General features: G+C 72.2%; 181 protein-coding genes and 2 pseudogenes (1 of these 183 cut by a window edge). 81 read left to right on the plus strand and 102 right to left on the minus strand.

Annotated elements, in window-relative coordinates; all coding sequences use genetic code 11:
- Nucleotides 1–808, minus strand: an 808-nt coding sequence (locus AC07FT_RS21385; RefSeq protein WP_479177621.1) for an MFS transporter, incomplete at its 3' end; no start/stop codon positions are given.
- A 251-nt stretch (nt 809–1,059) separates the two neighbouring features.
- Entirely contained in the window at nt 1,060–1,566 is a 507-nt protein-coding gene (locus tag AC07FT_RS21390) for a metallophosphoesterase family protein (RefSeq protein WP_479177622.1), read from the minus strand.
- Between the two features lie 114 nt (nt 1,567–1,680).
- Between AC07FT_RS21390 and AC07FT_RS21395 the strand changes: the two genes are divergently transcribed.
- Entirely contained in the window at nt 1,681–2,220 is a 540-nt protein-coding gene (locus AC07FT_RS21395) for a tyrosine-type recombinase/integrase (protein ID WP_471199684.1), read from the plus strand.
- A gap of 54 nt (nt 2,221–2,274) precedes the next feature.
- Here AC07FT_RS21395 and AC07FT_RS21400 read toward each other — a convergent pair whose 3' ends face one another.
- From AC07FT_RS21400 to AC07FT_RS21410, 3 genes are all read right to left on the minus strand, one after another.
- Nucleotides 2,275–5,805, minus strand: a complete 3,531-nt coding sequence (locus AC07FT_RS21400; protein WP_479177623.1) for a phosphodiester glycosidase family protein — start codon at nt 5,803–5,805, stop codon at nt 2,275–2,277.
- 148 nt (nt 5,806–5,953) lie between these two features.
- A complete protein-coding gene (locus tag AC07FT_RS21405; RefSeq protein WP_479177624.1) occupies nt 5,954–6,379 on the minus strand; it encodes a YchJ family protein in 426 nt (141 codons plus the stop codon).
- Between the two features lie 73 nt (nt 6,380–6,452).
- On the minus strand, nt 6,453–7,712 hold the full coding sequence (locus AC07FT_RS21410; protein ID WP_479177625.1) for an alpha/beta hydrolase family protein: 1,260 nt from the start codon (nt 7,710–7,712) through the stop codon (nt 6,453–6,455).
- Between the two features lie 213 nt (nt 7,713–7,925).
- Here AC07FT_RS21410 and AC07FT_RS21415 point away from each other — a divergent pair, with 213 nt between their 5' ends.
- Entirely contained in the window at nt 7,926–8,900 is a 975-nt protein-coding gene (locus AC07FT_RS21415; RefSeq protein WP_479177626.1) for an ArsR/SmtB family transcription factor, read from the plus strand.
- A 36-nt stretch (nt 8,901–8,936) separates the two neighbouring features.
- Here the strand turns inward: AC07FT_RS21415 and AC07FT_RS21420 are convergent, their stop codons facing one another.
- Nucleotides 8,937–9,563: a DUF4291 domain-containing protein gene (locus tag AC07FT_RS21420; RefSeq protein WP_479177627.1), complete on the minus strand. Its 627-nt coding sequence runs from the start codon at nt 9,561–9,563 to the stop codon at nt 8,937–8,939.
- 115 nt (nt 9,564–9,678) lie between these two features.
- Between AC07FT_RS21420 and AC07FT_RS21425 the strand changes: the two genes are divergently transcribed.
- A complete protein-coding gene (locus tag AC07FT_RS21425; protein WP_479177628.1) occupies nt 9,679–10,407 on the plus strand; it encodes a DUF429 domain-containing protein in 729 nt (242 codons plus the stop codon).
- Nucleotides 10,408–10,547: 140 nt separating this feature from the next.
- On the opposite strand, the gene AC07FT_RS21430 is transcribed toward AC07FT_RS21425, so the two are convergent.
- Entirely contained in the window at nt 10,548–11,780 is a 1,233-nt protein-coding gene (locus AC07FT_RS21430; protein ID WP_479177629.1) for a transglycosylase family protein, read from the minus strand.
- A 1,743-nt stretch (nt 11,781–13,523) separates the two neighbouring features.
- On the opposite strand from AC07FT_RS21430, the gene AC07FT_RS21435 reads away from it, so the two are divergent.
- Together AC07FT_RS21435 and AC07FT_RS21440 are read left to right on the plus strand one after the other, a co-directional pair.
- Nucleotides 13,524–14,360, plus strand: coding sequence for an MOSC domain-containing protein (locus AC07FT_RS21435; protein ID WP_479177630.1), 837 nt, complete (start codon nt 13,524–13,526; stop codon nt 14,358–14,360).
- A gap of 169 nt (nt 14,361–14,529) precedes the next feature.
- Entirely contained in the window at nt 14,530–15,690 is a 1,161-nt protein-coding gene (locus AC07FT_RS21440; RefSeq protein WP_479177631.1) for a M20 family metallopeptidase, read from the plus strand.
- Nucleotides 15,691–15,747: 57 nt separating this feature from the next.
- Here the strand turns inward: AC07FT_RS21440 and AC07FT_RS21445 are convergent, their stop codons facing one another.
- The 3 genes from AC07FT_RS21445 to AC07FT_RS21455 are packed head-to-tail and all read right to left on the minus strand — an operon-like array spanning nt 15,748 to nt 17,720.
- Nucleotides 15,748–16,557 (minus strand): SAM-dependent methyltransferase, encoded by an 810-nt coding sequence (locus tag AC07FT_RS21445; protein WP_479177632.1) that lies wholly within the window; start codon nt 16,555–16,557, stop codon nt 15,748–15,750.
- A gap of 60 nt (nt 16,558–16,617) precedes the next feature.
- Nucleotides 16,618–16,854, minus strand: a complete 237-nt coding sequence (locus tag AC07FT_RS21450) for a DUF397 domain-containing protein (RefSeq protein ID WP_254748536.1) — start codon at nt 16,852–16,854, stop codon at nt 16,618–16,620.
- 5 nt (nt 16,855–16,859) lie between these two features.
- Nucleotides 16,860–17,720: a helix-turn-helix domain-containing protein gene (locus AC07FT_RS21455; RefSeq protein ID WP_479177633.1), complete on the minus strand. Its 861-nt coding sequence runs from the start codon at nt 17,718–17,720 to the stop codon at nt 16,860–16,862.
- 248 nt (nt 17,721–17,968) lie between these two features.
- Here AC07FT_RS21455 and AC07FT_RS21460 point away from each other — a divergent pair, with 248 nt between their 5' ends.
- Nucleotides 17,969–18,433 (plus strand): hypothetical protein, encoded by a 465-nt coding sequence (locus AC07FT_RS21460; protein WP_471199718.1) that lies wholly within the window; start codon nt 17,969–17,971, stop codon nt 18,431–18,433.
- A 166-nt stretch (nt 18,434–18,599) separates the two neighbouring features.
- On the opposite strand, the gene AC07FT_RS21465 is transcribed toward AC07FT_RS21460, so the two are convergent.
- On the minus strand, nt 18,600–20,501 hold the full coding sequence (locus AC07FT_RS21465) for a pyridoxal phosphate-dependent aminotransferase (protein ID WP_479177634.1): 1,902 nt from the start codon (nt 20,499–20,501) through the stop codon (nt 18,600–18,602).
- 162 nt (nt 20,502–20,663) lie between these two features.
- Complete coding sequence (locus AC07FT_RS21470) at nt 20,664–23,045, minus strand: ATP-binding protein (RefSeq protein ID WP_479177635.1); 2,382 nt, start codon at nt 23,043–23,045, stop codon at nt 20,664–20,666.
- 323 nt (nt 23,046–23,368) lie between these two features.
- Here AC07FT_RS21470 and AC07FT_RS21475 point away from each other — a divergent pair, with 323 nt between their 5' ends.
- The 8 genes from AC07FT_RS21475 (at nt 23,369) to AC07FT_RS21510 (ending at nt 35,851) form a co-directional block, all read left to right on the plus strand.
- Entirely contained in the window at nt 23,369–23,560 is a 192-nt protein-coding gene (locus tag AC07FT_RS21475; protein WP_471199727.1) for a DUF5999 family protein, read from the plus strand.
- Complete coding sequence (locus AC07FT_RS21480; protein ID WP_479177636.1) at nt 23,560–24,111, plus strand: ATP-binding protein; 552 nt, start codon at nt 23,560–23,562, stop codon at nt 24,109–24,111. The genes AC07FT_RS21475 and AC07FT_RS21480 overlap by 1 nt, the downstream gene beginning before the upstream one ends.
- 270 nt (nt 24,112–24,381) lie before the next feature.
- Entirely contained in the window at nt 24,382–27,282 is a 2,901-nt protein-coding gene (locus AC07FT_RS21485; protein WP_479177637.1) for a helix-turn-helix transcriptional regulator, read from the plus strand.
- A 60-nt stretch (nt 27,283–27,342) separates the two neighbouring features.
- Entirely contained in the window at nt 27,343–30,099 is a 2,757-nt protein-coding gene (locus AC07FT_RS21490; RefSeq protein ID WP_479177638.1) for an AAA family ATPase, read from the plus strand.
- Nucleotides 30,089–32,908, plus strand: coding sequence for an ATP-binding protein (locus tag AC07FT_RS21495; RefSeq protein ID WP_479177639.1), 2,820 nt, complete (start codon nt 30,089–30,091; stop codon nt 32,906–32,908). Before AC07FT_RS21490 ends, AC07FT_RS21495 begins: the two co-directional genes overlap by 11 nt.
- Before the next feature lie 245 nt (nt 32,909–33,153).
- Complete coding sequence (locus tag AC07FT_RS21500) at nt 33,154–33,834, plus strand: helix-turn-helix transcriptional regulator (RefSeq protein WP_374215360.1); 681 nt, start codon at nt 33,154–33,156, stop codon at nt 33,832–33,834.
- Nucleotides 33,831–34,616, plus strand: a complete 786-nt coding sequence (locus AC07FT_RS21505; protein ID WP_471199741.1) for a hypothetical protein — start codon at nt 33,831–33,833, stop codon at nt 34,614–34,616. The genes AC07FT_RS21500 and AC07FT_RS21505 overlap by 4 nt, the downstream gene beginning before the upstream one ends.
- A complete protein-coding gene (locus AC07FT_RS21510; RefSeq protein ID WP_479177640.1) occupies nt 34,613–35,851 on the plus strand; it encodes a cytochrome P450 in 1,239 nt (412 codons plus the stop codon). Before AC07FT_RS21505 ends, AC07FT_RS21510 begins: the two co-directional genes overlap by 4 nt.
- Here the strand turns inward: AC07FT_RS21510 and AC07FT_RS21515 are convergent.
- Complete coding sequence (locus AC07FT_RS21515; protein WP_479177641.1) at nt 35,825–37,474, minus strand: PucR family transcriptional regulator; 1,650 nt, start codon at nt 37,472–37,474, stop codon at nt 35,825–35,827. The genes AC07FT_RS21510 and AC07FT_RS21515 overlap by 27 nt on opposite strands.
- 191 nt (nt 37,475–37,665) lie before the next feature.
- Here AC07FT_RS21515 and AC07FT_RS21520 point away from each other — a divergent pair, with 191 nt between their 5' ends.
- The 3 genes from AC07FT_RS21520 to AC07FT_RS21530 all read left to right on the plus strand — a co-directional run bounded on the left by AC07FT_RS21520 (nt 37,666) and on the right by AC07FT_RS21530 (nt 41,887).
- Nucleotides 37,666–38,925 (plus strand): aspartate aminotransferase family protein, encoded by a 1,260-nt coding sequence (locus tag AC07FT_RS21520; protein ID WP_471199750.1) that lies wholly within the window; start codon nt 37,666–37,668, stop codon nt 38,923–38,925.
- Nucleotides 38,926–38,966: 41 nt separating this feature from the next.
- Nucleotides 38,967–40,439 (plus strand): NAD-dependent succinate-semialdehyde dehydrogenase, encoded by a 1,473-nt coding sequence (locus AC07FT_RS21525; RefSeq protein WP_479177642.1) that lies wholly within the window; start codon nt 38,967–38,969, stop codon nt 40,437–40,439.
- Nucleotides 40,440–40,567: 128 nt separating this feature from the next.
- The gene (locus AC07FT_RS21530) at nt 40,568–41,887 is read left to right on the plus strand and encodes a CAP domain-containing protein (RefSeq protein WP_479177643.1); all 1,320 of its coding nucleotides are present in this window, start codon (nt 40,568–40,570) and stop codon (nt 41,885–41,887) included.
- A 13-nt stretch (nt 41,888–41,900) separates the two neighbouring features.
- On the opposite strand, the gene AC07FT_RS21535 is transcribed toward AC07FT_RS21530, so the two are convergent.
- Nucleotides 41,901–42,689 carry a peptidoglycan-binding domain-containing protein gene (locus AC07FT_RS21535; RefSeq protein WP_479177644.1) on the minus strand — a complete coding sequence of 263 codons (789 nt, stop codon included), beginning with the start codon at nt 42,687–42,689 and terminating at the stop codon, nt 41,901–41,903.
- Between the two features lie 207 nt (nt 42,690–42,896).
- Here AC07FT_RS21535 and AC07FT_RS21540 point away from each other — a divergent pair, with 207 nt between their 5' ends.
- On the plus strand, nt 42,897–44,144 hold the full coding sequence (locus tag AC07FT_RS21540) for an FAD-dependent oxidoreductase (RefSeq protein WP_479177645.1): 1,248 nt from the start codon (nt 42,897–42,899) through the stop codon (nt 44,142–44,144).
- 55 nt (nt 44,145–44,199) lie between these two features.
- On the opposite strand, the gene AC07FT_RS21545 is transcribed toward AC07FT_RS21540, so the two are convergent.
- Together AC07FT_RS21545 and AC07FT_RS21550 are read right to left on the minus strand one after the other, a co-directional pair.
- A complete protein-coding gene (locus AC07FT_RS21545; RefSeq protein ID WP_479177646.1) occupies nt 44,200–45,720 on the minus strand; it encodes an amino acid permease in 1,521 nt (506 codons plus the stop codon).
- A gap of 67 nt (nt 45,721–45,787) precedes the next feature.
- On the minus strand, nt 45,788–46,795 hold the full coding sequence (locus tag AC07FT_RS21550) for a hypothetical protein (protein ID WP_479177647.1): 1,008 nt from the start codon (nt 46,793–46,795) through the stop codon (nt 45,788–45,790).
- A 378-nt stretch (nt 46,796–47,173) separates the two neighbouring features.
- Here AC07FT_RS21550 and AC07FT_RS21555 point away from each other — a divergent pair, with 378 nt between their 5' ends.
- From AC07FT_RS21555 to AC07FT_RS21565, 3 genes are all read left to right on the plus strand, one after another.
- A complete protein-coding gene (locus AC07FT_RS21555; RefSeq protein WP_479177648.1) occupies nt 47,174–48,676 on the plus strand; it encodes an FGGY family carbohydrate kinase in 1,503 nt (500 codons plus the stop codon).
- Nucleotides 48,677–48,751: 75 nt separating this feature from the next.
- On the plus strand, nt 48,752–50,179 hold the full coding sequence (locus AC07FT_RS21560; RefSeq protein WP_479177649.1) for an FAD-dependent oxidoreductase: 1,428 nt from the start codon (nt 48,752–48,754) through the stop codon (nt 50,177–50,179).
- Nucleotides 50,176–51,453 (plus strand): NAD(P)/FAD-dependent oxidoreductase, encoded by a 1,278-nt coding sequence (locus tag AC07FT_RS21565; protein WP_479177650.1) that lies wholly within the window; start codon nt 50,176–50,178, stop codon nt 51,451–51,453. Before AC07FT_RS21560 ends, AC07FT_RS21565 begins: the two co-directional genes overlap by 4 nt.
- Nucleotides 51,454–51,494: 41 nt before the next feature.
- Here the strand turns inward: AC07FT_RS21565 and AC07FT_RS21570 are convergent, their stop codons facing one another.
- Entirely contained in the window at nt 51,495–51,869 is a 375-nt protein-coding gene (locus tag AC07FT_RS21570) for an RNA-binding S4 domain-containing protein (RefSeq protein ID WP_471199777.1), read from the minus strand.
- A 30-nt stretch (nt 51,870–51,899) separates the two neighbouring features.
- On the opposite strand from AC07FT_RS21570, the gene lpdA reads away from it, so the two are divergent.
- Entirely contained in the window at nt 51,900–53,300 is a 1,401-nt protein-coding gene (gene lpdA / locus AC07FT_RS21575) for a dihydrolipoyl dehydrogenase (RefSeq protein WP_479177651.1), read from the plus strand.
- An 87-nt stretch (nt 53,301–53,387) separates the two neighbouring features.
- Here lpdA and AC07FT_RS21580 read toward each other — a convergent pair whose 3' ends face one another.
- From AC07FT_RS21580 to AC07FT_RS21600, 5 genes are all read right to left on the minus strand, one after another.
- The gene (locus AC07FT_RS21580; RefSeq protein WP_479177652.1) at nt 53,388–55,937 is read right to left on the minus strand and encodes a hypothetical protein; all 2,550 of its coding nucleotides are present in this window, start codon (nt 55,935–55,937) and stop codon (nt 53,388–53,390) included.
- Between the two features lie 96 nt (nt 55,938–56,033).
- The gene (locus AC07FT_RS21585) at nt 56,034–57,791 is read right to left on the minus strand and encodes an ATP-binding protein (RefSeq protein WP_431772541.1); all 1,758 of its coding nucleotides are present in this window, start codon (nt 57,789–57,791) and stop codon (nt 56,034–56,036) included.
- A 359-nt stretch (nt 57,792–58,150) separates the two neighbouring features.
- Complete coding sequence (locus AC07FT_RS21590) at nt 58,151–59,605, minus strand: DUF2201 family putative metallopeptidase (RefSeq protein WP_479177653.1); 1,455 nt, start codon at nt 59,603–59,605, stop codon at nt 58,151–58,153.
- Nucleotides 59,602–62,178: a hypothetical protein gene (locus AC07FT_RS21595; protein ID WP_479177654.1), complete on the minus strand. Its 2,577-nt coding sequence runs from the start codon at nt 62,176–62,178 to the stop codon at nt 59,602–59,604. Before AC07FT_RS21595 ends, AC07FT_RS21590 begins: the two co-directional genes overlap by 4 nt.
- 184 nt (nt 62,179–62,362) lie before the next feature.
- Nucleotides 62,363–63,499 (minus strand): alkene reductase, encoded by a 1,137-nt coding sequence (locus AC07FT_RS21600; protein ID WP_479177655.1) that lies wholly within the window; start codon nt 63,497–63,499, stop codon nt 62,363–62,365.
- Nucleotides 63,500–63,585: 86 nt separating this feature from the next.
- Here AC07FT_RS21600 and AC07FT_RS21605 point away from each other — a divergent pair, with 86 nt between their 5' ends.
- On the plus strand, nt 63,586–63,975 hold the full coding sequence (locus tag AC07FT_RS21605) for a MerR family transcriptional regulator (RefSeq protein ID WP_471199793.1): 390 nt from the start codon (nt 63,586–63,588) through the stop codon (nt 63,973–63,975).
- Nucleotides 63,976–63,982: 7 nt separating this feature from the next.
- A complete protein-coding gene (locus AC07FT_RS21610) occupies nt 63,983–64,291 on the plus strand; it encodes a DUF7677 family protein (RefSeq protein ID WP_479177656.1) in 309 nt (102 codons plus the stop codon).
- Between the two features lie 49 nt (nt 64,292–64,340).
- On the opposite strand, the gene AC07FT_RS21615 is transcribed toward AC07FT_RS21610, so the two are convergent.
- From AC07FT_RS21615 to AC07FT_RS21640, 6 genes are all read right to left on the minus strand, one after another.
- Entirely contained in the window at nt 64,341–65,333 is a 993-nt protein-coding gene (locus tag AC07FT_RS21615; RefSeq protein ID WP_479177657.1) for an MBL fold metallo-hydrolase, read from the minus strand.
- Nucleotides 65,334–65,418: 85 nt separating this feature from the next.
- Nucleotides 65,419–66,918: a glutamate synthase subunit beta gene (locus AC07FT_RS21620; protein WP_479177773.1), complete on the minus strand. Its 1,500-nt coding sequence runs from the start codon at nt 66,916–66,918 to the stop codon at nt 65,419–65,421.
- Nucleotides 66,919–67,070: 152 nt separating this feature from the next.
- On the minus strand, nt 67,071–68,114 hold the full coding sequence (locus AC07FT_RS21625) for an NAD(P)H-dependent flavin oxidoreductase (RefSeq protein ID WP_479177658.1): 1,044 nt from the start codon (nt 68,112–68,114) through the stop codon (nt 67,071–67,073).
- Nucleotides 68,114–68,854 carry a CoA-transferase subunit beta gene (locus AC07FT_RS21630; protein WP_479177659.1) on the minus strand — a complete coding sequence of 247 codons (741 nt, stop codon included), beginning with the start codon at nt 68,852–68,854 and terminating at the stop codon, nt 68,114–68,116. Before AC07FT_RS21630 ends, AC07FT_RS21625 begins: the two co-directional genes overlap by 1 nt.
- Nucleotides 68,851–69,699, minus strand: a complete 849-nt coding sequence (locus AC07FT_RS21635; RefSeq protein ID WP_479177774.1) for a CoA transferase subunit A — start codon at nt 69,697–69,699, stop codon at nt 68,851–68,853. Before AC07FT_RS21635 ends, AC07FT_RS21630 begins: the two co-directional genes overlap by 4 nt.
- A gap of 20 nt (nt 69,700–69,719) precedes the next feature.
- Complete coding sequence (locus tag AC07FT_RS21640; RefSeq protein ID WP_479177660.1) at nt 69,720–70,475, minus strand: enoyl-CoA hydratase family protein; 756 nt, start codon at nt 70,473–70,475, stop codon at nt 69,720–69,722.
- A 79-nt stretch (nt 70,476–70,554) separates the two neighbouring features.
- Between AC07FT_RS21640 and AC07FT_RS21645 the strand changes: the two genes are divergently transcribed.
- Entirely contained in the window at nt 70,555–71,385 is an 831-nt protein-coding gene (locus AC07FT_RS21645) for an SDR family oxidoreductase (protein ID WP_479177661.1), read from the plus strand.
- Between the two features lies 1 nt (nt 71,386).
- The gene (locus AC07FT_RS21650) at nt 71,387–72,301 is read left to right on the plus strand and encodes an SDR family oxidoreductase (protein WP_479177662.1); all 915 of its coding nucleotides are present in this window, start codon (nt 71,387–71,389) and stop codon (nt 72,299–72,301) included.
- Between the two features lie 13 nt (nt 72,302–72,314).
- Here the strand turns inward: AC07FT_RS21650 and AC07FT_RS21655 are convergent, their stop codons facing one another.
- From AC07FT_RS21655 to AC07FT_RS21685, 7 genes are all read right to left on the minus strand, one after another.
- On the minus strand, nt 72,315–73,550 hold the full coding sequence (locus AC07FT_RS21655) for a transglycosylase family protein (protein WP_479177663.1): 1,236 nt from the start codon (nt 73,548–73,550) through the stop codon (nt 72,315–72,317).
- A 158-nt stretch (nt 73,551–73,708) separates the two neighbouring features.
- A complete protein-coding gene (locus AC07FT_RS21660; RefSeq protein WP_479177664.1) occupies nt 73,709–76,708 on the minus strand; it encodes an alpha-mannosidase in 3,000 nt (999 codons plus the stop codon).
- 39 nt (nt 76,709–76,747) lie between these two features.
- The gene (locus AC07FT_RS21665) at nt 76,748–78,856 is read right to left on the minus strand and encodes an endo-beta-N-acetylglucosaminidase (protein ID WP_479177665.1); all 2,109 of its coding nucleotides are present in this window, start codon (nt 78,854–78,856) and stop codon (nt 76,748–76,750) included.
- A gap of 41 nt (nt 78,857–78,897) precedes the next feature.
- A complete protein-coding gene (locus AC07FT_RS21670; RefSeq protein ID WP_479177666.1) occupies nt 78,898–80,127 on the minus strand; it encodes a glycoside hydrolase 5 family protein in 1,230 nt (409 codons plus the stop codon).
- A 15-nt stretch (nt 80,128–80,142) separates the two neighbouring features.
- Complete coding sequence (locus AC07FT_RS21675; RefSeq protein ID WP_479177667.1) at nt 80,143–80,973, minus strand: carbohydrate ABC transporter permease; 831 nt, start codon at nt 80,971–80,973, stop codon at nt 80,143–80,145.
- The gene (locus AC07FT_RS21680; RefSeq protein ID WP_471199829.1) at nt 80,970–81,869 is read right to left on the minus strand and encodes a carbohydrate ABC transporter permease; all 900 of its coding nucleotides are present in this window, start codon (nt 81,867–81,869) and stop codon (nt 80,970–80,972) included. The genes AC07FT_RS21675 and AC07FT_RS21680 overlap by 4 nt, the downstream gene beginning before the upstream one ends.
- A 9-nt stretch (nt 81,870–81,878) precedes the next feature.
- Nucleotides 81,879–83,174 (minus strand): ABC transporter substrate-binding protein, encoded by a 1,296-nt coding sequence (locus tag AC07FT_RS21685; RefSeq protein WP_479177668.1) that lies wholly within the window; start codon nt 83,172–83,174, stop codon nt 81,879–81,881.
- Nucleotides 83,175–83,384: 210 nt separating this feature from the next.
- Here AC07FT_RS21685 and AC07FT_RS21690 point away from each other — a divergent pair, with 210 nt between their 5' ends.
- On the plus strand, nt 83,385–84,437 hold the full coding sequence (locus AC07FT_RS21690; protein ID WP_479177669.1) for a LacI family DNA-binding transcriptional regulator: 1,053 nt from the start codon (nt 83,385–83,387) through the stop codon (nt 84,435–84,437).
- Between the two features lie 325 nt (nt 84,438–84,762).
- Here AC07FT_RS21690 and egtD read toward each other — a convergent pair whose 3' ends face one another.
- Genes egtD through egtA form a run of 4 tightly spaced genes read right to left on the minus strand, consistent with a single transcriptional unit; the run spans nt 84,763 to nt 89,126 of the window.
- Entirely contained in the window at nt 84,763–85,728 is a 966-nt protein-coding gene (egtD, locus tag AC07FT_RS21695; RefSeq protein ID WP_479177670.1) for an L-histidine N(alpha)-methyltransferase, read from the minus strand.
- On the minus strand, nt 85,725–86,480 hold the full coding sequence (gene egtC / locus AC07FT_RS21700; protein ID WP_479177671.1) for an ergothioneine biosynthesis protein EgtC: 756 nt from the start codon (nt 86,478–86,480) through the stop codon (nt 85,725–85,727). Before egtC ends, egtD begins: the two co-directional genes overlap by 4 nt.
- A 46-nt stretch (nt 86,481–86,526) precedes the next feature.
- A complete protein-coding gene (gene egtB, locus AC07FT_RS21705) occupies nt 86,527–87,864 on the minus strand; it encodes an ergothioneine biosynthesis protein EgtB (protein WP_479177672.1) in 1,338 nt (445 codons plus the stop codon).
- Complete coding sequence (gene egtA / locus AC07FT_RS21710; protein WP_479177673.1) at nt 87,861–89,126, minus strand: ergothioneine biosynthesis glutamate--cysteine ligase EgtA; 1,266 nt, start codon at nt 89,124–89,126, stop codon at nt 87,861–87,863. The genes egtB and egtA overlap by 4 nt, the downstream gene beginning before the upstream one ends.
- 247 nt (nt 89,127–89,373) lie before the next feature.
- On the opposite strand from egtA, the gene AC07FT_RS21715 reads away from it, so the two are divergent.
- The 4 genes from AC07FT_RS21715 (at nt 89,374) to AC07FT_RS21730 (ending at nt 93,103) form a co-directional block, all read left to right on the plus strand.
- On the plus strand, nt 89,374–90,378 hold the full coding sequence (locus tag AC07FT_RS21715) for an NADPH:quinone oxidoreductase family protein (RefSeq protein ID WP_479177674.1): 1,005 nt from the start codon (nt 89,374–89,376) through the stop codon (nt 90,376–90,378).
- The gene (locus tag AC07FT_RS21720) at nt 90,375–91,580 is read left to right on the plus strand and encodes an acyl-CoA dehydrogenase family protein (protein WP_432036011.1); all 1,206 of its coding nucleotides are present in this window, start codon (nt 90,375–90,377) and stop codon (nt 91,578–91,580) included. The genes AC07FT_RS21715 and AC07FT_RS21720 overlap by 4 nt, the downstream gene beginning before the upstream one ends.
- Complete coding sequence (locus AC07FT_RS21725; protein WP_479177675.1) at nt 91,577–92,713, plus strand: acyl-CoA dehydrogenase family protein; 1,137 nt, start codon at nt 91,577–91,579, stop codon at nt 92,711–92,713. Before AC07FT_RS21720 ends, AC07FT_RS21725 begins: the two co-directional genes overlap by 4 nt.
- Nucleotides 92,714–92,908: 195 nt before the next feature.
- Nucleotides 92,909–93,103 carry a hypothetical protein gene (locus AC07FT_RS21730; RefSeq protein ID WP_069860708.1) on the plus strand — a complete coding sequence of 65 codons (195 nt, stop codon included), beginning with the start codon at nt 92,909–92,911 and terminating at the stop codon, nt 93,101–93,103.
- A gap of 33 nt (nt 93,104–93,136) precedes the next feature.
- On the opposite strand, the gene AC07FT_RS21735 is transcribed toward AC07FT_RS21730, so the two are convergent.
- The gene (locus tag AC07FT_RS21735) at nt 93,137–94,525 is read right to left on the minus strand and encodes a family 2B encapsulin nanocompartment shell protein (RefSeq protein WP_479177676.1); all 1,389 of its coding nucleotides are present in this window, start codon (nt 94,523–94,525) and stop codon (nt 93,137–93,139) included.
- A 71-nt stretch (nt 94,526–94,596) separates the two neighbouring features.
- A complete protein-coding gene (locus tag AC07FT_RS21740; RefSeq protein ID WP_479177677.1) occupies nt 94,597–96,009 on the minus strand; it encodes a family 2B encapsulin nanocompartment shell protein in 1,413 nt (470 codons plus the stop codon).
- A 358-nt stretch (nt 96,010–96,367) separates the two neighbouring features.
- On the opposite strand from AC07FT_RS21740, the gene AC07FT_RS21745 reads away from it, so the two are divergent.
- From AC07FT_RS21745 to AC07FT_RS21755, 3 genes are all read left to right on the plus strand, one after another.
- The gene (locus tag AC07FT_RS21745) at nt 96,368–97,231 is read left to right on the plus strand and encodes a phosphatidylinositol-specific phospholipase C/glycerophosphodiester phosphodiesterase family protein (RefSeq protein WP_479177678.1); all 864 of its coding nucleotides are present in this window, start codon (nt 96,368–96,370) and stop codon (nt 97,229–97,231) included.
- 67 nt (nt 97,232–97,298) lie between these two features.
- The gene (locus AC07FT_RS21750) at nt 97,299–97,787 is read left to right on the plus strand and encodes an N-acetyltransferase family protein (RefSeq protein ID WP_479177679.1); all 489 of its coding nucleotides are present in this window, start codon (nt 97,299–97,301) and stop codon (nt 97,785–97,787) included.
- Nucleotides 97,784–98,788: an N-acetyltransferase family protein gene (locus AC07FT_RS21755; protein WP_479177680.1), complete on the plus strand. Its 1,005-nt coding sequence runs from the start codon at nt 97,784–97,786 to the stop codon at nt 98,786–98,788. Before AC07FT_RS21750 ends, AC07FT_RS21755 begins: the two co-directional genes overlap by 4 nt.
- Here AC07FT_RS21755 and AC07FT_RS21760 read toward each other — a convergent pair.
- Complete coding sequence (locus AC07FT_RS21760) at nt 98,757–99,998, minus strand: ROK family protein (protein WP_471199871.1); 1,242 nt, start codon at nt 99,996–99,998, stop codon at nt 98,757–98,759. The two genes, AC07FT_RS21755 and AC07FT_RS21760, sit on opposite strands and share 32 nt — an antisense overlap.
- Before the next feature lie 24 nt (nt 99,999–100,022).
- Entirely contained in the window at nt 100,023–101,465 is a 1,443-nt protein-coding gene (gene xylB / locus AC07FT_RS21765) for a xylulokinase (protein WP_479177775.1), read from the minus strand.
- A gap of 144 nt (nt 101,466–101,609) precedes the next feature.
- Here xylB and xylA point away from each other — a divergent pair, with 144 nt between their 5' ends.
- Complete coding sequence (gene xylA, locus AC07FT_RS21770) at nt 101,610–102,782, plus strand: xylose isomerase (protein ID WP_479177681.1); 1,173 nt, start codon at nt 101,610–101,612, stop codon at nt 102,780–102,782.
- A 91-nt stretch (nt 102,783–102,873) separates the two neighbouring features.
- Here xylA and AC07FT_RS21775 read toward each other — a convergent pair whose 3' ends face one another.
- Nucleotides 102,874–104,202, minus strand: a complete 1,329-nt coding sequence (locus tag AC07FT_RS21775; RefSeq protein WP_479177682.1) for an SWIM zinc finger family protein — start codon at nt 104,200–104,202, stop codon at nt 102,874–102,876.
- On the minus strand, nt 104,199–107,168 hold the full coding sequence (locus tag AC07FT_RS21780) for a DEAD/DEAH box helicase (protein WP_479177683.1): 2,970 nt from the start codon (nt 107,166–107,168) through the stop codon (nt 104,199–104,201). Before AC07FT_RS21780 ends, AC07FT_RS21775 begins: the two co-directional genes overlap by 4 nt.
- A 167-nt stretch (nt 107,169–107,335) precedes the next feature.
- Here AC07FT_RS21780 and AC07FT_RS21785 point away from each other — a divergent pair, with 167 nt between their 5' ends.
- A complete protein-coding gene (locus tag AC07FT_RS21785) occupies nt 107,336–107,518 on the plus strand; it encodes a hypothetical protein (RefSeq protein WP_254750160.1) in 183 nt (60 codons plus the stop codon).
- Between the two features lie 216 nt (nt 107,519–107,734).
- On the opposite strand, the gene AC07FT_RS21790 is transcribed toward AC07FT_RS21785, so the two are convergent.
- Nucleotides 107,735–108,046, minus strand: a complete 312-nt coding sequence (locus AC07FT_RS21790; RefSeq protein WP_479177684.1) for a hypothetical protein — start codon at nt 108,044–108,046, stop codon at nt 107,735–107,737.
- Between the two features lie 311 nt (nt 108,047–108,357).
- Here AC07FT_RS21790 and AC07FT_RS21795 point away from each other — a divergent pair, with 311 nt between their 5' ends.
- Entirely contained in the window at nt 108,358–111,969 is a 3,612-nt protein-coding gene (locus AC07FT_RS21795; RefSeq protein ID WP_479177685.1) for a hypothetical protein, read from the plus strand.
- A 96-nt stretch (nt 111,970–112,065) separates the two neighbouring features.
- On the opposite strand, the gene AC07FT_RS21800 is transcribed toward AC07FT_RS21795, so the two are convergent.
- Nucleotides 112,066–112,860, minus strand: a complete 795-nt coding sequence (locus AC07FT_RS21800) for a hypothetical protein (RefSeq protein ID WP_471199887.1) — start codon at nt 112,858–112,860, stop codon at nt 112,066–112,068.
- A 97-nt stretch (nt 112,861–112,957) separates the two neighbouring features.
- Nucleotides 112,958–113,494, minus strand: a complete 537-nt coding sequence (locus AC07FT_RS21805) for a PadR family transcriptional regulator (RefSeq protein WP_479177686.1) — start codon at nt 113,492–113,494, stop codon at nt 112,958–112,960.
- A gap of 107 nt (nt 113,495–113,601) precedes the next feature.
- Here AC07FT_RS21805 and AC07FT_RS21810 point away from each other — a divergent pair, with 107 nt between their 5' ends.
- The gene (locus tag AC07FT_RS21810; protein WP_479177776.1) at nt 113,602–114,369 is read left to right on the plus strand and encodes an alpha/beta fold hydrolase; all 768 of its coding nucleotides are present in this window, start codon (nt 113,602–113,604) and stop codon (nt 114,367–114,369) included.
- Nucleotides 114,370–114,433: 64 nt separating this feature from the next.
- Here AC07FT_RS21810 and AC07FT_RS21815 read toward each other — a convergent pair whose 3' ends face one another.
- Complete coding sequence (locus AC07FT_RS21815; protein WP_479177687.1) at nt 114,434–115,072, minus strand: class I SAM-dependent methyltransferase; 639 nt, start codon at nt 115,070–115,072, stop codon at nt 114,434–114,436.
- Between the two features lie 321 nt (nt 115,073–115,393).
- Here AC07FT_RS21815 and AC07FT_RS21820 point away from each other — a divergent pair, with 321 nt between their 5' ends.
- Nucleotides 115,394–115,912 (plus strand): roadblock/LC7 domain-containing protein, encoded by a 519-nt coding sequence (locus AC07FT_RS21820; RefSeq protein WP_479177688.1) that lies wholly within the window; start codon nt 115,394–115,396, stop codon nt 115,910–115,912.
- Nucleotides 115,881–117,071, plus strand: a complete 1,191-nt coding sequence (locus AC07FT_RS21825; protein ID WP_479177689.1) for a zinc-dependent alcohol dehydrogenase — start codon at nt 115,881–115,883, stop codon at nt 117,069–117,071. The genes AC07FT_RS21820 and AC07FT_RS21825 overlap by 32 nt, the downstream gene beginning before the upstream one ends.
- A 120-nt stretch (nt 117,072–117,191) precedes the next feature.
- Here the strand turns inward: AC07FT_RS21825 and AC07FT_RS21830 are convergent, their stop codons facing one another.
- A complete protein-coding gene (locus tag AC07FT_RS21830; RefSeq protein ID WP_479177690.1) occupies nt 117,192–117,620 on the minus strand; it encodes a PPOX class F420-dependent oxidoreductase in 429 nt (142 codons plus the stop codon).
- Nucleotides 117,621–117,738: 118 nt separating this feature from the next.
- Between AC07FT_RS21830 and AC07FT_RS21835 the strand changes: the two genes are divergently transcribed.
- Both AC07FT_RS21835 and AC07FT_RS21840 read left to right on the plus strand, forming a co-directional pair.
- Nucleotides 117,739–118,143 carry a roadblock/LC7 domain-containing protein gene (locus tag AC07FT_RS21835; protein ID WP_254750116.1) on the plus strand — a complete coding sequence of 135 codons (405 nt, stop codon included), beginning with the start codon at nt 117,739–117,741 and terminating at the stop codon, nt 118,141–118,143.
- 169 nt (nt 118,144–118,312) lie between these two features.
- The gene (locus AC07FT_RS21840) at nt 118,313–119,242 is read left to right on the plus strand and encodes a DUF6397 family protein (protein ID WP_479177691.1); all 930 of its coding nucleotides are present in this window, start codon (nt 118,313–118,315) and stop codon (nt 119,240–119,242) included.
- Nucleotides 119,243–119,281: 39 nt separating this feature from the next.
- On the opposite strand, the gene AC07FT_RS21845 is transcribed toward AC07FT_RS21840, so the two are convergent.
- Nucleotides 119,282–120,163, minus strand: coding sequence for an acyl-CoA thioesterase (locus AC07FT_RS21845; protein ID WP_479177692.1), 882 nt, complete (start codon nt 120,161–120,163; stop codon nt 119,282–119,284).
- A 64-nt stretch (nt 120,164–120,227) separates the two neighbouring features.
- Nucleotides 120,228–122,747 (minus strand): DEAD/DEAH box helicase, encoded by a 2,520-nt coding sequence (locus tag AC07FT_RS21850; protein ID WP_479177693.1) that lies wholly within the window; start codon nt 122,745–122,747, stop codon nt 120,228–120,230.
- A 136-nt stretch (nt 122,748–122,883) separates the two neighbouring features.
- Here AC07FT_RS21850 and AC07FT_RS21855 point away from each other — a divergent pair, with 136 nt between their 5' ends.
- Nucleotides 122,884–123,675, plus strand: coding sequence for a metal-dependent hydrolase (locus AC07FT_RS21855; protein WP_479177694.1), 792 nt, complete (start codon nt 122,884–122,886; stop codon nt 123,673–123,675).
- 84 nt (nt 123,676–123,759) lie between these two features.
- Here the strand turns inward: AC07FT_RS21855 and AC07FT_RS21860 are convergent, their stop codons facing one another.
- Nucleotides 123,760–125,541, minus strand: coding sequence for an ABC transporter ATP-binding protein (locus tag AC07FT_RS21860; protein WP_479177695.1), 1,782 nt, complete (start codon nt 125,539–125,541; stop codon nt 123,760–123,762).
- The gene (locus AC07FT_RS21865) at nt 125,538–127,523 is read right to left on the minus strand and encodes an ABC transporter transmembrane domain-containing protein (RefSeq protein ID WP_479177696.1); all 1,986 of its coding nucleotides are present in this window, start codon (nt 127,521–127,523) and stop codon (nt 125,538–125,540) included. Before AC07FT_RS21865 ends, AC07FT_RS21860 begins: the two co-directional genes overlap by 4 nt.
- Nucleotides 127,524–127,677: 154 nt before the next feature.
- On the opposite strand from AC07FT_RS21865, the gene AC07FT_RS21870 reads away from it, so the two are divergent.
- Nucleotides 127,678–128,412 carry a L,D-transpeptidase family protein gene (locus tag AC07FT_RS21870; protein WP_479177697.1) on the plus strand — a complete coding sequence of 245 codons (735 nt, stop codon included), beginning with the start codon at nt 127,678–127,680 and terminating at the stop codon, nt 128,410–128,412.
- A gap of 279 nt (nt 128,413–128,691) precedes the next feature.
- Nucleotides 128,692–130,089: an alpha-amylase gene (locus AC07FT_RS21875; protein ID WP_479177698.1), complete on the plus strand. Its 1,398-nt coding sequence runs from the start codon at nt 128,692–128,694 to the stop codon at nt 130,087–130,089.
- Between the two features lie 61 nt (nt 130,090–130,150).
- Here the strand turns inward: AC07FT_RS21875 and AC07FT_RS21880 are convergent, their stop codons facing one another.
- Nucleotides 130,151–130,591 carry a MarR family winged helix-turn-helix transcriptional regulator gene (locus tag AC07FT_RS21880; RefSeq protein WP_479177699.1) on the minus strand — a complete coding sequence of 147 codons (441 nt, stop codon included), beginning with the start codon at nt 130,589–130,591 and terminating at the stop codon, nt 130,151–130,153.
- A 140-nt stretch (nt 130,592–130,731) separates the two neighbouring features.
- Here AC07FT_RS21880 and AC07FT_RS21885 point away from each other — a divergent pair, with 140 nt between their 5' ends.
- Complete coding sequence (locus AC07FT_RS21885) at nt 130,732–132,606, plus strand: ABC transporter ATP-binding protein (RefSeq protein WP_479177700.1); 1,875 nt, start codon at nt 130,732–130,734, stop codon at nt 132,604–132,606.
- A gap of 234 nt (nt 132,607–132,840) precedes the next feature.
- Here AC07FT_RS21885 and AC07FT_RS21890 read toward each other — a convergent pair whose 3' ends face one another.
- From AC07FT_RS21890 to AC07FT_RS21930, 9 genes are all read right to left on the minus strand, one after another.
- On the minus strand, nt 132,841–133,980 hold the full coding sequence (locus AC07FT_RS21890) for a CaiB/BaiF CoA transferase family protein (RefSeq protein ID WP_479177701.1): 1,140 nt from the start codon (nt 133,978–133,980) through the stop codon (nt 132,841–132,843).
- An 81-nt stretch (nt 133,981–134,061) separates the two neighbouring features.
- Nucleotides 134,062–135,030, minus strand: a complete 969-nt coding sequence (locus tag AC07FT_RS21895) for an acetylxylan esterase (protein ID WP_471199937.1) — start codon at nt 135,028–135,030, stop codon at nt 134,062–134,064.
- Nucleotides 135,031–135,167: 137 nt separating this feature from the next.
- Nucleotides 135,168–135,998 (minus strand): amino acid ABC transporter ATP-binding protein, encoded by an 831-nt coding sequence (locus tag AC07FT_RS21900; protein ID WP_471199940.1) that lies wholly within the window; start codon nt 135,996–135,998, stop codon nt 135,168–135,170.
- Between the two features lie 5 nt (nt 135,999–136,003).
- A complete protein-coding gene (locus tag AC07FT_RS21905) occupies nt 136,004–136,789 on the minus strand; it encodes an amino acid ABC transporter permease (RefSeq protein WP_254750087.1) in 786 nt (261 codons plus the stop codon).
- A gap of 40 nt (nt 136,790–136,829) precedes the next feature.
- On the minus strand, nt 136,830–137,660 hold the full coding sequence (locus tag AC07FT_RS21910; protein ID WP_471199944.1) for a basic amino acid ABC transporter substrate-binding protein: 831 nt from the start codon (nt 137,658–137,660) through the stop codon (nt 136,830–136,832).
- A gap of 127 nt (nt 137,661–137,787) precedes the next feature.
- Nucleotides 137,788–138,039: an SGM_3592 family protein gene (locus AC07FT_RS21915; protein ID WP_479177702.1), complete on the minus strand. Its 252-nt coding sequence runs from the start codon at nt 138,037–138,039 to the stop codon at nt 137,788–137,790.
- Between the two features lie 99 nt (nt 138,040–138,138).
- Nucleotides 138,139–140,052, minus strand: a complete 1,914-nt coding sequence (locus AC07FT_RS21920; RefSeq protein ID WP_479177703.1) for a glycoside hydrolase family 127 protein — start codon at nt 140,050–140,052, stop codon at nt 138,139–138,141.
- Between the two features lie 202 nt (nt 140,053–140,254).
- Nucleotides 140,255–141,340 carry a MerR family transcriptional regulator gene (locus AC07FT_RS21925; RefSeq protein WP_479177704.1) on the minus strand — a complete coding sequence of 362 codons (1,086 nt, stop codon included), beginning with the start codon at nt 141,338–141,340 and terminating at the stop codon, nt 140,255–140,257.
- Between the two features lie 142 nt (nt 141,341–141,482).
- Entirely contained in the window at nt 141,483–142,484 is a 1,002-nt protein-coding gene (locus AC07FT_RS21930; protein WP_479177705.1) for a hydroxyacid dehydrogenase, read from the minus strand.
- A 234-nt stretch (nt 142,485–142,718) separates the two neighbouring features.
- Between AC07FT_RS21930 and AC07FT_RS21935 the strand changes: the two genes are divergently transcribed.
- The 6 genes from AC07FT_RS21935 (at nt 142,719) to AC07FT_RS21960 (ending at nt 150,733) form a co-directional block, all read left to right on the plus strand.
- On the plus strand, nt 142,719–143,750 hold the full coding sequence (locus AC07FT_RS21935) for a PLL family lectin (RefSeq protein ID WP_479177706.1): 1,032 nt from the start codon (nt 142,719–142,721) through the stop codon (nt 143,748–143,750).
- A 264-nt stretch (nt 143,751–144,014) separates the two neighbouring features.
- Nucleotides 144,015–145,022, plus strand: a complete 1,008-nt coding sequence (locus tag AC07FT_RS21940) for an aldo/keto reductase (protein ID WP_479177707.1) — start codon at nt 144,015–144,017, stop codon at nt 145,020–145,022.
- Nucleotides 145,023–145,087: 65 nt separating this feature from the next.
- The gene (locus tag AC07FT_RS21945) at nt 145,088–145,732 is read left to right on the plus strand and encodes a TetR/AcrR family transcriptional regulator (protein WP_479177708.1); all 645 of its coding nucleotides are present in this window, start codon (nt 145,088–145,090) and stop codon (nt 145,730–145,732) included.
- A 150-nt stretch (nt 145,733–145,882) separates the two neighbouring features.
- On the plus strand, nt 145,883–147,997 hold the full coding sequence (locus AC07FT_RS21950; RefSeq protein WP_479177709.1) for a HelD family protein: 2,115 nt from the start codon (nt 145,883–145,885) through the stop codon (nt 147,995–147,997).
- A gap of 72 nt (nt 147,998–148,069) precedes the next feature.
- Nucleotides 148,070–149,182: a CobW family GTP-binding protein gene (locus AC07FT_RS21955; protein ID WP_479177710.1), complete on the plus strand. Its 1,113-nt coding sequence runs from the start codon at nt 148,070–148,072 to the stop codon at nt 149,180–149,182.
- A 150-nt stretch (nt 149,183–149,332) separates the two neighbouring features.
- Nucleotides 149,333–150,733, plus strand: a complete 1,401-nt coding sequence (locus AC07FT_RS21960) for an FG-GAP-like repeat-containing protein (RefSeq protein ID WP_479177711.1) — start codon at nt 149,333–149,335, stop codon at nt 150,731–150,733.
- Between the two features lie 15 nt (nt 150,734–150,748).
- Here AC07FT_RS21960 and AC07FT_RS21965 read toward each other — a convergent pair whose 3' ends face one another.
- The 5 genes from AC07FT_RS21965 to AC07FT_RS21985 all read right to left on the minus strand — a co-directional run bounded on the left by AC07FT_RS21965 (nt 150,749) and on the right by AC07FT_RS21985 (nt 158,242).
- Nucleotides 150,749–152,344 carry a sensor histidine kinase gene (locus tag AC07FT_RS21965; protein ID WP_479177712.1) on the minus strand — a complete coding sequence of 532 codons (1,596 nt, stop codon included), beginning with the start codon at nt 152,342–152,344 and terminating at the stop codon, nt 150,749–150,751.
- On the minus strand, nt 152,341–153,096 hold the full coding sequence (locus tag AC07FT_RS21970; RefSeq protein WP_479177713.1) for a response regulator transcription factor: 756 nt from the start codon (nt 153,094–153,096) through the stop codon (nt 152,341–152,343). The genes AC07FT_RS21965 and AC07FT_RS21970 overlap by 4 nt, the downstream gene beginning before the upstream one ends.
- A gap of 60 nt (nt 153,097–153,156) precedes the next feature.
- Entirely contained in the window at nt 153,157–154,635 is a 1,479-nt protein-coding gene (locus tag AC07FT_RS21975; protein ID WP_479177714.1) for a streptophobe family protein, read from the minus strand.
- 31 nt (nt 154,636–154,666) lie between these two features.
- Complete coding sequence (locus AC07FT_RS21980; RefSeq protein WP_479177715.1) at nt 154,667–156,943, minus strand: MMPL family transporter; 2,277 nt, start codon at nt 156,941–156,943, stop codon at nt 154,667–154,669.
- 312 nt (nt 156,944–157,255) lie between these two features.
- Nucleotides 157,256–158,242 (minus strand): aldo/keto reductase, encoded by a 987-nt coding sequence (locus AC07FT_RS21985; RefSeq protein ID WP_479177716.1) that lies wholly within the window; start codon nt 158,240–158,242, stop codon nt 157,256–157,258.
- Between the two features lie 150 nt (nt 158,243–158,392).
- On the opposite strand from AC07FT_RS21985, the gene AC07FT_RS21990 reads away from it, so the two are divergent.
- Together AC07FT_RS21990 and AC07FT_RS21995 are read left to right on the plus strand one after the other, a co-directional pair.
- Nucleotides 158,393–158,629 carry a hypothetical protein gene (locus AC07FT_RS21990; RefSeq protein WP_479177717.1) on the plus strand — a complete coding sequence of 79 codons (237 nt, stop codon included), beginning with the start codon at nt 158,393–158,395 and terminating at the stop codon, nt 158,627–158,629.
- Nucleotides 158,630–158,632: 3 nt separating this feature from the next.
- Nucleotides 158,633–159,010, plus strand: a complete 378-nt coding sequence (locus tag AC07FT_RS21995) for a toxin Doc (RefSeq protein WP_201878155.1) — start codon at nt 158,633–158,635, stop codon at nt 159,008–159,010.
- Between the two features lie 31 nt (nt 159,011–159,041).
- Here AC07FT_RS21995 and AC07FT_RS22000 read toward each other — a convergent pair whose 3' ends face one another.
- Complete coding sequence (locus tag AC07FT_RS22000; protein ID WP_479177718.1) at nt 159,042–160,265, minus strand: YncE family protein; 1,224 nt, start codon at nt 160,263–160,265, stop codon at nt 159,042–159,044.
- A 244-nt stretch (nt 160,266–160,509) separates the two neighbouring features.
- Here AC07FT_RS22000 and AC07FT_RS22005 point away from each other — a divergent pair, with 244 nt between their 5' ends.
- The 3 genes from AC07FT_RS22005 (at nt 160,510) to AC07FT_RS22015 (ending at nt 164,743) form a co-directional block, all read left to right on the plus strand.
- On the plus strand, nt 160,510–161,256 hold the full coding sequence (locus AC07FT_RS22005) for an HAD family hydrolase (protein WP_479177719.1): 747 nt from the start codon (nt 160,510–160,512) through the stop codon (nt 161,254–161,256).
- Entirely contained in the window at nt 161,253–163,598 is a 2,346-nt protein-coding gene (locus AC07FT_RS22010; RefSeq protein ID WP_479177720.1) for a glycoside hydrolase family 65 protein, read from the plus strand. The genes AC07FT_RS22005 and AC07FT_RS22010 overlap by 4 nt, the downstream gene beginning before the upstream one ends.
- An 83-nt stretch (nt 163,599–163,681) precedes the next feature.
- Nucleotides 163,682–164,743 carry a PHP domain-containing protein gene (locus AC07FT_RS22015; RefSeq protein ID WP_479177721.1) on the plus strand — a complete coding sequence of 354 codons (1,062 nt, stop codon included), beginning with the start codon at nt 163,682–163,684 and terminating at the stop codon, nt 164,741–164,743.
- Between the two features lie 29 nt (nt 164,744–164,772).
- Here the strand turns inward: AC07FT_RS22015 and AC07FT_RS22020 are convergent, their stop codons facing one another.
- Nucleotides 164,773–165,345 carry a YceI family protein gene (locus AC07FT_RS22020; RefSeq protein ID WP_479177722.1) on the minus strand — a complete coding sequence of 191 codons (573 nt, stop codon included), beginning with the start codon at nt 165,343–165,345 and terminating at the stop codon, nt 164,773–164,775.
- 201 nt (nt 165,346–165,546) lie between these two features.
- On the opposite strand from AC07FT_RS22020, the gene AC07FT_RS22025 reads away from it, so the two are divergent.
- The 3 genes from AC07FT_RS22025 (at nt 165,547) to AC07FT_RS22035 (ending at nt 167,578) form a co-directional block, all read left to right on the plus strand.
- Complete coding sequence (locus AC07FT_RS22025; protein WP_479177723.1) at nt 165,547–166,122, plus strand: hypothetical protein; 576 nt, start codon at nt 165,547–165,549, stop codon at nt 166,120–166,122.
- Between the two features lie 8 nt (nt 166,123–166,130).
- Entirely contained in the window at nt 166,131–167,318 is a 1,188-nt protein-coding gene (locus AC07FT_RS22030) for a hypothetical protein (protein WP_479177724.1), read from the plus strand.
- 71 nt (nt 167,319–167,389) lie between these two features.
- Entirely contained in the window at nt 167,390–167,578 is a 189-nt protein-coding gene (locus tag AC07FT_RS22035) for a hypothetical protein (RefSeq protein ID WP_479177725.1), read from the plus strand.
- 10 nt (nt 167,579–167,588) lie between these two features.
- Here the strand turns inward: AC07FT_RS22035 and AC07FT_RS22040 are convergent.
- The 5 genes and pseudogenes from AC07FT_RS22040 to AC07FT_RS22060 form a co-directional block, all read right to left on the minus strand.
- Nucleotides 167,589–168,061, minus strand: a pseudogene (locus AC07FT_RS22040) (nuclear transport factor 2 family protein).
- 44 nt (nt 168,062–168,105) lie between these two features.
- Nucleotides 168,106–168,585, minus strand: coding sequence for a macro domain-containing protein (locus AC07FT_RS22045; protein WP_479177726.1), 480 nt, complete (start codon nt 168,583–168,585; stop codon nt 168,106–168,108).
- Nucleotides 168,586–168,628: 43 nt separating this feature from the next.
- Complete coding sequence (locus tag AC07FT_RS22050) at nt 168,629–169,306, minus strand: response regulator (protein ID WP_471200025.1); 678 nt, start codon at nt 169,304–169,306, stop codon at nt 168,629–168,631.
- Nucleotides 169,303–170,583: a sensor histidine kinase gene (locus AC07FT_RS22055; protein ID WP_479177727.1), complete on the minus strand. Its 1,281-nt coding sequence runs from the start codon at nt 170,581–170,583 to the stop codon at nt 169,303–169,305. The genes AC07FT_RS22050 and AC07FT_RS22055 overlap by 4 nt, the downstream gene beginning before the upstream one ends.
- An 83-nt stretch (nt 170,584–170,666) precedes the next feature.
- Entirely contained in the window at nt 170,667–170,849 is a 183-nt protein-coding gene (locus AC07FT_RS22060) for a hypothetical protein (protein WP_479177728.1), read from the minus strand.
- Between AC07FT_RS22060 and AC07FT_RS22065 the strand changes: the two genes are divergently transcribed.
- A complete protein-coding gene (locus AC07FT_RS22065; protein ID WP_479177729.1) occupies nt 170,839–171,657 on the plus strand; it encodes a CPBP family glutamic-type intramembrane protease in 819 nt (272 codons plus the stop codon). The two genes, AC07FT_RS22060 and AC07FT_RS22065, sit on opposite strands and share 11 nt — an antisense overlap.
- 51 nt (nt 171,658–171,708) lie before the next feature.
- Here the strand turns inward: AC07FT_RS22065 and AC07FT_RS22070 are convergent, their stop codons facing one another.
- From AC07FT_RS22070 to AC07FT_RS22085, 4 genes are all read right to left on the minus strand, one after another.
- Complete coding sequence (locus AC07FT_RS22070) at nt 171,709–172,527, minus strand: class I SAM-dependent methyltransferase (RefSeq protein WP_479177730.1); 819 nt, start codon at nt 172,525–172,527, stop codon at nt 171,709–171,711.
- A 158-nt stretch (nt 172,528–172,685) separates the two neighbouring features.
- Nucleotides 172,686–173,891 (minus strand): globin domain-containing protein, encoded by a 1,206-nt coding sequence (locus tag AC07FT_RS22075; protein WP_479177731.1) that lies wholly within the window; start codon nt 173,889–173,891, stop codon nt 172,686–172,688.
- A 74-nt stretch (nt 173,892–173,965) separates the two neighbouring features.
- The gene (locus AC07FT_RS22080; protein ID WP_254750024.1) at nt 173,966–174,415 is read right to left on the minus strand and encodes an RrF2 family transcriptional regulator; all 450 of its coding nucleotides are present in this window, start codon (nt 174,413–174,415) and stop codon (nt 173,966–173,968) included.
- 111 nt (nt 174,416–174,526) lie between these two features.
- The gene (locus tag AC07FT_RS22085) at nt 174,527–175,855 is read right to left on the minus strand and encodes an AI-2E family transporter (protein ID WP_479177732.1); all 1,329 of its coding nucleotides are present in this window, start codon (nt 175,853–175,855) and stop codon (nt 174,527–174,529) included.
- A 308-nt stretch (nt 175,856–176,163) separates the two neighbouring features.
- Here AC07FT_RS22085 and AC07FT_RS22090 point away from each other — a divergent pair.
- The 3 genes and pseudogenes from AC07FT_RS22090 (at nt 176,164) to AC07FT_RS22100 (ending at nt 180,288) form a co-directional block, all read left to right on the plus strand.
- A pseudogene (locus AC07FT_RS22090) lies at nt 176,164–177,046 on the plus strand (aminotransferase class V-fold PLP-dependent enzyme).
- Nucleotides 177,047–177,424: 378 nt separating this feature from the next.
- Nucleotides 177,425–178,684: an acyltransferase family protein gene (locus tag AC07FT_RS22095; RefSeq protein WP_479177733.1), complete on the plus strand. Its 1,260-nt coding sequence runs from the start codon at nt 177,425–177,427 to the stop codon at nt 178,682–178,684.
- Nucleotides 178,685–178,878: 194 nt separating this feature from the next.
- A complete protein-coding gene (locus AC07FT_RS22100; protein WP_479177734.1) occupies nt 178,879–180,288 on the plus strand; it encodes an FAD-binding protein in 1,410 nt (469 codons plus the stop codon).
- 28 nt (nt 180,289–180,316) lie between these two features.
- On the opposite strand, the gene AC07FT_RS22105 is transcribed toward AC07FT_RS22100, so the two are convergent.
- Nucleotides 180,317–181,150, minus strand: coding sequence for an SDR family oxidoreductase (locus AC07FT_RS22105; RefSeq protein ID WP_479177735.1), 834 nt, complete (start codon nt 181,148–181,150; stop codon nt 180,317–180,319).
- Nucleotides 181,151–181,368: 218 nt separating this feature from the next.
- Between AC07FT_RS22105 and AC07FT_RS22110 the strand changes: the two genes are divergently transcribed.
- Together AC07FT_RS22110 and AC07FT_RS22115 are read left to right on the plus strand one after the other, a co-directional pair.
- On the plus strand, nt 181,369–182,109 hold the full coding sequence (locus AC07FT_RS22110) for an SDR family NAD(P)-dependent oxidoreductase (protein ID WP_479177736.1): 741 nt from the start codon (nt 181,369–181,371) through the stop codon (nt 182,107–182,109).
- Between the two features lie 47 nt (nt 182,110–182,156).
- Entirely contained in the window at nt 182,157–183,335 is a 1,179-nt protein-coding gene (locus AC07FT_RS22115; protein WP_479177737.1) for an AAA family ATPase, read from the plus strand.
- 22 nt (nt 183,336–183,357) lie between these two features.
- Here AC07FT_RS22115 and AC07FT_RS22120 read toward each other — a convergent pair whose 3' ends face one another.
- The gene (locus AC07FT_RS22120) at nt 183,358–184,254 is read right to left on the minus strand and encodes an SDR family oxidoreductase (protein WP_479177738.1); all 897 of its coding nucleotides are present in this window, start codon (nt 184,252–184,254) and stop codon (nt 183,358–183,360) included.
- A 363-nt stretch (nt 184,255–184,617) separates the two neighbouring features.
- On the opposite strand from AC07FT_RS22120, the gene AC07FT_RS22125 reads away from it, so the two are divergent.
- The 3 genes from AC07FT_RS22125 (at nt 184,618) to AC07FT_RS22135 (ending at nt 186,635) form a co-directional block, all read left to right on the plus strand.
- Entirely contained in the window at nt 184,618–185,037 is a 420-nt protein-coding gene (locus AC07FT_RS22125; RefSeq protein ID WP_479177739.1) for a VOC family protein, read from the plus strand.
- A 187-nt stretch (nt 185,038–185,224) separates the two neighbouring features.
- The gene (locus AC07FT_RS22130) at nt 185,225–186,241 is read left to right on the plus strand and encodes a Gfo/Idh/MocA family protein (RefSeq protein WP_479177740.1); all 1,017 of its coding nucleotides are present in this window, start codon (nt 185,225–185,227) and stop codon (nt 186,239–186,241) included.
- Between the two features lie 115 nt (nt 186,242–186,356).
- On the plus strand, nt 186,357–186,635 hold the full coding sequence (locus AC07FT_RS22135) for a DUF3995 domain-containing protein (RefSeq protein WP_479177777.1): 279 nt from the start codon (nt 186,357–186,359) through the stop codon (nt 186,633–186,635).
- Nucleotides 186,636–186,992: 357 nt separating this feature from the next.
- Here the strand turns inward: AC07FT_RS22135 and AC07FT_RS22140 are convergent, their stop codons facing one another.
- The 6 genes from AC07FT_RS22140 to AC07FT_RS22165 form a co-directional block, all read right to left on the minus strand.
- Entirely contained in the window at nt 186,993–188,456 is a 1,464-nt protein-coding gene (locus tag AC07FT_RS22140) for a glycoside hydrolase family 32 protein (RefSeq protein WP_479177741.1), read from the minus strand.
- Nucleotides 188,457–188,542: 86 nt separating this feature from the next.
- Entirely contained in the window at nt 188,543–189,454 is a 912-nt protein-coding gene (locus AC07FT_RS22145; RefSeq protein ID WP_479177742.1) for a carbohydrate ABC transporter permease, read from the minus strand.
- A gap of 2 nt (nt 189,455–189,456) precedes the next feature.
- The gene (locus tag AC07FT_RS22150) at nt 189,457–190,413 is read right to left on the minus strand and encodes a carbohydrate ABC transporter permease (protein WP_479177743.1); all 957 of its coding nucleotides are present in this window, start codon (nt 190,411–190,413) and stop codon (nt 189,457–189,459) included.
- Between the two features lie 84 nt (nt 190,414–190,497).
- Nucleotides 190,498–191,778 carry an extracellular solute-binding protein gene (locus AC07FT_RS22155; RefSeq protein WP_479177744.1) on the minus strand — a complete coding sequence of 427 codons (1,281 nt, stop codon included), beginning with the start codon at nt 191,776–191,778 and terminating at the stop codon, nt 190,498–190,500.
- Nucleotides 191,779–191,901: 123 nt separating this feature from the next.
- Entirely contained in the window at nt 191,902–192,936 is a 1,035-nt protein-coding gene (locus AC07FT_RS22160; RefSeq protein ID WP_479177745.1) for a LacI family DNA-binding transcriptional regulator, read from the minus strand.
- 259 nt (nt 192,937–193,195) lie between these two features.
- The gene (locus tag AC07FT_RS22165) at nt 193,196–193,321 is read right to left on the minus strand and encodes a hypothetical protein (RefSeq protein ID WP_479177746.1); all 126 of its coding nucleotides are present in this window, start codon (nt 193,319–193,321) and stop codon (nt 193,196–193,198) included.
- A 487-nt stretch (nt 193,322–193,808) separates the two neighbouring features.
- On the opposite strand from AC07FT_RS22165, the gene AC07FT_RS22170 reads away from it, so the two are divergent.
- Entirely contained in the window at nt 193,809–195,098 is a 1,290-nt protein-coding gene (locus AC07FT_RS22170; protein WP_479177747.1) for an autotransporter outer membrane beta-barrel domain-containing protein, read from the plus strand.
- A 141-nt stretch (nt 195,099–195,239) separates the two neighbouring features.
- Here the strand turns inward: AC07FT_RS22170 and AC07FT_RS22175 are convergent, their stop codons facing one another.
- The 4 genes from AC07FT_RS22175 to AC07FT_RS22190 form a co-directional block, all read right to left on the minus strand.
- On the minus strand, nt 195,240–195,932 hold the full coding sequence (locus AC07FT_RS22175) for a LutC/YkgG family protein (protein WP_479177748.1): 693 nt from the start codon (nt 195,930–195,932) through the stop codon (nt 195,240–195,242).
- Nucleotides 195,929–197,401, minus strand: a complete 1,473-nt coding sequence (locus AC07FT_RS22180; RefSeq protein WP_479177749.1) for a lactate utilization protein B — start codon at nt 197,399–197,401, stop codon at nt 195,929–195,931. The genes AC07FT_RS22175 and AC07FT_RS22180 overlap by 4 nt, the downstream gene beginning before the upstream one ends.
- Nucleotides 197,398–198,168 (minus strand): (Fe-S)-binding protein, encoded by a 771-nt coding sequence (locus AC07FT_RS22185; RefSeq protein WP_479177750.1) that lies wholly within the window; start codon nt 198,166–198,168, stop codon nt 197,398–197,400. The genes AC07FT_RS22180 and AC07FT_RS22185 overlap by 4 nt, the downstream gene beginning before the upstream one ends.
- Before the next feature lie 83 nt (nt 198,169–198,251).
- Nucleotides 198,252–199,916: an L-lactate permease gene (locus AC07FT_RS22190; protein ID WP_479177751.1), complete on the minus strand. Its 1,665-nt coding sequence runs from the start codon at nt 199,914–199,916 to the stop codon at nt 198,252–198,254.
- A 249-nt stretch (nt 199,917–200,165) separates the two neighbouring features.
- Here AC07FT_RS22190 and AC07FT_RS22195 point away from each other — a divergent pair, with 249 nt between their 5' ends.
- Together AC07FT_RS22195 and AC07FT_RS22200 are read left to right on the plus strand one after the other, a co-directional pair.
- Nucleotides 200,166–200,918, plus strand: a complete 753-nt coding sequence (locus AC07FT_RS22195; RefSeq protein WP_479177752.1) for a FadR/GntR family transcriptional regulator — start codon at nt 200,166–200,168, stop codon at nt 200,916–200,918.
- 232 nt (nt 200,919–201,150) lie between these two features.
- Nucleotides 201,151–201,867, plus strand: coding sequence for an alpha/beta fold hydrolase (locus AC07FT_RS22200; RefSeq protein WP_479177753.1), 717 nt, complete (start codon nt 201,151–201,153; stop codon nt 201,865–201,867).
- A 129-nt stretch (nt 201,868–201,996) separates the two neighbouring features.
- Here AC07FT_RS22200 and AC07FT_RS22205 read toward each other — a convergent pair whose 3' ends face one another.
- The 8 genes from AC07FT_RS22205 to AC07FT_RS22240 all read right to left on the minus strand — a co-directional run bounded on the left by AC07FT_RS22205 (nt 201,997) and on the right by AC07FT_RS22240 (nt 207,572).
- Nucleotides 201,997–202,392 carry a hypothetical protein gene (locus AC07FT_RS22205; protein WP_479177754.1) on the minus strand — a complete coding sequence of 132 codons (396 nt, stop codon included), beginning with the start codon at nt 202,390–202,392 and terminating at the stop codon, nt 201,997–201,999.
- Nucleotides 202,393–202,515: 123 nt separating this feature from the next.
- Nucleotides 202,516–203,466: a tetratricopeptide repeat protein gene (locus AC07FT_RS22210; RefSeq protein WP_479177755.1), complete on the minus strand. Its 951-nt coding sequence runs from the start codon at nt 203,464–203,466 to the stop codon at nt 202,516–202,518.
- Between the two features lie 197 nt (nt 203,467–203,663).
- Nucleotides 203,664–203,867, minus strand: coding sequence for a hypothetical protein (locus tag AC07FT_RS22215; protein ID WP_479177756.1), 204 nt, complete (start codon nt 203,865–203,867; stop codon nt 203,664–203,666).
- A 79-nt stretch (nt 203,868–203,946) separates the two neighbouring features.
- Nucleotides 203,947–204,327 (minus strand): VOC family protein, encoded by a 381-nt coding sequence (locus AC07FT_RS22220; protein ID WP_479177757.1) that lies wholly within the window; start codon nt 204,325–204,327, stop codon nt 203,947–203,949.
- Nucleotides 204,328–204,373: 46 nt separating this feature from the next.
- Nucleotides 204,374–204,778, minus strand: coding sequence for an SgcJ/EcaC family oxidoreductase (locus tag AC07FT_RS22225; RefSeq protein ID WP_479177758.1), 405 nt, complete (start codon nt 204,776–204,778; stop codon nt 204,374–204,376).
- On the minus strand, nt 204,778–205,383 hold the full coding sequence (locus tag AC07FT_RS22230; RefSeq protein ID WP_479177778.1) for an MPN domain-containing protein: 606 nt from the start codon (nt 205,381–205,383) through the stop codon (nt 204,778–204,780). The genes AC07FT_RS22225 and AC07FT_RS22230 overlap by 1 nt, the downstream gene beginning before the upstream one ends.
- 678 nt (nt 205,384–206,061) lie before the next feature.
- Nucleotides 206,062–206,613 (minus strand): tellurite resistance TerB family protein, encoded by a 552-nt coding sequence (locus AC07FT_RS22235; RefSeq protein ID WP_479177759.1) that lies wholly within the window; start codon nt 206,611–206,613, stop codon nt 206,062–206,064.
- 146 nt (nt 206,614–206,759) lie between these two features.
- Nucleotides 206,760–207,572 (minus strand): hypothetical protein, encoded by an 813-nt coding sequence (locus tag AC07FT_RS22240; protein ID WP_479177760.1) that lies wholly within the window; start codon nt 207,570–207,572, stop codon nt 206,760–206,762.
- 313 nt (nt 207,573–207,885) lie between these two features.
- Here AC07FT_RS22240 and AC07FT_RS22245 point away from each other — a divergent pair, with 313 nt between their 5' ends.
- Together AC07FT_RS22245 and AC07FT_RS22250 are read left to right on the plus strand one after the other, a co-directional pair.
- The gene (locus AC07FT_RS22245; protein ID WP_479177761.1) at nt 207,886–209,256 is read left to right on the plus strand and encodes a DUF1996 domain-containing protein; all 1,371 of its coding nucleotides are present in this window, start codon (nt 207,886–207,888) and stop codon (nt 209,254–209,256) included.
- A 200-nt stretch (nt 209,257–209,456) separates the two neighbouring features.
- On the plus strand, nt 209,457–210,326 hold the full coding sequence (locus tag AC07FT_RS22250; protein ID WP_479177762.1) for an LLM class F420-dependent oxidoreductase: 870 nt from the start codon (nt 209,457–209,459) through the stop codon (nt 210,324–210,326).
- A gap of 13 nt (nt 210,327–210,339) precedes the next feature.
- Here the strand turns inward: AC07FT_RS22250 and AC07FT_RS22255 are convergent, their stop codons facing one another.
- The gene (locus tag AC07FT_RS22255; RefSeq protein ID WP_479177763.1) at nt 210,340–211,005 is read right to left on the minus strand and encodes a response regulator; all 666 of its coding nucleotides are present in this window, start codon (nt 211,003–211,005) and stop codon (nt 210,340–210,342) included.
- The gene (locus AC07FT_RS22260) at nt 211,002–211,949 is read right to left on the minus strand and encodes a HAMP domain-containing sensor histidine kinase (protein ID WP_479177764.1); all 948 of its coding nucleotides are present in this window, start codon (nt 211,947–211,949) and stop codon (nt 211,002–211,004) included. The genes AC07FT_RS22255 and AC07FT_RS22260 overlap by 4 nt, the downstream gene beginning before the upstream one ends.
- 212 nt (nt 211,950–212,161) lie before the next feature.
- Between AC07FT_RS22260 and AC07FT_RS22265 the strand changes: the two genes are divergently transcribed.
- The 7 genes from AC07FT_RS22265 to AC07FT_RS22295 all read left to right on the plus strand — a co-directional run.
- Nucleotides 212,162–212,440, plus strand: coding sequence for a DUF3040 domain-containing protein (locus AC07FT_RS22265; RefSeq protein ID WP_479177765.1), 279 nt, complete (start codon nt 212,162–212,164; stop codon nt 212,438–212,440).
- Nucleotides 212,441–212,517: 77 nt separating this feature from the next.
- Complete coding sequence (locus AC07FT_RS22270; protein ID WP_479177766.1) at nt 212,518–213,801, plus strand: cation:proton antiporter; 1,284 nt, start codon at nt 212,518–212,520, stop codon at nt 213,799–213,801.
- Nucleotides 213,802–214,045: 244 nt separating this feature from the next.
- On the plus strand, nt 214,046–214,573 hold the full coding sequence (locus AC07FT_RS22275) for a GNAT family N-acetyltransferase (RefSeq protein WP_479177767.1): 528 nt from the start codon (nt 214,046–214,048) through the stop codon (nt 214,571–214,573).
- 105 nt (nt 214,574–214,678) lie between these two features.
- Entirely contained in the window at nt 214,679–215,491 is an 813-nt protein-coding gene (locus AC07FT_RS22280) for a DUF817 domain-containing protein (protein WP_479177768.1), read from the plus strand.
- Nucleotides 215,492–216,169: 678 nt separating this feature from the next.
- Complete coding sequence (locus AC07FT_RS22285; RefSeq protein WP_479177769.1) at nt 216,170–217,129, plus strand: ACP S-malonyltransferase; 960 nt, start codon at nt 216,170–216,172, stop codon at nt 217,127–217,129.
- Nucleotides 217,130–217,131: 2 nt separating this feature from the next.
- On the plus strand, nt 217,132–218,235 hold the full coding sequence (locus tag AC07FT_RS22290) for an arylcarboxylate reductase (protein WP_479177770.1): 1,104 nt from the start codon (nt 217,132–217,134) through the stop codon (nt 218,233–218,235).
- Between the two features lie 135 nt (nt 218,236–218,370).
- Nucleotides 218,371–230,686, plus strand: the 5' portion of a protein-coding gene (locus AC07FT_RS22295; RefSeq protein ID WP_479177771.1) for a type I polyketide synthase. 1,706 nt of this gene lie beyond the right edge of the window; the window shows 12,316 of its 14,022 coding nt (coding positions 1–12,316); the start codon lies at nt 218,371–218,373; its stop codon lies beyond the right edge, outside the window.

The raw sequence follows: 230,686 nt of genomic DNA on the forward strand, positions 1-230,686 counted from the left end.
CGCGGAGACCCCCCTCCCCCCCCAACCCCAAAAACACCACCCCGTCTACGGCCCCGGGGGGGGGGGGGGGGGGTGGGGGGGAAGGGGGGGGGGGGGGGGGGGGGGGGGGGGGGGGGAGCACCCCCCCCCCCCCCCCCCCCGCCGCCGACAGTCCCCACGGGCCCTGGAGCGCCAGCGGCACCACGAACAGGAACACCACGGTCGCGGCATTGGCCACCGCCCCGGCTGCCGTCAGCACCACGAACGGTCGGTTGCGGAACAGCCCGGGCCCCACCAGCGGATGCGCCGCGGCGCGCTCACACCGGACGAACACCAGCAGTGCCACGGCGGCCAGCGCCAGCGTGCGGACCACGCGGCCGGAGAACCAGCCCCACACCGGACCGCGGTCGACGAGGACCGCGAGCCCGGCCACCGCCGCGGTGAGCGTGACCAGGCCCTTCCCGTCCACGCTCCGCGGTGCCGCGGTGTCGCGCGAATCCGACGCCCGCGCCGCCCACGCCGCGGCCATCAGCGCCACCGGCACATTCACCCAGAACACCGCGCGCCAGGACAGTGCCCCGGTCAGCACACCGCCGACGAATGGACCGCACGCGGTCGCCACACCCCCGGCGCCCAGCGCCCACCCCAGCGCCCGGCCGCGCGCCCCGGGCGGATAGGCGTTCGTCAGCAGCGCCAGCCCCACCGGCATGGTGAGCGCGCCGCCCGCGCCCTGTGCCAGCCGTGCGGCCACCAGCACCGGCAGCGACGGCGCCAGCGCGCACACCAGCGAGGCCACCCCGAACACCATCAGACCCACCGTCAGCACCATGCGCCGTCCCAGCAGATCGCCCAGCCGCCCGGCGCCCGCCATCAGGCGCGAACGCGTCCAGCTGGACGCAGAACACCCCTGACGACACGGCCGCCAGTGACCGCCGTCGCGCGGCGGGACCGCCTTCCCTCATCCTCATGCACTCCTTCACACCCGCGGGAACAGGACGAACGCGGGGCTGAAGGGAGAAGGAGAGACGAGGACGGACGGGGGGAACGGGCCGGAACGCCCGTGGGCGAAGCGGCGATCGGTCAGCGGCGGGGCGGCAGCCGGTGCAGTTCCACGGCGGTGAGCCGGCCGGCCTCGATCGCGGCTGTCATGAACGTACAGTAGGGCTGTCTGCGCCGGTCCGTGGGGGAGCCGGGATTGAGCAGTCGCAGCCGCCCGTCCTCGGTCGTGGTGTCCCACGGGATGTGGCTGTGGCCGAACACCAGCACATCCGCCTCGGGGAAGAGCTCCGCGCAGCGCCGCTCCCGGCCCCGCGCCGCCCCCGTCTCGTGCACCACGGCGAACCGCAGCCCGTCCAGCTCCACCCTGGCCACCTCGGGCAGCCGCGCCCGCAGTCCGGGCCCGTCGTTGTTGCCGTACACGCCGATCAGCCGCCGGGACCGCGCCTCCAGCAGATCCAGGGTGGCCGTGTCGACCCAGTCGCCCGCGTGGAAGACCACATCGGCGTCCGGCAGCCGGTCGAGGAGTTCCCGCGGCAGGACCTTGGCACGCCGGGGCAGATGGGTGTCGGACATCAGGAGCAGACGCACGGGGCGACCGTACCGCGCGGACCGCCGCGCCGACCGCATCCCGCGGTGGGCCGACCGTCTCCGCCCCCGGGATGAAATAGTGTGTCAAGCGAACCGACGGACGGGGAGGCGGCGATGGCGGACACCACGGAGGACCGGTACCCACGGCCACCGGTCTCGGCGGCCGAGGCCGAGTGGGTGTGGCGGCTGTTGTCCGTCCAGGCCATGGAGGAGGGGGCCAAACCGGAGACCGTGCGGCTCGCGGTCGTGGTGGGGCTCGCCCGGGCCAGTGGCGCCCGGTACGGCGGCCTGCTGCGCTGTACGGTCCGGGCGCTCGACCTGGACGCCGGATGGGTGACGCTCGAACACGGCAAACACCGTGTGCCGCGCCGTCACGGGCTGGATCCCGGCACGGTCCTGGTGCTGCGCCGCTGGCTGCGGGTGCGCCGGGAGCTCTGTGCCGAGCTGGAGGGGTCGGTGCCGGACGCGCTGTTGCTGACGGTGCACCACACCCATGACCACGGGGTGACGGTGGCGGCGGGGCTGCCCATCACCCGCCAGGGACTGGTGCTCTCCTGGCGCCGGTTCGCCCACCGCACCAACGCGCGGTACGCGGCGCGGCGGCCCCCGCTGCCCACCCGCTTCGAACAGGTCCGCCGCGCCTGGGACGGCTGAGCGTTCCGCATCCGGGGCGGGGCCGCGCCTGCGACCCCGCCCCTTCCGGCCGGGCTACGCGGCCGCGGCGACCGTCACGGCGTGTGCGGTCACCGAGAAACGTGCCTGTGCCGTCGCGCCGTTGACCTCGACCGTGAGCGTGGCGGTTCCCCGGCGCAGCGCGGTCAGGGTGCCGCTCACCGGGTCGTACGCCGCCACATGGCGGCGCCCGGCGTGGGCCGGATCGCCGATGAACAGGGTGGCCGAACCGCGCCAGTCCGCGCTGACCGGGAACCGGACCGGTACCCGCCGGGCGCTGGGTCCTTCGCCCTGGATCAGCTCCGCCGTCACCGTGGCGTCCTGTCCGGCGGGCAGTCGGGCCGGGGCGGTGACGGTGAGCCCGTCCACATGTGGCCGGGTCTGGACCGACACCCAGTCCGGCCCGCCCTTCCACGGTGCGCGGCGCGCCTCGGCCCGCGCCTTCGGCGGTACGTGGTCCACCCCGACCATCGACCAGCCGGTGAAGCCGCCCCGGTCCGCCGGGGTGGCCGGGTACTTGCCGGAGTTGCCGTTGATCAGATACGGGACGCCGTCCACCCGTGAGGCGTGGAAGGTGCCGACGTGGGCGCCGATGAAGGCCGCGCCCTTGCCGCTGGTCCGGCGGAAGTCGGCGAGCCAGTTCTCCAGCAGCGCGGCTTCCTTGCGGTCGCTCAGCTGGCTGCCCTGTTGCGGGGTGGGATCGCGTGGCGGGACGTGCTCGATCACCATGACCGAGCCGACGCCCCGGTCGCGGGCGGCGGCCTCCAGCTGGGCGCGCAACTCCTTGATCTGGTCGAAGCCCCCGCCGCGCAGTCCGAGGCTGGAGGTGTCGAGGGTGATGAAGCGGGTGCCGCGGTGGTCGAAGGTGCGGTGTGCGGGCCCGAACTCGGCTGTGAAGTTGTCGATCCGTCCCCCCATGACCTCGTGGTTCCCGGGCACGTAAGTCCAGGGGACGGAGGCGCCGAGCTCCTGCGTCAGCACGGTCCGGGCGAAGGAGAGGTCGGCGGGCGAGCCCTCGTCCACCAGGTCCCCGTTGATGACCACGAAGTCGGGCCGGGCCGCCTTGATCTCCCGCAGGGTGCGCCGGGCCTGGGCGACGATGGGGCTGTTGGGTTCGCGTGCCACGAACTGCGCGTCGGACATCACCGCGAACCGCCAGTCGCGCTTCCCGGTCCGTGCCGCGCTGTCGATCAGCGGATCCGGGTCGGGCGACTGCGCGGGCAGGTCGACGGCGGGCGGCACCCGTGCCGTCAGGTCGTCGATGACGATGCCCCCGGTGTACTGCCGGGCGGGGCCGGTCTCGGCGAGGTAGAAGCGGTGGACCGTCAGCGGGTAGGCGACCCCGGCCGGAACGGTGAAGTCGATATGTCTCCATCCGGTCCAGGTCACATACGGGCCGCGCAGCAACTGGTCCGAACCCGCGGCGTCCTTGAGGTGCAGCGTGGGCCACGCCCCCTTGCCGTCCCCCTTGATCCACAGGCCGAACGACTGCGGCTGGCCCTCCACGTCGATCGGCCGTGGCGGGGTGACATAGGCGGCGCGGGTGGCGGTGGACTGGGTGAAGTCGTAGGTCAGCTTCAGCCCGGTGCCGGTATGTCCGTCGGGTGTGGCCTCGGCCGAACCGGAGGCGCGCGCCTGGCTGAAGGTCCACTGGCCGGCGTCGTCGAAGGCCGCCTCCCGCTGTTCGCGGAGTCCGACGGTGACGGCGAGCACGGTGCTGGCGTTGCCGACGCGGACCGTCACCCGGCCCGCGGCCTCCTCGCCGCGTGCCGCGACGGTGAAGGAGCCGGTCGAGGTATCGGGGGTGATGGTGAACAGCGTGTGGTCGTAGTCGAGGTGGACGTCGGACGGTTCGACGGGGGCGCCGGCGCCGTGCGCGTCCAGTCCGACGATCCCGAAGCGGCCGGTGGACCGGGCATCGGCCAGTCCGAGCAGCCGGGTGGTGGGCCGGATCCGGTCGAGGCGGTCCAGCACGGTCAGTTTCAGTGCGCCGCGGGCTGAGCCGCGCCGGGCGGTGACGGTGGTCGTACCGCCGTGGCGGGCAGTGAAGGTGCCGTCGGCGGAGACCCGGCCGACGCGCGGGTCGGCGGTCCGCCAGTGGGGGGCGCCGGTCGCGGGTCCGTAGGTCTCGTCGTATCCGGCGGCGGTGAGGTGCCGGGTCAGCCCGGGGAAGACCCGCTCGGGGTGGCCACCGCGGACCGGGTCCGCGGTGGGGGCTTCGGCGGGGTCGGTCGCCGTCTCCACCCAGAAGCCCTTGAGCCGTCCGCTGCCGTCGGGGGCGGTGAAGGCCAGTCCGTTGGGCACGATGCGTTCGCTGCCGTCGGACGGGCTGTTCTCCACCTGGGTACGGTCGCTGCCGGGTTCACGGGCCACCAGGGTGGAGGAGCCGCCGCCGTCGAGATTCAGCGCGCCGTAGGAGCCCGCTTCCTTCATCATCAGGCCCAGTTCGGTGAGGGTGACCCCGCCGCTGTCGGCCTGCCGTCCGTCGACGGTGATCACCTGCATACGGTGGCCGTCCTGGGAGAAGCCGACGGCCGTGCGGGGTGCCGCGGTGTTGTTGCCCTCGCCCTCGTGGCCGATGGGTCTGCCGTCCACGACGAGTGGTTCCCGGCCGCTGACGGCGGTGCGGGGGAGGTCGCCGTCGGCGGCGCGCGGCCGGTACGTCATCCGCACGCCGTCGCCGACGGCCAGTGCGGAGAGGGCGTCGGCCCCGGCGTCCTTGCCCACCAGCAGTGTCGTACCGGCCGGGACGGAGCCCTTGCCGGGGGCCGAGGCGGCCCGGCTGACCTTGCCGTCCACCACGGCCACCTCGGCGGTGCGCCGTGCGCCGTCCACGGTCTGGGCCCGGTCCGCCTCGCCCCACTGGGCGTTGTAGGCGCCGATGCCGTTCGCCGGGACGTTGGCGGCGTTGAGTGCGGCGAGCGGGTGGTCGCCGTCGGGCAGGGTGAGGGTGCCCTCGAAGTAGAGCTGGAGGAGGCGGCCCGCGGCCTGCGGACCGATGCCGACGGCCCTGCCCGGACCGGTGGCGGAGGCGGAGTTGACCACCTGTCCGTCGCCGATGCCGATGCCCTCGGGGGCCCCGGTCTGGTTGATGTCGAAGAAGTCGCCGTTGATCGCGGCCACCGTGCGGCGGCCCGGTCCGGGGTCGTGTCCGGCGGCCAGCTTCGAGACCGGTTCGCGCTTCGCGACCTTCTCGGGGTGCAGATAGTCGACCCCGGACCCGGCGGTGAGGTCCACCGACAGCGAGTCGACCCGCAGCCACTTGTCGGACTCCAGTCGGTCGTACGAGGTCAGTTCGACGCCGGGGGCGACGGGGCGTGAGGTGCGGGCGGTCTGCAGACCGTCGCCGCCGGCCACGGGGGTGGTGTCAGCGGCGCCCTTCTCGCCCTCCGCGGCGGCGGGCGGTGGCGGCGCGATGGGGCGCAGCATCTCGGCCGCGTCGCGGGCCAGGGGTTCGGGGGCCGGGGCGCGGGTGTCATCGGCGGCGGCCGGTCCCGCGGTGCCCGCCACGAGGGCGGAGACCGCGGCCAGCACCGCCAGGGGTCTGGTGAACGCGACAGGACGCATGGCAACTCCCTGAGGCCATGGGGCTCGCGTGGTTCACACGCACAGCGCCCCAGCATCGCGGCGGAGTTGACCGGGCACCAGAAGGCGTCGGCGACATCCTGGGGAACATCTGTCCGGGCCGGCGGGTGAGGCGGCCGGGGGAGAGGCGTCAGCCGCTGGTCAGGGCGTCGAGATAGACCCAGTCGCCGTCGTGCCGGGAGAACCGGCTGTTCTCGTGCAACTCACCCGCACGGCCGCCTTCGGTGTAGTGCGCGCGGAACTCCACGGTGCCGGTGGAGTGGAAGGCGGTGCCGTCCGTGGTGCCCAGGATCTCCAGACCGGTCCAGCGTGTCCCGGTCTCCAGGACGATCCGGGGCGGTCGGGTGTCGGGGTGCCAACTGCGCAGCAGGTATGCCTCGTCCCCGACGGCGAAGGCGCTGTAGCGCGAGCGCATCAGCTGTTCGGCGGTGGCTGCCCGGGCCTGTCCGCGGTGCAGTCGTCCGCAGCAGTCGTCGTAGTCGGCGGGCAGCCCGCAGGGGCAGGCGGTGGGGGTGGTGCGGCGAGGCGGCCGTGGCGCTCGCTTGCGTTGGGACATGGGTCCATTGTGACGGGTGGGGCAGAGGGGATCGTCCCGGGGAGCGCCGGGCCCCGGGACGTCCTGCTGTCGGTCAGCGGGCCGACAGGTGCCGGACGAAGAACGCGCGCACCCGTTCGCGTACGGCCGGGACGGAACACTCCGGGTCCATGGTGCCGATCAGCCGGTTCCGGGTTTCGGCGGATATCAGTCCGGCGGCCTGGAGCTGGGGGAGGAGTGCCGCGTAGTCGGTGAACACCCAGTGCGCCGCGTCGTTCAGTTGTGCCTGTGCGATCCGTCCGCCCGAGCGGTCGAGCAAGGGCGACCAGGAGCGTTCCAGCGCCGCCCGCTCGGTGAAGCCGTCGGTCCGCATCAGCAGCAGTGGCCGGTCGGTGCCGTGGCGGGCGATGGGCAGCGGTTCCCCCGGCCGGTCCGGCGCGGTCGGTGCCTCGTCCAGGAAGCCTTCGAGGTTGACCGCGGCGGCAAGGCGCCGGTCCTCGTACAGTGCCTCGGCCGCGGTGGTGCCACCGGCGGAATGCCCGTAGACGCCCGTCCGCTCCAGGTCCAGCAGACCGGGCAGTCCCGCGGGGAGGGGGCGGTGGTGTGTGCCGGGGTGGTGGCCCGCGGCCAGTGCCGCCAGCCGGTCCAGGACGAACCGGGTGTCGGCGACCCGGGCGGCGATCGCGGTGTGGAACTGCGGCGGGTTCATCCGGGGGTCTCCCCGGAAGACGGTCGGGCGCAGCAGCGTCCTGCGGTAGGGGGCCGGGCGCGGGAAGGCCACCTCGCTCGCGTCGCCGGGGTGGTCGATCGCGACGACCGCGAAGCCGTGGCTCGCCAGGTCCTCGGCGAGTCCGGTGCCCAGGGTGCGGGGGTCGCCGCCACCGGGGCTGTGGAGCAGCACCGGGCACGGAGCGCGCCGCGCGGGCGCGTCGGGGTGGGCGTGGGTCGCGGTGGCGGCCCAGTCCACCCCTTCCGACGGCAGTCCCGGGCGCAGCAGCGGCGCCGTCTTCCGGAACGAGCGGGCGGCGCGCGGGGTCATCTGGGGCGCCACCGGGCCGCCGTGGCCGCGGGCCGGGTACCACACCGTCACCATCAGCTCCCGCACCGGAATGGCCTCGTCCCACGGGTCGCGCCGGGTGTGGTCGACCAGATGCAGGGTGGTGACGCCGATCCGGTGCGGTCCGGTCGGTGCGGGCAGCCGTACGGTCGGACCGCCGCCGTGGCCCGTGCCGCGGGCCCGGGCCGTGCCCGCGGCGCGGGTGAGCAGTGCGGCGGTGGCCAGTACGGCCGAGGTGGTGACGGCCCGTCGGCTCACCGCGCGGCTCTCGCCGTCGATGACGTTCCGGTGTGTCATGGGCGTTCTCCCTGTGTGTCCCCTGGACGGATCGACCGGTCCTGCGGGCGCGGGTGGCCGTGTCGGGCCGACCGGTCCCGTTGGCCCGGGTGGTCGGTGTGACGCCGGTCCTTGTGCCGTCGGCCGGTGAACTGGATCCTGGCCGCCGCGGGGGTGACGGGCGAGCCTTGAGGCCCTGGCCTCAAGGCTGGTGCGGCGCCGTCAGGGGGAGCAGTGATCCGGATCCACGGTACGGCCGCCGATGTGGCCCAGGTGCGGTTCGCGCCCCGTCCCGCTCCGCTGCAGGAGCTGAACGTGGCCTTGAGCATGATGTGCCGGACCGACGGCGAGCTGCTCTTCGGCCACTGGCGGCGGCGGGCGCTGCGCGGTCTTCCGGCGGCCGTCCAGCCGCTGGGCGACCTGGTCCCGGCCGCGGTCGCGCCCGTGTTCCTCGATGTGTTCCACGACGATCTCGACGAGGGTCTGGCGAGCGTCCGGGCCACACCGCGTGCCCTGGTCCGCTCCGAGATCGAGCGGGTGTACGCCGCTCATCCGCGTCGCGCCCCAGGGTGGCTGCACGAACTGCACCGGGGCGGGCCCGGCGGCTGGCACCTGCTGGGCCGGGCCCAGCGGGCGGCGTTCGAGAGCCTGGTGCGCCCGGTGTGGTCGCATGTACAGGACCTGCACCGGGAGGAGTTCAGCCGGCATGCCCTGGCCGTGGCCGAGGACGGGGTCGGCGCCGCCGTGGCCGCCCTCCTTCCCGGTGCCCGCTGGGACGGGAGCGGCTGGGAGATCGCGGCACCGGTGGAGCGGCGGATCGCCCTGGACGGACGGGGTCTGGTGCTGCTGCCCACGTTCCACTGGACCGGCGGCCCGCTCATCTCCGATCTGCCGGGCCGGCCGGTGGTGCTGACCTACGCCGCGGGGCCGGGTGTCCCGCCGGCGCCACCGGTGGCCGGGGCGGACGACGATGCGCTGGCCGCGGTGGTCGGGCGGACCCGTGTCGAGATGCTGCTCCTGCTGGCCCGCGCGCACACCACCGGTGAGCTGGCCCGTCGGCTGCGCGTCAGCAACGCCACCGTCTCCGCCCACACCGCCGCGCTGCGGGGTGCGGGGCTGATCACCACCGTCCGCGCGGGACGTGCGGTGCTGCACCGACGCACCGCTTTGGCGGGTCTGTTGGTGCGCCGGAGCGGTGCGGAGGGATGAGACTCCCCCCCCGGAGCCGGTCGGCGGTCCGTGCGCTCAGGCGCGCAGCGGGGCCAGGAGCGCGTCGTCCACCGGGACGGGGCGTTCCTCGGGCAGCAGTGCGGCCGCCGCGTCCAGTTCGTCCGCGCGCACCAGCGCGTGGATCTCCCGGGCGAGCGGGGTGACATCGGTGATGGCCACCGTCCACTCGTCCGCGTAGCGGCGGGCCGCCTCACCGGAGAGCCCGAGCTGGAGGGAGCGGTACGGCAGGGGCCGCAGCCGCAGATCGCGCTCCGGATCCCACTGGACCCGGGACGGCGACCGCCGCAACTGCCGCTGCCAGGAACCCTGATCGGGGTGCAGCCCGCGCACGTAGTGCGACAGACAGGCGTTGCGCAGCGCCCAGTCGAAACCCTCCCGGGTGATCTCGACGGCGAGGACGGTCTCCTGACCCTCTTTCTCACCCCAGCCGCAGCGGTACATCATCCACAGGAACGACGGTTTGATCCAGGTCATCCGGTCGCGCTTCCACGTGGCCGGGAACCGGCCCTCGCGGGCCGCCGGACGGCCGATGTGCGGCCCGTACGCCTGGTACACGGTGACCGTGGCGGCGGTGTGGAGCGCGCGGATCTCATGGCGGGGCCGGTGTGGTTCCACCGGCCCGTGGTGGTGCGTTTCTTCCATGGGCACCCAGGGTGGCCCGGTCCGCCACCGTCCGGCCAGCGATTTTCGACCCGGACGGGTTCGATGTGCCCTGCCGGCTGTCCGCCCGTGCCCGGCTCGTGGTCGGATACCGCCCATGGGTTCCCGACGCGACGTTCCGCAGGCCGTTCCCGGTTCCGGTGCCGCTGCGACCGTGGTGGGGGTGGACGCCTGTCCCACCGGATGGGTGGCGGTGACCCTCCGCGCGGGCGCGTTCGCCGGTGCCGGGACCGCCACCGGACTGGCCGAGTTGCTCTCCCGGGTGCCGGAGGCCACCGTGGTGGCCGTCGACATGCCGCTGGGGCTGCTGGAGACCGGTGAGCGGCGGGCGGACACACTGGCCGTCTCGGAGATGGCCCCGCACCGGTCCCGGGTCTTCCCGGTGCCCCCGCGCGAGGTCTGGCTGGAGGAGGACTACGCCGCGGCCAACCAGTGCTGCCGCCGCATCACCGGGCGCGGGATGAGCCGTCAGACCTGGGGTCTCGCGGCCAAGCTGCGCGAGGCCAACGCCTGCCGCGACGGCGGTGACCACCGGCTCCACGAGGTCCATCCCGAGGTCTCCTTCGCCGCCATGAACGGCTCCCAGCCGGTGGCCTGGAGCAAGAAGAGCTGGAACGGCCAGGCGGTGCGCCGTGGGCTGCTGGTGGCCGAGGGCATCGTCCTGCCCGAGGAACTCGGTCCGGCCGGACGGGTGCCGGCCGACGATCTCCTGGACGCCGCTGCGGCGGCCTGGAGCGCCCATCGCATCGCCCGCCGGACCGCCCGGAGCCTGCCGGATCCGCCCGAGCTGACGGAGGCCGGGCTGCCCGTCGCCATCTGGTGCTGAGCGCCGGGGCCCGGTTGCGCCGCGACGACGGCGGGAGGCCGCCCGAGCCGTGCCTCGGGCGGCCTCCCTTCCCACCCCCGGATGTGGTCCCTGGGGCCGCGGCGACCGCGGCGTCACGGGGGTGGGCGGATGCCGTCGGATCAGGTGTGGATGCCGTGGGCCCGCAGATAGGCCAGCGGGTCCACATCGGATCCGTAGCCCGGCCCGGTGCGCACCTCGAAGTGCAGATGCGGTCCGGTGGTGTTGCCGGTGTTCCCCGAGCGGGCGATGCGGCGGCCCGCCTCGACGGTCTGCCCGGCACGTACGCCCACGGCCGACAGGTGCGCGTAGTGGGTGTACAGGCCGCCGGTGTGCCGGATGACCACCTGGTAGCCGAAGGCACCGCCCCATCCGGCGGCCACCACCCGGCCCCCGGCGGCCGCGTGGACGGGGGTGCCGACCGGCACGGCGAAGTCCACGCCGGTGTGTTGTCCGGACGCCCAGCGCCCGCCGCGCGTCCCGTACGCGGCGCTGACCGGGCCGGTGACCGGGGCCTGGTGGACACCGGTGGCGGACTTCCGCGGGGCCGAGTGGCGTGAGGCGGCCGGTGTGGCGCGCCGCGGCGCGGAGCGGTGCGCACGGACCGGGGCGGAGGGCAGGGCGAGCCGCTGCCCGGGTCGGATCACATCCGGATCCACGCCGATGGTGGCGCGGTTGGCCCGGTAGAGGGCCCGCCAGCCGCCGTTGACGGAGGACCGCCGTGCGATGCCGGACAGCGTGTCGCCGCGCACCACCGCGTATGACCCGGAGGTCGTGCTCCGTCCGGCCGGATGCTGGGTGCGCGGCTTCCCGGCGTGCCGGCCCGGTGTCTTCCCCGACGATCCCGCCGAACCCTTGCCGGGAGCTCCGGCCGAGGGTTTGTGATGGGGCGCCGCCGGACGCGCGGCACGGTGTGGGGACGGCGGTTTGGCGCTCCGGGAGCCGCCGCGGTTCGCCACCGCGGCGGGCGGGCCGGACCGGGTCAGCCGCCCGCGCGCCGAGCACACCGGCCAGGCTCCCGGGCCCTGCGCGGCGAGGACCTTCTCGGCGACGGTGATCTGCTGGCCCTTGGTGGCCAGATCGGCGCGCGGGGCGTAGGCGGTACCGCCGTAGGCGGCCCAGGTGTGCTGCGCGAACTGCAGCCCGCCGTAGTAGCCGTTGCCCGTGTTGATGCGCCAGTTGCCTCCGCTTTCGCACTTGGCCACCCGATCCCAGGTGTCGACCGGTGCCGCCGCGGCGACGCCGGTGCCGAGGATCGGCAGGACGATGCCGACGCTGCCCGCGGTCAGCGCGGCGCGCAGCGGGGAGACCCGGCTGTGCGCCGTGGAGCGACGGTGACTTCCTCGTACGGCCATGGGGCTGGTTCCTCTCCACAACGGCTCTCGACTCGCCCTCCGGAGGCCCCGGTGGGCGATATGAGTACCGCAGCCGGGCTCGGGCGGTCACAAGGCGCAGGGGGCCTCATGGATCGCCGTGCGCCGCCGGGTCGCGCCCCCCGTGGGGCTGATGCTCCCTCAGTTGCGCATGAGCGGGCGCGTGGAGGGTCGGGGGCGCACGGACCCGGCCGCGGCGGAGGGGGCGTTGGCACGGCCGTGCCGGTGATCTCCGCGTGGTGGACGGTCCGGGCGTTGATGAAAACGATTTTCGGGCCGAGCGCGTCGGCCCCGCTATTCCACCGCATTCGTTTCCCGGTGATCCGTCACGGATGCCCGGTGGACGCTCGGTGAATTACCCGTGAGTGAAGGATGGTTGGTCCTCGCATCGGAGTTCGGCGGCCCAATGCGGTGTCCCGTACCGGGCGTTCCGGGGGGACTGGATCTTCCGTAGCGCAATTGCCGTGCCTCCTGGACAAGATCGGTCACATGACGGGCCCGCTCGGGCCGGCCCGGCCGTAACCCTGCCGTCCGCGGCGGAACCGACCGTTCCTTGCTTCGCCCGGGGCACGGAAAGCCGGTGCGGTGAGGGGAGCACGGAGAAGGCCGTACCGCTGCGGCGGAGGAGAGCGGAGAGAGAAGAAGGGAGCCGGTGGGAATGGCGGCGGGAATGGGGAACGGCCGTGCGGTACGGGGGAGCGCGGGAGTCCCCGGGAGGGCGGCAGCGCCGAGGGCCCGGTGGCGCCGCCGGGCGCGCGGACCGATGGCGGTACGACAGTGGGGCAGGTGGCCGGGGCCGGGCCGGGCGCCCTGGGGTGCCGATACCGGCTGAACGCACCCATGTCGGCCGGGGATTCCGGACGGGAACTCCTGGCGGGCCGGGCGGGATTGCGGGCCACGGTCCGGGGACCGGCCGTCCGTACGCGGGCCGTCCTGCTCCGGCCGAGGCCGGAGGGGAAGGCGTTCCGGGCTCCTGGCCGTCGTCGGACCCCAGGTGGGGATAGCGACTTGACGTACCGTTTACCCATTGTCCCGACGGCTTGTCGGCCGTGGGCGAGTCCGTGCCGCCGGGGTACGGGTGGCGGATCTCCCGGAAACGGAGTCCCGGCGCGGTGCCGGAATCTGGCGGAGAATCACGTGGACCGCGTATAGCGGGAACCGCGTCGCCGGTCATACCATTGGTACACCTCCACTTCTCCACGCCATCCCGGGGGCCGCCCGTCGGCGGGGCCCCGAGAATTTCACCCCCGCGTCCCGCGCGATCGGGAGCCGGGCGACAACCGGTGCCGCCATTTCCGTACGGCTCCGCCGCTCGCTCCGGGAAACCGTACGCCGGGGGATCACGGCAGTGGGATGCGTAGCGCGCCTACGCCATATGCCGGTCGTTCTGGGTCTGCTGCGGTCTGCCTGCCGTCGTACTCGGCGCTACGCTTTCTCCATGGACGCGATCACGGGGGCGCACAGGGCGCCGGAGCGTGCCGTGAGACGCCCGCCGGACCCCGGGCGGTGGGCCGTCCGGCCGTTCGCCCGTGCTTCCCGGGGATGGCCGGAGGGCGGCAGATCCGTTCGCGGACCCCTCAGCGGACCCGGCCGGGCGTCCCCGCAGTGTTCCGTGCTCAGGAGACCCGGTGCCCGTTCCCGTGGCGTCTTCCCTGGTCCCGGCCCGGTCGGCGGCCGTGACCAAGGTCATGACGGTCTGGCCGGAGCCCCGGGTAAAGTGCCGGTGTGGCCCGAGTCGTTGAGCTGATCAGTTACCCCATCAAGGGATGCGCCGGAGTGTCCCTGACCGAGGCGTCGCTGGGGGAGGCCGGTCTGCCGTATGACCGCTCCTTCATGGTGACCGACGAGGACGGGGTCTACCGCACCCAGCGCCGCCATCCGGTGCTCGCGCTCATCCACCCCCGGGTGGACGACGACGGTGAGCGGCTCACCCTGACCGCGCCCGGCGCCGGGGAGCTGAACATCGGCATCGACACGGTGTCGGCCCGGCGCGACGTCGAGCTGTTCGGTTCGCCGTACCAGGGCATCGACCAGGGCGACGAGGTGGCCGCGTGGCTGTCGGACGCACTGGGCGTGGGCTGCCGACTGATGCGGGTGCCGCCGGAGCACGCGCGGGTGGCCGCCGGACTCACCCCCGGCACCTCGGGCTACGCCGACAGCAACGCGGTGCACATCGTCTCCCGGTCCAGCCTGGCCGAGCTCAACCGGCGGATCACCGATGAGGGTGGCGAACCGCTGCCGATCACCCGCTTCCGCCCCAATGTGGTGGTCGACGGATGGACCGAGCCGCACACGGAGGACCGGGTCCGCCGGCTCGCCATCGGTGACACCGAGCTGGGCTTCGCCAAATCGGCCGTCCGCTGTGTGGTCACCACGGTCGATCAGGCCAAGGGGGTCAAGGCGGGGCCGGAGCCGCTGCGCACCCTGGCCCGCTACCGCAGGGCGCCCGAAGGCGGAGGCACCCTCTTCGGCACCAATTTCTCCGTGATCCGCACCGGCACCCTCGCCGTGGGGGACGAGCTGGCCGTGCGGAGCTGGGACGGGCCGCCTCCGGGGGAGTGAGGCCGACCGGTCTGTCGCCGCCACGTGGTGCGCCTGGCGAGCGGCTGCGCGCTGCCCTCCACCGCGTCTCGAGCGCGACGGGGCTCCGGCGCGTCCGGAACCGGTGGGTGTTCCGTCATGATTCCTCCCATGGCCGATCGCCGCCGCCCCCGCCGGGAAGGACTCCTCGATGACGCCCACCGAGCTCGCCGCCGCCGCTCAGCGGGCGCTCCCCGAGATGATCGACGACCTGCGGACCCTGGTGGAGCTGGAGACCCCGAGCACCGACAAGCGGCTGCTGTCCGCCGGACTCGCCGCCATCAGCGACTGGGTGGACGAACGGCTCGGTGGACCGGACGTGACCGAGCGGCACGATGGCGGAGAGTACGGCGACACACTGGCGGTGACCTGTCGCGGCACCGCGCCGGGGACCGTGCTGCTGCTGTGCCACTACGACACGGTCTGGCCCGCCGGGACGCTCGCCGAGTGGCCCTTCGCGGTGGAGGACGGCCGGGCGTGCGGACCGGGCGTGTTCGATATGAAGACCGGCATCGTCCAGGCCGTGTGGAGCGTGCGGCTGGTGCGCGAGCTGGCGCTGCCGCACCCCTCGGTGCGGCTGCTGCTCACCGGCGACGAGGAGATCGGCAGCCCCGCCTCCCGTCGCCATATCGAGCGGCTGAGCGAGGACGCCCTGGCCACCCTGGTCTTCGAGGCGTCGCTCGACGGGGCGGTCAAGACCGCGCGCAAGGGCGTCGGTCTGTTCGATGTGACCGCCCGCGGTGTGGAGTCGCACGCGGGGCTGGACCCGTTCGCCGGGGCCAGCGCGATCCACGCCCTGGCCGAGATCGTGCCGCATATCGCCGCGCTCGGCTCGGCGGAGCGGGGAACCACCGTGAACGTGGGGCTGATCAGCGGCGGCACCGGCCGAAACGTGGTGGCCGCGCGGGCGAGCTGCGGTGTCGACGTACGGATCGCCGACCCCGCCGAGATGGCGCGGATCGACGCCGCGCTGCGGTCCCTCAGCCCCTCCGACCCACGGGTGCGGCTGACCGTCACCGGTGAGTGGAACCGGCCGCCGATGGTCCCCGACGAGGGGTCCCGGCGGCTGTACCGGCTGGCCCGCGCCGTCGCGGCCGAGCAGGGCTGGGCCCTGGAGGAGACGGCGGTCGGCGGGGCGAGCGACGGCAACTTCGTGGCCGGGCTCGGGCGGCCTGTCCTCGACGGCCTGGGAGCCCTCGGCTCGGGCGCCCACGCGCGCCACGAGCACACCGTGCTGGCTCCCGTCCCGGTCCGCACCGCGTTCACCGCCGGTCTGCTGAACGCCCTGGCCGCGGAAGACCCGGGGGCGTAGCGCGGGTGGCCGCCGCCGTACGGAACGACGGCGGCCGAGACGGCGGCCGGAGCGCGGCTACCGCTTGCGCGCGAGGCCCGCGTACACGGTGACCTGCTCGCCCGGGGGCAGCAGCGTCTCCTCGGAGGTGTCCGGACGCCAGTCCGAGACCCGGACAAGTCCGGAGCCCACCGGTTCGAGCCCTTCGAAGAAACGCGCCACCTCGGTGCGGGAGCGTGGCCGCAGCGTGACACCGGACCGCCGGTAGAGCTCGACCACCTCCTCGCCCGCCTTCGGGTCGACGTCCGACGTGGCGTGTGAGAGCACCAGGTGGCTGCCGGGCGCGAGCGCCTCCACCAGACGGTGCACCAGTTCGTACGCGCCGTCCTCGTCCCCGATGAAGTGCATCAGTGAGATGAGGGAGAGGGCGATGGGCCGGTCGAAGTCCAGTACCTCACCGGCCTGTTGCACGATCCGTGCCGGTTCGCGCACATCCGCCTCGAGGTAGTGCGTCAGCCCCTGCGGTGTGCTGCGCAGCAGCGCCTCGGCGTGGCACAGCACGATGGGATCGTTGTCCGTGTAGACGATCCGGGCGTCGGGCACGACGGCTTGGGCGATCTGGTGCAGGTTCGGCTCCGTGGGTATGCCGGTGCCGATGTCGAGGTACTGGCGGACGCCCGCGTGGGCGAGCCATTCGGTGGCGCGCCGCATGAAGGCGCGGTTGGTCCGGGCGGAGGTCGTGACCGTGGGGTCGATGGCGAGCATCCGCTTCGCCAGTTCCTCGTCCACGGGATAGTTGTTCTTGCCGCCCAGGATGTAGTCGTAGACGCGGGCGGGGTGTGGTCTGCTGGTGTCGATCCGGGTGGGCCCTGGATCCAGGTCCGGCATGCTGCGCTCCATGGGGGTCGGCGCGATCTGCGGAGGTGTACGGGGTGACGGGGCGCGGGTTCAGGAGACGAGGAAGTCGGCCTCGCCGGCCTTGGCGCCCTGGATGAAGGCCACGATCTCACTGTGGGTGTAGATCAGAGCGGGCCCGTCCGGATCGGTGGACTGGCGCAGCGCCACGCGCCCGTCGTCCAGCTTCAGGGCCTCGACGCAGTTTCCGCCGTTGCCACCGCTCCACGGTTTCTGCCAGCCCTCGCTGCCGAGGTCGGACGCGCGCATGCCGTTATAGATGCGATCCATCGAGATCAGAGCTCCTCGCGGAGATCCATCAGGATCTCCTTCGTGCGTCGTGCGGTTGCCGCCTGTGCGGCCATACGGTCCATGGCCTCCAGATGGGCGGCCACCTCGATACGTTCATCGAGGTAGACGGCGCCGGTCAGGTACTCGACGTACACCATGTCCGGCAGTTCGGGGACAGCGAAGCGGAAGAGGACGAAGGGGCCGTAGGTGCCCGGGTGGTGGCCGGAGGCGAACTCCGTGATCTGGAGTGTGATGCGCGGTTGCTCGGTGGCCTCCAGCAGCCGGTCGATCTGGCGGCGCATCACCGCGGCGGAGTCGACCGGACGGCGCAGCACCGTCTCGTCCATCACCACCCACAGCCGGGGCGCGTCCGGGCGGACGAGGAGTGCCTGACGCTCCATCCGCAGTGCCACATGGCGCTCGGCGTCCCTCGGCGCCGCCCGGCCGATGGCGCCGGTCTGCATCACGGCGCGCGCGTACTCCTCGGTCTGGAGCAGTCCGGGGACGAAATGGGGCTCGTAGGCCCGGATCATCTCGGCCGACCCCTCCAGGCTCACATGCACGCTGAACCAGTCCGGGAGGATGTCGTGGAACCGCTGCCACCAGCCGGGCTGGTTGGCCTCCTCGGTCAGGGTGATGAACGCCTCGAGCTCCGCGCCCCGGATCCCGTAGGCGTCCAGCAGCAGTTGTACGTAGGGAACCTTCAGCGCGACCTCGGCGGTCTCCATCCGGCGGACGGTCGCGGGCGCGACCCGCAGCACCCTGGCCGCCTGTTCACGCTTGAGCCCGGCCTTCTCCCGCAGGTCCTGCAACCGCCTGCCGAGAACGACGTGGCCCACGGTCGGGGCCGACCGCGGTTCGCTCACCAGATACCTCCCCTGACCTCCCCCTTGCTGATGTTCGCAGTGTGCCATGCTCAGTACGGCGCAGACACACTGCACTTGCGACTCTGCACATTCCAGAGTGCCCCTTGCCAAGTGTGAGGGGCGGTGCGCATAGTGGCGTCATGATCCCGTTAGCGCAGCCGTGGCCGGGCCCTGCCCCGGACCGCGGCCGTGACGCCGCCGCACTCCGCGCAGGCGCAAGCGGCCCGACCTTTGCGATGTGCCCGTAGATGACTCACGCCTTCGCCGGTGCGCTGCCCGGCCTCGTCCGCGGCCGGTTCCGGCAGCGTGGATCCCGTCCGGAGCCGGGAGGCCGCCGCCGGCTGGCGCTGCCACCGGCGTTGCGGACGGGCCGCGACTACGACGCCGTCGGACTGGTCGAGAGCGACGGGCGCCGGGTGATGGATCTGCTGCCCCGGGCGGGATGTGTGCTCGCCCACGGCGGCCGCTGGTGGTGGATCGTGCCCCCGCAGTCGGATGTCGGGGTGGAGTGGCCGCCGATCGCGCTGTACGCGGTCGGCGGCATGGTGTCCGGTGCGGCCGAGGGCCGGTCCGGCGCCGCGGACGAGGATCCCCGGGTGGTGCACTCGCCGGACGACCGCGAGCCGTACACCCATCCGCTGTTGCTGCACATCGCGGTCTGCGCGGTGGCCGGGGTGGCCCCGGCCTGGCCGCGCGAGGACCGGCGGCCATAGGTCCTGTCCTGCTGGTCCTCGCGGGTCCGCGACGCCTGGCACCGCGCCTCGCCGCGTGGTCGGGGTCATCCGGGTACGCCCGGTACGAGGACGACCCTCCGCCGTGCGATGCCCGGTACCGGACGCCGCGGCCTGATCCACGAAGACCGGGAGGACAGGACCTGGCTCAGCCCGAGGTGTCGTCGGTCCGGAGGTAGGCGGCCGGGCGCGGATAGCGCTGGAGGGCCGGGGTGGTGCCGTCGGGGTCGTCGTCCACCACGGGCCGGGCGGTGGCCCGGAGTTCCGCGGGATCGTACGAGATGGCCTGGGTCCGCTCCACCGCGGACTCCTGCGCGGCGGTGTCCGGCTGCCCGTAGACCGGGATCTGGTCGATGGTGGTGTCCTCCCGGGAGTCCTGGGCCGTGTAGGCCGCGGCCGGTGTCCGGGTCTGCGCCGGGGGCATCATCGAGGTCTGGGCCAGCGCGCTCGCCAGCTGCCCGGTCTGGTCCTGGAGGCCCTGCTGCTGGGGTGCCGGAGCCCTCTGCATCTGCGGGGCGGGAGCCTGCTGGCCGACCTGGGCCAGCTGCTCGGCCTGCAACTGCGCCTGGAGCTGGGCGAGCTGGCTGCGCGCGGACTGCATCGGGGGTGCCGGTGTCTGTGCCATCGCCGCCGGGTACGGGGCCATCTGCACCGGGGGCGTGGCGACATAGGCGGGGGACAGCTCCGCCATGGGCTGCTGCACCGCGTAGCCCGCGCCGTAGTCGCCCTGCGGGTAGCCGGTCGCCGCGCCGCCGCCCATCGGCAGGGCGGCCGCGGGGTACATCTGCTGTTCGGGCATCACCGGTGCGCCGGACAGCTGCGGGGCCTGCTGGTAGAGGTAGTCGAACTGCGCCTGCGGTGCGGGGTTGAGCGGGGCCTGCTGCTCCCAGCTGACCTGGGGCGCGTAGAAGGACGTCCCGTACATCACGGTGCTCAGCCCGGTCAGCAGCCGCTGCACATCCGGCTGGGAGCGCACCACCAGCCGCATGAACTGGCTGCTGCTGCCCAGTTTGTTGCCGCATTCGCGGACCAGCACCCCGTGCTGGGAGAGCAGTTGGTCCCGGACCCAGGTGCCGTCCAGCCCGGCGGGGAGTTTGACGAAGACGAAGTTGCCCTGCGAGGGGTAGACCGTCACTCCGGGCAGCCCGGCCAGCTGCGTGGTCATCTGCTGCCGGTCCAGGCTGATCATGCGCAGGCTGTCCATGTACTCCTGCCGGTACCGCTTCAGCATGAAGACGAGTACCTCGGCGAAGGAGTTGAGGTTCCACTTCGGCAGCCGGGACCGGATCTGCACCGCGAGCGCCGGGTTGGCCACCAGATAGCCGAACCGGACGCCGTGCAGTCCGAAGTTCTTGCCGAGGCTGCGCAGCACGATCACATTGGGCCGCAGCACGGCCTCGTCCACGACGCTCGGATACGCCTCGGTGTCCGCGAACTCCAGGAAGGACTCGTCGATCACGATCAGGTCGAGGTCGGCGAGCGCGTCCATCATGGCGATCACGGCCTGCCGGGACAGCAGTCCGCCGTCGGGGTTGTTGGGGTTGCAGATGACGGCCACCCGCGAGCCCCGGGAGCGCACGAAGGAGACGAACGCCGACGGGTCGAGCGCGAAGCCGTTCATCTCCGGCAGCTGGAACATGTCCACCCGCTTGCCGGTCTCCATCGGCTGGTCGGTCCACCGGCCGAAGGTGGGGATCGGCACCGCCAGGCTCTCCTTGACCAGCAAGTGGTCGATCCAGGTGATGAGCTCGGTCGAGCCGTTGCCCATCGCCATGGTCTGCGGCTGGAGCCCCAGTACGTCGGCCAGTTCGGCGGTGATGGTCTCCGCGGAGCTGGGGTAGTACGTGAGGATGTCGCGCAGCCGGACCGCCATCACCGCGAACATCGCGGGGGTGGGGAAGTACGGGTTGCAGGGGATGCAGAAGTCCACGAGCTCCTGTCCGCCGCCCGTCACCCCGGCGCGGTTGAGCGCGAAGTACGACGGGCTGTGGGCGGTGCCGCGGAACAGTTCCGCGGCATCGCCGGTATGGCCGACTGGGGCAACAGTCACGTCGGGACCTCCTCGGTCGCGTCGGTCGTGCTGACACGACCGTTGCGGCTCGTCCCTCGAGCCTGACGCATGATCCCTCGAACGCGGGCCAGGTAACGATTTTCGTGTCGTCTGTGAAGAAACTGAGGACAAGGGAACCTGAGTCGAATAAAATTCCGCCCCCTACGGCGCGGGGGTGGAGTCGGACGGGTTTTCCCCGTCGGTGGGCGTGGCCCGGCCCTGTTCCGCTACCCACACCGCCACCTGCGCACGCGAGGTGAAACCGAGTTTGCTCAGAATGTGCTCAATATGGCCCTCGGCGGTGCGCTGGGCGATCACCAGGGACGCGGCGATCTCCTTGTTGCTGAGTCCCTGGGCGACCAGTTGCGCGATCTCGGACTCCCGGCGCGTCAGGGGAGACGGCCGTTCGGCCACCGCCGGTTCCGCCGTGGGCAGTTCGTCTTCCAGGGCGTAGACCAGCCCCTCGTCGTAGGAGAGCCGGGAGCCCTCCTTCACCGCCGCGTTGAAGGCCGGTTTCCCCAACGCACGGCCCACTGCGGCCTCGCACTCCTCGTGGTAGTGCACGAGGTGCCCGTAGCCGGACAGCGAGGCGCCCACCGCCCGCCAGACGGTGCGGACCACACCCAGCAGCCGGGCCGACCGCGCGAAGTCCCCTTCGGTGGCCGCGATCCAGGCCAGAACCTCGAGGTTGACCCCGACCCCCAGCGGATCGTCCAGCGAGCGGTTGAACGTGAGGCTCTCCCGCTCCAGCGCGGTGGCGCGCCCGGTGTCGCCCTGCCGCCACACCTCGACCCCCAGCGCCATCATCGTGTAGGCACGGTGCCAGCCCTCGCCGTAGGCGTCGCACACCGCCAGTGACTCCTCGCCCAGCGCGACGGCGCGCGGTGAGTCACCGATGAACGAGTGGGCCAGTGAGAGCCGGATGAGTGCCAGGGCCAGACCCACCGGGTCACCGGTGGCGCGGTGGCGGCTGACGGCCTCCTCGTAGAGCGCGATGGCGGCGTCGGCGTCGCCCCGGTACATCGCGACCATGCCCGAGTAGAGCGCGGTGTAGGCGAGGACGGGCTCCAGGTCCAGCCGTTCGCCGATCTCCCGGCCCTCCCTGAGCAGGGCGGAGGCGCCGTCGGTGTCGGACTGGATGATGGCCAGCCAGCTGTTGGTCCACAGCGCCCGGGCCCGGACCTCGTTCGGTTCGGAGCAGGCGGTGAGTCCGTCGTCCAGCCAGCGGCGCCCCTCGCTGAGGTAGTAGCTGGTGATCCAGTGGTAGAGCAGATCGGCCGCGATCCCCAGACCGCAGCTGGTCTCCGCCGGATCCTCGTAGCAGAACTCCAGCGCGGTGCGCAGATTGGCGTGTTCGAGCTGGAGCCGGGTGAACCACGGGACCTGCGCGGGGCCGAACAGCGCGGCGCGCGCGTCCGCCGCCAGCTGCCGGTAGTAGTCGCGGTGGCAGCGCAGCCGGGCGGTCTCCTCACCGGCCGCCGCCAGCCGCTCCCGGCCGTAGGCGCGCAGGGTGTCCAGCATCCGGTAGCGCACCGCCGCGCCGTGTTCCTCCCGCAGCAGCACCGACTTGTCCACCAGCTCGGTCACCAGATCGAGGATCTCCTCGCGGACCAGGCCGTCGCCGGAGCAGACCGCCTCGGCCGCCTCCAGGTCCAGGCTTCCGGCGAAGACCGAGACCCGGGCCCACAACAGCTGCTCGCGCTCGGTGCACAGGTCATAGCTCCAGTCGATCAGCGCGCGCAGCGTCTGGTGGCGGGGGAGGACCGCCCGGGAGCCGGTGGTCAGCAGCCGGAACCGGTCGTCGAGCCGGTCCAGCAACTGGTGGACGGACAGGGCGCGCAGCCGGACGACGGCCAGTTCGATGCCGAGCGGAATGCCGTCCAGCCGTCGGCAGATCCCCTCCACCTCGTCCCGGTTGGCCTCGGTGACGGTGAACCCGGGCAGTACCGCGCGGGCCCGCTCGGTGAACAGCCGTACCGCGTCGCACTGCGCGAACGCCCCGGTGGACAGCCGTGGCCCGGTGGGGTCGGGCAGGGTCAGGGTGGGAACGGCCAGCGTCTGCTCGCTGCCGATGCCCAGCACCTGGCGGCTGGTGGCCAGTACCCGCAGCCCGGGGGCCTCGCGCAGCAGCCGGTCGGTGAGCAGTGCGCAGGCGTGCAGCAGGTGCTCGCAGTTGTCCAGGACGAGCAGGATCTGCCTCTCCCGCAGATGATCGATCAGCACGTCCATCGGCGGGCGGGAGGAGTGGTCGCGGATCTCCAGGGCCTCGGTGAGGCTCTGGGCGAGCAGCGCGGGATGGTCCAGTTCGGCGAGTTCGGCGAGCCAGACGCCGTCGGGGAAGGCCCGGCGCGCCTCCTCGGCGACCCGCAGGGCCAGCCGCGTCTTGCCGACACCGCCGACACCGGTGAGGGTCACCAGCCGGGACGCGGACAGCATCCGCTTGACCTCGGCCGCCTCGTGCCGACGCCCCACGAAACTCGTCACCTCCGACGGCAGCCTGCCGGTCTGCCGTCCGGTCGAGATGTCCGTTGCCACCGCGCCCATCGATGCCTCGAACCAGCCTCGGGTGGGCGGGACCCCGCCCACGCGGACCGAGCCGATACCACCAGGCTATGCCTGGGCGGGGGCCGTCGCATGCCCCGCGGGACGTACCCGCGACCCTCCGTCACCGGTCCGGCGCGGACGGTGTGCGGATGACGTACCCGGGGTGAGCGAGGGTGGCCGGGTGTGACCTCCCCGGGGGTCCGGGGGTGGTATCGGGTACCGATGCGGGGATATCTCCCCTCGCTGCGTCCCTCCGCGGCGCACCATGCTGGATGCCTCGGAAGAGTTCCGCCGACCGTCGGCGGAAGAGCGAAGGTTCAGCCATGTGCCTCCATCAGCCCCCCTGTCCCGCCGCGGACGCGCCCGACCATGATTCCGCGCGTCTGGTGGCCTGCCATCCCGAGCAGGGCTGGAGCCTGCTCTGCAACGGAGTGGTGATCTTCGCGGACACCGGCGAACTGCTCCCCGACGGGCGTGTCGTCCCCGCCCCCCGGGCCTGCCCCGACCAATCGTGATGAACGTCCCCACCCTCACCATCGCCCCGCCCGCGTCCATGAGCGCGGCCCGTCGGCCGGTCCGGAACGCCCCGGCCACCAGCGGTGGGACCTCGTGGCTGCTGCCGTCCGAACCCGCCTCGGTGCCCCGGGCCCGCCGCCTCACCGTCGCGCAGCTGACCGCCTGGGCCCTCCACGACCACATCGATGACGCCGAACTGCTGGTGAGCGAGCTGGTCACCAATGCCGTACGGCACGCCTGCGGCCCCATCCGGCTGACGTTCTCCCTCCGCGCGGCGGACCGCGCCCTGCGCTGCGAGGTCGCGGACGAGGACTGCGGAATCCCCCGGCTGTGCCGGGCGGGCGAACAGGACGAGGGCGGGCGCGGGATCCATCTGCTGGAACTGCTCTCCCGCTGCTGGGGCAGCACCGCGACGGCGGTGGGCAAGGTCGTCTGGTTCGAGCTCCACGCCCTGACCCCGATCGGGCCGGGACCGGTCGCCCCCGGTCCGTTCCGGTGTGACGCGCCCCCGCGTGACCTCGTGAGAAATGTGACTCGATCAGATCCGTGACCCGACGAAAGGAGACGCCATAGAGAACTCCACGCCTCGTACCCACACGGTGAAACCGCATGGCCCGGGGAGCGGAACGGTGTAAGCCCTCACCACACCGGCCGTCCCCGGGCCTCTTTGTGCCCGGCGCCGGACTTTCGGGAGCCTTTGCGCAGGTCATTGATCGTCGTCATACGGTTCATGTAGCCTGACGATCGCACCGAGTAGCGTAGTTTTCGTATTTTTCGCAGTTTGTGCAGTGAGCAGTGGGTGGGGTCGAGGGGGACTGCCGTGGTGGACGAGCGGACCACGGCCTCCGGTGCCACGCTCGTCGGCCGGACCGGGGAACTCGCGGCGCTCACCGGCCACGCCGAGTCCGCCATCGCCGGACACTCCGGACTGGTGCTGCTGACCGGACCGGCCGGGATCGGCAAGACCAGTCTGGTGCGCGCCTTCCTCGAGAGCGACGCCTGCCGCAGAATGACCGTGCTCTACGGCACCTGCCGCGAGGTCGCCGCGGGCACCGGATACGGCGGGGTCCGCGCCCTCTTCGCCGCCCTGGGACTCACCGACGGGAACGCCGGGCACTCCCCGCTGCTGCGCGGCAGCGCCGCCCGTGCCCTCCCCGCCCTCACTCCCGGACCCGGCCCCGACGAGCCGTGCGCGCCGGCCGCCGCCTATCCGGTGCTGCACGGTCTGTACTGGCTCGCCGCCAATCTGATGGGCCGGGGCCCGCTGGCGCTCGTCCTGGACGATGTGCACTGGTGCGATGAGCGATCGCTGCGCTGGATCGACTTCCTGCTGCGGCGCGCCGACCACCTCCCGCTGCTGGTGGTGCTCGCCCAGCGCACCGGGGCCGAGCCCGCCGCGCCCGGCGCACTGGCCGATATCCTCGGCCAGCCCCGCACCTCGGTGCTCCGCCTCGATCCGCTGACCGACACGGACGTGGGCGAGATGGCGCGGCTGGTCTTCCCCACCCCCGTCGCGCCCGCCTTCGCCGAACGCGCCGCGGCGGTCTGCGGCGGCAACCCGCTCACCGTGGCCCGCCTGCTGCGCGAGCTGCGTGCCAAGGGCGTGGCGCCGGATGAACACGGTATCCAGGAGATCGCCGAGGTCGGCCAGTACGTCGTCGCGCTGTCGGTGCGCGCCCTGTTCGACCACCGGCCCGGCTGGGTCCGGGACGTGGCCACCGCGATCGCCGTGCTCGGGGACGAGGACGCCGGGCATATCGGCGCGCTCGCCGGAGTGCCCGCCGCCCGGGTCGCCGAGGCCGTGGCGCTGCTGCGCGACGCCGAGGTGATGGCGCCCGACCGCCGGGACCTGGCGCATGACGTGGTGCGTTCGGCGGTGCTCGAGACCGCCGGTGCCCCGGCCCTGGCCACCCTGCGCGCCCGGGCCGCCCTGCTGCTGAGCGATATCGGCCGGCCCGCCGAGGAAGTGGCCAACCAGGTGCTGCTGGTCCCCGGTACCCCCGAGCCGTGGATGCGTGTGGTGCTGCGCGAGGCCGCCGCCCAGGCCGAGCACCGGGGCGCCCCCGAGGCCACCGCCCGCTATCTGTACCGCGTACTGGAGGCCGAGCGGGACAGCGTCCCGGTCCGGGTGCAGCTCGCGCGGGCGCTGGCCGAGATCAACCCGGTGGAAGCGGTCCGGCTGCTGGAGCACGCGCTGTCGCTGACCTCCGACGTCCGCGCCAAGGCGCCCATCGCCGTGCAGTACGGCATGACCTGTCTGCCCGTACAGCGTTCGCGCAGCGCGGTCCGGGTGCTCACCGAGGTGCTGGACGCGCTCGAGGCCGGGACGGGCCCCGAACCCGATCCGGCCGATGCCGAGTTGCTGACCCTCGTCCGCTCCGCGCTGCTGATCACCGGCTCCGATGAGAAGGCGACCATCGACGCGGTCCGGGAGCGGTTCGCACGGATGCCCGAGCCGCCCGGGGACACCCCCGCACAGCGCCAGATCCTCGCGGTGATGACGCTGCACTCGGCGCTGGGCGGCGGGTCCGCCGAGCGGACGGTGTGCCGGGCGCGGCACACCCTGAGCGCCTCGGGGGTGGCGGTCGACAACTGGTCGCTGCTGCTGTCCTCGGTCAGTCTGAGCCTGGCCGACGAGACCGAGGGGGCGCTGGAGGCGCTGGACCGCTCGCTGCGGCTCAGCCAGGAGAACGCCGCGGTGTGGTCGTATGTGATGGCCCTGTCCAGCCGTGCCCTGGTGCTGCACGGGATCGGCGCGATGGCCGACGCGCTCGCCGACGCCCAGACCTCCCTGGAGATCATCGGCGAGGAGCGGTGGGTCTCCAACGTGACCATGCCGCAGACCGCGCTGGCCACCGTCCTGATCGACCGTGGTGAACCCGAGCGCGCCGAGGAGCTGCTGGGGCGGGTCACCCGGCCGAACATCGACGGGTTCGCCATGGAGTACCACTGGTACCTGATGGCCCGTGCACGGGCCCGGTGGGCGCTGGGCGACGGTGACACCGCGCTGCGGCTGCTGCTGGACTGCGGTGCCTCGCTGGCCGAGGCCGGGCTCGCCAACCCCGTCTTCGTCCCCTGGTGGGTCGAGGCGGCCTGTGTCCGTGCCGCGGGGAAGGACCCCGACCGGATGCGGGACGCCGTCGACCACGGCACCGAACTGGCCCGGCGCTGGAACACCCCGCGGGCGCTGGGACTCGCCGCGCTCGCCCGGGGAGTGATCACCTCCGGCACGGCCGGTGTCGAGCTGCTCACCGAGGCCGTCGACCAGCTGTCCGCCTCACCCGCCCGCGCCGAGTACGCCCGCGCGGAACTGCTGCTCGGCGGAGCGCTGCTGGAGCACGGTGATCCGCGCGGCGCGCGGGAGCATCTGCGGACCGCGGCCGACCTGGCCCAGAGCTGCGGGGCGCTGGCGCTCGCCCGGGACGCGCGGCGGCGGCTGGTCGCCGCGGGCGGACGGATGCGCGAGATCACCGCCTCGCCGGCGGATCTGCTCACCGGCACCGAGCGCACGGTCGCCGGGCTGGCCGCGCGCGGTGCGGGCAACCGGGAGATCGCCGAGTCGCTGTTCGTCACGGTGCGCACCGTGGAGACCCATCTCACCAGTGTCTACCGCAAGTTGGGGGTCAGCCAGCGCACCGAGCTGTCCTCGGTGCTGCACACCCCGAGCGTTCCCGACCCCCGGGCACCGGCTTGGGTCTCCGCCTCGCGCGGGCGATACTGACCACAACGTGACAGCACCGCCCCGGCCCCCCCGGCGATCCGCCGGACATATAGTCACACCATGCAGTTCAACGGGCTCCCGTTCCCCGGGCGAGAACGAGAGCAGGCAGCGCTGGCCCGGGTCGTCACCGACCTCGGCAGGGGTCGGCCCGCGGTCGTGACGATCGCCGGCCGCCCCGGTTCCGGACAGCGCGCACTGCTCGGATGGGTGGCCCGGCTCGCCGCCGACCGCGGACTCCGCGTCCTGCGCGCCGAGGCCACCCCCAGCGAGAACGCCCTGCGCTACGGCGCCGTCGACCAACTGCTGACCCCCGTGGACGGGCTCGGCGACGGCACCCGGCAGGTCCTGGTCGGACATGGCCCGGACACCCGTTTACCGGGACTGGCCGAACTGCTGCGCAGCGCCCGGGACCAGCCCACACTGGTGACCGTGGCGGACGTGGGGCTGCTGGACCCGGCCTCACTGCGCTGGTTCGGTGCCCTGATACGCCGGCTGCCCGGTACCCCTGCGGCGGTCGTGGCCAGCAGCACCGGTGGTCATCACCCGGGCTGGAGCGGGATCACCTCGGCTCCCGGCCCGGTGCCCGTCACCCAGCTCACCCTGTCCGCGCTGACCGACCGGGACATCGCCACCGCCGTGGCGCTGATCTGCGGCGAACCGGGTGAGGAGCCGTTCACCTCGGCCGCCGCCGAGGCCACGGCGGGCAGTCCCGCGGTGGCGCACGAGGCGCTGAGCCGCTTCGCCGCGCGCGGCCACCGACCGCTGGCCGCCCGGGTCCCCGAACTCCGGGCGCTCATCACCGCGGTCACCGGCGAGCACACCACCCGGGCGCTGAGCGGGCTGCCGGACACCGCGGTGGCGGTGCTGCGCGCCCTGGCGGTCTGCGGTGAACTGCTGGACCTGCCCCTGCTGTACACGCTGGCGGGGCCGGGGGCGGCACGGGAGCCGGGGCTGCGCGCCACCCTGGAGGCGACCGGGCTCACCGTCGCCTCCGGCACCGGACTGCGGCTGCGCAACGCCGACGTGCGGACCCGGGTCCTGGAGGAGATGACCGCCGCGGAGCGCGCCGACCTCTTCGCGCGCGCCGCCGAGCTGGCGCACCGGGCCGCCGTACCCGACGAGGAGATCACCCGGCTGCTGCTCGCCGCCCGTCCCGCCGGAGAGCCCTGGGCGGTCCACACCCTGCGCCGCACCTGCGCCGCCGCGCTGCGCGCCGGGCGGTCGGCCGAGGCCATCGCCTGTCTGACCCGGGCGCTGGACGAGCCCATGGAGCCCGGATCACGGGCCCGGCTGGGACTGGAACTGGCCGCCATCGAGGTGCTGGCCGCGCCCGAGGCCGGGGACCGCCGCCTGGAGGAGATCATCCGCACCGAGGGCGGCCAGCTCTCCCGGGCCCGCACCCGCGCCGCCGATCTGGGCCTGACCCGCGGCGGTGTCGAGGGGCTGCGCCGGGCGGTGCTGAGCGCGCTGCCCACCGCCCATGACGTGGAGCGGGCCGAACTGGCCGCCCTCTACTGGCTCTCCGACGAGGGACGGGAGGACGACACCGCGCTGACCCTGGCCGACGTCCCCCCGCTGCCCGAGCGGCCGCCGTGTCCCGCCCAGGCCGGGGCCCGCGCCTGGCAGCTCGCCCTGCGCGCCGAGAACCTGGCGCTGACGCGGGAGCTGGCCCGCCGCGCGGCCACCGGCCAGGAGGGCGGCGGCGCCCTGATCCTGCCCCGGCTCGCCGCGGCCCGCGCCCTGTTCCTCACCGACGACGTCGAAGAGGCCGGGACCCGGCTGGACGTCCTCCACACCGAACTGCGCCGACAGCACGCCCGCGCCGCGTCCGCGCTCGTCCTCGCCGTCCGCGGCGAACTCCATCTGCGGCGCGGACGGCTGGACATGGCCGAACGGGACGCCGCCGCAGCGGAACGCTCCCTGCCGCACGCCCGCTGGCACCCGGACGCCGCTCCCTATCTGTCCGCCGTCCAGATCACCGTCGCGCTGGAGAGCGGTCAGACCGACCGGGCCCGGGCACTCGCCGCGACCGCCCCGCCCACCGGGGAACGGGAAGGCGCCGCCTGGGCGTATCTGCTCTTCGCCCAGGGGACGGTGGACCTGGTGGACGGCCGGATCACCGACGCGAGAGAGCGCTTCCGCGGCGCCGGACGACGGCTGCTGCGCCGCGGCCACATCAATCCCGCCCTGATGCCCTGGCGTTCCATGGCCGCCCGCGCCTGCCACGCGGCCGGGGACCACGAGGAGGCCCAGCGGCTGACCCGGGAAGAGGTCGCGCTGGCTCTGCGGTGGGGCGCGCCGAGCGCGCTGGGCTGGGCCCAGCTCGGCGCCGGACGGGTGGCCTGTGAAGGGCGCGCCGAGCGGCTCCGCGAAGCGGTGGGCACCTTGCGTGGCACGCCCTCCCTGCTGGCCCTGGCAGGAGCGCTCACCGAGCTGGTCAGGACCGAACTGGACGCCGGGGACCGCTGCGCGGCCTCCGCGCTCCTGGCCGAGCTGGCCACCCTCACCACCACCCACCGCCCCTCCAGCAGGCTGGCCGAGCGGGTGCGCGTCCTCACCGGGCGGCTGGGCCGGCCCGCCGCGTCCGGCGCCGTCCCGCATCCGGCGTGGGCCACGCTGACCGAAGCCGAACGGCGCACCGCGACGCTGGCCGGACACGGCCGGGGCAACCGCGAGATCGCCGAACTGCTGTCGGTGACCACCCGCACCGTCGAGCTCCGGCTCAGCGGTGCCTACCGAAAGCTGCGGATCCGTGGGCGGGCGGAACTGCGCACGCTGATCCGGGCGACAGAGGGGTACGGAACGGATGTTGCTTGAGCGCGAGGCCGAGAAGGCACAGGTCGCGGAGGCCCTGGCGGCGGCCCGTGCGGGGGACTCGTCACTGCTGCTGCTCACCGGCCCGCTGGGGATCGGCCGTACCGCGCTGCTGCAACAGCTGGCCGCGCGGACCGAGGACGACGGCGTACGGGTGCTGCGCGCCAACGCCGCGCCGATGGAGCAGGACTTCGCCTTCGGCGTGGTCCGCCAGCTCTTCGACAGTCTGCTCACCGGTGCCCCGGAGGAGCTCCGTGACCGCTGGCTGCGGGAACACGGCGGCTTCGCGCGCACGGTCTTCGCCGATGACGCCGTCCCGGCGGGGGAGGGTCGGGCCGCCGCCGCCAGCGAGGCCGTCCTCTACGGGCTGCGCTCCCTGCTGGCGGACGTGTGCGCGGACGGTCCGCTGCTGCTCCTCGTCGATGACCTCCAGTGGGTGGACACCCCCTCGCTGCGCTGGCTCGCCTATCTGGTCAAGCGGTTGCACGGACTGCGCGCCGTCCTGGTGTGCACCCTGCGCGACGGGGACCCGCGCGCCCAGCACCCGCTGCTGTGCGAGGTCACTGACGCGGCCGCGCGGGTACTGAGCCCCGCGCCGCTCACCGTGGACGCCGCCCAGGGGATGATCCAGGAGCATTTCGGCGAACGGGGCGACGAGGAGTTCGCCCGGGCCTGTCATGACATCTCCGGGGGCAATCCGCTGTTCCTGCTGTCGGTGCTGCTCGGCCTCGCCGTGAACGGGCACCAGCCCACCGTGTGCCATGCGGACGCCGCCCGCGAACTGCGGCCCTCCCAGCTCCGGGAGCGGCTCGCGGGCTGTATGCGCACCCAGCCCCAGCCGGTGCGGGACCTGGCCGCGGCCATCGCGGTCCTCGGCGACCAGAGCGACCCCGGGCTGATGGCCCGGCTCGCCGGACTGGACGCGATCGGCTACGCCGCCGCGCTGCGCGCCGTCCACGAACTGGGACTGACCGCCACCGAACAGGAACCCCGCTTCGTCCATCGGGTGGTGCAGGACGCGGTCGAGTCCTCCATGACCGTGGCCGAACGCGAGCGGCTGCACGACGCGGCGGCCGAACTGCTCTACCGCAGCGGCTGCCCCGCGGAACTGGTCGCGGCCCAGCTGATGGCCGTCACCGCCTCCCGGCACTCCTGGTCGGTGGAGGTGCTGCGCGCCGCCGCGGACACCGCGCTGCGCCGGGGCGCACCCGACACCGCCGCCCGCTATCTGCGGCGTGCACTGCTGGACGGTGCGCTGTCCGGTGAGGGACGGGCCCGGCTGCTGATCGATCTGGCCACCGCGGAGCGCGGTTTCGACCCGGCCGCCTGTGAACGCCACATCTCCCAGGCGATACCCCTGCTGTCCTCGGCGCGGCACCGGGCCGCCGCCGCCCTGAGGATCTCCCCGACCATCGTGGGACTCACCCCCCCTTCCGTCCTCGACCTGCTGCACCAGGTGGCCGAGGACCTGGGCCCGGCGGCCGACCTGGCGGGTACCGCGCGCGATCTGTCCCTGCGGCTGGAGGCCCGGCTGCGGCACTCCGGACACGAGGACCCCGCTGAACTGGCCGCCGCCGTGGCCCGGCTGAACGGGATGGGGGAGGAGCCTGCGCTCGGCTCGACCGCCGAACGCGAGCTGACCGCGGTGCTGCTCACTGCGGCGACGCTGACCGCCCGGCTGCCGGTGGGCCGGATCACCGGGATCGCCCACCGCATCCTGGAGCGCGAACCGGCCACCTCGGCCCGGGTGCATTCGGCGCTGCCCCTGGTGGTCATCGCCCTGGTCGCCTCCGACTCGGTACGCGACATCAGCTCCTGGCTGTCGGCCGAACGCCACACCGTGCGGCAGGACACCACCGTCGTGGACGCCTTCGTCCACCTCGAACAGGCGATGGTGCTCACCGCCCGCGGCCGCCCCGCCAAGGCGCTGGACCACGCCGAGCGCGCCGCACGGCTGGCCGAGGCGCACTGGCAGGAGATCGGCGTCATCTCCACCGTGGCCCTCACCGGAGTCGCCCTGGAACTGCGCGACCCCGCGCTGACCGAACGGATCCTCGACCGGCTCGGACGGCGCAGGTCCGCCAGCCTGACGCTGACCACCGCCCTCCAGCTCCTCAAGGCGGCGCAGGACACCGGGCACGGGCGGTGGAGCGCGGCGCTGGAGACCCTGCTCGCATGCGGACGGCAGCTGGAGGCGTCGGGCTGGCGCAATCCCGTGCTCTTCCCGTGGCGGCCCGGCGCGGCCGCCCTCCAGGTGCGCGTCGGCGACGCCCGCGCGGCGTTCGCCCTCGCCGAGGAGGAACATCTGCGGGCGGTGGAATGGGGCGCGCCGGTCGCGATCGGCCGCGCCCTGCGGCTCAAGGGGCGGCTCCACGGCGGTGACCGGGGGGTGAACCTGCTGCGCGAGTCCGTCGACGTCCTGCGCGCCTCCGCCAACGAGCTCGAACTCGCCCGTGCCCTGCTGACCCTGGGCAGACGGCTGCGCGGCGGCAGCGAGGCGGAGGCCGTACTCCAGGAGGCGGCCGCCCTCGCCGCCGCCTGCGGTGCGCCCTGGCTGGCCGAACGGGCCGGCACCCGCAACGGCCGGACAGCGCCCACCGTACGGCCGGAGGCGAGCCTCACCCGCACCGAACGCACGGTGACCGGGCTGGTCGGCCGCGGGCTCACCAACCAGGAGATCGCCGGTGAACTCGGCGTGACCACACGTGCCGTGGAGAAGCACCTGACCCACGCCTACCGCAAGCTGGAGGTCTCCGGACGCCGCGAGCTCATCCGTCTGCTGCCCCGCCTTCAACCGCAAAACCGCAGTTAACGGCGGTAATTCAGCGACGATCGGCGCACTGGATGAACCACCGTACCGAACCACCGAAACCCGGGGGTGCGGACCGAACCCCCACCCCCCGCCGACCACGGGATTGGGCGGCGGGACCGCAGTTGACGTTGACTGGATCAGCCACTCCTCCCTAGTCTCATTCTGAAATCACATTCGAAAAAAAATTGCGCGCGCAATTTCCCCGAAAAATTCAGAATTCAGGAAGGGATGGCAGTCCCTTGGCAATGTCCGCACTAGCAGATACGGCTCGGCCAACCCCCCACGAGCTCGGATGTGAACAGGCCGAGTACGCCGATCTCCTGCGCCAGTTCGACCAGCCAGGGGTGTGTGTCGTATGTCTCGACCCGTCCCTGACGGTCCTGCAGGCGAATCGGGAGTTCTTCCGCCAGTTCGACGACGCGTCGGCCGAGGTTTGCGGCCGCAGCTTCTGCGATCTGGTGCACCCCAGCGTCCAGCAGACCCTGCGACGCCAGTTCACCGGGCTCGTCGACGGCTCCCGTCATCGCTTCGCCGCCCACACGGTGCTCGTCGGACCCGAGGGTTCGGCCTTCACCAGCGTGCTCACGGCGGTGGCGGTGCGCGAAGGCCGCTCCCATGTGGCATCCATCCTCGTCCTGATGCGCCCCACCGCGGGCGGCGGCGAGGTGGACATGGTCACCGAACGCAAGAAGCTGCTCACCGAGATCGAGGCACGCATCCTGGAGGGGATCGCGGCCGGACTGTCCACGATCCCCCTGGCCGCGCGGCTCTACCTCAGCCGCCAGGGCGTCGAGTACCACGTGACCCGGCTGCTCCGTAAGCTGCGCGTGCCCAACCGCGCGGCCCTGGTCTCCCGCGCCTACTCGCTGGGCGTCCTCAATGTGGGCTCCTGGCCCCCGAAGGTCGTCCAGGACTTCGTCAAGTGATCCCGCCCGAGGAGCGGGCGACACGCGGCCACAGCCGGTCCGATGCCGACCGGCTGTGGCCGCGCCGCCACTCCAGGACCCACGAGGCGGACCGCGCCCTCGCCGAACTCGACCCGCCGGTCGCCGACTACACGCGCGGCGGTGTCGTCCGCACGGTACGGATCGCCCGCACCACCCCCCGCCGCGCCGATGTCCTGCATCTGCGCCGGGCCCACCACGGGCGGACGCTGGACCGGCTCGGCGTCCCGGTCTGGGACGAGGACGACGAGCGCGCCGTCCATCTGCTCTGCACGGAAGGCGATACGGCGGTCGGCGCCCTGCGCGTCACCGTCGGCCGGGCCGGGGAGGGCGAGCTCTACGAGGACTTCGGTTCGCTGGAGGAGACGCTCGGCGACGGTGAACTGCTGATGTTCGCCCGGCAGATCGTGGAGCCGCGACGGCGCGGCAGCGAGATCGCCACGGCGCTGGCCCACGCCGCCTGTCTGTGGTGGAGCGTGCGCTCCCGGCTGCGGCGGATCGCGTTCACCGGACTCACCCCCGGACCTCCCGCGCCCGTCTTCGGGGCCACCGCGGTCACCCCGCCGTTACCTCTGGGCCCGGCCGCCGTCGGCGTCGCGGTCTTCACCGGGCGGCTGGACACGGTGGCCGACGAGACCGCGCGGCGGCTGCTGCGGACCGGATGGGCGATCACCCTCCGGGAGGCACTGGGCACGGCCGGGGCCGGGACCGGGGGCGTGGCGGCCGGGCAGCCGGGGCTCGACGCGTCGGGGGACATCCCGTGAGCGATGTCCGCGCCCCCGACCGGCCGCCCCGGCTGCCGTTCCCGGCCGACCGCCCGGCCGAACCGCCGGCCCCCTACGCGTGGTTGCGCCGGGAGTGCCCGGTCAGCCCGGTGCGGATGCCGTCCGGCGACCTCGGCTGGCTCGTCAGCCGGTACCGGGACGCCCGGTTCGCGCTCTCCGACCGCCGGTTGAGCAAAGCTGCGCTCACCGAACCCGGCGCGCCCCGTATCCGGCCCGGGACCCTGCCGCCCGGCCTGCTGTTCACCACCGACCCGCCCGAGCACACCGCGCTTCGCATCCGGGCCACGGCGGCCCTGACCCGTACCCGGACCGGTGGACTGCGCGCCGCGGTCGCCGAGATCGCGGAAGAGCTCGTGGACGGCTTCGCCGCCCGCGCCGAGGCCGACCTCGTGGCCGACTTCGCCCGTCCGTTCGCGATGCGGGTGATGTGCGTGCTGCTGGGCGTTCCGCTGGGCGACCGCGACCGGTTCGCGCACTGGGCCGAGACGGTGCTCGCGGTCGACGGGCACGCCCCGGAGGACGTCGAGCGCGCCCAGCGCGACCTCATGGCGTACACCGCGGCGCTGGTCACCGCACGTACCGCGGTGCCCTCGGATGACCTGGTCTCGGCGCTCGCCCGGGACGGCGACGACGCCAGCGCCGTCTCGCTGGCCGCCACCTTCCTGGTCACCGGGTACGAGACGATGGTCGCCGCGGTGGCCAACGCGGTGCTGACCCTGCTCATCCGGGGCGGGCTGCCCACGCCCTGGCCCGCCGACCCCCGGGCGCTGATCGAAGAGCTGCTGCGGCTGGGCACCTTCGGTGACGCGCTGCGCTCCCGCCGGGCGACCAGCGATGTCACCGTGGGCGGGGTGGTGGTGCCCGCCGGAGACGTGGTGCTGGTCTCCCTCGCCTCCGCCAACCGCGACGAGACCGTCTTCACCGAGCCGGACCGGCTGCTGCCCGGCCGCACCCCGCGCCACCTCAGCTTCGGTCACGGCGCGCACTACTGCCCCGGTGCCCGGCTGGCCCGGGTGGAGCTGGAGACGGCTCTGCGCTGTCTGGCCACCCGGCTCCCCGGGCTGCGGCTGGCGATGGGACCGGAGGAGGCGGTGCCGCGAGCGGGCTCCGCCGAACGGCCGCCGGAACGGCTCACCGTCCGCTGGGGCCCGCCCGGTGACGCGGAACGCGTACGGCCGGCGGAACGCTCAGGATGCGGAGGACGTGCCGTGTGACAGCCGCAGCACCTGGAAGGCAGTGAGCGCGACATGGAGTTCGGTGCGCTGCCCGCCGGACTCCAGATCGCAGCCGAGGAGCCGCTCGATCGAACGCAGCCGCTGGTAGAACGCCTGGCGGGACAGGTTGGCCCGTTTCGCCGCCACGGTCTTGTTGCCCGCCGCGTCGAGATAGGCGCGCAAGGTCGACAGCAGATCGGTGCCGTGCCGCTCGTCGTAGTGGACCAGCCGTCCCAGCTGCCGTTCCACGTACTCCTGTATCCGCACGTCCCCGCGCAGCGCGTACAGCAGCTGCCGCAGCCCGATATCGCACAGCTCGTGGAACGGTTTGTCGGGGGTGCCGGGGACGGCGGCGTCCGCGACCCGGGCCGCCTGCTGGAAGGAGTGCGCCAGCTGGGACAGATCCGCCACCTCCGAGCCCACGCTGACCACCGCGTCCGGCCGTGACGCCCGCACCGCACGGCTCAGCCGCTCCGCCAGCGGTCGCCAGGAGACGGACGGCTCGAAGGTCAGCAGTACCCCGATGTGATCCCCGGGCACCGCTCCGACCAGGACGGATGTCCCGCCCGTCGCCAGCTCGGCGGTCAGCCGGTCCTCCAGCTCCGCCGACTCCTGGGTGTCCGGCCCCCGGACGAGCGTGACCAGGGCGACGATGAACCGGCGGCCCTGCACCGGTGTGCCCAGCGCCTCGGCCCGCGCCCTGGCCTCCCCGGCGGACCGGCAGCGCCGTTCGACCAGGTCCAGCAGCAGGGTGCGCTGAGCCCGCCGCTCCCAGCGGGTGTGCTGGGTCAGCCGGGCGATGGTCAGGGCGGTGGCCGTGCGCTCCAGGACCATCGCGTGCTCGGGTCCGGTGGCCGGGTTGCCGGAGGTGTCCGGGAGCATCAGCAGCCGTCCCCAGCGCTCACCCCGGTACTCCACCGCCGTCACCAGCCACTGCTCCGGACCGCTCAGCTCGGTGCGGTCCGGGGAGGGGGTCGCGCGGGAACGCCGCTCCCAGCCGGTCAGCGCCGCCTCGACCCCCGGCCCCGGGGGGCCGCAGATCACCGCCTGGTGCACCAGGTTCTCCAGCACCACCGGATGCCCGCTCAGCTCGGCCGCCATGCCCACCACCTCGTCGGGCTCGGCGCCGCGCAGGGTCAGCGCGGTGAAGGCGTCGTGGACGTCATGGGCCCTGCGCAGGCTCTCGATCTGACTGCCGATGATCATGGAGTGGACGATCTGGGTGACCTCCACGAAGTTCACGCTCCGGGAGAGCACCACCAGCGGGAAGTCCCGGTCCAGACAGGCGCGCACCAGCTCGTTCGGCGGCCGGTGGTAGCGCCGGACCAGCTCTATCACCAGCCCCGCCGCACCGATGTCCGCCAGCTCCTCCACATAGCGCCGCACCCGCGAGGGATCCCCCTCCGGCAGCGGCATACCGGTGGTGAGCACCAGCTCCCCGCCCTTGAGGAACGACGCCGGATCGAGCAGTTCGGTGATGTGCACCCAGCGCACCGGACGGGACAGCTGCCCCTGGCCGGACACCACCTCCGGCAGCCCCGCGGCCAGCACCGGCAGCCGCAGCGCGGCGTCGAGCGTGAGCGGCGCGCCGGCCTCGTACGTCATCCCGCCGGAGCCGTCCATGCGGGCCACTCTGACAAGCTCCGGTCCCGTGCGCAACGGGCCCCCTTGACGCCGGGCCGGGGAGGAGCCGTTGACAGATCGTCCATACCGATCACCAGGGAGCGACAGAACGATCATTGTCTTCGCCCGGTCCGCTCCCGCAGTCTCGAAGAGTCCGCGCAAACGCCGACCTGTTGGGTGTGGGAGAGAACATGACCAATCTGTCGCCGCAGCTTCGCCAGGCCACTCCTGTGGTAGCCGTCCGTGGGGAGGGCGTCCACGTCCACGGCGAGGACGGCCGGCGGTATCTCGACTTCACCGCGGGCATCGGTGTCACCAGCACCGGCCACTGCCACCCGCGGGTCGTCGCCGCGGCGCAGGAGCAGGTGGGCACCCTCATCCACGGCCAGTACACGACCGTGATGCACCCGCCGCTGCGGCGGCTGGTCGAGAAGCTGGGCGAGGTGCTGCCCCCGGGACTCGACAGTCTGTTCTTCGCCAACTCGGGCAGCGAGGCGGTCGAGTCGGCCCTGCGGCTCGCCCGTCAGGCCACCGGCCGGCCGAACGTCCTGGTCTGCCACGGCGGCTTCCACGGCCGTACCGTCGCCACCGCCTCCATGACCACCTCCGGCACCCGCTTCCGCTCCGGCTTCTCGCCCCTGATGAGCGGGGTCGTGGTGACCCCGTTCCCCACCGCCTACCGGTACGGATGGGATGAGGAGACCGCGACGCGGTTCGCCCTGCGTGAGCTGGACTACGTCCTCCAGAGCATCTCCCACCCCGATGACACGGCCGCGGTCATCGTCGAACCGGTGCTCGGCGAGGGCGGCTACGTCCCCGCGACCGAGGGCTTCCTCCAGGGCTTGCGTGAGCGGGCCGACCGGCACGGCTTCCTGCTCATCCTGGACGAGGTGCAGACCGGTGTCGGCCGCACCGGACGGTTCTGGGGCCATGACCACTTCGGTGTCCGCCCCGACATCCTGGTCACCGCCAAGGGCCTGGCCAGCGGCTTCCCGCTGTCGGGCATCGCGGCCTCCGAGGAGCTGATGAGCAAGGCGTGGCCCGGCTCCCAGGGCGGCACCTACGGGGCCAACGCGGTGGCGTGCGCCGCCGCGGCCGCCACCCTCGACGTGGTGCGGGAGGAGAACCTCGTCGCCAACGCCGAGGCCATGGGCGCGCGGCTGCGCGGCGGACTGGAGGACCTGGCCGCGAAGACCCCGGCCATCGGCGATGTCCGCGGCCTCGGTCTGATGCAGGCCAGCGAGTTCGTCACCGAGGACGGCGAGCCGGACCCGGCCACCGCCGCCCGGGTGCAGAAGGCCGCGGTGGACGAGGGACTGTTGCTGCTGCTGTGCGGCGCCTGGAACCATGTGGTCCGGATGATCCCCGCCCTGGTCGTCGACGAAGCGGCGATCGACGAGGGTCTGCGTGCCTGGTCCGCCGCCGTGAGCGCCGGTACGGCCGGCTCCTGACCGCCCCGGACCCAGGCCCTGTCCTGAAGGAGACTGCCGCCATGTCCACCCCCTCGTTCCCCGCCGCGGCCGATGTGCTCGCCACGGTGTCCAAGAAGCTCTACATCGCCGGATCATGGTCCGACGCGGCCGGTGGCCTGACCATGCCGGTCGACGATCCGGCCACCGGGGAGACGCTGTGCGAGGTCGCCGACGCCAGCCCCGCGGACGGCCGGCGGGCGCTGGCCGCCGCCGAGGACGCCCAGGAGAAGTGGGCCGCCACCGCGCCCCGGGCGCGCAGTGAGATCCTGCGCCGCGCCTATGAACTGATCCTGGAGCGGGCCGACGCGCTCGCCGCCCTGATGACGGCCGAGATGGGAAAGCCGCTGGCCGAGGCGCGCGGTGAGGCCGTCTACGCCGCCGAGTTCTTCCGCTGGTTCTCCGAGGAGGCCGTCCGGATCGACGGCGGTTTCGCCATGATGCCGGACGGCAGGAACCGCATGCTGCTCATGCGCCGGCCCGTCGGTCCCTGTCTTCTCATCACCCCGTGGAACTTCCCGCTCGCCATGGGCACCCGCAAGATCGGCCCGGCGATCGCGGCGGGCTGCACCATGGTGCTCAAGCCCGCGCCCCAGACCCCGCTGTCCAGTCTCGCGCTCGCCGGGATCCTGGAGGAGGCCGGGCTGCCGCCCGGTGTGCTGAACGTGGTGACCACCTCGCGCGCGGGGGAGGTGGTGGAGCCGCTGCTGACCGGCGGGCAGATCCGCAAGCTCTCGTTCACCGGCTCCACCCAGGTCGGCCGTACCCTGCTGGCCCAGTGCGCGCCCGCCGTCGTCCGCACCTCGATGGAACTCGGCGGCAACGCCCCCTTCATCGTCTTCGACGATGCCGACCTCGATGTCGCGGTCGAGGGCGCCATGATGGCCAAGATGCGCAACATGGGGGAGGCGTGCACCGCGGCCAACCGGTTCTTCGTGCACCGGTCCGTGGCCGCCGAGTTCGCCGACCGGCTGGCCCGCCGGATGGGCGCGCTCGAGGTGGGCCCCGGCAGCCGCCCCGGTGTCGACGTGGGCCCGCTCATCGACCGGGCGGGCCGGGAGAAGGTCGAGGAGCTGGTCGCCGACGCGGTGGCCCGCGGCGCGGAGGTCCTGGTCGGCGGCAGCACCCCCGACGGCCCCGGCTGCTTCTACCCGCCCACGGTGCTCACCGGGGTGGACGCCGCGAGCAGGCTGATGGAGACCGAGATCTTCGGACCGGTCGCGGCCATCCTCACCTTCGATGACGAGGACGAGGTCGTCGCCACGGCCAACGCCACCGAATGGGGGCTGGTGGGCTATGTGTTCACCCAGGAACTCAACCGCGCGCTGCGGATGAGCGAACGGCTCGAGGTCGGCATGGTCGGCCTCAACACCGGACTGGTCTCCAACCCGGCCGCCCCCTTCGGCGGCGTCAAGCAGTCCGGACTCGGCCGTGAGGGCGGCCGGGTCGGCATCGACGAGTTCCTGGAGTACAAGTACGTCGCGGTCCCGGCCTGACCGGAACGGCGACCGACCGCCACCCCCGCGCCCGCCCCGGCCCCACGGCCGGGGCGGGCGCGGCCTCGTGTGGAACCACCGGCCCGGCCGGGGCGTTGCCCCCATGAACCCGGTGGTGAGGAGCGGACATGGGCGAGTTGGTCCCCGGCGGCAATCTGGCGTTGCCCGAGGGCACGCTGACGATCCGGGTGCCCGGCCCCTTCGACCTGTCCGCGCTGATCACGGGTGCGGACGGAAAGGTCGCGGGCGACGCCGACTTCGTCTTCTTCAACCAGCCCTCCGCGCCAGGCGCACGGCTGCACGGTGACACCCTCACCCTCCACCCCCGGCGGCTGCGCCCGGACGCCGAGCGGATCACCGTCGTCATCAGCCCCGCCGACCCCGCCACCCCGCTCGGCCGGCTGCCGGTGCCCGCGCTGACCGTCTCGGCGGAATGCGGCGCGCCGCTCGCGCGGTTCACCCCGCCGCGCCCCGTCCAGGAGACCGTGCTGCTGCTCGCCGAGGTCTACCGGCGGGGCGACCGGTGGAAGGTGCGCGCCCTCGGCCAGGGGTACGCCGACGGACTGGCCGGAGTGGCACGGGACTTCGGGGTCGAGGTTGCCGATGAACCGCCCTCGCCCACCGCACCGGCGCCCTCCCCGCCCCCGTTCCCGGTGCAGGGGCCGGGTGACGGGGTGGGAGGGCCGTCGGCGGTGGTGAACGCGGCGCGGGCGCGGGCCGGAGCGCCACCGCTCACCCTGGACACCAGGCTGACCACCGCCGCCGAGTCACATGCCGCAGCCATGGCGTCGGCCGGGCGGCTGGCCGTGGAGGGACCGGACGGCGTCTCGCTGTTCCAGCGCATCGCCGCCACGGGCTACCGCTGTCTGACGGTCGAGGAGCACCTGGTCTCCGGACCGCGCACCCCCGAGGAGTTCGTGGACTACTGCCTGTCGGGGGCGGAGCGCCGCGGACCGTTCGGTGACCCGGCCGTGGCCCACCTCGGGCTCGGCCGGGCGGTCGGTCCCGGCGGGGACGTCTTCTGGACGGCGGTGTGGGCCCGGCCGTTCACCCCGGACGGTCTGGCGCGGCTCACCTCCGAGGTCATCACGCTCACCAACGCGGAGCGGGCCGCCGCCCGGCTCGCCCCGCTCGCCGCCGAGCCACGGCTGACCACGGCCGCCCAGCGGCACAGCGACGACATGGTCGCGCGCGACTTCTACTCCCACACCGGACCCGAGGGACGACAGCCCTGGGACCGGGCCAGGGCCGCCGGTGCCGGCCACCGGGGCATCGGCGAGAACATCGCCTGCGGCCAGCGCTCCGCCGTGGAGGTCGTCCGCGGCTGGATGGACAGTCCGGGTCACCGCGCCAACATCCTCAAGCCCGACTTCACCCACATCGGCGTCGGCTACGCCACCGGCAGCCGGGCCGGTACCTACTGGACGCAGGTCTTCGGCGCCGCCTGACGGACGGGATCGCTCAGGTGCGCGACTCCAGGATGCGCCGGGTGGCGTCCCCGTACACCCCGTTGGCGTCCCCGCGGATCCCGTTCAGGATCTGGAAGCGGGACACGGCCTCCGCCAGGCTCTGATCGTACTGCCCGTTGACCTGTCCGCCCTGGTACACGTCCGGGATCCGCAGCAGCCGGGTCTGCAGCTCGGTGACCGGCGGACCGCTGTCCCCGAGCGTCAGGATGTTCGGATGGGCGTTCTGCTGCCACTGCCCGTCCGGTGTCCGTGCCGGAGGTGTGGCGGGCACCGGGGGAGCGGCGCCGCCCCCGGTCGCCGGGGGTGAACTCACCCCGCCCGTCACCGGGGGCGCCGCGCCCGTCGCCGCGTCCCGGGGCACCACCAGGACCAGCGTCAGCGCGACCCCCGCGCTCAACCCGCCCACCAGCAGCAGCGCGGCCCGGGAGCGGCGCCGCACCACCGCGCCCGCGCCGGGCCCGGGGAACGGAAGGGGCTCGGGCATGGACAGGGCGGCGGTGGACGCCGCGTCCCAGGACCCCGGGCCCCCGGGCCGGAGCTCCATCTCCTGGGTGTCGGCCTCGGCCACCTGGTGGGCGTCCGGCAGCAGTGGGTCACCGGGCGGGCGGAACAGATGCAGATCCTCCATCCACCCTTCGACCGGAGGGCCGGTCCCCGCGCCCGGCCCCTGGGCACCGCGGGGCGCCGGGGCCGGTCCGGGCGCGGGGACCGAACGGTAGGTGCCGCCCGGCCGGTCCGTCCGGCGGCCGGTCCGCCTGCCGGGTTCGTACTCGGCTGCCATACAACCTCCTTCTGCGCCCCACACCGTCAAGCGGACATACGGACGGAAGTCCGGGACGTCTCAAGGGAAGGGCGCACCCGGGGCCGCGCATCCGTGTTTTCACTGGTCCGTCCGTCCCCGTGACGAGTGGTGATAGGGCGTGGCTCCCCGGGGTACCGATCCTGAGGTGTTGCCCTGTCTCCTGACACACCGAAGGGAGCGCATGCGATGGAACGGACCACATGCTGTGTGGTGGGCGGTGGCCCCGCCGGAATGGTCCTCGGCCTGCTGCTGGCCAGGGCCGGCGTCGAGGTGACCGTCCTGGAGAAACACGGGGACTTCCTGCGCGACTTCCGTGGTGACACGGTCCACCCGAGCACCCTGGCCCTGCTGGAGGAGCTGGGGCTGGCGGAGCGGTTCGCGGCGCTGCCGCAGCGGCATGTGCACACCGTTCAGCTGCCCATCGGACCGGACGGCGAACTGTTCACCGTGGGTGACCTCAGCGCGCTGTCCGGCCCGTACAACTACGTCGCCATGGTGCCGCAGTGGGATCTGCTCAACCTGCTGGCCGACGAGGCGTCGCGGGAGCCCTCCTTCCGGCTGCGGATGAACACCGAGGCCACCTCCTTCCTCCGCGAGGGCGGACGGATCACCGGGGTGCGCTATCGCGAGCGCACCCCGGACGGTGCCACCGGTGAACTGCGCGCCGATCTCACCGTGGCCTGTGACGGCCGGGGTTCGCTGGCCAGGGCCCTGCCCGAACTGGGACTGCGCTCCTTCCCCTGCCCGATGGACGCATGGTGGTTCCGGCTGCCGCGGCGCGAGTCCGATCCACAGGGCGTGGTGGGCACCGCGGGCGACCGCTTCATCACGGCGATGATCGACCGCGGTGACTACTGGCAGTGCGCCGTCCTCATCCCCAAGGGCGCCGACGAGGAACGCCGCGCCGACGGTCTCGACCGGTTCCTGGAGGAGTTCGCGCAGGTGGCCCCGTGGATCGCCGACCGCGAACCGGAACTGAAGTCCTGGGACGAGGTGAAACTGCTGGACGTCCGGATCGAACGGCTCCGCCGCTGGCACCGCCCCGGGCTGCTGTGCATCGGCGACGCCGCGCACGCGATGTCCCCGGTCTTCGGAATCGGGATCAACCTCGCCGTCGAGGACGCCGTCGCCGCCGCCCGCCATCTCGTCGAGCCGCTCCGTGAGGGCAGGGTGGGGCTGGGCGACGTCCGTGCGGTGCAGCGCCGCCGCTGGCCTACCACGGCCATGACCCAGGCATTGCAGCGGACTGCCCACGCCCGGGTCATCGAACCGCTGCTCAGCGGGCGTTCACCGGCCGGGAAGGAGGTACGCGCCCTGCGGCTGGCCGACCTCCTCACCAAGGCGCCCTGGCTGAAGCGGGCACCCGCGTACTTCCTCGCCTACGGCGCGATGCGCGAGCGCCCGCCCGCGGTGTCGCTGCGCCGTCCGGACTGAACCGGAAGGGGGCGGCGCGGCGGCACCGCGGACGGCGGACCGGGATCCGGACCGCTCAGACGATGCCCTCCGCGATCTCCGCCTGCTCACGGGCGGTTCCGTAACCGGTGGGCGTCTGGTACGAGCGCCGGGCGATGAACCACCAGACGGTGGCCAGGAGCAGCACCACGGCCAGCGCGATGGAGGCGTAGTTCATCGAGTCCACCGTCACCGGGCTGGACTGCGGCAGACAGAACAGCACCGTCACACAGGCGACCCACACCACCGCCACCCAGCCCACCGGCTTGCTCCAGCGGCCCAGTTGCCACGGCCCAGGGCGGAAACGGTCCCCGGCGCGCAGCCGCAGGAAGATGGGGATGGCGTAGGCGGGAGTGATGCCGATGACGTTGATGGCCGTCACCGCGCCGTAGGCGGTCTTGGAATACAGCGACGGCAGCGCCAGCACACACGCGACCGCCACCGACAGCCACACCGCGTGCACCGGGGTCTGGGTACGGGAGCTGACCCGCTGCCAGAGCCGGGACCCCGGCAGCGCGCCGTCCCGGCTGAACGCGAACACCATCCGGCTGGCCGCCGCCACCTCGGCGTTGCCGCAGAACAGCTGCGCCACGATGACGACGAGCAGCATGGCGGTGGCTCCGCCGGTGCCGAGGGCGTCGATGAGGATCTGCGCCGGGGGCACTCCGGTGTCACTGTCCTGGGCCCCGGCGTAGTCCTGGATGGCGAAGGTCAGCCCCGTCAGCAGGACGAAACCGGCGGCCCAGGACACCCAGATGGCCCGGACGATCCCGCGCGCGGCGGACACCGAGGCGTTGGAGGTCTCCTCGGACAGGTGCGCGGAGGCGTCGTACCCGGAGAAGGTGTACTGCGCGAGCAGCAGCCCGATCGCCGCCACGTACAGGGGGTTCGACCAGCCGGTGTCATTGACGAACTCGGTGAAGACGAACTCCGGCGACTGGTGGTGGGACGGGACGATCGCCAGCGCCCCGACGATCACGGCAACACCGCCCAGGTGCCACCACACGCTGATCGAGTTGAGCAGGCTGACCAGCCGCACCCCGAAGAGGTTCAGCACCGCGTGCAGCACCAGGATGCAGACGAAGATCAGCATGGTCGATTCCGGGGTGGGATCGACGCCCCACTGGAGCTGGAACAGCGCCCCGGTGAACAGCGCGGCGCCGTAGTCGATTCCGGCGATCGCCCCCAGCAGGCCCAGCAGATTGAGCCAGCCGGTGTACCAGCCCCAGGCCCGGCCGCCCAGCCGGTCGGCCATGTAGTACAGCGCCCCGGAGGTGGGATACGCGCTGGTCACCTCGGCCAGCGCCAGTCCGACGCACAGGACGAACAGACCGACCCCGGCCCAGCCCCACAGCATCACCGCCGGACCGCCGGTGCCCATGCCGAAGCCGTACAGCGTCATACAGCCGGAGAGGATCGAGATCACCGAGAAACTGATGGCGAAGTTGCCGAAGCCGCCCATCCGGCGGGCCAGGACCGGCTGATAGCCGAGTTCCCGCAGCCGCTGCTCTTCGTCCCGCCGCGGGGCGGGCCCCGACTGCGACCGTGCCGTGGACATGAAGCTACCTCCGGAATCGGAAAGCGGAGAATGTTCGACGGAAGGTGGAGGGGCCGAGCGGTGTCGCTCAGCCGTTCGGCCCGGGTCTCGGCCCCCGGGCGCCCGCCAGACAGCGGGTCCGGGCGCGCAGAAAGGTGTCCTCGGCCGGCGCGCGGTCCGAGGGGTCCGGCGTGCGGCAGGCCCAGGGAAGGGTGGTGAAGTACGGCCCCAGTGCCTCGAACACCCGCGCCGCGTCCGGGAATTGCAGCGCGCCCCACAGGGCGTGCGCCAGGTGGTTGAGGTCCAGCAGGGACCCCGTCGTCGGGTCCGTGTGGTCGAACCACCCGTGCAGCGCGCGGTTGGCGTCCCGGGTCGCGTCCTCGGTGGCCCAGTGCAGGTCCAGCGCCTTCTCGAAACCGCGCTCCTCCCGGTACCGCTCGACGTGCACGTACAGCGGCAGCACGTGCAGCGGCGAGCCCTCGGGCGCGCCCGAGACCACCCACTGCGCGAAGTTGACCGCCTCGGCGAGTGAACCGCCCGCCCGCCGCGCGTACACGAACTGGAGCATCCGGTGGTACGCCTCGCGGTTGTACGGATCGCGCCGGTCGGCCTCGGCCAGCAGCCCCCAGGGGCCGGGGAAGAGCAGCGGCCCCGGCGGATCCGCCCGGTGCTCGGCCATCCGCTGCCGGGTGTCGAGCTGTGCCAGAGCCAGCAGACACACCCAGGGCACCGGATCCGCCGCGGAGTTGTGCGCGGCCATCCGGCAGGACTCCCACGCCTCCTGCCACAGCTCCTGGGTGCGCCGGTGCCCCTCCCGGTGGGCGCGCACCGCCCGTTCCACCACGACCCGGGTGTGCATCACCAGCGCCGCCACGCTGCGCGGCTCCTCGGCCCGCCAGGTGTCCACCACGGTGGATCCGGCGGCCACCGCGGCCAGCACCTGGGTGCGCTGTGTCCACAGGGCCCAGGTCGGAGTCTCCGCCAGCAGGTTGCGCATCGAGATCCAGCGGCCGGTCCGCAGGTCCTGCAGGGCGATGCGCAACCCGTCGTCATGACCCGCCGGGTGGTAGACGGGGCGGAACTCTTCCTCGGCCATCGGATGACTTTCGTGCGGAGCTGACGGGACCTGCTGAAGATGCTTGTCTTGGACGGGTAAGTGATGGAGCGTCATAGAAGCGGGTACGCCGAGAATCCCGCTTCCGGGTGTGCTCGGCAGGGTGATGGATGTGGGGGATCCTAGGGCATGTCCGTGTCCGGTACATGACCGCCTCTCCCGCGTCCGGCCGTGCTGGGCCGGTGGTGTGGAGAAATGGCGCCGGTTCGCGGGTGCCCTTGACGCCACCCGGAGGCTGCCACCAGGCTCGTACGCGCGATCACCGCCACCACCACGCCATCACCACCCTCGACCGGCCTCCGATCGGCGCGTCCCGATCGAGCGGGCGCGATCGGCGAACTCCCCTGTGGAGAACGGGACATGACGTCAGCAGAGCGCCGTGCGGCCACCCCGGCCGCCACTCCGGACGGTCCGGTGCTCGCCGTCGACCAGGGCACCTCCGGTACCAAGGCACTGGTCGTCTGCCCCGAGCGTGGTGTGATCGGTACCGGTGCCGCGGCCGTGCGCCCCCGCTTCCTCCCCGGCGGACTGGTCGAGGTCGATCCCGCCGCGCTGTTCGGCTCGGTCGTCGACGCCGGACGGCGGGCACTGGCCGACGCGGGTGAACCGGTCGTGGCGGCCGGTCTGGCCAACCAGGGGGAGACGGTGCTCGCCTGGGACCCGGTCACCGGCACACCGCTGACCGACGCGCTGGTGTGGCAGGACCGGCGGGCCGAGACGGTGTGCGCCGGACTCGCGCCCCACGCGGACACCCTGCGCGAACTGACCGGACTGCCGCTCGACCCGTACTTCGCGGCCCCCAAGATGGCGTGGATCCGCCGTCATCTCACCGGCGAGGGCGTGGTCACCACCAGCGACGTCTGGCTGGTCCACCGGCTCACCGGCGCGTTCGTCACCGACGCCGCCACCGCGGGCCGCACCCAACTGCTCGACCTGGACCGGGTGGAGTGGTCCCCGAAGGCCCTGGACCTCTTCGGACTGAGCGCCGAGCGGCTGCCCCGCGTCGTCGACTCCGACACCGCGGTCGGGACCACCACCGCCTTCGGCGGTGAGCTCCCGCTCACCGGACTGCTCGTCGACCAGCAGGCCGCCCTGCTGGCCCAGCGGGTGACCCGGGCGGGTACCGCCAAATGCACCTACGGCACCGGCGCGTTCCTCCTCGCCCAGACCGGTCCCCGGCCCCGGCGCGGCAGCCACGGCCTGGTCAGCTGTGTGGCGTGGCGGCTCCGCGGGCGCACCAGCTACTGCCTGGACGGACAGGTGTACACCGCCGCCTCCGCGGTGCGCTGGCTCACCGACCTGGGTGTCATCGGCGGCCCCGGGGACCTCGATCCGGTGGGCACGAGCGTGCCGGACACCGGGGGAGTCACCTTCGTCCCCGCACTGGCCGGACTCGCCGCGCCCTGGTGGCGCGGTGACGCGCGGGGGTCGCTCACCGGACTGGGCCTGGACACCACGGCGGGCCATCTGGTGCGCGCCCTGTGCGAGGGCATCGCCGCCCAGGTCGCCGAGATCGCCACCGCCGCCTCCGCCGATCAGGGCGCGCCCCTGACGAGCCTCCGGGTGGACGGCGGGCTGACCCGCTCGGCCCTCCTGATGCAGACCCAGGCCGATCTGCTGCAACGTCCCGTCGAGGTGTCCGCGCTGCCCGATGTCACCGCACTGGGCGTGGCCGCCGCCGCCCGGCTGGGACTCGACCCCGGTCTCGAGGTCGAACGGGCCGTCCCGGCCTGGGAACCGTCGGCCGTGTACGAGCCGCGGATCGGCCCCGACCGGGCCGCCGAGCGGCTGGCGCGGTTCCGCGCGGCCGTGGCCGCGTTGCCGGACCCCGTGCCACCGGCCACCGCGCCCGGTGCCGGATGAGACCGCCTCCGGACCGCCGGTGACCCGTACCCGTACCGAACACCCGCCGCCGCGAGGAAGCGAGCAAGGACCAGCATGACCGTCACGACCACGGGGAACCTCGCGGACGAGGTCTACGACGTGGCCATCGTCGGCGCCGGGGCGGTCGGCACCGCCATCGCCCGCGAACTGGCCGGACACCGGCTGCGGATCGCGCTCATCGAAGCGTCCGACGACGTCGGCGACGGCACCTCGAAGGCCAACACGGCGATTCTGCACACCGGTTTCGACGCCACCCCCGGCACCCTCGAAGCCCGGCTGGTGCGCGACGGCTACCACCGGCTGAACGCCTACGCCGCCGAGACCGGCATCCCGGTCGAGCCGCTCGGCGCCCTCCTGGTGGCCTGGGACACCGAACAGCTCGCCGCGCTCCCGGCACTCGCCGGCAAAGCCGCGCGCAACGGCTACCACGAGACCCGGATCCTCGACACCGACGCGGTCTACGCACGGGAACCGCGCCTGGGACCGGGCGCCCTGGGCGCCCTCGACGTCCCCGGCGAGAGCATCATCTGCCCCTGGACGACCACCCTCGCCTACGCCACGCAGGCGGTGCGGTCCGGTGTCCACCTCCATCTGCACTGCGCGGTACGGGACATCGTGCCCGGCGATCCCCACCGGGTGGTCACCACCCGCGGTCCGCTGCGTACCCGCCACCTGGTCAACGCGGCGGGCCTGCACGCGGACACGATCGACCGTCTGCTCGGTCACACCGACTTCACGGTGACCCCGCGCCGCGGCCAGCTCATCGTCTTCGACAAGTTCGCCCGCGGCCTGGTGAACAGCATCCTGCTGCCCGTGCCCACGGCACTCGGCAAGGGAGTGCTCGTCGCGCCGACCGTCTACGGCAATGTGATGCTCGGCCCCACCGCCGAGGACCTGGACGACAAGCGCGCCACCGGTTCGACGGCCCAAGGGCTCGCCCTCCTCCGCGAGAAGGGCGCGCGGATCATGCCCGAGCTGCTGGACGAGGAGATCACGGCGGTCTACGCCGGACTGCGCGCCGCCACCGAACACGGCGACTACCGGATCCGCGCCCACTCCGCCCAGCGCTATGTCTCCGTCGGCGGTATCCGCTCCACCGGACTGACCGCCTCCCTGGCCATCGCCGCCCATGTGGCCGGACTCCTCACCGGATGCGGTCTGGACACCGGACCGGCGCGGGACCTCGAACCGGTGCGGATGCCCAACCTCGGCGAGGCGTTCCCGCGTCCCTACCAGCGGGCCGAACTCATCGCCTCGGACCCCGCCTACGGCACGATCGTCTGCCACTGCGAACGCGTCACCCGCGGTGAGATCCGTGACGCGCTCACCAGCACCGTGCCGCCCGGCTCGCTCGGCGGCCTTCAGCGCCGCACCCGTGCGCTGGGCGGCCGCTGCCAGGGCTTCTCCTGCGGAGCCGAGGTACGCGCCCAGTTCGACGGGCACGGCGCGTCCGGCACACCGTCCATGGAGGTCCGGCGATGACCACCCCGGCCGATTCCGCCCCCGCCGCCGTGCCCGGCCGCCGCCCGCGCACGGTCGACGTGCTGGTGGTCGGCGCAGGGCCCGCCGGACTCGCCGTCGCCGCCCGGCTGGCCGCCGCGGGTGCGGGCGTGGAGGTACTGGACCGCGAACGCCACGCGGGCGGTGTCCCCCGCCACTGTCACCACACCGGATTCGGCCTGCGGGACCTGCGTCGGCTCATGAGCGGCCCGGACTACGCCCGCCACCACGTCGCCACCGCACTGCGCGCCGGGGTCGCCCTGCGCACCGGTGTCACCGCCACCGGCTGGGCGGGCCCGCGCACCCTGGACACCACCGGCCCCGGCGGTCTGGAACGGATCACCGCGCGGGCCGTGGTCCTCGCCACCGGCGCCCGTGAACGCCCGCGCGCGGCGCGGCTGGTGCCCGGAGACCGGCCCGCGGGGGTGCTCACCACCGGTGAGCTCCAGCGGGCCGTCCACGGACACCGCCGGCCCGTGGGCCGTCGCGCGGTGGTGATCGGCGCCGAACACATCAGCTACTCCGCCGTCCTCACCCTCCGTCACGCGGGGGCGGAGGTGGCGGCCATGGTCACCGACCTCCCGCGCCACCAGACCTTCCGCGCGTTCGACCTCGGCGCCCGGCTGCGCCACCCCTTCCCGCTGCTCACCGACACCGCGGTGACCGGGCTGACCGGACGCGGACGGCTGGAGGGGGTGTGGGTACGCCACCGCGACGGCAGGACCGCGGTCATCCCCTGTGACACCGTGGTGTTCACCGGCGACTGGATCCCCGACCACGAACTGGCCCGGAGCGCCGGAATCGCCCTCGACCACGGTACCCGCGGCCCCGCCGTGGACACCGGCTTCCGCACCGCCGAGCCCGGGGTGTTCGCCGTGGGCAACCTGCTGCACCCCGTCGAGACGGCCGATGTGGCCGCCCTGGACGGCCGGTTCGCGGCCGGACCGGTCCTGCGCCATCTGGCCGACGCACGGTGGCCCGTGGATCCGCTGCCGGTGCGCGTCGCCGCGCCCCTGCGCTGGATCGCCCCCAACCGCATCGACCCCGACGGCCCCCGTCCGCCGCTGGAGCGGTTCACTCTGCGCACCGCCGCGTTCCTGACCCGGCCGGTCCTCACGGTCCGCCAGGACGGCCGGACGCTGTACCGGCGGCGGGTGGCACGCACCGTGGCACCCGCCCGGCCGCTCCACCTCCGCACCGGCTGGATCGTCGCGGCCGATCCGTGCGGCGGGCCGGTGCTGATCACCGCGGACTGATCCGTGTGCGGGCGAGGGAACGCGCCGGTCCTCCCGCGCGCTCACTGACCGCGCAGCCGCTCCATCTCCCGGCGGTCACGCTTGGTCGGCCGTCCGGTACCACGGTCGCGCAGTCCGATCTGAACCGCGTGCTCGCGCGGTGGCGGCGGCGGACTGTTGTCCACGTAGCACTCCACCGCGACGGGCGCCCCGACCCGCTTGCGCACCACGCGCGACACCACCACGACCCGGTCCCGTCCGCCCTGGCGCAGCCGCACCTCGTCCCCGGCGCGCACGGTGTGGGCGGGCTTGACCCGCTCGCCATTGACGCGCACATGACCTGCGCGGCAGGCCGAGGCGGCCATCGAACGCGTCTTGGTGAGCCGCACGGACCAGATCCAGCTGTCCACCCGTACGGACCCCTCATCAGAAGCCATACTCCGACTCTAATGTCTAAGGTGCGACGCATGAGCGCACATTTCGACGTCGTGATCCTGGGAGCGGGATCGGGCGGCTATGTCGCGGCCATCCGTGCCGCTCAGCTCGGTCTGACCACGGCCGTCGTGGAGGAGCGGTACTGGGGCGGCGTCTGTCTGAACGTGGGCTGCATCCCGTCCAAGGCGCTGCTGCGCAACGCGGAGCTCGCCCACCTGTTCACCCATGAGGCGGCCACCTTCGGGTTCCGGCTGACCGGCGATGTGACACTGGACTACCGGGCGGCGTTCGAACGCAGCCGGAAGGTGGCGGACGGCCGGGTGCGTGGCATCCACTACCTGATGAAGAAGAACAAGATCACCCAGTACGACGGGCGGGGCAGCTTCACCGGCCCCCATGCGATGCGGGTCGCCCTCGCCGACGGCCGCGTGGAGAACCTGAGCTTCGACCACTGCGTGATCGCCGCCGGAGCCGGTACCAACCTGCTGCCCGGTACCTCGCTCAGCGAGCGCGTGGTGACCTACGAGGAGCAGATCCTCTCCCCGGACCTGCCCGGCAGTGTGCTGATCGCGGGCGCGGGCGCCATCGGCGTGGAGTTCGCGTACATCATGCACAGCTACGGGGTGCAGGTGACGCTGGTGGAGTTCCTGGACCGGATCGTGCCGCTGGAGGACGAGGAGGTCTCGGCCGAGCTGGCGCGCCGCTACCGCAAGCTGGGCATCCACGTCCTGACCTCCACCCGGGTCGAGGCGATCAACGACTCGGGTCCCGCCGTGAAGGTCATGGTCACCACCGGCGGCCAGCGGCAGACCCTCCAGGCCGGGAAGGTGCTCCAGGCGATCGGCTTCCGCCCCCGGGTCGAGGGGTACGGTCTGGAGCACACCGGGGTCCGGCTCACCGAGCGCGGCGCGATCGATGTCGACGGCCGCTGCCGCACCAGCGTGCCGCACATCTTCGCGGTCGGGGACGTCACCGCCAAGCTGATGCTCGCGCACGCGGCCGAGGCCATGGGCATCGTCGCGGCCGAGACCATCGCCGGAGCGGAGACCATGGAGCTGGACTACGTCATGATCCCGCGCGCCACCTTCTGCCAGCCGCAGATCGCCAGCTTCGGCTGGACCGAGGCCCAGGCCCGGGAGCGCGGCTTCGACGTCCGGGTGGCCAAGTTCCCGTTCAGCGCCAACGGCAAGGCCCATGGGCTGGGCGACCCCGTCGGCTTCGTGAAGCTCATCAGCGACGGCCGTCACGGTGAGCTGCTCGGCGGCCATCTCATCGGCCCCGAGGTCACCGAGCTGCTCCCGGAACTGACCCTCGCGCAGCAGTGGGACCTGACCGTGCACGAGGTGGCCCGCAACATCCACGCCCATCCCACCCTCAGCGAGGCCGTCAAGGAAGCGGTCCACGGGCTGGCGGGACACATGGTCAACATGTGAGCGGACCGGCCCGTTTCCTGTGATGTATGAGGATATGCAGAGTGGTTTCATGTGAAACCGGGCTCGGGGCCAGACGTCGGCCGGGCGTCAGGTGACGACCAGGGCGGCGGTGGCCAGCAGCTCCGGGAGGGTGCCGGAGAAGTCGGGCAGCAGCCGCAGTGCCACCGCCCAGGTCTCCGGATCATCACCCAGATGGGTGGCGGCCAGCTCCTTCAGTTCCCGGAACGCCGGAACATTCGCCCGGTCCGGTGCCGCCGACGCCCGGCGGGTCAGACAGTGCACGGCGATCAGCGCAGGACGTCCCTCGCGCACCACGTCCAGCAGGGACAGCTGCTGGTGGTCGAGCGCCAGGGCGAGCCATACGTCCGGTACGTAGCGGGGGAGCGGGTGGTGGCGCAGCAGCTCCAGGGCGCTGGGGCGGGGGCCGGTGCGCTCATCCGGATGCGCGTGGTGCCGCAGCCGGAGCTCGGCCGGAGTGGCGTGGCGGCGCAGCTCTTCCGGGCAGTTCTCCCGCTTCGCGAGCGGGACGAGGACGTCGTCCGGCAGCGGATCCCGGTCGTGCTCCGCGGTCAGTCCTGCCCAGGCGGGGCCGAGTTCCTCGGTCAGCCGGTCCAGCGCCGTGTCGACCGGTACGGTGCTCCCCTCGGTCAGCTCGCGGAGGAGCCCGGCCAGGGTGGCGGGTGTCCGCTCGCGGATCAACTCCGCGCGCAGCACGCCCAGACCGTCCGGTGCCTCCAGCGCCTTCCGGGTCAGCTCGTGCACGGTGGCGGGCAGCGGATGCCGGCGCCGCGCGCGGCCGCCGAACTCGGTCTCGTCCAGCAGCGCCGCCACCTCCGGTGCGCCGTGCTCCTCCCAGACCCGGACCAGGAGCAGCAACTGCGCGGCGAGCGTGTGAAGTCTGACCTTGCCCAGCAGGATCCGGGCCAGCCGGGGGTCGCCGGACTCGGTGATGGGCAGCAGCCAGTGGCGGCGTCCGCTGGCCTCGAGCTCCTGGACCAGCTCGTCGGTGATCGCCAGTGGTTCGGTCTCCCCCTCCGTCCCGAAGCGCCTGCCCGCGAGGATGCCCCTGCGTTGCTCGTCGGTCAGATCGGTGTGGACGTAGAGACAGGTGTTGATCTCGGGGTCGTCCAGCACGATCAGCTCACGGATCCGCTCGGCGGGCAGGTCCCAGCGCGACGCCACGACGGCCTGCACCGACCGGCCGTGGAGCGCGACCACGCGGTCGCGGATGACGGGCGACGGCGGGTGGAAGAGCAGCATGTGCTGTACGGACCGGAGGTCCAGATGCTCCACCAGCGCCGACCGGACGTCCTCCGGCGCCTGCGCGAGCAGTTGGAGGAAGGCCGCACGGCTGCCCTCGGGGTGCTTGGCGGGGAACTCGGGACCCAGTGGCCGGGGCCAGCTCTTGCCCCGGTGCCTGCCCGACTGTGCCTCGGCCGCGGCCACCAGCTCCGTGGCCGTGCCGTCGAACCGGGGCAGCAGTGTGTACAGCGCGCGCCAGGCGGCGAAGTCCGCCCCGAGCGGGCGGACCAGTTCCGCCGTCGCCGCACGGACCGTCTCCTCCTGGAAGGGGAGCCCGGTCAGTACCAGTCGGGCGGGCCGGACCTCTGCCAGTACGCCGTCGGCCGGATAGCGTCCGTCGGTGACACCGGGCTCGAGCAGCCGCGGCAGATCGTGCGGTGCGGGGTCGTCCGCCCAGTCGATATCGCGCAACAGCGCCCAGGAGATGCGGGGTTGCTCGGCCCATCCCCGGCATGCCCGGTACGCCGCCCTCACCAGCTCTCCCGGACAATCGGGCCGGGAGGCCAGGGTGGCCAGTGCCCCGGATGGGAAGGGCACGTCCCGCTGTTCGGCCAGGACCCCTTCCCAGTCGACGTCGACCCCGTCCAGCGGGAACACCTGGGCCCTGTTCGCCGTCTCCCTCAGATGCCGCACCAACTCCTCGCCGGTGAGGGCCGGTCCGCCCGCGGGGCGGCCCGTCCGGTCCGGTGAGAACGCCTCCAGTACGGCGGCCGGGTCCGGTGCGGCCACCGCCCGCCGTGCCAGCTCCGCCACCTCCGGTCGCAGGGCGGGCAGTGCGGCCAGGGTGGTGAGCTCGTCCACTCCTCCGTACCGCAGCACCGCGCGACAGGCCGCGAGCTGGCCGGGGAATCCGGCCTGGACGCCGACCAGCTCCACGGCGTGCCGCACCACCTCGGGGAAAGGGGCCCCGAGCGCCGGGATGAGATCAGGGGGCAGACGGGTGATCAGCAGGGCGTTCACCAGTCCGTCGGGGGCGTGCCACTCGGGGTCGTCCAGCCGCCGCGCGGCGCCGGCGAGCACCGCGTGGCGCAGCTCCTGCTCCAGGTCATGGCGCAGCCGCTGTCGGTAGAGCGCCCGGGCCACCCGGGGATCGCCCAGCGCCGCGAGCCGCAGCAGAACCGGCACCTGGCGGGTACGGGCCCCTTCGGCCAGGGCCACCAGCAGCTCACGGTCGCCGGAGGCGATCACTTGGTTCACCACATGGCCGGGCAGGGGCACCGCGGAACGGAGCACGGCGACGGCCTCCTCGCGCAACCGTGCCATCAGGCCGGGCGCGAGGGACCGTCCGGCCAGTCCGAGGACGGCCGACAGAACGGCATCGGGGAGAGGGGCCACGCCGGGGGTGCTCCGATCGTCAGGTTTCTTCCCGTCCTGACGGAGGATGGGAAGGAGGAGGGGTGAGAGGCGGGGGAGTGCGGGAGGCGGGCCCGGTCAGTCGGTGCCCAGCTCGGCCATCCTCGCCAGGGCGGCGACCCAGAAGCGCTGCCGCTCCGGGGTCTGGCCGACCAGATGGGTGGCGCGCAGCTTGGGCGGCAGATGGCGCAGCAGCCGCGCGACCGCCTCGGCATGCCGCTTCAGCTGGGACACCTCGGCGTTGGCGAACGCCTGGTGCACCAGATCGGTGTCATTGGTGCCCTCGGCGGAGGTCTCGGACGCCGCGGCCAGCCGGGCTTCCCAGCGGTCCACCTCCCGGGCGATCTCCCGCAGCCCGATGACCCGTTGTGCGGCGTCGTCGGCGAGCCGGGCCTCGAGCCGGGACAGCGGCACCGGGGCGTACTCGCCCTCGCCGAGGTAGATCAGCCCCGTCTCCAGGGGCTGTTCGGCCAGATGCAGTTTGATCAGCCGTTCCAGGGTGCGCTTGGTGATCCAGTCCCGGCCCTCGTCGTCGATGTCGTTCTTCCACCAGTCGAGCACCGTCTCCGCCACCTCCCCGTAGGTGGAGATCAGCCACTCATTGGCGGGTATGTCCTCCGGCCGGACCTCGTAACTGATCGTGAAACGGCTGGCCTGCGCCACGTTGTTGCTGCTCACCAACAGCTTGCGGCCCAGATGGTACGGCGGGTTCTGGAGCGCGACCTGGGCGCGCAGCCCCGGGATCGGCCTCCCGGCGAGGGACCACTCCTGGGTGATCTCCATCAGCTTGGCGAACGTGGCCTTGTCCTTGGGCCGGTTGTACTCGTCCCAGACGATCACCTTGGGTTCGGGGCCGGTGAGGGACCGGCTGAGCAGGGTGTCCAGGGTTCCGTCGGGAGTGGGGACCGGCACGCACAGATCCTCGACGTTGGTGACCGGAAGTGAGTAGTACACCGGATCGGCGCCGGTCTCCTCGCGCACCACCGCCTTGGTGATCTCCGTCTTGCCGCAGCCGGGCGGACCCTGGAGCAGGACGGACCAGTTCTCCCGGACCGCGGCGCGCAGGATCCGGCGCACCGGGTCGGGAACGGAGGCGGGGTTGGGGCGGCCCAGCGCACCGGCGATGGCGTCCAGCAGCTCGGTGGTGCGGTCCGGTCCCGGTGTGCCGTCGGCCTTGCGGTCCCGCAGCCGCAGCCGCGCGCCGCCCACCAGGGGCAGTCCCCAGAGGAGCGGGAACTCGGCGCGGGCGCAGTCCAGGATGTGCTCGAGGGTGCGGGGAGACAGCAGCGACCGCAGATACGGGGAGAGCCCCGCCCAGACCCGGAACACTTCGGTCAGGTCCCAGTCCGCGTAGCGCTCGGCCAGCTTCTCCCGCCAGGCGGTGTCATTGGCAGTGATCCGCAGGGTGACCATCCGGTCCAGGACCGCCAGATCGCTGCGGCGGGCGCTGGTCTCGGCCAGCGACTCATTGTCGGCGAGGAAGACCCCGACACAGCCCAGCGCCCGCAGATCGTGTTCGCCCAGCGTCCAGTTGCACGCGATCTGCATCAGCTGCGACTGGATGGTCTCCCCGGCCTGCAACGAGTCGTCGATCAGCAGCACGAAGGGCCTGCCCGGGGTGAGCTGACGCATGATGAGCTGGGTGAGGACCAGCTCCCCGGTGCGCTCGTCCCGGACGGGCGCGTTGACCAGCAGGTCGTCCGGGGTCAGATTGGCCGCGGGGACCAGGACGACCTCGGTGCCCGGATGCGCCCGCGGGATGTGCGACAGGAACGTCGAGGTCTTCCCGATACCGTGCTCACCGAAGACCTGCCCGGTCTGTCCCATGGTGATCATGGCGCTGATGAACCGCTCGAGACGGGGCCCGCCCTTGGCCGCACCGGTCCGCCGGGGCGGTTCGGGGTAGGTGGCGGTGGCCCGCCAGCCGGCTCCGGCGCTGTCGGAGCGCGGCGCGCCACGCCTGCCGCTCCCGCCTCCGGCGGCCGTGGCGCCGGAGGTCTTCGCACCGGTGGTCCGTGACCCGGTGCGGGTGGTCCGCCGCCCCGCCGACCGCCGCTGATCCGTCGCCGCGTCCCCCGCGGGTGTCGTGGTGTCCACACTGCTCACGGTGGCCTGATCCCTCATCCCGTTCCGGTCGTTCTCTGTCCGCTGCCCCCGGGCGCCCGGCCGCGGGGATGTGTTCTGGTCGTGCTGGTTCAGCCGTCACCGGTGACCACGCGATGGCACGCCATCGGCGGGTCGTGCCGCTCCGGCCAGTCGTCGCCGCCCTCGGTGATGAGCCAGATCCACCGGTCCGGGCGCTCCGGGGCGACGGTGGGGGCGTAGCCGTCGGTGACCATGATCACCGCGTCGGCCCGCTCCTCGAACCGGCGTCCGTTCACCGGGAGCCGCCCCTCCACGTAGTCCACGACCGACTGGAAGCTGGTGCCGCCTCCGCCGTGCACCCGCTCCCCGGGAACGAAGGGCATCACGGTCCCGTCGAAGCTCAGCCAGTGGCTCTCCACCCCTTCGGTCCGGCCCACCAGCGAGGTGATCCACTCGACCACCTCCTGGGGCATCGACGCCGAGGTGTCCAGCGCCACGACCACCACCTTGGTGCGCTCGGCGCCGCGCCGGGACAGCATCGGGTCATGGCCCAGCGCCAGCAGCACCGCGCCCTGCTTCTTCGGGTAGACCAGCCGCTCGCCCTCCCGCAGCTTGGAGGCCAGCACATCGTGGAGCCAGCGCCGCCACCACTCCACCCGGCGGGTCCGCTGGGTCTCCCCGCGCAGCGCCCCGAGTCCCATCCGGCCCCACATCCGCTCCAGCCGCTTTCCGCCGTCCGTGCTGCGGTCCGCCAGGCTCAGCAGCTCCTCCCGGGCGAGCTCCTCACCGCGCAGCGCCCGGCGCATCAGTTCGGCCAGTGTCTCCTCCACCACCGAGGACACCGCCTCGGGGTCCATCGGCACACGTCCCGTCCCGTCGCCGCCCGTGCCCAGGTGGATGCACATCACCGGGGGAACAGGCGGGTTGCGCATCCGCTTCAGCTCTCCGTAGACCGTCAGGTCCGTCACGGTGAAGTCCTCGTAGGACAGCGGCTGGAGACCCTGTTCCCGCAGGTCGTCCTGGTACATCCGGTGCACCTCGCGCGGATCGACCCCCACCGGCTCCCGCCGGGTGCCCCCCGAGCCGTCCGGCACCGTGCGGGTCGGCAGCTCGGTACGCCCCAGCCGGATCAGCACCACATGGTTGATCGCCACCTCCGCGGCCAGATCGAAGACGGGATCGGCCCGCAGCTCCTCCTCCACGTACAGATGGCGGTGGATCAGATGACGCGCCTCGTGGAACAGTACGAACCGCACGCCACCGGCCCCGATGGCCACGAAGAACGCGGGGTTGTACAGCAGCAGACAGGTGCCGTCGCCGGTGGCCACCACCGCCGCGGTGTCCACCGCCGCGGTGGGGATCTGGTGGTGACACTTGGCGAACAGCCAGGAGGACACCACGCTGTCCTTGACCCCGAAGTCCAGCAGCGCCGCCTCCTTGAGCCTGCGGCCCTCCTCGGTCACCTCCGGATCGTCCACCTGACAGGCCAGCAGGGCCCGCCGGTCGGCCAGGTCCACCACCGGGCGCGCCGGGGTGTGCCGGCTCCGCCCCGCCACCTGTGTCATATCGCGCCCTCCCGGCCGGCTCCGGCCCCGGCGGGGGCGAGGGCGGCCAGGGCCGCGGTCCGCAGCAGCTCGGGGAGGGTGCCGGTGAACTCCGGCAGCAGACGCAGGACCAGCGTCCACGCCTCCGCCCCGCCGTCCAGGTGCTCATGGACCAGCGCCGCCACCTGCTCCCCGCCGCCGTCCGCCTCGCCCCGCCGCTCCGCCTCGTCCACCAGGGTCAGCACCGAGCGTGCGGGCTTGGCGCTGTGCACCACCTCGGCACGGGTGAGCAGATCCCGCCGGATCGCCAGCTCCACCCAGGACACCCCGTCGTCCGGTGTGGAGAGGGTGGCCTTGGCCAGTACCCGGGCGGGGTCACCGCCCTCCGCCAGCTTCCGGTAGGCGGTCTGCTCCGACCGGGACATCCGTCCGACCGCGAGCCGCAACAGCTCGGGGCAGCCGTCGAGTTCGGTCAGCTCCGAGAGGTAGTAGCGGGGCAGCGGGGCACGCAGATGCTCCGCGAGCAGGGTGTCCCAGTCCCAGACGAAGCCCTCGGCCAGCAGCCAGTCCAGCGCGCGGTCGATCATGGGATGGCGGAGCCGTCCGGCGAGCTGCTTGGCCGAACCGGCCTTCCGCGCCAGCTCCCGCAGCCGCTCCAGCGCACCGTCCCGGTCGGGGTCCGCCAGCAGCTCCGCGACCGTGTCGCACACGGTGGGCCGGAACCAGCCCGGAAGGTGCTCCGCGACCTTCTCCGGCCCCTGCCGCTCCCACAGGCCGAGCGCGAACCGCCACTGGAGGTGGAGGGAGTTCAGCGCGACCCGCGACAGCACCCATTCGGTCATCCACGGGTCGCCACTGGCGGTCCAGGGTGCGAACCACACCTTCTGGTCCCGGCGGGTGCTGCGCTCCAGGTCCGCGCGGAGCGCCTCGTCGACCGGCAGCCGCCCGGTCCGTCCCGGTGTGAACGGCTTGCCGGTGACCAGTGCCAGCCGCTGCTCCCAGGTGGCCGTGCGCTGATAGACCAGGCCCGCGTTGACTGCCGGATCGTCCAGGGCCGCGAGCGTCGTCACCGCTTCCGCCGGAAGGTCCCGGCGGCGGGAGAGCAGCACCCGCTCCTCGTGTCCCCCGGCGGCCAGCGCCCGGTCCAGCCACTCGGCCCGCCACCGGCCGAGCACCAGCAGGTCGTAGGCGGTACGGGCGTCCAGATGCGGCAGCAGACGCCACTGGATCGCGGTGTCGGCGGCGTCGAGCAGCACCAGGAACGCCGCACGGGCGCCCTTGGGCGTCACCGCCTCGGTGAACGCCGGGCGTCCGGCCGCCTCCGGCCACGGCTCGTCGGCGCTCTCTCCGCGCGCCGCCCTGGCCACGGCGTCGTCCAGCAATTCGGCCACGGTGCCGCGGAACCGGGCGAGACGCGCCCGCACCACACGCCAGGCGGCCACCTGGTCGCCCAGCTTCTCCGCCACCAGGGCCGTCAGCTTCTCCGTCAACTCCGCGGCGCGCTCCCGCCCTTCACGGGTCGCCGTCACCGGAAGGACGGGGGCCAGCGCAGCCATCGCCGGGCGCAGCCCCAGCAGATCATCGGCGGACACGGTCCGGCCGAGCCCCTCGCGCACCAGCGGAGGGAGCAGCTTCCGGGTGTCCTTGGCGGGCAGCGCGTCGAGCACGGTGAGCGGCACCGGCCGGCTGAGGTCCGTCAGCAGCTTCGCGGCGTCGGGGTGTCCCGAGCACAGCACCGGCAGTGCCTCGGCGGGGCACTCGTCCCTGGTGACGAGCGCGGCCACCACGCCCGGTGCCAGTGGCCGGGAGCGGTGCGCGCGCACCAGGCCCGCCCAGTCCAGTCCGGTGCGCAGCCCCAGTGCCTCCGGCACGCTCTCCGCCGGGTCGTAGACCTCGTCCAGCAGCCCGGCCGGACCCTCGGCGGCCGCCACGGCGGCGCGCAGCGCCTCCACACCCTCCGGACCGGCCACGGCTGCGCGGCCCAGCCGGACGGTCTCCTCGTCCTCCGGGCCCCCCGCGTCCAGCAGCGCCGCCAGCCGGGCCGGGCCGCCGTGGGTGATGACGGAGAGCAGGCCCCGCAGCGACTCGCCACGCGTCAGCGCTCCGACGGGCAGCAGGGTGTCCAGCGCGTGCGCCACCACGTCGGGGAACGGGGAGACCACCGCGGCCCGCAGGGCGAGCCGCCGGTGACCGGCCGGGGAAGGGCGCACCATCAGCAGCCCGGCCGCCGCGCCCGGCTTGTCGAACCAGAGGCGGTCGGCCGGGTCCGCCGCCGCCAGCAGGGTGCGCAGCTCGGTCAGCGTCCAGGCGTCGTCGTGGACCGCCCGGGCCGCCACCAGCGGATGCCCGGACGCCGCGAGCCGTGCCCGCAGCGCCGGATCGGCCGCGGTCGCGTCGTGGTTCCCGGCCAGCAGCTCCAGCCACCGCCCGCCGTCGGCCACCACCGCGTCCACCAGCGCCGCCGGGATCCGCTCGCCAGATGTCACCACCGGCTTCAGCAGATCCGGTGTCCGCTCGAGCAGCGCCCCCACGTCCTGCGGACGGCCGCGGTCGAGCAACGGCCCGAACGCGGGTCGGTGCGGCAAACCGGTCATCTGGCCTGGTCCTCTCCTCGGCACTCACAGGGCGCGGGGAACCAGGACAGGACCGACCGGACGGGGAGCATGACGCTCCCTCGGCAGGTGGCCTGTCTTCTTCCCCCGCACCACATACGCTATCGGCGGGGTACGACAACGGGAGTGCCGCCCCGGGCGGCGTCCTCGGTGTCCGCCACTCGGTTCAGGGCGCCACCCCGCACGGTGACACGGTGTCGCCCGCAGTGCTCGCGAGCGTCGGGTAGTCGAGGTAGCCGGTCGCGCCCCCCGTGTACATCGCGTAGCGGTCCCGGACCGGATTGAGGGGAGCGCCGAGGCGCAGCCGTGTGACCAGATCGGGGTTGGCGATGAACGCGCGGCCGAGCGCGATGAGATCGGCTCCCGCGGTCAGCAGCCGTTCGCCCGCGTGACGGCCGCCGTCGGCGGGCAACGGCCCCCTCCCCAGAGCCGGATTGGCGATGAGGATGCCCGGCCACATACGCCGGATCTCCCGGTGGAGCGGCCGGCCGAGGTCGGCGAACACCAGGTGCAGATAGGCCAGTCCGGCTTCCGACAGCTCCTGGACCAGCGCCGGGTAGATCGCCCCGGTGTCACCCTCCTCGATGCTGTTGACGGTGTTCCCGGGGGAGACGCGCAGACCGGTCCGCTCCGGGCCGATCGCCTCGGCGACGGCCCGCACCACCTCCACCGTGAAGCGGATGCGTCCGGACACCGGGCCGCCGTAGCCGTCCGTGCGGTGGTTGGTGTTCCGGGACAGGAACTGGTGGAGGAGGTGGCCGTTTGCCGAGTGCACCTCGACGCCCTCGAACCCGGCGTCGACGGCGTTGCGCGCCGCGGCGGCGAAGTCGGCCACGGTGAAGCGGATGTCATCGGTGGTCATCTCGCGCGGCGCCACAGCGGGCTGACGCCCCCGCGGGGTGTGCACCGTCTCCGGGAGCGGGACCGGGGAGGGAGCGACGGGCGTCATGCCATGGGTGTCGGGGTGGCCGACCCGTCCCCCGTGCTGCAGTTGCAGGAACATCCGGCCACCGGCGGCCCGTACCGCGTCGGTCACCCGCCGCCAACCGGCCACCTGCGCGGCGGTGTGGATCCCGGGGATGTTCGGATAGGTCTGCCCCACGGCGTTCGGGGTGGCCGCCTCGGCGATGATCAGCCCCGCGTCGGCGCGTTGTGCGTAGTACGCCGTCATCATGGGGCCCGGCACCCCGTCGGCTCCGGCCCGGTTGCGGGTCAGCGGTGCCATCACCAGGCGGTTGGGCAGATGGAGCGGGCCGAGACGGGCAGGGCTGAAGAGCGGGGACCGGGCTGGTGTGTGCGTCATGCCGGTACGGTAGAAGCTGACATCGCTGTCAGATTCAAGTCGCCGGACGTCAGCCGTGCGTCGGGCGGCGGTGTGGGAGGCGGGGTATGCGCATCGGTGAACTGGCCCGGCGCAGCGGGGTGAGCGAGCGGTCGCTGCGCTACTACGAACAGCAGGGTCTGCTGCGGGCCGAGCGCACCCCCGGTGGCCACCGCGAGTACGGCGAATGGGCCGTCGACCGGGTCGTCCACGTCCAGGAGCTGCTGGCCGCCGGGCTGAACAGTGCGAAGATCGCCCGGCTGCTGCCCTGTATGCGGGACGGGGACGGCGGCCCGTCCGAGATCGCCACCCAGCGGCTGGTCGAGGAACTCGTCGGGGAACGGGACCGCATCGACCGGATGATCGGCGATCTGGTCCGCTCGCGTGACGTCCTGGACGAGGTGATCGACGCGGCGTCGGGACCCCCGGGCCGGGGGCCACGCGGCGGATCCGCATGATGGGCGGATGCCACACCTTCCCGCCGATGTCCGCGCCTCGCTCCGGTTCTTCGCCTTCTACCTCGCGAACGGCACCCTCGACACCGAGCTGCTCGACGGTGTCGACTACCGGCCGGCCCTCTTCCGGTACGGCTCCGCCCTGGAGCAGGTCTTCGCGATCTACGGCAACGTCCTGGAGATCGACGAGGACGGGCAGGTGCTGAACGACGGAGAGGCGCAGGCCCGGGCCGCCCAGTGGATCCGCGCCCACTGTGACCCGGGCTACCGGGTCGAGCCGCCGTTCGAGCCGTGGGAGACCGAACTCCACGGCCCCTGACGGCGGCCCGGATCCGTCCGGGACGGCTCGTCGGACGGGACGGCCGGTGTCAGTCCGCCACCGTCATGTCCCGGCGCTCCCAGGCGACCTGGGCGAGATCGGCCATCACGGCGAGGATGTCCGGACCGTCCGCCGCGCCCTCCAGGTGGCGGTATTCGGTGGCCACCGTGATGACCATGCGCTCGGGCAGTCCCAGCAGCGGAAAGGTGTTCTCGGCGATGAGCGCGCGGGCCGCGTCAAGGGCGGGGACCCCGGCCGAGTGCAGCTGGTGGGCGCGGTCCCGGAGGTGTTCGAGATAGCGGATATGGGCGCGGACGCCCTCGGGGTCGAGCACCGGGCCGTGGCCGGGGACGATGATCTCCGCCCCGGTGGCCAGCACCCGTTCGCAGGCGGCGATCACCTGGCCGAGCGGTCCCGCCCAGTGCACCGGGTGGTCACCGGGGTCCTCCGGGCCGGAGGCGAAGATGACATCGCCGGTGAATGCCACGCGCTGGCGCGGCAGATAGGCGATCAGATCGCCGGTGGTGTGCGCGGAGGGCAGGGCGAACAGCTGGACCGGTACCTGGCCGACGCGCAGGTCGAGTTCACCGGTGAACGTCAGGGTCGGCTCGACCACATCGGTGGCGGACCAGTCGAAGCGTCCGAAGTGGCGTTTGAGGTACCAGCCGAGCGGGGTCTCCGGATCGCCGCCGTGCACCAGGGCGTGCAACTGCCGTGGTGCGGGCTCCCAGGCGATATGGCCGAGCGCCTCTCGGGTGGCCACGACCTCCGGGTCGTCCGGCAGCACCTCCGCGCCCCAGAGGTGGTCACCGTTGGCATGGGTGACGATCACCCGTCCGATCCGGCCGCCCCCGGGCAGCAGGGTCCGGCTGCGCTCCAGGAAGTCCAGCGCCATCCGGCGGTCGTAGGGGGTGTCCACCCAGGCGGCCTCGCCGTCGGGGGAGACGATCAGACCGCAGTTGGCCAGCCCCCATCCGGTGCTCGGGGTGGGCGACCACAGGTGGACTCCGTCGGCGAGGGTCGTGAGCGGCTGCGAGATCATGGACGCCAGTATTCCGGGTGCCGCTCCGCAGCACGGAGACATCGCGCCATCGGTGGTGCCGGGCCCGGTCGCGGGCGGCCGGGCGTTACGCCGTGAGCGGTCGGTCGCCCGCTCCGACCGGCGCCGGAAGCGTCGTGGACCCCGTCAGATAGCGGTCCACGGCCGCCGCGGCCGACCGCCCCTCGGCGATCGCCCAGACGATCAGCGACTGGCCGCGGCCCGCGTCCCCGGCCACGAAGACCCCGTCCGTCCCGGTGCGGAAGTCCGCGTCACGGGCGATGTTCCCCCGGGCGTCGGCCGTCAGCCCGAGCTGGTCGAAGAGCCCGTCGTGCTCCGGACCGCGGAACCCCAGGGCGAGCAGCACCAGATCGGCCGGGAGCACCCGCTCGCCGCCCGGCTCCGGCCGCCCCTCGCACTCCGCCCCGACCAGCCGCAGCGCCCGGACACTGCCGTGCGGGCGCGTCGCGTCCGGTGCGGTGCCCTCGAAGCGGACGGTGGTGGCCGAGAACACCCGGGCGTCCACATCCGCCTCCGGGGCGGCGGCGAGCTCCCGCGCCTCCTCGTGTGCCGCTGACATCCGGTAGATCTTGGGATAGGTGGGCCAGGGTTCGCCCTCGTCCCGCTCGTCGCCCGGCCGGGGGTGGATGTCCAGCTGGGTCACCGAGGCGGCGCCCTGCCGCAGGACGGTGCCCAGGCAGTCGGCGCCGGTGTCCCCGCCGCCGACGATGACGACGTGCTTGTGCTCGGCGGTGATCGGCGGCCGGAGATAGTCGCCCTCCTGCACCCGGTTGGCCATCGGCAGGAACTCCATCGCCTGGTGGATCCCTGCCAGCTCCCGGCCCGGCACCGGCAGCTCCCGCCAGGCCCGCGCGCCCACCGCGATCACCAGGGCGTCATAGCGCGCCCTCAGCTCGGCGGCGTCCAGATCGGTACCCACCCCCACCCCGGTGCGGAACTTGGTGCCCTCCGCGCTCATCTGGGCCAGCCGCCGGTCCAGGTGGTGCTTCTCCATCTTGAACGCGGGGATGCCGTAGCGCAGCAGACCACCCGCCCGGTCGTCCCGCTCGTACACCGCCACCGTGTGCCCTGCCCGGGTCAGCTGCTGGGCCGCGGCGAGACCCGCGGGACCCGAACCGATCACCGCGACGGTCCGGCCGGTCAGCCGCTCCGGGGGCCGGTGCGGGACGCGGCCGCTCTCCCACGCCCGGTCGGCTATGGCGACCTCGACGTTCTTGATGGTGACCGCGGGCTGGTTGATGGCGAGCACACACGCGCTCTCGCACGGGGCCGGGCACAGCCGCCCGGTGAACTCCGGGAAGTTGTTCGTGGCGTGCAGCCGCTCGATCGCCCGCGCCCAGTCGTCCCGTGAGACCAGGTCGTTCCACTCCGGGATGAGGTTGCCCAGCGGACATCCCTGGTGACAGAACGGGATCCCGCAGTCCATGCAGCGGTCCGCCTGGGCACCGATGATCGGCAGCAGCCCGCCCCGCTCGTAGACCTCGTCCCAGTCCCGCACCCGCTCGGCCACGGGGCGGCGTGGCGGAAGGCGGCGGGGTGTGGTGAGGAAACCCTTCGGGTCGGCCATCACGGCCTCCGATACCCGTGTCCTGGTGTGGCCGGTGGTGCCCGGTCCACCGGGCCCCGGCGCGGCGGCGGCACACGGCGCCGTCACGCGTTTCTCCCCACTGTACGACCGCTCCCGCCCGGTGGTGCCGGGCCCGGCGACCAGGCCCTGTCCTAGGCTGGCAGCCGGGCGCGTACCGCCTCGGCCTGTGCCATCACCCGGTCCACCAGTTCCGCGCAGGAGGGCAGATCGGCGATCACCCCCGCCACCTGGCCCGAGGCCATCACTCCGGTGTCGGTCCTGCCGTCCACCATCGCCGCCTTGAGCAGCATCGGGGTGGTGGCGGCCAGCAGCACCTGGCTCCAGGTGAGCTCCCGGCCACGGCGCATGGCCAGCCCGTCGCGCGCCATCCGTACCCAGCCCGTCCCGGACAGCCGGCGGAAGGCGGCGGCGTGGCGTACGGCGCGGACGAGGGCGGTGGCGCGTCCGGAGCGTTCCAGGGCGTCGACCAGTTCGGTGCGCAGCATCCGGTGCGGCAGCCCGTCGACCGCCGTGGTGACGGTGACATCGGTGACCGCGGCGGCCAGGTAGCGGGCCTTCACGGCATCCGGCACCGTGCTGTCGGAGGTCAGCAGGAAGCGGGTGCCCATCGCGACCCCGGCCGCCCCGTAGGCGAGCGCGGCGATCAGACCCCGGCCGTCGTGGAAACCGCCCGCGGCCACCACCGGGATGTCCACCGCGTCCACGACCTGGGGGAGCAGCACACTGGTGGCCACCTCGCCGGTGTGGCCGCCGCCCTCGCCGCCCTGCACCACCACCGCGTCCGCGCCCCAGGCCGCCACCTTCTCCGCGTGCCGCCGCGCGCCGACCGACGGGATGACGACCACCCCCGCGTCCTTCAGCCGGGTGATCAGCTCCCGGGTGGGGGCCAGCGCGAAGGACGCCACCCGGACGCCCTCCTCGATGATGATCCGCACCCGTTCCCCGGCGTCCCCCGCGTCGGCCCGCAGATTGACGCCGAAGGGCGCGTCGGTGCGCGAGGCGACCTCCCGCACCGCGGCCCGCAGCCGGTCAGGGGACATGGTGGCGGAGGCGAGGATGCCCAGCGCCCCGGCCTCGGCCACCGCCGAGACCAGCCGGGGCCCGGCGACCCACCCCATCCCGGTCTGGACGATCGGGTGGCGGACTCCGGCGAGCGCGGTCAGCGCGGTGTCCATCAGGACGGCACCTCCCGCCCGCGCAGCCCCTCCGGATCGATGACCTCCCGGATCAGCCGCAGCTCGGCCGCGCTCGGCTCACGGGTGCGGGGGACGTCGTCGGCCACGGTCAGCGGGAAGCCGGTGGCCTCCCGCACCTGCCCGGCGGTGACCCCCGGATGCAGCGAGCGCACCCGCAAGGTGCGGTCGGGCGTGGCGAAGTCGAGGACGGCGAGATCGGTCACCACGCGGCGCAGCTCGTGGAAGCGGCTCGCCGACGGCCCGGCCGCCGCCGCCCGGTCGTGTCCGACACCGCACACCATGTCCACGCGTTCCACGAACACCCGCCGGGAGTGCCGCGGCACCCAGTAACTCGTGGGGTTGTTGAGGGTGTTGACGGGTGCACCGCGCACTCCGAGCAGCTGCCGCCGGGGCCGCTTCCAGTCACCGACGCATGAGATGTTCTGGTTGCCGTGGCGGTCGAGCTGGCTCGCGCCCATCATCACATGGCGTTTGCCGCCGGCGACCAGCGCCAGGTGGCGGCGGTACGGCAGCCAGCCCTCCACCACCTCCGGATCGTCGCCGACGAGCATCGCCTCGCCGTCGGTCAGCAGCAGCCCCGGCTCGAAGGTGAGTCTGGCCAGCCGGGCGCCGATCCGGGGCACCACACCCATCGGGGCGGCCAGGATCTCCCCGTCGCCCCGCCACGCCTCCGCGCACGCCACCACGCAGTACTCGGCCCGGCTCACCTGACCGGTCATCGGCCTTCCCTCCCGAACTCCGCCACCGCCGCCCGGTACGCGGCCTCGTCCCCGGACAGGAAGCGCGCGGCGAACTCCCGCCACGCCCCGGGGTCGGCCGCGGCCTTGGCGTACGCGCTCTGGAACGCCTCATCACGTCCGTAGTCCGGGACGCAGGAGGTGAAGTGGGCGCCGTGCGGCGCCTCGATCACACCGGCCACGCTGTGCCGGGCGACCAGCAAGGTCCCCGGTCCGCCCGCCGCCGCGAACCCGGCGGTGTCGACGACGCGTTCGCACGAGAGGTAGGCGTACCCGGCCGCCTCGCAGAACAGGTCGTCGAAGTACGGGTCCGGTCCCAGGCACTGACCGTTGCCCGCGGCGTCGGCGCGGTTGAGGTGCACCAGCGCCACGTCCAGCCGCAGCGCCGGTACCGCCACCAGCTCCTCGCCGTCCTCGTAGGGGGAACGGACCGTCCGCAGGCCGGGGTTGACCGTCATCACGTCCGAGCCGAGACCCGCGCGGACGGGCAGGAAGGGCAGCCGGTGCACCGCGGCGGTCAGCCCCCACATGACCATCGCCTCGTCCAGCTCCACCAGTTCGAGGGTGCCGTTCTCGCGCGCCGCCCGGAAGTTCGGCTCCAGGGGGATCGAGTCCAGGGTGGCGAACGCGGTCACCAGCTTGCGGATCTTCCCGGCGGCGGCCAGCAGCCCCACGTCCGGCCCGCCGAAGGAGACCACCGTCAGATCGGTGACATCGGTCCGCAGCAGGGCCCGTACCAGCGCCATCGGCTTGCGCCGGGAACCCCAGCCGCCGATGCCGACCGTCATCCCGCTCTCGATCCGGCCGACCGCCTCCGCCGCGCTCATCCGCTTGTCCAGGCCCGGGCTCACCGCCGCTCACCGCCCCGCGCCAGGAAGGCGTCGCGGTGCCGGTCGGACAGTCCGCCGAGGTTGGCCTCGAAGGTGAAGCCCTGTTCGAAGCGGTAACTGCGGTGCACATCGACCGGATCGATCCCGTTGATGGCCGCCTTGGCCAGCCGCAGCAGTTCACCGTCCTTGGCGGCGATCTCCCGCGCCAGGTCCAGCGCCGCGGCACGCAGACCGGTGCGCGGCACCACCCGCCACACCGAACCGTGCCGGTGCAACTCCTCGGCGGTGGCGGTACGCGCGGTGTAGTACAGCGCCCGCATCAGATGCTGTGGCACCAGCCGGGCCAGATGGGTGGCCGCGCCCAGCGCGCCGCGGTCCAGCTCCGGCAGTCCGAACTCCGCGTCCTCGCTCGCCACGACGGCGTCCGCGTTGCCCACCAGACCGATACCGCCGCCGAGACAGAAACCCTGCACGGCCGCGACGACCGGCACCGGGCAGTCGTAGACCGCGGCGAATGCCTCGGCGCAGCCCCGGTTGGCGCCGAGGAGCGCCTGGTGTCCTTCGGTGCGCTGCATCTCCTTGATGTCCACGCCCGCGTTGAACCCCCGGCCCTCGGCGGTGAGGACCACACAGCGCACCGCGGGGTCGGCGCCCGCGCCGCGCATGGCGGCGGCCAGCGCGTACCAGCCGTGCACGGGAAGGGCGTTGACGGGCGGGAAGTCCACGGTGACGACGGCTACGCCCGCTTCCGGGGCGGTGGTGGAGACACCCATGAGCAGATCCGCTACCTTTCCACCAAACATTTGTTAGGCGAGAAGGTAGCAGCGCCCAGCGCGCAGCGGGAGGTGTCGTGTGGCCGTCACCATCGACCTCGCCGGGCAGGTCGCCGTGGTCACCGGAGGAACGCGCGGGGTGGGTGCCGGTATCGCCCGTTCCCTGCTCACCGCGGGGGCCGAGGTGGTGGTCTGTGCCCGCCGCGCCCCCGGCGGGCCGGTGCGGGCCGCCGGGCGCACCGCGCGTTTCCAGCCGCTCGACGTACGGGACCCCGACGCCGTCGAGGGCTTCTTCCGTGCGCTGCGCGACACCCACGGACACCTCGACCTGCTGGTCAACAACGCCGGAGGCAGTCCCTACGGTCTGATCGCCGCCGATGGTCCGCGCCGTGCCGCCCGGGTGCTGGAGCTGAATCTGACCGCGCCCATGACCGTCGCCCTGGCCGCCTACGGGCTGATGTGCCGTCAGGAGACCGGTGGATCGATCGTGATGGTCGGGAGCGTCAGCGGCACCCGGCCGTCACCGGGTACGGCGGCCTACGGTGCCGCCAAGGCGGGCCTGGAGAACCTGGCCCGCACCCTTGCCGTGGAATGGGCTCCGGCGGTGCGGGTCAACACCCTCGTCCTCGGCATGGTCCGCACCGAACGGTCGCATCTGCACTACGGGGACGCGGACGGGATCGCAGCCGTCGGGCGCACCGTGCCGCTCGGACGGCTGGCCGAACCCGCCGAGGCGGGTGACGCCTGTGTCTTCCTCGCCTCCGGGCTCGCCCGCTACATCACCGGGGCGAGCCTCGCCGTGCACGGTGGCGGGGAGCGCCCGGTCTTCCTCGACGCCGCCACGGCGAACGCGGCAGCGGACGCCACCCCATCCGGCCCCACCGAGGGCATCACCACCCAGGAGGAGTGAGATGAGCGGACTGTGCCAGGGACGCGTCGCCGTGGTCACCGGAGCGGGCCGCGGCCTCGGCCGCGCCCACGCGCTCGCGTTCGCCGCCGAGGGCGCGAAGGTCGTCGTCAACGACATCGGCGCGGGGCCCGACGGCGCCGGACGGTCGGCGGACCCGGCCCAGGAGGTGGTGGCGGAGATACGGGCCGGCGGCGGCGAGGCCGTCGTCCACACCGGGGACATCGCGTCGGCCGGCGGTGCGGCCTCCCTGATCGCCACCGCCCTCGACGTCTACGGCCGTCTCGACACCCTCGTCAGCAACGCCGGTTTCCTCCGCGACCGGATGCTCGTCAACCTCGGGGAGGACGACTGGGACGCGGTGATCCGGGTCCATCTCACCGGCCACTTCCTGCCGTTGCGGTACGCGGCCGCGCACTGGCGCGCCGAGAGCAAGGCCGGGCGCGCACCGGTTGCCCGGGTGATCCACACCAGCTCCGGCGCGGGGCTGATGGGCAGTGTCGGCCAGGGCAACTACGCGGCGGCCAAGGCCGGGATCCTCGGCCTCACCCTGGTCGCCGCGGCCGAACTGGAGCGCTACGGCGTGCAGGTGAACGCGGTGGCCCCGGCGGCCCGCACCCGGATGACGGAGGCCACCTTCGCCGACACCATGGCCGCCCCCGACCGGCCCGGTGCCTTCGACGCGATGGCTCCCGCGAACGTCTCACCGCTCGTGGTCTGGCTCGGTTCCGCTGCCTGCGCCGGGGTCTCCGGCCGGGTCTTCGAGGCCGATGGCGGGCGCATCACCGTCATGGACGGCTGGCGCCGGGGGCCGACCGCCGACAAGGGCGCCCGCTGGACCCCCGCCGGGGCGGGGGAGGCCGTGACGGAGCTGCTCTCCGCCGCCGAGCCCCCTCAGCCGGTGTACGGGGCCTCCTGACCGGCGTCCCGCCTCAGATCCGGACGCCGTGGGCGCGCAGATAGGCCAGCGGGTTGATGTCGGATCCGTAGCCGGGGCCCGTGCGGATCTCGAAGTGCAGATGCGGACCGGTGGTGTTGCCGGTGGAGCCGGAACGGCCGATCTGCTGACCGCCGTTGACACTCTGGCCCGCCCGCACCGACAGCTGGGAGAGATGGGCGTACTGGCTGTACCGGCCGTCCGGATGCCGGATGACGACCTCGTACCCGTAGGCGTCGGCCCAGCCCGCCGAGACCACCCGGCCGGTGCTGACGGCCTTCACCGAGGTGCCCACGCCCACGGGGAAGTCCACGCCGGTGTGGTGTCCGCTGGACCAGCTGGACCCGGCGGCGCGGTACGCCGTGGTCGGGGTGACTCCGCTGACCGGCACGCTGAACCCGGCACCGGTGGCGGGCTTGGCGGCGGACCGCTGGCGGCTGGGGTGCTGCTTCTCCGGCTGCGGCTTGGGCTTGGCCTTGTGATGGGTCTCGGGCTTCGGCTTGGGCTTGGCCTTCGGCGTGGTGTCCGTCTTCGGGGCGGATCTCTCGGGTGCGGCTCTGCCGCTGCCGCTCAGGGCCAGCTTCTGACCGGGATGGATCAGGTCCGGATCGTCGCCGATGGTCTGCCGGTTGGTCTCGTACAGGGTCCGCCAGCCGCCGCGCACGTTGTGATCGTCGGCGATCCCGGAGAGCGAGTCTCCGCCGACCACCACATAGCGGCCGGAGCCGGACGGCGCCTGGCCGGGCAGCCGGGTGGGTGTGGGCTTGCTGTGCGGGGGCTGCTTCCGCTCGGTCTCCCGGGTCTGCCGCGCGGCCGCCTTGAGGGTCTCGGGAGCGCTCCGGGGCTCGGCGGCGTCCCGGTTCAGCCCGGCCTTGCCGGAGCAGACCGGCCAGGCACCGGGCCCCTGGGCGTCGAGGACCTTCTCCGCGACGGCGATCTGCTGGTCCTTGGTGGCCAGATCGGCCCGTGCCGCGTACGCGGTGCCGCCGTACGCCTTCCAGGTGCTCTGGGTGAACTGGAGTCCGCCGTAGAAGCCGTTGCCGGTGTTGATGTCCCAGGTGCTCGTGGACTCACACCGGGCGACCTTGTCCCAGGTGCCCTCCGAGGCCGCGTGCGCGCCCGTGGCGCCGACCAGTGGCAGCGCGAGTCCGGCGCCGCCCGCCGTCACGCTCAGCGAGGCGCGGGAGATGCGGTGGGGCTTCGGACGGCGGTGGCGTCCCCGTAAGGGCATGGACGGCTCCTTCTCCTGATGCCGGTGCGGCGACTGCCGGGCGCGCCAAAGATAAGGGGCCCGATTCGGCCACAACAAGAGGGAGTTGACCCGGAAAGAGGGCCGCGTGGCGCTGTGCTGCGACCCTCCCTCGATTATGTGATGTGCATCACATTATTTCACTCGGTGGTGCGGGAGATACGCAGGGTGACGATCTCGAACGGGCCCAGCACCAGCGGGAAGTCCGCACCCTCGGGGGCGGCCGGACCGGTCGGCCGCTCCAGCAGATCGCAGAACACGGCGCCGGACAGCGGGAATCCGGGGGTCAGCCGGGTCCGCGCCCGGCCGCCCCGCGACTCGTACAGCCGCACCACCACATCGCCACTGCCGTCATCTGCCAGTTTGACCGCCGTCACCACCACGGCGTCGTCCGCCACCGACACCAGCGGCGACACGGCCGCGGCGCCCGGCACCCGACGCTCGGGCAGATTGATCCGGTACCCCTCCCGCACCGCGTCCCCGATCGTCGCGCCCGGCACCAGCGCGTAGCGGAAGCGGTGCGTCCCCTGGTCGGTGTGCGGATCCGGGAAGCGCGGGGCGCGCAGCAGCGACAGCCGGACGGTCGTGGTGTGCGCGGTACGCGTGACGTCGTAGCCGTAGGTCGCGTCATTGACCAGTGCGGTGCCCCACCCCGGCTCCTCCACCTGGACGAAGCGGTGCTGGCACGCCTCGAACTTCGCCGCGTCCCAGCTGGTGTTGGTGTGTGTGGGCCGGTGGAGATGGCCGAACTGCGTCTCGGCGGCGATCCGGTCGCTGCGCAGGTCCAGCGGGAAGGCCGCCTTGAGGAACTTCTCCGTCTCGTACCAGTCCACCTCGGTGTCGATCTCCAGCCGCCGTTCGCCCGCGGGGAGTGTGAGCCGCTGCTCCACCCGGGAGGAGCCGAAGACGCGCACCACCCGCACCGAACCGTCCACCCACGCCAGCTCCCGGACGTCCCGGAGATCGGTGACCGTGTTCCGGTAGAAGTGGTCGACGTCCCACGCGTCCCACATATTCGGGAAGTCCGGGTGCAGTTGGAGGAGGTTGGCCGCCTCTCCGGGGGCCACTGTCTCGCGGTCCGCGACGAGGTCGTACACCGAGACCACCAGCCCGTGGCCGTCGATGCCGACCCGCAGCAGTCCGTTGTCGAGGACGAAGCCGCCGCCCTCGCGCGGGGCGCTGTGCGCCGGGGCGTCGTCCGGGCCCGGCCGCGCCGGTGCCGCGCCGCCCGCCGGAACCCCGGCCCGCCGGTGTGGCGCCGCGTTGAACACCAGCTCCGTGTCACCGTCCCCGGCCAGCGCGGTGAGCGCCTCCGCGACGATCCCCTCCAGCTCCTCGGCGACGCGGGCGTAGGTGCGCTCCGCCTCCTGGTGCACCCAGGCGATCGAGGACCCCGGCAGGATGTCGTGGAACTGGTGCAGCAGCACCGTCTTCCACAGCCGGTCCAGCTCCTCGTACGGGTAGCGGAACCCGGTCCGCACCGCCGCCGTCGCCGCCCACAGCTCGGCCTCGCGCAGCAGGTGCTCGGCGCGCCGGTTGCCCCGCTTGGTCCTGGCCTGGCTGGTCAGCGTCGCCCGGTGCAGCTCCAGATAGAGCTCGCCCATCCACACCGGGGCGTGTCCGTACTCCTCCCGGGCCTTCTCGAAGAACGCCGACGGACGTTCGAAGACGACCGTGGCCGAACCCTCCAGATCCGCCAGCCGTTTGGCCCGGGCCACCATCTCGCGGGTGGTGCCACCGCCGCCGTCGCCCCAGCCGGTGGGAGCCAGCGAACGTCCCGCCGACCCCTTCTCCCGGAAGTTGCGGACCGCGTGCGCGACCTCCTTGCCGGACAGCTGTGCGTTGTAGGTGTCGATCGGCGGGAAGTGGGTGAACACCCGGGTGCCGTCCAGCCCCTCCCACCAGAAGGTGTGATGGGGAAAGGCGTTGGTCTGACTCCAGGAGATCTTCTGGGTGAGGAACCACTTCGCCCCCGCCTGTTTCACCAGCTGCGGCAGCGCGGCCGAGTAGCCGAAGGTGTCCGGCAGCCACACCTCCTCGGTCTCGATCCCGAACTCCTCCAGGAAGAACCGCTTGCCGTGCACGAACTGCCGGGCGAGCGCCTCCGACCCCGGCATATTGGTGTCCGACTCCACCCACATCCCGCCCACCGGGACGAACCGGCCCTCGGCCACGGCTTTCTTGACCCGGGCGTACACCTCCGGCCGGTGCTCCTTGAGCCAGGCGAACTGCTGCGCCTGGCTCATCGCGTAGACGAAGTCCGGCTCGTCCTCCAGCAGCGCCGTCATGTTCGCGGTGGTCCGGGCCACCTTGCGCACCGTCTCCCGCAGCGGCCACAGCCACGCCGAGTCGATATGGGCATGGCCCACCGCGCTGATCCGGTGCGCCGAGCCATGGGCCGGGGACGCCAGCACCTCCGCCAGATGCTCCCGGGCGCGGGCCGCCGTACCGCCCACGTCCTGCAGGTCCACGGCGTCCAGGGCCCGTTCGACCGCGCGCAGGATCTCCCAGCGGCGCGGGGCGTCGGGCGAGAGCTCCGCCATCAGCTCGCCCAGCACCTCGAGGTCCTGAACCAGCTCCCACACCGTCGTGTCGAACACGGCGAGGTCCATCCGGGCCAGCCGGTACTGCGGTTCGCTGCCCGCCGTGGCCGGATCGCCCAGCTGGGTCGGCACGAAGGGGTGGTAGTCCAGCAGGACCGGATTGGAGGCGGCCTCGATGTGCAGCACCACCTCCTCGCCGCCCGCCACCGGGGCCCCCACCCGCACCCACTGGTTGCGCGGGTTGAGCCCCTTCACCGGGGAGCCGTCCGGCCGGTAGACCAGCCCCTCGCACTGGAATCCCGGCATGTTCTCGTCGAAGCCCAGGTCCAGCACGGCTTCCACGGTCCGGCCCGCCCACGCCTCCGGCACCGTTCCGCGCACCGTCAACCAGCTGGTGCCCCACGGTGGCCCCCAGGCCGCGCCGACCTCGATGGGGCCGCGGGGGGCGGCCAGCCCCTCGGCCACGGGCACCGGTTCGCCCGGGGCGTTCCAGATGCCGGTCTCCAGCGGTACGGACTCCGGGTACACCGCCGGGCGGATGCGCTCCTCCAGGACGCGCTTCAGCCGGGCTTCGGTGACGGCACGGTCGCTGTGCATGGGGCGGTACTCCTTGGCTGCGGGAACGCGGACGGGGGACTACCAGGCGAACGAGACGGAGGAGCGCCGGGAGGAGGAGAACAGCTCGTCCACGGCCCGGACATCGATCCGGGACGCGGTCTCGCCGTCCGCCCGGCGCAGCGCGGGAACGTAGAAGGCGGTGCCACACGTACCGCCGAGGAAGCGCCGGTCCCCGTCCGGCAGCACCTGGTGCAGCTCGTAGTGGCGTACAGCCCCGGACGAGCGCCCCCAGGCCAGTCGCAGCGCCGCCGTGCCGGCCTCGGCGCCGGGCCGGGACGCCGTCACCGTCAGCGCTCCGGGCGCGTCCGGAACCACGGGCGCCGCGTCGCGTACGGCGAGCCCGCCCAGCCGCCAGCGGGTGGTGCCCCCGCCGGGCGCGGTCAGCCGCACCCCGAAGGCGCGCACCGATTTTGCCCGGAGCCCGCGCAGCCGCCGTCCGATCCGCAGGGTCGCGGTGGTCCAGCCGCCGCCGGCGCGCAGGGTGCCCGCGGGGATGTGGACGAAGTCGTAGGCGTCACCCGGCGCGTCCGGCTCCCGGACGGCCACCGCAAGCTCCACCCGGACCGCGGCCGATCCGGTGTCGGCGCGATGGACCAGTTCCACCACGGTGGCGGGGGACAGCGGAAGCCGCACCGAGTGCAGCTCGACAGTGGTCGGCGCGCCCAGGACGCCGTCCACCAGCAGACTGCTGCCACCGCGCCACGCGTCGGCGAAGTCGAAGGTGACGGCGGGGCGGGCGGCTCCGGTGCGCACCACCCAGCGGCGTCCGGGCAGCCGGTCCTGGAGTCCCAGATGGTTCCAGGCGGTGTCCGACACCACCTTGCCCTCCTCGTACCAGCGCAGCCCGTGGCCGGTGTTGAAGGAGGTGGCGAACGGCAGGGCGGTGACGGTGGAGCGGTCCGCCACGGAGAGGGCGGGCGCCCGCCACCCTCCGGTGCCGCTGCCCGGGGCAGACGGATCGAGGGAGGCGCCGGTCCAGAAGCGGTCGTCACGAGCGTGGAAGGCGCCCGGTTCGCGCTGCCCCGGCGGGAGGCCGGCCCAGGTCCACTCCGGGCGGTAGAAACCGTAGGACGTGGTGTGCGCGGTGCCGGCCGGGACGACGGCGTCCCAGTCCACCGGGGTGTCATAGCCACGGGACTCCACGTCGATCCCGGCCCACAGCTCATGGCGGCCGCGGCCGAGGTCCTCCGCGAGCCGTCCCGAGGAGGCCAGTCCCGGCCCGCTCCAGGCGAAGTTCAGGAACATGGTGCCGGAGGCGCGGAAGAAGGCGGAGTTGCGGTCGTTGAGCGCGTTCTGCCAGCGCACCGCGCCACTGTCGACCATCGCGTCGTACCAGGTGACCCGCAGCCCCTCGGCGCGGTCGCGCAGATGGCCCAGGAAGTCCTTCATATCGGTGGCCAGCCGGGTGTCGCCGCCGTCGGTCTCGGCGTTGATGAACCAGCCGTCGAAACCGTAGGTCCGCGCCACCTCGATCAGCTTGTCCGCGACCGGGAACCCGCCGTCGCTCCCGCGCCGGACCAGGTCGCGCGTCCAGCGCAGCTGCCCGCCGTAGGCCACCGGCGGCAGGAAGACCGTGCCGAGCACGGGGACCCCGTTGCGGTGCGCGGCGTCCACGACGGGCGCGTTGGGCGCGAGGATCAGTCCCTCGCCCGAGGATCCGCCCCAGAACACCAGCTCATCCAGGTAGGCCCAGTGGGTGAGCGCGTAGAAGTCGGCGGTCGCGGAGCCCTGAGAGGGATTGCCCGCGGTGGGGGCGAACGCGGCCAGGGCGGACACCCGTGCCTGACCGGTGCGCGCCGTGGTGTTCGGCGCCACCGGGGCGAAACGGGACGCCAGGGGGACGGTCGCGGTGTTGAACGCGAGATCCGGATCGGACCGCGGGGTCCACGCCAGCAGGCTGCGCCAGACGACACCGTCCGCCGGACTGCCGGAGGGCAGGCTGTCCGGGAACCAGTACGAGGCGTACGGCCGCGGATCGGCGGCGGTGCGACCACGTGCTCGGCCGGCCGCGCCGGCGACGGCCGGGGGAAGGGCGGTGGCCGCCGCCGCGGCGGCGCCCACGGCCAGTACACGGCGGCGGCCGGGGCGGGCGGCCCCGGTCTCGGGTCCTATGGATCTGTCGTACACGCCGGACTCCTTCGCTGGGAGGTCAGTTGGTGGTGGACGGTTCATCCCAGGGCGTCGACGGTCAGCACCTCCGTGATACCGCGTGCCGCCAAGTGCGCGGCGTCCGTGGCCCGTTCGGCCAGCACCACGGCCGGTCGCAGTCCCCGCGCGGCGGCCCGCATCCACGCTTCGAAGAACACCTCTCCCGGCGCGCACCCCGTACGTCCCCGGGCGGACTCCTCCCCGACCTCCGCCACCAGCGCGGTGGTGCGCGGGGCGGGAACCCGCTCCCGCCACTCCCGGACGCACCGGGCGAGCGCCCGCCCGGCGGGCTTGACCCGGCGGTCGTTGGTGAGCAGCCCGAGCCCGTACTCCAGCTCGGGGAAGTCGGCGAGTCCACGGTCCACGTCGTGCGAACACCACCAGGTCACGCCCCAGACATCGGGACAGTCCAGCGCCCGGTCGACCGTGGCCGCGGTGAAGGCGGTGGCCCGCTCGGGCGGGATGTGCGGCGCGGGCGCGCCGACCTCCTGCAACCAGACCGGGCGGTGTGGGTCCGTCGCCCACGCCTTGGACAGCTCGATGAGGTACGCGGCGTGCAGTGCGGTGGCGGCGCCCGCGGCCCCGTGGCGCTGCGCGGTGCCGTTGAACACCCAGGAGTGCACGGCGGTGGCGGCACCGAGCCGGGCCGAGTGGGCGGGGGTGAACGGATGGTCCTCGTGGTACCAGGCGGCGTCGTAGGAGGCGTGCAGATGGGCCCGTCCCGGTGCCCCCTTCTCACAGGCGTCGAGCATTGCGCTCAGCCATGCCGCGGCCTGTCCGGGGGTGATGCGGTCGGGGTCGGGATGGGGCGCGGCGGAGAACTGGTTGATCTCGTTGCCGACGGTCATCCCGAGGAACGCGGGCCGGTCGGCGAGCGCGGCGGCGAGCGTGCGCAGGTACTCCGCCTGGGCCCGGACCACGTCGGGATCGGTGAAGAGGTTGCGGCGGTGCCAGGTGGTGGTCCACGAGGGGACGAAGTCGAAGCTGGACAGATGGCCCTGCAGACCGTCCACGTTCACCTCGAGACCGCGCTCGGCCGCCGCGTCGACGAGCTGGACCAGCTGCTCGACCGCGCGCGGACGGATCAGGGAGCGGTTGGGGTGGAAGACCGGCCACAGCGGGAAGACCCGGATGTGGTCCAGCCCCAGGGCCGCGATGGAGTCCAGATCGGCGCGGACCTCGTCGAGGTCGAAGTCCAGCCAGTGGTGGAACCAGCCGCGCGTGGGGGTGTAGTTGACGCCGAAGCGCACGAAAGATCGATCCCTTCAGCCCTTGATGGCGCCCTCGCCGACGCCACGGAAGAAGTACCGCTGGAGACAGGCGAACATGACGATCAGCGGGGCGACCGCGATGATGGTGCCCGCCGCGACGAGCCGTGGATTGTTGGCGAACGTGCCGTGCAGATAGTTGAGCCCGACGGTCAGGGTGAACTTGTCGGAGTCGGAGAGCACGATCAGCGGCCACAGGAAGTCGTCCCAGGCACCCATGAAGGCGAAGATGGCGACCACCGCCAGGGTGCCCTTCACCGAGGGCAGCCCGATCCGCAGGAACCGCTGCCACACATTGGCCCCGTCGATGACCGCTGCCTCCTCGACCTCGTACGGCAGGGCGGCGAACGCGTTGCGCATCAGCAGGACGTTCAGCGCGCTGACCGCGCCCGGCAGCACCACGGCGGTGAGGGTGTTGTTGAGCTCCAGTTCCCGCATGGTGGTGAACTGGGCGATGATGATGGACTCCAGGGGCACCAGCAGCGCCATCACGAACGCCAGCCCGGCCGCCCTCCGGCCCCGGAACCGCAGCCGCGCCAGCGCGTATCCGGCCATCGCCGCGCCCACGCAGTTGGTGAGCACATTGGCCACCGCCACCTTGAGGGAGTTCAGCGCGTAGTCCCACACCGGCACGATGTCCGCGACGCCCGAGTAGTTGTCGAGCGTGGGGTGTTCGGGCAGGAAGGCGGGCGGTGAGGTGTAGATGTCCTCGGTGGTGCCCTTGAGCGAGGTGGACAGCTGCCACAGGAAGGGACCCACGGTCAGGGCCAGCACGGCGAGCAGCAGCAGGTAGCGCAGCGCCTTCTCCCAGCCGGACGCACGTCTCACGTCGGCTCCTCCCGGCGGTCGGCGCGCAGCACCAGCAGCATCAGCACGAGGGTGATGGCGAAGACGACGAGCGAGAGCGCGGAGGCGTAGCCCACCCGTCCGTTCAGTCCGGTGCCCACCCGCTGCACCAGCATCACGAGCGTGGTGTCCTGTCCGGCCGGGCCGCCGGTGGGTCCGGCCAGCAGATAGACCTCGGAGAACACCTTGAAGGCGGCCACCGAGGAGAGTGCGCCGACCAGCACCATGGTGGAGCGCACGGCCGGGACGGTGACGCTGAGGAAGCGGCGGACCGCGCCCGCGCCGTCCACGGCGGCTGCCTCGTGCAGTTCGGGCGGTACGTTCGCCAGTGCGGCAAGGTAAATGATCATGTAGTAGCCCAGTCCCTTCCAGACCGTCAGCGCCATGGCGCTGAACAGCAGCAGCCACTGGTCGCCGAGGAACGCCACGGGACTCGCGCCGAGGAAGGTGAGGATGCCGTTGACCAGGCCGCGGTCGTCCAGCATCCACACCCAGATCAGGGAGACCACCACGACCGACGCCACCACCGGGGTGTAGAAGGCGGCCCGGAAGAAGGTGACACCGGGGATCTGCTTGCGGACCAGCAGGGCCAGCAGCAGCGGCAGCAGCACGGTGCACGGCACCACCATCACCACGTACAGCAGGCTGTTGCGCAGCCCCACCGTGAACTGCTCGTCGTCCAGCATGGTCCGGAAGTTCTCCAGGCCCACCCAGGAGCCGCCGGTGAGGGTCCGGGTGTCGGTGAACGCCTGGTGGACGGTGGTCAGAAAGGGATAGAGGGTGAACGCGGTGACCACGGCGAGCCCGGGAAGCAGGAAGAGCCAGGGGCTCGCGGCCCGGTGCGTCCGCGAGGCGGGAGCGGTGGAGTGGCGGCGCATCCGGTGCCCCTAACCCTGCTGGAGCAGCTTGTTGCTCTGCGCCACCGCGTCGTCCAGCGCCTCCTTGGGTGACTTCTTGCCCTGGAGGGCCTTGGCCACCTCGTTCTGGAGCACGGTCTTCATCTCGTCGCTCATCACGACGGGTGTGTAGTTCACCGCGCCCTTGAGCAGCTTCGCGGAGGCGACCCGCACCCGGCTCTCGTCGGTGCCGTCGTCGTGGGTCCAGTAGGGCTTGTCCAGTGATCCCCTGGTGCTCGGGAAGATGGCCACCTTGTGCGCGAAGGACTCCTGGTTCTTCCGGTCGGTGACGAAGTGCGCGAACGCGATGGCCGCGGCCTTGTGCTCGCTGGTCTCCTTCACCGCCAGGCCCATCACATACATGTTGGGCTTCCCGGTGTTGTTGGGCGCCTCGGTGATGCCGAGGTTCTTGTAGAGGCTGGGCGCGTCCCGTTTGAAGGTCTCGAGGTCATGGGCGCTGCCCGGGTTCATCGCGACCTTCTGCTCCAGGAACTTCTGCCCGGCCTTCTCCGGGGTGTTGGTGAGTGCCTGTCCGTCCAGTCCGCCCTTGTCGTAGAGCTTCTTGTACCGGGTCAGCAGCTCCACGCCCGCGGGCTCGTTGTAGGTGAAGGCGGTGGCGTCGCCGTTCATCAGCCGCACGCCGTAGCGGCCGAAGTCCTCGACGGACGGGGTGCCCGCGAGGGTCGCCACCTCACCGTCGGTTGCCCGGGCCATGGTGTCCGCGGCGCTGAACAGTTCGTCGTAGCTGCGCGGCGGATCGGCCGGATCCAGCCCGGCCTTCCGGAAGAGTGCCTTGTTGTAGAACATCGGGCCGGTGTTGAGGTACCAGGGGAAGGCGTAGGTCCCGCCGAGACCGGGGAGGGCGTTGCCCCGCCATGCCTCGGGGGTGTACTCGGAGCGGTAACGGGAACTGACCTTCTCCCGGTCGAGGTTCATCAGCACCCCCGCCTTGGCCAGCGGATGCGCGAGGTCGGGGGACACATTGACCACATCGGGGAGATTGCCCGATCCGGCGTCCGCGCTGAGCTTTTCCGCGTAGTTCTCGGCGGGCTGATCCAGCCAGGTGACCTTGACGTCCGGGTACTTCTTCTCGAAAGCGTCGATCAGACCGTTGAAGTAGTCCTTGAAGTTGGCCCGGAGATTCCAGGTCTGGAAGCGGATCTTTCCCTCGATCTTGCCGTCCGCACGGGATCCGCCTCCGCCATCACCACCGTCGCAGCTGGTCAGAGCCATGGAGGAGAGCAGCAGGGGGAGGATGGCGGCGGTCGCTCTACGGGATATGGGCATGGCCGACGAGCTCCTTCGATGAGCCGGAGTGAGTCCGGTGGGAGCAGGAAGGGATGGGAGGGGATGGGAGGGGGCGGATCAAAAACTGCACCCGGAAAGGGAGTTGCGTCAAGACTTCCGTCGCGAACTAATGCGCTTTAGTCTTCATCCAGCTCAAGCGCTTTAGTGATCTCCCCGGAAGGCACCGTCCGGGGGAGCGGGAGGAAGCCCATGCGCCGGACACCGGCCCGACGCCCCACGATGAAGGACATCGCCCGCCGCGCCGGGGTCTCCGAGAGCGCGGTCTCCTTCGCGCTGAACGACCGCCCCGGGGTCTCGGCGGCCACCCGCGACCGGGTCCGGCGCGTGGCCGAGGAGCTCGGCTGGCAGGCCAGTACCGCCGCACGGGCCCTGTCCGGTGAGGGCTCGGCCACCGTCGGCCTGGTGCTCGCCCGGCCCGCCAGCACCCTCGGCGTCGAGTCGTTCTTTCTGCAACTGGTCTCCGGGGTGCAGGAAGCGCTCTCCCCGCGCCGTCTCGGTCTGCTGTTCCAGGTGGTGGAGGACCTGGACGCGGAGTGCGCCACCTACCGCCGCTGGTGGGCCGAGCACCGGGTGGATGGCGTCCTCGTCGTCGATCCCTGCCACGACGACCCGCGGCCGGACCTGCTCGATGAACTGGGCCTGCCCGCCGTGGTGATCGGCTCCATGACCGACGACCCGGCCGCCGCACCCCCCGCCCATCCCGGCATCTCCAACCTCTGGGCGGACGACGCCGCCGCGATGGCTTCGATCGTCGGCCATCTCCACGGCCTCGGACACCGCCGGATCACCCATATCGCCGGACTGCCCGGACTGGCCCACACCCGGCGCCGGATGCGCTCGCTGCGTGCCGAGGCCGAGCGCCGCGGGCTCACCGAGGTGGCCTCGGTGACCACCGACTACTCCGACGCCCAGGGGGCCGAGGCCACCCGCCGGGTGCTCGCCCGTGACCGTCCGCCCACCGCCCTGGTCTTCGACAACGACGTGATGGCGGTCGCCGGACTCGCCGCCGCCGCCGAGCGCGGGCTGTCCGTCCCGGCCGACCTGTCCATCGTGGCCTGGGACGACTCCGTGCTGTGCCGCAGCACCCACCCCTCGCTGACCGCGCTGGTGCGCGACACCGCGGCCTTCGGGCGGCACGCCGCGGAGCGGCTGATCGCACTGCTGGACGGGGAAGCGGCGGTGCGGGTGCAGGACGACGTCCCGCGGCTGGCCCCCCGCGGCAGCACCGCCCCGCCCCGCTAGGTCGTGTCGTTTGGATCTTCGTGGATCAGGCCGTGGTGTCGGATGCAGGGGGCACCTCCCAGCGTTAGCTGGGGGAGCATCGCAAGGCGGAGCCTGACCCGTGTACTGGGCGTACTCGGGTCCGGCGACAACGCGGCCGGGGGCACCTCCCAGCGTTAGCTGGGGGCGCCGTAGCCGGCGTCGCGGGCCCGCGAAGATCCGAACGACACGACCTAGGCCCCGTCCGCCTCCGCGGCGTCCGGTACGGCGGTGGCCGCCGCCCGGACGCGGGCGGCGGCCACCGGAGGAGATCCCTCGCGCCGCTTGTCCACGGACCGCGTGCCGCCTACGTACGGACCGCCAGCGACAGCGCGAAGCGCCCCTCGGCATCGGTCCACCAGCGCCGGGACTCCATTCCGGCCGCCGCCAGTTCGGCCCGGACCTTCTCCTCCCGGAACTTCGCCGACACCTCGGTGCGGACCTCCTCCCCGGCCGTGAACGGGATCGCGAGATCCATCGAGGGGATCTTGGCGGTGAGGTCCTTGCGGGCCCGCAGCCGCATCTCGATCCACTCCTCCTCGGCGTTCCACACCGCCACGTGGTCGAAGTCCGCCGGGTTGAAGTCCGCGCCCAGCTCCCGGTTGAGCACCGCGAGCACGTTCTTGTTGAACGCCGCCGTGATCCCTTGCGCATCGTCGTACGCGGAGACCAGCGTGGCCTCGTCCTTCACCAGGTCGGTGCCGAGCAGCAGCGCGTCACCCGGGTCCAGCAGCGCGCTCGCCGCGGTCAGGAACTCCGCCCGCTCGGACGGCAGCAGATTGCCGATGGTGCCGCCGAGGAACGCCAGCAGCCGTGGGCCGGGGCAGTCCTCGGGCAGGGCAAGCCCGCTCATGAAATCGGCGACCATGGCGTGCACCGTCAGCCCGGGATGCTCGGTGAGCAGGGCGCGCCCGGCCAGTTCCAGGGCACTCTCGCTCACGTCCACCGGGACGTAGGCCCGCAGCTCCGGCAGCGCCCGGATCAGATGGCGGGTCTTCTCCGAGGAGCCGGAACCCAGCTCGACCAGGGTTCTCGCCCCCGTCACCTCGGCGATCTCGGCCGCCCTGGCTATGAGGATCTCCCGCTCCGCGCGGGTCGGGTAGTACTCGGGCAGCCTGGTGATCTCTTCGAAGAGCTCGCTTCCGCGGGCGTCGTAGAACCACTTCGGCGGCAGCCGCTTGGGGGTGCGGGTCAGCCCGTCGGTCACGTCCTCGCGCAGTGCGGCGGTCGTGGTGTCCACGGGCAGGGTCCGGGTCATGGTGAAGGGGCTCACGCGGAAGCCTCCTTGAGGGGAGCGAGGAGAACCTCGGTACGGGTGGCGGTCAGCAGGGTGTGGTCGGGGACTTCCGTCCAGCGCGGATCGTCGTCGTAGGGCTCGGAGGCCACCACCACCGCGCGGCCCGGTTCGGCCCGGTACCACAGGGTGTCGCCCCAGGCGGTGGCGGCGATCGTCGATCCGTCCAGGAGCAGCAGGTTCAGCCGTGAACCGGGCGCGGCGGCGGCCACCGTCTCGACGGCCCCGGCCAGCGCCTCACCCGGCGCGTGGCCCAGCCGCAGCCGGTGCAGCACCAGCGCCCACACCAGCGCGGAGTCACAGCGCGCGGCGAGGTTCAGCAGAGCGGCGGCCGGTAGCGCCGCGGCCGCCTCCGCGAGGGAGTCCGGCCAACCGCGCACCGCGCCGTTGTGGCTGAACAGCCAGACCCCGGAGGCGAAGGGCGAGGCGCCCGCCTCCCCGTCCGCGCTCGGCTCGGTGGCGTCGCGCACGGCGGCCATCAGCGCCCGGGTGCGCACCACCCGGGCGAGATCGGCGAAGGACAGATCGCCCCAGATGGGCCCGGCGCGCCGGTAGCGCGCGGGCACCGGGTCGTCCTGTGCGTACCAGCCCACCCCGAACCCGTCGGCGTTGACGGTGCCGTGGGCCTGCCGTCGCGGTGCCCAGGACTGCGTGAACAGACCGTGCGGCGGAGCGCTCACCACCTCGCCGATGGCGGTCTCCGGCCCCAGATAGGCGAGATGGCGGCACATCAGCGCCACCCCCCGGCGGCTCGGGCCGCGTTCGCGGCCATGGCCCTCACGCCGCCTCCGGGGCGGCGTCGCGGGCGGTGCGGAAGCCCGAGAAGATCTGCCGCCGGATCGGCAGGTCCCAGTTGCGGAAGGTACCCCGGCAGGCCACCTGGTCCACGGCGAACGAGCCGCCGCGCAGCACCTTGTACGCGGGCCCGAAGAAGACCTGCGAGTACTCGGGGTAGGGGAAGACGCTGAACCCCGGGTAGGGCAGGAAGTCGCTCGACGTCCACTCCCACACGTCACCGATCAGCTGCCGGACGCCGAGCGGCGAGGCGCCCCGCGGATAGCTTCCGGCCCGTGCGGGCCGCAGATGGCGCTGGCCGAGGTTGGCATGGTCGGGTGAGGGGTCGTCGTCGCCCCAGGGGTAGCGCAGCGACCGGCCGGTCGCCGGGTCGTGGCGGGCGGCCTTCTCCCACTCCTCCTCGCTGGGCAGCCGGCGCCCCGCCCAGCGGGCGTAGGCGTCCGCCTCGTACCAGCTGACATGGAGCACCGGCTCGTCCTCGGGCACCGGTTCGGTCACCCCGAAGCGGCGGCGGAGCCATTGCCCGCCCTCGCGCCGCCAGAACAGGGGGGCGCTCAGCCCGTGTTCCTGGAGGTGCGCCCAGCCCTCCGCCGTCCACCAGCGGCGCTCGGTGTAGCCGCCGTCCGCGATGAACCGGGCGTACGCGCCGTTGGTCACCGGGGTGGTGTCGATGTAGAAGGGCGGGACCAGCCGCCGGTGCGCGGGCCGTTCGTTGTCCAGTGCCCAGGGTTCGGTGGAGGTGCCCATGGTGAACGGGCCGCCGGGGACCAGCACCTCGTCGGGGAGCGCGGCCCCGTCGTCGGTGTCCGGCGGCTCCGGGGCGGTCAGCGCGGCGGGTCCGCGCCGCAGCTGGTGCGTGATCAGCATGGTCTCGTCGTGCTGCTGCTCATGCTGGGCGACCATCCCGAAGGCGAACGCCGCGTCCACGAGGGGGGCGCCGCGCAGCTCGATCCGGTCCAGGATGTCGAACACCCGGCCGCGGACCTCGGAGACATAGCCCCGGGCCTCGGCGGGTGCCAGCAGCGGCAGCGAGGGGCGCGTGGCGCGGGGATGCTCGAAGGCGTCGTACACCGAGTCGATCTCCGGGCGTATGGCCTGCCGCCCGGCGACGGCGCGCAGCAGCCACTGCTCCTCCTGGTTGCCGATATGCGCCAGGTCCCATACCAGCGGCGACATCAAGGGGGAGTGCTGGGCGGTGAGGTCGTGGTCGTCCACGCAGGTGGTGAGGGTGTGGGTGCGTTCACGTGCGGTGCGCAGCGCGGTCTCGGCGCGCCGGCGCAGCGCCTCGGGGTCGAGGAGGTCGGAGTCGGAAGCGGTCATGGCCGTTCCTCCTTCCCGGGGGCGGGGGCGAGAAGATCGTCGGCGGGACATCGGCCACGGGCCACATAGCGGTCGGTGAAGTCGGCGACCGCGGAGATGATCGCGGGGGAGGCGCCCAGCCGGGGCAGTGCCTCCAGGGCGGTGGCGAAACAGGTCGCGGCGGCGGTCCGCAGCTCGGGGTCGGCCAGACCGTCCCGGGTCGCGCTGAGCCACAGCGGATTGCAGGGGGCGGGCCGGGTGCCCGCGGTCTCGGCGAGCGGTTTGACCACGCGGTAAACCGTTTCCGCGGCCTCGGGGTCGTCGAAGAGCGCCACCGTGACCGCGAGCGGGACGATCCAGCCGTCGTCGCCGCTCTGCGCGTCGATCATGCGCAGTTCGAGGTGACCTCGCGGGCGCACGGGCGGGAAGAGGGTGGAGATGTGGAAGTCGAGGTCATCGAGGGTGGGCGGCCGGGGGAGTGAGGTCCGGGCCCACTGCCGGAAGGTCAGCCCGTCCGGTACGGTCCACGCCCCGTGCTCGGCCCGTACGGCCATCACCGGCGCGTCCAGGACGTAGCGGGTCCAGGCGGTGCGGGGCTCCGTGCCGTCGGCCGGGGCGAGGACGCGGCCGGGGTCCATCGCGGCCCACAGCGCCTGCCGGGTGGAGCGGTAGCCGGTGGGTCTGCCCTCGCGCAGCGGTGAGTTGGCGAAGGCGGCGGTCAGCACAGCGCCCAGCAGATGGGCGAGGCGCCAGCGCCGTCCCAGGCCCAGTGGACCGGGCTCCTCCTGTCCGGCGTCCACGCACACCTGGACCGAGGCGGTGCTGCACATCATGGACCGCCCGGCCGGGCCCCGGCGGTTGAAGTAGGTCTCCATGGACTCGTAGCGGGGCGTGGCGAGGAACCGGCGCGGCGGCCGCCAGGGATCATGGCCGTGCCCGGCGATGCCGAGGCCGAGACCGGTGAGGAGGGTCCGTACGAGAACCAGATCGGCGGCAGCGGACTCCACGCAGGCGGTGAGGGAGTCGGCCGGGAGGGAGCTCAGCTCCACCTGGCCGCCGGGTTCGAAGGTGATCGCGGACCGGAGCGGCAGTCCGCGGAGCGCGGTGACCGCGGCTTCCAGCCGGGCGGTGTCCACGGGTTGTGCGGGGTCGTCCGGGTCGTACACGAGCCATTCCAGTTCGACACCGATGCGGCGCGGCGGCCCTGTTTTGAAACAGATGCCGTGCAGCCTGGCCTCCATCTCGGCCTCGCTGATGGCCTTGCTGTCGGGCACAGTCGTCATCTCCCGTCCCGTTCCGGCTACCGGTCCACCGGGATGCGGACCGGTGTCTGCCGCCCACTGTCACCTGCCGACGCGCCGGGCTCAAGGGTGCCTCCAGAGTTGCACAGGAGTTCCCACCGCGCCGGACGGGAGCGGCAGGATGGCTGACGGCATCGGACCAGGCGGTTTCCAGGGTCGTACCGACTGGTTAGTATGTGCCGCCTGGGCGTAGGGAACGCCGCTACCGACAGCTTCTGGAGGCCACCGGATGCAGGCATGGCGAGTGCACGACAATGGCGAGCCGCGCGAGGTCATGCGCCTGGACGAGGTGCCCGATCCGGTGGCGGGACCGGGTCAGCTGCTGGTGCGGGTCCTAGCCGTCAACGTCAACTTCCCCGACGCCCTGCTGTGCCGCGGCCACTACCAGGTCCGGCCGCCGCTGCCGTTCACCCCGGGCGTCGAGCTGTGCGGTGAGGTCGTCGCCGTGGGCGAGGGCGCCGAGGGCGAAGTGGGCTCCCGGATCCTGGCCACCCCGACCCTGCCCGCGGGGGGCTTCGCCGAACTGGTCGCCGTGGACGCGGCGAACGCGCTCCCCGCTCCCGACGCGCTGGACGACGCCGAGGCCGCCGCACTGCACATCGGCTACCAGACCGGCTGGTTCGGGCTGCACCGCCGGGCGGCACTGCGGTCGGGCGAGACCCTGCTGGTGCACGCCGCGGCGGGTGGGGTGGGCACCGCCGCCGTCCAGCTGGGCAAGGCGGCAGGGGCCCGGGTGATCGGCGTCGTGGGCGGCGCGGACAAGGCGCGGGTGGCCCGTGAGATCGGCTGTGACCTCGTGCTCGACCGTCGCACCGACGACCTCGTGGCCGCCGTCAAGGAGGCCACCGGCGGACGTGGCGCCGATGTGGTGTACGACCCGGTCGGCGGCGACGCCTTCGCCAAGTCGGTCAAGTGCGTGGCCTTCGAAGGCCGCATCGTGGTCGTCGGCTTCGCCAGCGGTGTCGTGCCCCAGGCGGCCCTGAACCACGCCCTGGTCAAGAACTACGCGATCCTCGGCCTCCACTGGGGCCTGTACAACACCAAGGACCCGGCCGCCGTCCGCTCCTGCCACGACGAACTGACCAAACTGGCCGCCGAGGGCACCGTACGGCCCCTGGTCAGCGAACGGGTGCCGCTCGCTGACGCCGCCGACGCCGTCCAGCGCGTCGCCGAGGGCGTCACCACCGGCCGTGTGGTGGTCCTCCCCGGCCGGACCACGGAAGGCACCCGATGACCACCGCACGGGACCGTACCGCCGTCGACGCCCCCGAGCTGCGCCGTCGCGTCCGCGCGCTCCTCGACGCCCATCCCCCGGCCGACACCGGACGGCTGGACTTCCTGCGCGCCCGCTTCGACGCCGGGCTGGCCTGGGTGCACTACCCGGCCGGGCTCGGCGGCCTTGGCGCCCCGCGCTCCCTCCAGGCCGTCGTGGACGCCGAACTCGAGGCCGCCGGCGCACCCGACAACGACCCCCGGCGCATCGGCATCGGTCTGGGCATGGCCGCGCCCACCATCCTCGGCTTCGGCACCGATGAGCAGCGGGCTCGGCTGCTGCGCCCGCTGTGGACCGGCGAGGAGGTGTGGTGCCAGCTGTTCAGCGAACCCGGCGCCGGATCCGACCTCGCCGCGCTCGGCACCCGCGCGGTGCGCGACGGGGACGGCTGGGTGGTCGACGGCCAGAAGGTGTGGACCTCCAGCGCCCACCTCGCCCGCTGGGCCATCCTCATCGCCCGCACCGACCCCGATCTGCCCAAGCACCGTGGGATCACCTACTTCGTCTGCGATATGACCGACCCCGGTGTGGAGGTGCGGCCGCTGCGGCAGATCACCGGCGAGGCGGAGTTCAACGAGGTCTTCCTCACCGGGGTGCGCATCCCCGACAGCCACCGCCTCGGCGAGGTCGGCGAGGGCTGGCGGGTCGCCCAGACCACCCTGATGAACGAGCGGGTCGCCATCGGCGGCGGCCGGATCCCCCGCGAGGGCGGCATGGTCGGCCTGGTCGCCACGACCTGGCGGGACCGGCCCGAACTGCGTACCCATGACCTCCACCAGCGGCTGCTGCGGCTGTGGGTGGACGCCGAGGCGGCCCGGCTGGCGGGGGAGCGGCTGCGCCAGCAACTCGCCCTCGGCCAGCCCGGCCCCGAGGGCTCGGCCATGAAACTCGCCTTCGCCCGCCTCAACCAGGAGCTCAGCGCGCTGGAGGTGGAACTGCTGGGCGAGGAGGGACTGGGCTACGACGACTGGACCCTGCGCCGCCCCGAGCACGTCGACTTCACCGGACGCGAGGCGGGCTACCGCTATCTGCGCGCCAAGGGCAACTCCATCGAGGGCGGCACCTCGGAGGTGCTGCTCAACATCATCGCCGAACGCGTCCTGGGCCTGCCGCCCGAGCCGCGGACCGACAAGGACCTCCCGTGGAAGGACCTGCCCCGATGAGCACCCCGGACCTGCTCTACTCCGAGGCCGAGGACGATCTGCGCGACGCCGTGCGGTCGTTGCTCACCGACCGCTGCCCGGCGCCGGCCGTACTCGCCCAGGCGGAGAGTGACCGTCCGTATGACCCCGCCGTCTGGCGGGCGCTGGGCGCCGAGATGGGCACGGCGGGTCTCCTGGTCCCCGACAAGCTGGGCGGACAGGGCGCCACCGCACGCGAGGTCGCGGTGGTGATGGAGGAACTGGGCCGTGCCGTGGCCCCGGTGCCCTACCTCACCAGCGCCGTGCTGGCCGTCAGCGCCTTGCTCGGCTGTGACACCGACGAGGGCGCCGTGGCGCGGCTGCTCCGGGAGCTTGCCGGGGGACGGGCCACCGGAACCCTGGTTCTTCCGCTGCCCGGCACACCGGGTGAGGAGCTCCCGCCCGCCACTGTACGGAGCGGGAGCGAGGGGACCCTCAGCGGTGAGGTCCGCGGGGTCGCGGGCGCGCTGGGCGCCGAGCTGCTGCTCGTCCCCGCCGACGGTCCTGACGGCTACGGGCTCTACGCCGTGAGCGCCACCGATCCCGGTGTCACCGTCACTCCGCTCACCTCACTGGACCTCACCCGGCCGCTGGCCACGGTGACCCTCGACCGGGCGCCCGCGCGCCGGGTGGCCGAGGCGGACCGGGCCCGGTCCGCCGTCCGGCGGGCCCTGCTGACCGGGGCCGGACTCCTCGCCTCAGAACAGTTGGGGGTGGCCGAGTGGTGTCTGACCGAGGCCGTGCGCCACACCCGTGAGCGCCATCAGTTCGGCCGTCCCATCGGCTCGTTCCAGGCGCTGAAGCACCGGATGGCCGCGCTCTGGCTGGAGCTGGTCTCAGCCCGTGCCGCCGCCCGGCACGCCGCCGACGCGCTCGCCACCGACAGCCCCGACACCGAGGTGGCGGTGGCCGTCGCCCAGGCGTACTGCGCGGAGGTGGCCGTGCACGCCGCCGAGGAGTGTGTCCAGCTGCACGGCGGTATCGGCATGACCTGGGAACACCCGGCCCATCTCTATCTCAAGCGGGCCAAGAGCGCTGAGATCGCGCTGGGCACCCCCGGCCGCCACCGCCAGTTTCTGGCCGGGCTGGTGGACCTCCCGGCGCCCACCGGCTGACCGTCCCGTGCGACAGCGATCCGCCCCGGCACTCAAGCGCCGGGGCGGACCGCCGCATGGCCGCGAGACCGCCGCGACGATCCCGAACAGCAGATCGGCACCCGTCCGGAGCACCGTGCTACGGCGGGTCATCAGCGATTCTGGGCCACACTGACGGCCGGATTCCGATCCTCCGTAGCGGCCGAGGAGGCTCCCATGGCCATTTCCATCTCCGTGGTCCTGCTGCTCCTGATTCTGGCGGTGGTCTTCCTGCGCAGCGGCGGGCTGCGCATCTCCCATGCCCTGGTCTGTGTGACGCTCGGCTTCTACCTGGCCAGCAGCAGCGTGGCGCCCACCATCTCCGAGGGGCTCGCCGCCACCGCGGACGTGGTCAGCAGCGTCCGCCCCTGACCCCGCCCGCGGTGACGACGGCAGCCGCGCCGCTCAGCGGCCGATCTCGACGTCCTCCAGGACACCCACCGCGTCCGGCACCAGGATGGCCGCCGAGTAGTAGGCGCTGACCAGGTACGAGGTCACGGCCTGTTCGTTGATGCCCATGAACCGCACATTCAGACTGGGCTCGTACTCGTCGGGAATCCCGGTCTGATGGAGGCCGATGACGCCCTGGCTCTCCTCCCCGGTGCGCATCGCCAGGATCGAGCTGGTGCCGGTCTCGCTCACCGGGATCTTGTTGCACGGCAGCAGTGGCACCCCGCGCCAGGCCCGCACGGCCACTCCGCCGATCTCGGCGCCCTGCGGATAAAGCCCCCGGCTGCTGCACTCCCTCCCGAACGCCGCGATGGTGCGCGGATGGGCCAGCAGGTACTGCGTCTTGCGGCGCCGCGCCAGCAGCTCGTCGAGGTCGTCGGGGGTGGGCGGGCCGCTGCGGGTGTGGATGCGCTGGGAGAGGTCGGCGTTGTGCAGCAGTCCGAATTCACGGTTGTTGACGAGCTCGTGCTCCTGGCGTTCGCGCAGGGCCTCGATGGTCAGCCGGAGCTGCTGTTCCACCTGGTCCATGGGGTCGTTGTAGAGGTCGGCGACCCTGGTGTGGACCCGCAGCACGGTCTGGGCCACGCTCAGCTCGTACTCCCGCGGACTCAGCTCGTACTCCGCGAAGGTGCCCGACAGCACCGGTTCGCCCGCGTGGCCCGAGGTGATCGCGATATCGGCCTCACCACGCCGGTTCCGCGCGGGCTCCGGCCGGTTCTCCCGCTCCTCCAGATGGCCGCGCAGCGCCCCCGAACGGTCGGCCGCCTCCTGGAAGGCACGCCGGGGGAGGGTGAGCACGGTGGTACGGGTGACCGCCCGGACGGTGAAGTCCCAGGTCCCCTCGGGGCCGGTGAGGGCGGAGTCACCGAAGTACTCGCCGTGGGCGAGGACCGCCAGCGCCGTGTCGGAGTCATAGGCGCCGGGAGCGATCTGCCGCACCTTGCCGTGGGCGATCAGGTACACCTGATCGGCCGGACGACCGGCCTCGACCAGCACGTCCCCCGGTGCGTACTCCCGCTGGACGCAGGCGTCGGCCAGGGCCTCCAGCACGGAGGCGTCCTCGAAGCCGCGCAGCGTCGGCAGCTCGCCCAGCTCCGGCGGGATGACCCGCACCTGCGACCCGGTGCTGATGAACTCCACCCGCCCGTCGCCGACCGTGTAGCTCAGCCGCCGGTTCACCCGGTAGGTGCCCGCCGAGACCTGCACCCACGGCAGGACGCGCAGCAGCCACCGGGAGGAGATGGCCTGCATCTGCGGCACGGACTTGGTCGTCGTCGCCAGATTCCGCGCGGCGGCCGTGCCCAGACTCAGCGGCTGCTCACCGGACTCCACGGAGGTGGTCATCTGTGCTCATCACTCATTTCGGTAGGTATTCGGGAACGTATGCGAGGGCCACCGGAAGGTGCGGCGGCCCGTCAGAGACCGATTTCCACGTTCTCCAGGATTCCGAGCGCGTCCGGGACCATGACGGCCGCGGAATAGTAGGCGCTGACGAGATACGAGATGATGGCCTGTTCGTTGATTCCCATGAACCGCACGGAAAGACTCGGCTGGTATTCATCGGGAATTCCGGTCCGGTGCAGCCCGATGACCCCCTGGTTCTCCTCACCGGTGCGCAGGGCGAGAAGGGAGGTGACCCCGCTGGCGGTCACCGGAATCTTGTTGCACGGGAGGATCGGCACCCCGCGCCACGCGGGCAGCGCATGGCCGTTCACCTCCGCGTTCTGCGGAGAGATGCCCCGGCTGTTGAACTCCCTGCCGATCGCGGCGATGGCGCGCGGATGCGCCAGGATCAGCCCCGGCTCCTTCCACACGGTGGCCAGCAGCTCGTCGAGGTCGTCGGGGGTGGGCGGGCCGCTGCGGGTGTGGATGCGCTGGGAGAGGTCCGCGTTGTGCAGCAGTCCGAACTCGCGGTTGTTGACGAGCTCGTGCTCCTGGCGTTCGCGCAGGGCCTCGATGGTCAGCCGGAGCTGCTGTTCCACCTGGTCCATGGGGTCGTTGTAGAGGTCGGCGACCCTGGTGTGGACCCGCAGCACGGTCTGGGCCACGCTCAGCTCGTACTCGCGGGGCGTGAGCTCGTACTCGGCGAAGGTGCCCGGCAGGAGCGGCTCGCCCGCATGGCCGGCGGACAGCTCGATGGACGCTTCGCCGTGCTCGTTCCGCGGGGCCTCCGGCGCCGCCCGCACCGCCTCCACATGCTCCCGCAGCGCCCCGGAGCGGTCCATCTGCTCCTCGAACTCCCACCGGGGCAGCGCCAGCACGGTGCAGGAGGTGACCGCCTTGACGGTGACGCCCCAGGTGCCACCGTCGGCCGAGGCCAGCTCCCGCTCGCCGAGGTGGTCACCGCCCGCGGCCGTGCCGACCACCGCGGGGTCGTCGAAGGCGCCCTCGGCCAGCTTGTCCACCTTGCCGTGGGCGATCAGATACAGCTCGTCGGCCGGACGCCCGGCCTCCACCAGCACATCCCCGGGGGCCAGCTCCCGCTGGGTGAAGCGGTTCGCCAGGGCCTCGAGGACCTCGGGGTCCTCGAACCCGCGGAGCAGCGGGAGCTCCCTCAGCTCGACCGGGATCACCCGGACCTCGGCACCGGTGGTGGTGAACTCCACCCGGCCGTCCCCGAGGGTGTGCGAGGCCCGCCGGTTCACCCGGTAGACACCGCCCGGCACATGCACCCACGGCAGCATGCGCAGCAGCCACCGCGAGGAAATTCCCTGCATCTGCGGAACGGACTTGGTCGTCGTCGCCAGATTCCGCGCCGCCGCCGTGCCCAGACTCGACAGCGGCTGCGAATTGTCGGTACCGGAACCTGGTTCAACGGACGTCGTCATCGTGAATGCTCACCCACCCCTGTACGGACCTCAGAAGAAATCTCTCCCTGAGCAACTCACAAGCTATCAGCGGCCTTTGGACCTGTGCATTCACTCAAAAGTGTGGCCACCGGGAGGGTTCGGGAGAAGGCAAGGAATGGGTAAATACTCGGGTTCCCGGAAGCGGGGCTCTCCGGCGCCCGCAGACAGCGGACGGTGCACCCGGGCGCCCCGGCCGCGCGGGAACGGCGGGGGAATGGCCGCGGTCCGGAAGCGGAACTCTTCGCACGGATCTGCCCTTTGAGGCCCTCACGCCCCGATACTCACTGGCGTTCAGCGCGCACATCAGAGCACGCCGGGACGAGAGCCGGGAGGCCCCATGGAACGCCGTACGCGCCGCGCCTTTGTCGTCACCCTCGGAGCAGCCGTGGCCGGCGGAGCGGCCGCTCCCGCCCTCGCCGGTACGAGGTCCACCGGCAGGCCCGCGCCGCCGCTGGCCAGGGCTCACGCGCACAACGACTACGAGCACCCCCGCCCGCTCACCGACGCGCTCTCCCACGGCTTCGGCAGCGTCGAGGCCGACATCTGGCTGGTGGACGGCGCGCTGCTGGTCGCCCACGACGCCACCGACCTGGATCCCACCCGGACCCTGGAGTCGCTCTACCTCGACCCGCTGGCCCACCGGGTGAAGGCCAACGGGGGCCGGGTCTACCGCGGCCACGACCTCTCCCTCCAGCTGCTGATCGACCTCAAGACACCGGGCGAGGCCACCTACCGCGAACTGGCCGGGCGGCTGCGCCGCTACGGGCCGATGTTCAGCGCCGCCTACGGCGGGATCGGCGGCCGGGTGCGCCGCGGCCCGGTCACCGCCGTCATCTCCGGCGACCGGGGTGCCCGCGCCCCCATGGAGGCCGAGAAGGTGCGCCACGCCTTCTACGACGGGCGGCTGGAGGACCTCGGTACGGGGGTGCCCGCCTCGTTCATCCCGCTCATCAGCGCCGACTGGAACAAGACCTTCACCTGGCAGGGCGCGGGCGCCATGCCGCCCGCGGAGCGGGAGGAGCTGCGCCGGATCGTCACGGCGGCGCACCGCGCCCGCCGGCGGGTGCGCTTCTGGGCCACGCCCGACGTGCCCGGGCCGGAGCGCGCGGCCCTGTGGCGCGTGCTGCTGGCCGCCGACGTGGACCACCTCAACACCGATGACCTGACGGGCCTCGAGGACTTCCTGCGCGGAGCCGGCTGACCGCGCGGGGGTGGCGTGCCGTGAAAACCAGTCGCGGTCCGCCGCCCCCGGCGTCATGCTGGCGCCCATGCTCATCAGGACCGCCACCCCCGAGGACTGGCCCGCGATCTGGCCCTTCCTGCACCGCATCGTCGCCGCGGGGGAGACCTACACCTATCCCCGCGACCTCGACGAGGACCGGGCCCGCGACCTCTGGATGCTGGACCCACCGAGCCGTACCGTCGTCGCCACCGACGGGGACGGCATCGTGCTCGGCTCGGCCAAGATGAACCCCAACCACATGGGTCCCGGTGCGCACATCGCCAGCGCCAGCTTCATGGTGTCGCCCGAGCACGCCGGGCGCGGCGTCGGACGGGCGCTGGGCGAACACGTCCTGGAGTGGGCGCGGTCCGAGGGCTACCGGGGCATGCAGTTCAACGCCGTCGTGGAGAGCAACACCCGGGCGGTCGCCCTGTGGCGCTCACTGGGCTTCGAGGTGGTGGGCACCGTCCCGGAGGCGTTCGAACATCCGGCGAAGGGCTTCGTCGGCCTCCACATCATGCACCGGTATCTGTGAGCGCGGCCGGAGCGTCGGGCCTCGCCCTCGAACCGTTCGGTCCGGAGCGGCTCGGGGCGGCGGCGGAGCTGCTGGCCGCGCGGCACCGGCGCGACCGGGAGGGAGAGCCCGCCCTCGACGAGCTGCACACCTCGCGGGCGGCCTGCGCCGATCTGCTGCGCCGGGCCTGGGACGACGGCGCCCGTGGGGCGGTCGCCCTGCGCGGCGGCGCGGTCGTGGGCTATCTGCTCGCCCGGACCGGCGAGGGGCAGCGGGGCCGCCACTGCTGGTCCCAGCTCCAGGACGCGGCGTACGCGCCGGACGAGGGCCCCGTGGTGCTCCAGCGGCTGTACGCGCACCTGTCGGGTCCGTGGGTCGCGGACGGCCGGCTGCACCACTACACGGTGGTGCCCGCCGCCGATCTGTCCCCGTGGCTCGCGCTCGCCTTCGCCCATGAGCAGGTGCACGCGCTGCTGGAGCTGCCCGGTGGTACGGCGGAGGCGCGGCCGCCCAGCGGTGTCCGCCGTGCCGTGCCCGCGGACATCGGCGCCCTGGAGCCACTGCTCGGTCTCGTCAATGCCGCCCACACGGCCCCGCCCGTCTTCGCCTTCACCGACCAGCCGATGTGGGACGTGCTGCGTCCCGGCCATCTGGAGCTGCTGGACGACCCGGACGTGGCCTACTGGATCGCGGAGGGGAACGGAGGCGTCGACGGCTTCCTCGTCATGCGCCCCGTCCCGGCGGAGGAGTCCTCGCTCGTCAAACCCCGGGGCTCGGTGGAGCTGATACTGGCCGCCACCGCCCCGCACGCCCGGGGCTCCGGGATCGGAACCCGGCTGAGCCGGTGGGCACTGGCGGACGCGGCACGCCGCGGCTTCACCGTCTGCGCCTCCGACTGGCGGGCCGCCAATCCGCTGTCCTCCGTCTTCTGGCCGCGCCGGGGCTTCCGTCCGGCCGCCTACCGGCTGCACCGTGTTCTCGACCCGCGGCTCACCGGGCCGGAGCACATCGCGGGTCCTTGAACGCCGCGGGATCGTCGAGGACCGCCCGGACGACCGAGTGGGCGGCGCCGAGCAGCGGACCCTCCGCGCCCAGCCGGGACACGGTGACCGTCTCCCGGTCCGGCCGGGCCGGGTCCGCCACCCGCCGTCCCAGCTCCCGTTCCAGGGCGGGCAGCAGCCAGGGCGCCAGCGGGGTGAGCGCCCCGCCGAGCACCACCTTCTGCGGGTCCAGCAGGTTCACCGTGCCCGCGAGCGCGATCCCGAGGGCCGTGCCCGCGTCGCGCAGCGCGCGCCGGACCCGGCGGTCGCCCGCGGCGGCCCGCACGGCCAGCAGGGCGATCCGGCCGCCGGGGCCGGGGTGTTCGGCGGTGGCCTGCTCGGGGGAGAGGCCGCTCGCCCGGAGCACCGCCTCCTCGCCCGCGTAGCGCTCCAGACAGCCGCGGCCGCCGCAGGGACACTCGGCTCCCTCGGGGCGTACCGGCACATGGCCCAGCTCGCCCGCGAAACCCCGTGTGCCGCGCAACAGCTGACCGTCGAGCACCACCGCCGCCCCGATGCCGATCTCGGCCGAGACATGGACGAAGTCACGGAGTTCCGGGTCGTGGCCACCGCGCCACAGCTCGGCGAGCGCGCCCAGATTGGCCTCGTTGCCGACCGTGAGGGGGAGGTCGGGCAGCCCGGCGCGCAGCCGGGGGCCGATGTCCACGTCCGCCCAGCCGAGGTTGGGGGCGCGGACGACCAGGGACGAGCCACGCGCCACCAGACCGGGCACCGCCACCGTCAGCCCCACCGGGCGCAGCCCGGCGTCCGCCGCTTCGGCCGCCACCTGCCGTACCAGCGCCGCCAGTTGGCCGAGGACCGGTTCCGGGTCGCGGTCCCGGTTCGCCGCCGCGATCTCGGTCCGGGCCCGTATCCGCCCGCGCAGGTCCACCGCGCACACGGCCAGCCGGTCCACGCCGAGCTCCGCGCCGAGCCCGGCCGGACCGCGGTCGTCGAGCTGGAGCGCGCTGCCGGGGCGGCCGACCGTACCGGGCCGGGAGGGGCCCAGCTCGACCAGCAGGCCGTCCCGGATCAGCTCGTCGACGAGGGTCGAGACCGCTGCCCGGGTCAGTCCCACCTCACCGGCGACCGCCGCGCGGGACAGCGGACCCCGCCCGGCCACGGCGTGCAGGACGAGGGACAGATTGCGCCGGCGCATCGCCTGCTGGGTGTTGGGCAGTGGCGCTGCCACCGTCGTGGTCTCCTCTCGGGGGCGTCAGGTCCGGTGGAGCAGACCGTCGGCGTCGGACAGCACCCCCGCGAGACGCTCCAGCGTCGCGTCGTCGCGTGGCACCGCATCGTAGGACGCCCCCTGGGCCGTCGCCCAGCGCCGGGCCACCGCCGCCGGGTCCTCGCCCAGCAGCAGTCCGGCCGCCTGGGCCGCCGTGCCGAGGGCGACCAACTCCTGGGCGCGCGGCACCTGGACGGGACGGCCGCTCAGCCGGCGCACCGTCTCCCGCCAGGCCGTCCCCTTGGCGCCGCCGCCGATCAGCAGCAGGGGCGCGTCGGACGAGCCGTCCCCGTCCAGCACCCGGTCCAAGGCGGTGAGGAGGGCGAACACCGCGCCGTCATAGGCGGCCTGGAGCACCTGGCCGGGTGTGGTGTCATGGCGCAGCCCGTGCAGCAGTCCGGAGGCGTCCGGCAGATGCGGAGTGCGCTCGCCGTCCAGGAAGGGCAGCAGTACGGCGGACCCGCCGGGCTCCACCGCCTCCCGGTCCCGGCCGAGCAGCGCGGCGATCCGGTCCACCGCCAGCGTGCAGTTGAGGGTGCAGGCGAGCGGCAGCCAGGCGTCCCGGGCATCGGCGAACCCCGCGACCACGCCGGTGGCGTCGGTGGGCCGCCGTGCCGAGACCGCGTACACGGTGCCGGAGGTCCCCAGGCTGAGCACCGGCTGACCGGGGCGCAGTCCGAGCCCGAGGGCGGCCGCCATGTTGTCGCCGGTACCGGTGGCCACCAGGGCGCCGCCGGGCAGCGGGAGGTCCGGCAGGTCCCGTACGGTCCCGGCGGCCTCGCCGTGGCGCAGCACCCGGGGCAGCGCGTCCGGGGACAGCCCCACCCGCTCCAGGATCTCCTCGTCGTACGCCTCGGTCGCCGACGCCCACCAGCCGGTGCCCGACACGTCCCCGCGGTCGGTGGTGCCCTGGCCGGTCAGCCGCTCGGTCAGATAGTCGTGGGGGAGGCGTACGGCCGCGGTGGCACGCGCCGCCTCCGGTTCGTTCTCGCTGAGCCAGGCCCATTTGGTGACGGTGAAGGCGGGCGCGGGCACACTGCCGATCCGTTCCGCGCATGCCTCCGGGCCGCCCAGCTCCGCGACCAGCCGGTCACGCTGTGGTGCCGAGCGCACGTCGTTCCAGAGCAGGGCGGGCCGGACCGAGCGGCCGGAGGCGTCCAGGGTGACCAGACCGTGCTGCTGGCCGCCGATGGAGACCGCGGCCGCCTCGTGGGCGGAGGCCCCGCACTGGCGCAGCGCGTCGGTCAGCGCCTCCCACCACTGCTCCGGCACGGACTCCTTGCCGGTGCCGTCACCGCCGCCGGTGACGGTGTGCGGGGCCTGACCGCGTGCCACGACCCGCCCCGTCGCGGAGTCCACGACCAGCGCCTTGGTCGACTGGGTGGAGCTGTCCACACCGATGACCAGCGGTCCTTCCGGTACGGGCACGGCTGCTGCTGCCATCTCGGGCTCTCCCTCTGCGTCCCAGGTGTGCGGGTGTGCCGCCGGTGCTGCGGATGGCCGGGGCTTCCCCGGAATGCTTGCGCATACTAATTTGTAAATCGCCATGACGAAATAGGCGAGGGAGCCGCGATGCGCTACACCCCCACCCCCGAGGACCGGTTCAGCTTCGGCCTGTGGACCGTCGGCTGGCAGGGCCGGGACCCGTTCGGCGAGGCCACCCGCCCGGCGCTCGACCCCGTGGAGAGCGTGACCCGTCTCGCCGAACTCGGCGCCTGGGGCGTCACGTTCCACGACGACGACCTGATCCCGCACGGTGCCCCGGAGGCCGAGCGCGACGCCCGTGTCAAGCGGTTCCGCCAGGCCCTGGAGGCCACCGGGATGACCGTGCCCATGGCCACCACCAACCTGTTCACCCATCCGGTCTTCAAGGACGGCGCCTTCACCGCCAACGACCGGGACGTACGCCGCTACGCCCTGCGCAAGACCCTCCGCAACATCGACCTCGCCGTCGAACTGGGCGCCACCACCTATGTGGCCTGGGGCGGCCGCGAGGGCGCGGAGTCCGGCGCCGCCAAGGACGTACGGGCCGCGCTGGACCGGATGAAGGAGGCGTTCGACCTGCTCGGCGCATACGTCACCGAGCAGGGCTACGATCTGCGCTTCGCCATCGAGCCCAAGCCGAACGAGCCGCGCGGAGACATCCTGCTGCCGACCGTCGGCCACGCGCTCGCCTTCATCGAGCGGCTGGAACGGCCCGGGCTGTTCGGGGTGAACCCCGAGGTCGGCCATGAGCAGATGGCCGGGCTGAACTTCCCGCACGGCATCGCCCAGGCGCTGTGGGCGGACAAGCTCTTCCACATCGACCTCAACGGTCAGTCCGGTATCAAGTACGACCAGGACCTGCGCTTCGGCGCGGGCGATCTGCGGGCCGCCTTCTGGCTCGTCGACCTCCTGGAGACGGCCGGATACCAGGGGCCGCGCCACTTCGACTTCAAACCCCCGCGCACCGAGGACGCCGAGGGCGTCTGGGCCTCCGCCGCCGGCTGTATGTGCAACTACCTCATCCTCAAGGAGCGGGCCGCGGCCTTCCGCGCCGATCCGGAGGTCCGTGAGGCGCTGCGCGTCTCACGCCTGGACGAGCTCGCCCGGCCCACCCTGGGCGAGGGGGAGACTCCGGCCGCGCTGCTGGCGGACCGCTCCGCCTTCGAGGACTTCGACGTCGAGGCCGCCGCCGTACGCGGTATGGCCTTCGAACACCTCGACCAGCTCGCCATGGACCATCTGCTGGGGGCACGGAGCTGAGGAACGGCACGCGGCCCGGGCAGCGGGCCGTGCCGAGCGCTGTGGGGCGGCTCCCTCCCGGGGCCGCCCCACAGCGTCCGGACACCCCGGCTCAGTCCGACGGGTCCAGGGATGCCAGGGCGGCCGCCGGGTCGTCAGCGGGCGGACCGGCGGGCCACCAGCGGCCCCGTTCCCTGTGGTACGGCCACCAGCGGCCGTCGCGTCCCAGGCGCAGCTGGGCGTCGGAGCCCACCACCGTCCACCGGTTGCCCGCCGTCCGCCACCGCGGCGCACGCTCGCCGTCCTCCCAGGCGGCGGTCAGACGGGCGCGGGCACGGGTCAGCGCCTCCGCGTCCGGGGTCCACTCCTCCTCCAGCACGGCGAGTGCGGCGGGACCGCCGTGCCCCCACGCCCGGACCGCGAGCGCCAGTTCGGTGCGGTCGCGCCCGCAGCCCGCGGTGAGCCGTGCCGCGACCCCGTCCGGGGGTCCGGCCGCCGTCAGCCGCACCGTGTCCTGCCACACCGTGAGCGCCTCCGGGGCGGCCGGGGCCACCGCGTGGCCGGGTGACAGCGCCTCGGCCAACTGCCGCCGGGCGCGGACCGCCGCGTCCGCGGCGAGGAACTCCAGCGCGGCCACATCGAGCCCCGGCGCCGGTTCCGCACCGCCGACCAGTGCCGGGGGCCGCCCCGGCGCGTCCACGGGCGACGGCGGCGGGGGCAGCGGCACCGGACCGGGCACGGCGAACGCCTCCCCGGCCGGTACGCCCGCTGGAACGGGCACCGCGCCCGGCCCCGTGTCCTCGTCCTCGGCCGGAGCGCGCCGGGCGGCCCGCGCCACACTGCGCACCTGGAGTTCGTCCAGCAGCTCCCGCTCCCCGCGGCCGCGCATCAGCAGCAGCACGAACGGGTCCTCGTCCAGCAGTCGCGCCAGCTGGTAGCAGAGCGCGGCGGTGTGCTCACAGTGGTCCCACGCCTCGCACGCGCACTCCGGTTCCAGATCGCCGATCCCCGGCAGCAGATCGACCCCCGCGGCGGCCGCGTCCTCCACGAGCTGCGGGGGCATATCGCGGTCCAGCAGCGCGGCGATGTGGCCCGAGCGGTCCGCCACCACCTCCAGCAGCCGGTCCCAGGAGTCCTCGCCCAACTCCTGGACCAGCACGTCCGAGCGGTGGGGCGTACGGTCACGGTCCCGCACCACCGCGGTGATCCGGCCCGGCCGGACGCTCACCGCGCCGACCGCGCCCTCGCGTGCCCGCTTGCGGCCGCTCTTGAGCTGCTTGCCGTCGAGCGCCGTGTCCTCCAGGGCCTTCAGCCACGCCTGGCCCCACCAGGTCCGGGCGAATCCACGGCCGCCCACGGGCGGCAGCGCGTCGAAGACGCGCTCCGGGCGCGCGGCGGCGGACCCACCCGTCGTGCCACACGTACCGTGCTCTCGGCTCATCGCTCGGTCCCCCTCAGCTCCACGAGCTCCGCCAGTTCGGCGTCGGTCAGTTCGGTCAGCGCGCCGTCGCCGCCGCCGAGCACCGCGTCCGCCAGTTCCCGCTTGCGTTCCAGCAGCGCCGCGATCCGGTCCTCCACCGTGCCCTCCGCGACGATCCGGTGGACCTGTACCGGCTGGGTCTGCCCGATCCGGTACGCGCGGTCGGTGGCCTGTGCCTCGACGGCCGGGTTCCACCAGCGGTCGTAGTGCACGACGTGCTCGGCCCGGGTGAGGTTCAGCCCGGTGCCCGCGGCCTTCAGGGACAGCAGGAACACCGGTACCCCACCGTCCTGGAAGCGCCGCACCATCTCCTCGCGCCGCGCCACCGGGGTGCCCCCGTGCAGCAGCTGGGTCGGCACCCCGCGCGCGGCCAGGTGCGTTTCGAGGATGCGGGCCATCTGGACGTACTGCGTGAACACCAGCACGCTCGCGTCCTCGGCGAGGATGGTGTCCAGGAGTTCGTCCAGCAGCTCCAGCTTGCCGGAGCGGCCGGGGAGGACGGGGCGCTCCTCCTTCAGGTACTGGGCGGGGTGGTTGCAGATCTGCTTCAGACCGGTGAGCAGCTTGACGATCAGTCCGCGCCGGAGGAGTCCCTGGGCGCCGGAGATCTCGGCGAGGGTCTCACGCACCACCGCCTCGTAGAGCCCGGCCTGTTCGGTGGTGAGGGCGACCGCGCGGTCGGTCTCGGTCTTCGGCGGCAGTTCGGGGGCGATACCCGGATCGGCCTTGCGGCGCCGCAGCAGGAACGGCCGGACCAGCTTCGCCAGCCGCGCGGCGGCCGCCGGGTCGCCGCCCTCGACCGGCTGGGCGTAGCGCCTGCGGAACGCGCCGTGGGTGCCCAGCACCCCGGGGGTGGTCCAGTCCAGGATCGCCCACAGCTCCGAGAGGTTGTTCTCGATGGGCGTTCCGGAGAGTGCGACGCGGGCCTTCGCCCCGATGACGCGCAGTTGTCCGGCGGTCGCCGAGAACGGGTTCTTGACGTGCTGGGCCTCGTCCGCGACCACCATGCCCCAGGGCCCCGCCCCGGCCAGGCGCTCGGCGTCGAGCCGCATCGTCCCGTAGGTGGTCAGGACGAACTCACCCGCGGCGAGGTCGTCCAGGCTGCGGTGGCTGCCGTGGTACCGGCGTACCGGGGTGCCCGGGGCGAACCGCTCGATCTCACGCCGCCAGTTGCCCATCAGGGAGGTGGGACAGACCACCAGGGTGGGCCCGGCGGCCTCCGGAACGTCCTGCCGGTGCAGATGGAGCGCGATCACCGTGATGGTCTTGCCGAGCCCCATGTCGTCCGCGAGACAGCCGCCGAGGCCCAGCGAGGTCATCCGGACCAGCCAGTCCAGACCGCGCAGCTGGTAGTCGCGCAGGGTGGCGGCGAGGGCGGTGGGCTGGGTGACCGGCGGCTGTTCGGGGTGGGCGGTCCCCTCCGGGTCGGCCAGCCGGTCGCGCAGCGCCGCGAGCCAGCCGGTGGGCTCGACGTCCACGGCCGTGCCGTCCGCCTCGGTACGGCCGGTGAGGACGGCGTCGAGCGCGTCCACGGGGGTGAGTTTGCGATCCGTGCGGTCCTGGGCGCGGCGCGCCGACTCCGGGTCCAGGACGACCCACTGGTCGCGCAGCCGCACTACCGGACGACTCGCCTCCGCGAGCCGGTCGAGCTCCGCACGGGTGAGGTCCTGGTCGCCGATGGCGAACCGCCAGCTGAAGCGGAGCAGCGCGTCGGCGGAGAGGAAGGAGGGCATCCGGGGGCCGAAGCCGTCATCGCCGACGCCGTCCTCCTCCGGGCCGATGACGGCGCGGGCGGTCAGGCCGCGGACCAGCTCCCTGGGCCAGTGCACCTGCACCCCGGTGGCCTCCAGTGCCTCCGCCGCCGGGCCGAGCAGCTCGGTGACCTCCTCGTCGGCGAGGTCGATCGCGTCGGGTACGGCGGCCGAGAGCAGGGGTGCGAGCGGCGGCCAGGCGCGGGCCGCGCGCCGCAGGGTGAGCAGCGCGTCCATCCGGGCGCGTGGTCCCAGCGCCGTGCCGACCGGGGAGGTACCCGCCCAGATGTCGGCGGCGTCCGCCACGAGGGCCGGGTCGGTGAGGCTGTGCAGCTGGAGGACGGCGCGGAAGTCCGGTCCGGCGGCGTGGGCGTCGTCGTCAGCGGGCAGGAGGTCGCCGCGCAGCACCTCGATGCGCAGCGACAGCCGCACCCCGGCGTCGTGTCCGGCGGCCACGTCCGCCGCCCAGGCGCGCTGTTCGGGCAGCCGTACGGGCGGTGCGGCGGCGAACGCGGGGCCGCCCGCGGCCAGGGCCGCCGCGGGGGAACGCGGCAGCCCGTCCGCCACCGCGTCGAGAAAGGCGCGCAGATGCCGTTCCGGTTCGGGCAGCAGCACCGGGTCGGTGCCGGGCAGCGGCAGGGCGTGCGCCGCGGGTGGCATGGCGGCGGCCAGCTCCCTGAGCCGCTCCAGGTCCTCGGGTGTCAGCGGGCCGACACGCCAGGCGTCGTGATCGGCGGCGGTGAGACCGGGCAGCAGCCGCCCACGCGCGGCGAGTTGGAGGGCGAGCACGGCGGCGGCACCCCAGAAGGCCGCCGTGGGATCGGTGCCGTCCCCGGTGCGCGCGGCCGCCCGCGCGCGGGCGCGAGTGAGCACCGGCAGCGCGGTGCTCAGGGGGAGGACGAGCGCGGGGACGGTACGCGTGCGGACACCGTCGGGGCGGACGTCCCGGTCGTCGGTGGCGTGGACGTCCCGGTCACCGTCGGCCCGGGGGCCGTCCGGGACCACGGGGGCGACGACGGTCAGTTCCTCGACGGAGCCGGGCCCGGACGGGGGCGGGCCGTCCGGGGACCAGAACGCGACCCGTCCGGTGCGTGCCGGGTCGGCGGGCAGGAAGACCGTGGTGGAGCGGCAGAGTTCGGCGATCTCGGAGGACGTCGCCGCGCGGGGTGGTGTCACAGCGCTGATTTGCTCCTCAAATTTGACTACTGGGCGTGGGGCGGTCGAGGGTACAGGACGCGCGGGAGGAATGAGGAACCGGAGGCCGCCGGTGTGCGTTGTGAAGGGTGAACGCGGCTCAGGGCCGTGAGGAACTCGGCCGGGGCCGTGATGAGGAGGCGGGTGAGATGTCCACGCGCGCGAAGGTCGCCGTCGGAGGTGTGGCGGTAGGTGTGATCCTGATGTGGCTGCTGCCCTTCTGGGCGGCGCTGCTGGTGCTCGTCGGCGTGCCCGCGGCGGCCTATCTGCTGCTGGACCCCTCGCAGCGCCGCAGGCTGCGCCGGGTCTCCCGCAAGGAGCTCGGCCGCTGACCCCGGCCGCTCAGGACCGCTGGCCGGGCCCGGGATCCGCGGCGGCACGCACCTGGGAGTGACCGTGCAGCACCGGTCGCGAGCCGCCCGGAGCCCCATGCGGGACCCGGCCAGCCGGGGGAGAGGGATGGCCGCGGCCGGTACGACAGCGCGCACCCGCCTCGCCGTACCGGCCGGGTCACGGGCGGGGGATGCACCCCTCCCGGGCGCCGGCGATCACAGTCGGCTCTCGTCCGCGACCGTCCAGCCATCGCCCAGTTCACTGCGCAGTGCCGCCGGCGCGGCGTGCGCGCGTTCCCGGAACGCCTGCCACTCCTCGTCGGACCAGGGGGACGGATCCGGCGGATAGTCCCAGTCGAGCGACGACTGGTACCACGCGCACAGCCGGCCCAGTTCGGTTCGTGTGCCCTCGGTGATCGGCAGACGGTCCAGATCCGTGGGAAAGCCGTAGGGGCTGTCCATGGCGAGGGGCCACAGCGGGGTGTCAGGGACACCGGCCTCGAAGAAGAACCGAAGGTGTTCGGGCATACCGCACCCTCCCACGGAGGTCCGCTGACGCTCCACGGAACAGTGGCGGTCTCCCGTCCGCCGTCGTGATGGCCGCGGGGACTCCGCGATCGGCTCCGGAGGTGGCGTGATCGACAGGCGGCATCGGAATCCCGCCCGTCACCTCCGCCCCTTCGCCGGCCGTGGTGGTCCGCCCCTCACGCCCCGTCGGGCCGCCTAATCATGCCCCCTCGGGCCGCCGAACAAATCCCTTGCGCGAGGGCCCTCTTGCCGTCCACGATGGCCGACATGACGCATGGAAAGGACGGCCTCGCGATCTCTCGGTGATCGCCATGGCCTCATACGGAACACCTCAGTCGCCCACTCCCGCCCGGCTCCGGGCCCACTTCGACCCGTTGCCCTTCCCCGCCCGGATGAGCGCGCTCGCGGCGTACGCCCGCAGCCTCTCACCGGACGCCTACACCGCTCTGCGCGACGCCCTCGACGCCTCCACGGAGGCCGGTGACCGGCACACCGCGCTCTTCCTGGCCACCGTCCGCCGCGATCTGGACGCCGTCGCCGCCGCCCTCACGGACCCCGTGCTGCGCCGCCGCGCCCTGTCCGCCGCGATCCGGCTCCCGGTGCCCGATGAACCCCTGTCCGCACTCGCCCTGAGCGATATCCGCGCCGTACGGCACGAGACCTACCGTGTGCTGCGCGTGGGACGCCGTCGCGCGCTCGCCGACCGGTTGCTGCCGCAGGTGCACGCCACCCACGGCCCTGACGACGCCGCGCGGCTGCTGCCCGCCTGCACACCCGCGACGGTCGCCGACTGGCTGCCCCGCCTCGACCCGCCCCCCGGTGTCCTGCGCACCCTCGCGCGGACCGCTCCGGCCGCCGTCGCCGCCCGGCTCGCCGCCGACTGCGCGGCACAGGACCCCCATGGACGGCGGCGCCTCGCCACCCGCTACGAACTGCTCGCCACCGCCATCGCCGAACGCGACATCGGGGCGGGACTCGACCTGTTCGCCCGCGCCCCGGCGCTCCTCGGCGAGCGGGCCGTGGTGTCCCTGCTGCGCGCACCGCGCGAGGTCCTCGCGATCCTCGATCGGACGGCCGCAGGCGAGGAACCGGGCGGCGGCGTCCCGCGGATCGGGAACGGCAGGGGCCGCTGGGCGAACCGTCCCCGGCTGAGCACCGGTGCACGACCGCTGTCGCGCTCGGCGCTGCGCGCCCTCCGCGCCCTCACCCCCGGGGAACGCGCCGCGCTGGCCGAGGAGAGCGTGGCCGCGGCGCGCAGGTCCGACCCCTGGCGGTTCGACGTACGCCCCGATCCACTGCTCGCCCTGCTACCGCCCGCCGAGCGGCGGCGCGTCGTCGAGCGCGGGATGCCCGCGCGCGGCCCCGGCAGGCGGACGGGGTACGACGCGCTCGCGGCACTCGATCCGGCGGACCGCGCCGATCTCGTACGCGAGGCGTTCGACCGGGACCACCCCTCACCCGAGACACGCAATCAGCTCGCGGTCGTGATGCCGTTCGCCGAGGCCGAACCCGTACTGCTCCGAGCGGTGGAGAGCCACCGCCACCACGAACGCGAGCACGCCTGGTGCGCCCTGCTCGCCTGCGCCGAACTGAACGGCGCGCCCGAGGAGTTCGCACGGGCGGTGGCCGCCTGTGAACGGGCCTGGCACGACCAGGAGGTGGTGCGCCGTGCCGTCCTGAAACACGTGGCGGTGGCCGCGCCCCGGCTGCTGGCCGCCGTACCGCTGACCGCCCTGCGCGAGGCGACGCTGGCCACCGTCCACTCCCGGGACTCCCGGGCCGACACCCTCGCCGCCGCCGAACGCTGGCTGCGCCGGACCGCGGAGAGCGCGGCCGCGCGCGGTGACACCGAACGGGCCGCGTACACGGCGGAGCTGCTGTGCCGGGTCCTCGCCGATCCACGGCGAACCGGCCCGGTCGCGCCATTGCGGCTCGGCCGCCGCGCGGCCGCGGCCGTCTGGGCCGCCGTCACCGTCCCGGACGGCTTCCGGGAACCGGGCTCCAGTGCGACGACGCACGGAGAGGCGGGCGGAGAGGCCCGCGGCGGGGCGCGCCACACCTCCGTCTCCCGGCTCGTTCCGCTCGCCGAACTCCTCGTCGCGCATCTGGCCGGACTGCCCGCCCTCGACGCCCTGATGGGCCGTACCGCCCTGGAGGACGAGGACCCGGCCCTCGCGGGCCGTGCCGCCGCGGTGTGGACGGCGGACCTTGCCACCCGGGAGGAGCGCTGTGCGCGGCTGGTGACCGACGATCCGTCCTTCGTCCTGGTGGAGCGGGTGCTGCACACCCTCGCCACCCGCCGCACCGATCTGCTCGAGGACGTTCTGCGCGCCGCCCCGCACGGTCTGACCGGACGCCTCGCCCCGCGCGGTGTGCGCGGATGGGTGCCGAGGCTGCCGTGGCCGGTGACCGGACGGTGGCTGCCCGGCACCCGCCGCCTGCTGACCGCGCATCTCGCCGCGGTGGCCGCCGATGAGGAGGTGGACCTGCGCGAACGGGCGGACGCTGCGGGCCTGCTGCGCGACGGCGGCCTGTTGCGGGAGCTCGTGGACCGTGCCCCGCTCCCCGTCGCGTCCGCCGCCCTCATGGCATGGGGCCACTGCACCCCGGAGGAGGGCGCCGCCCCGGCCGGGTGCGCTCCGGATGAGCACTGGCCCTACGCCGGCGACCGGCGCATGACCGCCGGTACCGGTGCGCGTCCTCCGGAGACCGACGGCTTCCCCGGTCCCGTCCTGTCCCTATTGCTCCACCACGCGGGCGCCGGTGGCGCCCGCGGCCGGGCCGCCATGGGTGCGATGCGCCAGGTGCTGGCCTCCGTGCCCGACCGCGCGGCCGTCGCCGCCCTCGAGCCCGTCGCCCGTGCGACGGACGCGCCGGTCGGCAGTCGCAAGGAGGCCGCCCGCGCACTCGCGGAACTGCCCGGTGAGACCGCGTTCGCCGCCCTGCTCGCCTCCTGGGACGAACCCGGGCAGCACCACGACGTCCGGGCCGTCCTCGCCCGCGGCCTGCTCGTCCGTATCGGCGAACCCGGTGTCGCCGACCGGCTGACGAGCCGGGCACACGAGCCCGCCGTCCGCGACGTGACCGTCCTCGCGCACTCGGGAAGGGCCGTGGTGCGGGACCACGCCGCGTACGCGTCCTGGCTCGCCGCGCTCGCCCGCGACGCGGAGGACGCGACCGCCGAGGCCGCCTGCGAAGCGCTTCCCGGATGGACGGCGATGGGGACATCCGGCGAGGCGGAGGCGGCGCTCGCCGACGCGGTCCTCGACCCCGGTCGTCCCGCGAGGGTCTGGCGGGCCGCCGCGGCGGGGCTCGCCGCGGTCCGCTCCCAGGCCGCGGCCGTCGCCTTGCGCCGCGTCGTCGACACGCTCCTCGATCGCGCCCGCACCGGTGACGGCGGGGGCGGGGCTCCGCCCGGAGAAGACCGGCGCGCCGAAGCGCTCCGGCGTCTCACCGGTTGCGCGTCCGCCGTCCTCGAGCGGCTCGGCCGGTGGTGGGGAACTGATATCGCCGCGGCGGACACCGTGGTGGACGGGCTGCTCGCCGCGGGGCTGCGGCGCGAGGCGACCGGAGCCGCGTACATCGCGGCCTCCGCCGCCCTGCGCCGCGGCGACGGTGCGTTCGCGCGCTGGGAACGCTATCTGGCGCTGGTCGAGGAACGTCCCGACCGGCTGACGGGCCGTGAGGCCTATCTGAGCCACGAAGACGCCGTGGTGCGGGAGGCGACCCTCGGAGTCGTCCGCGCGCTGCGCGAGCGCGGCGGCGCCGCGGCCGGACTCACCGCCCTCATGCTGGTGAGCGTGATCGGACCGCACAGTGGCTGGGCGGAGGTGTGGCGGGCCGAACTCGAGGCGCTGCGCCGGTACGACGACCCGGACACGGCCGAACAGGCCCTGCTCATCGACGCCCGGGCCCGCCGGTGACCCGTCCGTCCCGGAGCGCCCCGGACCGGGGCACTCCGGGACGGACCACGGTGTGCCCGCTGCGCGCCCCCGGGCCTGACCGGGGGCGTACGGCACTCACTGGGGGCGTACGGCCAGTTCGTCCAGCGCTGTCAGCAGTCCCGGGAGTTCGGGGCCGCGGCCCACCGGAAGCACCTCACCCGGTTCGTCGTCGAGCAGTACGAACGCGATGTCGTCGGTGCGCGCGACCATGCTCCAGCCCGGACCGTCGGCCCGGAGGGTCCGGGCGTCACCGGCGGCGAAAGCGGAGCGCACCCGGCCGAGCGGCGGGGGCGTGTCCAGATAGCCGCGCACCTCGTCGAGTACCCGTCGCACCCCTCCGTGGGGCTTCTCGCCGGGGGCGACGAAGGTGACGTCGCTGTCCACCTGTTCGCGCCAGATCGCCCACTGGAGGGCGATCTCGTCCGCGCCGAGCCGTCGCTGCGCAGGACCCCACCGCTCGGCGTCCGGGGGCGTGAGCGGCGGACGGACGGGGTCCCCGAGCGCGGGATCGGGCTCGGGGTCGTGCGGTGCGGGAACCCCGGGGGCCGCCACGGCCACCGCGAGCGGCCAGCCGGGCAGGGAGGCGACCACGGCGCGGTCGTTGAGGGACAGGTCGTACTCCATACCGCAGTCCCACGTGGCGATGGCGATGGCCACGAGCGAGACGTCGTCGGTGACCACGGTCCAGCGCGCGCCGTGGCCGTCCTGGCCCAGCACCAGCCCGTATCCGGCCGTGTAGGGCGTGAGGCCGAGGGCGGCGCATGCCTCGGGGTAGTCGTCGCCGAGCACGCTCGGGAATTGAGCGGGTGTCAGCAGCACCGCGGTCAGCACGTACAGCGCGTCGTCGCCTGACTCCTCCGTGGCGGGCACGGCAGCCTCCTCTTGCGGTCCCGGATCCGATGCGCGATCCGTCGTCGGCGCACCCTAACCAGCCGGTAGCCACGGCGTCGAGATGGCTGCGACCAGGTCAGTCGTCCGAAGCGGCGCGCAGCGCCCCCAGCGTGCTCCGAAGCCAGGACAGTTCGGCCCGGCTGGTGGCCCGGGCGATGGTGAGGATCCCGCGCCGGAACGGGTCCGCGATCTCCTCGGCGCGCAACGGCCGGCCGTCCTCGTAGAAGAAGCTGGACGGGCGGTTCAGGAAGGCGAGCCGCCGCTCCAGCACCGCCGCCTGCGCCGCCGGATCCGCCAGGTGCCCGAGGAACGCGAGCAGCGTGAACCAGCGGTTCTCATCGGTGATGTCGGCCTCCGCCGGATCCATGAGACGGCGCCGCAGCTCGGCACGTCCCTGGTCGGTGAGCGTGAGGACATGCCGGGGCGCCGCGCCCGCGCCCGGCCGTGCTTCGCGGGCCAGCAGCCCGGCCCTCTCCAGCCGTTTGATCGCCGGATACAGCGTGCTCTCGGCTACGGGCTTGATGTGCCCGGTCAGTGCGGCGATGCGTTTGCGCAGCTCATAGCCGTGCAGTGGGGCGTCATGGAGAAATCCCAGGATGGCGAGTTCGAGCATGCTCGCATTTTTCCCCATCACCGCTGTACATCGTTATCGCAATACATCGAGACCGATGTATTGTCTGCGTTGATCGTCGTAGGTGGGGCGTACGGGAGGGGATGACCATGTGGCACGCGCCGTTCGGTCCGGCAGGGGCGCACATCCGGTGGACCGGGACACCGGGGGACGGGGACGGCGGCGCGCCCCGGGTCTACGTCCACGGGCTCGGCGCGTCCTCGGCCGTCTATCACGCGCATATCGCCGCCGCCCCGGCTCTCGCCGGACGCCGGTCGCTCTTCGTCGACCTGCCCGGCCACGGGATCAGCGACCGCCCGGCGGACTTCGGCTACACCCTGGACGATCACGCCACCGCGCTCGCCTCGGCACTCGACGCGGCAGGGGTGCGGGGCGCGGAACTGGTCGGCCACAGCATGGGCGGGGCGGTCGCCGTCGTACTCGCGGCGCGCCACCCCGGCCTGGTGTCCCGTCTGGTGCTCACCGAGGCGAACCTCGACCCGGATCCGCCCCGGACGGCGGGCAGCAGCCGGATCGCCTCGTATACGGAGGAGGAGTTCGTGCGCGGCGGCGGTTTCGCGGAGACGCTCGAGCGGGTGGGCCCGGTGTGGCGGGCGACCATGCGGCTCGCGGATCCGACCGCGCTGCACCGCAGCGCGGTCGGACTGGTCCGCGGTACCCGGCCGACCGTGCGCCGGATGCTCCTGGGCCTGGACCTGCCGCGCACCTGTCTGGCCGGTGAGCTCGGGGACGCGCCGGACGCGTGCGATGAGCTGACGGCGGCCGGAGTGGAGGTGCGGACCGTGCCCGGTGCCGGGCACAACGTCATGTTCGACAACGCTCCCGGCTTCATCGAGGCGCTCGCCGCGCGGCGGTGAGGCGGCCGCGGACCTGGACCCGGTCCGCGGCCCGGGTCCGGGGGCGTTCAGCCCCGACGACGTCTCAGTCCTGACGCGTCGACAGGGCCAGGAAACGGGTGTCCTCATCGGTGTACGACTCCAGACGCCAGCCGGAGCGGGCCAGCAGCGGCCGCAGATTGGGCTCCGCCCGCAGGTCGTCGGGGGTCAGCCGACGGCCGTGCCGGGCAGCCAGCGCGGCCCGGCCGATGGGGTGGAACAGGGCGAGACGGCCACCGGGGCGGACCACCCGCGCCAGGGCGCGCAGCCCGGGGCCGGGTTCGCCGAGGTGTGAGATCAGCCCGGCCGCGAACACCGCGTCGAGACAGCCGTCGCGCAGGGGCAGCCGGGTGACATCGCCGAGGACGAGCGTGGCAGCCTCGTCCCTCGCCTCGCGCACGGCCGCCGCCAGCATGGCGGGGGTGAGATCGACCCCCAGGACGGTGCCCCGCGGGCCGACGGCGGCGCGCAGGGCGGGCAGCGCCCGGCCGGTGCCGCAGCCCGCGTCGAGCACCGCGTCCCCGGCGCGCAGTCCGAGCTCGGCGACGGCGGCCGCGTAGGCGGGTCCGTCATCGGGGAATCGGCTGTCCCAGTCGGCGGCCCGGGGTGTGAAGAACGCGCGCACCTCGGCCGCGCCGCCCGTGCCGGGGCCGTGACGGTGCTGCTGGTGCTCGTCCTCGGGCATGACGCTCCTCGCTCTCGCGGATCACCGTGAGCATGACCGTATCCGGCGGATCACCCATGACGGATCACCCATGACGGATCACTCCGGGAGTCATCACTCCCCGTGATGTGGTGCCGGGGCTGAACCTTCATCTACATACACATGTGGGCATAGATCGATCGCTATGGCATCTGTCCCTGTCAATCTCCGGCAGCTTCCGTAAGTGGACCCCGTAGTGCGCCCTGACCGGGTCTAGCGTCCCTGGCCCAAGGGGGACACGTGGCCCGGGGCACAGCCGGAGCGCTGCCCGATGCGGTGGGCGCCGACCGAGGGAGACCGCTGATGACCAAGCACCATGGCGCCGATGCCCGCTCCCTGATCGACCTCGACCGGATCCTGGACGAGCTGAGACGACAGGGCTGCGCCGTACGCCATGCCGTGATCCTCTCCGGTGACGGGAGCACGGTGAGCGCGTCCCGGGGACTCTCCCGCCCGGAGGCGGAGCAGCTGGCCGTCCTGGCCTCCGGCTTCCACGGTCTCGCCAGGAGCGCGGGGCGCCGGGCCCGTGGCGGCCGGACCCGGCCGACCGTGATCGAGACGGAAGCGGGCCGCCTCGGCGTCGCGGCACTCGGCGACGGCGGGTGTCTGGCCGTTCTGGGCACGGCCGGAGCCGGCCCGGCCGCCGTCGCCGCCGTGACCGCCCGGCTCGCGGAGCGGATGATGGCCCGACCGGCCGGTGGGCGCGGATCGCGGCCCCGGCGCCGCTTCGGACGTCCTTTGCGGGGTACTCGGCCGGGTCTGCCGAAGACCACGGCGAAGGGACACGGCGATGCGAGCGGTGACGTGGCAGGGCCGGCGTGAGGTGAGCGTGGAGACGGTCCCCGACCCGATCATCAAGGAGCCCACGGACGCGATCGTCCGGATCACCACGACCGGGCTCTGCGGGTCCGACCTCCACCTCTACGAAGTGCTGACGCCCTTCATGACCCCGGGCGACATCCTCGGCCACGAACCCATGGGCATCGTGGAGGAGACCGGTCCCGAGGTGACGAACCTCAGCCCCGGTGACCGCGTCGTGGTGCCCTTCCAGATCGCCTGCGGCAACTGCTGGATGTGCCATTCCGGTCTGCCGTCGCAGTGTGAGACCACCCAGGTCGTCGAGCAGGGCATGGGAGCGGAGATCTTCGGCTACAGCAAGCTCTACGGCTCGGTACCGGGCGGCCAGGCGGAGTATCTGCGGGTGCCCCAGGCGCAGTACGGACCGATCAAGGTGCCGGAGGGCCCGCCGGACGACCGCTTCCTGTACCTCTCCGACGTCCTCCCCACGGCGTGGCAGGCGGTGGAGTACGCGGCCGTCCCGCAGGACGGCACGGTGGCGGTCCTCGGCCTCGGCCCCATCGGCGGGATGGCCTGCCGGATCGCGACCGTGCAGGGGGCCGGGCGGGTCATCGGGGTGGACCTGGTGCCCGAGCGGCTGCGGCGGTCGCGGGCCGACGGCGTGGAGGTGTTCGACCTCCATGACTTCAGCCGTCAGGAGGACCTCGTCGAGGCGATCGTGTCCCTCACCGACGGCCGTGGACCGGACGCGGTCATCGACGCGGTGGGCACCGAGGCCCACGGCAGTCCGCTCGGCCGGACGGCCCAGCGGGCCGTGGGGTTCCTCCCGCGGGACTGGGCCGCCCGGCTCACGGCGAAGGCCGGGGTCGACCGGCTGGCGGCGCTGCGCCTCGGCGTCGCGCTGGTACGGCGCGGCGGCACCATCTCCCTCAGCGGGGTGTACGGCGGGAACGCCGATCTGCTGCCGCTGATGACGATGTTCGACAAGCAGATCCAGCTGCGGATGGGCCAGGCGAACGTGCGGCGCTGGGTCGACCACATCCTGCCGCTGCTGACGGACGAGGACCCGCTGGACGTCGACGGGTTCGCCACGCACCGCATGCCCCTGGACGAGGCTCCCCGCGCCTACGAGCTGTTCCAGCACAAGGAGGACGGGGCGATCAAGGTCCTGATGCGCCCCTAGGCCCTGTCCTGCAGTCCGGGGCTTTGGCGGCCCCGGGCTGTCCTTGGCTCCCTCTGGCGCTGAGTGGGCAACAGTCCGCCACGAAGCGAAGGATTTCGGTCGAATGTCGTCAGTCGCTGACTAGTCGGCGAGGTCGGCCATGCCGATGACCTTCTCGACGCGCACCCTGACCAGCAACTCGCCCGGCACACCGTTGCGCGCCCCGAACTCCTCGGCGCGGTCCTCGCCCATGTACCGCGCGGCGATCCGGGTCGCCCACTCGCGGACCTGCGCGAGGTCGTCGATGAGCTCGGCGCGGCCTTGTACGGTGACGAACGAGAACGGCGGCCGGTCGTCGTCCACGCAGAGACCGACCCGGCCGTCCCGGGCCAGATTGCGTCCCTTGACCGTGCCCTGGCCCGTGTTGAAGACGAGATCGTCGCCGTCGAGCAGGAACCAGACGGGTGCGATGTGCGGGCTTCCGTCGGCCCGTACGGTCGAAAGTTTCCCGGTGCGGGTGCCCTCGGAGACGAACTTCTGCCACTGATCCTTGGTCATTTTCTGTGCCATGTCTCCATCCTGCGTCAAACAGCCCACATCCCCGTGATGACGGACAGGGCGGGTTGCCCAGACGGCGGCAGTGAGAAAGGCTGGCACGCAGCTCTGGGAAATCGGGGAGGAAAACGACATGGCACTCCACAAGGGCCTCGACTGGTTACTGGACGACCTGACCGAGCGCATCGCGGAGATACAGCACGCGCTGGTGCTGTCGAACGACGGGCTGGTGACGGCGGCGAGTTCCACGCTCGAGCGCCAGGACGCCGAGCATCTGGCGGCTGTCGCCTCCGGGCTGCACAGTCTCGCCAAGGGCTCCGGTCTGCACTTCAAGACCGGACGGGTGCGGCAGACGATGGTCGAGTTCGACGAGGGCGTCCTCTTCGTCACGGCGGCCGGTGACGGCAGCTGCCTGTGCGTGCTCACCGGGCCGGAGGCCGATGTGGGCCAGGTCGCCTATGAGATGACGCTGCTCGTCAACCGGGTGGGGGAGCATCTCGGCGTCGAGGTGAGACAGGAGAGCGGCGCGCCCCGCTGATCCGAGCCGGGCCCGGCCGGACCACGCCGGGCAGCGGGCTCTTCGGCGGTGCTCACTCCTCTCCGACCTGCGCTCCGTGGGAGTTATCCACAGGCCTGACACGGCGTCGTGTCACGCGGCTATCGTCGTCACTGTCAGTGATTGATGCGTCGCGGGGGAGGACATCGCCATGACCGTGCAGATGTACCCGGAGCTGAAGGAGCGCCAGGGTCCGCTGGGGCCGGGGCCGGCAGGGCCGGAGCCCGGCTCGGCCGAGGACTCGGGTTCGTGCGGAGACGGTGAGGGGCTCGCGTTCGGCGCGGCGGCCCGCGCCCTGGGGCTCAGGGTGCGGGAGTTCGAGCTCGCCGTGCAACTGGGCGAGGTGCGCACCGTCAGGACCGTGGCGGGCCCGCGGATGGAGCAAGCCGAGCTGACGCGACTGACCACCGCCGAGGGCTTTCCGGAGACGCTGGCCGCCCGGCTGCGGGTGGTCGGCACGGCGGACGGGGCAGAGCTGCTGGGCATCAGCCCGGGGCGGCTCACCCGGCTCGCCCGCGGCGGCTTCTTCGCCCCGGTCCGCTTCTATGTGAACCGCTATCGGGCCGTGGTATGGCTCTATCGCGCCGTCGACCTCACCGAGTTGGCCGCGCGCCAGCCGGAGTTGCTGTCCGGCCGCACCCCGCCGGGGCTGAGCGCGGCGCTGGCCGCGGGGGAGGACCGGCGCGCCGAGACCTGGCGCGGCCGCCGGATCGAGCAGCTGCTCGCCCGGACCGAGGAGCCCTGGGCCCGCGCCGCGGTTCTCGCCGCGGCCCTGGGCCCGGACGACCTGGCCTCCGTCGTCGACGACCCCCATGAGCGGGGTCGGCTGCGGGAGCTGCGCCCGGCCCTGATCCGGATCCGGCCCGACGGCGGACCGCTGCGCGAAGTCATCGACAGGACGGTGACGGCGGATGACCCACGGGAGATCCGGCGCTACCGGGCAGCGCTCACCGAGGCCTTACGGGTCGCCCGCGCGGATCGCTCCGTACCGTGTCCGGAGGAGACCCCGCGAAGCGCCGGCCGCCACCGCTCCGCGGACCGGCCGCGGGGGCTGTGGCGCAGGCTGTTCGGCAGGTGCTGAACCAGGGCCGGGAGCCTCGCACGATCCGTGCCGTCGGCGTCAGCCCTTCTCCGCGGGGGGAGTCAGCGGCCGGAAGAGCCCCTCTTGCACCACCGAGACCAGCAGCTGTCCCTGACGGTTGTAGATCCGGCCGCGCGCCAGCCCGCGGCCGCCGGTGGCCACGGGAGACTCCTGGTCGTAGAGGAACCATTCATCGGTGCGGAACGGCCGGTGGAACCACATGGCGTGGTCCAGCGATGCCATGTCGAAGCCCCGGCGGCCCCACAGCGGCTCGACCGGCACCCGCACCGCGTCCAGCAGCATCATGTCGCTCGCGTAGGTGAGCGCACAGGTGTGCACCAGCGGATCGTCCCCGAGCGGTCCGACCGCCCGCATCCAGACGGCGCTGCGCGGCTCCGCGCCCTTGAGCTCGTCGTCCGTCCAGCGCAGCCGCTCCACGTAGCGGATGTCGAAGGGCTGACGGCGCTCCATCCGCGCGAGCGCCTCGGGGAGGGTCCCCAGATGGGCGCGGATCTCGTCGGGGAGTTTCGGCAGGCTCTCCGGCTCGGGTACCTCCGGCATCGGCAGCTGCTGCTCGATGCCCGGCTCCGGAAGGTGGAAGGAGGCCGTCAGATTGAAGATCGTCCGACCCTGCTGGACGGCGACGACCCGGCGCGTGGTGAAGGAGCGTCCGTCCCGGACGCGCTCCACCTGGTACACGATGGGCACGCCCGGCCGCCCCGGCCGCAGGAAGTACGCGTGCAGCGAGTGCACCGGGCGCTGTCCGTCGGTGGTCCGCCCGGCTGCCACCAGCGCCTGCCCGGCCACCTGGCCGCCGAAGACCCGCTGGAGCGACTCGTCGGGGCTCGGACCGCGGAAGATGTTCTCCTCGATCCGCTCCAGATCGAGCAGATCCACCAGGCGTTCGGCGGGATTGGTCATCAGCGGCGTTCCTTCGCTGTGGGTGCCCGCGAGGCGGCTCGCGGCGGGGACGGGGCTCAGGAGGCTACCCCGACAGCGGACCCACGTCGGTGATCCGGACCACGGCGCGGCCCTCCTCGTCGGAGGCGGTCAGATCGACCTCCGCCGAGATACCCCAGTCGTGGTCGCCCTTGGGGTCGTCGAAGGTCTGCCGCACCCGCCACAGCCCGTCCTCGGGGTGCTCCTCGATCCGCAGCAGCTTCGGCCCGCGGGCCTGCGGTCCGGTGCCCAGGTCCTCGTACTCCTCCCAGTACTTGTCCATCGCCTCCGCCCAGGCGTCCTCGTCCCAGCCGGCCTCGGCGTCCATCTCGCCGAGTTCGCCGACATGGTCGAGTGCGGCCAGCTCCACCCGGCGGAACAGGGCATTGCGCACCAGGACCCGGAAGGCACGGGCGTTCGCGGTGACCGGGCGGACCTGGTCGGCGCGCTCCTGCGCCTCTTCCGCGGACTCCTCCTCCGGATTGGCCAGCTGCTCCCACTCGTCGAGGAGGCTGGAGTCGACCTGACGCACCATCTCACCGAGCCAGGCGATGATGTCCTCGAAGTCGTCCGACTTCAGATCGTCGGGCACCGTGTGGTCCAGCGCCTTGTAGGCGCTGGCCAGGTAGCGCAGCACGATGCCCTCGGTCCGGGCGAGGTCGTAGAACGAGGTGAACTCGGTGAAGGTCATCGCCCGTTCGTACATGTCGCGGATCACCGACTTGGGCGACAGCGGATGGTCCCCGACCCACGGATGGCTCTTGCGGTAGAGGCCGTAGGCGTGGGACAGCAGCTCCTCCATCGGCTTGGGGTAGGAGACGTCCTGGAGGCGCTCCATGCGCTCCTCGTACTCCACCCCGTCCGCCTTCATCGCGGACACCGCCTCGCCGCGCGCCTTGTTCTGCTGGGCGGCCAGGATCTGCCGCGGGTCGTCGAGCGTCGATTCCACGACCGAGACCATGTCCAGTGCGTAGGACGGCGATTCGGGGTCCAGCAGCTCGAACGCGGCGAGCGCGAAGGTGGACAGCGGCTGGTTGAGCGCGAAGTCCTGCTGCAGATCCACCGTCAGCCGGACGATACGGCCCTCGGCATCCGGTGCGTCGAGCCGCTCGACCACACCGCCGTCCAGGAGGGAGCGGTAGATGGCGATGGCCCGGCGGATGTGCCGCAGCTGGTTCTTGCGCGGCTCGTGGTTGTCCTCCAGCAGCCGGCGCATGCCCGCGAAGGCGTCGCCCGGGCGCGCGATGATCGACAGCAGCATCGCGTGGGTGACGCGGAAGCGCGAGGTGAGCGGCTCGGGGTCGGAGGCGATCAGCTTCTCGAAGGTGTTCTGCCCCCAGTTGACGAAGCCCTCCGGCGCCTTCTTGCGGACCACCTTGCGGCGCTTCTTCGGATCGTCCCCGGCCTTCGCGAGCGCCTTCTCGTTCTCCACGACATGCTCGGGCGCCTGTGCCACCACGAACCCCGCGGTGTCGAAACCGGCCCGTCCGGCACGGCCCGCGATCTGGTGGAACTCCCGTGCCCGCAGTGTCCGCACCCGCTGCCCGTCGTACTTCGTCAGCGCGGTGAACAGCACCGTCCGGATCGGCACGTTGACGCCCACTCCGAGGGTGTCCGTACCGCAGATGACCTTCAGCAGTCCGGCCTGCGCCAGCTTCTCCACCAGCCGCCGGTACTTGGGCAGCATCCCCGCGTGATGCACCCCGATCCCGTGCCGGACATAACGGGAGAGCTTCCGGCCGAACTTGGTGGTGAACCGGAAGTTGCCGATCAGCGAGGCGATCTCGTCCTTCTCCTCGCGGGTGCACATATTGATGCTCATCAGTGCCTGCGCCCGCTCCACGGCGGCGGCCTGCGTGAAGTGCACGATGTAGACCGGCGCCTGCCGGGTCTCCAGCAGTTCGGTCAGCGTCTCGGTGAGCGGTGTCGTGCGGTACTCGTAGCTGAGCGGCACCGGCCGCGTCGCCGACCGGACCACCGCGGTGGGGCGTCCGGTGCGTCGGACCAGGTCCTCCTCGAACCGGTTCACATCGCCGAGCGTCGCGGACATCAGGATGAACTGCGCCTGCGGCAGCTCCAGCAGCGGGATCTGCCAGGCCCAGCCCCGGTCCGGCTCCGCATAGAAGTGGAACTCGTCCATCACCACCTGGCCGATATCGGCGTCCTTGCCGTCCCGCAGGGCGATGGACGCCAGCACCTCGGCCGTACAGCAGATGACCGGCGCGTCCGCGTTGACCGACGCGTCACCGGTCAGCATGCCGACGTTCTCGGTGCCGAACAGCTTGCACAGCTCGAAGAACTTCTCCGAGACCAGAGCCTTGATCGGCGCGGTGTAGAAGGTGACCTGGTCACGGGCGAGGGCCGCGAAGTGGGCGCCCGCCGCCACCAGGCTCTTCCCCGAACCGGTCGGGGTGGACAGGATGACGTTCGCACCCGACACCACCTCGATCAGCGCTTCCTCCTGGGCGGGGTAGAGAGAGATGCCCCGCTCCTCGACCCAGGACGAGAAAGCCTCGAAAAGGGCGTCGGGGTCGGCGTCGCTCGGCAGCTGATCGATAAGAGTCACGTCCCTATACTGCCTGCTTTCCCCCGCGGGACGGGAACCGGCCGTGCGCACGAAGATCGTCCGCCGCTAGGGTGTGGCGGGCCGAGACAACCAACTCCCGCCTGGGCGCGGGCATGAACAGGGGCGGGGTACGACCATGATGGGACCGGCGCATTCGCTGTCCGGAGCGGCGGCCTGGCTGGGGGTGGGGGCGGCGGCCGCGGCGGCCGGCCACGAGATGCCCTGGCCGGTGCTGGTCGTCGGAGCGCTGATCTGCGCCGGAGCAGCGCTCGCCCCCGACCTCGACCACAAGGCGGCGACGATATCCCGGGCCTTCGGGCCGATCTCCCGGGGCCTGTGCGAAGTGATCGACAAGATCTCGTACTCGGTCTACAAGGCGACCAGGAAGCCCGGCGACGCCCGCCGGACCGGCGGGCACCGCACCCTCACCCACACCTGGGTCTGGGCCGTCCTGATCGGTGCCGGTGCCTCGGTGCTCGCCGCGGTCGGCGGCCGCTGGGCCGTCCTCGGGATCCTCTTCGTCCATATGGTGCTGGCCGTCGAGGGGCTGCTGTGGCGGGCGGCGCGGGTGTCCAGCGATGTGCTGGTCTGGCTGCTCGGCGCGACGAGCGCCTGGATCCTCGCGGACATCCTGAACAAACCGGGCAACGGTGCCGACTGGTTCTTCACCGCGCCCGGTCAGGAATACCTCTGGCTGGGACTCCCGATCGTCCTCGGCGCTCTGGTGCACGACATCGGCGACGCCCTGACCGTCTCCGGCTGCCCGATCCTGTGGCCCATTCCGATCGGCCGCAAGCGCTGGTACCCGATCGGTCCGCCGAAGCCGATGCGCTTCCGGGCGGGCAGCTGGGTGGAGTTGAAGGTGCTGATGCCGGTCTTCATGGTGCTCGGCGGAGTGGGCGGCCTGGGCGCCCTCGGCATCATCTGACCCCTTGCGTACAGCGTCCGACCGCCCCGGCCCGGGTTCCACCGGGCCGGGGCGGTCGGACGGGACACGTCCGCGCCGGCGGACTCACTGGTGCCAGGAGCGCCACAGCGCCGCGTACGCCCCGTCCGCCGCGACGAGTTCGTCATGGCTGCCGAGTTCGCTGATACGGCCCGCCTCGACGACGGCGATCACATCGGCGTCATGCGCGGTGTGCAGCCGGTGGGCGATGGCGACCACCGTCCGGCCCTCCAGCACCCGTCCCAGCGAGCGCTCCAGATGGCGCGCCGCTCGCGGGTCCAGCAGCGAGGTCGCCTCGTCCAGCACCAGGGTGTGCGGATCGGCGAGCACCAGCCGGGCGAGTGCGATCTGCTGCGCCTGGGCCGGGGTGAGCACCAGCCCGCCCGAGCCCACCTCGGTGGCCAGACCGCTCTCCAGCGCTCGCGCCCACCCGTCGGCGTCCACCGCGCCCAGCGCCGCCCACAGCTCCGCGTCCTGTGCGGAAGTGCGGGCCAGCAGCAGGTTGTCCCGCAGCGAGCCCACGAACACGTGGTGCTCCTGGTTGACCAGCGCGACGTGCTCGCGCACCCGCTCCGCGGGCATCCGCGCCAGCTCCGCGCCACCGAGGGTCACCTCGCCCGCCCGGGGCGCGTAGATCCCCGCGAGCAGCCGTCCCAGTGTGGACTTGCCCGCCCCCGAGGGCCCCACCAGCGCCAGCCGGGTCCCCGGCGGTACCGTCATGGACACCCCGTGCAGGACGTCGCTGCCCGTCCGGTAGCCGAAGCGCACCTCGTCGGCGCGGACCTCCCGGCCCTCGGGCGCCACCCCGTCGTCACCGGGCCCCTCCTCGATCTCCCGCACCCCCACCAGCCGGGCCAGCGAGACCTGGGCCACCTGGAGCTCGTCGTACCAGCGCAGGATCAGCCCGATCGGCTCGACCAGCATCTGCGACAGCAGGGCCCCGGTCGTCAGTTCCCCGATGGACATCCAGCCCCGTATCACGCAGTAGCCGCCGATCATCAGCACCGAACCGGTGATCAGTGTGTAGGTCACGTTGATCACGGGGAACAGCACCGACCGCAGCCAGAGCGTGTACCTCTCCCACGCGGTCCACTGGCGGATGCGCAGCTCCGACTGGGCGATCCGGCGGTCGCCCAGCCGATGGGACTCGATGGTGCGCCCGGCGTCCACCGTCTCGGTCAGGGAGGCCGACACCGCGGCGTACCCGGCGGCCTCCGAGCGATAGGCGGACGGCGCCCGGCGGTAGTACCAGAGGCAGCCGACCACCAGCACCGGCAGCGCGACCAGGACCGCCAGGCCCAGCGGCGGGGCGGTCACGGTCAGCGCGCCCAGCAGCAGCCCCGTCCAGACCACACCGATGGCCAGCTGGGGCACGGCCTCGCGCATGGCGTTCGCCAGCCGGTCGATATCGGTGGTGATGCGGGAGAGCAGATCACCGGTCCCGGCCCGCTCCAGCACCCCGGGCGGCAATCCCACCGACCGTACGAGGAAGTCCTCGCGCAGATCCGCGAGCATCTGCTCGCCCAGTACCGCGCCGCGCAGCCGCAGCATACGCACGAAGACGGTCTGTACCGCCAGCGCCACCGCGAACAGCGTGATCGTGCGTCCGATGTGCAGATCGTCCCGGCCCTCCGCGAGGTCCTGGACGAGACTGCCGAGCAGGTACGGGCCGACCATCGAGGCGAGTACGGCGGTGGCGTTGACCGCCATCAGCACGGTGAACGCCCGGCGGTGCCGGCTCAGCAGCTCGCGGACGTAGGCCCGCACGGTGGGAGGTGTGCCGACCGGCAGTGTCGTCGCCGACTCCGGTGCGGCCGGGTCGTAGGCGGGGGATGCCACGCCGATCATGCCGACTCCTCGATCTGTTCCTCGATCCGCCCGACGTCCCCGGGACCCTCGCCGTCCGGCCACGGGAGCGAACCGGACCGGGCCGCGCCGCCGTTCAACGGCTGGGCACCGGTCACCTCCTTCGCGCCGTCCGGCCCGGCGGGCGGCGCCGCCCGCCGGCCGGGTTCCTCCTCCGGCTCACGGATGACGACGGCCCGGTACTCCGGGTCGTCCCGCAGCAGCTCCCGATGGGTGCCCGCCCCGGCCGCCTCGCCCTCGCGTACGAAGACCACCCGGTCGGCCCGGTCCAGCAGCAGGGGGCTGGAGGTGAGGACGACCGTCGTCCGGCCCTCCCGCAACCGCCGCACCCCCTCCGCGATCCGCGTCTCGGTGTGCGAATCCACCGCGGAGGTGGGCTCGTCGAGCACCAGCACCTCCGGGTCGGTCACCAGCGAACGGGCCAGCGCCAGACGCTGTCGCTGGCCGCCGGAGAGTGAGCGGCCGCGCTCGGTGATCCGTGTGCGCAGCGCGTCGGCCTCGCCCTCCTCGTCGAGGGACGCCTGTGCCAGCGCCTCCAGCACATCGCCGCACTGGGCCGCGTCCAGCGCCTCCCGCGCGGTGACCCGGCCCGACCGCGGTACGTCGAGCAGTTCGGTGAGCGTCCCCGACAGCAGCACCGGATCCTTGTCCTGCACCAGCACTGCGCCGCGCGCCGCGGCCAGCGGCAGCCCGTCGAGGGCGACCCCGCCCAGCAGTGCGGACGGCGCCGGACCGGGGCCGTCCGCGTCCGCGCCGTGCTCCGGGGGATGTCCGCCCAGCCGGTCCGCCAGCCGTCCCGCCGCGTCCGGATCACCGCAGACCACGGCGGTCAGCCGGCCGGCCGGTGCCCGCAGGCCGCTCGCCGGGTCGTACAGATCGCCGCCGGACGGGGCCGACGGGTCGTCCCCGGCGCCTGCGCCGTTCGCATCGCCGGGCGTTCCCTCGGCGCCGTCGCCGTCCCCCGGCGCCGGACGCGACAGGGCCAGCACCCGCGCCGCGCGCCGCGCGGACGGCCGGGAGAAGGAGTACGCCATGGCGATCTCCTCGAAGTGGCGCAGCGGGAAGAGGAGGAAGGTGACCGCGCTGTAGACGGTTACCAGCTCACCCACCGCGATCCGTCCGTCCTGGGCCAGTGCGGCGCCGTACCAGACAACACCGATCAGCAGCAGACCCGGCAGCGCCACCTGGACGGCGGCGATCAGCGCCCACATCCGCGCGCTGCGCACCGCGGCCGCCCGCACCTCCTGCGACGCGCGCCGGTAGCGCCCGAGGAACAGTTCCTCGCCGCCGATCCCGCGCAGCACCCGCAGCCCGGCCACGGTGTCCGAAGCCAGCTCGGTCGCGTGTCCGGCCTTGTCCCGCTGCTCCTCGGCCCGCCGGGCGGCGGGCGGCAGCAACGGCAGTACGGCAAGCGCCAGCGCGGGTACCCCGACGGCCACCACCGCGCCGAGCGCCGGCTGGTAGAGGACCAGGGCCACGCACACCCCGATGGTGGTGACGGCGGCCGCGGTGAAGCGGGACAGTGCCTCGACGAACCAGCCGATCTTCTCGACGTCGCCGGTGGATACCGCCACCACCTCGCCCGCGGCCACTCTCCGGGTCAGCGCCGAGCCCAGTTCCACGGCCTTGTGGGCCAGCAGCTGCTGCACCCGTGCCGCCGCGGTGATCCAGTTGGTGACGGCCGCCCGGTGCAGCATCGCGTCCCCGAGCGCCGTGAGCACGGTCAGTCCCACCATCAGCGCACCGGCCTGCGCGAGCCGCGCACCGGAGCGGTCCACCACCGCCTGCACACCGAAACCGATCGCCACGGGGAAGCACACCAGGGCCGCCATGTGCACCAGCCCCCACAGCGCGGCCTTGATCTGCCCGCCCAGCTGGTTCCTCCCCAGCCAGAGCAGAAACCCGGGACCTGACCGTACGTCGGGTCTGCCGGGATCGGTGTACGGAAGATCGCGAATGTGCATGAGGTCCCAGGTCTCGGGCGGTGCGCGGGCTGGCGGACGGACGAGCCAGGTTCGTCCTTGGGGAGGTGCGAATTCAACTGGTTTTTCCACCAGGAGCAGGGAACACGCCACTCCGCCCACGGTGCTTTCGTGCCGGGATGGGACGATGGGGGACATGCGAATGTCCGGCACGAAGTCCATCCGTACGGCGGCCGCGGCCGCCGCCGCCCTCCTGCTTCTCACGGCCTGTGGCGGTGGGGGCGACAGCGGTGGCGACAAGGGCGGCGAGGGCGGGCGGGCGCAGCGCGGCGGAGCGCCCGCGCCGGACCCCACCCGCATTCCGAAGGTCGGTGACGGCCTCCAGTCCCGGATCCCCGCCGACGCCCGTCAGGTCATCGCGGTCTACGGCAAAGGGGTGAACTCGGCCGACTCCACCGTCGTGCTGTACACCAAGCGGGGCAAGTCCTGGGAGCGCACCCGGGATTGGGCCGCGCACAACGGCAAGCGCGGCTGGACGACGAGTCACCACGAGGGTGACAAGCGCAGTCCGGTGGGTGTCTACACGCTCAGTGACGCGGGCGGAGTGCTGCCCGACCCCGGCGCCCGGCTGCCCTACACCGCGTCCGGTTCCTTCGCCGCCCCTCACTACTGGCCCAAGTCGCACTGGACGGACTTCAACTACGTCATCGCCATCGACTACAACCGCGTCAAGGGCGCCTCACCGCTCGACCCCACCCGGCCGGAGGGGCAGCGCAAGGGCGGGTCGATCTGGCTGCACATGGACCACGGCAGTGGTACGTCGGGCTGCGTCAGCCTCTCCAAGTCCGGTATGGAGTACCTGCTGAAGAACCTCGACCCGAAACTGCATCCGGTGGTGGTCATGGGGGACGGCGCGCATCTGGCCGCCTGAGGCCGCGCCGGTCCGACGTGGTGCTGATCCGACGTCGGCTGGTCTGACGCTGCGACACTACGGTCGTCCGCTCCGGCGTCCGTATCCCATCGGCGCAAGATTTTTCTGCAAGTGACTGGAAACCTTTGCGCCATGTCTTGACGTGTTCAGCGCCAGACCGGCAGGCTGCCGTGCGGAACCACCGCCCCCGGGGCGGCAGTTCCGCTTCCCCCCACGGTGGCCTGGCGCGTGGCTGCCTTCGTGGGCACTCCGGTGCCCGGATCCCGAAGGAGCCGCATTATGCGACACCGGTCCCGTCTGCTGGGCGGAACGCTGGCCGGGCTGCTGACCGCAGCCGCCATCGCCACTGCCGCCCCCTGGCCCTCCCAGGCCACCCCACCGGGCGACAAGACGGTCACCGCCACCCTGTTCGAGTGGAAGTACGAGGCGGTCGCGCAGGCGTGCAAGGACTCGCTCGGCCCGGCGGGCTACGGCTATGTGGAGGTCTCGCCCGCCTCCGAGCACATCCAGGGCGGCCAGTGGTGGACCTCCTACCAGCCCGTCAGCTACCGGATCGCCGGACGGCTCGGTGACCGGGAGGCCTTCAAGAACATGGTGGGCGCCTGTCACCAGGCGGGTGTGAAGGTCATCGCCGACGCGGTCATCAACCACATGTCGTCGGGTTCGGGTACCGGCACCGGCGGTACGTCGTACTCCAAGTACACCTATCCGGGCACCTACCAGGACCAGGACTTCCACCGCTGCCGCAAGGACATCGCCGACTACGGCGACCGCGGTGACGTCCAGAACTGCGAACTCGTCGGCCTCTCCGACCTCGACACCGGCAGCGACTACGTCCGCGGCGCCATCGCCACGTACCTCGGCGACCTCCGCTCGCTCGGCGTGGACGGGTTCCGCATCGACGCCGCCAAGCACATGGCCGCCGACGACCTCGCCGCCATCAAGGGCAAGATGGCCGATCCGGGTCTGTGGGTCTCCGAGGTCATCTACGGCGGGGGCGAGGCCGTCTCGCCCGATGAGTACACCGGGATCGGCGACGTCGACGAGTTCCGCTACGGCAGCCACCTCAGGAGCGCCTTCCAGGGCGGCGACATCGCCCAGTTGAAGTCGGTGGCCGACGGAAAGCTGAGCGGTGACAAGGCCCGGACCTTCGTCGACAACTGGGACACCGAGCGCAACGGCTCGACCCTCACCTACAAGGACGGCGCGTCCTACACCCTCGCCAACGTCTTCATGCTCGCCTCGCCCTACGGCTCGCCGAACGTGTACTCCGGCTACGAGTGGACCGACAAGGACGCGGGCCCGCCCGCGGGCGGTGCGGCGAGCTGTGGCGGCGGCGGGGGATGGACCTGCACCCACGCCAGGACCGACATCACCGGCATGGTCGGCTTCCGCAACCAGGTCGCCGGTGCCGAGCTCAAGGACTGGTGGGACAACGGCGGCAGCGCCCTCGCCTTCAGCCGTGGCGACAGGGGTTTCGTCGCCCTCAACAACGGTGGCGGTGAGCTGAGCGAGACCTTCCGCACCTCGCTCCCGGCGGGCACCTACTGCAATGTGGCCAAGGCGTCACCGGAGAAGTGCGAGGACGATACGGTGGCCGTCGCCGACGACGGCACGCTGCGCACCACCCTCCCGGCCAGGAGCGCACTGGCGCTGCACACCGGCGCCAAGGGCTGACCGCCCGCCCCCGACCGTCATCGACGCGCCCCGTGGACACCGGACCTGTCCACGGGGCGCTTCAGCACGGGCGGTCATGCGCGGTGGAGAGGGTGTCCAGCACGCTGCCCAGGGCCTCCCGCTGCTCGGCGCTGAGCGGTGCCAGGATGTCCTCGGCCGCCGACCGGCGGGCTTCGCGCAGCGCCCGCAGCGTCGACCGGCCGGTGTCCGTGAGCTCGACCCGGATCACCCGCCGGTTGGTCGGATCCGGCATCCGGCGCACCGAGCCGTGTGTCTCCAGGGCGTCCACCAGCGTGGTCACCGCGCGCGGCACCACGTCCAGGCGCCGTGCCAGGTCCGCCATCCGCGGCGGCTCGTCGGTGTGCGCGACCGTGCGCAGCAGCCGGGACTGCGCGGGGGTGATGCCCAGCGGCTCCAGGTGGCGCTTCTGGGCGCGGTGCAGCTTCCGGGTCAGATGGAGCAATTGCTCCGCCAGGAGGCCGGAGGTCTCGGGCTCGGGCATGATCGGAAGTCTATCAGGATCGTGTTCATTGTGAGCTTAGGTAACAATGAGCTATGCTCCGATAGCTTCGTCGGCCGGACCGTCCGGTCCCCGGTGGTGGCGCCTTCCCCGCCGCCGGACCCTGCCACCAGAAGGAGCCCATGCACCGCGACGATTCGTCATGGACCCCATCGCCCGCGGAACCGGAACGCCCCGCCCAGGTGCGGCGCATCCTCCGGCTCTTCCACCCCTACCGCAGCCGCCTCGCCGTGGTCGGCCTGCTCGTCGCCGCCTCGGCGCTGGTCTCGGTGGCCTCGCCGTTCCTGCTGCGCGAGGTCCTCGACACCGCGATCCCCGAACGCCGCACCGGACTGCTGACCCTGCTGGCCCTCGGCATGATCGCCGCGGCCGTGGTCACCAGCTGCTTCGGCGTGCTCCAGACCTTCATCTCCACCACGGTCGGCCAGCGGGTGATGCACGATCTGCGCACCGCCGTCTACGACCGGCTCCAGCGGATGCCGCTGGCCTTCTTCACCCGCACCCGCACCGGTGAGGTCCAGTCCCGGATCGCCAATGACATCGGCGGGATGCAGGCCACCGTCACCTCCACCGCGACCTCGCTGGTCTCCAACCTCACCAGCGTCGTCGCCACCGTGGTCGCCATGCTGGCCCTCGACTGGCGGCTGACCGTGATCTCGCTGCTCCTGCTGCCGCTGTTCGTCTGGATCAGCCGCCGCGTCGGCGACGAACGCAAGAAGATCACCTCCCAGCGCCAGAAGCAGATGGCCGCGATGTCCGCGATGGTCACCGAATCGCTGTCGGTGAGCGGAATCCTGCTCGGCCGCACCATGGGCCGTTCCGCCTCGCTCACCGAGGAGTTCTCCCGGGAGTCCGAGCGCCTGGTCGGCCTCGAGGTCCGCTCCAGCATGGCCGGGCGCTGGCGGATGTCCACCATCGGCATCGTGATGGCCGCCATGCCCGCCGTCATCTACTGGGCCGCCGGAGTCACCCTGCGCTCGGGCGGCCCGTCGGTCTCCATCGGCACCCTCGTCGCCTTCGTCTCGCTCCAGCAGGGTCTGTTCCGGCCCACGGTGAGCCTGCTGTCCACCGGGGTCCAGGTGCAGACCTCCCTCGCGCTCTTCGCCCGCATCTTCGAGTACCTCGACCTGCCGATCGACATCACCGAACCGGCCGAGCCCCGGCGGCTGGAGAGCGTAAAGGGCGAGGTCCGCTTCGAGAGCGTCGACTTCGACTACGACGCCCGGGAACCCGAATCCGCCGCCGGCACGCTGCGCGGGGTCGAGCTGACCGTCCCGGCGGGCCGCAGCCTGGCCGTCGTCGGCCCGACCGGCTCCGGCAAGACCACCCTCAGCTATCTGGTGCCCCGGCTGTACGACGTGACCGGCGGCCGGGTGCTGATCGACGGAGTCGACGTCCGGGACCTCGACTTCGACACCCTCGCCCGAGCGGTCGGCGTCGTCTCCCAGGAGTCGTACCTCTTCCACGCCTCCGTCGCCGACAACCTGCGCTTCGCCAAGCCGGACGCGACCCATGACCACCTCGTGGCCGCGGCGAAGGCCGCTCAGATCCACGACCACATCGCCTCCCTGCCCGACGGCTACGACACCCTGGTCGGCGAACGGGGCTACCGGTTCTCCGGCGGTGAGAAGCAGCGCCTGGCCATCGCCCGGACGATCCTGCGCGATCCGCCGGTGCTGATCCTCGACGAGGCCACCAGCGCCCTCGACACCCGTACCGAACAGGCCGTCCATGACGCCGTCGACGCCCTGTCCGCCGGACGTACCACCATCACCATCGCCCACCGGCTGTCCACCGTGCGGGACGCCGACCAGATCGTGGTGCTCGACGGCGGCAGGATCGCCGAGCGCGGCACCCACCAGGAGCTGATGGCCCGGGACGGCCGCTACGCCGCGCTGGTGCGCCGCGACGCCCAGCTGTCACCCGCCCCGGCGGACCAGGACCAGGACCAGGACCAGGACCCGGTCCCGGCGGTCCAGACGGCCCCGTCCGCTTAGGCCCTGTCCTGCCGGTCGTCGTGGGCCCGCGACGCCTGGCACCGCGCCTCGCCGCGTTGTCGGGATCGTCCGAGTACGCCCGGTACGAGGACGACCCTCCGCCGTGCGATGCTCCCCCAGCTACCGCTGGGAGGTGCCCCCTGCACCAGACGCCGCGGGCTGATCCACGAAGACCGACAGGACAGGACCTGGCGCCTGCGCCGGAGCCCGTCGCGCTGACCGGGAGACGGCGGGTCAGGTGAACTCGGCGCGCACCGCATCCGTGTGCTCGCCGAGTTCCGGTACCGGACGCATCGGCGCCCGGCGGCCCGCCACCTCGACCGGTGGCAGCAGCCCTCGCAGCGGTCCGACGGGGGAGCCGAATTCCCCCCAGCGGTCGCGGGCCTCCAGCTGGGGATGGGCGGCGAACTGGGAGACGTCCCGCAGCCGGGCGTTGGCGATGCCCGCCCCGTCCAGCAGCGCGATCAGCCCGTCGGCGGTGTGCCCCGCGAAGCACTCCTCCAGCTCGGCCGTCAGCTTCTCGTCATGGGCGCGGCGCAACGGGTTGTCCGCGAACCGCGGATCACGGATCAGCTCCGGGCGGCGCACCACCCGTTCGCACAGGGCGACCCACTCACGGTCGTTCTGGACGCTCAGGAACACCTGCGCCCCGTCGCCGCAGGTGTAGGCGCCGTACGGGGAGATCGACGGATGGCGCGCCCCGCTGCGGGCCACGGGAGTACCGCCGTACTGCTGACTGAAGTACGGATGCCCCATCCACTCGCCCAGCGCGTCCAGGAGGCTGACGCTCAGATCCGTCCCCTCGCCGGTGCGCTCCCGCTCGTACAGCGCGGTGAGGATCCCGCTGTAGGCGTACATCCCGCCCGCGATATCCGCGATCGAGATCCCGGGCCGGGCCGGTTCCGCGGGGCTTCCGGTGATGGACAGCAGCCCGGTCTCGCACTGGATGAGCAGGTCGTACGCCTTCTTGTCGCGGTACGGCCCGCTGTCGCCGTACCCCGAGATGGCGCAGGTGATCAGACGTGGGTGCAGGGCCCGCAACGCCTCGGGGCCGAGACAGAGCCGTTCCACCGCACCGGGCGCCAGATTGTGCACGAAGACGTCCGCGCGGGCGAGCAGCCCGTCCAGGACGGCCCGGTCGGCGTCGTCCTTGATGTCCAGGACGACGCTCTCCTTGCCGCGGTTGATCCAGACGAAGTAGGCCGAGGCCCCCTTGACCGCACGGTCGTAGTCACGGGCGAAGTCGCCCCGTCCGGGCCGTTCCACCTTGATGACCCGTGCGCCCAGGTCGGCGAGCTGGCGGGTGGCGTACGGGGCCGCGACGGCCTGTTCCAGGGCGACGACGGTGATGCCGTCCAGCGGCTGTGCGGACACGGAGGACACTCCTTCGGATTGCGGATGGGCCACTGTCTTCCCCGCGCGGGGCGGCGGCCAACGCCGCCGCCCCCGCACGGCTCAGCCGAGCAGCTGCCGCAGGAAGGTGATCTGCTCCGCCTGCTGATGGGTGGAACCGCCCTCATGGCCGTTGAACGGCCACACCTTCAGTTCCTTCTCACCCGCGTAGTGGTGGTACGCGGCGAAACCGCAGGACGTCGGGGTGATCTCATCGCGCAGCGCGGTCGAGATCAGCGCGGGAGCCTGGGCGCGCGCCGCGAAGTTGAGCCCGTCGAAGTGGTCGAGCGTGGTGAGCACCTGGTCCGTCAGATGGCGCTGCCCGGCACAGAAACGGGCGACCTCACCGTAGGGATCGGCGTCGGTGATCTCGATCGCGCGGCGGATGTGCGTCATGAACGGCACATCCACCAGCGCGCCGGCCAGATCGGACACCAGCCCGGCCACGGCGAGGGCCATACCGCCGCCCTGGCTGGCACCGCTGACCACGATCCGTCCGGGATCCACCAGCGGATGCGACCGGGCCGCCGCGACCGCGCGCACGGCGTCGGTGTAGAGCCGCCGGTAGTAGTAGTCCTCCGGCGAGAGGACGCCCTTGGTCATCATGCCCGGCGACTCGGGACCGGTACCGCCCACCGGATCGGAGGTCGCGCCGGGGGAGTGCGGGGACCAGCCCTGGCCGCGGGTGTCCATCACGAGGACGGCGTAGCCCACCGACGGCCACAGCAGCCAGTCGTGCGGCAGTCCGCGTCCTCGGGTGTAGCCGAGGTACTGCACCACACACGGCAGCGGACCGGTCGCGTCCCGCGGGGCCAGCAGCCAGCCGCGTATCCGGTGTCCGCCGAAACCGGAGAACTCCACGTCATCGGTGTGCACCCGGCCGAGTCCCGCGTCGTACGGCGTGAACACCGCGTCCAGGTCGACCGTGTGGGCCTCGGTCAGGGTGCGCTCCCAGAAGGCGTCGAAGCCCTCGGGCTCGGGCAGCCGGGGACGGTAGGCGTGCAACTGGTCCAGGGGCAGATCGACAAACACGGAAGGACCTCCGGAGTATCCGTGTACCAACGGGTATCCGGGTATCCGATCAGCGTTCGAACCGCTGGTCAAGAGGGTAACGATCATGAGACCCCATGGCGCGGGGCCGCACACCGTGGCGCGCGGCCCCGCACTCCTCAGCGGTCGGCGCGTGCGTCGTGCGGTCCGGTGTCCTGCACTTCGCCGACCCGGGCCGCGGCCGGGTCCAGCACCCGGTTGAGGAACGCCCGGGTCCGTGGATGGCGGGGGTCGGCCACCACCCGCTCCGGACCGCCCTCCTCCACGATCACTCCGTCGTCCATGAAGACGACCCGGTCCGCCACCTCGCGGGCGAAGCTCATCTCATGGGTGACCACGAGCATCGTCATCCCCTCGTCGGCCAGGGTGCGCATGACGGCGAGGACATCGCCGACCAGCTCCGGGTCGAGGGCCGAGGTCGGCTCGTCGAACAGCATCAGCTCCGGGTCCATGGACAGCGCCCGCGCGATGGCCACCCGCTGCTGCTGTCCGCCGGACAGCTGTGCCGGATAGGCGTCCTCCTTAGCGGTCAGACCGACTCGCCCCAGGTTCTCCCGGCCGATACGGCGTGCCTCCGCCTTGTCGCGGCGCAGGACCCGGCGCTGGGCGATGGTGAGGTTCTCCAACGCCGTGAGGTGCGGGAACAGATTGAATGCCTGGAACACCATGCCGATCCGGCGCCGTACCCGGTCGATGTCCACGTCCGGATCGGTGACCTCCGCCCCGGCCACGGTCACCGAGCCGGAAGTGGGCTCCTCCAGGAGGTTCACACAGCGCAGCAGGGTGGATTTGCCCGACCCCGAGGGGCCGATCACACACACCACCTCGCCCCGCCGGACCGTGAGGTCGATGCCCTTGAGGACCTCCAGTTCACCGAAGGACTTGTGCAGGTTCTCGACCCGGATGGCGACACCGTCGGGCCGCCCGGCCTCCTCCGTGTCCTTGTCCATCCCTTTCACCTCGCCTTCGCCGTACGGGCTTCGAGCCGCCGCACCAGATGTCCCAGCGGAACGGTGATGACCAGGTAGCACACCCCGGCCACCAGGATCGGAGTCAGACTGCGGTGCTGATTGAGCGCGTCCCGGCCGAACTTGGACAGCTCGTACTGGTCCAGGGAGAGCCCGAGCAGATAGACCAGGGACGAGTCCTTGGTGAGCAGGATCAGCTCATTGGTGAGCGGCGGCAGCACGATCCGGAACGCCTGCGGAATGATGATCGAGACCATCGCGCGGCCGTGGGACATGCCCAGCGAACGCGCTGCCTCCATCTGCCCCTTGGGCACCGCCTGGATACCCGCGCGGATCGTCTCCGCCATATAGGCGGCGCCCACCAGGCCGAGCGCCAGCATCACGGTGACATACCGGTCCAGGGCCACCTGGAAGGCGAGCGGCACACCGAAGCCCAGCGCGATGAAGACCAGCAGCGCCGGAACTCCGCGGAAGAACTCGATGTAGGCGATCGACAGCCAGCGGTAGGGCGGCACCTGGGACAGTCGCATCAACGCGAGCACCAGCCCCAGCACCAGCCCGAAACCGAAGCCGAGCAGGGTGTAGACGACGGTGTTGACCAGGGCGGTGGTGATGACGTCGGGGAACAGGGACCGGGCGACCTCCGCGTCGAAGAACGCACGACGCAGCTCACCCCAGTCCGCGGCCAGGACGAAGACGAGCAGCACGGCGACGAGCACGGCGTACTGCACCGCCCGTATCGCCCGCGCCCGCTGCCGACGGGTCATTGCCATAACTGTGCGGACTCCTCAGCTCCGGTGGCGGTCGCGGGCGTCAGTTCGCGGCGGGCTCCGTGGCGGCCTTCTTGGTGGGCTTCTTGGGCGCGGTGCCGAACCACTTCTTGTAGATCCGGTCGTAGCGGCCGTCCGCACGGGCCTGTTTCAGCACCTTGTTGACCTTCTTGCGCAAGGCGTCATTGCCCGTGCGCACGGCGATGCCGTACTGCTCACCGGTGTTGAACTCGGCCGTGACCTCGGTGTCGGGGTTGTCCTTGACGTAGTCGTAGAGCACACCGTTGTCATTGACGCCCGCATCGACCTGGCCGGTCTTCACAGCGGTCAGCAGCAGCGCGAGGTCCTCGAACTGGACCAGCTTCGCGCCCTTGGCACGCTTCTGGGCGTACGCCTCCCCGGTGGTTCCCTGCTGCACGGCCAGCTTCTTGCCGTCAAGATCGCCGAGTGAGGAGTAGGGCTCGCCCTTCTTGGTCACCAGGGCCTGGGTGGCCTCGAAATAGGGGTCGGAGAAATCGAGGTTCTTCTCCCGCACGTCGTTGATGGTCATCCCGGCGGCGGCGACATCGCACTTGTTGGCGTTGAGGTCCTCCCCGGACTGGATGCCCTCGAAGGGCGTGTCGACGATCTCTTGCTCGACCTTGAGCGCCGAGGCGACCAGGTCGACCAGGTCCACGTCGAACCCGACGATCTTCTTGCCCTCCTTGGACTGGAAGGGCGCGTACGGCAGATGGGTACAGGTCGTGAGTTTCCCGGACTGCACCAGGCTGATCTTCGAGCCGCCGGACCCGGACGACGCGGTACTGGTGCACCCGGCCAGCAGGACGGACGCTGCGGCGATGGCAGTGGCGGACAGTGCGGAGCGAGCGGACACGGCACCTCCGGACATGGTCGGGGACGACCCCACGGAACACGTGATCAGTGAGATGGCCCGCATCCTGCCATCGGTGGCGCCCAGATGTACCCGCCGTGTGCGTTGCGAGCGGATAACGGCGGGATGGTCAGCGGCGCCGTCGCCACCTGCGGCGCTTGCTCCAGAACCAGCCCGCCGGTGGCTCGTCCGCCCGCCAGGGCTGGGGCTCGGGCGCACCGCGCCGCCAGCGCTCCCTCAGCATCCGGGTCCGCGCGGCGGGCTCGGAGACCTCCGCTCCACGTATGAAGTCCTCGTCGAGCACGACGTCGTCCCAGTGGTCCGCGCCGTCCGCGCCCTCCGCGTCGTCGTCCGGTCCCCGGTCCGTGGATCCGGTGCTCACAGGGCACCTCCCGTCCGCCGGTGCCGCTGGGGCACACACTCCCTTGAACGGGGAACGCCCGGGGCACCGGCCGAGTTCCGCCGTGCCCCGGGCGCGGAGCTACACCGGGATCCACACCCGCATCGGGCCGTCCCCGCGGTTCGCCCAGGCGTAGTAGGGGATCCCGGTCAGATGGACCGGCACCGGGTCGGTGGGCGCCGCGGCCCCCTCCGCACCATCGCCACCGTCGGTGTAGGGCCACCACGCGCGGGAGCGGACCGCTCTGCGCAGCCCACGGGTCGTGATCACCGTCACCCCGCCGAGCAGCCCCGGCCGGTGCTCCTCGTCCAGCGGCGCGCCCGGATGCAGCGCGAGGTCGTCGAGCCGGATCCCCTCCGGCAGGTCCGCTCCCTCCAGGCAGTACACCAGCGGTCCCCGCTCGATCGCGACACAGCCGCGGACCGCGTCGATCCGTGCGTCCGGACGGGTCCTCCGGGGGGACAGCGGCAGGCTCAGCACCACCACCTCACCGGGCCGCCATCGCCGCCGCAGCCGCAGCCAGCCGTCCCGGGCCCGCTCCGTCCGGGGCGTACCGCCGACCGTCACCTCGTACTCCCGCGCCCAGGGCGGGATGCGCAGCGACAGCGTCCAGTCGGTGTCCTCGGGGGCCTCGTCCACCACCACCGCGATACGGCCCTCCCAGGGGTAGGCGGTGCCGACCCGCACGGCGCCGCCACCCGCCGCGTACGAGCCGGAGGCGTACTGGTGCAGTTGGAGGCCGTCGGCGTCGCCGCTCACCACGTAGTGCGGCAGCGAGGCCAGCAGCCCTACCGCGCGGGGCGGACAGCAGCCGGCACCGGACCACGGCGCGCGCCCCGGCCGCCCGGCCGGCGCTCCCTCGTCGTGGCAGCGGACCTGGAGCGGATTCATCCCGGACCAGCGCGTGCCGTCCAGCGAGACCCCGGCCGCGAAGGCGTTGAACAGGGTGCGTTCGATGAGATCGCTGTAGCGGGCGCCGCCGGTCAGCAGCGCCATCCGCCAGCCGAAGCCGATGGCGGCGACGGCCGCGCAGGTCTCCGCGTATGCCCGGTCCGGCGGCAGCTCGTACGCGTCCCCGAAGGACTCCCCGGCGTCCCGGGCGGCCACCCCGCCCGTCACATGGGTCTTGGTGGCGGCCATGTCCTCCCACAGCCGCACCAGGGCCTCCCGCAGCCCCCGGTCGCCGGTCTCGGCCGCCAGATCGGCGACCCCGGTCAGCAGTCGCAGCCGGTCCACGGCGTTTCCGGTGACCTGCGACGCCTCCCGCACCGGCAGCGGATCCCGGCGCCGCGCGCCTCCCGGATCGGTGCCGGGCCCCTCGGGCCCGTCCTCCGGCGCACCGGTGCCCAGGCCGTCCCGCTCCCGCCGGTCCAGGAGGTACTCGGCGAGTTCGAGGTGACGCCGCTCCCCGGTCTCCCGGTACAGCTCGACCAGCGCCGCGCCGATCCCCGGGGGCCCGCACACCGGGTCCATGTCGGCGCCCGCGTCGAAGAGGGCGCCGAGGCGATCCGCGGAGCGCTGCGCCACATCGAGCAGGGTGCTCTCGCCGGTGGCCCGCCGGTGCGCCACCGCGGCCTGGAGGAGCGGGACCGCGTCGCGCAGCTCGGTCTCCGGGACCGCCGGCGCGCGCTCCGGTACCGACGCCGGCCACCGCCGTTCCATGGGCCGGACCGGGGCGGACGGCGCCCGGCGTTCCTCCTCGGCGCGCGCCGCGCCGACCAGTCGGCCCACCCGCTCGGCCAGTTCCTGGAACGCCGTGCCCCCGCCGCCCTCGGCGAGCTGCCAGGACGCCGCCTCCAGCCACAGGTGTTCCTCCGCGTCCGGGGAAGGGTGCTCGGCGGCCGCCGCCGCGAGCCCCTCCCACCCCTGCGGAACGCTGACCTCCGCGTTGATACGGCGTCGGGTGGCCCAGAAGCCACCGGTGATACGGGCCGCGGTCGCCGGGCGCAGCGCGGTGCGCGCCTCCGGCGAGAGGCGGATCGGTCCTGCGGACATGTGCTTTCCCCTTACGGCGGACCGCCGGTGATCCTGTCGGGTCTCCTGGTCACAGGCACGGGAACCGGTCGCCGCGGTGAGCATAAGCAGGCACTTTGCCCGCGACAAGCCCCAATCTCCCAGGGATCGGTGTCACCTTCGCCAGGGAACGTTCCCACCGCCCCCGCGAACGGGGGCGGTTGACCCGGAGCGCCCGGACCACTCAGGCCGGGACCAGGGCACGCCGCTCGGCGACGTGCGCCACCACACAGGTGACGTTGTCCGGACCGCCCGCCCGCTGGGCGAGGGCGACCAACGTCCGGACCGCCCGCCCCGGATCGGACTCCGCGACCAGGACGCGCCGGATGTCCTCGTCGGCCACGACACCGCTCAGCCCGTCCGAACACAGCAGGTAGCGATCACCGTCCCGGGCGTCCCGCAGTGTGAGGTCGGGTGTGAAATCCGAGCCACAGCGCACGGCTCGCAACAGCAGTGCCCGTTGGGGGTGGGAGGCTGCCTCCTCCGGTGTGAGCCGCCCGTCGTCCACCATCGACTGCACCAGAGTGTGGTCATGGGTGATCTGGAACAGCTCGCCCTCGCGCAGCAGATAGGCGCGGGAGTCCCCGATGTGCACCAGGCCCAGCTCGGATCCCGACCACACCAGGGCGGTGAGGGTGGTGCCGACCCCGGCCAGCGCCGGGTCCGACGCGGCGAGTTCGTTGACCGAGGCGTGCACGCGTCGGGCCGCGTCCTCCAGCGCGCTCAGCAGTTCACCGCCCGGCACCTCCGACTCCAGCGGTTTGAGCGCCTCGACCGCCGCCTCACTGGCGTGTCGACCGCCGCCGAAACCGTCGGCCACGGCGAACAGCCGGGGCCCGGCATAGCCGACGTCCTCGTTGCTCTCTCGGACGGAGCCGGTGTCGGAGAGCACGGCGTAGCGGATTCCCAGGGTGTGGTGAGCAGAAGACATCGCGGTGTCCTTTCCGGACAGATGGTCGTCGAGGAAGGCGGCCAGTTCCCGCCGGGCCGCCGTGTCCGCCTCGACCTGCGCCCAGAACGCGCGGACCTCCCGGGCCGCGGCCCGGGGTTCCAGCTCGCACACGGCCTGGATCCGGGCCAGCGGCATGCCCAGCCGCCGCAGCCAGACCACCAGCCGGGCCCGTTCCAACTGGGCCGGGTCGTAGAAGCGGTAGCCGGAGTACGGATCGACCCGGGCCGGTGTGAGCAGCCCGAGCTCGTCGTAGCGGCGGAGCGCCTTGGCGGACAGCCGCGCCGCCCGCGCGAACGCCCCGATCGTCAGCAACTCCATGTCCACCCTCCCCGAACCGGGCGCTCCGCCCGGTCACCACGATGCTGAGCCTTCCCCCGGGAGGAAGGTCAACTGAGGGGCGGCGGTTCCCCCGGGTCCCTTGCCCGGATCGTGTCCGGCGTCCGGACCCGCCGGGCAGGCACTAGGCGATCCGGCCGAGGTCACCGGGCAGCACCCGGTGGAGCGGCGGCGCCCCCGCCACCACCCGCTCCACCTCGTCGGCCACCGCCGCACCCAGCCGCTCCAGTTCGTGGCCCAGCGCCCCCGCGACATGGGGGGTGAGCAGGACGTTGGGGAGGGTGAACAGGGGGGACCCGGAAGGCAGTGGCTCCGGTTCGGTGACATCCAGGACCGCGGAGATCCGGCCGCCGGACAGCTCGGCCACCAGAGCGTCGGTGTCGACCAGGGCGCCGCGCGCGGTGTTGATCAGCGTGGCGCCGTCCGGCATCAGGGCCAGTCGGCGCGCGTCGAGCAGATGCCGGGTGGCGGGCAGCGACGGGGCGTGCAGGCTCAGCACGTCGCTGGTGGCCACGAGCTCGTCCAGGGGCAGCGGGCGGACGCCGAGCGCCGCCGCCTCGGCGGCCTCCAGATGCGGGTCGTACACCGCCACGTCCAGATCGAAGGGGCGCAACAGCTCGATGACCCGGCGGCCGGTCCGGGAAGCGCCCACGAGCCCCACCAGGCGCCGGAAGTTGCCGATGCGCGCCGTCCTCGCGGGGGTGGGGAAACGGTGCTCGGCGGCGTACAGGGCGCGCAGCCGCAAGGTGTCCTTGCCCGCCAGGAGGATGGTGGCCAGGGTGAACTCGGCGACGGGCAGGGCGTTGGCGGCCGCGGCGGAGGAGACCAGGACGCCGCGTTCCCAGCAGGCGGGGGTGATATGGCCCTTGACGCTGCCCGCGGCGTGCAGGACGGCACGCAGTCTCGGCAGCCCGTCGAGCACCTCGGCGGTCAGCGGTTCACAGCCCCAGCCGGTGATCAGTACTTCCACGGCGGCCGGGTCGGCGCCGGTCACCTCCGACGGCCGGACGGCGGCGCCGGCCGGGATCGTCACGGACGCCGCGAGACGGTCCAGCAGCGGTGCCGGGAAGAGCTTCGGAAGGTGGACGGGGTCCATCACGAACAGCGCGGCGGGGGAGTCGGGCACCGTGGCCTCCTGATGACACAGATTGAGAGGCGATCAGCCTCTCTCGCTATGCGGAGACAGGCCAGTCAGAAAACGAAGCGGTTCAATCTCATATAGCAGTCTTATTGTTAATAGTCAGTCATATACCGGAATCTTCCCCTCTTCAGGTATTCGCCATGCTTTCCCCGGGCACTGAGGGTGTATCCGTGCACACCTGTGCGCTCTCGTGGCCTCACGAGAAGAGGGAGGTTCCTCATGTCCATATCCACCACACCCGGAACCGTGTGGGGTACCTGGATCAACCTGGAAGGCGGTATCCACTCGGAGCCCGCCCCAGTCCTGTTCGCCGACGACCGCGTGCAGGTCTTCATCCGTGGCGGGTCCAACGTCCTGTGGAGCAGGGTCGAGGGGCGTGACGGCAGTTGGCTCGGCTGGTTCCAGTACACCGGCGTGTCGATCGACGGCATCCCCGCCCCGATCCGCGGCAAGGACGGCAAGATCCGCGTCTTCTACCGGACCCCGGACAACCACCTCGAGGTCATCACCCAGACCAGTCTCAACGGCGGCTACAGCGGCCCCCAGCGGCTGGTCAACAACATCGGTGACGACCCGGCCGCGGTGCTCAACGCCGACGGCCGCATCCAGGTGTTCTTCCCCGGCACCGACGGTGCGCTCTGGTTCATCCGCAACCAGGACCTGCTGTACGAGACCTACACCGGACCGACCTCCCTCGGCGGGGCCGTCCGCGCCACTCCCTCACCCGTCCTGGACGGCGGAGGGCGCATCGTGGTGGCGATCAAGGGCGTCGGGGACACCCTGTACACCATCCAGCAGCTCGCCCCGAACTCCAACACCTGGGAGCCCCTCGTCCAGGTCGCGAGCAACGTCACCAGCCGGCCCTCGGTGTGTCTGGACGCGGCGGGACGGGTGCAGATCTTCTTCCGCGGATCCGATGCCGCGGTGTGGCGCGTGGGGCAGAGCGACGACTACAACTCCTTCGTCGCCCCGGTCCAGCTGGGCGGGCAGATCGTCTGGCGCCCCACCTGTGGTCTCGGCCAGGACGGCCGGATCAACGTGTTCATCAAGGCCACCGACAACGCCCTGTGGGTCGCCGTCCAGTCCACCGAGAACGACCCGACCTACACCGCCTTCCAGTCGCTCGGCGGATCGATCGGATCGGCGGGCGTGAGCGTGCCCATCCTCAATGAGGAGAATCTGCTGTACGTGTTCCTCCAGGGCAGCGGAACCGCCAGGGACCTCTGGCTCCAGCGCCAGACGTTCGTCTGACGGCCACCGCACCGCGACCGGCCTCATCGCGCACCCTGAGGCCGTGACGAGCGCCGGCAGTGATGCCCACACTGCTGGCCTCTTGTATGTGTGCGGCCATATATGCGGCCCCTTTTCGTTTCCGGCCCCCTAACGGATGAGCCGACGGGCGCGACGTCGCGGCCCCGGCGCAGACCTGACAGGCTCGGCGCGGCGGAATCCCCGCTCCGCCCGGGGAGGTATCCGTCCGCCCCGAACGCCCCGTCGAGGACAAGGAAGCGCCGCATGGTCCATATCGCCTCGGACGACCGCTACGACTCCATGCAGTACCAGCGCTGCGGACGCAGCGGAGTGCTGCTGCCGAAGGTCTCGCTCGGTCTGTGGCACAACTTCGGTGACACCCACCCGCTCGGGACACAGCGTGCGGTGCTGCGCCGCGCCGTCGACCGCGGCGTCACCCATATCGACCTGGCCAACAACTACGGCCCGCCGCCCGGCAGCGCCGAGGCCAACTTCGGCACCGTCTTCGCCCAGGACTTCCGCCCGTACCGTGACGAGCTCTTCATCGCCACCAAGGCCGGGTACCTCATGTGGCCCGGCCCGTACGGCGAATGGGGCTCGCGGAAGTACCTCCTTGCCAGCCTCGACCAGTCGCTGTCCCGGACGGGGCTGGAGCACGTCGATGTCTTCTACTCCCACCGCTTCGACCCGGACACGCCCCTCGAGGAGACGATGGGCGCGCTCGACAGCGCGGTGCGGCAGGGCAAAGCGCTCTACGCGGGGCTGTCCAACTATCCGCCGGAGGCGATCGACGAGGCGGCCGCGATCCTGACGGAGCTGCGCACCCCGTACCTGATCAACCAGCATCCGTACTCGATGCTCCAGCGCGGGGTCGAGGGCGGGGTGCTGGAGTCCTCGGCGCGGGCGGGCGTCGGCGTCATCGCCTTCTCGCCCCTCGCGCAGGGCCAGCTCACCGACCGCTATCTGCACGGGGTGCCCGCCGACTCCCGGATGGCGCTCGGCCACTTCCTCACCCGGGACGCGCTCACCGAGGAGCGCCTCACCCTGCTGCGCGCCCTCAACAAGCTGGCCGAGGGGCGCGGTCAGACCCTCGCCCAGATGGCACTGGCATGGGTCCTGCGGGACCCGCGGGTGGTCTCGGTGCTGATCGGCGCGAGCAGTGTCGCCCAGCTCGAGCAGAACGTCGCGGTGCTGGACTCGCCCGGCTTCACCGACGCCGAACTCGCCGAGATCGACCGGCTCTCGGCGGAGGCCGGAGTGGACCTTCCCTGAGGGTGCCGGTGTCTCCCCGGCGGGCGTGCGCCCGCCGGGGAGACACCGGCGGCTACGGTTCACCCATGAGCGGTGAGACGGGCCTGCGGGAACGCAAGAAGCAGCGGATGTACCGGACGATCTCCGAGACGGCGATCTCGCTGTTCCTCCAGCGGGGGTTCGACGAGGTGTCCGTCGCCGATGTGGCGGCCGCGGCCGAGGTGTCCAAGCCCACCCTGTTCCGCTACTTCGCCTCGAAGGAGGATCTGGCGCTCCACCGGTTCGCCGACCACGAGGACGAGGCGGCCCGGGTGGTGCGGGGCCGGACGGCGGGGGAGGCGCCCCTGGAGGCGCTGCGGCGTCACTTCCTGGACGGACTGGACCGCCACGATCCGGTGACCGGGCTCAACGACGACGCCGAGGTGCTCGCCTTCCACCGGCTGCTGTACGGCACCCCCAGCCTGGTCGCACGGCTCTTCGCGTACACCGGCCGCTCGGAGGACGCGCTCGCCGCGGCCCTCGCGGAGGCGGCCGAGGAGGAGGAAGGACCGGACGACATCACCGCCCGCATCGCCGCGGGCCAGATCATCGCCGTCCAGCGCATCCTGGCCCAGGAGAACTGGCGCCGGGTCGAGGCGGGAGCCACCGCCTGGGGCGTTCACCCGGACGCGGTCACCGCCGCCGAACGTGCCTTCACCATGCTGGGCTCGGGCCTCGCTCCCTACGCCTGAGCGTCGCTCGCTACGCCTGATCCGCAGCGCCCGGCCGGGCCGGGATCCGCCTCGATGAAGTTCCCCCGATAAAAAACGTGACCGGGTTAAAAAACTAACCGAGTCACGCTATACTGGTCCGGTCGAACGGCACGAGGGGGCGGCACAGCTATGACCACGACCGAACAGCACATCCGCGGCGCCGGGCCGGACCGGGGGCTCCCCGCGGACACCGCGGATCCCGCCGAGGCGCTCACCGGGCAGCTCGCCGAGGAACGCGCCTACCACGACTCCTGCCGCGCGGCGCTGGACCGGATGGTGCGCGGGGCGGGAGGCCAGGTCATCACCGGTGAGGACGTGTCGGGCAGCGGCGCGGACGCCGAGGTCCTCGGCCGTCATCTGCGCAGCTACGCCAAGGAGCTGGCCGAGGAGCCGGACACCCCGCTCTTCTTCGGCCGGCTCGACTTCGGCCACGCCCCCGAAGCCGGGGACCACCGCGGTCAGCGCTATCACATCGGTCGCCGCCGGATCGTCGAGCACCCCTCGGCGCCCCCGATGGTGATCGACTGGCGGGCTCCCGTCTCCCGCGCCTTCTACCAGGCGGGCCCCCGTGACCCCCAGGGCGTGGCGGTCCGCCGCCGCTTCGGATGGGCGCCCTTCAGCCGTGGCGACGCGGAGGACCTCACCGGGATCGAGGACGAGCACCTCACCTCCGGCCGGGCCCGTCAGGATCCCAGCCGGATCGTCACCGGCGAGATCGAGCGCCCGCGCGTGGGACCGATGCGCGATATCGCCGCCACCATCCAGCCCGAGCAGGACGACCTGGTCCGCGGCGAACTGACCGACTCGGTCTGCGTCCAGGGCGCCCCCGGCACCGGCAAGACCGCCGTCGGCCTGCACCGCGCCGCCTATCTGCTCTACACCCACCCTCAGCGCATCCAGCGCGGTGGCCTTCTGATCCTCGGCCCCAACCGTGCCTTCCTGCGCTATATCGCCGAGGTGCTGCCCGCGCTCGGTGAGGCCGATATCCGACAGTGCACGCTGGAGGACGAGATCGCCCGCCACCCCGTGGGCGCGACCGACGCCCCGGCCACCGCGGAGCTCAAGCACGACGCCCGGATGGCGGCCGTGCTCGCCCGCGCGCTCTACGGCCGGGTCGGGCCGCCCGCCGAACCGCTCGCCGTGCCCGACGGCTCCTCCCGCCGCCGTATCCCGCTCGATGAACTGGAGCGGATCGTCGAGGAGGTGCGCGCCGCCCGCCCGCCGTACGCGATCGGACGCGAGCGGGTGCGGTCCCGCGCGGTCGGGCTCCTCCAGCGTCAGGCCGAGCGCCGTGCCGGACCGCCGAGCACCGCGTGGCTGCGGCGGATGGAGCGGTCCGCCGCCATGACCGCGTTCGTGAACGGCGTATGGCCCGCCGTCCGCCCGGAGGAGGTGCTGGCCGAGCTCTTCGGCGACGCCGGCGCGCTGGCCCGCGCCGCCGACGGACTGCTCACCGCACAGGAGCAGTCGGCCCTGCTCTGGCGGAAACCACCGCGGTCGTTCAGGAGCGCCCGGTGGTCGGCGGCGGACCTGATACTCCTCGACGAGGTGGCCGGGCTCGTCGAACGACCCGCGGGCTACGGCCATATCGTGGTCGACGAGGCACAGGACCTCTCCGCGATGGAGTGTCGCGCCATCGCCCGCCGCGCCGGATTCGGCTCCCTCACCGTTCTCGGTGACCTTGCGCAGGGCACCACCCCCTGGGCCGCCCGCAGTTGGGCCGAACACCTGGGCCACCTGGGGAAGCCGGAGGCCGCCGTGGTGCCGTTGACCACCGGATTCCGGGTCCCCGGGGTCATCGTCGACCTCGCCAACCGCCTCCTGGCCGCGCTTCCGGTCGACGTACCCGTGGCGCGCTCGCTGCGCCGGGACGGAAGCCTGCGGATCCACCGGACGGCAGGGCTCACCGAGGAGGTGGTGGCGACCGTCCGCGGTGCCCTGGAGCGGGACGGTTCGATCGCCGTGATCGCCGCCGCCGCGGACACGGCACGGTTGGCGGAGGCCCTCGAGCGCGCCGGGATCGCGACCGCCGCGGCCGAGGAGCCGGACGGTGCCGCGCGGGTCACCGTCCTGCCCGCGACCGTGGCCAAGGGCCTGGAGTACGACCACGTCGTCGTGGCCGAACCCGCGGCCATCGTGGACGCCGAACCCCGCGGTCTCCACCGGCTGTATGTGGTCCTCACCCGGGCCGTCTCCCGGCTCGATGTGCTTCATCACCGCCCGCTGCCGGACGCCCTGAGGTGATCGCGGAAGCGGGCGCCCGGATAGCATGAGCGGTCCGCCCGCGACCCCACCACGCCGTACGGAGACGCACCCTTGGCCACACCACGGATCCCCGTCATCCTCCTCACGGGCTTCCTGGGCTCCGGGAAGACCACGATGCTCAACCATCTGATGCGGGACAGCGCGGGCACCCGCATCGGCGTCATCGTCAACGACTTCGGCAGCGTCAACATCGATGCCCTGGCCGTCGCCGGACAGGTGGACTCGATGATCCCCATCGAGAACGGCTGTCTGTGCTGTGCCGCGGACGCCTCCGAGATGGACGACATGCTCCAGCGGCTCACCGACCCCGCCCTGCGCATCGATGTGGTGGTGATCGAGGCCAGTGGTCTCGCCGAACCCCAGAGCATGATCCGTTCCCTGCTGTCCAGCACCAGTGAGCGGATCGTCTACGGCGGGCTGGTGGAGGTGGTGGACGCCGCGGAGTTCCCCCGCACCCGGGAGCGCCATCCCGAGCTCGACCGTCATGTGCGCGCCGCCGACCTCGTGGTGCTGAACAAGACCGACCGGGTGGGGGAGGAGGAGCGCCGGTCCGTCCTGCGCACGGTCGAGGAGATCGCCCCGGGGGTCCCGGTCCTGACCGCCGAGCACGGCCGGGTCGACCCCGCCCTGCTCTTCGACCACCGGCCCCGCACCACCCCCGAGGAGCGTTTCCGGCAGCTCACCTTCGCCGATCTGTGCGGCGACGGGGAGGACGATCACAGCCGCCATCTCCACACCGCCTACGAGAGCGTGGAGTTCATCTCCTCCGAACCGCTGAACCCCCGGCGCGTCATGGACGTGCTCGACAGCCGTTCCCCGGGTCTGTACCGCATCAAGGGGTATCTGCACTTCGCGGGCGCCGGGGGCGAGTACAAGTACGGGCTGCACGCGGTCGGTTCGTTCCTCCGCTTCCAGCCCGTGCCCTGGGAGCGCGGAGAGCCCCGCACCACCCAGCTGGTGATGATCGGCACCGGTATCAACTCGGACAACCTCGGCCGGCGTTTCGCGGACTGCGTGGAGACCGCCCCCAATGAGGTCGACGACCGGCAGATGATGGGCGTTCTGCGGTATGTACAGGCCGAGGAGGCCGATAAGTCCGTTGAGCCCGATGGGTCCGACCTGTTCGAGGGAGCCGATATGACTGGCGGAATTTCGCCGGTCTAGGAAATTACCTGCGCTGGGGCACGCAACTCTTAGGCGATCACAGCGGTCCTGATGGGTGTCTATGAGGTAAACGCTTGCCAATGAGCAGGAGGATGTGTGCGCCCCCGTTCCCTTTCCACCGTTGCGCGCTGCGCGACGGTGGTCGCACTCGTGACCACCCCCGCCATCTTTGCCGTCCCCTCTGCCGGCGCCGCCGGCTCCGCCCGTACCGTCGCGGCTGCCACCAGCCAGGACGCTGACTTCAACAAGGACGGATTCGCCGACCTCGCCGTCTCCGCGCCGGGCGGCACGGTGGCCGGCAAGGCCAAGGCGGGTTACGTCGCGGTCGTCTACGGCTCCGCTTCCGGTGCCGACACCGGCCACCGGCAGATCATCGGCCAGGACGCCGCGGGCGTCCCCGGGAACCCGGCGGCCGACGCCCGGTTCGGACAGCGCACGGTCGCCCGTGACTTCGACGGCGACGGCTACACCGATCTCGCGGTCCAGTCCAGCAACAAACCGGACGTCACCGTCCTGTGGGGCTCGGCGAACGGTCTCACCGGCGGCACCGAACTGCCCAAGGGCGACGGTGACAACTTCGGAACCAGCATCATCGCCGGAGGTGACATCGACGGTGACGGCCACGCCGACCTGATCGACCTCACCCAGGTCGGCACCGTCCCGGACGCCACGACCGCCCTGCGCGTCCGGTTCGGTCCGTTCACCCGCGACGGCGCAGCCGCGCGCGAGGCCACCGCCGACACCGGGGAGATCGACGCGCCGACCAGCCTGACCGCGGGTGATGTCACCGGAGACGGCAAGGACGACGTCGTCACCACCCATGCCTTCGAGGAGATGTCCCAGGCCACCCTGTTCTGGAAGGGCGGCGGCAACGGCCTGACCAAGTCCTCCGCCCGGCTCGACCACGGCGCCTCGGCGGCCCTCGGCGACGTCGACAAGGACGGCCACGCCGATCTGGTGATCCGCACGGTGCCGGACAACGTCGTGGAGAACCTGCCGTACGACCACGGCACCATCAAGGTCCTCTACGGCACCGCGTCCGGTCCGAGCACCACCCGCACCAAGGTGATCGACCAGAACACCCCGGGCGTGCCCGGCGTCAACGAGGACGGTGACCAGTTCGGCTACGAGCTGAGCGCCGGTGACGCCAACGGCGACGGCTACGCGGACATCGCCGTCGGTATCCCCTACGAGGACATCGACAGCGGCAAGGACGCGGGCAGCGTCGTCCAGCTCTACGGCGGCGCGGGCGGCCTGTCCGGCACCGGCGCCCAGGCGTTCACCCAGGACACCGCCGGTGTTCCGGGTGCCGGTGAGGCGGGCGACCGCTTCGGAGCCGCGGTGCGCCTCGGCGACACCAACGGCGACCGCAAGGCCGACCTGGCCGTGGGCGCCCCCGACGAGGACGGCGCCCAGACCTCCAGCGGTGCCGCCTGGGTGCTGCGCGGCCAGCCCGGTGGCCTCACCACCGACGGCGCGGTCTCCTTCGGCCCCGCCGCGCTCGGCGGCTCCGAGCCCGGCGCGGTCCTGGGCACCGAGTTCCAGCGGTAGCCACGCGCCTCGCGCTCAGCCCTCCCCGGCACCCTCCGGCCCGTCGGCCCGCTCGCGCGGGCCGGCGGGATCCGGTTCCTCGCCCGGGGAGGGCAGCGGGAGCAGCACCCGGAAGGTGCAGCCCGCGCCGGGAGCGGTGTCGATGTCCACCCGTCCGCCGTGCGCGGAGACCAGTGAGTGGACGATCGCCAGCCCCAGTCCGGAACCACCGCCCCTCGTGCGGCTTCGGGAGTCATCGGCGCGGTAGAACCGTTCGAAGACCCGCCGCCGGTCCTCCGGGGACAGCCCGGGGCCGTGGTCGGCCACCTCCAGCACGGCATACGCGCCGTCGGTGCCCACCCCGATGCGGACGGGGGTACCGGAGGGGGAGTGCGCCACCGCGTTGCCGACCAGATTGGTGACCACCTGCCGCAGCCGCGCCTCGTCGGCCAGCGCTGGGGCGCTCGCCGGGCGGCCACCACCGGGCCCGGTGAGGGCCACGTCGCGCGTCGCGTCCAGAGCGCGTACGTCGTGCAGGGCGTCGGCCGCGAGGGTGCGCAGATCCATCGGGGCCAGCTCCAGCGGGAAGGCGAGCGGCTGGTGCGTGTCGGCCGCGGTGCGATGGGCGTCCTCGTCCAGCCGGGCCAGCAACAGCATGTCCTCCACGAGCTGGGTGAGCCGTTCGGACTCCTCGGCGATCCGTCGCATGGTGTGGTCGATGTCCTGACGGGTCGGCAGCGCCCCCATCCGGTACAGGTCCGTATACCCCTTGATGCCGACGAGCGGGGTGCGCAGTTCATGGCTGCCGTCGGCGAAGAAACGCCGCATCCGCGCCTCGGCCTCCGCCCGGGCGCGGAAGGCGGTGTCGATCCGGGCGAGCATCTGGTTCAGATACTCGGTGAGCCGGCCCACCTCGGTGTGCGGCCCCGCCAGTTCGGGGATTCGCTGGGAGTAGTCGCCCGCGGCGATCGCCGCCGTGGTCTCCTGGATCCGGGTCAGCGGGCGCAGTCCGGAGCGGACCGCGAACCACCCGGCCACCGCGAGCGCCGCGACCAGTCCGGCTCCCGCGGTGAGCGAGACGTTCCGGGTCCGGGTGACGGTGGCATCGACCGCGTCCAGGGACGACGCCACGATCACGCTCCCGGAGCTCTTCGCGGCGCCCACGGGTCCGACGGTCGCCAAGAGCCCGACACGCGGTTCGGCCCGGGGCACGGTGATGACCCGCCACGCGTGGTCGCCCTGGTGCGCGCGCACCGTGAACGGACGCCCGTCGGTGGCCAGGACGGCCGTGCGGTCCAGCCGGGGGAGTGCCGGGCCGCCCCCGGGCGGTGCCGCGCTCGCGCCGAACGCCTGGTCCGGGACGCCCTGGTCGTTCACATACGTCACCGTCGTCTCCTCGAAGAAGCTGAGGAGCCGCACACTGTGCGGGGTGTCCGCGGGAGGGGCCAGCCGGGCGGCGATCCCGGCCGTCAGCGTGAGCCGGGAGTCCATCCGGTCCTGGAGGTAGCCGTGCAGTGTGGTGCTGACGACCACGCCCGCGGCCAGCAGACCCACCGCCACCAGGGCCGTGGACAGACACAGCAGACGTGTGCGCAGCGACAGCCGGGACAGTACCCGTCCCACCCGCGTCATGTGCGGCCGCCCTGCTTCCTCGGTCCGCGGATGACGTATCCCACGCCGTGCACCGTGTGCAGGAGTTTGGGCTCCACCTGGTCGATCTTCCGCCGCAGATAGCTCATGTAGGTATCGACGATGCTCGGGTCACCGCCGAAGTCGTAGGCCCATACGTTCTCCAGGATCTGTCCCTTCGACATCGTCCGCCCGGCGTTGGTCATCAGGAAGTGCAGCAGCCGGAACTCGGTCGGCGACAGCCGGACCGGCTCCCCGGCCCGGGTCACCAGATGCCCCTCCGGCTCCAGCTCGAGATCGGCCACGACGAGACGGGCGGGCGGTTCGCCCTTGGTCCGGCGCAGGACCGCCTGGATCCGGGCGATCAGCTCCTCCAGGTCGAACGGCTTGGTGACGTAGTCGTCGCCGCCCAGCCGCAGCCCGTTGACCTTGTCCGCCGCGGTGTCGCGCGCGGTGAGGAACAGCACCGGGACGGCGCCGCCGTGCCCCGGGCCGGAAGGCCGTGGCTGGGCGCGCAGCCTGCGGATCACCTCGAAACCGTCCATGTCCGGCAGCATGATGTCCAGCAGGACCAGATCGGGGGGCCGCTGGGCCGCCATGTCCAGCGCCTCGCGGCCGTTCGCCGCGGCGTCGACGTCGAACCCCGCGTACCGCAGTGCGGCGGGCAGCAGTTCGCGGACGGTCGGTTCGTCGTCGACGACGAGGAGATGGGCCCGGGGAACCGCGGTGTGCCGCGGGTCTGTCGCTTCTGCCATGGTCTGGGATGCCGCCTCGGGAGACTGGGGGCCGGATCTGTTCAGCACGGCGCGGGGTGGTCAGGACGCCGAGTCGGCACTGCCCCGCGGGCGCTGACCGGAAGCGCGGGCGGCCACGGGCCTCGCGGGAGCGTCGGGCCGCGCCGAGCCCGGGCGCGCGGTGCGGGTTCCGTGGAGCCGGCTCCCCCAGTATGCCGCGAGCCCGGCGAGGACGAGGCCGCTGAGCCCGGCCGTCCCCACCGCGCCGTCGAGACCGCCGGTGACACCGCGCAGCTCCCTGCCCATGACGCTCACACCGATCCGGAAGGAGGCCCCGGAGGCCAGGGCGAGGAGCATCGCCGCGGCGCAGACCGCGAACCCCGTCCGCAGTGCGATCTCCAGATGGCGGCTCAGCGGCGCGTTGGCCTCCTCGCGCGCGGTACGCACCGGAGTGCGCGCCGCGGCCAGACGGCCCGTGAGCACCAGGGCCGCGACGAGGACGAGCAACCCGATGAGCCACAGCGGAACCTCGGCCACCGCCCGGTCGGCCACGGCCACGGTCCGGTCGGTGCGCCCGCCGTCGCCCGGTACCCCCTGCCCGATCGTGCCCAGCAGCCCGCCGAGTTCGCCCTGTTGGCGGTGGAGGCCCGCCTCCCACGACGAGCCCAGACCGGAGGTGAGCGCGACGGCCGACAGATTGGGCCCGGCCAGCAGCAGTGACCCGGCGGCCGTGGCCGCGCGGTCCCATCCGGCCAGTGCCGCGCCGCCCGCCAGTGCCCCCACCGCCAGGGGCAGTACGCACAGGGTGGTCACCACACCGGACAGCGCCGAGGCCACCGGGTGCCACTTCAGCCGCGGCCGGCTCATGGCCAGGGGGGTGGGCAGCGTCGTCCTGCGCGCCGCCACACAGCCGAGCCCGAGGAGCACCGCCACGCCGAGCACCCCGAGGAGCCCCGCCATCGCGGGATCGGCCTCGAAGCGCATCGAGCGCAGCGCGGATGTACCGCCGTCCCCGAACCGGAGCAGCGCACGCCGCCCGGCATCGTCACCGAGCTCGTCCGTCACGCCGTCCGGCAGCCGGAGCGTGCCCCGGGCCAGCATGGCCAGCGACGGGAACAGCATCGCGGCGGTGCCCAGCGCACCGCAGAGGCGGGCCACCAGCAGCGCCGGGGCCGGTCGGGGGCGTGAACGCAGTGGGCGGAAGAAGCCGTACCCCAGCACCACCGCCCCCAGGACCGTCAGCCCGAGCGGTATCGCCGCCGCCTCGCCCGCCATCTCCACGCTCAGTCCGTCGGTGAGCCCGCCCAGGGGACCGCCGCCGTCCCCGAGCGGTACCGGGGAGCCGGAGCCGAGGGTGATCCCGCTGCCCACGGCCATGCTGGTGACCGCCCAGGTGAGCCGGGACACCGGGGCGAGCTCACCGGCACCCAGCGCGAGCAGCGCCAGATACGCGGTGGCCGCCATCACCGCACCCGCCACGAGGACGGCGAGTGCCCCTTCGAGCGCATGCCGCGCGGTGCCGCCGGGCCGTGCGGCCGCGGACTGGGACGCTGTCGACATCACTGGTCCTTCCTTTCGCGCTGCCGGTGGATCAGGAGCCGAGCCGGACCGGATCGGCCGATGCGCCCGGGGAGGTGTCACCCGGTGCGGTCTCTTCCGGGCCGCCCAGCGAGGTGCCCTCCACATCGATGTCCGGAACCCAGCGGTCCAGCCAGCGGGGGAGCCACCACGCCCGGTGGCCGAGCAGCGCGAGTACGGCCGGTACGAGGGTCATCCGGACGATGAAGGCGTCCAGGAAGACCGCCACGGCCAGACCGAAGCCGATGGTCTTCACCATCAGTTCGTCCGATCCCATGAACGCGGCGAAGACGGAGATCATGATGATGGCCGCCGCCGTGACGACACGGGCTCCGAGATCGAATCCGGTGGTGATGGCCGTGAGCGGTGACTGTCCGCCGACGTACGCCTCCCGCATCCGGGTCACCAGGAACACCTCGTAGTCCATGGCCAGTCCGAACACCACGCCGACCACGAAGATCGGCGTGAGCGACACCACCGGACCCGGCTCGGACACCCCGAACAGTTCGGCGCACCAGCCCCACTGGAAGACCGCGACGACCGCGCCCAGCGCCGCGATGATGGACAGGACGAAGCCCAGCGCGGCCTTGAGCGGGACGAGCAGCGAACGGAAGACGGCGATCAGCAGCAGCAGCGCCAGGCCCGCCACGAGCGAGAGATAGGGGACCAGGGCGTCGGCCAGTTTCCGGGAGACGTCGATGTTCATCGCGGTGGTGCCGGACACCATGATCCGGGCGTCGCTGTCGGCCTCCAGGCCGGGTTCGCGCAGCGCGTGGACGAGGTCGGTCGTCTGCTCACTGCTCGGCGCGGAGGCGGGGACCACGGTGAGCACGGCGGTGTCGCCGGAGTCGTCGAAACGGGGCGGATTGACCCGGGCGACGCCGTCCATCCGCTGGATACGGGCGGTGGCGCGCTCCGCGGCGGCCGTGGCGCTCCCGTCGCCGCCGGGCTGTACGACCAGCAGCAGCGGACCGTTGAACCCCGGCCCGAACTCCTGTGACAGCAGGTCATACGCCCGGCGCTGGGTGGTGGACGTCGGCTGGCTGCCGTCATCGGGCAGGTCCAGCTCCAGGGAGGCGGCGGGCACCGCCACGGTGAGCAGGGCGGCCACGCCCACGACGAGGACGGCCAGCGGACGCCGGGTGACGAAGCGGGCCCAGCGCACGCCCATCCCGGGCCGTGACACCGCGCCCGTGTCAGCCGCCGCGGCCGTGTCAGCCGTACCGGACTCATCGGCGGCACCGGACACCTCGGAATTCCGGGCGCGGCGGCCACGGCGCGGCCCGGCGGGCCGGATCCGGCGCCCCGCGATGCCCAGCAGCGCCGGCACCAGGGTGAGGGCGACGAGGACGGCGAGCGCGACGGTACCGGCGGCGGCCAGCCCCATCTGGGTCAGCACGGGGATGTGCACCACGCTCAGACCGACCAGCGCGATCACCACGGTGAGTCCGGCGAACACCACCGCGGAGCCCGCCGTGCCCAGGGCCCGTCCGGCCGCCTCCTCCCGGCCCCTGCCCTCCGCGAGCTCCGCGCGGTACCGGGAGACGACGAACAGGGCGTAGTCGATACCGACGGCCAGGCCGAGCATGGTGGCGAGCACGGAGGTGGTGGAGCCCAGGTCGAGCGCGCTGGACAGGGCCTTGATGACGCTCGTGCCGATGCCCACCCCCAACAGGGCGGTGAACAGCGGCAGTCCGGCCGCGATCAGCGCGCCGAAGGTGATGACCAGGACCACCGCGGCCACGCCGAGGCCGATGGCCTCCGAGGCGTGGCCTTCCGCGGTGGTGGACAGCGCGTTGCCGCCCACCTCGACCGTGAGCGCGGACGACCGGGCCTCCTCCACGGTGGCCAGCAGCGCGCTGCGCGCGTCCTCCTCCACCTCCGAACTGGACACCTCATAGGTGACCTGGGCGTAGGCCGTGGAGCCGTCCTTGCTCACCGCCTTGGTGGCGAAGGGGTCGGTCACCTGGCTGACCTGCGGATCCTTCCCCAGCGCCCGGACCGTTTCACCGATGGCCCGTTTGGTCTGCGGCTCGGTCACCCGGCCGTCATCACTCCTGAACACCACACGTGCCGTGGCGGCGTCGGCGTCCTGCCCGGGAAACCGCTCGTCGAGCAGGTCATAGGCGCGCTGCGCCTCCGTGCCGGGCATGGAGTAGTCGGTGTGGGGGGCCGCGGGGGCCCGGGCGGCCAGCACACCGGCGAGGATCAGCAGACCGGTCCACAGGACGGTGACGTACCACCGCCTTCGGAAGGAGAAACGGCCCAGCGCGGACAGGAGAGTGGCCACAGTGATGGCTCCCGGTCGGATCGTGGCTCAACGGGGCGGAGAGCGGGAGCCCGGTCCGGACCGTGGTCCGGGTCTGTCGTGGCGCCGTGCCGTCGCCGGACCCGTCGTCCGCTCTGTCCCTGGAGCCTGACAGTCGCCGTCGGCCACTTCCGGAGAGTTCCTGGGAGCTTTCTGAGAGGTCCGTCGCCGGAGGGCGCCGGGTCACCGGCCGCCGTGCCCCGGCCCCCTCCGTGGCCCTCTGTCCTCACAGGGAATTCCCAGGAATCGCCCGCGCGCGGACGCCATCGGGCATGTCCGCGCGCGGGGTGTCCCTCACCAGCGGTGGTGCACCTGGGCGCGGATCCGTCGGTCATAGAGCGTGCCGACGGCGTCCAGCGTGGTCTGCGGGAGCGGGGGCAGCGCCGCGGCCCGCGCGTTGGCCCGCGCCTGCTCCGGAGAGCGCGCGCCGGGGATGACCGAGGTGACGCCAGGCTGCTGGACGATCCAGCGCAGTGCCGTCTGGGCGGCCGTGGCCCCCTCGGGAGCCAGCTCCCCGAACTCGACGGCCGCCCCGACGCCCTCCTCGTAGTCCACGCCCGAGAACGTCTCACCTTGGTCGAACTGCTCACCGTGGCGGTTGAACGAACGGTGGTCATCGGCGGCGAACACGGTGTCCCTGGTGTACTTCCCGGACAGCAGACCGGACGCCAGCGGCACCCGGGCGATGATCCCCACCCCGGCCTCACGCGCCGCCGGAATCACCTGCTCCAGCGGCTTCAGCCGGAACGGGTTGAGAATGATCTGCACACTCGCGGTACCCGGCCGGGCGATGGCTGCCAGCGCCTCGTCGCAGGTCTCCACGCTCACCCCGTACGCCGCGATGCGCTCCTCCGCCACCAGGGTATCCAGCGCGTCGAACACCACGTCGGAGGAGTGCACCGGGGTGGGCGGACAGTGCAGCTGCACCAGATCGAGGACGTCCACTCCCAGGTTCGCCCGCGAACGGTCGGTCCACGCGCGGAAGTTGTCCAGCGTGTAGGCCTCCTCGACGTGCGGGTCGGCCCGCCGCCCCATCTTCGTCGCCACGAAGATCCCGGCGTCCGGACGGTCGCGCAGAAACCGCCCGATGAGCTGCTCGCTGCGTCCGTCCCCGTACACATCGGCGGTGTCGAAGAACGTCACACCCGCCTCGACGGCGGCGTCCAGCACGGACCGCGCGTCCGCCTCGGTGACATCGCCCCAGCCGGCGCCCAACTGCCAGGTGCCCAGGCCGACGACGGAGACCTGCCGGCCGGTTCGGCCGCACACTCGCTGCTCCATGAACCCTCTTCCTCTGAACGGTGCGAACCGTCAACGCTACCTCCGCCGGGACCCGGTCAAAGCCCCCCAAGGGTTTGTCAAGTACCTACAAAAACATCATGTGAGCTGGGGCGATTGCTGTCGGGGTACCCGGCAAGTAGGGTGTGCCACATGTCAGCTCTCAACGTGGAATTCAGCGATCGGGAACTTGAGGACCTCCGCCAGATCGCCAAGGAACGCGGCACCACGATGAAGGCGATCGTCCGGGAGGCGACCGTGGCCGACATCGCCCGGCACCGAGCCCTCCAGGAAGGTGCCGAAGTCTTCCGCCGGTTCTTCGCGGACAACGCCGACGCCTTCGCCGACGCGTTCCCCGAGGACGAACACGGCCGGGGACGGGCCGCCTGACCGATGGCCCCCCTTCTGCACATCGATGTGCCATGGCTGCTGCAGCGGCATGAGGAAGTCCTGCCCGAACAGCCCGCCATCTCGGACTTCTCCGGACTGGTCGCCGCCGTGGCCCGCCACCGCGTCGATCCGCCCCGGCTGGGCGTCGATCCCGACCCGGCGTGGCGGGCCGCGGCCCTGCTGCACACGCTGGCCACGCTCAGGCCGCTGCCGGCGAGCAACGCACGGTTCGCCAGCGCCACCGCGGTCGCCTATATGCACGCCTCGGGCGAGGGCATCGACCCGCCGTACGGTGCGCTGATCGACCTGGTGCGGGACATCCTCTCCAGCAAGGCCGACGTGTTCGACGCGGCGGGCCGCATCCGCTCCTGGCGCATCTGACCCCGGCGCGCCGCCGTCCGGCGGCTGGGGCTCAGCGGAAGATCCCGGTGTGACCGAGGGAGTAGCGGCCGGGCTGCGGATAGACCGCCAGTCCGTGCGGGCCGCCCCCGACCGGGATCCGGGCGCGCAGCTTTCCGGTGCGGGTGTCGATCGCGTACACCTCGGCGTTGTACCGGCCCGACAGCCACAGCACCTTGCCGTCGGCGGAGAGCCCGCCCATGTCGGGGCTGCCGCCACCGGGCAGCCGCCACCGGTCGACCAGCTTCCCGGAGTCGAAGGAGAGCACCGAGATGGTGCCCTCGCCCCGGTTGGAGATGTACATCGTGCGCGAGTCCCGGCTGACGTACAGCCCGTGAGTGCCCTTGCCGGTGGGCAGCAGCCGCGGACGGCTGAAGGTGTCGCCGTTGAGCACCCACACCCCGTTCGCCACCATGTCGGCCACGTACCACTTCCGGCCGTCCGGTGAGATCTTGACGTCCTGCGGCATGGCGCCCGCCACCGGCAGCCGCTGCTGTCCGACTACCTTCATCCGCGCGGTGTCCACCTTCAGCAGTTCGCCGGAGAACTCGCAGGAGACGATGAAGTAGCGTCCGTCGGGGGAGAAGTCGGCGTGGTTGACGCCGTAGCAGCTCACCGGCAGCGCCTTGACCACCCGCATGGTGTGCGCGTCCCGGAACACCAACTGCCGGTCCTTGGAGGCCATTACCACGGCGTGCTTGCCGTCCGGGGTGAAGTAGAGGTTGTACGGGTCGTGGACGTCCACCGTGCGCCCGGCCCGGCCGGTCGCGGGGTCGATCGGGGTGAGGGTGTTGCCCAGGTCGTTGTTGACCCACAGCGTCTTAAGGTCCCAGGAGGGGACCACGTGCTGCGGCTGGTGGCCCACCGGGATCGTACGGATCACCTTGAAGGTCTTGGGATCGATGACACTCACGGTGTCCGACAGGGTGTTGGGCACGTACACCCGCGACGGGAAGCGCTTGACCGCCTCGGCCAGCCTGCCCGGCCGGTCGGCGGCGTAGAGGTCGTGGGGATCCAGCGGTGCGGGCATGCCCGGCAGCAGCTTGGCGCGGGCTGCCTTCTCCGCCGCGGCCGAGCGATGCGCGGCGCGGCTGGCCCGGGGCGTCTCCCGGTCCCGTCCGTGCTCACCGGTGGAGGCGCAGGCCGGGACCGCGGCGGAGCACAGCAGCAGGGCCAGGGCGGCCCGGACCACGGCGCGGCGGCGCGCGGGGGAGCGGTGGGTCGTGCCACTGGCCACGGTGTCCTCCAGCGGAGACTCCGGCGGAACGAGCGGACTGCGGCCGCTGTCCGGAGCACGGTGGGCCGTGCGCCCAGGCTGTCACCGCCTCCACCCACCGGCACCCGCCGACGTCCAAGCAGGTGAGGGGCGTACCACCGGTGGCCGAAGGGGTTTCCCGGCCGGCCGGGCGGCACCGGACACACGGTGCGTACATTCGTGTGCACCTCCGCATATTCCGGCGCCCGCGGGGGATTCGGGGATCATGACAAAGCCCTGCCTCCCGACGGGCATCCGGGCCTGCCTGTTCGATCTCGACGGGGTTCTGACCCGGACCGCCGTGGTGCACGCGGCGGCGTGGAAGCAGACGTTCGACGCCTTTCTGGAGCGCCGCGACGGCCCCTCCTTCCGTCCCTTCGACCGGGATGCCGACTACGACGAGTACGTGGACGGCCGCCCGCGCGCCGACGGTGTCCGCACCTTCCTGGCCTCCCGGGGCATCGACCTCCCCGAGGGGGCACCGGACGACCCGCCGGACAGGGATACCGTGAACGGTCTCGGCAACCGCAAGAACATCCTGGTCCTGGCCAAGATCCGGGAAGAGGGCGTCGAGGCGTATCCCGGTTCGGTGCGGTTCGCCGAGGCGGTGCGCGAAGCCGGACTGCGCACCGCGGTCGTCTCCTCCAGCGCCAACTGCCGCGACGTACTGACCGCCGCCAAGATCGAGCACCTCTTCGAGGTGCGGATCGACGGAGTGGTCGCCGCCGAGCGCGCGCTGCCGGGCAAACCCCATCCCGACACCTTCCTCGAGGCCGCCCGTGAACTGGACACCGTTCCCGGCGCGGCCGCCGTCTTCGAGGACGCGCTCGCGGGCATGGAAGCCGGGCGCGCGGGCCGGTTCGGCCAGGTGATCGGCGTGGACCGGGTGGGCCAGGGCGACGCGCTGCGCCGCCACGGCGCCGACATCGTGGTCCAGGACCTCGCCGAACTGCTGGAGGGGGACGCCTCGTGATCACCGACTCCTCGTACGCCGTGGATCCCTGGCTGATGCGCGAGACCGAGCTGCACCTGGACGTGCTGCCCCAGAGCGAATCGCTCTTCGCGCTGTCGAACGGGCACGTCGGCTGGCGCGCCAACCTCGACGAGGGCGAACCCCACGGTCTGCCCGGCTCCTACCTCAACGGGGTGTACGAGCGGCGTCCGCTGCCCTACGCCGAGGCCGGATACGGCTACCCCGAGGCCGGTCAGACCATGATCAACGTCACGAACGGCAAGATCATCCGGTTGCTGGTGGACGACGAGCCCTTCGACCTGCGCTACGGACGGCTGCGCTCCCACGAACGCGTCCTCGATCTGCGCGGCGGGGTGCTGCACCGCGAGTGCGAGTGGAGCTCGCCGTCCGGCACCAGTGTCCGGGTGCGCTCCACCCGGCTGGTCTCCCTCACCCAGCGGGCCGTCGCCGCCGTCGCCTACGAGGTGGAGGCGCTGGACGCCCGGGTCCGTGTGGTCGTCCAGTCCGAGCTGGTCGCCAACGAACAGCTGCCCAGCCACGCGGGCGACCCCCGGGTGGCCCAGGCTCTGGAGTCCCCGCTGCTGCCCGAGGAACACGCCGCCAACGACCGGAAGCTCCGGCTGATCCACTGCACCGACGCCAGCCGGCTGCGGGTCGCGGCCGCCGCCGATCACCTGATCACCGGTCCGGCGCCGACCCGCCACTCCAGCGAGAGCAGCGATGACGTGGCCCGGCTGACGGTGACCTCGGTCCTCGAACCCGGCGAGGTCCTGCGGCTGGAGAAACTGGTCGCCTACGGCTGGTCGAGCGTGCGCTCCCTGCCCGCCGTACGCGACCAGGTCGAAGCGGCCCTGGCCGGGGCCACCAGCACCGGCTGGGACGGACTGGTGCGGCAGCAGCGCGCCTGGCTGGAGGACTTCTGGGACCGCGCCGACGTGGAGGTCGAGGGCGACGCCGAGATCCAGCAGGCGGTCCGCTTCGCCCTCTTCCACGTCCTCCAGGCGGGCGCCCGCGCAGAGGAACGCGCCATCCCCGCCAAGGGCCTCACCGGTTCCGGCTACGACGGACACTCCTTCTGGGACACCGACACCTTCGTACTGCCCCTGCTCACCTACACCTTCCCCGAGTCGGTGGCGGAGGCGCTGCGCTGGCGCCAGTCCACCCTGACCGCGGCCCGTGACCGGGCCCGTCAGCTCGGCCACACCGGCGCCGCCTTCCCCTGGCGCACCATCGACGGCTCCGAATGCTCCGCCTACTGGCCCGCCGGTACCGCGGCCTTCCACGTCAACGCCGATGTCGCCGACGCCGTGGTGCGCTACGTGGCCGCCACCGGCGACGAGGAGTTCGAACGGGAGACCGGTGTGGAGCTGCTGGTGGAGACCGCCCGGCTGTGGCGCTCCCTGGGCCACCACGACCACCACGGGCGCTTCCATATCGACGGGGTGACCGGACCCGACGAGTACAGCGCCCTCGGCGACGACAATGTCTACACCAACCTCATGGCCCAGTCGAACCTGCGGGCCGCGGCGGACGTGGTGGAGCGCCACCCCGCCAAGGGCGCGGAGCTGGGCGTCGACGACGAGGAGGCCGCCGCCTGGCGGGACGCCGCCGAGTCCGTCACCATCCCCTACAACAAGACCCTCGGTGTGCATGAGCAGCACACCGGCTTCACCGGCCACCAGGAGTGGGACTTCCACAACACCCGCCCCGACGAATACCCGTTGATGCTCCACTTCCCCTACTTCGAGCTCTACCGGAGACAGGTGGTCAAACAGGCCGACCTGGTGCTGGCGATGTATCTGCGCGGCGAGTGCTTCACCGAGGAGCAGAAGGCCCGCAACTTCGCCTACTACGAGCCGCTGACCGTCCGCGACTCCTCGCTGTCCGCGTGCTGCCAGGCAGTCATCGCGGCCGAGGTGGGCCATCTGCGCCTGGCCTACGACTACTTGGGCGAGGCGGCGCTGATGGATCTGAAGGACCTGGAGCACAACACTCGCGACGGACTGCACATCGCCTCGCTAGCGGGCACCTGGATCGCCCTGGTCGCCGGGTTCGGCGGGATGCGCCACATCGCGGGCAGCCTCGAGTTCGCGCCCAAACTGCCGGAGAAGCTGGCCCGCCTCGCCTTCACCGTGCAAGTGCTGCGACGGCGGCTGAGGGTGGAGATCACCACCACCTCCGTCACCTACTCCCTCGTCGAGGGCGCCCCGCTGGAGATCCGGCACTACGGCGAGGCCATCACCGTCTCCGACAAGTCGCCCAAGACCTGTGAGATCCCCGAGCACACCGCCCGCCCCGAACCCCGCCAGCCCCCAGGCCGCCGGCCCGACCGCCGGTCCTGAGCGGAACCGGCGGCGGTTGGAGGAAGGGCGGAGAAGGCGGAGAAGTGTGGAGAAGGAACTGCGACGGCCGAAAGGGGAGTGCGATGGATCCGCTGACCGCCCTGGACCGCATCGCGTTCCTGCTGGAACGCGCCCAGGCGCCCACCTACCGCGTACGCGCGTTCCGCACCGCCGAAGCCCTCCTGTCCGAGCTGTCCCCGGAGGAGGTACGGCGCCGGGCCGGGGCGAACACCCTCACCTCACTCAAGGGGATCGGTCCCAAGACCTCGCAGGTGGTGCGGGAAGCGGTGCGCGGCGAGGTCCCGGCGTACCTGGCCGACCTGGAGTCCGAGGACGAGGAGAACGCCCGGGAGCCCGACCCGGCGGCGACCGCATTGCGCGCCGCGCTGCGCGGCGACTGTCACCTCCACTCCGACTGGTCCGACGGTGGCTCCCCGATCGAGCTGATGGCGCGTACGGCTGCGCGCCTCGGCCATGAGTGGGCGGTGCTGACCGACCACTCACCCCGGCTGACGGTGGCGGGCGGTCTGTCGGCGGAGCGGCTGCGCACCCAGCTCGACGTGGTGGACGGGCTGCGCGCGAGCCTGGCCCCGTTCCGGCTGCTCACCGGTATCGAGGTCGACATCCTCCCGGACGGCTCCCTCGACCAGGAGCCGGACCTGCTCGAGCGGCTGGACGTGGTCGTCGCCTCGGTCCACTCCAAGCTGCGGATGGACGCCCGGCCCATGACCCGCCGGATGGTGGCCGCGGTCCGCAACCCGCATGTCGACGTGCTGGGCCACTGCACCGGACGGCTGCTCGGCGGCAAACGTCCGGAGTCCGTGTTCGACCCGGCCGAGGTCTTCGGCGCCTGCGCGGAGTCGGGCACCGCCGTGGAGATCAACTGCCGCCCCGAGCGGCTGGATCCGCCGCGACGGCTGCTCCGTGAAGCCGTCGCGGCGGGCACCTTCTTCTCCATCGACACCGATGCCCACGCGCCCGGCCAGCTCGACTGGCAGATCAACGGATGCACCCGCGCGGTGGAGTGCGAGGTGCCCGCGGAACGCGTCATCACCACCTGGACCGAACGGCAGCTTCTGGAATGGACGCGGACCCGCAAGGCACCACGTCGCACCGCCGCCCGCCGTACGGCCGGTGGAGACTGACCGCCGGGGATCCCGGCTCGTCGCCGCGCTCAGCTCCGGGGGCCCGCGGGGTCGAGCACCGCCTCGATGTCGATGGTGAGGTCGACCATGTCGCTGACCACCACACCGCCGCGGTCCACGGTGTCGTTCCAGGACACGCCGAAGTCCTGCCGGTTGATCCGGGCGGTGGCGAGGAATCCCGCGCGACGCCGCGGTCCGCGGTCCTGGTCCCCCTCCCACCAGGGTGTGTCCCACTGCCCCAGATAGGTCACCCGCAGCGGTACGGGACGGGTGACCCCGCGCACCGTGAGCTCCCCGTCCACATCGAACTCGGTCTCGCTGAGCTGGGTGACACCGGTACCCGAGTAGGTCCATGTCGGATGGTTCTCGACATCGAAGAAGTCCGCGCTGCGCAGATGCGCGTCGCGCTGTGGCTGGCCGGTGTACACCTCGGTGGCGTCGATCGTCGCCCCCACCCGGGCGTTCTCCGGCTTCTCCGGGTCCACCTCCAGGAACCCCTCGATGTTCTTGAGCTGCCCGCGCACATACGTGACCATCATGTGGCGTGCGGTGAATTCGGCGCCCGTATGACCGGGCTCGAAGAACCACCTGGTGACTGCCATATCCACTTCCTGACATGTGATCGGCTCCGGTCCGCCCCGGACCGATCATGCGTCAGACGTGGTGGAACGTCCCGGCGGGCCATACGCGAAATGCACGGTGAGTTCACCTATTTGCCGTAAGTCATCACATCGCCCGCTCCGGTCGGGCTACCGTGAATCCGTGGCGCACGCCGTCCGTGGTGTGGCGCACCGGGGGGACGTATGACGGACATGACGGGGCTCAGCGACACCACCATCGAGCGGATCCTCACGATGGTCGACGCCTCCGCGCTCGCTGTCGCGGAGGAGGAGCACGAGGAGCTCTTCGACGAGTTCGCGGAGGAGCTGCGCGCCGGACGCCGGGTGCCGGGTGCGGGGGAGTTCTTCGACGACACCAGTGGGGCACCGGCGGTCGACACCCATGTGTACCTGGCCATCGGGCTGTCCGTGCTCGGCCAGATCGCCTTCAAGGTGCTCTCGACGGCGACCGACATGGCCATCGAACGCGGCCTGCGGGACGCCATCGGCTATCTCACCCGGTGTCTGCGCGGTGGCGATGGCGGCGAGGGTGACGACGGCACGGCGGCGCTCACCCACCGGGTGACGGTCGAGCTGAGGCTGCCGCCGGAGGTGGACCCGGAGACGGTACGGGCCGTCGTGCGGATCCAGGCGGAAGCGGTCGTCCGCGCCGCGTCCGCGCCACCCGGTTCCGGGCCGTCGCGTTGCCCCGAGCCGTCGGGGGCTTCCGAACCCGAACCCGAAACCGGGCCGTCGGACGGTGGGAACGGGCCTCGGTAGCGCCCACCGTGGCCACCGAGTCCCCGGTCCTCCGACTGCGCCGGGCCGAGCGGGTGTGCTGGCTGATCCTCCTGGGCCCGGTGTGCGCCGCGCCCGCCACCGGCGCCAGTGTGACGGTCACCGGCGACGACGCGCTGAGCGTGCCCGCGGCGATCGGCGGAACGGCGATGCTCACCGTCCTGGTCCTCGCGTTCTTCCTCGCTCCGCTGATCAACGAGTGGCGTTCGGACTCCCTGAGCGGCCGTGAGGCGGACGAGACGCTGACCGGGATCGACTGGACGTCGAAGGGCTGGAAGCGGGTCCGGGACACCTTCCACGCGGCCGGGCTGGACACCGCACGGCTCCATGCCGTGTCCAGCTGGTCCCCGAACTCGGGGCTCAAGGTGGTCCATGTCCCGCAGCCCTCACCGGGCCTCCTCGGCCGGATGGAGGACTGGGGGACCCGGCTCCAGCGCCGCAGGTCCGTGTGGGTGGTGGGTGCCGCCGCCGGTTGCGCCGTCGCCCTGCTGGGAGACCGGCTGGACCCGTCGGTCGATGACGACGCCCTCCTCGTCCCCCTCCTGGTGGCGGCTGTGGCCATCGTCGCCGCGGCGGGTGTCTTCGTCTACCACGCCTTCTCCCTCAATGTCCGCAGGCCCACGGTTCACGTCATCATTCCGCGGAGCTGGCGGGCGCTGCTGCGGACGCCGGTCGGCGCGGTGCTGCTCCGTCATGAGATCTCCCATCTGCGCCACGGGGATCCGATGCGGCGCCGCTATCTGCGCCACGTACCGGCGGTGGGAAAGCTCGCCGTGTGGTTCGACTCCGTGGCGGCCCTCGCCGTCACCCCGATGGAGACCTCCGGTCAGACCCTCGTCTCCCTGACGGTCTTCGCATCCGCCCTCACCGGTGGCCTCTACGCCAACAGCCGGGCCCGCCGACTGATGGTGACGCTGATGGAGATGCGGGCGGACGCCGAGGCGCTGGCCCACGACCCGGAGTCGGCCGGCCTCGTCGCCACCTTCCTGGCCCGTCAGCAGGACCGGAACCCCACCCCGCAGAAGGCCGCCCGGCTGCGCGCCCTCACCCCCGGACGGGCCGGAGGGCCTCCGGCTCCCTACCCTCGGGCGGTCGCCGCCGCCTGGGTCTTCGTGGTGGCCACCGGTGTTCCCGCGATCGGACTGTGGACCGGAGTCCTGGACGGAGGGTCCTCCTGAGAGCCGCCAGGGGGTACCGTCCGACGCAGGGGGGTGCCGGCGAGGTGGCGGGTGACGGAGAGGTGTGAGCCATGAGCGGGACGGCTGAGTCCGGTGACGGCCGACGGGAAGAGCCGGAGCGCCGACGGGTGCTCACGGAGCCCGAGGGCGGTGACCCGGCCTGCTGGCTGGACCGTGTCTGCCCCGCCTGCGGCGCGTTCCAGGACACCGTTCCCCGTGACCGCTGCGCACGCTGTGGAGCGGCCGCCGAGACCGGCTGAACCCGGTCGGCTACGAGTCCTCCGTGGCCTCCAGCCGCTCGGTCGGTCCGCCGAACGCGAGGTGTGTGGTCCGGGAGGCGAGCAACCAGCGCCCCGCAACCGTGCGGAACCTGTCCTCGTAGTGCCCACGTTCGAGGGCACCCGCGGCGCGACGATGCCCTCCCGGTGGCCGTCGACCCGGTAGGTGGCGAAGTAGGACGTGGCGGTGGCCGTGGTCGCGGAGTGCACCGTGACCGCGATGTTGGAGGTCAGGCGGCGCGAGAGCCGGTCCGCCGGGCGGGAGCCGAAGTACGCCCCGAGCGCCTCGCGCCCCTCCACGCGCCGGTCCCCGGCGGGCCACTCCCAAACGCCGTCCTCCGTGAACAGCTCCGCCACCGAACTCGGGTCGCCCAGATCGAGCCGGTGCAGAAAGTCGATGATCAGGCGTTCACAGGCGCGTTCGGCGAGCAGCCGGTCCAGTGGGCCGAGATCTCGGTCATCCATGGTCTTTCCCCCTCGAGGGCATCACGGGCCGCGTCCCCACCGGTTCAGCCCTCATGGTCGTAGACCGTCACCGGAACACACCGGCCCACCAACCGCGCCGCTATCAGCGGCTCGACGCGTGACCAGCGGCCCCCCGCCAATCCGCAGCCGATGCGCGGCATATGGACCGAGGCGCCGTCCTCGGCGGCTCTGGCCGCCACCGTGCCCAGTGCGGTGTCGATCGCCTCGTACCGCACTGGAACCCCCTTGCTGCCGCGGCGTGTTCCGCGCTGACCGATCATGTTCGCCACGGTCAGATACGGGCTCACCCGGATGAACTGCACCGCGCCCAGGCCGAAGTCATTGCCCGCGCGCTCCCGGTGCCAGCGCCGGTACGCCGCTTCCGGCTCCGGCCAGCGGCGCGAGACCGCCAGGACAAAGCCCTTGCCCCAGCCGCCCAGGTCGTTGCAGACATGAGCGATGATCTTCTGTCCCTTGCCGCACGGTGAGGTGGCGTCCCCGCGGACGTACACGATGTCCCCCATGGCTTCACCGTACGGCCGACCCCTGACAGCGTGCCCGCGAATTTCAGTGCGGGGCCAGCCCGGCCTGGAAGGCCAGGATCACCGCCTGCGTCCGGTTCCCGGCGCCCAGCTTCGCCAGCACATTGCCCACATGCGTCTTGACCGTCTCCAGGCTCACGGTCAGCTCGTCCGCGATCTCCTGATTGGACAGCCCCCGCGCCATCTGCCGGAGGATCTCCGTCTCCCGGCGGGTGAGTGCGGCGGCCCGAGCCGCCGCCTCCGGCCGTACCGGCCGACCGGTGGCCAGACGGCGTACGGCGTCGGGGAAGAGCATCGAGTCGCCGGTCGCCACCAGATGGATGGCCTGGGCGATCTGCTGTGACGGAGCCCGCTTGCGGATGAAACCGTCGGCGCCCGCCTCCAGCGCGTCGTAGACGTACGCATCGTTCTCGAAGGTGGTGATCACGATGACCTTCGGCGGCTCGGACAGTGTCGTCCGCAACTGCCGGGTCGCCTCGATGCCGTTGAGGGTGGGCATCCGCACGTCCATCAGGACGATATCGGGGCGCAACGCCTTCACCAGCGGCAGCACTTCGGAGCCGTCCGCCGCCTCGCCGACGACCGTGAGGCCGGGCTTGGCGGACAGCAGCGTGCGCAGTCCGGTCCGGGTCAGTTCCTCATCGTCGACCACGAGCACACGCACGGTGCTGTTCACCGGATCCGCCGCGTCCGTCGCGCTCATCGCCCCGCTCCCAGCGGCAGCCGTGCCATCAGCCGCCACCGCGCCACGTCCGCCGCCCCTCCGTCGTGCGGTTCGTTCACGGGACCCGCGGACACCTCACCGCGCAGCAGCCGCACCCGTTCGGCGATCCCCTTCAGCCCCTGACGCCCCTGACCGGACCGTCCGTTCCCGCGGGCCGCCGGGCCATCGCCCCCAGGGCGGACCAGATTGACGAGTTCCACCTCCAGCCGTCCGCGGCGCACTTCGACCCGTAGCCGCATCCCCGTCCTCTCGCCGTACCGCAACGCGTTGGTCAGACCCTCCTGTGCGATGCGGTAGGCCTCCCGGGACACGGCCGCCGGCACCTGCCCGAGATCGCCACCGCGCTCCATCCGTAGCTCGGCGCCCGCCTGCCGCACCGACTCCACGAGGGCGTCGAGATCGGCCAGGGTGCGCTGCGGTGCCTTCGGCGCCTGCTCGTCGCGGAGCGCGCCCAGCACATGGTCCAGGTCATCCATGGCCGCGCGTGATGTCTCCTCGATGCTGGTGAGTGCCCGGCGCGCCGCGTGCGGATCACGCTCCAGCAGCTCCCCGGCCACCGCGGCCTGGATGGTCGACGCGGTGAGCGTGTGCCCGATGGAGTCGTGCAACTCCTGGGCCAGCCGGTTCCGTTCCCTCAGCACATCCATCCGTTCCTCGGCCGCGGCCAGCCGCTCGGCGGGCCGGTGGTCGAGGAAGACCGGGGCCAGCAGCCGCAGCGCCGCCGTTCCGACCGCCGTCGTGTATCCGGCGCACAGCAGGCACACCACGGAGACCAGGGGGGTCCACAGCCCCGCGCGGCCCGCGGGTACGGTGACCCGGCCCTCGAGGACGGCGATCTCTCCGCCACCGCCCCACCACACCGCCGGAAACGCCACGGCGCCGAAGACGAGCAGACCCGTCACCGCGGTCACCGCCACCCCCACCGCCATATGCGGCACCAGCCATGCCGTGGTACGCAGCCGGTTGGCCCACCGGGATCGCGGTGACTCGGCGGCGGGGAGCGGAAGTCCGGTGCCCAGCAGGCGATTGGCCAGCCCTACACAGCCGCGGCGTGCGCCGCGCGGCGCGCCCAGGGCGGTGACCACGACGACCAGCGCGAGGGTGAAGCCCGCGATACGGGCCGGAAGCTGCCACCGGGGCGGAGCCGACAGGACGGCGGCCGTCAGCGGTGGCACGCTCAAGGCCGCCCCGAGCAGCGCATGGGCCCAGCCCCGGAGGGTGGCCGCCGTGAACGTCGGACGGATCAACGTGTGCATGGTCCGCACAGTAGCCGCGGGCCGGTTCGGGCCGCCTCCCTCCCAAGAGCCAGTTCATATCCCTGATGTGAGCGAGGTGGAGTTCACTCCGGGCGGCGATGTGTCCGGCTGTCACCGCATGACACCTTCTGCGCTGCCAACCCGTCGAAGCGATATGAAGGGCGAACATCGATGCCGTCGACCACCACCGGGATCCCCCGGACCACCCCACCGCCACCACCGGCCACCACGCCGTCATCGACCCGAGGACGGGTGGTGTTCCTCATCCTGTCCTTCGCGGGCACCTGGCTCTGGCTTCTGATCGGCCACACCCTCCTCGGCCTCTCGGCGCTGAACCCGCTGCTGCAACTCCCGGCCTTCTGCGTGCCGGGCGTCGCGGCCGTGGTGGTCCGGCGCTGGGTCACCCGGGAGGGGTTCGCCGACGCGGGACTCGCGTTCCGTCTGCGGTCCGCCTGGGCGTACTACCTCATCGCGTGGCTCGGTCCGCTGGCCATCGCGGCGGTGACCATGGGGTGTGCGGCCGTGCTCGGCCTGTGGCATCCGGAGCTGTCGTCCCTGGACGAGCTGTCGCCGGGGATGCCGGGGTGGGTGGCGGTGATCGGCCTGATGCTGGTCCTTCCCCTTCTCACCCCGCTGTACTGGGGTGAGGAGTTCGGCTGGACGAGCTATCTGCGGCCGCGGTTGTTCGGCGGCCGTCCGCTGCCGTCCATCGTCGCCACGGGTCTGATCTGGGCGTGCTGGCACTTTCCGCTGGCCTTCATCGGTTACGTCCACTTCTCGAACGTGGTTCTCGGTCTGGCGGTGTGGACCGTCATGTTCCTGTGCCAGGAAGTCGTCCTCGCCTGGCTGTATCTGCGCAGTGGCACGGTATGGGTGGCGAGCCTGGCCCATGCGGGGAACAACATGGTGCTCTTCCTGCTCACCGGGCAGTTGCTCACCACCGACGACGGCCACGGCCCCGCCCACGGTGCCATCGTCACCTCGATACTCCCCACCCTTCCCGTGGCCGCGCTCGCCCTGTGGGCCGGATACCGGCTGCGGGTAGGACCGCCTCGGGGCGTGCCGACGCGGTGAGGCATCGCCACCGTCCGGCGCCGGGACCATCCGGCGCCGGACGGTGTCCGGTCAGAAGCGGTAGCGCAGGATGCGGCCCACATCCCGGAAGCCGGGCAGATGGGCCATCACCTTCATGCTCATCCGACCCGGGGCGGGCATCTTCTCCAGCCCCGGCATGTCCACGCTGCGTACCGCGTCCAGACAGGTCAGTCCGTCGTGCCAGCCCTCCAGCTCATACGGGTCGTCCAGCCCCCAGTGGAGTGTCGCCCCGGCGTTGCGCACCGCCGGAACGCACTTCTGGAGTCTGATGCCCAGGGAGCCGTAGCAGTCGAACAGCAGCTGCCCGCTGGGGAAGCGGCCGGTGATCCGCTGGATCAGCCGTTTGCCCTCCTCCTCGGTCAGATACATCGTCAGGCCCTCGAAGACCGCCACGGTCGGCCGGTCGTCGGGCACCTCATCCAGCCACGCGTCGTCGGTCACCGAGGAGGCGACCATCTCGTAGTCACCCGACGGCACCGGGAGGAGCCGCCGGCGCAGTTCGACGACGTCCGGGAAGTCGACGTCGATCCAGCGCACCGACGACGGCGGATCGAGCCGCTGGACACGGGTGTCCAGACCACAGGCCAGGTGCAGCACGGTGGCCTTCTGACGCTCCGCCAGGAACTCGGTGGTCCAGTCGTCGAGCTGTTTGGCCCGCAGCGCCACGCCCACCGCCGTCGTGGCCGTCATCCCCGTTTTGCCGAAGTCGTAGGCGACGCGCTCCACCGCCGCCTGGGCGGCGGTGTCGCCCAGGACGGTATCCGGTGAGCGGCTGTCCACCGCTCTGGCGTAGAGCGTGGCCAGCATGGTCTCCTGAGTGCCGCTGAGAGTGATCTTTTCCTGATCCATGGTTCCTCGGTCGATGGGGGGTACCGGCGGCCCTGAAATGGAATCGGGCACGGAGTGTCAGCGTCCGTGTGCGTACGGTCCCACGTCTTCCCTGGCGAAGGCGACCGTGCCCTGGGCTGTTCGAGTACTTCCCGCCAACTCCGCGGCCCGCCGCGGTGTCAGTCCTGGGCGGCCAGCCACAGATCGGGGCCGAAGACCTCGTAGTGGACGGCGGCGGGGCGTACACCCCGGTCCAGCAGCTGGGCGCGGACGGTCCGCATGAAGGGCAGCGGGCCGCACAGATAGACGTGTGCGTCCTCGGGGACCGCGATCGTGGAGAGGTCGACCCGTCCGGTGTGCGCCTCCGGCCGGTCCGCCTCCGCCCGCTCGTACCAGAAGTGGGCCGTGCCGTCGGCCAGTTTGGTGACCAGTCGTTCCTGGTCGGGGCGCAGCGCGTGGGCGGTTGCCGAGCGGTCGGCGTGGACGACGGTCACCGGGCCCTGGTGTCCCCGGTCGACGAGGTCCTCCAGCATCGCGACCATCGGGGTGCATCCGATTCCTGCCGAGACCAGCAGCAGCGGTGTGTCGCTGCCGGTGGTGTCGAGTACGACATCGCCGTACGGTGCCGAGACGCTGAGCACGTCGCCCACTCGGACGCGGTCGTGCAGGTGACCCGAGACCTCACCCGCCGGCCCCCGCCCCTCCTGCGCCCGCTTGACGGTGAAGGAGCGCACCGTCGAACCGGGTGCGCTGGTCAGGCTGTACTGGCGTATCTGCCGTGCTCCGTCGGCCAGTTCGACCTGGACCGAGACATACTGTCCGGCCCGGAAGGCCGGGGCCGGGCGGTCGTCCGCGGGCCGGATCCGGAAGGTGACCACATCCGGGGTCTCCTGGACCCGCGCGACCACGGTCCACGGGCGCCACGTGCCCCCGGCCAGCGCCCCCTGCTCGGCGTACAGCCGCCGTTCGATCTCGATCAGGGCGTTGGCCATCAGCCAGTAGACCTCGTCCCAGGCGGCGGCCACCTCCTCGGTGACCGCGTCGCCGAGCACCTCCGCGATGGCGGCGGACAGGTGGCGGTGCACGATCGGATACTGCGCGGGGGTCACGGCCAGCGAGGCGTGCTTGTGCGCGATCCGGCCGAGCATGGCGTCGGGGCGGACGCCGGGTTGTTCCACCAGGGCGGTGGCGAACGCGGCGAGTGCCCCGGCGAGGGCCTGCCGCTGGGTTCCCGCAGCCTGGTTGCCGCGGTTGAACAGGTGTCGCAGCAGCTCGGGGTGGGCCTCGAACAGCCTCCGGTAGAAGAGGTCGGTGATGGTGCCGATGGCCTCGCCGACGGCGGGCAGCGTGGCGCGGACGGTCTCAGCCGACTTCGGGGAGAGCATGAGAGGCTCCTAATTGGTATATGAGATTCGTATTTAATGGCGTGAAGAAGTCCGGCATGGCGGAGCTCCCGTGATCAGGGGGACAGGCCGGGGCCGCGACCCACCAGTCCCAGCAGGACCGGACCGGTGGGGGAGGCGACCAGATCGTCGACCGTCAGTGGGTCGAGGGTGGCGTAGAACGCCTCCTGTGCCCGGCGCAGCGCCATCCGCAGCCGGCAGCCCTGGCGCAGCGGGCAGGGGGTGTCCCCCTCGCAGTCGACGACATCGCCGACGCCTTCGAGCTCCCGGACCAGTTGCCCGATCGAAGCGGTGCGTCCGGTCCCGGTGAGTGCCAGCCCCCCGCCGCGCCCCCGCCGGGTCTCGATCAGGCCGAGGTGCTGGAGCCGGGCGGCCACTTTGGCCAGATGGCTGTACGGAACCTGCATCTCCTCGGCGATCCGCCGCGCGGTGCACGGCTCGTCGCCGGTCACCGCGAGGCGCATGATCGCCCGGAGGGCCAGATCCGTTGACTTCGTCAGCCGCATGGCAGCAGAGTAGATAATGCGAATCTGAGATGCAACTTAAGGGTGCGGGTCGGAACGGCACGGAAGGGGCGGGCACTCGGTCCGGCCCCGCGGCCCAGGCCCGAAGCCCTGTCAGATCCGGCCGGGGCCGACCTCCTCGGCGGCCGGTCCGTCCGCGGACTCCGTCCTGTGCCCGTCGGGCGGAGGGTCGCGCAGCGCGCGCGTCACCGACCACGCCACGGACACCATGGGCACGGCCACCACCGCCCCGACCACCCCCGCGACGATGCTGCCGGCGATGACCGAGATGGCGACCACCACCGGATGCAGCCGGACCGCCCAGCTCATCACCAGCGGATGCAGTACGTGCCCCTCAAACTGTCCGACGAGGACGATGAGTGCCAGCACCACCGCGGCGATCACCGGGCCCCGCCCCGCCAGTGCCACCACCGTGGCCACGGCGAGCGCGATCGGTGAGCCGATCAGGGGGACGAAGGTGGCGAAGAACACCAGCAGGGTCAGCGGCAGGGCCAGTGGCACCCGCAGCAGGAACAGCGCGACCCCGACGATGGCCGCGTTGGTGGCCGCCACCAAAATGATGCCCCGGGTGTATCCGGCGAACGTGCTCCAGGCCGCGCGCCCCGCGCGGTCCCACGGGGACCGCGCGGCCTCCGGGAGCTGCCCGCGGAACCACCGCCACATCCGGTCGCCGGAGTGGACGAAGAAGATCGAGCAGAACAGCGCCAGAACCGCCGCCGTCAGCGCCTCCACCACATGGCCCGCACTGCTGAGCGCCCTGCTGATGAGGGCTCCGCGGTTGCGGGAGACAAAGGAATTGAGCCGGTCGTGCAGCCCGGCCAGCGTGCCGGGCCGGACATGGAACGGTGGCCCCTCCAGCCAGCGTTCGATCCGGCCGATGCCCCCGCGGAACTCACCCACCAGGGAGCTCGCCTCGCCCGCCGCCGCGCTGCCCACCAGGGCCAGCAGTCCCAGGACCAGGAACAGGCTGCCGAACACCGCGAGCGCGACCGCCAGGGGCCGGGGCGCCACGCGCGCCAGCAGATCGGCCAGCGGGCGCAGCAGGGCCGTGGCCACCAGGGCCAGGAACACCGCGATCGCCACCAGTTCGAAGCGCCCCAGTACCGTGAAGGCCAGGTAGACGGCCGCCCCGACGACCAGGATCCGCCACGCGTACGCCGCGGCCAGTCGCAGCCCTGGATGGACCAGCCCGCCGTCCTCGTCCGCGCCGCGCGTGGTCGTGGCGACCGCCGGGGACCCGGCGGAGCGCGCGCGGGCCGACGCCGTCCGCCTGGTGCGGCGCCCACGGCCCCCGGCGGTGGCTGCCCGGCGCGCGGGGCGTGGGCGCCGCGGCGCATCCCCATCAGCCGCCGGACCCTCCCCACCGGCCGCCGTCCCGCCGCGCTCCGGCCCGTCGGACGGAGGGAGAGACCCGCTGCTCACGTCGGCGCCACCGCCTTCTGCGTCCCGGCCCTTCGCGAGGAAGGTGTGCGGACTCAGTTGTTCTATCCGATTGGTTCTGAACACACCGATTGAAGCAGGGCGGGAGTCCGGGAGTGCGGCACCTCTCACCGGGCGCGGCGGATCGCGCCCGGCCGCGCCCGGCCGGGTCCGGTCGTCTCCGGTCGTGGTGGGTCGTGCCGGGGTGCGCACGGCCCCGGTGTCCGGAGCCCGTGGTGGGAGCGGCGGGTCACGGTGTTCCCCCGACCCGCGGCGGTTCCATCATCGATCACCCGTCCAAGGAGGCGCCCATGACGTACGACATCGCCGCCGTCCGCGCACAGTTCCCCGCTCTCGAGGCCGGATCGACGCACTTCGACGGGACGCGCGGATCCGGCCGCCGTCATCTTCGGCCGCAGCGCCACCCAGCTGACGTACGACTTCTCCCGCACCTTCGCCAAGACCTGGATCCCGGGTGACGAGATCGTGGTCTCACGTCTGGACCACGACGCCAACATCCGGCCGTGGGTACAGGCGGCGGCGGTGGCGGGTGCCACCGTGCGCTGGGCCGACTTCGACCCGGCGACCGGGGTCCATGCGGCCGGAGCGCTTCTGTACGTCGACGGCGTGCACCGCACCGCGCACGCCCATGTCGATATCGACCGGCTCGGAGCCGATTTCCTCGCCTGCTCCCCGTGTAAATTCCTGGGCCCTCATCTCGGCGTTCTGGCGAGCCGTCCGGAAATCCGAGAAACTCTGAGTCCGGACAAACTCCTGCCGTCGCCCGACGCCGTCCCCGAGCGTTTTGAATTCGGCACTCTTCCTCATGAATTTCTCGCCGGGACGAGAGCCGCGGTGGATTTCCTGGCGGGTCTCGACCCTTCGGCCCGGGGTGACCGCCGGAAGCGGTCTTCGACGCGATCACCGTCCACTCCCGGGCCGCACACCGCACGCCGACCCTGCTGCTGAGCGTCGACGGAGATGACACCGCCGACGCCCACCGCTTCCTCGCCGCCCGTGGTGTCGACGCCCCGTCAGGCTCCTTCTACGCCCCTGGAAGCGTCCCGCAGGCTGGGGCTCGGCGACACCGGAGGGCTCCGGGTCGGACTGGCTCCCCACACCAGCGCCGATGCGGTGGACCTGCTGCTCAACGGCCTGTCCGACTTCCTGCGCAAGCCGGTCACGCACCTCTGAGACGCCCCGTCCCGTCGGCCTGGCGAACCCGGCCACCGGAGGGAGCGCCGGGGTGCGACGGTGTGTCCCACCGCGCCCCGGCGCACACGGAAGCCCCGATTCCGTGGCTGTGCCGTCGGCGGTTTCGCACGCCGCGGCGCATGCGCCGGGGTGGCGCCCTCGCGCTCCGCGTCATGACCTGGCGACCCGTCATCGAGCGCCGCCACCGGGCGAACCGGGCACGGAGAGGGCGCGGGGCGGGCGGTGACCGTGGTGTGCCCTCGGCCGCCCTTTCCCGGCGTCACTCGTAAACACTTTCCCCCGCGCGTGCTGTACTCCGGGATCCATTCCCGGGCATGCTCATTCCGGTTCGCTCCCCACATGACGGAAGGGCATCCCATGGCCAGCGCCTTACCGCAGCCGGACAGGCTTCCCTCGCTCACCGGATATCGATTTCTCCTGGCGTGCGCGGTCCTTTTCGGCCATGTCCTGACGCTGGGCAGACTGTTCGCGGACGAGTCGGTCTATGAGGCCGCCGGCAGGTCCCAGATGCTCAGCGCCGGGGCGGTCTCCTCGTTCTTCCTCCTCAGCGGCTTCGTCCTGGCCTGGACCCTCCGCCCGGACGACACCGCCGGACGCTTCTGGCGACGCCGGTTCGTCAAGATCTTCCCCAACCACGCGGTGACCTGGACCCTCATGCTGGTCCTGCTCCTGGCGACGGGGACGGCCACCCTGCTCCCCGTACCGGACCCGGCCGTCGACGAGGCCGTGAAGAACCTGCTGCTGGTCCACACCTGGGCCCCCGACATGGCCGACTTCAGCAGTGTGAACCCGGTGACCTGGTCCATCTCCTGCGAAGCGTTCTTCTATCTGCTCTTCCCGTTCCTGATCCGGCCGCTGAGCGCGCTGCCCGCCCGCCGGATCCGGCCCGTGACCCTCCTGATCGCCGCACTGGTCCTCGCCACGCCCGCGCTGGTCACGCTTGTCACCGAGGACGCCGCGACCGGGAGTTGGACACCGCTGTCCATGGAGCGCTGGTGGCTGATCTACTTCTTCCCGCCGGTGCGGCTGCTGGAGTTCGTCCTGGGCATCCTGCTCGCCCTCGCCGTGCGGGCGGGCCGCTGGCCCGCCCTCCGGATGCGCTGGCCACTGCTCGTCCTCATCGCCCTGTTCGCGGTACAGCCCCGGCTGCCGGACGAGTACACCTGGGGCGCCGCCACCTGTCTGCCGCTCGCCGCGCTGATCCCCGCCCTCGCCTGCCGCGACATCGCCCGTCACCCCACCTGGCTCGGAACGCGCGGACTGGTGGTGCTCGGCGAGGCGTCCTTCGCCCTGTACATGATCCACTTCCCGGTCCTGTACGCGATCCGTCTGCTGCTCGGCGAGCGCACCTTCGGCACCCTCGCGGCCACGGCCATCGCCCTCGGTGTGGCCACGCTGTGCGTCCTCGTCTCCCTGGTGCTGTGGCGCACCGTGGAGTTGCCCATGATGCGCCGCTGGTCCCGCCCCCGGCCGCGCACCGGCCGTCCGGTCACCACGACCGATGGCATGCCCCCGCGCGCCACCACGGCGGACGATCTCGGAGACCCCGCATCGGCAGGTGACACCACCGACCATGACCGTGTGGTGCGGGCACCACAGCAGGACCCGATGCCCTGACCTGCGCGATCGCCCACCACCGCCGACGGCGGCGCGCACGGGTCGGGGAGCACGGCCACCGCCCGGTCGATGCGCGGCCGCGCCCGGCCGAGCGGCCGTGCCCCGGGCCCGCCCCGACGTTACGATCGAAGAGGAGGGCCCGGCGCGCCCCACGGGAGCCCGGGCGGCACCCCGGGGGGAGAGAGCGGGGCTCCATGACACCCGGTGGTATCGACGGCACGGCCCTCGCCGGTCTTCGCGAAGGGCTGGCGGGTGAGGCGATCGTGCCGGGCGATCCGGTCTACGACGACGCCCGCACCGTCTTCAACGCCATGATCGACCGCCGGCCGGCGGTGATCGTCCAGTGTGAGAGCCAGGACGACGTCAGCCGTGCGATCTCCTTCGGCCGCGACCACGGACTGCGGATCGCGGTCCGTGGCGGTGGCCACAGCGTCGCCGGCATGTCCGTGTGCGACGACGGCCTGGTCATCGACCTCCGCCGGATGCGGGCGGTGACCGTCGACCCAGACGCCCGCGTGGCACGGGCGGGCGGCGGAGCCGTGATGCGCGATCTGGACCGGGCGACCGAACCGCATGAGCTGGCCACCACCGGTGGCCGGGTGTCGACCACCGGCGTCGGCGGCTTCGTCCTGGGCGGCGGCACCGGCTGGCTGGACCGAGCCTTCGGCCTGGCCTGTGACAACCTGCTGTCCGTGGACCTCGTCACCGCGCAGGGCGAGGCGCTGCACACCAGCGAGGACGAGAACCCCGAACTCTTCTGGGCCCTGCACGGAGGTGGCGGCAACTTCGGTGTGGCCACCTCCTTCGCGCTCCGTCTGCACCCGCTCCCCGTCGTCACCGCCATGCTGCTGATGTGGCGCCCCGGCGCGGGGCGGGACGTGGCCTGCGCCTACCGCGACTTCCTGGAGTCGGCGCCGGACGAGATCGGCGGTGGCTTCCTCTACCTGACCGCTCCGCCGGAGGACTTCGTCCCCGGGGACATGGTCGACAAGCTCGTCTGCGCCGCTGTCATCACCTACGTCGGCCGGGAACAGCAGGCCCGTTCCGTCGCCGCGCCATTGCTGCGCCTCGGCCACCAGGCCGAGATGATCACGGAACTGCCGTACGCCGATCTGCAGTGCATGCTCGACGACCCGCCCGGCTACCGGAACTACTGGTCGGCCGAGTACCTGGACGCGTTCCCCGACCCGGCGGTGAGCCTCTTCTGCGCCCGCGCCGCGGACATGGTCGTCCCTTCCCCCTCCCAGCACGTTCTGTTCCCCCAGGGCGGGGCGGTGGCCAGGGGACCCGCGGACTATCCGGTGCCCTGGCGCGGAGCGCCGTGGATCGTGCACCCCTTCGGACTGTGGGAGGACCCGGACGACGACGACCGTGCCCGCCGCTGGGCGCGTGCCACGCGTGAAGACGTCCAGCCGTGGTCCAGTGGCGCGGTGTATCTCAACTTCATCGGCGCCGAGGGTGAGGACCGTGTCATCGCGGGCTTCGGACCCGAGAACCACGGGCGACTGGCCGAGGTGAAGGCCCGGTACGACCCCGACAACGTCTTCCGGTTCAACCACAACATCAAACCGCGTCGGGCCACCGCGGGGATGACCGGACGGTAGCCGGCCCGCGGCCCACCGGTTCACTCCGTCACACGAGTCCGCCGTTGCTCATCAGCAGCTGGCCGTTGATCCACTGACCGCGCGGCGAACAGAGGAAGTCCACCAGGTGGGCGGTGTCGTGCGGAGTGCCGAGCCTGCCCAGCGGTATCCGCTCCCGGCAGACCTCCCGCACCTGTTCGGACATCCAGCCGGTGTCCACCGGACCGGGGTTGATGGCATTGGCCGTGACCCCGAGATGCGCGAGTTCGTGGGCGGCCGCCAGGGTGATGCGGTCCTGAGCGCCCTTGCTCGCACCGTACGGAAGGTTTCCGGCGGTGTGGTCACTGGTGAGCGCGACGATCCGGCCGCTGCCCGGCACCCCGGCGAACCGCCGCCCGTACTCACGGATCAGCAGCCAGGTGGCGCGTGCGTTGACGGCGAAGTGCCGGTCGAAGCTCTCCACGGTGGTGTCGAGCAGTCCCGAGTCGACCGACTCGCAGTGGCACATCACCAGGGCGGTGACACCGCCCAGCCGGGCCTCGGCCTCGTCGAAGATCCGCGCGGGGGCGTCCGGATCGGCGAGGTCCGCCTCGATCGCCGCCGTGGCCGCCCCGAGTTCCCCGAGCGCGTCACCGATGGCGTCGGTGGCCCCGGGCTCGACGCCCCAGGGCATCCGCTCGTCGTAGGAGCGCCAGTAGGTGAAGGCGATGTCCCAGCCCGATCTCGCCAGCTCCCGGGCGACACCCGCCCCGATGCCCACGGTACGGCCCACCCCGGTGACCAGCGCGAGCGGGCGGACGGGGCCGGAGACCGCGTGACCGCCGCCGCTGTCCGGCAGGTCCGGGCCTTGGAGGTGACGAGAACCTTCGGGGCTGGTGGTCATGGGGAGGATCATCGCGATCGATCGCCGGGCCGACAACTCCTCACCGCGTCCTCGCGTGGAGACGGTGAGGAGACGGTGAACGGGGCGAACCGCGCGCCTGGCCCGTTCGGCCCCAGGGCGGCGGGCCGTCCGCCACGCCGTGCCGCTGTGGGGTAGACCTCGACTGTCGGATTCCCCGCCCCCACCACCGGATGACGGCCCTGTCGAGGAGTGTGCGCGTGAGTACGGAACTGAGCGGATCCACCGCCCTGGTCACCGGCGGCACCGCGGGAATCGGCCGTACGGTCGCCCTGCGCCTCGCCGCGCTGGGGGCCGAGGTGGTGGTACACGGCCGTGATGCGCAACGGGGTGCCGGTGTCGTCGAGGACATCCGCGCCGCGGGAGGGCGGGCCCGGTTCATCGCGGCCGACCTCGCCGATCCCGACGCCGTGCTCCGGCTGGCCGCCGAGGCGGGTGAGATCGACATCCTGGTGAACAACGCGGGCATCTACCGCTTCGCCGACACCCCGGAGACCACCACCGAGATGTTCGACACCCACCTGGCGGTCAACACCCTTGCCCCGCTGCTGCTGGTCGGGGTGCTCGCCCCCGGTATGGCGTCCCGGGGCCGCGGGACCATCGTCAACATGAGCACCGTGGCCGCCACCACCCCCGCACGCGGCGCCGGGGTGTACGGCGCCTCCAAGGCCGCGCTGGAACTGCTCACCGGCGTCTGGGCCGATGAGTTCGGTCCCCAGGGAGTACGGGTGAACGCCGTGCGCTCCGGTCCGGCCCGCACCCCCGGCACGGTGGAGATGGGCGAGGACATCCTCCAGGCCCTGGGACGGACCACCATCCTGGGGAGGGCCGCGGAGCCCGAGGAGATCGCCGAAGCGGTCGTCTTCCTCGTCTCCCCGCGCTCCAGCTACATCACCGGTACGGTCCTCGAAGCCCGGGGCGGGGAACTGGCCCTCAGCTGACGGCCCGCCCCCGACCACCGGTGCGGCGGTGACATAGCCTGGGCGATGTGATCACCACACTCGCCGTCGAGAACTACCGGTCGCTGCGCCGACTGGTCGTCCCCCTTGGCCGACTGACCGTGGTCACCGGCGCCAACGGCACCGGCAAGTCCAGCCTCTACCGGTCCCTCCGCCTGCTCGCCGACGCCGCGCGCGGGGGAGCGGTCGCCGCGCTCGCCCGGGAGGGCGGACTGCCGTCCGCGCTGTGGGCCGGACCCGAGACCTCGGCGCGTGCCGTCCGGGAAGGCCGCCATCCGATCCAGGGCACCGTCCGGTCCGAACCGGTCAGCCTGCGCCTCGGCTTCGCCGGTGACGCGTTCGGCTACGCCGTCGACTTCGGCCATCCCACCCCGTCCTGCTCCATGTTCGACCTCGACCCGGAGATCAAGCGGGAGAGCGTGTGGAGCGGCCCCGTGCTGCGCCCCGCGACCCTGCTCTCCGAACGCGCGGGCCCCGCCGTCCGCACCCGGGACGCATCGGGGGAGTGGAACCGCACCCAGGGCGCCGTACGCCCCTACGACAGCATGCTCAGCGAACTCGCCGATCCGCAGCGCGCCCCCGATGTGCTCGAGGTCCGTGAACACGTCCGGTCCTGGCGCTTCTACGACCACGTACGCACCGATGCCCACGCCCCCGCCCGGGCCGCTCAGGTCGGCACCCGCTCACCGGTCCTCGCCTCCGACGGCGCCAACGTGGCCTCGGCACTCCAGACCATCCGGGAGATCGGTGATGGCGACGCGCTCGACGCCGCCGTCGACGCGGCCTTCCCCGGCAGCCGCGTGGAGGTCGGCGATCGCGGCGGACGCTTCGAACTCGCCCTGAGGCAGCACGGGTTGCTGCGTCCGCTGGGCGCACCCGAACTGTCCGACGGCACCCTGCGCTATCTGTTGTGGGCGGCCGCGCTGCTCACCCCGCGCCCACCGGACCTGCTCGTGCTCAACGAGCCCGAGACCAGCCTGCACCCCGAACTGCTCGGGGCACTGGCCGGTCTCATCCTGACCGCGTGCGACAAGACCCAGATCGTGGTGGTCACCCACTCCCGTCCGCTGGCCGCCGCCCTCGCGGACGGGGCGGGGACCTCCCGCACCGAGGTGAACACCATCGAACTGGTCAAAGAGGCGGGCCGGACACTGGTGGATGGACAGGGCACCCTTGACGAGCCCCTGTGGTATTGGCCCAAGCGGTGAGGTGAACCGACGGCGGCGGCCCTCACCCGTCCCCGCGCGCGTGCCGTGCGGTGGCCGCCTGGTCCGCGCGGCCCCCCGCACCGAGCAGCCCTGTCGCCTCGAAACGGGTCCGTTCGGCCAGCCGGGGCAGTTCGCGCCGGGAGAACCACGTCACCAGCACCGGCAGCAGCGGACGGACCGGCTGCGCCAGCCGCAGCCACGGTGGCGCGTAGACCGTGGCGGCCCGCCGTTCGACGGCCGCCACCATCCGGGCGGCCACCGTCTCCACCGAGTAGACCCGTCTGGCCGGTGGCGGCATATGGGCCCGCAGCTCGCGCAGCACCGGGTGCTGGTCCGCGTCCCGGATCATGTCCGTACCGGTCCAGCTCAGATACGCGATCCCGACCCCCACGCCCTGGTGGGCCAGTTCGGCCCGCAGCGACTGCGCGAACGACTCCACACCGGCCTTCGAGGCGCAGTACGCGCTCATCATGGGTGCCGAGCCGAAAGCCGCCGTCGACGCGATCTGGAGGAAGTACCCGCGCGTGGCGAGCAGTCCCGGCAGGAACACCCTCGCCGTGATGGCACTGCCGATGAGGTTCACCTCGACGACCCGTCGCCACACCGCCGGGTCCGACCCGCCGAACGGACCGCCCTCCGCGACCCCCGCGTTGGCGACGACCACCGAGGGCGGCCCGATGTCCTCGTGGATCCGCGCCGCCACGCGCGCCATCGCGGTGTCATCGGTGACGTCTACCTCGAAGCAGTGGGTCTCACCGGGAAGGGAGTCCGCCACCTGCGCGAGGGTCTTCTCCTCCCGGCCCAGCAGGACCACCCGCATCTCTCGCCGCGTCAGCTCCCGCACCATCCCCGCGCCCAGGCCACGCGCCGCGCCGGTCACCACCGCCAGACGTCCCGTCAACGCGCCGGCGTCGCGCACATGGCCCTCCGAAGCAGAGTGAGTGGTCCTCGGCGGAGCGCGAGGCCCCGCCCCCGCCGGAGCTCCCGGCGTGCGGCCGCTCCTGGCATGATGCGCGCCGCCACCCGGCGACCCCCGCTGTCCGCCCGTTGCCACTCCCGAACCTCCCCCGGACGGCGGCACCGTCACACCGGGATCGCGTTGCCGCCGGTCCGGGGCGGACGCTAAAGTCGGCCGGGTGACTGCCGGGTCGGCCATGGGCCATGAACGAGTGAGGCGCCCGGCCCCGGCGTGAGCGTGGGGCGGGCCAGAGCTCCGCCCTTCCCCGCCGCGTACCGAGCCCTCCTTATTCATGGAACCCACGTCACCAAGAGAGCTGAACCGATGACGCACGATCAACAGCAGCACCCCCAGTCCTCCGCCACCGTCCAGCTGAACCACACCGCGGTCTTCGCCACCGACCGACGGCGTTCGGCCGAGTTCATCGCCACGATCCTGGGCCTCGAAGTCGCCCCGCCGTTCGGGCCGTTCCTGCCGGTCGACCTCGGCAACGGTGTCACTCTCGACTACTACGAGCTGACCGACGAGCCCATACAGTCGCAGCACTACGCGTTCCTCGTGCCCGAGGAGCGGTTCGACACCATGATCGACCGACTCGAGGCCGCCGGGACCACCTATTACGCCGATCCGAGCCACACCGAACCCGGACGGGTCAACACCCTCTTCGGCGGTCGCGGCGCCTACTTCGATGACCCGGACGGCCACAACATGGAGATCATGACCAGGCCCTACATCCGGCCCTGAGACATGACCGGGCGGCGGTCCTCCGAGGAGGGCCGCCGCCCCGGCCGTGCTGTTCCGGAGCCCACGCCGGTGTCCACCTCGTGGCGCCGATGTGGTCGGGGTGAGTGGAGGTCGGACCCTTGTTCCACCGGGTCACGTTTTACGTATAACCTGACGCGGCAGGTGTCAGTGCCGACAAGGGATCGTGATGACCGCGCGAACCAGTGACCTCCGCCTCGGCTTCATCGGACACGGGCGCCACGCCCGCGCCAACCTCTATCCGGCCATCGCGCTGGCCGGTCACACCCTCACCGCCGTGGCCACCCGCGACACGGCGCGGGCCGAGGCCGCGGCGGCACTGCACGGGGCCGACCGCGGGTACGGCGACCACCGGCGCATGCTCGCGGAAGAGGACCTCGACGCGGTCTTCATCAGCATCGACCCCGCGGACCAGGTGGCGGTCACCATCGACTGCCTCGAAGCCGGGACCCACGTGTTCGTCGAGAAGCCACTGGGCATGAACGAGGACGAGGCCAGGCAGGTCGCCCGGGCCGCGGAGCGGTGCGGGCGCCAGGTCGTGGTGGGCTTCATGAAGCGGCACGCGCCCGCCTACACGGGCCTGGCCGAGCTCATCCGGGACACCGAGCGGTTCGGTCCGGTGATGTCCTTCACCTCCTTCTTCGCCTTCAGCCCGTGGACCGATGAACTCCGCGACGACACCGGCCTCAAACTGGCGGCCGTGCATATCGTCGACCTCGTGCGCTTCCTCTTCGGCGAGGTGCGGGAGGTCACCGGCTACAACAACTCCCGGGGCGCCGACATCAGCATGACCTGCGCGGTGCGCTGCGACTCCGGTGCGATCGGCTCCCTCACCTTCGCCGCCGCACCCTCCTGGAGCCGGGAGCAGGAGGAACTGACCGTCACCGGGCGCACCGGGTTCGCCCGTGTGGAGAACCTCTCCGACCTCGTGTCCCACCACCACGTACCCGGCGATGTGGCGGCCGACGCATGGCAGCGCCCGCAGGAGACGACCGTGGTGCGCCGCGCCGCGAACTCGCCCGCCAGCGGCGGTCATCGCGACCTGTACCTGCGTGGATTCGCCGGTGAGGTGGCGCACTTCCTCGAGTGTGTGAACACCTCCCGCACCCCCACCAGTTCGGCCGCGGACAATGTCGCGACGATGGCGCTGTGCGATGACATCCTGCGATCGCTGGGCCGGCTGTAGACGAGTGTCGCGCGCCGTGCCCCACGGAGGGTCCGCAGCGATCGTGCCTCACACCCCGGCAGGGTAGGGTCTCGACGGATCGAGTGGTGTTCGGCGTTCGACCCGCGCGCTGTGTCTGGCGGGTGCTCTGCTGGGATGGGCGCTGGCGCGGTGGCGGCTGCGGGGACGCGCAGGACTCATGGCAGGGTGGCTTGGCTGGGGCGTCGCCGCGATGCTGCTGGCGCGCGGCATCGGGATCGAGGTCCTGCTGCTGGCCGATGCCGGTGGTCTCGACGCGTCCGTCAGCGAGGGGCAGCGGTTCTGGACACTGGCGCTCTGGAACCCCTGGGTCGTCCTCGGTGGTGTGGCCTTCTGCATGGCCGCCTTCACCGTCGGCCGGAGGAGCGAGAAATAGGCCGTGTCGTGTGGCACTCGCGGGTCCGCGAAGACGGCCACGGCGCCCTCGGCTACCGCTGGGAAATGTCCCCGGAGGTGTTGTCGCCTGACCCGAGTACGCCCAGGCCTCGGGTCAGGCTCCGCCTTGCGATGACCGCGTCCGCCGCAACGGCCTGATCCACGAGGACCCGGACGCCACGACCGGGCTCTCCGCGGCACCCGTGCCGGGGATCGCTACGCGTGAAGAGCCACTGTCATCGACTGCCGGCTCTCGGGCGTGCTGCCCCGCGCCCTCACCGCGGCACGCGAACTCTCCTCGCCTACTCCAACGAGCTCTCGATCCGGTTCGGTTGCTCGGTCGTGATCGTCGTGGTGGTCAATTGTCATGTCCCTGGCATGCCTGGAGGGGTTTCCGGTGGACTCCACCCGGGGTCAGGTCCCACGCCTCGACGGTGAAACCGCTGTGGCCCCTACCCGTGGTGCGGGCTTGGAGCCGCCACGGGCCGTCGCCGACCGGATAGAACCTCAGGGTGAGGACCTGGCCGGTGGCGAGGTAGATCTCGACGATGGAGGCGTCTACGACCATCCGCAGCTCGACGGGGGTACCCGGGTTCTTCAGTGACGCGCAGGCCATGGTGAACGTACCTCCTCGTGCGCGCGGATCCAGTGAGGCGCGGCCGCGGTCGACGGTGAGCAGACCGGCCGCCGGGTCGAACGTGATGTCGAGGTATTCGGCGCCATCCGTGGAAGTGACCAGGCGGAGACCGCTGGTGCCGGTGGCGTCGGGGACCAGGGTGGCGGTGAGGTCGAAGGCGCGGCCGACCTGACCCAACTCCAACGACCGGGACCGGGTGGCGAGTCCGGTGCGGTGGACTACGCGTTCGCCACGCAGGGCGAGCAGTTCACGGGCGGGGCGTTGGGCGACTGTGCCGTCGTCGGCCAGGGTGAGTTCGCGTGGCAGGGTGAGGACGCCCGCCCAGCCTGCTTCTTCGGACCAGTCGCCGTCGCGGGCTTCCCAGGACCAGCCCCAGAGAAGCCACCGGTCGCCGGGTGCCCTCAGCAGGGCGGGGGCGTAGAAGTCGGGGCCGTGGTCCAGCGGTGCCGGTGCCGCCGCTGCCGCGAAACGGCCGTCTGCTTCACCCCCGACGTGGACCGTCACATGGCGTGGGCCGTCCTGTGCAGTCCAGTCACTGACGACAAGGACGCCGCGGCCGTCGAGGGGCGCGTACTGGGGACACTCCCAACCGGCCGGATCGGCGGACGTGGGGTCAGGACTGCTGGTATGGAACGGACCGTGGTACGTCCAGTGCTCCAGGTCGTCCGACTCGTAGAGCAGCGCCGCGCCACGACCGTCGGCGAGGGCCGCGCCGACCAGCATGCGCCAGCGTCCGTCCTGTCGCCAGACGTAGGGATCCCGGTACATGGTGGTCCCGGTCGGCGGCTCCGGGATGAGCAGCTCCGGCCGCTTCACCCAGGTGTCTCCGCCGTCGTGCGACCGCGCGGTGGTGACCGGCTGCCACCAGCGGCCGGTGCGGTTGGCGGAGTAGAAGGCCACCAGCGCACCGTCGACGGAGACGGCGTTGCCGGAGTAGCAGCCGTCCTCGTCCTCGCCCCCGAGGGTGGGGGCGAGGGCGACCGGGAGCGGTTCCCAGTTGATGAGGTCAGGGCTGCGGAAGTGTCCCCAGTGCGTGTGCGCGTGCTGCGGACCGAACGGGTTGTACTGGAAGAACACGTGGTAGCGGCCGTCGTGGAAGACCAGCCCGTTGGGATCGTTGATCCAGTTGCGGGGCGGTCGCAGGTGCGCGGCGGGCAGGTGGCGGTCGACGGGAGGCGTGGACACACGGGGCCTTTCGGAGGGTGCGCTGCGTACACGGGCGGGCGCGGGACCAGGGGGACGTGAGGGGGCCGGGGCTCGGTCCGGTGCCGTCACCCCTTGACTCCGCTGGAGGCGATGCTGTTGACGAACGCCCGCTGGAAGGCCACGAACAGCGCGAGTACCGGCACGGTGATCATCGAGGCGTAGGCCATGATCTGACCCCAGGAGGGGTTGAGCTGGAAGAAGTACTGGATGCCGACCATCACGGGCCGCAGGTTCTCGTCCTGGACGACCATCAGGGGCCACAGGTAGGAGTTCCAGGCCGGCAGGAAGGTCAGGATGGCCACCGTGGCGACCGCCGGGCCGGACAGCGGCATGACGATGCGCCGGTAGATGCCGAACCAGCCGGCCCCGTCGATGATGGCCGCTTCGTCCAGTTCCTTGGGGATGCTCTGGAAGTACTGGTGGAACAGGAAGATGGAGAAGGCGTTGGCGACGAACGGCAGGATCTGCACCCGGTAGGTGTCCAGCCAGCCTTCGGTCAGGGTGAGGTGGAAGCCGTGCAGTTGCAGCCAGGGCAGATGGTTGACCCACCACACCAGCGGCAGGGCGAACGTTTCGAACGGCACGATCAGCGTCGCGATCACGGCGGTGAGCACGACCTTCTTGCCGCGCCAGCGCATCCGGGACAGGGCGAACGCCGCGAGGCTGTTGACGAAGATGCCCAGGGCCACGGTGACGGCGGAGATCCCGATGGAGTTGAGCAGGAACCGGACGGCGGGCACCCGGTCGAAGACTCCGGTGTAATTGTCCAGGGACAGGTGGCCGACCGGAAGGAACGCCTTGACGCTGTCCAGGTCGCCGAAGATCTGCTGGTCCGGCTTGAGGGACGACACCAGCATGAACACGATTGGGAACGCGAAGAAGAGCGCGAGTACGATGCGCGCCGCCTGGACGGCGAGGGTGCGCAGAAGTGGCCTTCGGTGACCCGGGCGTGCGGGTGCGGGCGATGCGGAGGTCATGTTCAGCCCTTCTCCCGGGTGAGGAAGCGCTGTACCAGGGAGACGGCCAGCACCAGAACGAAGAAGACGAGTGAGATCGCGGAGGCGTACCCGGTCTGCTGCTGGGCGTAGCCGGTCTGCACGGCCTGGTAGACGACCGTGGTGGTGGAGTCCAGCGGTCCTCCTTGTGTCATCACGCTGATCTGCGCGAACAGACTGAACGCGGCGATGGTGATGGTGATGAGGACAAAGGTGCGGGTGGTGCGCAGGCCGGGCCAGGTCACATATCTGAAGCGCGCCCAGCGGGTTGCCCCATCGATGTCGGCTGCCTCGTAGAGGTCCTGCGGAATGGTCTGGAGACCGGCCAGCCAGATGATCATGTGGAAGCCGACGCCCTGCCATACGGACATGAAGATGACGGCGGGCATCGCCGTGGACGGGTCGTTCAGCCAGTCCGGCCCGTGTACATGGCCCAGCGTGAGCCGGGAGATGAGCTGGTTGACCAGCCCCGTCCGCTGGTACAGGAAGGCCCACAGGATGGACACCACCACCATCGAGGTGACGACCGGGACGAAATAGATGGTGCGGAAGAAGTTGACGCCCTTCACCTTGGCGTTCACCAGCAGCGCGAGCACCAGTGCCAGCCCGCCCTGTACGGGGACGACGACTGCCGCGAAGTAGAAGGTGTTGCGCAATGATGTGAAGAACAGCGGGTCGGCCAGGAGAGTGCGGAAGTTCTGAAGGCCCGTGAACTGTGCCGGGGTCGGGGACACCAGACGGGCATTGGTGAACGCCAGCGCGAAGGCCAGCACCACCGGGATGACGAAGAACAACAGCAGGAGGACGACGGCGGGGCTCACCATGCCGAGGGCGGTGAGAGCCTCCCTGAGCCGAGCGCGCCGTTGAGGTGCCCGCCGGGGCGGCGGTGTACCGGTGGCGGTGCCGGACTGGGCGGAGGGTGCGGACAGGGTGCTGGTCATGGGATATCCAGGCAGGTATATGGCCCGGCGGAGGCGGAGAGGGCTCGGAGGACGACCACATCCGCCGGGACGTGGCGGAGGGGGTCAGCTGCCGGTGGAGTAATTGCTGGTCGCCAGGTTTCTGTCGATCTGGCTGACCGCCCGGTCCAGAGCGCTCTTGGTATCGGCTCCGGCGAGGATGTCCCGAGCCGCCTTGGCGAACACCGTGGAGACATAGGGGTAGGCCGGGGTGGCGGGCCGGGCCACGGCCAGCTTCCGCGCTTCCCGCAGGAAGAAGCTGAACCGGCCACCCGGTTCGTAGCCCTTCACCCGGGCCGCTGCCGCCTTGGTCGCGGGGATCGTGCCGGTGGCCTCGGCGAAGTCCGTGAAGTACTTGGTCTGCCGGGAGAAGTTCAGATAGGCCTGGGCGCCGGCCTTGTTGGAGCAGGTCGAGCTCATGCCCCACTGCCAGGAAGCTGCGCCGATCTTCGCCCCCTCGCCGAAGTCGACCGGCGGGAGCACCGCCAGGTCCTTGCCGAACTTCTTGCTGTTGGCCGCGGCGGACCAGCTGCCGTCCCACTGGATGGCGGTCTCGCCGTTGCGGAAGTCGTCCCCGGGGCTCTTCCCCGACTTCTGCGGTATGTAGTTCTTCGTGACCAGCGAGCGGAACCACTTGCCCCACGCGATGGCCTTGGCACCGTTGAGCTCGCCCTCGGCGGTCTTGTACGTCGAGCGGTCGATGAGGTCCCCGCCGAAGCTCTGCAGCATCGGGGAATAGGCGTAGGTCCACCACTCACCGGGGTCACCCGTGCCGAGGTCCAAGGGGTGGGTGAACGAGCCGCTCGCCTTGAGCTTGGCCAGCGCGTCCATGAACTCGGTCTTGGTCCAGGGCCGGTCGAGCGAAGGGATGCGGATGTGGTACTTCTTCAGTACCGACCTGCGGGAGTACATGGCCAACGCGACGTCGTAGAAGCCGAACGCATAACTCTTGTCCTGGTACTCACCGACCGTGCCGGGGAGCTGGTCGGACACGGCGACTTTGCCCTGGGAGAGGTCCAGTGGTGCGAGGTATCCGCCCCAGGCCCAGTTGGGCACGTTGGGACCGTCGACATCGAGGATGCAGGGAAGCTTCCTGGCGGAGGCGGCCGCGACCACCGAGTCGTTGTAGGAGCCCTGCGGGAACGACTGGATCTTGACCTTGTACTTTCCCTGACTGGCGTTGAAGTCCCTGACGACCCGCTTGACCACCGCGTACTCGGCGGCGTTGCCGGCGTTGTGCGTCCACAGCGTGAGGGTGTCGCCGTCCGCGCCCGATGAGCCGGTCCCGCCGCCTGCGCCGCAGCCGGCCACGAGTGCCGCCGCGGTGAGGGCGGCTAGACTCGGCACCGCGAGGCGCCTGGTTCTCGATTCCACGAGGTTCCTCCAATTTCACTGGGCACGGTCCGGCCAGACCGTGCCGACAGCCGGTCACGCAACCGGCCGTATCGGTGATGCTTCGCCGTTCCGGGGTCAGAGTCGGGGCGGCGAAGCGACCGATGCCCGTGCCGTCAGAGGGCAGGGCAGCATTTCCTGCGCGGCCGGACCAGTCGCCCGGTCCGAGGCGCCGGTGAGCGCGAGCAGCTGTGCGACCGCCCGCGCCCCCATCTCGTAGTGCGGCAGGGCCATGGTGGTGAGTCCGGGGAACATGCCGTCGCAGATCAGTTCCTGGTTGTCGAATCCGATGACCGACAGATCGGAGGGGATGGACAGTCCCAGTCCGGCGGCCGCGTGATAGGCGCCCATCGCCATCCGGTCGGCGAAGCAGAACAACGCGGTGGGTCGTGCCCTCGCCCGCAGCAGGCCGAGCGCCGCGCGGTGGCCACCGGCGGCGTCGGCGGTCTCGGCCACCACGAGGTCGGGGTCGTAGGCGATACCGGCCTCGGCGAGGGCGCGACGGTAGCCTTCCAGACGCCCGTGTGTGGCCGGGATGTCGTCGGCGTTGTTGATGAAGCCGATACGGCGGTGGCCGTGGCGCAGCAGCTCACGCACCGCCGCCATCCCGCCCTGGACCTCGTCCGGTACCACCGAGGGCACGGCCGGGTCGTCCGACCTCGCATCCAGCAACACCGTGGGCACCGAGCGCAACCGTTCCGGCAGCTCCACGACCCGGTGATACATCGAGGCGTACAGCACCCCGTCGACCTGGCGCTGGAGCAGCAGATCGATCTCCTTGCGCTCCAGCTCCGGATCGCCCCCGGTGTTCAGCATGAGCAGCACCAGGCCGTGCTTCGCGGCCTCCTCCTGGGCTCCCAGGATGATCCGTCCGGCGTGGGGGGTGGTGGCGATCTGATCACTGACGAAACCCACGGTGTTCGACCGCCTCAGCCGCAGCCCGCGCGCCAGGCCATTGGGCGCGTATCCCAGCTGCTCGGCCGTCTCGAGAACGCGCTGACGCGTCTCCGCGTTGATCCGCTTGCCTGCGACCTCGTTCAGGATGTGGGACACGGTAGTGGCCGAGACTCCGGCGGCTGTCGCCACGTCCTTGATCCCGATCCGCCTGCCCATGTCGTGCCCAATCGTTTTGGCAACTGATTGCTGGATGAGCCTGCGCCCTCGGCGGCACCCCTGTCAACAGCCCGTCATGAACTCGTGGTCGTGCGATACCGGCACCCCGCCCGCGAAGGATGGTGGCAGTGGGAGTGGCGATCCGGGCGCCGGCCGCCCCTGGATCGCCCGGCACCGGGCTGATGCCCGTGCCGACCAAGCGCCCGGCTGAATGAGCCGCCGGTTCCGACCTTGAGGATGTCGCCGCCTGGCTCGTCCTTCAGCTTGCGTACGGCATCGATGAAAGCTGCTCGAACTGGCCGGACCACCTCGTGGAGAGCCAGGTCTGGGGTGTGCTGATCCGTCCGTCCAGGGTGATCACCGCCTGCTCGATGATCTTCCGCATGGTCACCGCTCCTTGCTGTCGGATGGGTGGGGTCAACGTGTCGGAGTGAAGCCGGGCAGGCGCCGTGGAACTCATCGGTTCGGCCGACCGTGACACCACTCGCCGAAACCCGCCGGCCTGCGCATTGGCGACGGGACCTGCCGGTGGCATGGTCGCCCGGTCCTGCCTTGCCGCGGACGTCGGAACAGTGTGACGAATGGTCCCTTCGGGGGAATGCCCGTCGCCGCGATGGACCTCCTGGACGGGCTGCGCCTTACTGGGGTGGCACGTGCTCAGCCGCGAACGCAGTCGGAATCCCGGCGTGAACGGACCGGACCACCCCCGCCCCCACTCGACACTCCTTCACGGGAGTGCGTCGCGATGACACCGGCTGCCCGGTGCCCTCCGGGGCGTACGAAGCGAGGCGCCATCGGTCGCCTCTCCTCTCCTCACCCACGGAGATCACGCGTAAGCACCTGAATCCCATCGACCTGTACAGGGAGGACCCATGATGTGGAGAGCCAAGGCCCCTTCCGGGCCGCGCAAACGATCCGGACGGCGCTGGGCGTCGTTGGCGGGCGTGGTGACGCTGGGCGGCGCCGCTCTGGTGGCGGTGCCCGCGGCGGGGCCCGCGTACGCCGCGGCGGTGCCGTGCAATGACGCGGCGCTGGTGTCGGCGGTGGCCGGAGTGGCCGCCACGGGCGGGTCGTTGAGCCTGGCGCCCGGCTGTACCTACACCCTGACGGCAGCGGACAACCCCGACAACGGACTGGCGGTCATCACCGGTTCGGTCAGCATCACCGGCAACGGTGCCACCATCCAGCGGAGTTCCACGGCCCCCATGTTCCGGATCTTCGAGGTGGGCAGCGGCGGCACCCTGTCGCTCACCAGCCTCACCCTCCGGGGCGGCAACGTCAACGGACAGGGGGCGGGCGCCCTCGTCAACGGCGGCGGCACCCTGAACACCACCCGAACCAGGTTCATCAACAACATCACCGTCGGCAACGGCGACGGCGGCGGCGTCAGCGTTCTCACCAGTGGCACCAGCACCTCGAACGGCGACACGTACACCGACAACGTCGGCTTCCACGGCGGGGCCATCAACTCCGACGGCACATCCACGATCTCCAATGCCACCATCACCGGCAACCGGGGTGTCGAGGGCGGGGGCGTCAACAACGACAGCCCCGCCTCCAACATCACGATCTCCGGCAGTACTTTCACCCGCAACGTCGTCAACGGATCCAGCGGGGACGGCGGGGCCGCAGACTTCGACGGCGGTACCGTCAAGATCTCGAACAGCGCGTTCAGCCTCAACACCACCACCAGGACGACCACGGGCGGCTTCGCCGGGGCCATCTACAACAACGCGGACCTGACCCTGACGGGCTCTCTGGTCACTCGCAACACCCTGACGACCGCGGGCACCGGGGCCGAGGGCGGAGGTTTGTACAACGACGGCGACCTGACCCTGGTGAACACCACGGTCAACGCCAACTCCGTCAACGGGAACGCGGACAACGACTCCGGTGGCATCTACAACGACGGCACCCTGACGCTCCAGCGCTCCACCGTGAATGCGAACACCGTCGCCAACGGCTTCGCGGGAGGCATCTTCAACGACAACGGTACCCTCACCGCGACCGGCAGCACCATTAGCGGAAACACCTCCAGCGACGCACCCGGCGGCCTCTCCAACGACGGTGGCACCGTCACACTGACCGGTTCGTTCATCGGTGGCAACACCCCCACGAACTGCGCCGGCAGCCCGACACCCGTCCCGGGCTGCGTCGGCTGACTCCCCAGCTCCGAGGGGCAATCAGCCGGGAGGCCGACGGGCTGCAGCAGTCCGTCGGACCTCCGTCCGTCCCATGAGGCCGTGCAGCGGGTCACGACACCACGCGGAACCGATCCGGTGGTGAAGCCTCATGAGGAGCAGTCAACTGCCATGCACCGCACTGGACATCGCATCCTCCATCGCCCTCTCCTCGACCAGCACCACCTCAAGTGAGCGCGGTCCGTGCACGCCCTCGACACGGGCCAGCTCGATGTCGCTGGTCGCGGAGGGGCCCGAGATCCATGTCTGAGGGCGTGTCGGATCCAGCCGGGCCAGGGCCCGTGGGACGGATGCCACCACCTGCCCGGCCTCGACCACGCAGATGTGGTGATCGGGCAGGAGGGTCAGGACGCGGCGTCCCTGACCGGGCCCTGCGTCGAGCACAACGGTACCCGTCTCCGCGATGGCCAGCGCACAGCCGGTCACCACGGTGTCGATCGTGTTCAGCCGTGCTGCGGTGGCCTCCGGCCCGTCGATCACACGTCCGACGCCCGTTGACTCCGCCAGCCATACCTCCGGCAGGTCGGCCGGGTGGGCCACGGTGCTCGAACCGCGAGCCGCGAGCAGTTCCGCGATGAGCGACGGCAGTGCACCGGGCTCGGAGCGGTGGACGACGGCACGATAGTCGGCCAGGTTCTCGGCGAGAAGGTCGAGCATGCCCGGCCGGTCCCCGGGGTGGTGGACGTCCACGTAGTCGCGCGGCACCGGGTGGTCCGCCGGGGCCTCGCCGTCCGGTACGTCCACGAGGGCGTTCCGTACGCGGGCGATGACGCGGTCTCGGCTGTCGGTCGTCATCGGGTGGCCTCCGGGGAATCGGGGGCGACGTCCTCGGCGCCGCGCCCGCGGCGTTCCGCCGTCCACCAGTCACGGAAGGACCGCGGAGCAATCGAGGGCAGGTCCCGGCTCCGGCTCCAGGCTCTGGCCGGCCCGGGGAAGGGCAACCGCCGCGGATGCAGTCGCCGGGTGCGGGCGGCGGTGCGGGCCGCGGCGGCATAGAGAGCCGGGCGGTCCAGCAGGCGGCTCGCGGCCTTGACCACCGCCCGCTCCGCCCGGTGCCCCCTTCCCTGCTCCGCCACACGTTCGCGCAGGTGGACCAGGACCTCGGGGATGTCGATGGCCACCGGGCACACCTCGTAGCAGGCCCCGCACAGGGACGACGCGTACGGCAGCGAAGCGTCCACCTCGTTCCGCAGCCCCCGGAGCTGAGGGGTGAGGATGGCGCCGATCGGGCCCGGGTACGGGGAGCCATAGGCATGGCCGCCGGCCCGTTCGTACACCGGGCAGACGTTGAGACAGGCCGAGCAGCGAATGCAACGCAGGGCCTGGCGGCCGACCTCGTCGGCGAGGGTGTCGGTGCGGCCGTTGTCGAGCAGTACGAGATGGAACTCCGACGGGCCGTCATCCGCGGTGGTCCCGGTCCAGGTCGAGGTGTAGGGGTTCATCCGTTCCGCGGTGGAGGACCGGGGCAGTGTCTGGAGGAAGACTTCCAGGTCCCGCGCGGTGGGCACGACCTTCTCGATGCCGACGACCGAGATCAGGGTCTCGGGGAGGGTCAGGCACATCCGGCCGTTTCCCTCGGACTCCACGACGACCAGCGTGCCGGTCTCCGCTATCAGGAAGTTCGCCCCGGAAACCGCCACCTTGGCATTCAGGAATTTCTCCCGCAGATGCGATCTGGCGGCCTCCGCGAGATCCGCCGGATCGTCCGACAGCCCCTCCGGAGCGGGCTTGCCCCAGTCTCCCATGGAAGTGGCGAAGATCTGGCGGATCTCCTCCCGGTTCCGGTGGATCGCCGGTACCAGGATGTGGGACGGCAGGTCGTCGCCGAGTTGTACGATCAGCTCGGCCAAGTCCGTCTCGCAAGCGGTGATGCCCTCGGCGGCCAGCGCCTGGTTGAGTCCGATCTCTTGCGTGGCCATGGACTTGACCTTGACAACCTCCCGGACCCCCTTGGCCTTGACCAGGTCGGCGACGATCCGGTTGGCCTCCGCGGCGTCGGCAGCCCAGTGCACCACCCCTCCCGCCGCGGTGACCGCCCGCTCGGCTTGCAGCAGATAGTGGTCGAGGTGGCGCAGGGTCCGATCCTTGATGTGTTTTCCGGCGTCACGCAGTTGCGCCCAGTCGTCGAGTTCGGCGACGGCGGCGGCTCGTTTGTCCCGGATGCTGTGGGTGGCTCGGGTGAGGTTCGCGCGCAGTCGTGTGTCCTGCGTGGTGACGGCCGCCGCCCGGGGGAAGGCGGGCATGCCCAGATAGGTGCGGCTCATGAGGAGGTCTTCCGTTCGGTGTCGACGAGTTCGGTGCCGACGAGGATCTCGGCGAGGTGAAGGGGGACGATCGGATCGCTCCGACGATGCAGAATGCCGCCGAGATGCATCAGGCAGGAGTTGTCCGCCCCGCAGAGCGTGTGGGCTCCGGTGGCGACCGCCTGGCGGACCTTGTCCTCACCCATGGCGGCGGACACGGCCGCGTTCTTCACGGCGAAGGTCCCGCCGAAGCCGCAACACTCCTCGGCACCGGGTAGTTCGAGGAGGGTGAGCCCCCGCACCGCTCGCAGCAGCCGCAGGGGGCGGTCGCCGAGGCCGAGCATCCGCAGTCCGTGACAGGACGGGTGATAGGTGACGGTGTGCGGGTAGTGGGCGCCGACATCGGTGACACCGAGGACGTCGACCAGGAACTCGGTGAACTCGTACACCCGGGGCACCAGCCCGGCCGCGGCCTCGGCGAGTGCGGCACCGCGCCCTTCTGCCACCGCCCTGGCGCCGATGCGCGGATAGTTGTCACGCACCATGGCGGCACAGGAACCCGACGGTGTGACCACGTAGTCATACCCGGCGAAGGCTGCGGCCGTCCGGCGCACCAGGGGTTCGGTCTCTCGCCGGTACCCGGTGTTGTACTGCGGCTGTCCACAGCAGGTCTGTCCGGTGGGGAAGTCCACCGTGAGCCCCAGCCTCTCCAGGACGGTCACCACCGCCCGTCCGGTGCCGGGGTAGAGGGTGTCGTTGACACAGGTGACGAAGAGGGCGATGCGCATCGCGGCTTTCCCGGAGTCGGTGGCCGGCCACGGAGCGGGCCGGGGCGTGTGAGCGGTCATGGATGACGTGCGGCGCGTCGCGGTCATGGGAGCATCCCTGCGAGCGGTCCGGCCTGGAGGGCGACCAGGGTGCACAGGACGAGCAGGAGGAGCACGCTCCACTTCAGTGCGGCGCGGAACAGCTCCGATTCCCGGCCGGCCATGCCGACCGCCGTGGCCGCGACGGCGAGGTTCTGCGGGCTGATCATCTTGCCGACGACACCTCCCGAGGTGTTGGCGGCGACCAACAGGGTCTCGCTCAGGCCGGCCTTGTGCGCGGCACTTTGCTGAAGGGTCGCGAACAGGGCGTTGGCGGAGGTGTCGGAGCCGGTCACCGCGGTGCCGAGCCAGCCGAGCACCGGCGAGAGGAAGGCGAACGCCGTGCCCGCCCCGGCGATCCAGGAACCGATGACCAGCGTCTGGCCCGACAGGTTCATCACGTAGGCGAGAGCGAGGACCGACGCGACGGTCAGAACCGCCCAGCGAAGCCGTACCGCGACGGCGGCGAACTCGCGGACCACCGTGTGCGGACGCATCCGGTACGTCACGGCGACGATCAGACCGGACACCAGCAGGAGGGTGCCCGGGGAGGAGAGCCAAGGGAGGGAGAAGACGGTGCTGGAGGCGGGCTGACCGGTGACTCCGAGTACATGGCCGTGCAGGCCCGGCCACTCGACCGTGAGGTCGCTGTCGGCGAGGAAGTCCTTGGCCGGGGACCAGAGCTTCGCCACCGCGAAGACCGCGATCACGATCAGGTACGGCAGGAAGGCCATGGTGTAGCGCCCTCTGCGGCTCCCGTCCGTCCCGGGGCGGTCCACGGGGCTCATGTGGTTCTCGGGCGCGAGGCGGTCGGCGCCGTGTTCCGCGCGCATTGCGGCCGTGGCCTCCGCGCCACCGCGGGGCTGCCAGACCCGGAGGAAGAGCACCAGGGCGACCAGACCGGAGAGCGAGGCGATCACATCGGTGAGCTCGACCGACAGATGCGTGGCACTGATGAACTGGGCGACCGCGAAGACCACGCCGCACACCAGAGCGGCCGGCCAGGTCTGGCGTATCCCACGACGGCCGTCTACCAGGGCTACCAGCAGGAGCGGGACGAACGCGGCGAGGAGCGGAGTCTGGTGTCCCACCACCGCGCCGATCTCGGTGTACGGGATCTTGGTGAGGTTTCCCGCAGTGATGATCGGGATCGCCATCGCACCGAAGGCCACCGGGGCGGTGTTGGCGACCAGTACGGTGATCGCCGCGCGGAGCGGGGTGAAGCCGAGCGCCAGCAGCATGACTCCTGTGATGGCGACCGGCGCGCCGAAGCCCGCCAGAGCCTCGAGTAGCCCGCCGAAACAGAAGGCGATGATCACCGCCTGGATGCGCGGATCATCGCTGAGCAGGCCGAACGCCTCGCGAAGATCTTCGAAGCGACCGCTGACGACGGTGAGCTGATAGACCCAGATCGCCGTGAGCAGGATCCACGCGATCGGGAAGAGGCCGAAGGCGGTGCCTTCGCTCGCCGCCAGCAGGGTGTGCTGGACCGGCATGCCGAAACCGGCCACCGCGACGACGGCGGCCACGAGTAGCGCGGCGAGGCCGGCCCAATGGGCCTTGAGCCTCAACCAGCCGAGCAGCAGGAACAGGGTGAGCAGGGGCAGAGCAGCGACGAGCGCCGACACTGCGGCGCTGTCTGCAACGGGATTCAGGGTGGGTTGGTACACGGCGACGCTCGCTGGGGTGAGGTGAGGAGAGGGGGGAGTCACGCAGGGAGGGCTTGGTCAGACCATAGATTGGTACGCAGAGGCTAGGTTTCGTCCAGAGCCATGTCCAGGGGTCCGTGCGGATTCTTTTCTTTGGTCAGACCATGAAGAGAGGCGCAATGTAAGATCACGGCGGATACGCGCGGAATGAGGGCCGTACGCGTACTCGCAGTACCGACGGGGACCCACGGACGGGGCGGAGAATTCCTGATGGCAGAGGCAGGCACCTGGGAACCGGTGCCACGTACGCGCACCTATGAGCTGGTGCTCGCCCGGATCGAGGAGCAGATCCTGGCCGGTGCGCTACGCGTCGGCGACCGACTTCCACCCGAGCGTGAGCTGGTCGAACTGCTCGGGGTGAGCCGCGCCGCCATCCGCGAGGCCCTCAGGGTGCTGGAGGCGCAGGGCGTGCTCCGCTCCCGGGTCGGCACCGGCCCGGATTCGGGCAGTGTCATCGCCGCGATGCCCGGCGCCGCGCTCGGTCAGGTCCTGCGTCTGCACATGGCCCTGGCCAACTTCCCGGTGGGTGACGTCTTCGAGACGCGCGCCGCCTTGGAACGCTCGAGCGCCCGTCTGGCGGCGGAGCGGGCCGGCGACGACGACCTCGCCCGGCTGCGGGAGCCGCTGCTGCGGATGGACGATCCGGATCTGCCGCGGGAGCGGTTCAACGACCACGACACCGACTTCCACGTCTTGCTCGCCGAGGCAGGTGGCAACCGCCTGATGGCCGACATGACCATCGCCGTCCGCAGCGCGGCCCGTCACGTGATCCTCAAGGCGTTCCACCGGCAGGAGGAGTGGGAGCCGATCATGGCCCGACTGCGTGCGGAGCACCATGCCATCTACGACGCGGTGGCCGCCAAGAACGCCGATCTCGCCGGTGAGTTGGTGGAGGCACACGTGCGAGGCTTCTGCCGGGTGATCACCGAGCAGGAGGAGGAGCCGGACCAGGGCGGGGCCTAGAGGCCGGGCGTTCTTGCGCCGTCGCTGGGCGGAGACGGCTCGGCCACCCCCCGGGGAACCGCGGCCGGAGCGAGACCTCGATGTGTTCTCCGCTCGGAACGATCCCGCCAGCACCTTTGCGGCACCTGGGCCACGGTCCGGGCCCGGTCGGTGGTGGCGCGGCGTACGCGGCGCCGAGCGTTCGTATGCTGACCCGCGGTGGCGCGGGACGGACGGGCGGGCGGTGCGGTCGGTGGCGACATTTGTGCTGGTGCACGGGGCGATGCACGGGGGCTGGTGCTGGGCCCCGGTACGCCGGAGACTCACCGCGGCCGGGCACGAGGTGTTCACTCCCAGCCTGACCGGACAGGGCGAACGGCGTGATGCGCTCACTCCCGCGATCGGTCTGTTGACCCATGTACGTGACCTCACCGAACTGTTGTGGTTCGAGGACCTCACCGAGGTGCATCTGGTGCTGCACAGCTACGCCGGTGTGCTCGCGGGTCCGCTCGCCGAGGCCGTCGGTGAACGGCTGGCCTCGCTGACCTTCCTCGCGGCCTTCGTCGTGGAGCCGGGGGAGTGTCTGCTGGACGTGGAGCCGCCCGAGGTCGCCGGCGGCTACCGGCGGACCGCCCGGGAGCGGGGTGAGGGGTGGTTCCTCCCACCGGCACCCGCCTTCCTGGAACAGTGGGGTATCCCGGACGACCGGCGCTCCCACGTGGGTGAGCGGCTGACGGCCTTTCCGCTGCGGTGCCAGACCGATGCCGCGCACTACGACCCCGCGCCGCTCGCGGCTCTTCCCGCCACCTACATCCGGCACACCCGGCCACCGCTGGAGAGTCTCGACCGGTCCTACGACCGTGCGGTGCGGGCGGGTTGGGACATCCGGGAGATCGCCTGCGGACATGACGTCATACTGGCCGAGCCCGGGCGGACGGCGGCGATGCTGGAGTCGATCGCGAGCGGCTAGGCCATGGCCGGGGGAGTGTGCTCCTCCGGCGTTGCCATCCGCAGTCCGCGGCTCACCGCCTGCCGGTCGTCGATCCCGATGCGGCGGAGGAGGGCCCAGCGGTCGAGGAAGGTGCGGGCATCCTCCGGGTCATAAGCCGCTGGAGGGAGCCGGGGCAGACGTCTGCGGCCGGTTTCGTCCAGCCGGTAGGGGACGGTGAACGCCGTGTCCCACTCGGTGAGGTGTGCCGCGAAGCGCCTCGGCCTCCGCGGCAGCGGTCCCCAGATACTGGGCGATCTCCGCCCAGCAACTTCCGCGCTCGCGCTCGTAGACCACGGCCGAGGCAAGGGCCCGTTCCGCGAGTTCGACGAGCTGGAGGGCCTGGCTCACCCGGCCGCCGGGCCCGCAGTCAGGATCGTTCCCGGTGGCCACCAGGCCGCCGGCACTGTCGGCGACGTCCACGGCCTCGTCGCACAGCACCAGGCGGGCCAGGGCCTCGCGGGTGAAGCGGGCACGGTCGGCGTCATAGGGGGTCGTCTCCGTCACGGCCACAGCATGGCAGGGCGGATCTGCCGACGACATCCGATTTCACGCGGGGGCGTGCCATCGGACCGCGCCGGGGTCCGCCGCGTCCCCGCGTCCGCACCTCCGGCCGATCCGGCGTGGGTGTCACGTCCCCAGCCGCTCCTGCCACCGCCGGAACTCGGCCACCGGGTCCCCGTCCCGCCACCACGGCCACTGGGTCACCCGGCCGCCCAGCAGCTTGAAGACGTCTCCGGCCTCATGCTTCCGGTTGGCGGTGATGAGGGCGTACGCCAGGAGGTTCAGATCGGCCAGGGCCGCGGCGTGGTGGAAGAAACCCGGCTTCCGCCAGGTGTCGTACGCCCGGTCCAGCGCCTGGGACACCGCGGGCTGGGACCAGTGGTTGCGGGCGAGGAGGGCTTCCATCCCGCCCCGGTCCAGCACCGTGTGGTACTGCATGACGTGGGCGGTCAGCTCCACCGCGGCACACGGCGCGTTCGCGGGCATCTGGGCGCGCATGCCGTCGATGAACTCCAGCACGTGCATATGGGAGCCGCCCTCGTCGGGCGAGAGGAACTCGAGCATGCTCATATGGGCTTCGCGATGCCACCGGTCGCGCGACAGCAGCTCCTGCCACAGCGCGAACACGTCCGCGCGAGGATAGCGCTCCAGGCGGTAGACACCCAGCATCACCACCCATGGTGTGGGGTCGTGCTGATTGAGCTCGACGGCCCGGTGGCACGCCTCCAGCACCGCGGCGGCATCGGGCGTCGCGCCCTGGCTCTGGCCGCGGACGAGCTGGACCCAGGCGTGGAGCACCAGGGCGTCCGGGTTGTCCGGTTCGCGGCCGGCCCAGTCGGACGCGAGGTTCGAGTCGGACAGCGCATGGGCCAGCACCGAGACGCGATGGGCCCGGCGGTCCCAGTCGCCCGGGCTCCGCTTCAGCACGCCGCTCACCCGGGCCGCGCCCAGCTCCGCGGCGCCGATGGTCCCCCAGGCGCTCGAGTCGCGCAGCATTTTCACGAGCTTGCCCAGCTCCCCGTCGTCGAGTTCAGGAGTGAGGCGCGCTCCATTACGGCGAAGAGAAAACAGAGGCATGATCGCAAGGCTATGAGTACAGCGCCGCAGGGCAAGCCATCGGCGGAGATCGTTATCCCACGCATATCTACGGGGCGGTCGGCCATCCGGATGGTGAGATCTCGCGAGGGGCGCTTGACACATACGGCGATGCCGGTGGGGCGACGCGGGGGAACCCCGGGGTCCGGGACCCAGCCGCGCGGCCGGTTCCGGCGTCGCTACGCGGAGTCTCCGCGCGGGTACGCCCCCAGGGCCTGATGGCGCTGGTCGATGAGATCGACACACTCGGGGATACCGGGCACCGGCTCGCCGACGGAGTCCCGTATCAGCTTGATCGCGTGCACGTTGTGGTCGATGTCCAGGAGCCGGTCCACCGCGGCACGGGTCGGTGCCGGAAGTCTGTCCCACAGCGCGTTGTCCATGACGCCATCCAAGCTCGGGGGCTGGTGGCGCCGCACCCGGTTTCCAGGCCGGGTGCGGGCCGCCGCTGGGGGGATCGGCTCACTGCTCGGGGGCCGGCGGCCCGCCGTAGCCGTGGGCCGAGAGGTCGAACCAGTTGCCCTCGGGGTCCATCGCCCGGTACTCGGCGAAGGGACGGTTGGTGTGGCGTTCGGCGGGCGCCGCCGCACCGGCGGCCCGCAGCCGTTCGGCCGTGACATCGGTGTCCGCGACCTGGAACCCGAAGTGGTTCATGCCCACAGGCACATCACCGTCGAGACGGTGGGCGATCAGGGCGAGGGTGAGATATCCGTCGCTGAGGAAACAGCTGCCGTCCGGGTCCCGGTGGAAGACCTCCATGTCGAAGACGTCCGTGTAGAACGCGGCGAGCTTCTCGGGGTCGCGGGCGACCATGGCCAGATGGCGGAGTGTGGGCTTGCTCATGGGAAGGGGGCTCTCCTCGGTGTGGGGGTTCACGGCGTGTGCTGGTTCACGACGTGCGGGGCGGGCGCAGCGGCACCATGTTGTGGAAGGCGGTGACGGTCCACCGGCCGGTGGTGGTGTCGCGCTGCACCACGGCGAGGGCGTGGGTGTCGGCCAGCGGCCTTCCGTCCGGTCCGGTCACCGTCGACTCGGCGTCGACCGTGGCGATGTCCGGGTGCGGATACCGGATCTGCCGTACCCGGGCGGTCAGTGTCGACCCGCGGTACGCACCGTCGAACAGCGCCGTGTGTCCTTCGGCGATCCCGGCGCGGCCCGCCGGTTTGTCGCCCCTGACGGTGGTGAAGTCACAGTCCTCGGAGAAGTTCTCGGCGAAACCGGTGGCGTCTCCGTGTGCCCAGCACTCGGCCATGTTCCGCCACAGCGCGGTGATGTGTTCGTCGGACGGCGCCATCAGCACACCACCGCCTCGGCCTCCAGGGACCGGGGATCTCCGGGGACGGCCCGGACGCGCAACGGGAGTTCATGACATCCGGCACCGGGGTCACCGGGCGGTGGCGGGGCCCAGGCCGCGAGGGCGTGGTAGAGCGCCCCGCCACGGCGTTCCAGGTAGCAGATGATGTTGACCGGCCATGCCGTGGAGGCGAAGACGTAGTCGTCCATGGGCGTCGGGCGTTCGCTCAGCGTCATCGAACGCTCCTGTGGGGGCCCGATCCTGTGCCAGTCGGGATGCATATGGATCGAGCCCAGGAGCTCCAGTCCCTCGGCCTCCGCCTCGCGGGAGGCGCGCAGCAGATCGCGGGAGTCGACCCACCAGCCGCGGGACTCGTTCTCGTACATGGACCCGTACGTCGGCACGATCGACTCGGCGAACTCGCGGCGTGCGGCGGGGTCGCGGACACGTGCGTTACCCGCGAAGGCGAGGCGTTCGACGTGGATGACGCCGTCCTCCTCGGTGCCCACGAGAAGGGCGAAGCAGGGCAGCGGTTCCTGAGGGGTGATGCGGTCGTACTCGGCGCTGGCGGCGACCAGGAACGCGGTCAGCGCCTGATCGTCCATCAGCACGGTGGGGGGTGGTGCAGCTGTGTACACGCTGGATAAGCGCATGACGAACAGCCCTCCGAGGGTGAGCCTGGCGGGTGAACGGCCGTGGTGCGGCGGTGGCCGAGGTGGCAGGACGCTATCCAAAAAGTTCTTGAGACTTCAAGATGTATGCCTTGTCGAGGCTGTGGATTCCCGGTCCGACGGGTGCGGGCCGGGAGGCTCGGGGGCTCGCGCGGGCAGCCCTCACGGTGCGGCCGAGTGCGGCGGCGCGGTCCTCGGTACGACGCTTGAGGCGGCGGCGTTCGAGTCCGGCGCGGAGGCGAATGCCTGACCGACGGGTGGCTGTCTCGGTGCGCGGCTGCCGGGGCGGGGCGCTGTGTGCTGCGCAACAGCGTTGTCAGCAGGAGGAGTTGGAGGGGCGCGGGCGAGACGGCGCCAGTGTGTGCTGCCGAGCCGGGCGGCCATTCTGAGCAGCGCCCGCGGGTGGCACCATGGCCGAGCCGTCGGCGGGGAGAGAAATGGTGCGGTACGGGGCGATGCCGGGCACTCGTCGGCGGCGACGGCGAGGCGTGCCGGCGGGCGCGCCGTCGGCGGGAGAGGGGGAGGGGGAAACCGGAGAAGCGGGGAAACGGAGGCGCTCCGCCGTCCCGTGCGCCATGGACGCGGTCGGGAGCGGCGGAGCGCGGCCGCGTCTCAGATGCCGAACTCCGCGGAGGACAGTCCGAGCGTGCCGCACACCTCGCGCAGGATCTGCTCCTCGGCGGGCGCCACATAGCCGTCCGCACCGGCCACCACGAGGCCCGTCTGGACCACGGCTCGGGCCTCGGCGGGCTTCTTCGCCGCCTTCGCCACCTCCTGGAGGGCCTCCGCCTTGCCGCGGGCGAAGTCCGTCATCATCAGGTCCACGTGCTTGTTGAACCGGGTGCGCAGCTGCTCGGGCGGGAAGTTCTGCAGCACGTCGTTGGAGAGGATCAGTGATTCGACGTGCTGCCGCTCGGCGGGGTCGACCTGTCCGTCGGCCGCTGCCACCAAGGCGCACACGGCCATGCTGGCGTCGCGGTAGGCGCCGCTCTTCAGCTCGGTCTTGAGCGAGGAGAGCTGTGTCTTGAGCACGCCGACGAGCTGGGCCTTGGACCCGCCACGCGAGCCGGAGCTCCCGTGCCCTCCGGAGCCCCCGTGCCCCTGGCCGCTCCGCTGCTGCTGGAGGGCCTTGGCCTGGTCCTTGAGCCGATCAAAAATCGCCACTGCTGCCACCTCGGCTTCGCCGCGTCCTTCGTCATCGGACACGTGTCGTCACATGTCACCCCGGCAACGTACACGGGCGTCACCGAGTTCCTTGCCGCGCCGGGCCCGCGTTCCCCCCGGCCCCGGCCGGAGCCGTGCCCCCGGCCTCAGCCGAGCGTGTCCCACTGATTCTGGAACGTCTTCCTGAGATCCACGGTCTCGGCCCTGGTGGGGGTGCGGGAGGGCACTGGCTTGCCGAACTCGCTGAAGTCCCACGTATTCGCCCAAGAGGTCTCCTTGGCGTCCCGGATCCTCAAGGGGAGGGGCTTTCCTTCCAGGGCGACAAAGACGGTGACCTTACGGAACCCGTGGGACGTCACGGCGAGGGCCTTCCGGCCGCCGATCTCGACCACCGAGCCCTTGGTGGCGCCCTCGCCCTCCCACGCGTCATGGGATTCCCGGAGCACCTCCTCGGCGTCGCGGCACCCTCCGAGGCGGGCGGTCAGGTCGAACGCTCTGGCGTAGCCGTACTTGCCCTTGAGCTTCTCGGTCACCCCCGGGCCCACTTCCAGGTTCCACAGACTGGTGTCGGTCTTGACCCAGGCCATGTCACCCCGCTTGATCGTCTCGTTCCTGGGCCCGAGGCGCACCTGTCCGTCGGTCTTCTGTCCACCCTCTCTCGAGGTGGCGGTGCAGTTGCCGGACATGTCGACCCGCGCATCCGCCGTCTGCCCCAGCACGGACGACGTCTTCCGTATGCGGACCGTTTCCGCGTCCTGGAGCGCGTTCCTGGCCTTGGCCAGCACGGTCTTGGCGGGCAGTTTCTCGATACCGGACCGGGCCGGTGAGGGCGACGCGTCACGGGAGCTGCTCTTGCCGCCCGGCCCGGTGTTCGACTCCGTCCCGCAGGCGGCCGTGAGGAGGGCCAGTGAGACGGCGGACGCGCTCACGACCGTGTGGCGCGCGAGGGTCTTCAGCATGCTTGGTTCCTGTTCTCCGTCGTTCAGCGTGATGTGGTGCGGCGCGATGGCGATGGTGGTGGCTTCTACGGATACACGAACCGCCGGGGTAGGGGTGACCTGGGGTTTTTCCCTAGTGCGCGGCGCGAAAGGGGCATCTGTGCCGCCTTCCGGCGGCCATGTCTTACGAGATGGTGACGCACTCAGCCGAGACCGCCTTCCGGCGTGCGACTGTTGCCAGACTCTGGCGCCAACGGGGCGCCCTACGACCTGCGTACGGCGCCTGGCCCCGGAACCCGATGGAAGCGAGCACCTGATGAGGCAACGGCACAAAGTGAACGGCACGCGGCGTAAAGCCCTGTTCGGGCTCGCCGGGCTGGTGCTCGGAGGGGGCGGGCTGGTAGCCATCAACGTGGGAGCCAACGCCAGCAACTCCGGTGAACCGAGCGCCGGTGGTGTGATCTGCCCCGAGGTGAAGGACAGGCTGGGAGACGTTCCCCGGGCGGCGTCCGCGGAGGTGGGGCGCAGCCTGGAGCTGATGCGGCGGGACATCGAGACCGCGGACACCAGGCTCTCGGAGCAGGGCGTGTCCTCCCGCACCGTCCTCGACCCGCTGCTCGCCAAGCGATCGGCCATCCTGGAGCGGATCGAGATAGCCGTCGAACGGACCGGCGCCGAGCGTCCGAAGGACCTCCAGAGCCTCGCGGCCTGTACGGTCGGGGGTACGACGACCGCACCGGGCGGCAGCGGGGAACAGAGCCCCCAGCAGACGCCCGCAACGGGCACACCGCAGCCCACCGGCACACCGCAGCCCACCGGCGGACCCGCGCCGGAGGACTTCGTGGACATCACCAGGGTCCAGCCCAATGTGCGGCCGGTGGCCAACGGCCGCGCGGCGTCCAAGGGCGCGTTCCGCACCCGGTGCGGTGTCAACAAGGCGGGCCGGTTCAACTCGGACAACGTCATCGTGGCCCCGGGCGTGAGCAACGGCGCCCACCACACCCATGACTACGTCGGGGCCATCGGTGTGGACGCCTTCACCGATGACCGTTCCCTGGCCGCGTCCCGGACCACCTGCACCAACGGTGACCGGTCCACCTACTACTGGCCGGTGCTGCGGGACCGCGACGGCGTCCAGGAGTCGGACGCCGACAAGCAGGGTGGCGGTGCCGAGGGGAACACCGGGAAGATCCTCACCCCCGCGCGCGTCTCACTGCAGTTCATCGGCAATCCGAACGCCAAGGTCACCGCCATGCCGCGGTTCCTGCGCATCATCACCGGTGACGCCAAGGCCAACGCCAACGGCGGCGCCAACGCCAACGCCCGTTTCACCTGCACCGGGTTCGAGAACAAGGTCGAGCTGCGCGACAAGTACCCGATCTGCCCGAAGGGCAGCGATCTGATGCGTGTGGCGAAGTTCCAGAACTGCTGGGACGGCAAGAACACCGACAGCGCCAACCACCGCTCACACGTCGCCTTCGCCGACGAGCGTGGTGCGTGTCCTGCGGGCTTCCGGCCGATCCCGCAGCTGGTGCAGCGGGTGACCTACAAGGGGCTCGCCGGTTCGACCGCGTTCGCCATCGACAGCTTCCCCGAGTCGTTGCACAAGCCGGTCACCGACCACGGCGACTTCATCAACGCCATGTCGAAGAAGCTGATGAAGAAGGCCGTCAGCTGCATCAACTCCGGCCGCCGCTGCGGCTGAGACAGGTCGCGGACAGCTCCGGGGACCGACCGTCCCCGGAGCGACGCCGTACGAGCGGTGTCGTCCGCGCCGGAGGAACGTGCGGCAAGCCGGGGAGGACCGTTCGGGTGACGCGATCCGCCTCCCGCCCCACGGCCACACCGCCGCGTGGTCGGCCACCGCCGGCGCCGTTACGGTCATCCCGAGGGCGGAGGTGGCTGATGCAGGTGGGACTGCACGCGCTCGGCATCGGGAACGGCGCGCGACCGCGGATCATCCGCGCGGTGGCGCAGGCCGCCGAAGCACACGGCTTCGCGACCCTGTGGGCGGGTGAACACATCGTCATGGTCGACACCCCGTCCTCCCGCTACCCCTACTCCGACGACGGCCGGATCGCCGTCCCCGCCGACGCGGACTGGCTCGACCCCCTGCTCGCGCTGACCTTCGCCGCGGCGGTGACCACCCGGATCGGTCTGGCCACCGGCATTCTGCTGCTCCCCGAGCACAACCCGGTCGCCGTGGCCAAACAGGCGGCGACGCTCGATGTGCTCTCCGCCGGGCGGTTGACCCTGGGGGTCGGTGTCGGCTGGTCCGCCGAGGAGTTCGCCGCGCTCGGCGTCCCCTTCGCCCATCGCGGCCGCCGCACCGCGGAGTACGTCGCCGTCATGCGCACCCTCTGGGACCGTGATGTGGCCTCGTTCGAGGGGGAGTTCACCCGCTTCGACGGGATCCGGGTCAACCCCAAACCGGTGCGTGACCGGCGGATCCCGGTCGTGGTGGGCGGGAACAGCGACGCGGCACTGCGCCGGGTCGCCGCCTTCGGGGACGGCTGGTACGGCTTCAACCTCCCCGCGGAGGCCGTCGGCGAACGCGTCCGGGCCCTCCGGGAATACTGCGCGAGTCACCACCGCCCGGCCACGGAGCCCACCGTCGCCGTCGCCCTGAGCGATGGCGGCCCCGGTCTGCTGCCCGCTCTGGCCGATGCGGGGGTGACCGAACTGGTGGTGGTCGGAGCGCCACCGGCCACCCCGGACGCGGCCACCGTGTGGGTGGCCGGGCTCGCCGACCGCTGGATCACATCGCCGGGGTGACGCCCGCGAGCGGTTACGGTTCGATCAGGCCGACGCGGATCGCGTACCGGGTGAGCTCCAGCCGGTCCTTCAGACCCAGCTTCTGCAGGAGGTTGGCGCGGTGGCGCTCCACGGTCTTGACGCTGATGACCAGCAGACCGGCGATCTCCTGGGAGCTGTGCCCCTCGGCGACGAGTTTGAGGATCTCCTCCTCGCGTTCGGTGATGGCCCGCTCCGGGATGTCCTCGCCCTCCCTGGCGCGGTGGAGGTAGTTGCGGATCAGGGCGTTCACGGCGCCGGGGTAGAGGAAGGGTTCGCCGCGCATGGTGGCGCGGCAGGCTTCGACGAGATCGCGGTCGGCCACGGACTTCAGTACATAGCCCGAGGCTCCGGCCGCCAGCGCTTCGAAGAAGTACTGCTCGTTGTCGTACATGGTCAGGATGAGCACCCGGGTTCCGGGCTGGACGCGGGAGAGCTCGCGCGCCGCCTGCAGACCCGTCAGCCGTGGCATGGCGATATCGAGGATGGCCAGGTCGGGGCGGTGGGCGCGGGCGGCCTCGACGGCCTCGGCGCCGTCGGCCGCCTCGGCGACGACGGTGAGATCGGGTTCGCCCTCGAGGATGAGGCGGACTCCCCGGCGGACCAGGGCGTGGTCGTCCGCCAGCAGGATGCGGGTCTCGTTCGCCTCGGACACGGTCATCGGCTCCGGTGGTGGGTGGGGACGGCCAGTCTGACGTCGGTGCCGCGCTCGGCGCCGGTCCCCAGTGTCAGGTCGGCGCCGATGAGCAGCGCACGTTCGCGCATACCGCGGATACCGGCGCCTTCCGCGGCGTCCCGGAGGCCGTGGCCGTCGTCGTGGACACACAGTTCGATGCCCTCGGGGGTGCGGGTGAGCGCGAGCTCGACGCGGTGGGCGCCTGAGTGGCGGGCGGCGTTGGTCAGGCTCTCCTGCGCGACGCGGTAGAGGACGAGCTCGGTGTCCTTGTCCAGCTGCGGCAGATCGCCGTCGATGCGGTGGCGCACGTCCAGGGCGGAGCTGCCGAACTCGTCGGTGAGGGCTTTCAGCGCACTGGTCAGACCCAGCTCCTCCAGCACCCCGGGGCGCAGCCGGCGGGCGATGCGGCGGATCTCGTCCAGACTGGTGCGGGTGGTCTCCTGGACCTCGTGGAGTTCCTCGCGCACCGCGGGTGGTGCGTGGACGGCCACCCGCTTCAGGTCCAGCAGGACGGCGGTCAGTGTCTGGCCGACCTCGTCGTGGAGCTCCTGGGCGATCCGGTGGCGTTCGGCCTCCTGGGCGGACAGGGCACGCGCGGCGCTGGTGGCGCGCTCGGCCTCAAACCGGTCGAGCATGGCGTTGAACGTCCTGATCAGCTCGGCCACCTCGCTGTGCCCGCCAGCGGCCGGGCGCCGTCCGGGGCGCAGCAGATCGGTGGTGGTCATCGCCCAGGTGAGCCGTTGCAGCGGTGCGAGCCCGATGCGCAGCAGCACACCGTTGGCGATGAGCATCACGGCCAGCCCGGCCAGCAGGATGCCCGCCTCGGTCAGCAGCACGGGTGTGGACACCGTGACCGGGCCGAGCAGCAGCGCGGTGGCCACGATCAGGATCACGGCGTTGAGCAGGAAGATCCGCCAGAACAGGGGCATTGCGGGCTGCCTCCTTCCGGTGGCCGCCTTCTTCCACTATGGCCGTCACGGCCATCCTGGGGCCGTGCGCATCGGTGGCCGCACCCAGGGGGCGGACATCCGGATGGGAGGCGGCCGCCCGCCGATATGGGTGCTGCCACCGATACCGGGGCACGGGGGTTCCATGTGACCGTGGCAGGACACCGAGACCGCCGTCCATGGGAGGAGGAGCCATGGCACCCACCGGTGACCCGCTGCTGAACGATCTCGCGGAGCGGACCGAGCGGAGCGATCCGCGTTTCGCCCGCGGGCTGGGCGCCGGGCAGCCGCGCAGGCCGCGGGAGTACCGGCGCGGACCGGCCTGGATCCTGTTGGCCGTCTCCCTGGCCATGCTGGCCCTGGGCCTGGCGCTGCCCCACGGCCTGCTCCTGGCATCGGGCCTGGTCACCACGGGGGCGGCGGTCCATCTGCTCATTTCAGCGGGCGGGCAACGGGCCGACCGGCCCCGATGACCGCCCGCCGCCCGTTCACCGTCCGCGCCCCGACACATCCGCACGCCCTGTGCCCGAGCTGCCGAAGGTGGTGACCCGTGGGACATGCCGACACCCTGCTCGCCATGGGCGGCGCCTTCCTGGCCGCCGCCGTACTCGCCCGGCTCGGCAGCCGCATCGGCCTGCCGACCATCCCCCTGTTCATGCTCGCCGGGATCCTGCTCGGTCCGCACACTCCGGGGCCGGTCCTGGTCCAGGACGCACACGACTTCGAGATGCTCTCCGCGCTCGGTCTGGTGCTGTTGCTGTTCTACCTGGGCCTGGAGTTCCACCTCGACGACCTCAGAAGCGGTGGCCGGCGCCTGCTGGCCGCCGGTGGTATCTATCTGCTGCTCAACGTCGGAGCGGGACTGGGGTTCGGTTTCGCGCTGGGCTGGGGTGCCCGGGAGGCCCTGGTCCTCGCCGGGGTGCTGGGCATCTCCTCCTCGGCGATCGTCACCAAGATCCTCATCGACCTGGGCCGTATCGCCCACCCGGAGACCCGGCTGATCCTGGGCGTCATCGTGGTGGAGGACATCTTCCTGGCGCTGTACCTTGCCGCGGTCCAGCCCGTCATCAGCGGTGCCGAGGGCATGGGGGAGACGGTCACCCAGGCGGCCAGGGCGTTCGGATTCCTCCTGATGCTGGCCGCCGCCGCGCGCCACGGCACCCGGCTGATCGGCCGCCTGGTCGCGGTCCGGGACAACGAACTGCTGGTCATCAGCTTCCTCGGCGCCGCCGTGCTCATCGCGGGTGTGTCGGAGATACTCGGAGTCGCCGACGCCATCGGCGCCTTCATGGTCGGCCTGATCCTCGCCGGGACGCCCGCCGGGACACGGATCCGCAAGCTGGTGCACCCCCTGCGCGACGCCTTCGCGGCCATCTTCTTCTTCGCGTTCGGACTGGCCATCGACCCGGGCGACATGGCGTCCGCCGCCGCTCCGGTGGCCGCCGCGGCGACACTGACCCTGGTGGTGAACGTGGCCGCCGGACTGCTCGTCGCCCGCCTCTACCGCTACGGTGCCCAGCCCGCGGCGGAGATCGCCACCACCCTGGTGGCACGCGGTGAGTTCGCGCTGATCCTCGCCGCCATGGCCACCAGCGCGGGACTCCACAGCCGCCTCGCCCCGTTCATCGCCGGTTACGTCCTCGTCCTGGCGGTGCTCGGCCCTGTCCTCGCCGGGCGCGCCCACCTCCTCGCCCGCGCACTGCGGGCCGCCCCGGTCCTGCTGTCCGGGCCCCGGACCCGTACGCCGACGGTGCCGCACACCGATACGGCATCCGCGCCGCCGGAAACCGTCACCGCGGCGCCGTCCGGCAACGGTGCCGACGGCCGCGGATGAGAAGGCGGACCGGGCGGCTCCGTCCTCCGCGGGCACCTCGACGGCGGGCCAACGACGCCTGGTCATAATGGGTTTGCCGGGCAGTGGCGGCGTTGCTACTGTCGCGCCGGCGCGAGAGGCGCGCGATCAGCGGGACAAGGAGGTCGATGAATATGGCCGCGGTGAGCCTCCATCGGCATGCCCTTGTCCGGCCCGCGGGCTGACGCCGCGCGGTCCGGTCATTCCCACTCATCAGGAGTGACACGTGACGTCCTCATTCTCCTCCACACCGCTCGACCCCACGCAGCTGGATCTGACCACCGACCGTCTCGTCCTGCGGCCCTGGACCACTGACGAGGCCACCGCGGTTCTCGCCGACACCAGGTCGTCCCACTGGGCGGAGGACTTCCCCGCCGACGGCGACCGCGTCATCGCGAGCCTCTTCGGTGACCACCCCGACTGGCTCGGAGAACACGGCCACCGCGTGGTCCTCGAGCGCGACAGCGGTCAGGTGGTGGGCTCGCTCGGCCTCTTCTGGCCTCCCACCGACGGCACCCTGGAAATCGGATACGGCATCGTCGAGTCCCGCCGTGGCCGGGGCTACGCCTCCGAGGCCACCCGGGCGCTGACGGAGTTCGCCCTCACCGCTCCGGGTGTCCGGACCGTGTTCGCCGATGTGGAGTTGTCGAACCCGGCCTCCGTGCGGGTGCTGGAGAAGGCGGGTTTCCGGCGCTGGACCACCGAGGCGCACACGGCAAGGTTCCGGTTCACGGGCGCTGACCAGCACGGATAACGGTACTGGTGGGGGCGGCGGTGCCGCGCCACCGTCGTTCTCCTTCCCCCCCGGCGGTTGGCTTCCGGTGCCAACCGCCGGGGGCTTTGTGGCGTCCTCCTGAACATGCGCACGGTCTTCGGCGGGATACGCCAGCTGGTCAGGTTCACGATGCTCCAGGTGCGCTGCTGCGTGTTCGCGGTGGCGCTCCTCGGCGGTATCGCCGTCTCCCGGATACTGCCGGACCTGCCGATCGCACGGTATGACCTGGTGCTCGTCTACGGTGTGCTGCTCACCTTCGTCGCGCGCCGACTGGGGTGGGAGAGCGGGCGGGACACGGTGGTGATCGTCGTATGCCATGGTGTCGGTCTGCTGTTCGAGCTGGTGAAAGTGCATATGGGGTCCTGGAGCTACCCCGAGGACGCCGTGACGAAGGTGGCGGGCGTGCCACTGTACGGCGGGTTCATGTACGCGGCCGTCGCCGGCTATGTGTGCCGTGCCTGGGACCTGTTCCAGTTGCGCTTCACCGGCTACCTCGCCACCGCGACCTCCGTGGTGGCGGCGGCCGTCTACCTCAATTTCTTCACCCACCACTGGCTCCCGGACGCCCGCTGGATCCTGGCCGCCGCGATGCTGGCCGTCACCGCCCGGGCCTCGGTCGGTTTCACCGTCGGGGACCGTCGCTACCGGATGCCGCTGGCGCTCTCCTTCGTCCTCATCGGCTTCTTCCTGTGGGTGGCGGAGAACGCGGCCACCTACGTGGGCGCGTGGAGCTACCCCCATCAGCTCGGTGGCTGGCAGCCCGTGGCGCTCAGCAAGTTCGGTGCCTGGGCGCTGCTGATCAGCGTCACCTTCGTGCTGGTCGAACGTATGAAGTCCGGCGGACACCGGTCGGGGAGCCAGCGCCGAACGGGCGCGGCGGACCGTCTCACCGTGTGACACCACTGACCAGGGCGCGGGGGCAGTTCTCGGCCGCGTCCGGGTGGGTGGGGGCGTTCGGGGGCGCGGCCGGGTGCGGTGGCGCGGTGACCGGTGGGCTGCCGGGGCTCCGGTGCAGCGCAAGTGGGTGAGTGGCGCGGTGTCACGGACCGGGCCCGTGGTGGAACCGGTCGTGGTGCGATGGTCGTTCGTGGCCGGCCGACGACGTTTCCGGATCTCATCCCACATATGTCCGACTCCATGAGATCGACGGTGTTCAGCGCCTCGGACTCGCTGCCGAGTTCGAATTATCTGGAGGCTCGAATTGATGGTTTCCGGCGAGTAGGGAGATCCTCCTTCCGTCCTTCCGGGGTGCGTTCGGTCGCTACTATCAAGGGCACCTCGGGGGCTGGTGGAACACTGACTGAATCCCGAGGGTGTTGATCGGTTAAGCGGTTCGTGATGTTAGGCTCGCCGCTGATCGTCACTGATTCCCTTCCCGATCGCCCGGTCTGGCTTTCCGTCAGTGGGCTTGGAATTGCTCATGAGTTCGATTCTCCATTCATTGGCTGGACCAGGCGGTCCGTCCGGTCCCTCTCGAGGATGTGTCCGGTGAATACCGGGAATAGTTGCCCGGGAAGCCGTATGAATTCGAAGTGACGTTCAGTCGCTGCTATCTGTTTTCGATTGGAGTGAGTCATGTCCCTGGGGTACTTGTTCGGCGGCGGTGTGGGAAATGAGCCACATGGAATCGAGCTGTACGAGACATCTCCTCTGATGCGCCGGCTGTACGAGCAGATATCCGGATGGACCGGCCTCACGCCCGAGCAGATCCTCCGCGACGAGTTGCCCGAGGGTCAGGAGCGGCGGCAGAGCGTGGGGAGCATCCGGGAGGCGGCGCTCGCGATGGCCGTGCACGACCTCCTCGCCGACGCGGGTCTGAGACCGGCGGTCATCGGCGGGTTGAGCCTGGGGGCGATGACCGCCGGCGCGCTGGCCGGGGCGCTCGACCGGCAGGAACTGTTCGCCATGCTGACCCGGGCCGGAAGCGTGCCCGACCCCGGGCCCGGCGATGTCGCGCAGGGTATGGCGCTGGCCTTCGTCCCGGCGGGGGATGCCGATGTCACCCGGCCGTGGGAGGGCGTGGCCGGTGTCCATCCGGCCGGGGACTTCGGGCCGACCGTCGACGGCTCCCAGCGGATCCATATGCTGGCCGGTCATCAGGCGGCCCTGGAGGAGCTCGCCGCCGCGGTCCCGCCGGGAGCGATCGTGCCGCTGCCGGGCCGGACCATCGCCGTCCACTCCCCGCTGCGCGCGCCGTACCGCGAGTTCATGGCGCCGTACATCGCGTCCATGCCCTTCACCGCACCGAGCGTTCCGCTGCTCTCGTGCCTGGAACGCGGGGCGATGAAGACCGAGGACGATGTGCGGTCCATGTTCCTGCGGAACGCGACCGAGCCGATCAGCCTGGTCCACCTCTACGAGGGAATGCGGGACTGCGGAGTGCGGCTGGGTCTGGTGATGGGGCCGTCCATCCCCGAAGGGCTGCTCGACTTTCCCTTTCCGGTGGTCCATGTGGCGCGGCCCGAACACATCGAACTCGCCGTCAGTACCGTGTACGAACTGGGTCTCGATTTCTCCGGCGCGCAGGGTCGGTGAACATGACAGAAGTCCTGCGGGAAACCGACCCCGACATAGTTGTGCCGGACCTCGACGCCTTGGTCTCGAAATGGCTGGACGTCGATATCGACCAGTGGACTCGTCAGGTCGTCCGGAGGACGTTCGACCCGGATTCCGGAAGTCCCTACTGGCTGGGACGAGCAGACGGGCTCGGCTTCGACCCCCTCGACATCACGCGCTATGAAGAGCTCACCGCCTTCGGTCCGTTCCCCATGGCCGACCTGCGCACCCGGAACCCGGAGGACCTCGTCCCGCGGGCGGTACCCCGGCCCCTCGCCGGGCGGGTCTGGGACACCGGGGGCACCACCGGCCGTCCGTGCCGGGTCTTCTACACCCCCGACATGCTGTGGCACCGTGGGGTCTGGCGCCGCTGGTCCTTCGTCCGGGAGGGTTTCGCCCCCGGCCGGACCTGGTTGCAGGCCACTCCCACCGGACCGCATCTCATCGGCCACGGGGTGTGGGAGGTCGCCGACCTCCACGCGGGACAGGTGTACGCCATCGACATGGACTCGCGGTGGGTCAAGCGGCTGATCCGCGAAGGACGTCTCGCGGACGTCGAGCGCTACACCACACACCTCCTGGAGCAGATCACCGATGTCCTGGACCGGGGCGGCGTCGACTACCTCAACACCACCCCGGCGCTGTTCGAGAACATGAGGCGGCGGTGTCCCGAGGCCGTGGCGGGCCTGGACGGTGTGCGTCTGAGCGGAACCCAGATCAACACCGCCATGTACCGTGACTTCCTGGCCGCGCTGGACGGCGGCATCTGCGGTATCAGCTACGGCAACACCTTCGGCAACGCCGCCTGCGTCGGAGTGGGCCCGGAGAGCCGGTCGATCCCGTACCTGCCGAACTACCCCCAGGTGACCATGGCGGTCGTCAGCAAGGGTGACTGGTCCTCCGTCGTCGCCCCCGGCGAAACGGGGCAGGTCCGTCTCACGGTGCTCCACGAGAACCTCTTCCTGCCGAACATCCTGGAACGCGACCAGGCGGCCCGCTACACCGACGGCGACTGGCCGTGTGACGGCGTCGCCGATGTCCGCCCGCTCCAGATGACGAACTCGGCACCCGAGGGTCTGTACTGACTCGTCGTCCGACGTACCGGGCCCCTCCTCTGGCACGACACGCTCTGTCGTGCCCCAGGCCGTCGTCGAGGGGGCCGTGCTCGACTCTCCGTTCCCTCCAGAATCCCCCACAACACGCGAAGGAGTCATGGCGTGATGGCGTTCACATCCCCTGCCGGGCAACCCGTCCTGTGGACCCTGTCCGCGGATGGCCGGGGAGCGCTGAGGGCGCAGGCGCGGCGGCTGCGCGACCACCTCGAGGTGTCGGCGCACACCAGCCCCGCCGCCATCGGACTCGCCCTCGCCCGGATGCCCCTGGCCCAAGGGCCGCGCGCCGCGCTGACCGCTGGCGACCTGGAGGGATTCAGGGAACGGCTCGACGCGCTCGCCGACGGCCGCGCGATGCCGGGCCTGGCCGAGGGAAGTCCCGGCGACGCGGGCGGTGTCGCGTTCGTCTTCCCGGGGCAGGGCGCGCAGTGGCCCGGTATGGCGGGTCGGCTCCTCGATGAATCAGTGGTGTTCCGGGCGCAGGTGGACGCGTGTGCCCAGGCCCTCGAACCGCACGTCGACTGGTCGCTCCTGGACATCCTGCGCGGCTCCGACGGCGCACCCGCCCTGGAGCGGCCGGACGTCGTACAGCCGGCACTGTTCGCGGTGGGTGTCGGCCTGGCCGCGGTGTGGCGCGCCCATGGTGTGCAGCCGACGGCGGTCCTGGGCCACAGCTGTGGGGAGATCTCCGCCGCGGCGGTCTCCGGCGCCCTCACCCTGGATGACAGCGCCCTGGTGGTGGCGCGGTGGAGCCAGGCGCAGGCCACGCTGAACGGACGCGGGGACATGGCCTCCGTCATGGCGTCCCGCGCCCGGTTGGAGCCGCTGCTCGAACCCTTCGGCGACGACGTGGTCATCGCCGCGGTGAACGGGCCCCGGTCCGTCATCGTGTCCGGTGCCGCGGCCGCCGTGGCGGAAGCGGTCGAGCGTCTGACCGCCGCTGGTGTCCACGCCCGGCGGATCGCCGTCGGACTCGCCGCCCACTCTCCGCACATCGACGCCATCGTCCCGCGTCTGCACACCGAACTGGCGCCGGTCCAGCCGCTCGCGGCGACCCTCCCGTACTACTCGGGACTCACCGGAGACCTGCTCCGCGAGCCCGTACTCGACGCCGCCTACTGGGCCCGCAACCTGCGGCAACCGGTCCGGTTCGACGAGGCCACCGCCGCGCTGCTGAGTGACGGCCACCGCACCGTCGTCGAGATCAGCCCGCATCCGGTGCTCACCTCGGCGCTCCAGGCGACCGCCGAGGAGCGGGGCATCGACGCCCGGGTCACCCCCACGCTCCGCCGGGACCACGGAGGCCGGACCCAGTTCCTCACCTCCCTGGGCGAGGCGTACGTCCACGGCGTCACACCCGATCCGGACCCGGTCTTCGCCGGACTCGACGCCCGTCCCGCCACCTTGCCCCCTGACCTCCGGGACCCCGACGGTGTGCCCCGGGAGGAGCACGACGAGGACGCCGGCGCCGGTCCCGGGGCGCGGTCCGGGACCCTCCGCGAGGAGCTGGACGGGCTCACCGCCGCCGGACGGCGTGAACGGCTCCTCCGGCTGGTGCGGCAGGAGGCCGCCACCGTCCTCGGGGGCGGTCCCGTCGACCCCGACACCACCTTCATCGGCCTGGGCATCGACTCGGTCACCGCCGTGGAACTCCGCAACCGGCTCATCGCCGCCACCGCGACCGACCTGCCGGTGACCGCGGTGTTCGAACACCCCACCCCCAGGGCCCTGGCCGAGCGGCTCTGCCCCGGGTTCACGGCCGACGCGGAGCCCGATGACACGGCGGTACCGCAGATCCCGCTCACCTCCGGTGACGACGACCCGGTGGCGATCGTCGCGATGGGCTGCCGCCTGCCCGGCGGTGTCGACGGGCCGGAGCGGCTCTGGGAGTTGCTGAGCGAGGGCGCCGACGCCGTGTCGGCGTTCCCCGTCGACCGCGGCTGGGACATGGCGGGCGCCGACCGCACCCACCAGCGCGAGGCCGGATTCCTCTACGACGCCGACCGGTTCGACGCCGCGTTCTTCGGTATCTCGCCGCGTGAGGCCCTCGCGATGGATCCGCAGCAGCGCCTGCTGCTGGAGACGTCATGGGAGGTCTTCGAACGCGCCGGAATCGACGTGACCTCGCTGCGCGGCAGCCGGACCGGTGTGTACATGGGCGTGATGACCATGGACTACGGGCCCCGGCTCCACGAGGCCACCGATGCCAGCGGCCATGTGCTGACGGGCAACGCCGCGAGTGTGGCGTCCGGCCGTATCGCGTACACCTTCGGTTTCGAGGGCGCGGCCGTCACGGTGGACACCGCCTGCTCGTCCTCGCTGGTGGCACTGCATCTCGCGGTCACGGCACTGCGCCGCGGTGAGTGCTCCCTCGCCCTGGCCGGTGGGGCGACCGTGATGCCGACACCGGGCATGTTCGTGGAGTTCAGCAGTCAGAACGCCCTGTCGGCCGACGGCCGCTGCAAGGCGTTCTCCGCGGCGGCCGATGGCTTCGGCCTCGCCGAGGGCGCGGGAGTCCTGCTGTTGGAGCGGCTGTCCGACGCGCGTCGGCACGGTCATCCGGTGCTGGCGGTGGTGCGGGGTTCGGCTGTCAACCAGGACGGTGCGAGCAACGGTCTGACCGCTCCGAGCGGTTCGGCACAGCGCAAGGTCATCCGGGCGGCTCTGTCCGACGCGGGGTTGGCGGCGGGGGACGTGGACGTGGTGGAGGCCCATGGCACGGGTACGACGCTGGGTGATCCGATCGAGGCGGGGGCGCTGCTGGCCGCGTACGGGCAGGGGCGGGCGGAGGACCGGCCGTTGTGGCTGGGCTCGCTGAAGTCCAACATCGGCCACACCCAGGCGGCAGCAGGTGTCAGCGGTGTCATCAAGATGGTCCTGGCCATGCGCCACTCCCAGCTCCCGCGGACCCTGCACATCGATGAGCCCTCCCCGCACGTGGACTGGAGCGCGGGCCAGGTACGACTGCTCACCGGGCCGGAGCCCTGGCCCGGACACGACCGGCCCCGCCGGGCGGGGGTGTCGTCCTTCGGTGTCAGTGGCACCAACGCCCATGTGATCCTGGAACAGCCGGTCGAGCCACCGGCCGCCGTGCGCCCCGCACCGGAGGACCGCGCTCCCGTCCCGTGGACACTGTCCGCCCGGAGCGAGACCGCTCTGCGGGAGATGGCGCGCCGCCTGACCGACCATCTCGGGGACCGGTCCGAAGTGACCGCCGCCGATGTCGGACTGTCCCTGTGCACGGGGCGGCCCTCACTGGAGCACCGTGCGGTGGTGGTCGGGGATCGTGACGCGCTGTTGGGCGGATTGGACGCGCTGAGCGGGGGTGTGCCGTCGCCGGTGGTGTTATCCGGCGGTGGTGTGGTGTCGGGTGGAACGGTGTTCGTCTTCCCGGGGCAGGGGTCGCAGTGGGTGGGGATGGCGGCTGAGCTGCTGGATCAGTGTGCGGTGTTCGCGGCGTTGATGGGTGAGTGTGAGGTGGCGTTGGCGCCTTGTGTGGAGTGGTCGTTGTGTGAGGTGGTTCGTTCGGGGTTGGGGTTGGACCGGGTGGATGTGGTGCAGCCGGTGTTGTTTGCGGTGATGGTTTCGTTGGCGGGGGTGTGGCGTTCGTTTGGTGTGGTGCCGGATGCGGTGGTGGGGCATTCGCAGGGGGAGATCGCGGCGGCTGTGGTGGCGGGTGGTCTGTCGTTGGTGGATGGGGCGCGGGTGGTGGCGTTGCGCAGTCAGGCTCTGTGCCGGTTGGCGGGTTCTGGCGGGATGGTGTCGTTGGCGTGTTCGGCGGCCGAGGCCGGGGTGTTGGTGGAGCCGTGGGGTGGCCGGTTGTCGGTGGCTGCGGTCAATGGGCTTTCGTCGGTGGTGGTGGCGGGTGAGGTCGAGGCGCTCGATGAACTCGTCGCTTCGTGTGCGGGGCGGGGGGTGCGTGCGCGCAGGGTCGATGTCGACTATGCCTCGCATTGTGTGCAGGTGGAGCGGATCGAGGAGGAGCTGTGCTCTGCGCTGGAGGGGGTCACGGCGCAGAGTGGTGATGTTCCGTTGTTCTCCACGGTGACGGGTGGCTGGCTGGACACGTCGTTGATGGATGGTGGCTATTGGTATGCGAATCTGCGCAGCCCGGTGGGTTTCGGGTCTGCGGTGCGTGTGCTGGTGGAGGAGGGCTTCGGTGCGTTTGTCGAGGTGAGTCCGCATCCGGTGCTGACCGCAGCCGTGCAGGAGACCGTCGAGAGGGTGGGCGCGGAAGCGGTTGTCACCGGCACGTTGCGTCGTGGCGAGGGCGGTATGGAGCGGATGCTGCTGTCGCTGGGCGAGGCGTATGTCCGTGGTGTTCCGGTGGACTGGACGCCTGCCTTCGAGAAGACCGGTGCCCGGCGCGTCGAGCTCCCCACCTACCCCTTCCAGCGGGAGCGGTTCTGGGTCGATATGGCCGCCCCCGGCACCCCGGTGTCCGGCTCCGCCGGGGACGACCTGTGGGAAACCCTCGCCCACACCGACCCGGCCCGGCTCGCCGAAACCCTGCACGTCACCCCGCAGGCGCTGCGGGAAGTGCTGCCCGCGCTCAGTTCCTGGCGCTCCGAACGGGCCGTGGCACGCCGCGCCGACTCCTGGCGTCACCACGTCGGCTGGCAGCCCTTGGCCCTGCCGCCCGCCGACGCGCCGCCCGGCCGCTGGCTGGCTGTCTGCCCTGGTGGCGACGGATCGCAGGACGTGGTGGCGGGCCTGGTCGCCATCGGTCTCGACCTGACAGTGGTGACCGTCGGCGGTCCCGGCGCAGACCGCGCGTCGCTGGCAGCCGTTCTCACCGCCGGAGCCGCCGGAGCCGCCGGAGCCGCCGGAGCCGCCGGAGCCGCCGGAGCCGCCGGAGCCGCCGCACGGCCGGTCACCGGCGTACTGTCCCTGCTGGCCGATGAACTCCGCCCGCACCCCGGCCATCCCGACCTACCCGGTGGGGTCGCGCTCACCCTCGCGCTCATCCAGGCCCTGGGTGACGCCGGGATCGACGCCCCGCTGTGGTGCCTCACCCGTGGCGCTGCCGTCCTCGGTGCGGGGGAGCGGCCGGGGCCCACCGCCCACGCGGCCGTCGCCGGGCTGGGGCGTACCGCGGCGCTGGAACACCCCGATCGCTGGGGCGGGTTGATCGACCTCCCGTCGGCCCCCGACGAGCGGACCCTGCGACGGCTGTGCGCCGTGCTGGCCTCCGTGACCGATGAGGACCAGGTCGCGGTACGGCCGACCGGTGTGCACGGTCGGCGGCTGCTGCCCGCCCCCGCATCCCGGAACCTCGCCCTCCCGGCCGGGGTCGCGCTGGGACGCGGCACGGTGCTGATCACCGGTGGCACCGGAGGTGTCGCCGCGCATGTGGCGCGGTGGCTCGCCGGGCCGGACGGGCCGCATCTGCTCCTCGTCAGCCGCCGCGGCCCCGACGCGCCCGGAGCGACCGCGCTGCGGACGGAACTGGAGGAGCTCGGGGCGGCGGTGACGATCGCCACGTGCGATGTCGCCGACCCGGTCCGGACGGCGGAACTCCTCGGTGCCCTGCCCCGGGAGCGTCCGCTCACCGCCGTCGTCCACGCCGCGGGCGTCCTGGACGACGGCACACTGGACACCCTCACCCCCGAGCGGACGGCCGCAAGCCTCCGCTCCAAACTCACCGCCGCCCGCGTGCTCCACGAGGCCACGGTGGGACACCGGCTCTCGGCGTTCGTCGTCTTCACCTCCGTCATGGGCGTCGTGGGCAACGCGGGGCAGGGCAACTACGCGGCGGCCAACGCGGCGCTGGAGTCCCTGGTCGCCACGCGGCGCGCCGAAGGACTGCCCGGCACCGCCATCGCCTGGGGAGCCTGGGCAGCCGGAGAGGGGATGCTGCGGGACGGGGTGGCCGACCGGCTCCGGGACCGAGGGCTGCCCTCCATGGCACCGGAGGCCGCCGTCACCGCGATCGGTCGGGCCCTGGCCGAGGACGACGCACTGGTGGTGGTCGCCGACGCCGACTGGGAACGCTACGCCACGGTCACCGCCCTCCGCGCGACGGCGCTGCTGAGCGCGGTCCGCGCCGGGGACGGTGGCCCGGGCGACGGCGGCGGTCCCGGCACCGGTACCGGTGCGCTGCGCGACCGGCTCGCCGAGGTGCCCGCCACCGAACGGGCCCGGTATGTCCTCGATGTGGTGCGGGCCCACACGGCGGCCGTGCTGCGGCACGCCGACCCCGGCGCCATCCGCCCTGAGCTGGCCTTTTCCGCCATGGGGTTCGATTCGCTGACCGCCGTCGAACTGCGCAACCGGCTGTCCGCGGCCACCGCCGTACGGCTGCCCGCCACCGTCCTCTTCGACCGGCCGACACCCGAACTCCTCGCCACTCACCTGCTGCACGAGGCCGCGGTCGGTTCCGACGGGGACGAGGCAGCCACCTCAGGCCCGGTGGCCGCCCCCGCCGCGCACGAGGACCCCATCGCCATCGTGGGCATGGGCTGCCGGCTCCCCGGTGGCGTGCGGAACCCCGACGGCCTGTGGCGCCTGCTCGCCGAGGGCGGGGACGCCGTGACCGAGTGGCCCGCGGACCGCGGATGGGACGCGGCCGCGCTCTACGACCCCGATCCCGACCACACCGGGACCACCTACTGCACCCGGGGCGGATTCCTGGACGACATCGCCGGATTCGACGCCGACTTCTTCGGGATCTCCCCGCGCGAGGCCCTCGCCATGGACCCGCAGCAGCGGCTGCTCCTCGAAACGGCGTGGGAGGCGGTGGAGCACGCGGGGCAGGACCCTCTCGCGCTGCGCGGGGGCGCTGTCGGTGTGTTCATCGGCACCAACGGCCAGGACTACACCGGCGTGGCCGGTGACGCCCCCGAGGTGTCCGAGGGCCATCTGCTCACCGGGACCACGGCCAGTGTGCTGTCCGGCCGCCTCTCCTACGTCCTCGGACTGCGCGGTCCCGCCCTGACCGTGGACACGGCCTGCTCCTCGTCGCTCGTCGCGCTGCACCTGGCCGCACAGGCGCTGTGGCGCGGCGACTGCGACCGCGCGCTCGCCGGAGGCGTGACGGTGATGAGCACTCCCCGGCTCTTCGTCGAGTTCAGCCGTCAGCGCGGACTGGCCGCCGATGGTCGCTGCAAGGCGTTCGGCGCGGGCGCGGACGGCACGGGCTGGGGCGAGGGCGCCGGTGTGGTCCTCCTCGAACGCCTCTCCGACGCCCGCCGCCACGGACACCGTGTGCTCGCGCTGATCAGCGGCAGCGCGGTCAACCAGGACGGCGCGAGCAACGGGCTCACCGCCCCCAGCGGCCCCGCCCAGGAGCAGGTCGTCCGCGCCGCACTGGCCGACGCCGGTCTCCGCCCCGACCAGGTGGACGCCGTCGAAGCACACGGCACGGGCACCGCTCTGGGCGACCCCATCGAGGCCCAGGCGCTCCAGAACGTGCACGGACACCGGCCCGCCGGGCGCCCGTTGTGGCTGGGATCGGTGAAGTCCAACATCGGGCACACCCAGGCCGCCGCCGGGGTGGCCGGAGTGATGAAGATGGTGCTCGCGCTCGGCGCCGCTGAACTGCCGGGCACGCTCCACGCCGACCAGCCGAACCCGCACGTCGACTGGTCCGCGGCCGACGTACGCCCCCTGACCGTCCGTACCCCATGGCCCGACACCGGGGCACCGCGCCGCGCCGGAGTCTCCTCCTTCGGTATCAGCGGCACCAACGCCCACGTCATCCTCGAGCAGGCGCCGGACACCGGTTGCCACACCATCGCGCCGGAGACCGGACCCGCCACCGGGACCGCCCTTCCGCTGCTGCTCTCCGCCCACGACCCGCGCGCCCTGCGGGACCAGGCCGCGCGGCTGCGCGCGTACCTCATGGAACAGGACACCGGCGACGGCCACCACATGGCGGACGTGGCGACCGCGCTGGCCACCGGCCGTGCCGCGCTCGGCCACCGTGCCGCGGTCCTCGGCGACGACCGGACCGCCGTCCTCGCCGCCCTGGACGCCCTGGCCACGGGGAGCTCGCACGGGCGCCTGGTCACCGGTGCCGTCGGCGCTCCCGGCCGCACCGCGTTCCTCTTCTCCGGCCAGGGCAGCCAGCGCGCGGGTGCCGGTGCCGGGCTCTACACCGCCGAACCCGCCTTCGCCGACGCGCTCGACGATGTCCTCACCCATCTCGCCCCGCATCTGGACGTGCCGCTGCGCGACATCATGTTCGCCGCACCGGACACGGACGAGGCGGCGTCGCTGCACCGCACCGGCCACACCCAACCCGCCCTCTTCGCCCTCGAAGTGGCGCTGTTCCGGCTGATGGAGCACCGGGGGGTACGCCCCGACCTGCTGATGGGACACTCCATCGGCGAACTGGCCGCCGCCCACGCGGCCGGGGTGCTCAGCCTGCCCGACGCCTGCGCGCTGGTGGCAGCCCGCGCCCGGCTGATGGACGCGCTGCCCGGGGACGGCACCATGGCGGCGCTGGAGGCCGACGAGGGCGATGTGGCCGCGGCCATCGCCGCCCTCCCGGCGGACCGTGGGGCCGTCTCGATCGCCGCCCTCAACGCCCCGCGCTCCACCGTGGTGTCCGGCGACCGGGCGGCGGTGCTGCGGCTGGCCGAGGACTATCGCGCACAGGGCCTTCGCACCAAGGAGCTGACGGTCAGCCACGCCTTCCACTCCGCACACATGGACGCGATGCTGGACGACTTCAGGCGCGTGGCCGAGAGCCTGACCTACGCCGAGCCGCGCATCCCAGTGATCTCCAACCTCACCGGCGAGCGGGCCACCGTCGGCGAACTGTGTGACCCGGACTACTGGGTCCGTCATGTCCGCGGCACCGTGCGCTTCCTCGATGGGGCCCGCCGTCTGCTCACCGAGGGAACCACCAGCTGCCTCGAACTCGGCCCGGGCGGTGTCCTGTGCGGTCTCGTGGAGGAGTCCGGGGCGGCCACCGGCGACTGCCGCGCACTGCCGCTGCTCCGCGACGGGCGGACCGAACCGGAGTCGCTCACAGCCGCGCTGGCGGGGCTCCACGTCCGGGGTGTGCCCGTCGACTGGTCCATGGTCCGCCACCCGGCGGCGCACCATGTCGACCTGCCCACCTACCCGTTCCAGCGTCGGCGGTTCTGGCCCGCGCTCCCCACCGCGCGGCCCCTCGGCGCGGGGGAGGACTGGACCTACCGCGTCGGCTGGTGCCCCCTGACCGCCGCCTCCGCGGCCCGGCTGGACGGGACCTGGCTGCTCGTGGTGTCCGCCGCCGGTCAGCCCTCCCTCACCGAGCCCTGCCGGAGCGCGCTGATCGAGCACGGCGCCGAGGTGACCGTGCTGACCGTCCCCGAGGACACCGACCGCGCCGGGCTCACCGCGCTGATCCCCACCGGGATCACCGGGGTGCTCTCCCTGCTCGCTCCCGCCACCGGACCCGAAGCCACCCTGCTGCTCGTCCAGGCTCTCGGCGACGCCGGATCGTCCGCCCCGCTGTGGTGCGCCACCACCGGCGCCGTGGCCCCCGGGAGCGGGGGACCGGACCGTCCGGAACAGGCTCAGGTGTGGGGCCTGGGACGGGTTGCCGCGCTGGAACACCCCGACCGCTGGGGCGGTCTGGTCGATCTGCCCGAGCGGCCCGGTGCCATCGCGCTCCACCGGCTGTGCGCCGTACTGGCCGGGGAGGTCCGCGCCGAGGGGAGCGACCGTGCCGGGGCGGGTGTTCCCGCCGAGGACCAGGTGGCCATCGGCCCGGACGGTACCCTCCACGGCCGCCGCCTCCGCAGGGCGCCGCAGCACCGCGTGGCCGTACCGCGGGACGCGGACACCTGGACCACGCGCGGCACCGTGCTCATCACCGGCGGTACCGGAGGTCTCGGCGCCCAGGTGGCCCGTTCCCTGGCGCGACGCGGTGCCGAGCACCTGGTGCTGACGAGCCGTCGAGGCCCGGACACCCCGGGCGCCGCGGACCTCGCCGCCGAACTGACCGCGGCCGGTACCCGTACCACGGTGCTGTCCTGCGATGTCGCCGACCGGGCCGCGCTGGAGTCCGCACTGGACCGGCTGACGGCCGCCGGTGACACCGTACGGGCGGTCTTCCACGCCGCCGGAGTCACCTCGCACACCAAGCTCGTGGACCACGCTCCCGCCCGGTTCGCCGAGGAGACGGCGGCCAAGGTGCGCGGCGCCGCGCACCTCGACGCCCTGCTCGGGGACGACCTCGACGCCTTCGTGCTCTTCTCGTCGGTCTCCGCCACCTGGGGCAGCGGCGGACAGGCAGGGTACGCCGCCGCCAACGCCTGTCTGGACGCCCTCGCCGCACACCGGCGCGCCCGTGGCCGCGCCGCCCTCTCCATCGCGTGGGGGCCCTGGGCGGGGGCGGGCATGGCCGAGGGCGAGACCGGAGCGGCCCTCCACCGCCACGGCCTGGTGTCGATGGCACCGCACACGGCGCTCGCGGCCCTCCACCGACTGCTGGACGGCGGCGAGGACGACGCCGTGGTCGCACACGTGGACTGGGCACGCTTCGCCCCGGCGTTCCGCTCCGGCCGGGACAGCGCGCTGCTGAGCGAACTGCCCGAGGCCGCGCCCGCCGAGCCCGTCGCCGACGACACCGACACCGCCGCCCCGTGGCGCGACCGGCTCGGCGGACTGCCCGAGACCGAGCGGCGGCGCGCGCTCACCGACCTCGTACGCGCGGAAGCCGCGGCCGCACTCGGACACGACACCGCCGCCACCATCGACACCGAACGCCCCTTCCAGTCCCTCGGGTTCGACTCGCTCACCGCCGTCGAACTCCGCAACCGGCTGACCGCGACGACCGGTCTGGCCCTGCCCGCGAGCACCGTGTTCGACCATCCCACGGTCGCCGCGCTGGCCGGCCATCTGCACGCCGAACTGACCGGCGCCGTCCCCGCACCGCGCGCCGCGGAGATCATCGCGGCGGCCCCGGACGAACCGCTGGCCGTCGTCGGGATGGCCTGCCGCTTCCCCGGGGGCGTCCGCGGCCCCGAGGACCTGTGGGACCTCGTCACCAGCGAGACCGACGCCATCGGCCCGCTGCCCACCGACCGTGGCTGGGACCTCGAGGCGCTCTACGACGCCGACCCCGAACGGCCGGGCACCTTCTACACCAGCGGCGGTGGCTTCCTCGACGGAGCCGGGGACTTCGACGCCGCGTTCTTCGGGATCTCCCCGCGCGAGGCACTGGCCATGGACCCCCAGCAGAGGTTGCTCCTGGAGACCTCGTGGGAGGCGCTGGAGCGCGCGGGCATCGACCCCCGCTCGGTGCGCGGCACCCCCGGCGGTGTCTATCTCGGCCTCGCCTCCCAGGGGTACGGCACCGGACCGCGGGACCCCGCGGCCGACGTCGAAGGCCACCTGCTCAGCGGCACGGTGACGAGCGTCGCCTCCGGGCGCGTCGCCTACACCCTGGGTATCGAGGGCCCGGCCGTCACCGTGGAGACCGCGTGTTCGTCCTCCCTGGTCGCGCTGCACCTCGCCGGACAGGCCCTGCGTGCGGGGGAGTGCTCGTTCGCCCTCGTCGGAGGCGCCGCCGTGATGGCGTCCCCCGATGTGTTCGTCGAGTTCAGCAGACAGCGGGGACTGTCCCCGGACGGCCGCTGCCGCTCCTTCGCGCGGACCGCCGACGGCACCGGATGGGGAGAGGGCGTCGGTGTCCTCGTCGTCGAACGGCTCTCCGACGCACGGCGCCACGGCCACCCCGTCCTCGCCGTCGTCCGCGGCACGGCCGTCAACCAGGACGGTGCCAGCAACGGGCTGACCGCCCCCAGCGGCCCCGCGCAGCAGCGGGTCCTGCGCCGTGCCCTCGCCGCCGCCGGACTCACCGGCGCAGAGGTCGACCTCGTCGAGGCCCACGGCACCGGCACCACCCTCGGGGATCCCATCGAGGCACAGGCGCTGCTGGCCGTCTACGGCCAGGACCGGCCGGACGACCGGCCGTTGTGGCTCGGATCGCTCAAATCCAACATCGGCCACACCCAGGCCGCCGCGGGCGTGGCGGGTGTCATCAAGACGGTGATGGCCCTGCGCCACGGCCTGCTGCCGCGCACCCTCCACGTGGACGCCCCGTCGGACCGGGTGGACTGGTCCACCGGTGCGGTGCGGGTACTCACCGAGGCCCGCCCCTGGGAGGACACCGGCCGTCCGCGCCGGGCCGGGGTCTCGTCGTTCGGCATGAGCGGCACCAACGCCCACGCCCTCCTCGAACAGGCCCCGGCGGAATCGCCGGACACCCCCACCGGCCCCGGAACGGGCGGGGCCGTGGCCCTGCCGCTCTCCGCTGCCTCGCCCGCCGCGCTGCGCGCCCAGGCCCGGCGGCTGCACACCCACGCCACCGAGCGGCCCGAGCTGCCCCTCGCCGGCCTTGCCCACGCCCTCACCACCACCCGTACCGCGTTCCCGCACCGGGCCGCGGTCACCGGGACCGCGCGCGAGGACATCCTGACCGCGC

Source organism: Streptomyces sp. NPDC045899 (assembly GCF_056431485.1).

Excerpts from the sequence above, each read along its gene's own strand:
- AC07FT_RS22210 (WP_479177755.1), bottom strand. The coding sequence starts at position 203,466 with ATGCCTCTGTTTTCTCTTCGCCGTAATGGAGCGCGCCTCACTCCTGAA.
- AC07FT_RS21830 (WP_479177690.1), bottom strand. The coding sequence starts at position 117,620 with ATGGCACAGAAAATGACCAAGGATCAGTGGCAGAAGTTCGTCTCCGAG.
- AC07FT_RS21970 (WP_479177713.1), bottom strand. The coding sequence starts at position 153,096 with ATGGCAGAAGCGACAGACCCGCGGCACACCGCGGTTCCCCGGGCCCAT.
- xylA (WP_479177681.1), top strand. The coding sequence starts at position 101,610 with ATGCGCTACACCCCCACCCCCGAGGACCGGTTCAGCTTCGGCCTGTGG.
- AC07FT_RS21820 (WP_479177688.1), top strand. The coding sequence starts at position 115,394 with ATGACCAAGCACCATGGCGCCGATGCCCGCTCCCTGATCGACCTCGAC.
- AC07FT_RS21790 (WP_479177684.1), bottom strand. The coding sequence starts at position 108,046 with ATGCCCGAACACCTTCGGTTCTTCTTCGAGGCCGGTGTCCCTGACACC.
- AC07FT_RS21630 (WP_479177659.1), bottom strand. The coding sequence starts at position 68,854 with ATGACCGGTCAGGTGAGCCGGGCCGAGTACTGCGTGGTGGCGTGCGCG.
- AC07FT_RS22145 (WP_479177742.1), bottom strand. The coding sequence starts at position 189,454 with ATGACCTCCGCATCGCCCGCACCCGCACGCCCGGGTCACCGAAGGCCA.
- AC07FT_RS22160 (WP_479177745.1), bottom strand. The coding sequence starts at position 192,936 with ATGGGCAGGCGGATCGGGATCAAGGACGTGGCGACAGCCGCCGGAGTC.
- AC07FT_RS21590 (WP_479177653.1), bottom strand. The coding sequence starts at position 59,605 with ATGACACAGGTGGCGGGGCGGAGCCGGCACACCCCGGCGCGCCCGGTG.
- AC07FT_RS21475 (WP_471199727.1), top strand. The coding sequence starts at position 23,369 with ATGTGCCTCCATCAGCCCCCCTGTCCCGCCGCGGACGCGCCCGACCAT.
- AC07FT_RS21880 (WP_479177699.1), bottom strand. The coding sequence starts at position 130,591 with ATGCCCGAGCCCGAGACCTCCGGCCTCCTGGCGGAGCAATTGCTCCAT.
- AC07FT_RS22260 (WP_479177764.1), bottom strand. The coding sequence starts at position 211,949 with ATGCCCCTGTTCTGGCGGATCTTCCTGCTCAACGCCGTGATCCTGATC.
- AC07FT_RS21835 (WP_254750116.1), top strand. The coding sequence starts at position 117,739 with ATGGCACTCCACAAGGGCCTCGACTGGTTACTGGACGACCTGACCGAG.
- AC07FT_RS21690 (WP_479177669.1), top strand. The coding sequence starts at position 83,385 with ATGCGCCGGACACCGGCCCGACGCCCCACGATGAAGGACATCGCCCGC.
- AC07FT_RS21845 (WP_479177692.1), bottom strand. The coding sequence starts at position 120,163 with ATGACCAATCCCGCCGAACGCCTGGTGGATCTGCTCGATCTGGAGCGG.
- AC07FT_RS21535 (WP_479177644.1), bottom strand. The coding sequence starts at position 42,689 with ATGGCAGCCGAGTACGAACCCGGCAGGCGGACCGGCCGCCGGACGGAC.
- AC07FT_RS21965 (WP_479177712.1), bottom strand. The coding sequence starts at position 152,344 with ATGACGCGGGTGGGACGGGTACTGTCCCGGCTGTCGCTGCGCACACGT.
- AC07FT_RS21745 (WP_479177678.1), top strand. The coding sequence starts at position 96,368 with ATGGAACGCCGTACGCGCCGCGCCTTTGTCGTCACCCTCGGAGCAGCC.
- AC07FT_RS22215 (WP_479177756.1), bottom strand. The coding sequence starts at position 203,867 with ATGGACAACGCGCTGTGGGACAGACTTCCGGCACCGACCCGTGCCGCG.
- AC07FT_RS21635 (WP_479177774.1), bottom strand. The coding sequence starts at position 69,699 with ATGAGCGCGGCGGAGGCGGTCGGCCGGATCGAGAGCGGGATGACGGTC.
- AC07FT_RS21785 (WP_254750160.1), top strand. The coding sequence starts at position 107,336 with ATGTCCACGCGCGCGAAGGTCGCCGTCGGAGGTGTGGCGGTAGGTGTG.
- AC07FT_RS22165 (WP_479177746.1), bottom strand. The coding sequence starts at position 193,321 with ATGCGGAAGATCATCGAGCAGGCGGTGATCACCCTGGACGGACGGATC.
- AC07FT_RS22105 (WP_479177735.1), bottom strand. The coding sequence starts at position 181,150 with ATGACCACCAGCCCCGAAGGTTCTCGTCACCTCCAAGGCCCGGACCTG.
- AC07FT_RS21530 (WP_479177643.1), top strand. The coding sequence starts at position 40,568 with ATGGGCGAGTTGGTCCCCGGCGGCAATCTGGCGTTGCCCGAGGGCACG.
- AC07FT_RS21660 (WP_479177664.1), bottom strand. The coding sequence starts at position 76,708 with ATGCACAGCGACCGTGCCGTCACCGAAGCCCGGCTGAAGCGCGTCCTG.
- AC07FT_RS22180 (WP_479177749.1), bottom strand. The coding sequence starts at position 197,401 with ATGAGCCGCACCTATCTGGGCATGCCCGCCTTCCCCCGGGCGGCGGCC.
- AC07FT_RS21885 (WP_479177700.1), top strand. The coding sequence starts at position 130,732 with ATGCACCGCGACGATTCGTCATGGACCCCATCGCCCGCGGAACCGGAA.
- AC07FT_RS21655 (WP_479177663.1), bottom strand. The coding sequence starts at position 73,550 with ATGCCCTTACGGGGACGCCACCGCCGTCCGAAGCCCCACCGCATCTCC.
- AC07FT_RS21520 (WP_471199750.1), top strand. The coding sequence starts at position 37,666 with ATGACCAATCTGTCGCCGCAGCTTCGCCAGGCCACTCCTGTGGTAGCC.
- AC07FT_RS22220 (WP_479177757.1), bottom strand. The coding sequence starts at position 204,327 with ATGAGCAAGCCCACACTCCGCCATCTGGCCATGGTCGCCCGCGACCCC.
- AC07FT_RS22005 (WP_479177719.1), top strand. The coding sequence starts at position 160,510 with ATGACAAAGCCCTGCCTCCCGACGGGCATCCGGGCCTGCCTGTTCGAT.
- AC07FT_RS21545 (WP_479177646.1), bottom strand. The coding sequence starts at position 45,720 with ATGTCCACGGCACGGTCGCAGTCGGGGCCCGCCCCGCGGCGGGACGAA.
- AC07FT_RS21990 (WP_479177717.1), top strand. The coding sequence starts at position 158,393 with ATGTCAGCTCTCAACGTGGAATTCAGCGATCGGGAACTTGAGGACCTC.
- AC07FT_RS21720 (WP_432036011.1), top strand. The coding sequence starts at position 90,375 with ATGACCACCGCACGGGACCGTACCGCCGTCGACGCCCCCGAGCTGCGC.
- AC07FT_RS21460 (WP_471199718.1), top strand. The coding sequence starts at position 17,969 with ATGACTCACGCCTTCGCCGGTGCGCTGCCCGGCCTCGTCCGCGGCCGG.
- AC07FT_RS22195 (WP_479177752.1), top strand. The coding sequence starts at position 200,166 with ATGGCAGAGGCAGGCACCTGGGAACCGGTGCCACGTACGCGCACCTAT.
- AC07FT_RS21560 (WP_479177649.1), top strand. The coding sequence starts at position 48,752 with ATGACCGTCACGACCACGGGGAACCTCGCGGACGAGGTCTACGACGTG.
- AC07FT_RS22265 (WP_479177765.1), top strand. The coding sequence starts at position 212,162 with ATGGCACCCACCGGTGACCCGCTGCTGAACGATCTCGCGGAGCGGACC.
- AC07FT_RS21400 (WP_479177623.1), bottom strand. The coding sequence starts at position 5,805 with ATGCGTCCTGTCGCGTTCACCAGACCCCTGGCGGTGCTGGCCGCGGTC.
- AC07FT_RS22255 (WP_479177763.1), bottom strand. The coding sequence starts at position 211,005 with ATGACCGTGTCCGAGGCGAACGAGACCCGCATCCTGCTGGCGGACGAC.
- AC07FT_RS21395 (WP_471199684.1), top strand. The coding sequence starts at position 1,681 with ATGGCGGACACCACGGAGGACCGGTACCCACGGCCACCGGTCTCGGCG.
- AC07FT_RS21775 (WP_479177682.1), bottom strand. The coding sequence starts at position 104,202 with ATGAGCCGAGAGCACGGTACGTGTGGCACGACGGGTGGGTCCGCCGCC.
- AC07FT_RS22025 (WP_479177723.1), top strand. The coding sequence starts at position 165,547 with ATGACGGACATGACGGGGCTCAGCGACACCACCATCGAGCGGATCCTC.
- AC07FT_RS22240 (WP_479177760.1), bottom strand. The coding sequence starts at position 207,572 with ATGCTGAAGACCCTCGCGCGCCACACGGTCGTGAGCGCGTCCGCCGTC.
- AC07FT_RS21725 (WP_479177675.1), top strand. The coding sequence starts at position 91,577 with ATGAGCACCCCGGACCTGCTCTACTCCGAGGCCGAGGACGATCTGCGC.
- AC07FT_RS21730 (WP_069860708.1), top strand. The coding sequence starts at position 92,909 with ATGGCCATTTCCATCTCCGTGGTCCTGCTGCTCCTGATTCTGGCGGTG.
- AC07FT_RS21795 (WP_479177685.1), top strand. The coding sequence starts at position 108,358 with ATGGCCTCATACGGAACACCTCAGTCGCCCACTCCCGCCCGGCTCCGG.
- AC07FT_RS21525 (WP_479177642.1), top strand. The coding sequence starts at position 38,967 with ATGTCCACCCCCTCGTTCCCCGCCGCGGCCGATGTGCTCGCCACGGTG.
- AC07FT_RS21420 (WP_479177627.1), bottom strand. The coding sequence starts at position 9,563 with ATGGAAGAAACGCACCACCACGGGCCGGTGGAACCACACCGGCCCCGC.
- AC07FT_RS21490 (WP_479177638.1), top strand. The coding sequence starts at position 27,343 with ATGCAGTTCAACGGGCTCCCGTTCCCCGGGCGAGAACGAGAGCAGGCA.
- AC07FT_RS22015 (WP_479177721.1), top strand. The coding sequence starts at position 163,682 with ATGGATCCGCTGACCGCCCTGGACCGCATCGCGTTCCTGCTGGAACGC.
- AC07FT_RS22060 (WP_479177728.1), bottom strand. The coding sequence starts at position 170,849 with ATGAGGAACACCACCCGTCCTCGGGTCGATGACGGCGTGGTGGCCGGT.
- AC07FT_RS22125 (WP_479177739.1), top strand. The coding sequence starts at position 184,618 with ATGACGCACGATCAACAGCAGCACCCCCAGTCCTCCGCCACCGTCCAG.
- AC07FT_RS21450 (WP_254748536.1), bottom strand. The coding sequence starts at position 16,854 with ATGGATCGCATCTATAACGGCATGCGCGCGTCCGACCTCGGCAGCGAG.
- AC07FT_RS21945 (WP_479177708.1), top strand. The coding sequence starts at position 145,088 with ATGAGCGGTGAGACGGGCCTGCGGGAACGCAAGAAGCAGCGGATGTAC.
- AC07FT_RS21470 (WP_479177635.1), bottom strand. The coding sequence starts at position 23,045 with ATGGGCGCGGTGGCAACGGACATCTCGACCGGACGGCAGACCGGCAGG.
- AC07FT_RS21925 (WP_479177704.1), bottom strand. The coding sequence starts at position 141,340 with ATGGAGTTGCTGACGATCGGGGCGTTCGCGCGGGCGGCGCGGCTGTCC.
- AC07FT_RS21825 (WP_479177689.1), top strand. The coding sequence starts at position 115,881 with ATGCGAGCGGTGACGTGGCAGGGCCGGCGTGAGGTGAGCGTGGAGACG.
- AC07FT_RS22225 (WP_479177758.1), bottom strand. The coding sequence starts at position 204,778 with ATGGCGCCGTCCGACGAACACATCACCGCGCTGTGGCGGAACATGGCC.
- AC07FT_RS21625 (WP_479177658.1), bottom strand. The coding sequence starts at position 68,114 with ATGGACACCGCGCTGACCGCGCTCGCCGGAGTCCGCCACCCGATCGTC.
- AC07FT_RS21870 (WP_479177697.1), top strand. The coding sequence starts at position 127,678 with ATGCGAATGTCCGGCACGAAGTCCATCCGTACGGCGGCCGCGGCCGCC.
- egtC (WP_479177671.1), bottom strand. The coding sequence starts at position 86,480 with ATGTGCCGCCATCTCGCCTATCTGGGGCCGGAGACCGCCATCGGCGAG.
- AC07FT_RS21615 (WP_479177657.1), bottom strand. The coding sequence starts at position 65,333 with ATGATCTCGCAGCCGCTCACGACCCTCGCCGACGGAGTCCACCTGTGG.
- AC07FT_RS21600 (WP_479177655.1), bottom strand. The coding sequence starts at position 63,499 with ATGACGCACACACCAGCCCGGTCCCCGCTCTTCAGCCCTGCCCGTCTC.
- AC07FT_RS21650 (WP_479177662.1), top strand. The coding sequence starts at position 71,387 with ATGAGCGGACTGTGCCAGGGACGCGTCGCCGTGGTCACCGGAGCGGGC.
- AC07FT_RS21810 (WP_479177776.1), top strand. The coding sequence starts at position 113,602 with ATGTGGCACGCGCCGTTCGGTCCGGCAGGGGCGCACATCCGGTGGACC.
- AC07FT_RS21430 (WP_479177629.1), bottom strand. The coding sequence starts at position 11,780 with ATGGCCGTACGAGGAAGTCACCGTCGCTCCACGGCGCACAGCCGGGTC.
- AC07FT_RS21735 (WP_479177676.1), bottom strand. The coding sequence starts at position 94,525 with ATGACCACCTCCGTGGAGTCCGGTGAGCAGCCGCTGAGTCTGGGCACG.
- AC07FT_RS21950 (WP_479177709.1), top strand. The coding sequence starts at position 145,883 with ATGACCACGACCGAACAGCACATCCGCGGCGCCGGGCCGGACCGGGGG.
- AC07FT_RS21860 (WP_479177695.1), bottom strand. The coding sequence starts at position 125,541 with ATGATCGGCGTGGCATCCCCCGCCTACGACCCGGCCGCACCGGAGTCG.
- AC07FT_RS21605 (WP_471199793.1), top strand. The coding sequence starts at position 63,586 with ATGCGCATCGGTGAACTGGCCCGGCGCAGCGGGGTGAGCGAGCGGTCG.
- AC07FT_RS21595 (WP_479177654.1), bottom strand. The coding sequence starts at position 62,178 with ATGACCGGTTTGCCGCACCGACCCGCGTTCGGGCCGTTGCTCGACCGC.
- AC07FT_RS21500 (WP_374215360.1), top strand. The coding sequence starts at position 33,154 with ATGTCCGCACTAGCAGATACGGCTCGGCCAACCCCCCACGAGCTCGGA.
- AC07FT_RS21715 (WP_479177674.1), top strand. The coding sequence starts at position 89,374 with ATGCAGGCATGGCGAGTGCACGACAATGGCGAGCCGCGCGAGGTCATG.
- AC07FT_RS21610 (WP_479177656.1), top strand. The coding sequence starts at position 63,983 with ATGCCACACCTTCCCGCCGATGTCCGCGCCTCGCTCCGGTTCTTCGCC.
- AC07FT_RS21920 (WP_479177703.1), bottom strand. The coding sequence starts at position 140,052 with ATGTCCGCAGGACCGATCCGCCTCTCGCCGGAGGCGCGCACCGCGCTG.
- AC07FT_RS21570 (WP_471199777.1), bottom strand. The coding sequence starts at position 51,869 with ATGGCTTCTGATGAGGGGTCCGTACGGGTGGACAGCTGGATCTGGTCC.
- AC07FT_RS22230 (WP_479177778.1), bottom strand. The coding sequence starts at position 205,383 with ATGGACGATCAGGCGCTGACCGCGTTCCTGGTCGCCGCCAGCGCCGAG.
- egtA (WP_479177673.1), bottom strand. The coding sequence starts at position 89,126 with ATGACGACTGTGCCCGACAGCAAGGCCATCAGCGAGGCCGAGATGGAG.
- AC07FT_RS21550 (WP_479177647.1), bottom strand. The coding sequence starts at position 46,795 with ATGGCCGAGGAAGAGTTCCGCCCCGTCTACCACCCGGCGGGTCATGAC.
- AC07FT_RS21740 (WP_479177677.1), bottom strand. The coding sequence starts at position 96,009 with ATGACGACGTCCGTTGAACCAGGTTCCGGTACCGACAATTCGCAGCCG.
- AC07FT_RS21425 (WP_479177628.1), top strand. The coding sequence starts at position 9,679 with ATGGGTTCCCGACGCGACGTTCCGCAGGCCGTTCCCGGTTCCGGTGCC.
- AC07FT_RS21995 (WP_201878155.1), top strand. The coding sequence starts at position 158,633 with ATGGCCCCCCTTCTGCACATCGATGTGCCATGGCTGCTGCAGCGGCAT.
- AC07FT_RS21900 (WP_471199940.1), bottom strand. The coding sequence starts at position 135,998 with ATGGACAAGGACACGGAGGAGGCCGGGCGGCCCGACGGTGTCGCCATC.
- AC07FT_RS22130 (WP_479177740.1), top strand. The coding sequence starts at position 185,225 with ATGACCGCGCGAACCAGTGACCTCCGCCTCGGCTTCATCGGACACGGG.
- AC07FT_RS22280 (WP_479177768.1), top strand. The coding sequence starts at position 214,679 with ATGCGCACGGTCTTCGGCGGGATACGCCAGCTGGTCAGGTTCACGATG.
- AC07FT_RS22100 (WP_479177734.1), top strand. The coding sequence starts at position 178,879 with ATGACACCCGGTGGTATCGACGGCACGGCCCTCGCCGGTCTTCGCGAA.
- AC07FT_RS21815 (WP_479177687.1), bottom strand. The coding sequence starts at position 115,072 with ATGCCCGAGGACGAGCACCAGCAGCACCGTCACGGCCCCGGCACGGGC.
- AC07FT_RS21855 (WP_479177694.1), top strand. The coding sequence starts at position 122,884 with ATGATGGGACCGGCGCATTCGCTGTCCGGAGCGGCGGCCTGGCTGGGG.
- AC07FT_RS22285 (WP_479177769.1), top strand. The coding sequence starts at position 216,170 with ATGTCCCTGGGGTACTTGTTCGGCGGCGGTGTGGGAAATGAGCCACAT.
- AC07FT_RS21585 (WP_431772541.1), bottom strand. The coding sequence starts at position 57,791 with ATGATCACCATGGGACAGACCGGGCAGGTCTTCGGTGAGCACGGTATC.
- AC07FT_RS21935 (WP_479177706.1), top strand. The coding sequence starts at position 142,719 with ATGTCCATATCCACCACACCCGGAACCGTGTGGGGTACCTGGATCAAC.
- AC07FT_RS22035 (WP_479177725.1), top strand. The coding sequence starts at position 167,390 with ATGAGCGGGACGGCTGAGTCCGGTGACGGCCGACGGGAAGAGCCGGAG.
- AC07FT_RS21805 (WP_479177686.1), bottom strand. The coding sequence starts at position 113,494 with ATGCTCGAACTCGCCATCCTGGGATTTCTCCATGACGCCCCACTGCAC.
- AC07FT_RS22175 (WP_479177748.1), bottom strand. The coding sequence starts at position 195,932 with ATGACGACCGACAGCCGAGACCGCGTCATCGCCCGCGTACGGAACGCC.
- AC07FT_RS21620 (WP_479177773.1), bottom strand. The coding sequence starts at position 66,918 with ATGGCCGACCCGAAGGGTTTCCTCACCACACCCCGCCGCCTTCCGCCA.
- AC07FT_RS22250 (WP_479177762.1), top strand. The coding sequence starts at position 209,457 with ATGCAGGTGGGACTGCACGCGCTCGGCATCGGGAACGGCGCGCGACCG.
- AC07FT_RS22075 (WP_479177731.1), bottom strand. The coding sequence starts at position 173,891 with ATGCTCTCCCCGAAGTCGGCTGAGACCGTCCGCGCCACGCTGCCCGCC.
- AC07FT_RS21940 (WP_479177707.1), top strand. The coding sequence starts at position 144,015 with ATGGTCCATATCGCCTCGGACGACCGCTACGACTCCATGCAGTACCAG.
- AC07FT_RS21515 (WP_479177641.1), bottom strand. The coding sequence starts at position 37,474 with ATGGACGGCTCCGGCGGGATGACGTACGAGGCCGGCGCGCCGCTCACG.
- AC07FT_RS22045 (WP_479177726.1), bottom strand. The coding sequence starts at position 168,585 with ATGGGGGACATCGTGTACGTCCGCGGGGACGCCACCTCACCGTGCGGC.
- AC07FT_RS21565 (WP_479177650.1), top strand. The coding sequence starts at position 50,176 with ATGACCACCCCGGCCGATTCCGCCCCCGCCGCCGTGCCCGGCCGCCGC.
- AC07FT_RS22170 (WP_479177747.1), top strand. The coding sequence starts at position 193,809 with ATGATGTGGAGAGCCAAGGCCCCTTCCGGGCCGCGCAAACGATCCGGA.
- AC07FT_RS22080 (WP_254750024.1), bottom strand. The coding sequence starts at position 174,415 with ATGCGGCTGACGAAGTCAACGGATCTGGCCCTCCGGGCGATCATGCGC.
- AC07FT_RS21540 (WP_479177645.1), top strand. The coding sequence starts at position 42,897 with ATGGAACGGACCACATGCTGTGTGGTGGGCGGTGGCCCCGCCGGAATG.
- AC07FT_RS21640 (WP_479177660.1), bottom strand. The coding sequence starts at position 70,475 with ATGGGTGTCTCCACCACCGCCCCGGAAGCGGGCGTAGCCGTCGTCACC.
- AC07FT_RS21685 (WP_479177668.1), bottom strand. The coding sequence starts at position 83,174 with ATGCCCATATCCCGTAGAGCGACCGCCGCCATCCTCCCCCTGCTGCTC.
- AC07FT_RS21750 (WP_479177679.1), top strand. The coding sequence starts at position 97,299 with ATGCTCATCAGGACCGCCACCCCCGAGGACTGGCCCGCGATCTGGCCC.
- egtB (WP_479177672.1), bottom strand. The coding sequence starts at position 87,864 with ATGACCGCTTCCGACTCCGACCTCCTCGACCCCGAGGCGCTGCGCCGG.
- AC07FT_RS21875 (WP_479177698.1), top strand. The coding sequence starts at position 128,692 with ATGCGACACCGGTCCCGTCTGCTGGGCGGAACGCTGGCCGGGCTGCTG.
- AC07FT_RS22290 (WP_479177770.1), top strand. The coding sequence starts at position 217,132 with ATGACAGAAGTCCTGCGGGAAACCGACCCCGACATAGTTGTGCCGGAC.
- AC07FT_RS21905 (WP_254750087.1), bottom strand. The coding sequence starts at position 136,789 with ATGGCAATGACCCGTCGGCAGCGGGCGCGGGCGATACGGGCGGTGCAG.
- AC07FT_RS21440 (WP_479177631.1), top strand. The coding sequence starts at position 14,530 with ATGACGCCCACCGAGCTCGCCGCCGCCGCTCAGCGGGCGCTCCCCGAG.
- AC07FT_RS21445 (WP_479177632.1), bottom strand. The coding sequence starts at position 16,557 with ATGCCGGACCTGGATCCAGGGCCCACCCGGATCGACACCAGCAGACCA.
- AC07FT_RS21840 (WP_479177691.1), top strand. The coding sequence starts at position 118,313 with ATGACCGTGCAGATGTACCCGGAGCTGAAGGAGCGCCAGGGTCCGCTG.
- AC07FT_RS21480 (WP_479177636.1), top strand. The coding sequence starts at position 23,560 with ATGAACGTCCCCACCCTCACCATCGCCCCGCCCGCGTCCATGAGCGCG.
- AC07FT_RS22095 (WP_479177733.1), top strand. The coding sequence starts at position 177,425 with ATGGCCAGCGCCTTACCGCAGCCGGACAGGCTTCCCTCGCTCACCGGA.
- AC07FT_RS22055 (WP_479177727.1), bottom strand. The coding sequence starts at position 170,583 with ATGCACACGTTGATCCGTCCGACGTTCACGGCGGCCACCCTCCGGGGC.
- AC07FT_RS21555 (WP_479177648.1), top strand. The coding sequence starts at position 47,174 with ATGACGTCAGCAGAGCGCCGTGCGGCCACCCCGGCCGCCACTCCGGAC.
- AC07FT_RS22070 (WP_479177730.1), bottom strand. The coding sequence starts at position 172,527 with ATGGATCAGGAAAAGATCACTCTCAGCGGCACTCAGGAGACCATGCTG.
- AC07FT_RS22185 (WP_479177750.1), bottom strand. The coding sequence starts at position 198,168 with ATGCGCATCGCCCTCTTCGTCACCTGTGTCAACGACACCCTCTACCCC.
- lpdA (WP_479177651.1), top strand. The coding sequence starts at position 51,900 with ATGAGCGCACATTTCGACGTCGTGATCCTGGGAGCGGGATCGGGCGGC.
- AC07FT_RS21680 (WP_471199829.1), bottom strand. The coding sequence starts at position 81,869 with ATGCGCCGCCACTCCACCGCTCCCGCCTCGCGGACGCACCGGGCCGCG.
- AC07FT_RS21405 (WP_479177624.1), bottom strand. The coding sequence starts at position 6,379 with ATGTCCCAACGCAAGCGAGCGCCACGGCCGCCTCGCCGCACCACCCCC.
- AC07FT_RS21410 (WP_479177625.1), bottom strand. The coding sequence starts at position 7,712 with ATGACACACCGGAACGTCATCGACGGCGAGAGCCGCGCGGTGAGCCGA.
- AC07FT_RS21495 (WP_479177639.1), top strand. The coding sequence starts at position 30,089 with ATGTTGCTTGAGCGCGAGGCCGAGAAGGCACAGGTCGCGGAGGCCCTG.
- AC07FT_RS22020 (WP_479177722.1), bottom strand. The coding sequence starts at position 165,345 with ATGGCAGTCACCAGGTGGTTCTTCGAGCCCGGTCATACGGGCGCCGAA.
- AC07FT_RS21985 (WP_479177716.1), bottom strand. The coding sequence starts at position 158,242 with ATGGAGCAGCGAGTGTGCGGCCGAACCGGCCGGCAGGTCTCCGTCGTC.
- AC07FT_RS22150 (WP_479177743.1), bottom strand. The coding sequence starts at position 190,413 with ATGACCAGCACCCTGTCCGCACCCTCCGCCCAGTCCGGCACCGCCACC.
- AC07FT_RS21865 (WP_479177696.1), bottom strand. The coding sequence starts at position 127,523 with ATGCACATTCGCGATCTTCCGTACACCGATCCCGGCAGACCCGACGTA.
- AC07FT_RS21975 (WP_479177714.1), bottom strand. The coding sequence starts at position 154,635 with ATGTCGACAGCGTCCCAGTCCGCGGCCGCACGGCCCGGCGGCACCGCG.
- AC07FT_RS22050 (WP_471200025.1), bottom strand. The coding sequence starts at position 169,306 with ATGAGCGCGACGGACGCGGCGGATCCGGTGAACAGCACCGTGCGTGTG.